Consider the following 229,436-nt stretch of genomic DNA (forward strand, 5'->3'; position numbering starts at 1 on the left):
GCCGGCGATACCGCCGTCGGCATATAACCGCCCGTCATGGCCGGCGATACCGCCGTAGGCATGTAGCCGCCCGTCATGGCCGGCGACACCGCCGTAGGCATGTAGCCGCCCGTCATGGCCGGCGACACCGCCGTCGGCATACTGTAGCCGCCCGTCATGGCCGGCGATACCGCCGTCGGCATATAACCGCCCGTCATGGCCGGCGATACCGCCGTAGGCATGTAGCCGCCCGTCATGGCCGGCGACACCGCCGTAGGCATGTAGCCGCCCGTCATGGCCGGCGACACCGCCGTCGGCATACTGTAGCCGCCCGTCATGGCCGGCGATACCGCCGTCGGCATATAACCGCCCGTCATGGCCGGCGATACCGCCGTAGGCATGTAGCCGCCCGTCATGGCCGGCGACACCGCCGTAGGCATGTAGCCGCCCGTCATGGCCGGCGACACCGCCGTCGGCATACTGTAGCCGCCCGTCATGGCCGGCGATACCGCCGTCGGCATGCCGTACCCGCCCGTCATGGCCGGCGATACCGCCGTCGGCATGTAGCCGCCCGTCATGGCCGGCGATACCGCCGTCGGCATGCCGTACCCGCCCGTCATGGCCGGCGATACCACCGTCGGCATGCCGTACCCGCCCGTCATGGCCGGCGATACCGCCGTCGGCATGCCGTACCCGCCCGTCATCTCCGGCGACACCGCCGTCGGCATGTAGCCGCCCGTCATCTCCGGCGACACCGCCGTCGGCTGGCTGTAGCCGTAGCCGCTGTGTACCGGAGCCGCCGGCAGGTCGTGCAGCGACATGACTTCAGTCGCTGGAATGCCGTACTGCTTAAACAAGTCGACGTTATGTTCGTAGGTCGGATACGTGGGATATTTTTTCTCTACGACCGGAATTTCCGTAGGTATCGGCATCGGCGCGGGCGTCGGTTCCGGCATCGGCGTCGGCACGGGCGCCGTGCTCGGCTTTTGACCGGTCGATTTTTTGCCCGTCGGAATTTTACCGGTCGGGATTTTGCCCATTAGCCCTTGCACGCCTTGCATGACGGAGGACGGATGGAGCGGATGGTGGCCCGTTCCCGATTTGTGGCCGTGATGCATCTCGTGCGTTTCCGGCATGGTTCCGGACATGCCCGGCTTCGGAATGTTGACGACTTCGCCCGTCAGCAGCACGTTCGGGTTCTTCAGTTGCGGATTTGCCTTGATCATGTCGCCGAGCGGCACGCCCCATGCTTTGGACAGCTTCCACAGCGTATCGCCCTGCTGCACGACGTGCTGATGCATGATGTCCATATCGCCGCCCGTCGTCGCCGGCACTTTGATCTTCATGCCGACGTCGATTTCGTCCGGATTCGTAATCGAAGGGTTAAGCTTTAAAATCTCTTCCAGCGACACGTCGTACTTTTGCGCGATCAAGTACAGCGTATCGCCTTTTTTCACAATATGAATTTTCACCCGCCAAAAACCTCCTGTCACGTTTTTACGTCTGGGGCAGACGTGGCAAACGCCCGTTATCAATCCCTACATCCTATGCAGGAGGTGGGCGAGTGTCACCCATGTTCGCAAAAAAAAATTGAAGCTTCCCGCGGGCGGACGCCCTTGGAAAAGCTTCAATTCAATCCGATCGGGACGGCTTATTCGTAGACCTTCACGCCGTCGAGTTCGACCGTGTTGCGGAACTCCGCCAGCAGCCGCGACGTGATCGGGCCCGCCTTCCCTTCGCCGATCGTCCGGCCGTCCACCTCGCGCACCGCGATGACTTCCGCCGCCGTGCCCGTGAAGAACACCTCGTCCGCCACGTAGACGTCGTGGAGCGTGAACGGCTCCTCCTTCAGCGAATAGCCCAGCTTCGCGCACAGCTCGATGATCGTCGCGCGCGTAATGCCTTCCAAGGCCCCGACGTAGCAAGGCGGCGTGTAAACGACCCCGCGCTTGACGATGAAGATGTTGTCGCTGGAGCCCTCCGCGACGTAGCCCTGGGCGTTCAGCATGATCGCTTCGCCCACCCCGGCCAGGTTCGCCTGGATTTTCACCAAAATGTTGTTCAAGTAATTCAGCGATTTGATCTTCGGATTGAGGGCGTCCGGCAGGTTGCGGCGCTGCGAGACCGATACGGATACGAGGCCGTCGCGGTACGCCTCCTCGGGGTAGATCGCCAGCTGCTCGACGATGATGATGATCCAAGCCGCGGGGCAGCGCGTCGGATCCAGGCCCAAATTGCCGGGACCGCGCGAGACGACGAGCCGGATGTAGCCGTCGCGCAGCTCGTTGCGGCGGATCGTCTCGACGAGCGCCGCTTCCATCTCCCCGTAGGAGAGCGGAATGTCCAGCATGATCGATTTCGCGGAATCGTACAGCCGGTCGAGATGCTCCTTACATTTAAAAATGTTGCCGTTGTAAATCCGGATCCCTTCGAAAATGCCGTCTCCGTATAGAAAGCCGTGATCGAACACCGACACCTTCGCATCCTCTTTGCTTACGTAGTTCCCGTTGAGATAAATCACTTGTTCCGCCATGATGGTACCTGCACCTCCGGAATAGGTTCGTCGTTACGGCCGCAAGGCTTCGAACGAAAAACTTGGATAGCTGCCGAGCACGCGCACTTGGCATCCGATCGCTTCGATTTCGGCGATGGCGGACGGCAGCAGAACCGTGTCGGTCGACATTTCGATATCGATCAGAAAATAATAATTGCCGAGCTTCTTCTTCGTCGGCCGCGATTCGATGCGGGACAAGTTGATGCGGCGCCACGAGAAGGCGGACAGCACCTGATGCAGCGCGCCCGGGTAGTCTTCCGGCAGCGTCACCAGGATGGTCGTCTTATGCTTCTCCGACGTCCGCAGCGCGAACGGCTTCGGGCCGACCAGCAGGAACCGGGTGTAATTGTTGTCGTGGTCGGTCACCGCCGACTCTAGCACGTCGAGGGCGTTGTCGGCCGCGGCGGACACTTGGCCGATCGCCGTCCAGCCGCGTCCCGGATTGTCGCGGACGATGCGGACCGCCTCCGACGTGCTGCCGACATGCTCCAGCTCGGCATGCGGCAGATGCCGCTTCAGATACTGGGTGCATTGCGCCATGGCCACCGGGTGGCTCATGACCTTCACGATGCGCCCGTACGCCAGGCTGCCGTCCGCCTCGGTCAATTCGGCGGAAGCCCCGATCAGGTTCTGAATGGAGGGATACACCCATTCGGCCTGGATCGGCAGGTTCACCTCGTCCACGAGCCAGTCGGTATGCAGGCTGACGGAGCCGTCGATCGTGTTCTCGATCGGAATGACGGCATAATCCGTCCGGCCTTCCGCCGTGGACAGGAAGACGTCCGCGATCATGCGGTGGTAATCGTACCGGATGTCGACGCCGAGGCCGTTCAGCATCAGCCGTGCGGCTTCGTCCGACGTCGATCCTTTGGTCAAACACGATGCGCTTATCATGCGTTGACTTCTCCTTTGATCCGTTCCATGAAGGAACCTTGGTTGCCGGCCGCTCCCGCGGTCAGCTCGGGACCGCGCGCGTCCGGCGTCAGCCACTTCGTCTCCGCCTCGATGCCGTGCGCGCGCAGCGTATCGAGCAGGAACGCTTCGAGCTCCGCCTTCCGCGCGCTCTTGCGGTCGACGAGCGCGAGCAGCGTCGGACCCGCGCCGCTCAGGGCGGCCCCGAGCGCGCCGTGCTTGGTCGCCCGCTCCAGGATGACCGACATGCCGGGCACGAGCGGCGCGCGGTACGGCTGATGCAGCTTGTCCCGCATGGCGAACGGAATGAGGTCCAGCCGGCCGCTCGCGAACGCCGCGACGAGCAGCGAGCTGTTCGCGACGTTGTAGACCGCGTCCTTCAGGTCCAGCTTCGCGGGCAGCGCGTGCCGCGCCTTCTCCGTCTGCAGCTGGAACGCCGGAATCGCGACCAGCACCTCCAGGTCGGCATGCGGCTCGAGGCGGACCTTCTCGGCGCGTTCGCCGTCCCAGGAGGATACGACGATGCCTCCGAACAGGGAAGCGCCGACGTTGTCCGGATGCCCTTCCAGCCGCGAAGCGATCTGGAACAGCTCGTCCTCGCCCAGCTTGCCGCCGGTCAGCGCGTTCGCCGCCACGAGCGCGCCGACGATCGCCGTGGCGCTGCTGCCGAGCCCGCGCGTCAGCGGGATGTCGCTGTACATCGCGATGCGCAGCTCCGGCATGTCGACGCCGGCTTCAGCGAAAACCATTTGCGCGACCTTGTAGATCAAATTCGTCTTGTCCGTCGGTATGCCGCCCAAATCATCGCCGTACAGTTCGACGACGGTGTTGCCTTCGACCGGTTCCATCTCGATCCACGAATACAGCGACAAGGCCATGCCAAGCGTGTCGAAGCCCGGGCCGAGATTCGCCGTGCTGGCCGGAACCTTCACCAATACCTGGCCGTTTCTCATCTTACCGCACCCTCCATAATTGACGGATGGCGTCCTTAACCTTTGATGCCCTGTCAGGTCTGTTCATCCGCTGCGTATTGTATTGCTTGCCTGTCGCCGTCTCGCCGCAAGCGTGAGCGGCTTGTTAGCCTTCCACGCGGTATACGCTCTTGACGGTCTTCACGACGTCCATCCGTTCGAACGAATTCAGCACGCGGTTTGCGGCCGCTTTGCTCGCGTCGTGCGTAATGATGATGATTTCCGCCTCCGGAATGTTCGGGTTCGGCTGCTGCACTACGGATTCCAGGCTGACCTCGTGCTCCGCGAACGCCTGCGTGATCTGGGCGAGCACCCCGGCGCGGTCGGCGACGTGCAGCAGAATGAAGTATTTCGAGGCGATCTGCTCGTCGGTTTTGAGCTTCTTTTCTTTATAGGCGAGCAATTCCTGCTTGCCGTTCACGCCAAGCTTGAGATTCTTCACGACCGCCACCAGGTCCGCCACGACGGACGTGGCCGTCGGCAGCTCGCCGGCGCCCGGGCCGTAAAACATCGTCTCGCCCACGGCTTCGCCATAGACGTACACCGCGTTGTACACGCCGTTAACCGACGCGATCGGATGCGATGTCTTCACCATCGTCGGCTGCACGCCGACGCTGATGTAATCGTCCTGGCGCTCCGCGATGCCGAGCAGCTTCACTTCGTAGCCGAGGCGCTTCGCGTACAGGATATCCTCGCGGCTGATCGCCGAGATCCCCTTGACGTCGACGTCCTCGAGCGCCACGTTCGCGCGGAAGCCGAGCGTCGCCAGGATCGTCATTTTGCGCGCCGCGTCCAAACCTTCCACGTCGGAGGTCGGATCCGCTTCGGCGTAGCCGAGGTCCTGGGCTTCCTTCAGCACGTCGGCATAAGCCGCGCCTTCCTGGCTCATCTTCGTCAAAATATAGTTCGTCGTCCCGTTCACGATGCCCATGATCTTCGTGATCCGGTCGGAGGAGAAGCCTTCGATCAGCGTACGGATGATCGGGATGCCCCCGGCCACGCTCGCTTCGTACAGCACGTCGCAGCGGTTCTCCTGCGCGGCCGCGAGAATTTCCGGTCCGTGCAGCGCCATCAGGTCCTTGTTCGCCGTCACGACGTGCTTGCCGCGGGCCAGCGCTTCGAGAATGTACGTCCGGGTCGTTTCGATCCCGCCCATGACTTCGACGATGACGTCGATGTCGGGATGATGAATGACGTCCCATGCGTCTTCGGTTAATTTCGCGGGATCGATGCTGATGGATCTCGCCTTGCTTTTATTTTGCACGAGCACCTTCTCGATGACGATCGGGGAGCCGACCTGGCTTTGCAGGTCCGTTTGATGGCCTTCCACGATGCGCACGACGCCCGTTCCCACGGTGCCGAGTCCGAGCAATCCTACTTTAATCGGTTTCATTCCGTTTACCCTCCAACGTTAAAATCTATCCTTGGCCGATGATGGACGCCTTGCGGACGCCGTCCTGCCTGCGGAGCGCCTCCAAAAAATCGAACAGCGCGCCGCGCATGAGCGAGGTATCAACGGAAATGACGACGTTTGCCAGTCCCTGAAGCGGGATCGTTTGATGGATCGTCAGCACGTTTCCTTCGGAGCCGGCCACGAGGCCGAGCACTTTGGAGAGGACGCCCGAACGATGATCCAAATCCATCGATATCGTGACGATCGTCTCGCGCGCGAGCTGGTTCTGCGCGTAGACGCCGTCCTTGTATTTATAGAAGGCGCTGCGGCTGAGGCCGACCCGTTCGGCGGCTTCGTGAACGGTGGCGGCTTCGCCCCGGCGAAGCATTTCTTTGACCTGTATGGTCTTCACGATCGCTTCCGGCAGCATATCCTCGCGAACGACGTAATATCGTTCCTCCACTGGCCGTCCTCCCATCAAAGACATCTGTTCTTCCATAGAGGACATTATAACCAATAAACGAAGCCGTGGCAATAGACATTTCCTTGCCGTCCCTCGCGCCCGCCGCTCAAACGAAAAAAGCCGCCGCGAGCCGCGCCTGCAGCAGGGCAGACGGGGCTCCGGCAGCCGGGCTCCGGGACGCTAATCGTGGTAATAGAAGTCGCTTCCCTCGAAAAATTCGAACGAGTAATCCCCGATGCGAACGATATCGCCGTCTTTCGCGCCGATCTTGCGCAGCGCGGCGTCGACGCCCATCATCCGCAGCGTCCGCGCGAACCGCATGATCGCGTCGTACGAATTGTTCAGGTTGACGCGCTTCATGAACTTCTCGATATACGGGCTCTCCACGTAGAAGCCCTCGTTTTCCTTGCCGACCTTGAAGGAGCGGTCTTCTTCCTGGTCCAGCCGGAACACCTTGCGTTCGGCCACGTCCCGCACTTCCTCGATCTGACGGGTCTCCGGCACGGTCTCGAGCAGGTCGGCCGCTTTGTAAAGCAGCTCCTGCACGCCCTGCTTCGTCAGCGAAGACATCGCTACGATCTGGTGCTCGGTCTCGTCGCCGCGCGCCGCCAGCTGCTCGCGGAACAGCGCGAGCTGCTCCTCCGCTTCCGGCATGTCCATCTTGTTCGCGACGATGATCTGCGGCCGCGTCGCGAGCGCGGCGTTGTACAGCTCCAGCTCCTGGTTGATCGTCACCCAATCCTGGTACGGATCGCGTCCCTCGGAGCCCGACATGTCCAGCACGTGCAGGATGATCCGCGTCCGCTCGACATGGCGCAGGAAGTCATGCCCGAGCCCGACGCCTTCGTGCGCGCCTTCGATCAGTCCCGGCAGGTCCGCCATGACGAAACTGCGTCCGTCGCCGACGTCGACGACGCCGAGATTCGGCGAGATCGTCGTGAAGTGATAGGCGCCGATCTTCGGCTGGGCAGCGGAGACGATCGACAGCAGCGTCGACTTGCCCACGCTCGGAAACCCGACGAGCCCGACGTCCGCCATGACTTTCAGCTCCAGAATGATCCAGCGCTCTTCGCCTTCCTCGCCGTTCTCCGCGAAATCCGGCGCCGGGTTGCTCGCCGTCGCGAACCGCGTATTGCCGCGTCCGCCCCGTCCGCCGCGGGCCACGACGACTTCCGAGCCGTGCGTCGTCATGTCCGCGAGTATTTCGCCGGAATCGTCGTCCAGAATGACCGTCCCCGGCGGAATCCGGACGACCATGTCCTCGGCGTTCGACCCGTGCATCGTCTTCACTTTGCCGCGCTCGCCCCGCTCGCCCTTGAAATGCTTCTGGTAGCGGAAATCCATCAGCGTCCTGAGGCCGCTGTCCACGCGGAAGATGACGTCGCCGCCCTTCCCGCCGTCGCCGCCGGCCGGCCCGCCCTGCGGCACGTATTTTTCCCGGCGGTACGAGACGATGCCGTTCCCGCCGTCGCCGCCTTTTACGAATATTTTCGCCTTATCGACAAACATGTCTTTGCTTCCTCCGTTTACTTCCCAAGCTGCGCCTCAAGCATGAGCGTCCCTTTGTCCGGATCCCATTCCGTCGCCTCCAACGGGGCGCCCTTAAGCGCCAGCTCGCAATTCTTCTTCCATGCCTCGCCGGAAGCCAGCTCGCCGTCGAAGTAGAACGACAGCATGAGCTTGTCTTCCTCCGCGGACAGATCCACCAGCAGCTTAGCCGGTTCCCCGCCGTTCGACGCCGCCGCTTCGCGGTATGCCCGAATCAGTTCTATGATCGCATGCGCCGCCCGTTCGCCGTTTGGGAACAGTTCGGCCAGGTTCACTTCTCCGTCGATGTCCATGTCAATAACCATCGCGTTGGTCGTCGTGCGGAACGACTGCAAAAACAGCACCAACGCCGGAACCCCGAGTTTGGCGATTTTGCTTTCCGTCTGCATCCGTTCCCTTATCTGTTCCACGCACTGGATCGTCTTATCCGTCTTGCCCATCCGAATATAGCCGTAGACGATTTGCAGGTCGTTCATCCAATCATGCCGGTGGTGATTCAGCGTCGCGATCGCGGCCCGCTGAATCGCGCGTTCCGCATCCTTGCGCCGCCCGGCCTGCTCTGCCGCGAGAGAGCGGTTCCACAATACCGCCGCGCACGCCGTCCACGCCAGAAAAATTGCTATAAGCCATCGATGCATAGGCCAAACCAGAACCGCAGCCGCCGGCAGAATGACGGAAGCGGCCGCGTAATATCGGATGCGATTCATGACGACCGAGCCTACTTTCCTATTCTTTCCTAACCTTAACAGTATAGCACAAGGTCAGACGGCTGTCGCCGTTTAGCGGCGCCGACTCTCCGGCAAAAAAGAAAACCCCGGCCTGCGAGCAGACCGGGGAGTGTTTCTTATTCCGCCGCAGCGACCGCTGCCGCTGCAACCGGGTAAACGCTGACTTTCTTGCGATCGCGTCCCCAACGTTCGTATTTCACGACGCCTTCCACTTTCGCGAAGAGCGTATCGTCTTTGCCGATGCCGACGTTGTTGCCCGGATGAACTTTCGTTCCGCGTTGACGAACAAGAATGCTTCCCGCCGTTACCGTTTGGCCGTCGGCGCGTTTCGCGCCGAGACGTTTCGATTGGCTGTCGCGTCCGTTCTTCGTCGAACCTACGCCTTTCTTCGAAGCGAAGAGCTGAAGATTCAGTTTCAACATGGATGTTCCCTCCTTCATTGACGAAATTGTTGATGAATGACGACAAACTTGCCGTACGAGGCCGCGATGGATTCGAGCATCACGATCATGCCCTCCAGAAGCAGCTGCGTCTTCGCGTCGGAATCCGCATCCGCTCCGGCGGGTATTTCGGATCGGAGCCAGCCGCTCTTCATCGAAGCCGGGAGCTCGACGCCCGCCAGCGCTTCGATCGCGTTCACCGTGCCGACCGATACGGCCGACACGCCGGCGCAAACGATGTCTTTGCCCGGATTGGCGAACTTGGCATGTCCCTCTATCGCGAACGATACGATCCGTCGATCGGCGGCGGACTGCCGCGCAATGGTGACCGTAATCATAGCGTTGCCTCTTACGCTTCGATCTTGCCAATCGTTACTTTGGAGTACGGTTGACGGTGACCTTGCTTACGGCGGTAGTTTTTCTTCGCTTTATATTTGTAAACGACGATTTTTTGGCCTCTGCCGTGCTTCTCGACGGTTGCCGTTACCGTAGCGCCGGATACGACCGGCGTGCCCGTAACGAGCTCTTCGCCTTTGGAAACAGCCAATACGCGGTCGAACGTGACGCTCGTGCCCTCTGCGGCATCCAGTTTCTCGATGTACAGTACGTCGCCCTCTTGTACTTTGTATTGCTTTCCGCCCGTTTCAATGATTGCAAACATGTGTTGCACCTCCTTATATCGAAGACTCGCCTGATTCAGGTGCCGCGTAAGCGGAGCTCGCGCGAGCTTCATGACCCGTTCTGTGCGGTAAATGCGTTTGCAATTCGCCTATCTCAATCGCAGACACCATAACATAATAACACACATCATGCCCGATAGCAACGCATAAATCAGGCATTTGTCCGGCCGCGGCCTGCCAAGAGCTTTCGGCTGCCTGAGTACCCCGCTTCACTAGCCGCTCCTTGCCGCACTCGCTATTCCTTACTCCTTCTAGCTTCTGCTACTCCTTGCTTCCCGTCGCTTCCTTCGCCGGCGGCGCCTTCTGCTCGCGCACCTTCTTGCGCGTCATCTCGAGCAGTCCGAGCCTTGTCCAGCCGACGACCTGGCACTTGGTCCGGTCGGAGCGGACGCAGCGTTCGAGCAGCCCCATGACCTGTTCCCGATGCAGCTCCTGCTCCATGTCGATGAAATCCACGATGATGATGCCGCCGACGTCCCGGAGCCGGAGCAGCCGCGCGATCTGCTCGGCCGCCTCCAAGTTCGTCCGGAATACCGTATCCTCCAGGTCGGAGGTGCCGACGAAGCGTCCCGTGTTGACGTCGATGACGGTCAGCGCCTCGGTCGCGTCCCAGACGAGATCGCCCCCCGACTTGAGCCGGTAGCGGCGCTGGCACGCTTCCTGCATTTGCTCGTGAATATTCGCCTGCTGAAAGAGCGAAGCGCCGCCGATCACGGGCTCGAACAACCGCAGCCTCGGGAGCATGGCAGGCGCCAGCCGCTTCATCATGGCCTTCGTCTTGCGGAAGACGGCGCCGTCGTCGATCCAGATCTGGTCGATCTCGGCGGTCAGCAGATCCCGGACCAGCCGGTGCACGAGATCGGCGTCGCGATGCAGCAGCATCGGCGCCGAAGCCGATTCGCCGCGGTTGCGGATCTCCTGCCAGAGCTCGCGCAGAAACCGCACGTCTCCCTCCAGCGACTCCACGCTTTCGCCTTCGGCGGCCGTCCGCATGATGACGCCTTCGCCGGGCAGGCGGATCCGCTCCCCGATCGCGCGCATGCGGGAACGTTCCGATTCCGTGCTTACTTTCTTCGAGACGCCTATGTAATCGGCGATCGGCATATAGACGAGGAACCGGCCCGGCAGGGAGAAATGCGTGGTGACCCGCGCCCCCTTGCCGCCGAGCGGTTCCTTCATCACCTGCACGAGCAGCTCCTGGCCGGGCTGCAGCAGCCGGTTGATCTGCGGCTTCTCCTTCGGCTGGCGCTCCAGGTGCGGATGCAGCACGTCGTCGATGTACAGAAACGCGTTCTTCGGCAGCCCGATATCGACGAAGGCCGCCTGCATGCCGGGCAGCACGTTCACGACGCGCGCCTTATAGATGCTGCCGACGAGCTGGCCGGCGTTTTCGGTTTTTTCCATATAATATTCTTGCAGGGCATGATCGTCGACGATGGCGATTTGCAGCATGTCTTTCTGACCGTGTACGAGCATTTTTTTCATTCCATGACCTCCTGCCTCGGTCGGTCTCCACGGATACCTATTTTACATGAAAAGCTCCAAGACTGCACGGTCCGCTTTTCCGTCCGATAGAAATCCGCTCACGAGCCGCTGCTCCGGCAGCACGCCCAGCACGTCCCCCTGCTCCTCCATCACGACGATCAGATGGTAGCTGTCCCGCTTGAACAGCCGCAGCGCGGCGAGCACCGTGTAGCCCTTCGGCACGATGATCGGAAACGCCCACGTCCCGCGGGTCACCGATTTGGACGCGGCAGACGCGCGGTTCGTCAGGAAGCGCAGAAAGAGGAACGGGATGTTGCGGCGGGTCGTCCAATTGCTTAGCAGCAGGAAGACGCCCACGGCGATCAGGTTGAGATGCAGATGGATCGCGTTGCCGCTCGTCACGGCGGGCACGATCGCGCTCGCGACCATCAGCGCGCTGAAGAGAAGACTGATTCTTGTACCCCAGACGAGCGTGGCGTGAAACGTCAGCGTGCGGCTGAGGCCCGCCTGCATGAGCTTCCCGCCGTCGAGCGGCAGGATCGGGAGCAGATTGAACAGCCCGATCATGAGGTTGGCTTCGCACACGTAAGCCGCCCAGGCCGGATCCCATGCGCCGGCATGCCCGAGCAGCCAGGCGGCGCCCGCCATCCACACGTTCTGGAGGGGGCCGGCGATCGCCACCAGGGCCTCCTCCCTGGCCGGCAGCCCGCTCCCGTCCTCGACCTCCGCCACCCCGCCGAAGGGCAGCAGCTTCACCTCGCGCACCGTCCAGCCGAATCCCCTCGCCGCGAAGACATGGCCGAGCTCGTGGACGAGCACGATGGCGAACAGCGTCAGGAGCTCGGCGAAATACCCCGTAACGACGGAAGCGAGCATGACCAGCACGAAGAGCGGATGAACGGACCACCGGATGCCGCCAAGCTTAATCAATCGGAACGACGTCCGCGGGATCGACGTATCGGCCTTTCTCCTTCACGGCGAAATAGAGCAAGCTCTGTCCGCCTTCCTCCTTCGACGCCTGCAGCTTGCCGAGCGTCTTGCCGGCTTCGACCCAGTCGTTGGCCGCCACGATCACGCCGCTCAAATGGCTGTACACCGTCACGCGTTCGTTGGCGTGCTGCACGACGACGGTATCGCCGCCGTCCGCGTCCTTCGAGACGAGGATGACGCGGCCCGTCTCGGCCGCCAGCACCGTCTGTTCCGGGCTGCCCGCGATATCGACGCCGCTCAGCGTCTCCGCGAACGAACGCACGAGCGTGCCGGCGGGCAGCGGCGACACGATCGGCAGCTCTACGGCGCCTTCCGCGAGCCGGGATTCCTCGCTCTTGCCGTTCCCGAAGATCGGGATGAACGAAGGCGCCCCGGCGAACCATTTCCGGTACAAGGACGAAGCGGCGGAGTAATCCATGTTTTCGGTTAAGGCGGACGTGACGGCTTCCTGGCCTTTTTTGGCGACGGGCAAATCCGATTTGAACATTACGAACACGATCGCGAATACCGCCGCGGCGATGGCCGACTGGATGAAGAGCCCCCGAACGATGAACCGATAGCCGCCCGGACGCTCCGGCGGCGGGCCGCCGCGCTTGGCGGCCTTGACGTCTTTGCTCGGCAAGGGGGCGATGTTCCAGCCGGCGGTCTCCCACGGATTCGGATTGGCTTTCCACATCCGCTCCGGATCTTGCTCGTCCCGCTGCCGCGCGGGCAAAGCCGGCAGCCTGTCCGGCAGCCCGGCGCCGTTCTCCGTCCCCGGCGGCAGCGCGAAAGGCGTGTCCGCGTCCGGCCTCGGCCCGCGCTCCTGCCGCGGCTCCGAATGCCGGTGCGCGGTCTGTCCGGCGCGTTCGGCGTTGTCTTCCATAATCCGGCGGATGCGCTCCTGCCGGCGGTCGCGAATGCTGTTGCGGGTACTCATAACCGATCCCTCCACCTATACGGCTTGTTCATTCCAGTATATGAGCGGATGGGACGGGTTATGAGTTGACCGAAAAGGGATCGTCCGCTATAGAACGCCGAGAATCCAGCCTTCCAGGGGCACGATCTCCTCTCGCGTCTTAGGCGTCAACGTCTGCAGCGCGAGATAGAGCGGAAGCGTGCCGGCGGCGTCTTGCTCGCGCAGCCAGCAGGACACCGCGTACGCGTCGCGTTCGTCCCGCTTCGCGAGCTCCGCCGGATACGCGTACCGGTTGTAGAAGAGCGACGGATACGCCTCGGCGACGACGCTCTTGCCCGCTTCCGGCAGCAGCCCGTCGAACGGCCAGACGTGCAGCACGTCGGCGTATTCCCGGCGAAGCTCGTACAGCCAGGGGAGACCGGCGTGCGTCGAGAACGCGACCGAGATGAGCCTCGGATCGAGATTCAGCACGCTCTTGGCCGAGGACGTGAATTTCTCGGTCAGCCGCAGCTCCGTCGGATGAGTGTACGGCAGCGTCGGCGCGGCGACGGACGAGACCGGCCGTTCTTTCGCCGCGCCCCACAGCGCATGGAAATGCCGCATGAAGTCCCACCAGGTGCCGAATGCGGGCTTGACCGCGGTCGCTTCCCGAAAGTACGACAGCGGGAACGACAGGCCGTGGTCGAGCCCGACGATCATCGCCCCCCGCCCGCCGCCGCGCTGCTCCTGCAGCCGATCCGCCAAGTAGCGGAACGCGCCTGCCCTGGACCAGCTGCTCCGGCCCATTGCCCGGACCGGCAGGCCGGCCGCGTCCGACTCGAAGATTTGGATCGCGGTATGCCGCTGCGAGGGCAGCCCTTTGCCGGAATAATCGATGCCGACGTAATGCGCGAACATGGTCGTTCCTCCTTCGAACCCTATTTGCGAATGCTTGCATTCGCCCTTCCCGCTTCAATGAGAAGAACCGCCCGGCGATGCCGGACGGTCAAGTAGCCAGTTCGTATTTCTCCTGATGCGCCTTCACGCTGAAGACGATGCCGATGCACAGCATGTTGAGCAGCAGCGACGTGCCGCCGTAGCTGACGAACGGCAGCGTAATGCCGGTGATCGGCATCAGCCCGATCATCATGCCGATGTTCTGGAAGACTTGGAAGACGTACATCGACACGATGCCGATGATGATGAACGATCCCCGCAAGTCGTAGCACTGGAAGGCGATGATGATCATCCTGTAGATCAGCAGGAAGTAAAGCATCAGCACGACGGCCGCTCCCTGGAACCCGAATTCTTCGCCGATGACGACGAAGATGGCGTCGGAGTACGGATACGGAATGAATTTGCGGTTTTTGGACTCGCCTTTCATGTACCCGTCCCCGGTCAAGCCGCCCGAGCCGATCGCGATCTTGGCCTTTTGGGCCTGATACACTTCCTTCTCCGAAGCCGTCTCCGGGTTGATGAAGCCGTTAATCCGTTCGTACCAGTGCAGCTTGTGATGGCTTTCCGCGTAATCGTGAATTTGCTGGTTATACGCATTGAACAGGAACATGAACACCATGAGGCTGCCGACGACGATCGTCAAACCGAGCAGCACGTGCGTGTACCGAACGTTGCCGATCCACAGCATGCCGAGCACGATGACCAAATAAATAATGGCATTGCCCAAGTCGGGCTGGATCATGACGAGCGCGAACGGCACGAACGAGAACGCCGCGACGACGAACAAATCCTGGCGCACGCGCAGCGGGTCGCCCTGCCGCCTGCCCATCAGGTACGCGACGGTGATGATCAAAATGATCTTCACCATCTCGGCCGGTTGGAACTGCAAGCCGCCCGGGAGCTGGAACCAGCTCTTCGCGCCGTTGATTTCGGGCGCCGTCAAATAGACGACGACCAGCATAATCAAACCGAACCCGTACAGCACGTACCAGGCCTTCAAGTACAGCCGGTAATCGAACAGAGCCGCGACCAGCGCCACGAAAAAGCCCAGCACGTAGAAGATGACGGTACGCACGTCGTAATTGGCGTAGTCCGGGTTGCCGTACGTCGCGCTGTGCACGAGCAGCGTGCTGACGACCGTGAACGCCAGCAGGATGAGGATCATGCTCACGTCGATTTTTTTCAGTTTATTCAGCACTTCCGAATCATCCTATTCCAAGAAACTTGCGGAATCGCTTCATGACGCCCGCCTTCTCTTCGAGCGGCATGAGCGGCACCATGTCGCCGAGCATCCGCCTCGCGATGTTGCGGTAAGCGATGGCGGCGCGGGACGATGGATCCATGACGGTCGGTTCGCCGGCGTTCGCCGCCTTGATGACCTTCTCGTCGTCCGGGACGATGCCGAGCAGATCAATGGCAAGCACCTGGCAAATCTCGTCGATGTCCAGCATTTCCCCTGAACGGACCATATTGCCCCGGATCCGGTTGATGACGAGCCGCGAGGGCACCTGCGACTGCTCCAGCAGACCGATGACCCGGTCGGCGTCGCGGACGGCCGCGTTCTCCGGCGTCGTCACGATAATCGCACGGTCGGCGCCGGCGATCGCGTTGCGGAAGCCCTGCTCGATGCCGGCCGGACAATCGATGATGACATAGTCGTATTCCTTCTTCAGCTCGAGCACGATGTCCTTGACCTGTTCGGGCGTGATGTCGCTTTTGTCTTTCGTTTGGGCGGCCGGCAGCATGTACAGCTCTTCGAAACGCTTGTCCTTCACCAGAGCCTGGTTCAGCCTGCAGCGGCCTTCGGCGACGTCGATCAAATCGTAGATGATGCGGTTCTCGAGGCCCATGACCACGTCCAAATTGCGCAGGCCGATGTCGGTATCGACCATGCAAACCTTTTTGCCAAGCAAAGCGAGCGCCGTTCCGATATTGGCCGAAGTCGTCGTCTTGCCGACTCCGCCCTTGCCCGACGTGACTACAATCGCTTCTCCCATGACTTTCACACTCCCCCGCTCAAGCTCTAAACACGACCGGCAGCTTCCGCAGGCGCTGCAGCTGCGCGATTTTATCGATTTTCATGACGCCTTCGCTCAAGAACGCATACTCCATCATCGCGTCCCCCGTGATCCACTCGTCCGGCGGGCGGCTGATCACGTCGTCGATGCGCAGCTGCGTCGGCTTCAGCAAGGAGGCCGCGATAACGGTGTCCTTGCGCCCCTTGAAGCCGGCATGGGCAAGCCCGCGAAGAGCGCCCAGCACGTAGATATCGCCGGTGCACAGGACCGTGCCCCCGGGATTGACGTCCCCCATGAGCAGCAGGTTCCCGTCGTGCTCGACGGTCTGTCCGCTGCGGACGATGCCCGCCAGCAGCTTCACGTTGTTGCCGTCCTCGGGCTTCGGCTCCGGGCGGGCTTCGCTCTCGATCGACTGCACGAGCAAGTTGCCCTGCTGGCGAATGGCGGCCCTGATCCGTTCCTTCTCGTCTTCGTTGACTTGACGGGTGCCGAGCTTCACCTGCACGTGAACGATGGGGCCTGTCAGCAGCTGTTGATGCGACTTTTCCAATTTGTACTGCAGCTCGTTCATCAAGTCGGAAAATCCGCAATTGTCGTCGAGAAGGAAGATCAGTCCCTCCTTGACGCCTTTTATGGTAATGTGCTGCTTCTCGGTCACGCTCGCCCCACCCCTCTCTCTATACGATTCTTGCCCTTGCGCGCGTTTTCCTGCTCGCGGGCGCGTCAATCTTCGTCTTCTTCCGTCTTGGGCTTGAGGCTGCCTTCGAACCACCGCCTGGCCGGCACGTACAGCGCGAGCGCGAACAGCAGCTGCAGGAACAGGCTCGGAATGATGTGCTGCGACAGCGCCCATTCATACGTTTGGTCCGTCAAGCGGAACACCTTGTAGACGAAGTAGACGACCGTATCGTAGACGAGAGTGGACAGCCCGATCATCGACAGCGCCATCAGCAGCGTGCTGCGCTTGCGCTCCATGAGCAGGCCGGTCATATAGCCGACGAGTCCCATCGCGAAGGAATGGACGCCGAGTATCCGGCCGTAGAATGCCAAATCCTGCAGCAGGCCGAACGCCAGGCCGAGCAGCAGCGCGGAATGCCGGCCCCGGTAAAGGGCGGCGAACAGCACGAACGCCAGCGTAAAATGCGGCACGATGCGTCCGACCATATCATCCGGCACGAGCCAGTAGAAGAGCGTGCCTTCCGTCAGAAAGAGCAGCAGCATGACCCCGATAATGCGCTGCAGGCTCATGGCGTCTCGTCTCCCAGATCGGGCGTCTGGACGACGAACACTTCCGTCAGATGATCGAAATCGGCCGCCGGCGTGATCGTCGCCGTGTAGGTCAAGCCGAAATCGCCGACCTGGCTGCTGTCGACCGTGCCGATGACGACGCCGCGCGGAAACACGTTGCCCTTGCCGGACGTAATGACCGTATCGCCTTTCTTCAGCGGATCGTGCTCGGATATTTTGGACATCGACAGCTTGCCGGTCTCGCTGTCGTAGTTGTCGACGATGCCGAACGAATCGTTCTCCTTGCCCAGCACCGTGGCGGCGATCTGCTTCGTGTCTGTGGAGTTGACGTTCAGCTTCGTGATCGGCATGACGGACGAGAAGAACGGATCGACCCGGGTGGTCAAGCCGACCAGGCCTTTGTTCGTCACGACGACCATGTTCGGCTTGATGCCGTCCTTGGAGCCGAGATTGATGCGGATCGTCTCGTCGTACGGATCGTTGTTCACGGCCACCACTTGCGCGATGAGGTACTTGTAGTTGTTCAGCTTCTTCTGGTTCTCCGTGAAGCTCAGATCGTCCTGAAGCTGCTTCAATTCCGCTTCCATGAAGTTATACTTGATGCTATCCCGCGCGTAGGCGGCGGCAGCGATGCGCAGCTGCTCGTTTTCCTTGTATACCTCCCGCAGATGGGTAAGGTCGTGCACCAGGTCCGACACGTAGCCGGCCGGCCGGTACAGCCATTGCTGGAAGAAGCCCGACGTGTCGAGCGCGAAATTCTCCGGCCAGGTCAGTTTCTTCCGGTCGCCGATGGAGAAGCCCATCACGGCGACGAATATAATAAAAACGATCATGAGCACAAACATCCGTTTGTTGCGCATCCAATTGAACAATTTCGTTTCACCCGCCCATTTCGCTCATCCGTTTTCCCCGACTGCCATTACCGGATTACTTCTTGGAACGGGATACCGGGCCTCCGCGCGTTTTGAACAGATCGATGTTGTCGAGCGCTCTGCCGGTTCCGATCGCCACGCAATCGAGCGGGTTCTCCGCCACGATGACCGGCATGCCCGTTTCCCGCGCGAGCAGCTTGTCCAGGTTCTTGAGCAGCGCGCCGCCGCCCGTGAGGACGATGCCGCGGTCCATGATGTCGGCCGACAGCTCCGGCGGGCACTTCTCGAGGGTGATCTTGACGGCGTCCACGATCGCGTTGACCGTGTCGCCGAGCGCCTCGCAAATCTCGTCGGACGAAATCGGCAGCGTTTTCGGCAGGCCCGTCACCAGGTCGCGGCCGCGGATCTCGATCGTCTCCTGCTGCTCCAGGGCAAGCGCGGAACCGATTTCCATCTTCAGCTGCTCCGACGTCCGTTCGCCGATCATGAGGTTGTACATCCGCTTGATGTACTGCATGATCGCTTCGTCCATCTCGTCGCCGGCGATCCGGATGGAGCGGCTCGTCACGATGCCCCCGAGCGAGATGACGGCCACTTCCGTCGTGCCGCCGCCGATGTCGACGACCATGCTGCCCGTCGGCTCCCATACCGGCAGGTCCGCGCCGATCGCCGCCGCGAACGGCTCCTCGATCGTGAACGCTTCGCGCGCGCCCGCTTGGACCGTCGCGTCCTTGACGGCGCGCTGTTCGACGGCCGTAATGCCCGACGGCACGCAGACCATCACGTTCGGATGGCGCGGGAACAGCGAGCGGCTCTTCTGCGCCTGGCGGATGAAGTACTTGATCATCGTGGAGGTCGTGTCGAAGTCGGCGATGACGCCGTCCTTCATCGGACGGATCGCGCGGATGTTGCCCGGCGTGCGACCGATCATTTTTTTGGCGTGCTCGCCGACGGCTTCGATTTTTTTCGTATCGGTACGCAGAGCGACCACGGAAGGTTCTCTAACGACAATTCCTTTTCCTTTGACATAGACGAGCGTGTTAGCCGTACCCAAATCGATTCCGAGATCTTTCGAAAAACCACCAAACATAAGCTGTATCTTCCTTTCTATCGTAAGACAATCCCTCTTATTATATTACAGGTGGCCTTGCTCCTTCAAACTGATAAAGCGATTGTCACCTATTACCAAATGATCGAGCACGTCGATGCCGACGAGCTCGCCGGCTTCGGCCAGGCGCCTGGTAAGGGAGATGTCTTCGGGGCTCGGCGTGGGATCGCCGCTGGGGTGATTGTGCAGGCAGATCAGCGAGGAGCTGCTGCACTTGATGGCCGCGCGAAACACCTCGCGAGGGTGGACCAGCGTTGCGTTGAGGGTACCGACGGATAAGGTTTCGGTCAGGATGACTTGATTTTTCGTATTGAGGTATAGACAGACGAAATGCTCCTGCTTCAGATAGCGGAGCTCCTCCATCATAAGATTCGCGGCGTCCGCGGGCTTTCGGATCGTCGGCAGTTCTCCCTGCCGGCTCCGGGCGATGCGGCGTCCGAGCTCGATGCCGGCGCGGAGCTGCGCCGCCTTCGCGGGGCCGATCCCGCGGATCCGGGTCAGCTCGGCGACGCTCATGTCCACGAGCCCCCGCAGGCTGCCGCATTGGTGAAGGATCCGCGTCGCGAGAAGGACGGCGGATTCGTTGTTCGTTCCGGTGCGCAGCAGAATCGCGAGCAATTCCGCATGGCTGAGCGCGTCGGCCCCGACGGTCATCAGGCGTTCTCTGGGTCGGTCTTCGTTGGGGATGCCGCGAAGCACGTAAGGCTGTTCGGCTTCCATGGATATTCCCTGCTTTCTGAATGGGTGCGTAAACGGTTAACTTAAATGACGCGGATATCGAATTCGGACAGCATGTCCGCCAGCAGCGAGAGCGGCAGGCCGACCACGTTGAAATAATCGCCGTCGATCCGCTCGACCAACACGGCGGCCCTGCCTTGAATGCCGTAGCTGCCCGCCTTGTCCATCGGTTCGCCGGAATCGACGTAACGCTCGATCAATCCGGCGTCCAGCGGCTTCATGACGACTTCCGTCCGGCGGTGCGCGATCCGCTCCCGGCCGGTGCGCGCATCGACGCACGCGACGCCGGTATACACCGCGTGCGCGCGCCCCTGCAGCCGGCTCAGCATGCCGATCGCGTCCGCGCGGTCCCGGGGCTTGCCCAGCACCTCGCCGTCCAGGACGACGACCGTGTCGGCGCCGACGACCAGCGAAGACGCGGCGTCCCCGGACGCGAGCATCGCGGCGGTCGCCCGCGCCTTGCGCAGGCCGAGCTGCTCGACGATGCGCGGCGGCGACCAATCGGACGGCGTGCTCTCGTCCGCGTCGCTGGACAAAATGAGAACCGGCAAGGAAAGGCCGAGTGAAGCGACCAATTCCCGCCGGCGGGGAGAAGACGAAGCCAGCACCAGCTGGCGCAAATGTTCGGTTGGCTTGGTAGAGGATCGTTCCATAAAGGCAAAGCTCCTTTGGCCTGCATGCGGCTGCCTATAGTTTACGGTACAGCCAAATGGCGAGCGCGAGGCCGGCGATGCTCAGCAGACTGACATGGATCCGCAGCGTGAAATCGTAACTGAGCACGAGCAGGTCCGCGGAGGGCGACCAAACGATCGGATAGGTTTTCGTCAGAAACGAAAGTCCGGGAACCGTGGCCAGCGAACGCGCGATGAGCGCTCCGGCCAGCAGGCCGATTACGATGAACAGCAGCAATACCCAGAAATTTTTCTTCATCTTCCAACGTCCCTCGCCATTTTTTGACACGTACGTTTTATTATACGCGTCCCGGGAACGCTTTACAATGATCCGATCGATTCAAACCAGGCTTTCTGGATGAAGACCGCGTTCATGAGCGCCGTCTGCATCGACCACAGATACGCCTCGGACGGCTTCTTGCCGTATTCGCCCGCGGCGACGGCCGCCGTATTGATGGCTTGCGCGAGCTTGTGCAGCGTGTCCTTGTCCTTGCCGGCCGCCATGCCGGCCTCGACGCGCGACGCGGACTCCGTCCACTGCTGGTGCAGCGCAGCCCAGTCTTCTCCCGGGGACGGCTGGCCGCTCAGCCCGGCGACGGTCATGGCGTCCAGCTTGGCGAGCAGTTCGGCCGTATCCTTGAAGAACGTCTGCGCGTCCGCCGCCTTGCCTCCATACGGAATCGCCGACAAAGCGGGCAAATCGACCTGCTTCACGTACACGTCCATCCCGGCCAGCGTCTGACCGAGCAGATCCGCTTCGCTCCGGTCCGTCGACATGCCGACGTAAATGCGGAAATCGTCCTGCGACGTCAGCGAGGCGGCGGCGAGTCCCTTCGCGCGGAGCTCCGCCGCGGCCGCGTCGAGCCCGTCCTTGTTGCTGAAGACGCCGTACTGCAGCATGAAATACGATGCCGCGGGCAGGTCGACCTTCACGGTCGCCGCGGACCCGGCATTCGACGCGCCGCCGGCCGTCTTGCCGCCGTCCTTCGCGCCGGCGGCGTCCGCCGCCGGCGCCTTTCCGGCGTTCGCCGTATCCGGCGCGCCTTTGCCGCCGCCGATTACGTCGCCGCTGACGGCCGGAACGGAGCCGCCGTTCGTCCCCCCGGCATCGGTTCCCCCGCCGCTCGTGAACAGCGTCAGCACGAAATAGCCGAACAGCGCGCCCGTGGCGATCGCGCCCGCGACCGAAGCGAACACTTTGAACCAGGACGGGCCTTGGGACGGCCGCCTGCCCGAGCCGAGCGGATACGCCGCGGCGCCTTTTCCTTTGCCTTGCCGGCCGGCGTAGACGTCTTCGTCGATCTCGATTTGCGGATACAGGTCGATCACCGGAGCAGGTCCGCGCTTCGCATGGGCCGCAAGCGGCTTGTCGGTCCGCTCCCGCGGCTCGTCCTCGTCGCCGAGCAGAATCGCGTCCTGCCGCCCGAACGCGTCGTCCGGCGCGAAGGCGGCCAGCTCCGGCATCGGCTGCGGCGCGCGCGGCGGCAGCTCGGCTTCGTGCGTGCGCGGAGCGGCGTCGATCGGCCTCGGCTGGTTCCGCGGCGAAGACGATGCCGCATGCCCCGCGCGGCCCTGCGGCGGCCGGCCGGCGAATTGGCCGTCGGCTTCGCGGATGAGCCGCTCGAGCGCGCCGGCATCGTCCTGGAACGGGCTGTCCCAGGCGCCGACGTCGGCGGCGAACGTCAGCTCTTCTTGGAAATAGGAAACGGCATCGTTCTCCGATGCGCGCGTTTTTTTCGGTTGGGCCGGCTCCACTCGGGCTCCCGTCTGCTGGTCGAAACGATAGGTAATGCGTCCTTTCGTGCTCATGGCAATCTCTCCTTGTCCGCGTACTCTAGTACAAGTCTATGAGTACGTTGAGAGAATTATGACGAGCCGTCCGCGAATCGTTTCCAGCATATTCCTTTACAGGCATATTCCCTTTGGGGTATATTAATAGCATGAACGCAACGTTAAGCGCGCTTGCCGAGCCCAATCGGCTACACATCGTCGAGCTGCTGCGCGACGGTCCGCTTCCGGTCGGCGATATCGCCGAGAAGCTCCATCTTCAGCAGCCTCAAGTCTCGAAGCATCTGCGCGTGCTGCACGATGCCGGACTCGTCGGCGTCCAGCCTGCCGCCAACCGGCGGATCTACATGCTGGAAACCCGTCCGCTGCAGGAGCTGGACGCCTGGCTCGGATCGTTCCGGCGCGTCTGGGAGGACCGCTTCGACCAGCTCGACGACTACCTGCAGGAACTTCAAAGCAAGCCCAAGCAGCCGGACGGCGATTAGGAGGACCGGGCGGAACCGGCTGCGTCCATCGAGGATTCGGAACCGGGCGGCGAACCTCCGCGCGTGCCTTCCGCTTCCGCAAGCGATCGCGAGCCTCTCGGCTCCGATGGCAAGCCTATGCGAATCGTACGGCCCTCTCGCTTTCGGTCGGAAGCGAGAGGGCTTGTTTTCGTCTCGGAATTGACGCACGATTACGGGAATCGCCGCCAAGACGATTCATCTTCGCAACCACGCCGATCCCCTGGAACGAAGGAAAGCCGCCCCCGGCGTCGGTGCCGAGGAGCGGCTTTCTATTTGTGCGTCGTATGTTCGTGACAAGCCTCTTGCGAGCCTGGGCTTGCTAAGCTTTGCCGCGCAGCGTCTTCGCCAGCGAATCGGCCACCTTCCAAATGTCGCCCGCGCCCATCGTAATGACGAGATCGCCCGGCTTCACCCGTTCGGTCAGCACGCTTAGCACTTCTTCCTTCGTCGGATAATAGCGCGTATTCGCGTTGCTGTTCTTGATGATCAGCTCCACGAGCCGCTTGGAATTGACGCCTTCGATCTGCTGCTCGCCGGCCGGCGAGTAGATGTCGGTAATCAGTACCTCGTCCGCCTCGGCGAACGCGCGGCTGAACTGCTCGAGCAGGAAGAACGTCCGCGTATAACGCTGCGGCTGGAAGACGGCGACGATCCGTTTGCCCGTCGACTTGGCCGCGCTGATCGTCGCTTGAATCTCGGTCGGATGGTGGGCATAGTCGTCGATGACGAGGATATCGTTGATTTCGCCCAGCACTTGGAACCGCCGCTTCGCGCCGCGGAAATCGACGATCGCCTCCGCGATGGCCGAGAACGGTATGCCCGCTTCCAGACACGTAATGACGGTTGCCATGGCGTTATACACGTTGTGGCGGCCCGGCACGGAAAGTTCGATCCGGCCCAGCGGCTGCCCCTGCTTCGTCATGTCGAACGCGACCTTGCGGTCGCCGAGCTCGATGTTCGCGGCCCGGTACACGGCGTCCCGGTCGATGCCGTACGTCAGCACGCCCTTCTCCCCGAGCGGCCCTGCCACGAGCTCCGGCAGCATCGCTTGGACGTTCTCGTCGTCCGCGCAGACGATGGCGCTGCCCCCGGACTTCACCTGGTTCAGAAACTGGACGTACGCCGCCTTCAGCTTGTTGAAATCGCCGTCGTAATTCTCGAGATGATCCGGCTCGATGTTCGTGACGATGGCGATCGTCGGATGATACTGCAGGAACGAGCCGTCGCTCTCGTCCGCTTCGGCGACGACGTACTCGCCTTTGCCGGCCTTGGCGTTCGTGCCGACATTGACGATTTCGCCGCCGATGATGAACGTCGGATCCTGTTTGCAGGTTTCCATGACGAGCGCGATCATCGACGAGGTCGTCGTTTTGCCGTGCGCGCCCGCTACCGCGACGCCTTTGCCGTTGTTCATCAGTCTGGCCAGCATTTGGGCGCGGTGCAGGATCGGGATGTTTTGCTCCTCCGCCGCTTTGCGCTCCACATTGTCCCGGGACAGCGCCGTCGAATAGACGACGAGATCGGCTCCCGCGACATGCCCCGGCTCATGGCCGATGAAAATCCGCGCCCCTTTGGCTGCAAGCTTCTCCGTCAGCTCTTGTCTTGCAACGTCGGAGCCGCTCACCTTGTAGCCCATCTCCAGCATGACCCGCGCGATCGCGCTCATGCCGTAACCGCCAATTCCGATGAAATGAACGTGTTCTGCTGTATTCAAAGACGGTTCACCACCCTTTTTCAGAATCCTGATTATAGAGCAATCGGGAGCGGACGTCGGCAATCAAATAGAGCGTGCCCGTCACGACGGCCAGATCGCCTTGGCCGGCGACCGATTTCAGCCGTTCCAGCGCCGCTCTCCAATCCGGCTCCACGATCAGCTCGAAGGCATAGCCCGCCTCGTCGCGAAGCTCCCGGACCAGCGCGGCAAGGTCGGCGGCCGGCAGCGCCTTGCGAAAATCCGCTTCTGTCACGACAAGCGTATTCACTAGAGGTAGTATATGCCGCAGAGTATCGCGATGATTCTTATTCGCGAGCATCCCGATCATCATGTGAAGACGCTCGTACGCGTACGTGTCGCGCAGCGCCGCCGCCAGCACCTGCGCGCCTTCGGGATTGTGGGCGCCGTCGACGAGCACGCGCGGCGAATCGCCGATCATCTCCAGCCGACCGGGCCAAGCGGCGGCGCGAAGCCCTTCCCTCAAATCCTCGTCTTCCAGGATCAGCGCATAGTATTGGCGCATGACTTCCAGCGTCATGACGGCGACGGCCGCGTTCGTCCGCTGGTGCGCGCCGTTCAGCGTGACGGTCAGCTCGTCAATGGATCGGAACAGGCCGTCGAAGCGGAACGTTTGCGCGTTCTCGCCGACCTGCGACGCCGTCTCGCGAAATTGCTCCCCGAGCAGATAGAGCGTGCTGTTTTTCGCTTTGGCGGTTTCGCGGACGACGGCTGTGGGACCCGGCTGGTCGACGGCGCTGACGACCGGCACGCCCGCCTTGATGATGCCGGCCTTCTCGCGCGCGATCGCCTCCAGCGAGTCGCCGAGGATGTCCATGTGATCATGGCCGACGTTCGTGATGACCGAGACGAGCGGGGTCACGACGTTCGTCACGTCCAGCCGGCCGCCGAGTCCCGTCTCCCAGACGACGAAGTCCGGGTACGCTACGGTGCCGTAGTACAGAATCGCGAGCGCGGTCGCCACCTCGAACATGGACGGCGACCCGAGCTCCGTCTCCGCGATCTCCTCGACGAGCGGCTTCAGCCGGTTCGCGAGGGCGAGCAGCGTCTCTTCCGGAATGTCGGTGCCGTTATATTGAAAACGATTCGTAAACTTCGTGATATATGGGGAGGTGAACGTCCCCACGTCATAGCCGCAGCGGAGCAGGACGCTCGTCAGGTAGGCGCAGACGGAGCCTTTGCCGTTCGTGCCGGCCACGTGAATGAACTTCAGCCGGCGCTCCGGATGGCCCGTCAGTTCCATCAGCTTCTCGATCCGTTCGAGACCGGGGCGGATGCCGAACGGCACCAGCCCTTCGATCCACTGCCGCGCTTCCTCGTAGGTTGCGAGCGTTCCCGCCGTGCGCGCGTCTTGATGTTCGCTCATGTCGATCAACCTCTCAATTCCGCGATGCGCGCCTTCACTTTGTCGCGCTTATCGGCATAGTCGGCCATTTTCGCCTGTTCTTCCTCGATGACTTTCGCCGGAGCCTTCGCCACGAAGCCGGCGTTCGCGAGCTTCTTCTCGACGCGCGACACTTCGCCGTCCAAGTGCTGGATTTCCTTCTCCAGCCGGACGATCTCCTGCTCGATGTCGATCAGGCCGGCCAGCGGCAAATACAGCTCCGCTCCCGTCACGATCGCCGTCATCGCCTTGTCGGGCGCCGCCAGCTCGAGGCTGATCTCCAGCTTGGACGTGCCGCAGAAACGGACGACGAACTCTTCGTTGCGGGCGAGGATGCCCGCTTCCGCCGGGCTCGACGGCTTGATTTGCAGCTCGATCTTCTTGCTCATCGGCACGTTCACTTCGGCGCGGATGTTGCGCACGACGCGGATCAGGTCCATGAGCAGCTCCATTTCGGCGACGGCGTCCGGCGCCTCGAGCGCGGCGTCGTGCGTCGGCCACGGCGCGAGCGCGATCGTCTCGCCTTCGTGCGGCAGATGCTGCCAAATTTCTTCGCTGATGAACGGCATGAACGGATGAATGAGCCGCTGCGTGCGGTCAAGCACGTAAGCGAGCACGGATTGCGTCGCGCGCTTCGCTTCCGCGTCTTGGCCGTACAGGCTCAGCTTCGCGAATTCGATGTACCAGTCGCACAAGTCATCCCAGATGAAGTTGTACAGCACGCGGCCCGTCTCGCCGAAATCGTAGGCGTCGATCAGGCGGGTCGCGTCGGCGACCGTCGCGTTCAGGCGGTGAAGGATCCAGCGGTCGGCCGTGCCGAGCTTCACGTCGATGTCGATGTCCGCCGCCGAGATGCCCTCCAGGTTCATGAGCGCGAAGCGCGACGCGTTCCAAATCTTGTTGGCGAAATTGCGCGCCTGCTCGACCCGCTCCCACCGGAAGCGCAGGTCAAGGCCCGGCGTGCTGCTCGTCGAAATCATGTACCGCATCGCGTCGGCGCCGTATTTCTCGATGACCTCGAGCGGATCGACGCCGTTGCCGAGCGATTTGGACATTTTCTTCCCGTTCTCGTCGCGGACGAGGCCGTGCATGAGGACGTCCTTGAACGGAATTTCGCCCGTGAACTCGAGCGCCGTGAAGATCATCCGCGCGACCCAGAAGTAAATGATGTCGTAGCCCGTCACGAGCACGTCCGTCGGGTAGAACCGTTTCAGGTCTTCCGTTTGGTCCGGCCAGCCGAGCGTGGAGAACGGCCACAGCGCCGAGCTGAACCACGTGTCCAGCACGTCCTCGTCCTGGCGGAGCGCTTCGCTGCCGCACGCGGAGCAGGCCGACTGATCCTCGAGGGCGACGTGCATCGCGCCGCAGGCGTCGCAGTACCAGGCCGGGATGCGGTGGCCCCACCAGAGCTGGCGGGAAATGCACCAGTCGCGCACGTTCTCGATCCACTGCAAATACGTGCGTTCGAACCGCTCCGGCACGAAGTTGACGCCCTTGCCGCCGCGCTGCGCTTCGATCGCCGATTCGGCCAGCGGCTTCATGTCGACGAACCATTGCGTCGACAAGTACGGCTCGACGACGGCGCCGCTGCGCTCGCTGTGGCCGACCTGGTGCACGTGGTCCTCGATTTTGACGCAGACGCCGCTCGCCTGCAGGTCGGCGACGATCCGCTTGCGGCATTCCGCGCGGTCGAGGCCGTTGTACGGGCCGGCTTCCGCGTTCATCGTGCCGCTTTCGTCCATGACGACGATTTGCGGCAGCTGATGGCGCAGGCCGACCTCGAAGTCGTTCGGGTCGTGCGCCGGGGTGATTTTGACCGCGCCGGAGCCGAACTCCTTCTCGACGTACTCGTCGGCGATGATCGGAATTTCGCGGCCGATGACCGGCAGCACGATCAGCTCGCCGATCAGATGCTTATAGCGCTCGTCTTCGGGATGAACCGCGACCGCCGTATCGCCGAGCATCGTCTCCGGACGCGTCGTCGCGACGGTGATATGGCCGGAACCGTTCTTCAGCGGGTACTGCAAATGGTACAGATGCCCGTTCACTTCTTTATGCTCGACTTCGATGTCCGAGAGCGCCGTGCGGGCCGCCGGATCCCAGTTGATGATTTTTTTGCCGCGGTAGATCAGGCCCTTCTCGTAAAGCCGGACGAACACTTCGCGAACGGCGCGGGAGAGGCCTTCGTCGAGCGTGAAGCGCTCGCGCGAATAGTCCAGCGAGAAGCCCATCTTCGCCCACTGCTCGTGAATCGTCGCGGCGTAGCTGTCCTTCCACTCCCAAACCTTCTCGAGAAACTTCTCGCGGCCCAGGTCGTAGCGCGACTGCCCTTCCTCGCGCAGCTTCTGCTCGACCTTCGTCTGCGTGGCGATGCCGGCATGGTCCGTGCCCGGCAGCCAGAGCGCGTCGTAGCCCTGCATCCGCTTGGTGCGGATCAGAATATCCTGCAGCGTGAAATCGAGCGCGTGCCCGATGTGCAGCATGCCGGTGACGTTCGGCGGCGGAATCACGATCGTGTACGGCTTCGCGTCCGGGCGTTTGCCCGCTTCAAAATACTTGCCATCCATCCAGTACGGGTACCATTTGGTTTCCGCGGCCTTCGGGTCATAGGTCGTCGGCATTTCGGTCATCGTCAATTTTTGCGACATGTCAAATCCTACCTCCATCGTTATGTCCTCGTCCGGGTTCGGCGCGTGCCGCGCCGCCGGTCGCGATCGCCCATCCAAGAGACAAAAAAATAAACCTTCCGCCCTTATAGCAAAGGACGAAAGGTTTTGGCTTCCGCGGTACCACCTTTGTTCCGAAGCGGCGCCAGGCGCCGGTTCGACAACTCGTTGCAGATAACGGCTGCGGCCGGCCGCAACTAGACGAATCGCTTCGCTTCGTTCCGGCGACTCCGGGGCGACCCGTTGCAGTCTCGTTCCTGCGGAACCTCGCAGCGCAAGCGGTTCCGCTCTCTGAAGGACTTCCTGCCACTCTTCCCCATCCATGTCGTTTCATTTATCTCAATTATTGCCCTATTTTTTCTATCATACACGTTTTTCTTGGAAAACGTCAATCCCGGCCGGGCAATCCCCCGGCCCAAATATTGGAAAAAGTTGGAGACGGTGCCCTATACGCCAAAGAGCCCGCCGGGAAAACCTCGTAGAGGCTTTCCCGGCGGGCTTCGCGCGAATGCGCGGTTATGGAATATACAGGACTTGCCCTTCGCTGACGCTCTGGTCGCTCAGCCGATTGTACAGGGCCAGCTCCCGGGGCTGCAGCTGGTACCGCCCGGCGATGACGTCGAGCGTCTCCTCGCGCTGGACGATGCAGATGCGCACCTTGCGGAACGCGTTATCGTCGTTCGGGCGGCCGAAGAACAGGTTCTTCCACTCGATCTCGTCGCCCGAGGATTTGCGGCTTTGCGCGGCTTCGCGCTCCGCGTGCTGTTCCGCGGCCGCCTTCGCCTCCTGCTCGCGCCGGCTGGACTGCAGCAGCGACCGGAAGCTGACGTTGCCGGCGCCCTGCTGGGCCGCCTCCTCCTCCGCGGGCTTGCCGGAGAACGCGACGCGCAGCGGCTTCGGCTCCGCCTCGGCCTCCGGCACGGATACTTCCCCGAACGGATCCGACGCGGCCGCCGGGGCAGGCTGGCGAATCGCCGGTTCGGCTTCGGCTTGAACGAGGACGGCCGGCTCTTCCGCCGGTACGGACGCTTCCGCAACCGAAGGCGACTGCCATGACGGAGGCGCGGCGGCTTCGGCCGGTTCTTCCGCCTCCTCCGGCTGGAATGCTTCGGCGCGTTCGGCTTCTTCGGCGGCTTCCTGGCGTTCCGCCTCTTGGCGGGCGGCTTCCTGCAGCGCGGCTTCCCTGCGGACGGCTTCGAACTGCTCGGCCTCCCGGCGGGCCGCCTCCTGACGCGCTTCCTCTTGACGGGCAGTCTCCTCGCGAGCCGCTTCAAGCTGCGCGGCCTCCTGACGGGCCGCCTCTTGGCGCGCTTCTTCCTGGCGCGCTTCTTCCTGACGGGCTTCTTCCTGGCGCGCTTCTTCCTGGCGGGCTTCTTCCTGACGAGCTTCTTCTAGGCGAGCGGCCTCGAGCAGTTCCTGCTCCCTCGCGATCGCCGCGCGCGCCAGCGCTTCCCGGGCTTCCTCCGCATCGGACTGGAACGACGCGTAACGAAGCGCCTCGTCCTCCGCCGCTTCGCGCCGCGGCTCCGGCTGCCAAAACTGCGGCTGCTGCGCGAAGAACGGCGACGACGTGAATGGAATTTCTTCTTCCTCGCGGCTGTGCACGACCGTATACGGTTCTTCCCGCTGCCATTCCCCCTGCGGGTTCGACTGCTCGATTTCGATGCCGAACAACGACAGCACGCCCGTAATGTTGAGCGTCCGCGTGGACAACACGTCCACGTCGAAATTATCGATTTCGACGGAGATGTCGTCCAGACGGTGAATGCGGTTCAACGGCAGCGTGATTTCGACCGGGATCCAGTGCTCCAGCGATTGTTCCGACAGCGGCTGTTCCTCCGACCGGTACACCCCCGTCAGCAGCAAATGCCCCTTCAGTAATACCTGCTCCTCTTGCTGCACGATGCCGATGCGGGGCACGAGCTCGATTTCGTCCAGCTCGTCGATCGCCGCCACTTCGTCGGGCAGATGTACCCGTTCGTAAATATCGAATCGCAAACCGTTTGACTGGCTTGGCACGCTAGTCGTCCTCCTTTCCCCTCCTACACAAGCTAGGCTGCAGCTTTCTGCACTGCAAATACAAGAAAGCCTAAGTTTCCTTACGCTTTGCTTATATTTCGAATGGTTCTTGCCTATTTATCTATATGGCCGGAGGTGGGCAGGCATGACTACGATTTTCACAGGGAAGCCAATCGGCGGCGCGCTTCGGCGAACCACGGCGGCTCCGGGGACGTCAGCGCGACGGCTTCGCCGGTCCACGGATGCGCGAAGCGGAGCTCCTCCCCGCGCAGCGCCTGATGCCGCAGCTTGGCGTCGCGCCCGCCGTACAGCGCGTCGCCGACGAGCGGGTGGCCGAGATGGCTCATATGGACGCGGATTTGATGCGTCCGGCCCGTCTCCAGCCACAGCCGGACGAGCGCGGCGTCCCTGTAGACCTCCAGCGTCTCGTAATGCGTCACCGCCTGGTCGCCGCCGGGCGCGACGCGGCGCCTGGACGGCTGGTGGCGGTCCTTGCCGATCGGCGCGTCCACGGTGCCGCTCCGGCGCTTCGGCACGCCGTGCACGATGGCGGCGTACTGCCGGCCGATCGCCTTGCCGCGCATCGCCGCGTCCAGCCGCAGCTGCGCCAGCTCGTTGCGCGCGTACAGCACCGGGCCGGCCGTGTCGTCGTCCAGCCGGTGAATATGCTTCGCCGGCTGCAGCTCGCCGGCCGTCCATCCCGCGCGGACGGCCGCTTCGTCGAGCGTGCCCCGCTGACCCGGCGCGGACGCGTGCACCGGCATGCCGGCGGGCTTGTCCATGACGAGGCACCAATCGTCGGCATACAGCGCGCGAGCGGCGTCCGAAGCCGGCCGGCCCGGAGCAGCCGCGGCATCCGGCGGCGTCTCCTGCGCCAAGCGGAACGCCGCGTCCCGCGCCGGGTCGCCGGGCAAGAACGTCCGCAGCAGGATGCGGTCGCCGTCCATGCGGATGCCGCCGACGGAGAACAAGCGGCCGAGCCATTTCTCCGGAAATAAACCAAGAGCCAGCAGCCATTGCCGCACATGATGCGGATGGCTCCCGGCTTCGATCGGAGAAACGGCGCCGCCTGCGGCTTTCGCGAACGCGGATAGCCGCGCCGCGGACAGCGCCAGCCATTCTCCGTTCCGTTCGTAAGGCAGTGCGGGGTGATCCAAAATCGGTCACGCTCCTTCTCCCGTTAAGTTCGGTTATGCTGTCTTGTCTGATGCTCGAATTCGTTACAGCCTGCGAAACGCATCGTCGTGCGCCTCGATCGTCGCGTCGATCGCCGCTTCGTCGTGGACGCCCGAGACGAACATGCCTTCGAACTGCGACGGCGCGATGCTCACGCCCAGATCGAGCATGGCGCCGAAATACGCCTTGAACCGTTCCAAATCGGCGGTTTTGGCCGTCTCGTAGTTGATGACGTGCGTCTCCGTGAAGAACGGGCACACCATCGAACCCACGCGGTTGATCGTGCTCGCGACGCCGTGCCGCTCGGCGTTCGCCTCGAAGCCCAGCTGCAGGCGGACGGCCATCCGCTCCAGCCGTTCGTACGTCTCCGGCGTCAGCAGCCTGAGCGTCGTGTAGCCGGCCGCCATCGCGAGGGGGTTGCCGGACAGCGTGCCCGCCTGGTAGATCGGACCGCTCGGCGCCATCATTTCCATGATTTCGCGCTTGCCGCCGTACGCGCCGACGGGGAGGCCGCCGCCGATGACTTTGCCGAGGCAGGTCAGGTCCGGCGTAATGCCGTACAAGCCTTGGGCGCAATGATAATGCACGCGGAAGCCGGTCATGACTTCGTCGAAAATGAGCAGGCTGCCGTACTGCGCCGTCACGTCGCGCAGTCCTTCCAGAAAGCCCGGCAGCGGCGGCACGACGCCCATGTTCCCGGCGACGGGCTCGACGATGACGCAGGCGATCTCCTCGCCGAACCGCTCGAACGCGAACTTGACGGACTCCAGGTCGTTATACGGCACCGTGACCGTATGGGAGGCGACGCTCTCCGGCACGCCCGGGCTGTCCGGCAGCCCCAGCGTCGCGACGCCGGAGCCCGCCTTGATCAGCAGGCTGTCGGCATGGCCGTGGTACGAACCTTCGAATTTCAAAATCTTGCTGCGCTTCGTATAGCCGCGCGCAAGCCGCAGCGCGCTCATGGTCGCTTCCGTGCCGGAGTTGACCATCCGCACCACCTCGACGGACGGCACGCGCTCGCAGACGAGCTCCGCCATGCGCGTCTCCAATTCCGTCGGCGCGCCGAAGCTCGTTCCTTTCTCCGCCGTCGCCTTCACCGCTTCGATGACCGCCGGGTGGGCATGGCCCATAATGAGCGGCCCCCAGGATCCCACGTAGTCGATATAACTGTTGCCGTCGATGTCGAATACCCGGTACCCTTCCCCGCGCTCCATGTAGACGGGCGTGAGGCCGACGGATTTGAACGCGCGGACCGGGGAATTGACGCCGCCCGGGATGACCGTCTTCGCTTGCGCGAACGCGGCCTTGGACCGCTCGTCGGACCGTTTGCGGTTTTTATCGATCATGATAGACACCTGCCTGTCTCGAAAATTGTCGCCTGCCGTGCGGCCGTTCCGCCGCCTGCCGGCCTATTCGCCTTTCAGCCAGCGCGCGGCGTCGAGCGCATGGTAAGTAATGATCAGATCCGCGCCGGCGCGCTTCATGCCCGTCAGCGTCTCCAGCACGATCGCGCGTTCGTCGATCCAGCCGTTCGCCGCCGCCGCTTTGACCATCGAATACTCCGCGCTGACGTTATACGCCACGAGCGGCAGGTCGTACTGCTCCTTCATCAGGCGGATGACGTCCATGTACGCCAGCGCCGGCTTGACCATCAGCATGTCCGCGCCTTCGAGCACGTCGGATTCCGCTTCGCGCAGCGCCTCGCGGACGTTCGCGGGATCCATCTGGTACGACTTGCGGTCGCCGAATTGCGGCGCGGATTGCGCGGCTTCGCGGAATGGTCCGTAGTACGCCGACGCGTATTTCACGGAGTAGGACATGATCGGCACCATTTCGAAGCCCGCCGCGTCCAGTCCATCGCGGATCGCGCCGACGAAGCCGTCCATCATGTTCGACGGCGCGATAATGTCCGCGCCCGCTTTCGCTTGCGATACCGCCGTCTTGACGAGCAGCTCGAGCGAAGCGTCGTTGTCGACCTCGGCGTTGCCGGTGCGGGGATCATGATGGATCATGCCGCAGTGGCCGTGATCCGTGAATTCGCACAAGCACGTGTCCGCGACGACGAGCAGGTTCGGCGCCCATTCTTTGATCGCGCGCGTCGCCTGCTGCACGATGCCGTCGTCTTCGTACGCCGACGTGCCGATCGCGTCCTTGGTCGCCGGCAAGCCGAACAGCAGCACCGCTTGGATGCCGGACGCCGCGACGGCGTCGATTTCGGCCTTCAGCAGATCGATCGAGAGCTGATATACGCCGGGCATCGAGGAAATCTCGGTTTTCACGTTCTCGCCGTGGGTCACGAAGAGCGGATAGATGAAATCGTCGACGGTGAGATGCGTCTCGCGGACGATGCTGCGCATGGCCGCGGTTCTCCGCAGCCGGCGATGTCTGGTAATCGGAAAAGCCATGGTTCAAACGCCTCCTATATCTTAGCGCGCGAGGCGGGACTCCGCGATGGCCGCGATGAGCCCGTCGATCGTCGCGTCTTCGGGTTGTATCGTAACGGTTAAGCCGGCGTTGGCCGCGGTTCGGGCCGTGACCGGGCCGATGCAGGCGATGTCGACGCCCTTCAGCAGCTCCAGCGGCCGTTCGACGCCCATCCGCCGCAGCACCTCCAGCAGGTTCGTCACCGTGGAGGAGCTCGCGAACGTCACGACGTGCACGTTGCCGCTGCGCAGGTGCTCCAGCGCTTCCTCGTCCTGGTCCTGCGCGATGATCGTCTCGTAAACGTCGATTTCGACGGGGTGCAGTCCTTTGGCTCTCAGCTCGCGGGGCAGCACCTCGCGGGCCAGATCGCCGCGCGGGAGCAGCACGCGCTGTCCCGGCCGCAGCCGCTCCTCCAGGCTGGCGAGCAGGTCGTCGGCCTGGAACTTCACCGGCAGCGCGTCGACGAGCAGGCCGCGCCGCTCGAGCGCCTCCGCCGTCTTCGGCCCGACCGCCGCGACGCGCGCGCGATGAAACCGCCTGATGTCGATCGACAGCGACTTCAGCCAATCGAAGAAGTAGTCGACGCCGTTCACGCTCGTAAACATAAGCCAGTCGTACTGCTCGGCTTCGCCGAGCGCGGCTTCGACCGCGGCGAACGCCGAAGGGTCCGCAGGCCGTCTCGTCTCGATGACGGGAAATTCGCACGGTTCGCCCCCGAGCTCCTCGATGCGGTCGCTCAGCTCGCTGCTCTGCGCGCGCGCCCGCGTCACGAGCACGCGCGTGCCGAATAACGGCTTGCGCTCGTACCAGTTCAGCTTCTCGCGCTGCAGCACGACGTCGCCGACGACGATGACCGCCGGCGGCTTGAAGTCCGCCGCCTTCACGACCGCCTCGATCGTCTCGAGCGTCCCGGTCACGGTCCGCTGTTCGACGCGCGTGCCCCAGCGGACGAGCGCGACGGGCGTATCGGCCGGCTTGCCGTGCTTGATCAACTGCTCGGCGATGTACCCGATCTTGGCGACGCCCATCAGGAAGACGAGCGTGCCGGTGGCGTGCGTCACCTTGTCCCAATGGATGGAATGGTCGAGCTTGTCGGGACTTTCGTGTCCCGTCACGATCGACACGGACGAGGCCAAGTCGCGGTGCGTCACCGGAATGCCCGCGTACGCCGGCACGGCGATCGCGGACGTGATGCCCGGCACGATCTCGAACTCGACGTCATGCTTCCGGAGCAGCTCCGCTTCCTCGCCGACGCGGCCGAAGATCGTCGGATCGCCGCCCTTCAGACGGGTGACGACTTTGCCTTCCAACGCCAGATCGACGAGCAGCCGGTTGATGTCCTCCTGCTTCATCGTATGGCGGTCGGGCAGCTTGCCCACGTACACCTTCTCCGCGTCCGGCTTCAGATGGCGAAGCAGCCGCGGACTCGCGAGCCGGTCATACACGATCACGTCGCACGACTTGATGCATTCCAAGCCGCGAACCGTAATCAGCTTCGGGTCGCCGGGACCCGCTCCCACCAGGTAGACCTTTCCTTTGCCTTTCCCCGTCAGCAAATCGATCATCCCCTCACATCCGCCAGTATGCGGTCCGCTCCTTTGGCTTTCAATCGATTCGCGGCTTCCACGCCGAGCGCGGCGGGATCTTCCCCGCGAACCGTCTCCTTCAGCAGCACGCTGCCGTCCGGCGAGCCGACGATGCCCGTCAGCTCCAGCACCGGCGCGCCCTTGCCGCCGGACTGAACCAACTTGGCATGCGCGCCGATCGGAATTTGGCAGCCGCCGTTCAACTCGCCGAGGAAGCTGCGCTCCGCGGCGACGGTCAAGGCCGTCTCTTCGTCGTTCAGCAGCGCCAGCAGTCCGCGCACGTCGGCGTCGTCCTCGCGGCACTCGATGCCGAGCGCGCCTTGGCCGACGGCCGGCACGCACAGCTCCTCGGACAGGAAGGACGATATTTTGCCTTCCCAGCCCATTCGCCGCATGCCGGCCGCGGCCAGCACGATGGCGTCGAAGCCTTCCGTCTCGAGCTTCTTGATGCGGGAGTCGATATTGCCGCGAACGGACTCGATGACCAAGTCGGGCCGCGCATGCAGCAGCTGGCTGGAGCGCCGCAGGCTGCTCGTGCCGACCTTCGCGCCCGCCGGCAGCTCCTCGAATGCCGCGCCGCCGCCGGTGATCAGGCAGTCGCGCGGATCGACGCGCTTGGGCACCGCGCCGTTCACCAAACCTACCGGCAGCTCGTACGGCATGTCCTTCATGCTATGTACGGCCAGATCGATCTCGCCGTCGAACAGCGCCTGCTCGATTTCCTTCACGAACAACCCTTTGCCGCCCACCTTGGACAGCGTCACGTCGAGGATCCGGTCGCCCTTCGTTACGATTTTACGGATTTCAAACGCGTACGGCAGCCCGTGCTCCGCGCACAGAGCTTTCAATTGGTCGATGACTTGCCCCGTCTGGGTCAGCGCGAGCGCGCTTTGCCGCGTGCCGACGACGATTACCCGGCGTCCGTCTACGATATATGCCATTGTCCTACCGTCCCCTCTCGGCCGCATCCCGCAGCCTGCTCATCCATTGTTCGATCGTTTCCCCGTCGTTCGCTTCCCCGTCCGCGGAATGGCTTTCCGCCTCGCGCATCGTTTGTTCGGCCGCGAGCCGCAGCACGGCCGACCGCAGCTCCGCGTCCGCGATTCCGGCCTGCGCCAGCAGCCGCAGCTCGCGCAGGCGGCCGACGCGCGCTTCGAACGCCGGCCCGTACTGCCCGGCAAGCCGGCGCTTCAGCAGCGCCGCGAGCCCGGGGCTCGCGCCGCCCGTCGTCACGGCGATCACCAGCTCGCCCCGCCGAACGGCCGCCGGGGTCGCGAAGTCTCCTTCGCCGCCGGCATCCGCCGTATTGACGAGCGCGCCGAAGCGCGCCGCGTCGGCCGCGACCCGGCCGTTCAGCAGCCGGTCGTCCGTGGCCGCGAAGAGCAGAAACGCGCCATCCGCGTCACTCTCCATATATTCCCTTCGTTCCAGCGCAATAGACCCGGAAACGGCCAGCTCCTCGAGCTTGGCCGTCACCCGGGGTGCCACCACGATCAGTTCGCCGGCGCCGCCATCCAGCAGGCCGAGCGTTTTCCGTTCGGCCACGGGACCTCCGCCGACCACGACGCATCGCCGGCCGGTCAGATTCATCATCATCGGATAGTACGCCGCCATCGTCGTCGCCTCCCCCGCATTATCGCCGCCGCGGCCGAACTACGACCAGCCGTGAAAATTGGACGCCTGATTGATGAATACGTTCAGGAGCAGCACCGCGTAGCTGATCAGATTGAACCGCGCGAACTTCCAGCCCGTCCCGTCGAACCATTGATGCTTCATCACGTTCCAGATATACAGGCCGAGCGCGATGAAGGACGTCAGCACCTTCCAGTCGACGAGCAGTCCGTAACGCCCCTCGACCAGAATGGACGTCACCGCGATCGACAGCGACAGCATCAGAAGCGGCGTCCCGATCAAGGACACGCGGAACATGAACCGGTCCGCCACGTCCAGGCTGGGCAGCCGCTGCATCCGCTTGGTCCACTGTTTGCCTTTCAGCCGGGCGAAGAGAAACAGGTACATGCCGGAGAAGATCGCGCTGAACGTGAAGGCCGTATACGCGAGAATCATCAGCACGATATGCACGATCAGCATGTCGTGGGCCAGCTCCCACCGGGCCAGCGAAGTCCCCGACCCGATCCGGAACAAATTCAGCGTAAGGACCGCGAAACCGATGACGTTAACGAAGAAGACGATGAATTCCATTCGGAAAAACCGGCTCATCGCGAGCGATACCGTGACGAGCAGCCATGAAAAAATCAGCAAATATTCAAATAGCGTCAAGAGCGTCATATCCAGATGGGATATGATGCGATAGACGAGAAATCCCGTCTGCAGCACCCAGACGAAAATAAGCAGCCCTGTTCCCGCTTGTTTCGCTTGCCGGTTTCGATCGACGAAATCCGAGAAGTAAAACAGGAGGCTCAGGGCGTAAACATAAAGTATACCATCATAGAACCAATTATGTGTAACCATAGCCGCCTCCGCAAACCGCCAGGCTGAATGAGGTCAAAATGCCGGTACCGGACCCGTGCCCAGCTTGGCCATGGATTCTTTGGCTTGCGCCGCTTCCGAACGGACGGACGCTTTCGCGGTCTCGCCCTTGCGCTCGGCCCGCTCGACTTCCTCTTCGAGCGCGAATAATTTCACGAACATGTCCATCGCTTGATCGGCCTGTTTCTCGCCGGCCATTTCCTTGATGCGCAGGATCGGATCGTGCATCATTTGGTTCACGATGCTCTTCGTCAGCTTTTGAATGATTTTGAGCTCGCGGTCGCTGAGATCCGGAAGCTTGTTCGCGAGGCTGTCCATCGTTTCGGCATGGATCGCCGACGCTTTCGTCTGCAGCGCCTGAATGAGCGGCGCGACGCCGAGCGTCTTGTACCATTGGCGAAACGCCTCGATCTCGGCCGCGATCAGCGTTTCGATCTTGGCGGCTTCCTGACGGCGCTGCTCCAGGTTGCTCTCGACGATCCCTTCCAGGTCGTCGATATCGTACAGGAAGACGTTCTCGACGGCGGCGATCGCGGGATCCAAGTCCCGCGGAACCGCGATGTCGATCATGAACAGCGGGCGCGACTTCCGTCTGCGCATCGCCAACTCGACCTGCTCGCGCTTCAGCACGAAACCCTCGGAGCCCGTGGAGCTGATGACGATGTCCGTCTCGTGCAGACGCGCGACGGCATCCTCCATATTCAGCGGCGTGCCGTTGAATTTGTCCGCGAGCTGAACCGCCCGGTCGTACGTGCGGTTCACGACGAAGACGCGCTGCGCCCCGCTCGCGTACAGATGCTTGGCCGTCAGCTCGCTCATCTTGCCCGCGCCGACGATCATCACCGTCTTGCCGCCGAACTGCCCGAAGATCCGCTTGCCGAGCTCGACCGCCGCGTAGCTGACCGAGACGGCCGCTTCGCCGATCGCCGTGTCCGAGTGCGCCTTCTTCGCCAGCGTCACCGCTTGCTTGAAGATCGAATTGAACAGGGTTCCCGTCGTCTTCTGCTCCTGCGCCAGCAGGAAGGCGCTCTTCACTTGGCCCAGAATCTGGGTCTCTCCGATGACCATGGAATCCAACCCGCAGGTTACGCGGAACAGATGCTCGATCGCGCGTTCGTCTTCGTACATATATAAATCCGAGGTGAACTGCTGTCTCGGCGTGCCGAACCATTTCTCCATAAAGCTGCGAATATAGTGGCCGCACAGATGCGGACGATCTACGACGGCGTATAGTTCCGTACGGTTACAGGTCGCGACGATGACACATTCCATGATGCTCTTGGTCTGCTGCAGCTGTTTCAAAGCTTCGGGCAGGTCCCGTTCCGCGAACGTAAACCGTTCCCTCACCTCGACTGGAGCCGTCCGATAATTAAGTCCGACTACGATAATGTGCATGTGCGTTCACCTGCCCTTCTTTCTTGATTTCCATCACTTAGTATAGCACAGTTCGACAAGCCGTACCCCTGCAATTATGAAAATTGTTTGAAATAGCATCAGCCGGTTTCAAGGCATACAAAAAGGCTGCGGAGCGCATCCGCAGCCTTGCGTTTTTTCATCATTGTAAACGTTACACAAGCTCCGCTTGCTTCATGTCGGCTTCCATGACTTGCAATTCGCCCATGCCGCGAACCAGCTTCTTCGCATGCATGACTTTCGGTTTCAACACGGACATCATGTAGTCGATCGCGAGCTGCGGATCAACCGTTTCTCCACAGGTATAACAGTCAAGAGCGGCGAACCCTCTCTCAGGATACGTGTGAATGGAAAGATGACTTTCAGACAGCAGTACGAGCACCGTTGCGCCTTGTGGCTCAAATTGTTTGGCTTGCACGGACAATACGGTAGCGCCGCATGCTTCGGCCGCCTCTACCATTTGGGCTTGTAAAAACTCCGAGTTGTTCAGCAGGTCAAAATCTACGCCCCAAGTATCAACCGCAACGTGTCTTCCGAAAGTTGAGTATTCCATCTTTCGGTTCCCCCTTCCTAGGAATAAAATGTTTAGTAATTTCATCCGCTAGGACCTACGTCATTCACTGCCCGAGGGACTTTCCTCTCGCAACATTACCATGTCCTGAGTGAATCCTGGTTCCTAATAGTTCATTGCAACGAAAATAAAAATACCATCTATCGCCGAGAAATGCAACAGTTTTTTTTGGGCGAAAACCGAACGATGGACGTGACGCGAACTCCAATTATAAACGTATGTCGCGCGCCTCGATTCTGTGTTCGTCCAACCCGCCCGAAAGAACAAAAAAAAGCCGCAATCGCTGCGGCTTTCCCGGTGTGGTTCAGGCTCGCCGTTCACGCTTCCATCATGAACAGCTGCCTGGTATAAGAAGTCAAACGCTCGTCGATAAGGGCGATTTGCGCACGATCGCTGCATTGATTGCGCAGATCCAACAGCTGGTCGATCGCGCCTTGCACAACCTCGATTTCATGTTCGATGACCATGACCCGAAACGCCGCTTCAAGCTGGCCGATCGTGTCCTTGAACTCAAAGATCACTCTCGCTTCATTGTTTTTGTGTTCAACAATTTTGCGAACATTGCCTTGCACGTAGTGATAGGTCATCGTATAGGTCGGATAAATGCGGTTGACGATCGCATCGCCTCGGAACGCCGCTACGGCCTTGCGCATGGCATTCGTCAATTTGGGATGCATGATGCGGCAGGAAAGCAAGCTGACAAACCGGTCTTGCTGACGCTCGAAAGTTAAGCGGACCTCTTCTCGTCCTGCGTCGTCCTCGAGAACCATCTCGTGATTGCCGTTATCCAATACCCGCACTTGATGCTTGACATGCTGGTCTTCGAAAAACCGGACAAATCCCGCCATCTCTTCAGCCGTTAATTGCAGAGAAGCACTCACATACTCGGTGGCTATCCGCTGAGCCATAAAAATCTCCTCAATTCTTTAAAGTAACGCATTTGTAAATCCACTACTTAGGTATATTATAACCGATCGAGGTCTTTTATTCCTGCCGCCCAGCCGCGATATTCTCGCATATTTCAGAAAAATGAAGGAGATTTTACAATGAGTCCGCGCTTTTATGCGTAATCCTCGTTATTCGATCGAAACTTCTTCGGTTTCTGCCGCTTCTTCCCCGCTTTCCGCGATCATCCCTTCCATGACGGCCCACAGCTCTTCGCGGCCGAGTCCCGTCTCGGACGAGAACAGCACGTGGCGGTCCGTCGGACGGAAGCCGAGCGCCTCCTTGACGATCTTGACGTGCTTCGGCCACTGGCTCTTCGGAATCTTGTCCGCTTTCGTCGTGACGACGCAAACCGGGATGTCGTAATGCTTCAGCCAATCGTACATCAGGACGTCGTCCTTCGACGGCGCGTGCCGGATATCGATGATGTGCAGCACCATCTTGAGCGGCTCCCGCTCGCTTAAGTACGTCTCGATCATCTCGCCGAACTGCTGACGCTGCACCTTGGATACCTTCGCATAGCCGTACCCGGGAAAATCGACCAGATACACGCGGTCGTTGACGCGATAATAATTCAGCTGCTGGGTCTTGCCCGGCTGCGAGCTCGTGCGCGCCAAGCCCTTGCGGTTGATCATGCGGTTGATGAGCGACGACTTGCCGACATTGGAGCGCCCTGCCAGAGCGAACTCCGGCAAGGCGTCGTCGGGGTATTGATTCGGCCTTACGGCGCTGATGACGAATTCCACGTTCGATATTTTCACGAATGAATAACCTGCTTTCTCTTGCTTGCTAATGCGTCTCGACCGGCGCCTGCGCTTCCAGGCCCGTCAAGGCATGGGACAACACTTCGTCCATCGTCCCGACCGGCACGAATTCCATATCGGCTTTGATGCTGTCCGGAATGTCGCGGAGATCGCGCTCGTTGTCCTTCGGCAGCAGCACCTTCTTGATGCCCGCGCGATGCGCGGCGAGGGATTTTTCCTTCAGGCCGCCGATCGGCAGGACGCGGCCGCGCAGCGTGATCTCGCCGGTCATCGCCACTTCCTTGTTCACGTAGCGGTTCGTGAGCGCCGAGATGAGCGCCGTCGCCATCGTGATGCCCGCGGACGGTCCGTCCTTCGGAATGGCGCCTTCCGGGATATGGATGTGAATGTCGTTCTTCTCGTGGAACTGCGGATCGATGCCGAGCTCGTTCGCGCGGGAGCGCGTGTAGCTGAAGGCGGCCTGCGCCGATTCCTTCATGACGTCGCCCAGCTTGCCCGTGAGGGTAAGCTTGCCGCTGCCCGGCAGCACGGTCACCTCGATGACCAGCGTGTCGCCGCCGACTTCCGTCCACGCAAGGCCGGTCACCGCGCCGACCTGATTCTCGATCTCCGCCGTGCCGTAACGGAACTTCGCGGGTCCGAGCCATTCCTTCACCTTCGCCGAATCGACGTCGATCGGCTCTCCGCCGCCCTCGGATACGATCGCCCTCGCCGCCTTCCGGCAAATCGCCGCGATCTGCTGCTCCAGGTTGCGGACGCCCGCTTCGCGGGTATACTCGCGGATGACCTGCAGCAGGCTGGCGTCTCCCATCCGCATCTGGTCCTCTTCGAGCCCGTGCTCCTTCTTCTGCTTCGGCAGCAGGTAGCGGGAGGCGATTTGCAGCTTCTCCAGCTCGGTGTAGCCCGGAATATAGAGCACTTCCATCCGGTCGAGCAGCGGACGCGGAATGTTATGGATGGCGTTCGCGGTCGTAACGAACATGACCTTGGACAGGTCGAACGGCACTTCGATGAAGTGGTCGCTGAACGTGTTGTTCTGCTCCGGATCCAGCACCTCGAGCAGCGCGGATGCCGGATCGCCGCGGAAATCCATCGCCATCTTGTCGATTTCGTCCAGCAGGAAGACCGGATTGAGCGAACCCGCCGTCTTCATGCCTTGGATGATGCGCCCCGGCATCGCGCCGACGTACGTGCGGCGGTGGCCGCGGATTTCCGCTTCATCGCGCACGCCGCCGAGCGAGATGCGCACGAACTGCCGGCCGAGCGACTTCGCGATCGACCGCGCCATGGACGTCTTGCCGACGCCCGGAGGGCCGACGAGGCACAGGATCGGGCCTTTCAGCTTCTTGACCAGCTGCTGGACCGCCAAATATTCCAGCACGCGCTCCTTCGGCTTCTCGAGACCGTAATGGTCCTCGTTCAGAATCTCTTCGGCTTTGTTCACGTCCAGGTCGTCCTCGGTCTGCTTGCTCCAAGGAAGGGTAAGTAACCAATCGATATAATTGCGGATGACGCCGCCTTCGGCCGACGTGGACGGCATTTTCTCCAGCCGGTCGATTTCCTTCTCGACCTTCTCCCGAACCTTCTCCGGAATGCCGGATTCCGCCATTTGGGTGCGGAGCTCCTCGACTTCGCCGGCTCGTCCTTCTTTCTCCCCGAGTTCCTTCTGGATGGCTTTCATTTGTTCGCGGAGATAGTATTCCTTCTGGGTCTTCTCCATCTGCTTCTTGACGCGCTGGCTGATTTTGCGTTCCAGCTCCAGCACTTCGCGCTCGTTGTTCAAAATATCCAGCAGCCGTTCCAGCCGTTCGCGCACGTCGACGGTCTCCAGAATGTCCTGCTTGTCTTTGATCTTGAGCGACAGATGGCTCGAGATGACATCCGCGAGCCGGCCGGGCTCGTCGATGTCCGATACCGCGGCCAGCGTCTCGGGCGTCACTTTCTTGGACAGGTTGATATAATGCTCGAACTGAGTCAGCACCGTGCGCATGAGCGCGTCGATCTCGGGGTCCGTCGACTCCGACTCCGGCAGCTCGCGGATCGTGACTTCGTAGAAATCGTCGTTCGGCAAATAATCGACGATTTCGGCGCGCATGACCCCTTCCACCAGCACCCGGATCGTGCCGTTCGGCAGCTTCAGCATCTGGCGCACTCTCGCCACCGTGCCTACGCGGTAAATGTCCTCTTGGGAAGGTTCTTCGATGTTCACTTCCGATTGGGAACAAAGCAGGATCATATGATCGTCCAGCATGGCCCTGTCGAGCGCGCGCACGGATTTCTCGCGGCCTACGTCCAAATGCAGCACCATGCTAGGATATACAAGAAGCCCCCGTAAGGGAAGCAGGGGCAATCGACGACCTTTCCATTTAGCAGGTCCCATTCCAGCACCTCCGTCGTTGACGATTCGCGTTCACCCTATCGTGACCGAAAACCTCGGGCTTCAATCTTGAAGCCTTTCTCCATTTTATCACTCTACGGAATCCGCCTGCAAATAAGGCAGCCCCGTCGCGATGAACACGTCGGCGGATTGGACCGGCGCCGATGCCGGCGTCTCCATGTATTCCGCCCCGAACACATGACGGAATACCTCTTCGACATGGTCGACCGGGATGACCCGGACGCCCTGAAGATCCGCGAAAATCGCCTGCCAGTTCTCCCGCGGAATGATGACGGTGTCGGCGCCCGCCTGGAAAGCCGCCTCTACCTTCGCCAGCACGCCGCCGACCGGCTTCACGTTGCCGTGGATGCCCATCTCGCCGGTCATGGCCAGCTTGTTGGTGATCGGCTCGCCTTTGATCGCGGAGGCGATCGCCGTCGCCATCGCGATGCCCGCGGAGGGTCCGTCGATCGGCGTGCCGCCCGGGAAGTTGATATGCAGGTCGTAATTCTCCGGCTTCATGCCCATCCGCCGCAGCACGGTCAGCACGTTCTCGATCGAGCCCTTCGCCATGCTCTTGCGCCGGAGCGTCCGGCTGCTGCCGCCTCCGAGCTCCTCCTCGTCCACGACGCCCGTGATGGTATAGACGCCTTTGCCGGGACGCGCCGCGATCGCGCTGACCTCGATCTCCAGCAAGGTGCCCATATTAGGACCATACACCGCAAGGCCGTTCACGAAACCGACCTGCGGCGAAGCCGGTACTTTCCGGTCCGGACGCGGCGGGATTTGGCTGCTGTTGACGACCCATTCCACGTCCGCCCCCGTGATCGAATCCCGCTTCTCCGACAGCGCCAGGCCGGCGGCAAGCTGGATGACGTTGACCGCTTCGCGGCCGTTCGTCGCGTAGCGCGTCACGACGTCGACCGCCTCCTGCGACGGCGGCAGGCCGATCTTCTTGAGCGCGTTGACCGCGATTTCCGAAATTTCGTCCGGCAGGAGCGGTCGGAAATAAATCTCCATGCAGCGGGAACGAAGCGCCGGCGGCAGCTCTTGCGGCGAACGCGTCGTGGCGCCGACCAGCCGAAAGTCCGCGGGTAGCCCGTTCTGAAAAATATCGTGAATGTACATCGGAATGTTCGTGTCTTCCGAATTGTAGTACGCGCTCTCCAAAAACACCTTGCGGTCTTCCAGTACTTTTAACAATTTATTCATCTGAATCGGATGCAATTCGCCGATTTCATCGATAAACAGCATGCCTCCGTGCGCTTTCGTCACGGCGCCCGGCTTCGGCTGCGGAATGCCCGCCACGCCCATGGCGCCGGCGCCTTGGTAAATCGGATCGTGCACGGAGCCGATCAGCGGATCCGCGATGCCGCGCTCGTCGAACCGGGCGGTCGTCGCGTCGATCTCGGTAAACTTGGCGTCCGCCAAAAACGGGGAGGCCGGATTCTTTTTCGCTTCCTCCAGAACGACGCGGGCCGCGGCCGTCTTGCCGACGCCCGGAGGCCCGTATATGATGACATGCTGCGGATTGGCGCTGCACAGCGCGGCCTTCAGCGCGCGCAGGCCGTCCCGTTGGCCGACGATGTCGTTGATCGTCTGCGGGCGCGTCTTCTCCGACAACGGCTTCGTCAGCGATACGGATCGCAGCTTGCGCAGCTTATCCATCTCCTTGCGCGACTCCCGGTCGACCGCCGTCCGATTCGTCTTCTGATTGCGCAGCAAGTTCCAGAAATACAAGCCGATCACGATCGCGAAAAACACTTGAATGAACATCAGAACCACACTTAAACTCATATGCGTTTACTCCTCCCGTTACAGAAAGGACAGCTCTGCCGTTCTTCCCGTACCTAAAAAATCCGGCCTCTACAGGGCGTATACTGTTCAGTATTGCCCCCGGCCGGATGGAATAATCGCGCTATTGCACTAAAGTTTGATGGTTAGACGCCTACTTGCGCTCCCGGATGATGCTTGCGGCCGGGAATTTCGCCCGTCGCTTCGAAGACGCGGACGATTTCGTCGATTTCCTTCTTCAGCTCGGCCAGCATCTCGGATTCCGGCACCTTCCGGATCATTTCCCCGTACCGGAAGAGCATGCCTTCGCCGCGCGCGCCCGCGATGCCGATGTCGGCTTCGCGCGCTTCGCCCGGACCGTTGACCGCGCAGCCCAGCACCGATACTTTGATCGGCACTTTGATCTTGCTGATGTAGTCCTCGACTTCGTTGGCGATCGAGAAGAGGTCGATGTCGAGGCGCCCGCAGGTCGGGCAGGACACGAGCGTCGCGGCGTTCGTGATCAGACCGAACGTCTTCAGCAGCTCGCGCGCGACCTTCACTTCCTCGACCGGATCGGCGCTCAGGCTGATGCGCACCGTATTGCCGATCCCCATGGCAAGCAGCGCGCCGATGCCCGCGGAGCTCTTGATCGTGCCGGAATGCAGCGTCCCCGCTTCCGTAATCCCCAGATGCAGCGGATAACGGATCTGTTCGGCCGCCATGCGGTAAGCCGCGATGGCCATCGGCACGTCGGATGCTTTCAGCGAGACGATGATGTCGTGGAAATCCAGCTCCTCCAGGATGCCGATATGGAAGAGCGCGCTCTCGACCATCGCTTCGGGCGTCGGGTAGCCATACTTCTCGAGCAGGTGGTTCTCCAGCGAACCGGCGTTGACGCCGATCCGGATCGGAATGTTCCTTTCCTTGCACGCCTTTACGACCGCCTCGACTTTCTCGCGACGGCCGATGTTGCCCGGGTTGATCCGCACCTTGTCGACGCCGTTCTCGATGGCGGCCAGCGCCAGCCGATAATCGAAATGAATGTCCGCGACGAGCGGGATATGAATCCGTTTCTTGATTTCCTTGATCGCTTCGGCCGCTTCCTTGTTGTTGACGGTGACGCGGACGATTTGGCAGCCGGCTTCCTCAAGACGCAAAATCTCGGCGACGGTCGCTTCGACGTCCGCCGTCTTCGTCGTGCACATGCTCTGGATGATGACCTCGTCGCTGCCGCCGATCGTCAGCGGACCGACTTTGACCGGAACCGTATCCTTGCGCAAATACATAGTGGTAACCTCTCCCATGAACGTCAAAGTTCCACCCCTGCAAACCGCGCAAAAACAGCGGCAGGCAGAGGTGGAAACGTTTGAAGTGTTATTTAGTGGATCAGGCGCTTTCTTCCTTCTTCTTGCCCTTCTTGGACACCAGCTCCGGCATGATCCGGTCTTGCACGACCTTCTCCGTGATCAGGCAGTTGCTGACGTCGTCGCGCGACGGCACTTCGTACATCACGTCGAGCATCAAGCCCTCGATGATCGCGCGCAGGCCGCGGGCGCCGGTGTTGCGTTTGATCGCTTCTTTGGCGATCGCCTCGAGCGCGCCCATCTCGAACTCCAGCTTTACGTTGTCCATCTCGAGCAGCTTTTGATACTGCTTCACGAGCGCGTTTTTCGGCTCGGAGAGAATGCGGACAAGCGCGCCTTCGTCAAGCGGCTCCAGCGTCGAGATAACCGGCAGACGGCCGACGAATTCCGGGATGAGCCCGAATTTCAGCAAGTCCTCCGGCAGTACCATCGACAAGTATTCGCCTGCTTTCAGGTCCTTCTGTCCGTCGCCGGACGCGTTGAACCCGATCACCTTTTTGCCGATCCGGCGTTTGATCAGCTGCTCCAAACCGTCGAACGCCCCGCCGCAAATGAACAGGATGTTCGTCGTGTCGATCTGAATGAATTCTTGATGCGGATGCTTGCGCCCGCCTTGCGGCGGAACGGATGCGACCGTGCCTTCGAGGATTTTGAGCAGCGCCTGCTGCACGCCTTCGCCCGAAACGTCGCGCGTGATCGAAGGGTTCTCGGATTTGCGCGCCACTTTATCGATTTCGTCGATGTAGATAATGCCGCGTTCGGCTTTCTCTACGTCGTAGTCGGCTGCTTGGATGAGCTTCAGCAGGATGTTCTCGACGTCCTCGCCCACGTAGCCCGCTTCGGTAAGCGAGGTGGCGTCCGCGATCGCGAACGGAACGTTCAAGATCTTCGCCATCGTCTGCGCGAGCAGCGTCTTGCCGGAGCCCGTCGGGCCGACGAGCAAAATGTTGCTCTTCTGAAGCTCGACGTCTTCCAGCTTGTTCTGCGAATTTACGCGCTTGTAATGGTTATACACCGCGACGGAGAGCGATTTTTTCGCCTGCTCCTGACCGATGACGTACGAATCCAAAATATTGCGGATGTCGCGCGGCTTCGGAATGTCCTTCAGATCGAGCTCTTCCTCATGGCCGAGTTCTTCCTCGACGATTTCGGTGCACAGTTCGATGCATTCATCGCATATATAAACGCCCGGTCCGGCCACGAGCTTGCGCACTTGATCCTGCGACTTGCCGCAGAACGAGCATTTCAATTGGCCTTTTTCGTCGTTGAATTTAAACATGGATTTCACCCCTTCTTGTTGGTTCGACTGTATGGAGAAGCTTACAGGGACGTAACGACTTTATCGATCAGGCCGTATTGCAAGGCATCTTCGGCGCTCATGAAATTGTCGCGATCCGTATCGCGGTCGATACGTTCGTACGGCTGGCCCGTACGGTCCGCCAAGATCTGGTTCAGCTTCTTCTTCGTCTTCAAGATCCAGTCCGCGTGGATGGCGATATCGGAAGCTTGACCGCGCACCCCGCCGAGCGGCTGATGAATCATGACTTCGCTGTTCGGCAGCGCGAAGCGCTTGCCTTTGGCGCCGGCCGTGAGCAGGAGCGAGCCCATGCTGGCGGCGAGGCCGACGCAAATCGTCGACACATCCGGCTTAATAAACTGCATCGTATCGTAAATACCCATTCCTGCAGTTACGGAACCGCCCGGTGAGTTAATGTACAGATGAATATCCTTCTCCGGATCGTCAGCCGCGAGGAACAGCAGCTGCGCGATGACGGCATTGGCTACGTCGTCGTCGATCGCACTACCCAGAAAAATTATCCGATCCTTCAAAAGACGGGAGTAAATATCGTAAGAACGCTCTCCCCGATTCGTTTGCTCAACGACCATAGGTACCAGATTCATGCGACCAACCTTCTTTCGTTATCGACTTGTAAAGCACTTCTTATTCTAACATGTTCCGAATGCAATGTCATTTTTCTGAATACTACATTATACGATACGGGCAAATACATATGTACGTGACTGTTCCCGCGCGCGCCGAAAAGCCGCGCTGAGGATAAAATAAGGCACGTATGAACGTGCCTTATCCTTATATTGTGGTTCAGTTGTAATGCCGATTAGGCAACGACCGTTTCCGTCTTGCTGTTGTCCAGCAGGAACTTGATCGTTTTGCGAAGCACGAGGTCTTCCTTGATGTTGTCGAGGTTGCCGTTGGCTTCGAAGATCTCGCGCAGCTCGGCTGCCGGGCGGTTGTACTGCTTCGACAGGTTCTCGAGCTCTTCGTTCAGATCCTCGTCGTTCGCCGCGATGCCCTCGTTCTTCGCGATTTGCTCCAGCACCAGGTTGTTCAGGACGCGCTTCTCGGCGTCGCCGCGCATTTGGCCGCGAAGAGCCGCTTCGTCTTGGCCGGAGAACTGGTAGTACAGCTCCAGGTTCATGCCCTGCATGCGCAGGCGGTTCTCGAAGTCGCGCAGCATGAACGTCGTCTCGGATTCGATCATCGCTTCCGGAATTTCGACGGTTGCACCGGCTGCCGCTTTGTCCACGACGGCCGCTTCGCGCGCGGATTCGTTTTCTTTCGTTTTGCGCTCGGCCAGCTTCGTCTTCAGGTCGGCCTTGTACTCGTCAAGCGTATCGAACTCGCTGACGTCCTTCGCGAACTCGTCGTCCAGGGCCGGCAGGTTTTTGCGCTTGATTTCGTGCACTTTCACTTTGAAGACCGCAAGCTTGCCCGCGAGGTTCTCGGCGTGGTAAGTCTCCGGGAACGTGACTTCGATGTCCTTGAAGTCGCCCGTCTGCATGCCGACGACTTGCTCTTCGAAGCCCGGGATGAACGAACCGGAGCCCAGCTCCAGGGAATGGCGCTCGCTCTTGCCGCCTTCGAAAGCTTCGCCGTCCACGTAGCCGTCGAAATCGATGACCGCGATGTCGCCGTTTTCGGCCGCGCCCTCTTCGAGGACGGTCAGCTCGGCATGGCGCTGCTGCAGGCGGTTAAGCTCCGCCGCGACTTCTTCGTCCGTGACTTCCGCTTCGGCCGCAGGCACTTCCAGGCCTTTGTATTCGCCGAGCTCGACTTCGGGCTTGACGGTTACTTTGGCGGTGTACTTGAACGTTTCGCCTTTGGCGAACTGCTGCACGTCGATTTCCGGACGGTCGACAGGGAAGATGCCCGTCTCTTTCACGGCCGCCGAATAGGAATCCGGCAGCAGAATGTCGATCGCGTCTTGGTACAGGCTCTCGATGCCGAAACGCGCTTCGAAAATGCCGCGCGGCACTTTGCCTTTGCGGAAGCCGGGAACATTCACTTTTTGAACGACCTTTTTGAATGCTTTGTCGATCGCTTCGTTAACTTGCCCCGCCTCGACCTCGACGTTGATCGAGACGAGATTCTTGTCTATCTTTTCCCAAGTTGCTGTCATGTTATGCTTTCCCCTCCAAATTAAATAACGCTTCTGCGTCAGATCTTACCCGTAATAAACCATTCTATTATACTCTACATCAAGCGGGATTTCAAGACTTGTCCCCGCCTTCCTCCAGCCGCAGCTGGACCGTCTGGCGAAGGGTCCGGCACGCCTGCTCGTAACGAAAGCGAAGCGCGTCCGTGATGCCGTAGGTTTCCCGGATGTCGTCGTCGTCGGCCCGTCCGTAGAGCGACAATTCCAGTACCTGATGCAGCGCCGCGGCAAAACAGTCGACCGTCTCGTCGTCGTCGCCGCGCAGCCGTTCGTACGCCGTGGTGCCGTAGATGCACTGCAGGCATTCCTTCCACAGCTCGCGGGCGAAATGGGGCATGGACGCTTCAACGACCTCGGTCACGGACTCCACGCGCTCGGCGACCCGGACCGCCACCGGAGGAAACTCGTCCAAGGAAAGCGGCGTCTCTTCGATTTCCAGCTCCGCGAACTCGCCCATCCGCTCCAAGCCGACGGTGCCGGTCACGCCGCGCTTCTTCAAGCATTGCAGCGCCTTGAATTGCAGCTCCGGATGCAGCTCGGTGCCCGTCAGCCAGGTCAGAATCTCTTCGTCCACGCCTGGATGCGTCAAATACGCCGCGCGTTCGAGCGCGAGCAGCTGCTGGTCCGCGACGGGATGGTGCTTCATGACGTAGAGCACCTGCTGCACGTAATCCTCGTCGTAATCGTTCGGGATTAAAGCTTGCTCGCGTATGGTAGCTTCGTTTTCTTCGTCTTCTATGTAGGATGGATTGCCGTTTCCTTTGCCTTCGTACCCGGGAAAGGCGACGTCGAGCCAGTTGAGCAGGTTGCTCCACTCGTCGTAATGCCGTTTCTCCTCGCCCTGGCAATGCAGCAGAAACCGCAGCAGCTCCTTGGCTTCGCCGTACTGCTCCGATTCCAGCAGCCGGGTCAGCTGATTTTGGTATTGGTCGAGCATGTTCGGAAACAAATACACGTTCTCTCTATTTTCATCGGGGGTAGAATTGGACGTCGTAATAGAATCACCGCCTTGTATGCCGCGCTGCCGGCCGGCCTGATGTTCGGGTAGAGCTCGATTATAACATTACCTGCCGCTCATTTCCATTTTGGCCGAAGCCGTTTTTTTTGAAACCCCGGCGGACGATATTTTAGTAGAGTCGCGTCAGCAACCCGGTCAGGGCGGAAAATAAACATTTACCTGTTGCAAAACGATGGTTCCCATGCTAAGATATTGCTTACGTGTCCCAGTAGCTCAGTTGGATAGAGCACACGCCTTCTAAGCGTGTTGTCGGGGGTTCGAATCCCTCCTGGGACGCCATTTCGTTTTCCATGCGTCTGAATTCAATCGCAACGCCTCAATCCTTTGACACATTAGGATTAAGGCGTTTTTGTCATTCCTTCAGAGCTCGCCGGCTGCGCGATTTGCTCGCGGGCCGGAAGTCGATTACGAGCCGAGGCGGCCTAACACGTATGGATTCGGACAATTTTTATCTCAAACGCGGTCAACGTTGCCATCAGTTCTTTGAATTGAAGATCAAGAACCTTCAGATCGGCCTTTAACGAACGCAGCTCGTACGCTAGATTCGAATGCTTCCCCGGGGAATGGTTGCTCTTGATGATAAGCCACCTCTTTGTTGCGCAACTCTCGATACAATTTGTATCGCAAACGAGAACTTTCGGCTCCGTTTCATCATAAAAAATGGATTCCGCGTCCGACTCCGCGGCAGACGCTGCGGGCAGCAACCGGGGGCGTTACGGTTATTGCCCGAAAGTAAAATAACGCATTCGTTGGTCCTGCCGCATGCCGGGGGCCGGGATTTTTTCGTTATCGCGTTAGCAATCCGGACGGGCGCGTTTAAATAAATAGGGATCGCCGCACTATAAAGGAATACCGCATGAGTCCAATCATGCAAGCATGCTATTCTCCCGAAGGAGTGATCTCAGTATGACGCAACAATCCGCCAACCGTCCGACGTCGTTTCCGCCGCAGCACCAGAACCGTCAGCCCGGCCTGGAAAGCGACATGAATCCGCTCCCCCGGTTTCAGGCCGAAGGGTACAAGCCCGCCGGCAAGCTGGCCGGCAAAGCGGCGGTCATCACCGGCGGCGACAGCGGCATCGGCCGCGCCGTCGCGCTCATGTTCGCCAAGGAAGGCGCGGACGTCGCGATCGTGTACTTGGACGAGCACGACGACGCCGGCGAGGTGAAAGGCCTGATCGAAGATCTGGGACGCAAATGCGTGACGATCGCGGGCGACGTCGGCGATCCGGAGTTCTGCAAGGACGCGATCGAGAAAGCCGCCGACAAGCTCGGCGGGCTCGACATCGTCGTCAATAACGCCGCGGAACAGCACCCGAAGGATAAAATCGAACAGATTACCCCGCAGCAGCTGGAGCGGACGTTCAAAACGAACATCTTCGGCATGTTCTATATCACGCAGGCCGCCATGCCGCATCTGAAGGCCGGCTCGGCCATCGTCAACACGGCGTCGATCACGGCGTACCACGGCAGCCCGACGCTGCTCGATTACTCGTCCACCAAGGGCGCCATCGTCGCGTTCACGCGTTCGCTGGCCATGAACCTCGCCGCGCAGGGCATCCGGGTCAACGCCGTGGCGCCGGGGCCGATCTGGACGCCGCTCATCCCGTCGACGTTCGACGCGCAGCAGGTGGCCAAGTTCGGCGCCGATACCCCGATGAAGCGCGCCGGCCAGCCGGAGGAGCTGGCGCCGGCTTACGTGTACCTGGCGAGCAGCGACTCGTCGTACGTGAGCGGCCAAGTCATTCACGTGAACGGCGGCGAAATCGTCAACGGCTGACCGCGGCCGGAACCGGAAAAGCCGGGAACGCCCCATGCCTTGCGGCATGCGCGGACGTTCCCGGCTTTTTGCCGTTCAGATGCGCTTGAGCAGCCTGGCGATGGACCGGTCGGCTTCGCGCAGCACGTTGCGCTTGTCGACCGTCTTCACCTTGCCCCGCTCCACGACCAGCTTGCCGTCGACCCAGACGTACGAGACGCTGCTCCGCGACGCCGCGTAGACGATCCGGGAATACGGATCGGCGCCGTATGACGGGAATGTCTGAAAATCCTCCAGATCGAGCAGGACCAGATCCGCTTTCTTCCCCGTCTCGATGCTGCCGATCAGATGATCCAGCCCGAGCGTCCGCGCCCCGCCGATCGTCGCCAGGCGCAGCACCTGCCGCGCCTTCATCGCCTCCGGCCCGAGGCGCACCTTGTGCAGCATCGCGGTCAGCCGCATCTCCTGGAACATGTCGAGCGTATTGTTGCACGGCGCGCCGTCGGCACCGATGCCCATCTGAATGCCCTGCTCCAGCAGCTCCGGCACGAGCGCCACGCCCGACGCCAGCTTCAGGTTCGAGCCCGGGCAATGGGTCATGCGCGTCCCCGTCTTCCGCAGAATCTCCCGTTCTTCGTCGTCCAGCCAGACGCAGTGCGCCAGAACCAGCCGCGGCGACGTCAGGCCGATATGGTCCAGATACGCGATATTGCGCATCCCCCGCTGGCTGCGGACGAGCTCGATCTCCTCCCGGTTCTCCGCGGCGTGCGTATGCACGAGCACGTTATGCCAAGCCGAGAGGTCCCGCACTTCCTTCAGCAGCCGCTCCGTGCACGAGACGACGAACCGCGGACAATACGCGTACTTTAGCCGGCCGTTGTCGAAGCCGTGCCATTTCTCGAGCAGCGCGGTGCTCTCGGCAATCGAGCGGTCCGTGTCCTCCCGCAGCCCCTTCGGCACGTCGCCGCCCGCGTCCATCATGACTTTGCCGGAAATCGCCCGTATGCCTCCCGCCGCCATCGCCTGAAACGCGAAGTCCGTGTGGCTGACGGTTTCCATGTCCAGAATCGTCGTCGTCCCGCCGCGCAGCAGCTCGCCGATGCCGAGCATCGCGGAATAATAGACCGACTCCTCGTCGTGGGCCGCTTCGAGCGGCCAGATTCGCGTCCGGAGCCAATCCATGAGCGCCATGTCGTCGGCCTGTCCGCGAAAGAGCGTCTGGCATAGGTGGATATGCGTCTGGACGAACCCGGGCAGCAGCAGCTTGCCCTTCGCCTCCACGACGGTCGTCGCCGCCGGGTCGTGCGCCGGGAGCGGTCCGCCGACGGCCACCAGCTTATCATCCTCGAACATGACATCGCCGGTAATTATCTCGTCCCTGTCGTTCATCGTGACGATCGTCGCATCGCGCAATACAGTCGTTCCCATGGACAACCTTCGCCTCCTTCGCCTGACGCCGCGAGCATCCCCGCCATCTATGTTCAGATTGTAGCACGGAACCGCCGGGAATAAATTGAACATTCAAAAAAAAGAAACGGCTCGCGCCGCTTCCCCTCTGCGCGAACTCGTTTCCGTCGAACTTCTCCCCGGACAGCCCCGTCAGACCGCCTCTTCAGGACCAGTCCATCAGCCGCCGGATGTCGGCGCGCACGCCCGGGTACGACAGCACCTGCTCCTTGAACGATTCCCGTTCGCCCCAATCCGTCTTCATCGTCGGCGTATCGAACAGCTCGTCCGTGACGTCGGCGTAAGCCTGGTGCAGGCTGTTGTCGTACCAGTCGGCGTCCGGGCGGGCGTCGCTGCGCACGACCGCGACCATGTCGTAGTCGTTGTCCTGCGAACGGCCGAAATACGCCAGCAGATCGGGATTGTGCGCATCGCTCGTCTGCACCTCCACCTCCGCGCAGTGCAAGCCGTCCCGGTCCGAGGCGCCCTTCACATGCGCTTCCTTCACGATCATTGCAAGCTCCCTTCGGGAAACAGCCCCATCGTCGCGACGTGGCGCTTCGTTTCGTCGGTGCCGAGCTCGTAGAGCAGCCGGTAGATATCCACGAGCAGCCCGTCGGTGCCCGCGTTCATGCGCTTGTCGGAATCGGTCGCGGCGCCCCAAAAAGGATTGGTCCAATTCGCAGCAGTCTGCGCCTCGTCCATCGTCGCGTACTCCTCCAGCAGCTCCTGCAGCCGGTTCAATTCTTCTTCGTTCGCGGCGATCGCCAGCTCGTAGCCGGTGACCGTCGGATCTTCCACGACCGACCCGGCCTGGACGGAGACGTAATAGGGTTTGCGGTCGTAATAGGATGCTTCGTGCTCATTGGCCATGATGGACTACTCCCTCCTTTATATCGTTCTAGCATCCCCCGGGGGACAGACATTTTATCCATGCGCAGGGCATAACCATGCTAGTATCGCTGTTTTAACCCTGCATCAAGAAAGGAATGAGAACCATGTGTGGATTCACGGGCTGGATCGATTGGACCGCCGACCTGACGAAACAATCCATCATCCTGGAGAAAATGACCGGAACGCTGGCGAACCGCGGCCCGGACGCCTCCGGTACCTGGATCTCGCCGCATTGCGCGCTCGGCCATCGCAGGCTCTCCGTCATCGATCCCGCGAACGGAGCGCAGCCGATGGTTCGCACGTCCGACGACGATACGTACGTCCTCGTCTATAACGGCGAGCTCTATAACGCGCCAGAGCTGAAACGGGAGCTCGAAGGCCGCGGCCGGCGCTTTACGACGACCTGCGACACCGAGGTGCTGCTGGTCGCTTACATGGAATGGGGGCCGTCCTGCGTCGAACGGTTCAACGGCATCTTCGCCTTCGCGCTGTGGGACGTCCGGGAGGAGCAGCTGTTCATCGCCCGCGACCGGCTCGGCGTCAAGCCGTTCTTCTTCGCCCGCCAGCTCGGCCGGTTTATTTTCGGCTCGGAGCCGAAGGCGCTGCTCGCGCATCCCGAAGTCAAGCCGGAGGTCGGACCGGAGGGCTTGGCGGAAATCTTCATCAACGGCCCCGCGCGCACGCCCGGCGTCGGCGTCTACCGCGACATCTCGGAGCTGCTGCCGGGCCAGTGCGCCACGGTGAACCGGGCGGGATTGCATGTTTCGCATTATTGGAAGCTGCAAAGCCGTCCGCACGCCGAAAACGTCGAGCAGACCGCGCGCACCGTCGGCGACCTGCTGAAGGACACCGTCGAGCGTCAGCTCGTGTCCGACGTGCCGCTCTGCACGCTGCTGTCGGGCGGGCTCGACTCCAGCGCGCTCACGACGCTCGCGGTCAATTATTATAAAGAAACGGGCCAAGGCACGGTCCACACGTTCTCGGTCGATTACGTCGACAACGACAAGCATTTCAAATCCCACGCGTTCCAGCCGAATGCCGACGCGCCGTGGATCCAGCGGATGACCTCGCATCTCGGCACGGTTCACCACGCGACGGTGGTCGATACGCCGGAGCTCGTCGGCGCGCTGCACGAAGCGATGACGGCGCGGGATATGCCCGGCATGGCCGACGTGGATTCCTCGCTCCTGCTCTTCTGCCGGGAAATCAAGAAGGAAGCGACCGTGGCGATCTCCGGCGAAGCGGCCGACGAAATCTTCGGCGGCTACCCGTGGTTCCACCGCGAGGACGCGCTGAACGCCGGCACGTTCCCCTGGTCGCTCGCCGCGGGCATGCGGGCGGAGCTCCTCTCGCAGGACGTCGCGGCCTGGATCCGGCCGCTCGAATACATCGGCGACCGTTACCTCGACGCCGTCGCGGAGGTGCCGCATCTCCCGGGCGAAGACGCGCAGACGCGCAAAATGCGGCAAATGTCGTACCTCAACATCACCCGGTTCATGCCGACGCTGCTCGACCGCAAGGACCGGATGAGCATGGCGGTCGGGCTCGAAGTGCGCGTGCCGTTCTGCGACCATCGCCTCGTCGAGTACGTCTTCAACATCCCGTGGGAAATCAAGACGGCCGGCGACCGGGAGAAAGGCATTCTTCGCAAGGGACTCGAAGACGTGCTGCCGCACGACGTGCTGTACCGCAAGAAGAGCCCGTACCCGAAGACGCACAACCCGAACTACTTGAACGCCGTGCGCACGCGGCTGCTCGACGTCATTAACGAAGGCAACTCCCCGCTGCTGCCGCTCATCAACGTCAAAAAAATCCGCCAGCTCGCGGAATCCGAATCGGCCAGCTCCAACCTGCCGTGGTTCGGCCAGCTGATGTCCGGCCCGCAGCTGTTCGCCTACCTGCTCCAAACGGATATGTGGCTGCGCGACTACAAGGTCGTCATCCGGTAATGCATGCAATGGATCTAACAAAAAAGCCCCCGTCGCCGAAGAGCGCGAGTTCGACTCGCGAGCGCTTCCGTGCGAACGGGGGTTTTGCTTGAGAATGATCTTGCTTGAGAATGATGCTCGACTGGCACTGGCTTGATACTGATTGATACTTGCTTACTGTTTGCATGCTGCTTGCCGTCCGGCCAATTGCTTATTGCCTCTAGGCGTTATTCCGCGCCCAGCTTCCGCAGCAGCGACGCCAGCGCGCGCCCGCGGTGGCTGATCGCCTGCTTCTCCTCCATGGACATCTCCGCCATGCCTTTTCCTTCGGCGGTCACCCAGAACAGCGGGTCGTAGCCGAATCCGCCGCCGCCCTTCGGCTCGTCCATGATCCAGCCCGGCACCTCGCCCTCGCTCTCCGCGAACGCGCCGGACTCCGGATCGTACAGCGCCAGCGCGCACACGAACCGCGCCTCGCTCAGCAGCTTCGCGCCGTCCGGCAGCCGGTCCGCCGCGGCGCCGCCGTCCGTGACGCGCGCCAGCTCCCGCAGCAGCTTCTCGTTGTTGCGGGCGTCCGTCGCGCCTTCGCCGGAATACCGGGCCGAATAGACGCCCGGCTCGCCGCCGAGCGCGCGCACCTCCAGCCCGGAGTCGTCCGCCATCACCGGCAGGTTCAGCGCTTCCGCCACCTCCCGCGCCTTCTTGCGCGCGTTCTCCGCGAACGTGGCGCCGTCCTCGACGACGTCCGGCAGGCCGGGATAATCGAACATGCTGACGACGTTCATGCCGAGCTTGCCGAAGGCGTGCGCGAATTCCCTCACCTTCCCGGCGTTCTTCGTCGCGACGACGACCGTATCGCCCCGCTTCATACGCTGAGCGTCCCGATGCGCCTGCCCGCTTCGCCGAGCATGTCGCGCTGCTTCGCGATCAAGCCGGCGATTCCCGCTTCCGCGGAGGCGAGCAAGGCGTCCAGCTCCTCGCGCGAGAACGGCGACTCTTCGCCCGTGCCCTGCACCTCGACGAACTTGCGGGCGCCGGTCATGACGACGTTCATGTCGACCTTCGCCTTGGAATCTTCCTCGTAATTCAGGTCGAGCAGCGTTCGCCCCCCGATGACGCCGACGCTGACCGAAGCCAGGAAGTCCGTAATCGGGTATTTGGCGAAGGCATGGTTCTTATTCAGCTTGTCCACCGCGAGCGCGAGCGCGACGAACGCGCCCGTGATCGACGTCGTCCGCGTGCCGCCGTCCGCCTGGAGCACGTCGCAGTCCAGCGTGACCGTGCGTTCGCCGAGGGCGTGCAAGTCGACGACCGAGCGGAGCGCGCGGCCGATCAGCCGCTGGATTTCCATCGTGCGGCCCGTCAGCTTGCCCTTCGCGGATTCCCGCTGGTTGCGCACCTGCGTCGCGCGCGGCAGCATCGCGTATTCCGCCGTGATCCAGCCTTTGCCCTGCCCTTTCATGAATGGCGGCACCCGCTCTTCGATCGAGGCGGTGCACAGCACCTTCGTATCGCCGAACTCGATGAGCACGGAGCCTTCCGCGTATTTGTTGGGTTGCAGCGTAATCGTGACCGGGCGAAGCTCGTCCGCCTGCCGTCCGTCCAATCTCATAATCGTAATCCTCCTGTCGATGGGTCCAGACTATTTTACCAAATGCGATTGGGAAAAACATCTATCGCCTCCACGAGCGGCAAAAAAAGATCCGCCCCGAAGGGCGGACCCGGTCGCTCGCCCGGCATCCGCCGGGCTTGGCGATTACGATTTGAAGGCATTGACGTGCTCGGGACGGCTGACCGGCTCGCTGTAGGATTGGTTCATGGTGTCGACGAAGTCGGATTTGCCGTTCAGTTTGATCTGCACCTTGGACAAGCCGGTGTTCTCGGTCAGGGAAAGAATGACGGCCTGCAGCATTTCGGCCGGTTCCTGCGTGCCCGGCTGGAAGCTGTCGTCCTGCAGCTCGACCGTCACGACGTCCTTCGCCTTGGACACGTTCTTGACCACGACGTCCGGCGTCACGACCGCCCGTAGCGGCAGGTTGCCGATCGGCCCGCTGATCAGCTGCTCGATCGCCGTCTTGGCGCGGTTGTTGCTGCGGTTTACGAGCCGCGTGACCGGCACATAATAAGGCTCGTTGTCCGGCGAGAGCGCGGAGAAATAAATCGTCACGGGCGCCGAGGTGCTGTAATCGACGCCATCCGCGGCTTCGAGGTTGATGCCGACGGCGCGCGTCAGCGGCTCGTCGATCGGCATGCCGTCCTGCGGCATTTCCGCCAGCTCCTTGCCTTCCATCCAAATCTTCACGTTTTGCACGTCCGGCAGGCTTGTCAGCGTCCACGTGATGGCCTCGACGATCTTCCGTTCTTCCGTGGCGGTATAGTTCCCGAATTCCTTCGAGAAGTCGACGACGGCGAGCTTCTGGTCGGGAATCAGGTTGAGCTGCTTGATGGTCGTCCCTTTCGGAAGCACCGCGTTGAAGCCGTCCGGCAGTTCGTTCGCGTACGCGCTGCCCTCCACCATCATTTCAAGCGCTTTCTGGCCGGGCTTCTCGTCCTGGCCGAGCGCCGCCATGACCGTGACCGGGGCAAGCAGCCCGTTGCGGTCGCTTAAGTACAGCGTCATCTGCGATTGGTCGCCCTGCGCGGCGGTTTCCGAGCCCGGATCGACGTTCGCGCTGACGTTTTGCGTGCCGTTTTGCGGCGGATCGATGGATTCGCTGGCGGGCTGAGAGAACAGGCCGCAGCCGGTCGTCAAGATGGGCAGAGCCAAAGCTCCGGCGAGCGCTGCCCGGCGAAACAGGCGATAATGAGTCATGAACATTTCCTCCCCATTTTGGATACATAGCCGTTACGGCTTCGAACCTGCGGACATGACGCCCTTTTGGTACAAGTCCTGCTTTGTAGTACTATGTATACGAGCCCTCCCGACCGATTAGACCAGTTTTGTCCACGAAAATGAGACAAGGGGTGTACCGTCAATGACCAAATCCGAAACGTATTCATTGAACAGCGCCAAGATCGCCGAAGCCACGAAGGAATGGCTCACGAAGCGCGGCGTGACGACGCCGCAAATCGCCGAGCTCGTCCTGTTTCTGCAGAAAGACTACTACCCGGATTTGACGCAGCTGGAATGCGAGCAGTACGTCGAAGCCGTGCTCACCAAGCGAGAGGTGCAAAACGCCGTGCTGACCGGCATTCAGCTCGACCTGTTGGCCGAAGAAGGCAAGCTGCTGTCCCCGCTGCAGGAAATGATCGAGAACGACGAAGGGCTCTACGGCTGCGACGAAGTGCTCGCGCTGTCCATCGTCAACGTGTACGGCAGCATCGGCTTCACGAACTTCGGCTACGTCGACAAGCTGAAGCCCGGCATTCTGAAGAAGCTGAACGACAAGCACGACGCGGCGTGCCATACGTTCCTGGACGACATCGTCGGCGCGATCGCCGCGTCCGCCAGCAGCCGCATCGCGCACCGCAAGCAAGCCGAGCGCGAAGGCGCGGTCGGCCCGCCGATCGACTGAACCCGGAGCGGCGCGCGAAAAAAGGACGAAGCGGCCTTCAGGCCGCTTCGTCCTTTTCGTTTGGTTACCCCTCGACCGCGTCGTATACGATCGCGGCCGCGTCCTTGCCCTGCCGGATGCAGTCCGGCAGGCCGACGCCTTCGAACGCCGCGCCCGCGATCCAGACGCCCGGCATTTCCGCGCGCAATTGCGCCCGCAGCCGCGCCGTCGCCTCGAGATGCCCCACGGGATACTGCGGCATGGAGCGATGCAGCCGCGTGATCTCCGTGAACAGCGGCTCCGCCGCGATGCCGAGCACGCTCTTGATGTCGCGGCGCACCGCGTCCGTCAGCGCGCCGTCGGGCAGGTCGACGACCTCCTCGTCGCCCGCGCGGCCGACGTAGCAGCGCAGCAGCACCTTGTCGGACGGGCTGCTGTGCAGCCACTTGGCCGAGGTCCACGTGCACGCCGTGATCGTCATGCCTTCCGAGCGCGGCACGAGAAAGCCCGAGCCGTCGAACTCGATGCCGATCGCCGCCTTGTCGAACGCCATGACGACGTTGGCGACCGACACGTAATTAATGCTCCGCAGCGCGTCCACCGGCAGGTGCGGCTCCAGCAGATCGGCCGCGTCGAAGGCCGGCGCCGTGATGACGACGCCGTCCGCCGGCAGGATCTCGCCGTTGCTCAGCAGCACATCGTACGGCGCCGCCTCCGGGCCGTCCGCTTCCCCGGGCTCATTCTTCCGGAAGGCGACGGCTTTGCAGCCGAACCGGCTGTCGCAGCCGGCAAGCGCCTCCGTCAGCGCCTCCAGCATCGTCGCGAGGCCGTTCTGGAACGTCAGGAACATGCTGCCCTGCGCCCGCTTCGGCAGCCGGCCCGGCGCGGCCGGCGCCGCCGTTCCCTTGCCGCGGTTCGCCCGCGTTCCCCGGATGAGGCTGCCGTGCCGCCGCTCCGCTTCCCGGAATTGCGGGAACGTCGCCTGCAGGCTCAGCTTGCTCAAGTCGCCGGCGTAGATCCCGGCCAGCAGCGGCTCCGCGATCCGCTCCATCACTTCCGGGCCGACGCGCCGGCTCAGAAACGAACCGAGCGATTCGTCGCCCTCCGCCTTGCTCGCCGGCAGAACGAAATCGAGCATCGCCCGCGCCTTGCCGCCCCAGGACAGCAGCCCCGTCTTGGCGAACGGCATGATCTCCGTCGGCACGCCGAGCACGAGCCCCGGCGGCATCGGATGCAGTTTCCCGCGATGCACGATGTACGTTTTTTTCGCGGCCGGATTCGTCCCCGTCAGCTCGTTCTCGATGCCCAGGTCGAAGGCCAAGTCGATGATCGGCGTCTTCCGCGCGAGGAAGGAATCCGGGCCCTTCTCGATCACGAAGCCTTCCTTCCGCAGGGTATTGATTTTGCCGCCGATCCTCTCCGACGGGTCCACGACCGTAATATGCGCCTCGCGTCCTCGCAGCTCCGCTTCCTTCTTCAAATAAAAAGCGGAGGTGAGTCCGCTGATCCCGCCGCCGATGACGACGAATCGATCCAGCTTACCGTTGCTCCGCATGTGCGAGTCATCTCCTCTGTCCATGTAAATCCGCGTCCCGCCGCGCCGGCGCTAGATAAACGCGCCCCGGCTCGCTTGCTCGACGCAGTCCGCCAGCGTCTCCATGTAGAGCGGGTCCGTGCCCAGCATGTCGATGCGGACGAGTTGAATGCCGAGCGCCTTCGCTACCGCCTGCGCCTCGATGTCGAGATCGTACAGCACCTCGAGATGCTCCGAGACGAAGCCGATCGGCGCCGACAGCACGCCCTTGTAGCCGGCATCCGCCGTTTCCTTCAGCGTCTCGAGGATGTCCGGGCCGAGCCACGGCTCGCGCGTCCGCCCCGCGCTCTGCCACGTGAACGCCCAATCCGGCGTGCCCGCGCCTTCCGCGACGCTCGCCGACGTGGCCAGCAGCTGCTCCTCGTACGGATCGCCGATCTCGCGGATGCGCGCCGGCAGGCTGTGGGCGCTGAACAGCACCTTCAGCGGCCCTTCGCCGCCCGTCTTCGCCTCCAGCTCCGCGTACGCATCCTTCACGCGCTTCACGAGCGCCTCGATCAGCTTCGGATGCAGGTGGTAGCTCTCGACGGCCTCGAACGCGATCCCCTTCGCTTCCGCTTCCTCCCGCGCGCGCTGCATGTAGCTGCCGACGCTCATCGTGGAGAAATGCGGGGCCAGCACGATGCCGACCGCCTGCTTCACGCCGTCCGCGGCCATCGACGCGACGCCGTCCTCGATGTACGGGCGCGCGTGCTTGAGCCCTTGGTACACGGCGTACCGGCCCGGCGCCGCGGCGTCGAGCGCCGCCTGCAGCCCGTCGGCCTGGCGGTTCGTGTTCTCCCGCAGCGGGAAGACGCCGCCGACGACCGCCTCGTAGCGCGCCGTCAGCTCCGCGAGCTGCTCCGGCGTCGGCGCGTGGCCGCGGCGGATATGCGTGTAGTACTCCGCGATGCCGTCCATGCTCTCCGGCGTGCCGTACGACATGACGAGCACGCCGATCTTCGGATTAGCCATGACGGGCGACCTCCTTCGGTTTCGCCCCGAGCGCCGCGATCGCTTCCGCGGAATACGCGTGCACGTAGTCCGTCAGCTCGCGCAGCTTGTCGAGCGGCGCCTCGGGGAACAGCCCGTGGCCGAGGTTGAAGACGAATTTCGGCGCCTGGACGCCTTCGTCGATGATCGTCTTCGCCTGCTCGCGGATGACGTCCATCGGCGCCGTCAGCACGTACGGGTCGAGGTTGCCCTGCACCCCGAACGCGCCGCCCAGCCTGCGGCGGCCTTCCGCTACCGGCACGCGCCAGTCCAAGCCCACGATGTCGGCCCGCACGCCGCCGAGCGTCGCCAGCAGCTCGCCCGATGCCACGCCCGGGAAATAAATCTTCGGCTGCGGCAGGTCGGACAGCTCGCGGAAGATCCGCTCGATCGTCGGCAGCACGTACGTCGCGAAGTCGCGCGGCGCCAGCGCCCCGACCCAGCTGTCGAACAGCTGGAACGCCTTGCCGCCCGCCGCCATGTGCGCGCGCAAATACGCGATGGCCATGTCGCCGAGCTTGTCCATCAGCGAGAACCACAGCTTCGGCTCGGCATACATCATCGTCTTCGTCTTGATGTACGACCTGGACGGACGGCCTTCGATCAGGTAGCTCGCGATCGTGAACGGCGCGCCGGCGAACGTGATGAGCGGCACGTCCAGTTCGCGGACCAGGAGGCGGATCGTCTCCAGCACGTGGGAGAGGTCGCCTTCGACGTCGATCGGCTTCAGCCGCGCGATGTCGTCCGCCGTCCGGATCGGATTGTGGATCACCGGCCCGACGTTCGCGACGATGTCGAAATCGATGCCGATGGAGGCGACGGGATTCATGATGTCGGAATAAAGAATCGCCGCGTCGACGCCCAGCTTCTTGACCGGCATCATCGTCACTTCCGCGGCGAGTTCGGGCTGCTTGCAGATTTCGAGCAACGAGTACTGTTCTTTTATTTTACGGTAGTCGGGATCGTACCGTCCCGCCTGCCGCATATACCAAACGGGTAAGCGATCGACGTGTTCGCCCCGGCAAGCCCGGATGAATAAGTCGTTGTAGCCCATTGAAGTTCCCCATTTCTATCGTTTTCCCTACGTTTCCATTATGCCCTTTTTGCTTGGCCGTAACAACCGTCCCTCTCGCGGCAACGATGACAATCATATGACAATGTCAGGTTTGGGCCGCGCCGTTCTTGGACTTTCTCCCCGCTGTGGTATACTTGCTTTATAGCTTCGGAAGCGATAACGGCCGCAAATGAAGGAGAACGCAATGGAACAATGGAAGAAAAACCTTGCCGTCCTGTGGATCGGACAGTTTCTTGTCATGGGCGGCATGACGATGATCATGCCGTTCATGTCGCTCTATCTGCAAAGCCCCCGGATCGGCATGACCGACGAGCACGAGATCGCGACGTGGGCCGGCATCATTTTCGCGGGAAACTTCGTCACCGCCTTCCTCTTCCAGCCGCTGTGGGGCAAGCTGTCGGACAAGTACGGCCGGAAAATGATGCTGCTGCGCTCGGGCTTCGGCATGGCGATCGTCATGGCGCTGATGGGCTTCGCCACGTCGCCGTGGCATCTGCTCCTGCTCCGGATGGCGAACGGGACGATCTCCGGGTTTAACCCCGCGGCCGTCTCGCTCGTCTCCATCAACACGCCGAAGGAGAAAATGGGCTTCGCCATGGGGACGCTGCAGTCCGGCGGCATCGCGGGGACGATTCTCGGCCCGTTCCTCGGCGGCCTGCTCGCCGACGCGGTGGGCTACCGGCCGATCTTCTACCTGACCGGCATCTCGCTGTTCGCCGCCTCGACGCTCGCCTACTTCGTCGTGAAGGAGCGGTTCGACCGCGCCCAGGCGGCCGCGAAGCCGGCCGTGTCCATCATCGCCGGCTTCAAGCAGCTGAGCGGCGTGCCTCAGCTCTCGGCGCTGTTCGCCGTGACGTTCCTGCTGCAGTTCGCGATGATCGGCCCGAACCCGCTCATGCCGCTGTACGTCCAGCGGCTGCACGGCACGGACGTCAACCTCGCCTTCTGGGCGGGCTTCGTCAGCTCCGCCGCCGGCATCACGAACATGATCGCCGCGCCGCTCCTCGGGCGGCTGAGCGACCGGATCGGCCAAGCGAAGGTGCTCGGCATCTCGCTCGTCGGCGCCGCAATCATGTTCGTCCCGCAGGCGTTCGCGGCCACGGTCTGGCAGCTGCTGCTCTTCCGCTTGCTGCAGGGCTGCTTCCTCGGCGGGCTCATCCCGTCCGTCAACGCGCTGGTGCGCCGCTTCACGCCGGACGGCATGGAAGGCCGCGCCTTCAGCCTGAACAGCAGCATGCTTTCGCTCGGCAACATGATCGGCCCGATCGTCGGCGGGGTCATCTCCGGCTGGACGGGCATCGGCGGCGTATTCCTGATCTCCGCCGTCCTGTTTCTGATCAACGCCGCCTGGGTCCGCAAGACGCTGGTGGCGAAGCGGCCAGCCTCGCGCGAGGCCTAGCCGAAGCGGCGCGCGGCAAGCGCCGGCGCCCAAGCATCGACAAAGAGTGCCGGACCTTCCCGAGGGAAGGTCCGGCACTCTTTGTCGTGCTGACGCGCTTATTCGGTTGCGCCGTCTCTCGTCCGCCGCCGCTCCGCTACTTGATCCGCGCGATCGCGAGGCCGTCGTACGCCGGCAGCAGCGTGCCCGTCAGCCGCTCGTCGCGGACCATCGTCTCGTTGAAGCCGCGCATCGCGAGCACCGAAGGCCCGTTCTTCTCCGGATCGGCCGTCCGGCCGTGCAGCAGCGCGTTGTCGCCGGTGATGACGGCGCCCGGATTGCCCAGCTTGATCGCCCATTCCAGATACTCCGGGTAGCTCTCCTTGTCCGCGTCGATGAAGAAGAAGTCGAACTTGCGCCCTGCCTTCTCCAGTTCCGCGAGGCTCGCCTTGGCGTCCCCGACGATGTATTCCGCGCGGCCGCCGAGGCCGGCCGCCTCGAGATTGGCCCGGGCGGTGTCCGCGTAGCCCTGCACGAGCTCGAGCGACGTCAGCTTGCCGCCTTCCCGCAGCCCCCGCGCCAGGCAGATGCCGCTGTAGCCGCCGAGCGCGCCGATCTCGAGCACGTTCTCCGCCCCCGACATCGCGACGAGCATCGTCAGCAGCCGGCCGTAGCCGGACGCGATCGAAATTTGGGGCATGCCCTGCGCTTCGATGGCCGCGTGCACGCGCGCCAGATCGGCGTCCTCGCCCAGCAGACCGTCCACGTACCGTTCCGCCGCTTCTTGTTCCGTCGACATTTCCATCTCTCCTCTCGCCGTATCCCATGTTCGCGATTGTATTTAAATGCCATGATGTCCTATACTTGATTGTAAGATTTTCGAGGATCGAAAACAAGCAAAAGCAAGACGGAGGATACGGACATATGGATAACCTGCAGCTGATCGCCACGGCCCCGATGGGACTCGAAGCGGTCGTTTCGCGCGAATTGACGGAGCTTGGCTACACCGACCAGAAGGTCGAGAACGGCCGGGTCGTTTTCAAAGGAGGGCCGGCGGACATCTGCCGGGCCAATCTGTGGCTGCGGACGTCGGACCGCGTGCTGATCAAGATGGCGGAATACCCGGCCACGACGTTCGAGGAGCTCTTCGAAGGGGCGAAAGCGATCGACTGGCCGGCCTGGATTCCGGAGAACGGGGAGTTTCCCGTGGAGGGCCGCTCGCACAAGTCGCAGCTGAGCAGCGTGCCGGCCTGCCAGAGCATCGTCAAGAAAGCCGTCGTCGAGAAAATGAAGACCGTCTACGGCACGGAGTGGTTCGCGGAGGACGGCGCGCGGTTCGTCATCGAAGTCTGGCTGCTGAACGACGTCGCCATGATCACGCTCGACACGACCGGCCCGGGGCTGCACAAGCGCGGCTACCGCAAGCTCGTCACGGAAGCGCCGCTTAAGGAAACGATGGCGGCGGCCATGGTGCTGCTGAGCCGGTGGCGGCCCGAGCGTCCGCTCTACGATCCGTTCTGCGGCTCGGGCACGATACCGATCGAAGCGGCGATGATCGGGTGGAACATCGCGCCGGGGCTGCGGCGGACGTTCAACAGCGAGGGCTGGCCGCTCGTGCCGGACGAGCTGTGGGAGCGGGCGCGGGAGGAAGCGTTCGACGCCGTCCGGGACGACATCCCGCTGCGGATCGCGGGCTCGGACATCGACCCGGCCGCGCTCGACGTGGCGGCCGCGGCCGTGAAGAAGGCCGGCTTCGCGAACGACATCAAGCTGACGCAAATGCCGGTGTCGCGGATCAAGCCGGACGGCGACTACGGCTGCATCGTGACGAACCCGCCGTACGGCTCCCGCCTCGGCGACGAGAACGACGCGGAGAAGGCCGTCCGGCAGCTCGGGCTCAGCATGCTCTACCTGCCGACCTGGTCGACGTTCGCCCTGACGCAGTCGCGCGCGTTCGAGGAGACGATCGGACGCAAGGCGGACAAGCGCCGCAAGCTGTTCAACGGGCGGATCGAATGCACGTATTACCAGTTCTTCGGGCCATTGCCGCCGCGCGACAAGGTTTGACGCCGGCCGCGGCTTTGTTTCCGCAGCCGAACGCGATTATAATGGGAGAAGATTGTTGCGTTTTCGTAAATCCGCGAACGCGCGACCGAAAGGATCCTTTCCCATGACCTTACCGGATCTCACCATGAAACGGCGCCGTCTGCGGGCGCCGTTTCGCATGGTTACGGCGTTGCCGAGCCTTGGCCTGCCGCTCTTCGTGCTCGTCATGCTGTTCAAGCTGGCGCTGTTCGACCGGCTCGTGCACGTCCCGTACATGGCGATGAACGCGGATGACCGGCTGGTCGCCGCCGGCACGCTGGCGCTGCTGGCGTTCTGGACGCTTTGGCTGCCGCGCCGCGGCCGGCTGCTCGCGCTGATCGCGCTCGACGTCCTGCTGACGGCGCTCGTCTACGCCGACCTGCTCTACTTCCGCTACTTCCAGGACCTCATCACGATTCCCGTTCTGCTGCAGGCCGGCCAGGTCGGCGAGCTCGGGGACAGCATCCACGCGCTCCTGTCCCCGAGGGATCTCTGGTTCGCCGCCGACTGGGCCGCGCTGCTGCCGCTCGGCATCGCGCTGCTCGCCTCGAAACGGCTGCGGGGCGCGCTCGCGGGACGGCCGGCCGCCGCTTCCCGCGGCCCGGGCCGCGCAAGGCGCGCCGCGATCCGCCGGCTGGCGTCCGGCGTCGCCGTCTTCTTGCTCGGCTTCGCGCTCGTGTACGCGCCGGTCCACAAAGCTAGTACCACGTGGGCCGCGGACCTGTTCACGGGCAACTGGTGGAACCTGTCGTTGTACAACGTGACCGGCGTCCTCGGCTTCCACGGCTACGACCTGTACCGGTACGCGGACGAGCACTGGATGCGCGGCGGCGCCCCGGCGCCCGCGGAAGTCGCCGAAGCGAAGGAGGTGTTCCGGGAGCGCGGCGACGTGCGGGATCAATTGGACGCGACCGACCCGCTGTTCGGCCGGTACAAGGGTTCGAACGTGATTCTCGTGCAGCTCGAAGCGTTCCAGAGCTTCGTCGTCGGGAAGCGGATCGGCGGTCAGCCGGTAACGCCGAACATCGACAAGCTGATGGCGGACTCCCTCTACTTCGATAATTTCTATCATCAGACCGCCCAAGGCCGCACCTCGGACGCGGATCTGGCCGCCAACGCTTCGCTGCAGCCGCTGCCGTCCGGCTCCGTGTTCACGCGGTTCGCCCAGCACGCGTACGACAGCCTGGCGCTGACGCTGAAAGACGGCGGGTATGCGGCGAACGCGTTCCATGCGTACGACGGCGGCTTCTGGAACCGGAACATGATGTACGACACGCTCGGCTACGACGAGTTCTTCAGCAAGAACGCCTATACCATCGACGAGCCGCTCGGCTGGTCGCTCGGGGACAAGTCGTTCTTCAAGCAGTCCGTCCGGCTCATGGCCGCGCAGCCGCAGCCGTTCTATTCGTTCCTCATCTCGCTGTCCAGCCATCATCCGTACGCGCTGCCCGCGAGCGTCCAGACGCTCGACGTCGGCGCGTTCAAGGGCACGATGTTCGGGGACTACCTGGAGGCGGTCCATTACGTCGACGCGGCGATCGGCCAGCTGGTCGGCGAGCTCAAGGCGGCCGGCCTGTGGGATCGCTCGATCTTCATGTTCTACGGCGACCACGACAACTCGATCGACGATTGGCAGCCGTTCGAGACGTTCCTCGGCCATCGGTTGAACGACGCCGAGCGGTTCCGCGTCCTGAAGGGCGTGCCGTTCCTCGTCCACCTGCCGGACGGCGCCCGCGCGGGCACGTACCGCCAGGCCGGCGGGCAGCTCGACGTCGCGCCGACCGCGCTCCATCTGCTCGGCATCCCGAGCGGCGGGAAGGCCATGCTCGGCACGCCGCTCGTCACCGCGCAGCCGCTCGCGGGCAAGGAAGTCGTCTTCCGTAGCGGCGCGTTCACCGACGGCAAGGTGCTGTACGTGCCGCCCGAGGACGGCCTGCCGGAGCACAGCCGCTGCTACGACTTCGCGAGCGGCAGCTTGCTGCCCGATGCATCCCGCTGCTCGCCGGGCGCGCAGGACGCGGTCCGCGAGCTGCAGGCGTCGGATCTCGCCGTGACGCGCGACCTGGTGCCGGCGATGCGCCGCGAGCCTTGATCCCGCGGGCAGCCGGAGCGGGTTGCGCGGAGGCGCGCGCGGCTAAACGAAAAGACCCTTCGTCCGGGAATGCCGGGACAAAGGGTCTTTTCGTTTAGCTCTTCTTGATATATTTGCTTGCCTTCTCGATCGCTTCGTCTTCGGTCGGCGCCGTGATGTAGCGGCCGTTGATGAAGACGAAGGCGTACCGGGAGCAAGGCCCGCAGTACGATTTGCACGCGACTTGAATCTCCGCGTCCGGCGCCAGCTTCTGCAGCTTCGGCACCATCGTCTTCGGGCGGATATGTTTGCATTTGTCGCAAATGCGGATGTCGTTCGCCATGTTCCTCTCCCTAAGCCGAAAATCGTTTAGTGGTCGCCGCCGTTGCCTTTCGCCGGGTTCGAAATCATGAAGCCTTCCTCGGGCACGTAGAAATAATCGATGCGCACGCCGTCGAGCCATTCGTTGCCTTGCTCGAGCACGACCTTGATGTCCTTGTCCGTCTCGACGACTTCGTCCTTCTCGGTCGCGTCGTCCATCTTCATGCCGTAGTGGGCGTGGTCGCCGTGGGAATGCGTGACGTACACGCGAAGGTATTTGCCCTCGTTCTCCGGATTGTCGATCTCCTCGCGAAGCATCTTGGCGGCGTTGCGCGAAATTTTCACTTTCATTGCTTCTTCAGCTCCTTTATGGATGAAGCCCGCCTGTCCGGCGGACGCTCTCCGATTCTCGGGTGCGATGCGATCGGCGCGACCGTCGCTCGCTACGAACTCGACCCGCGCGATGGCATACATGATTTCATTGGCTCGCAACCCTTATTCCATGTGATTGCAAACTTTATTTACTCTATTGTATAGAAAGCTTGGCCATTGTTCAACCGCTACTTCAGCGCCTTGCCGTATTTCCGTTCCATGTACCGGGTATACAGCTCCGCGGCGATCATCGTCACGGCGATGTCGTCGATCGGAACGAACGGCATGACGTCCGGAAGCACCCAATACAACAGCACCGGCACCAAATAGAGGAGCTTGTCCGTCAGCCGAACTTCCTTGGCGGCGAGCAGCCGGAAGATTCGGGCGAACACGTTCCGCCAATGGCGGAGCGACCACAATTTGCGCAACAGGCATCCGCCTCCTTCTTGCGCTTATTATAGCACAAGCGAGCGGGCTTCCTCCAAAGCGGCGACGAGCAGCGCCCGCACCTCGTCGTTCAGGTCCGGGAACGCGTCCAAGGGCAGCGGATTGACGCCGCAGCCGACCTCGACGGTGTAGCCGGGCTTGCGGTATTGCAGAATAAACCAGTCCTTGTAGCCGGCGTCGCTGCCCGACAGCTTCACCGGCTTGTAGCCGCTTGCCTTCGCCAGGCTGCGGGCGATGCGTTCGGATTCCGGCGGCTCGTAACCGCGATAGTTCCAATAGATCTCCTGGCCCTGCGTGTGAAGCGCCACGACGAGATCGAACGCCTGCTCCGCCGTGAACGCGGCGAGCGCGGCCGCTTCCGGCTCCGAGAACGGCGAAGGCCCGGGATAATCCCGCGGACCCGGACCGTCCGCATCCCGGCGGGCGCTCTCTTCTTCCCAGAACGCGGGGAACTGATCGTTCAAGTCGACGCCGCGGATATTGGCCTTCCACTTCCGGAAGCGGCGCGAGCCGCGGTTCCACCGGAGCAGCTCCGCTCCGCGCGGATGGTCCGGCCGCAGCCCCTCCTGCGCGAGCTCCGCGCCGTCCGGGTTGACGAGCGGGACGGCCCACAGCGTAACCTGCCGCAGCAGCTCGCGCATGTCCGCGCCGCACAGCGTCTCCCCGGATGCCGCCGCCTTCGCGGCGTCTTCGAGGAACGTCATCAGGAGCGGCGTCGTGATCCATTCGTTGGCGTGCATGCCGGCGTTGACGTGCACCTTCACCGGCCCTTCCCCGAGCCGGATGGCGATGAGCGGTTGTCCCATGACGCTCTCCCCGATCTTCTCCACCTGGAGGAACGGGTAGGCCTTCAGCAATGCTTCGGCATCCGCGGTCAGCTCGCGCTGGCCGTATTCGGCTCGCCCGTCGACGATCCGGGAAGCGTTGTCCGCGCGCGGCACCGTGAGGAGCAGGCCGGGCTGCAGCTGCTTCAGTTCCTGGCGGCGGTTCGCCTGCACCAGCGCCTGCAGCGTCAAGCCGAACTTGCCCGCGATGCCGAGCAGCGTGTCGCCCGGCTGGACGCGATAAATAAAAGCCGTCTGCGCGGGAACCGACAGCAGCAGGCCGGAAAGCAGCGGAGCGGCGGCATCGAGTCCCGGATTCGCCGCCAGCAGCGACTCCGGATTCACGTTGAACGCGCGGGCGATGCGCAGCAGCGTATCGCCGGGCTGCACGACGTAGGGCAGCATCGTATCACCTCGGTCGGAATAGTGTCGCGGCACGTCATTATGCTACATGCTATGCCGGCGCCCGACCCCGCATGCCTCGGCAGGCAGCTAAAAGGCCGCCGACGAATGAACGTCGGCGGCCCGGTTGCGGGTTGCCCTGCGCATTATACGATTTTCGGAACCTGCCAGACGACCGGCGTCAGTTCGATCTGTTCGCCGAGCCATTGCTGCGCGATCATGCGGAACATCCGCGGTTCGCCGCTGCAAAAGAACTGATGCACCGGCAGCTCTCCGTCGCGGGTCAGCCGGTTGCGGTCGTGCAGGATCGTGCTGATCTCGCGCGCCGTCTCGTTGGCGGAACTAATGAGTTTCACCTGCTCGCCCATGACCGAGCCGATCGTCTCCGACAGGAACGGATAATGGGTGCAGCCAAGGATCAGCGTGTCGATGTTGCGCTCCTGAAGCGGCCGAAGCGAGGATTCCACGACCTCCTGCGTCTCCGGCGAGCGGAAATTGCCCTGTTCGACGAGCGGCACGAACTTCGGGCAAGCCAGGCTGATCACGTTGATCGCGGGCGACAATTGCTTCAGCGCCGTCTCGTAGGCGCCGCTTCGAATCGTGCCTTCCGTGCCGATGACGCCGACGACGCCCGATTGGGTCCGTCCGTTGGCGGCGCGGGCGCCGGGATGAATGACGCCGACGACGGGTATCGCGACCCGCGAACGGATATCCTCGAGCGCGACGGCCGTTGCCGTATTGCAGGCGATGACGATCATCTTTGGGCGGTATTGAATCAGATATTCCACGATTTGCCTCGTAAACCGAGTCACTTCTTCGGCCGGCCGAGGACCGTATGGCGTACGGGCCGTATCGCCGAAATACATGATTTTTTCCCGGGGAAGCTGGCGCATGATTTCTTTCACGACGGTCAAGCCGCCTACGCCAGAATCCAAAATTGCGATCGGTTGTTGCACAGACACACCGCTTTCTTGAACGTTTTGACTGAACTTCAATAGAGTATGAACACGTTGACGAAAAGGTACCTACATCTTAGCGCAAATCGGGACAAGGTTCAACATGCGGCGCCGCCCCGCGGGAACGCCGGATAACGCGAAAAAAGCCGCCGGGGCGGCGGGAGCGTCGCGTTATCGTTCGGCTCCGGCGGCCCGGTCGGCCCGGCGTGCTGCTTAGGGGAGGGACGGCTTATTTGTAGGCGGGCAGCCAGTCGCCGTGCGCCTCGATCAGGTCGTCGCACATCGCCTTGATGTCGTCCATCGACAGCTCGGCGCTCGTGTGCGGATCCAGCATCGCGGCATGGTAGATATGCTCGCGTTTGCCCGTGATGGCCGCTTCGATCGTCAGCAGCTGCGTGTTGATGTTCGTGCGGTTGAGCGCGGCGCACTGCGGCGGCAGGTCGCCGACGAACGTCGGCGTGACGCCGTTGCGGTCGACGAGGCAGGTGACCTCGACGCACGCTTCGCGCGGCAGGTTCGTGATCAGTCCCGTGTTCATGACGTTGCCGCCGATGCGGAACGGCACGTTCGATTCGATCGCCTCGAAGATGTACGACGCGTATTCGTGCGTGCGCTTGTGGTTGAGCGTCGGGTTGTTCACGAGCTCTTCCTTCAGTTTCTTCCAGTTGCCGATCTGCTCGATGCAGCGGCGCGGATACTCGTCCAGCGGAATGTTGAACCGGTCGACGAGCTCCGGATAGTTGCGCTTGATGAAGTACGGATGGTATTCGGCGTTATGCTCCGACGATTCCGTAATATAGTAGCCGAAGTTCAGCATCATCTCGTAACGGACCATGTCGTGGTGCTTCTCCCGCTGCTTCTCGCGGGCGCGGCGCTTGATCTCCGGATAGAGGTCGACCCCGTCCTTCGACACTTCGAGCAGCCAGGCCATATGGTTGATGCCCGCGATCTTGGACTTGACGCCCGTATCGTCCATGCCGAGGTTCTTGAACAGGTCGCGCACGCACACCTGCACGCTGTGGCAGAGGCCGACGGTCTTGATCCCGCCGTACGTGTTCATGACGTTCGTGAGCACGGCCATCGGGTTCGTGTAGTTCAGGAACAGCGCGTCCGGACAGACTTCCTGCATGTCCCGGGCGAAGTCGAGCATGACCGGAATCGTGCGCAGGTTGCGGAAGATGCCGCCGATGCCGACCGTGTCCGCGATCGTTTGGCGCAGGCCGTATTTCTTCGGCACTTCGAAATCCGTGATCGTGCACGGGTCGTAACCGCCGACCTGGATGGCGTTGACGACGTACTTCGCGCCGCGGAGCGCTTCCTTGCGGTCGGAATACGCCTTGATGACGGACGTGCTGCCGAACGTGTTCTTGATGTGGTTCAGCATCGATTCGGAATCGGAGAGACGCTCCGGATTGATGTCGAACAGCGCGATCTCGAAGCCTTGCAGCGATTCGGTGACGAGGCAATCGCCCAGGACGTTCTTGGCGAATACGGTGCTGCCCGCACCGATGAAAGTAATCTTCGGCATGTAAAATCCTCCTCGGATAAGTCCGCCTTGGAAGCGGATTAATGTCTTCTGCTAATCCTTACTATAGAGCAAGAAACCCCGGTTTGAGTAGGAATTAAAGCATGATTTATATGTACATTTGTAGTTTCATCCCGTACACTAAGAAGGTCAGTCCACCCGAAAGGAAGGCGTTCCCATGAAACCGTCCGCAGCCGGCGCGCGCGTCGCGTCTTCGCGCAATCCCGACCATTCCGCGTTCACCGTGATGAACAATACGCAGCCGGCCCAAGGCGAGCTGTCCGTCATGTTCAGCGGCGAAGGCAAGCCGAACCCCGGGCACGGCATCGGGCCGGCCGTTCATAATTATTACCTCATCCATACGGTCATGGGCGGCAAGGGCACGTTCGAAATCGACGGCCGACGCTATCCGTGCGCGCGCGGGGACACGTTCATCATCTTCCCGGACGAGCTGTTCACGTATACCGCCGACGAGCGCGATCCGTGGCATTACGCGTGGGTGGCGTTCAAGGGCCTTGCCGCCGAACACCTCCTGCTCGGCCTCGGCTTCTCGGCCGCGAATCCGATCGTTCGCGCGCGCGATTTCCGTCCGCTCGGTTCGCTGTACCGCAAAATCCGGGGGACGCTGGAGCAAACGCCGTTCCCCGAACTGGCCGATCTGGAGGCGGGCGGCTACCTGCGCGTGCTGCTCAAGGAGCTTGGGCTTCAGAACGAAGGCAAGCTGGTGTTCAATTCGCTTGCCATTCTGCCGGACATCGAACGCCAGATCAAACGCGCGGTGCGCTGGCTGTCCTATCAGTACGCGCAGCCGATCTCGATCGAGGAGCTCTCGCGCAGCCTCGGCTATCACCGGACGCATCTCTCCAAAATGTTCAAGCAAGTAACCGGCGTCTCGCCGATGCAGTTTCTGTTGAAGGTGCGAATGGAGCGGGCCAAGGAGCTGCTGAACGAGCAAAGCCACCTGTCCATCGACCAGGTGGCTTCGTCCGTCGGCTATCCCGACGCGCTGTATTTCTCCAAACAGTTCCGCAAAACGTTCGGCTGCTCGCCCTCCGAATACCGGGCGCAGGCCCGCGGCGGCTAGACGCGCGGCAGCTCTCGGCAGCTGGACGCGCGTCCAGCTGCCTTCCCCCGCGCCGGACGCCCGATCACGCAAACAGGCTTTGCTTTCGGCATCGTTGCCGAAAGCAAAGCCTGTTCCCGTTCAAGAAACGTTGGCGCCTTGCGGCGTCCGTCCCTTCGAAAGCCGCGCTACCATGCTTCATGGAGCCCGCCGGCCGTTAGTTGTTGACCGTGTGCAGTTCTTCGCGGTGCTCCGCGATAAGCTCTTGGCCTTTGTCCTTCACGTCTTCCACGGCATCCTTGACCTGTTCGCCCGTTTCCTCGAGGGTCTCCTTCGTATCGGCGCGCCAGCCGCGCACGTTATCCACGACGGTAGCCGCCGTATCCTTCACTTTGACCGCAGCGGTGCTCGCCGTCGAACCGACCTGCTTCGCCATTTGCACCGTCTTGTCGCCGACTTGGCCGGCGATGCGCGCCGTGTGCTCGGTGACGGTTTGCGTTTTGTCGGCGATGTCTCTCCGAAGCTCCCTGCCCGATTTCGGAGCCAGCAGCAAAGCTGCCACGGAACCGACTACGCCGCCTGCGATCGCGCCATACATAAATCCTTTTTTCGCCATGATTGAACACTCCTTTTTAGTTCGCCGCGGCTCGGCCGCATCGTCCGCCTGCGCCGTCGGCGTGATGGTTGACTGCCCGGCCAGCCGGTTCGGCCCGCCGCGCTCGCAGTCGCTTATTACTTCATATCGTGCCCTGTTTCACGGTCTGGGCATGCACCCGTTCGGCAGCGTTGTCCTCTTTCCGTTTGTCTTTCCAGAAATGGTACACCGCATAACCGACTTCCGCCCAGTTCATCGCGTCCGCGATTCCGCGCTTCGCTTTGTCGCCGGACTTGCTCGCGTAGCGATCGACCGCGTCGTTCAGCTCGCTGGAGATCCGGTTGACGGTGAAGGAAAGCTGGTTCGCCGATTCTCCGATGCGCTTCGTCGCTTCCGTCAGTTTCGTAATGCCGTCCACCGATTTTTGGACCGTCCGTACCGTGTCCGTTACCGGGTCGAGCAAATCGCTGACCTGCGCGACGGCGACTTCGGTGCGGCGCTCCAACGATTCGGCCAGCTGCATCATCTTTCCAATTCGCTTATCCAACGATCGCAGCCACAGCAAGATGCCGACGACCAAGGCGACGAACGCGACAGCCGCAGCGCCTTCAAACCAAATGACCATTCACGGCCCACCTCCATTCCAACTCTCTGTACGATTGGGCGCGAGCCCATTTCGTATTACTTATATACACAGCATGGGCTTGACTTGACACAGCTTTCGACAATAAAAAAGACGCCGGAGCCTCGCTCCCGCGTCGTTCTTTCCGATTCCGATCATGCGCCCGCGATGCGGTAGCTGCATTTGCCGCCGCCCTTCGCCAGGCATTCCGTCCGTTCCACGTCCGTTCCGAGCAGCTGCCGGAACAGCGCCAGCTCGCACTGGCAAGCCTGCTGGTACCGGTTCGCGACGTGCGCGATCGGACAGTTGTATTCGTGGAGCACCAGGCCCTTGCCATCGTCCTCCACCTGCACCATATAGCCGCCGTCGTTCTGAATCGCGGCCAGCTCCGACACCTTCTCTTCCAGCGACTTGCCTTCCATCCGGTGCGCGTAGCGATCCAGCAGCTTGCGCTTGCGGCCTTCGAACAGCCGGTCGATGATCGCGGCCGTCTCGGTGTCGTCTTCCAGCTCCTCCAGCAGATCCATCGCCAGAACGTGGTAGTTTTTGGGGAACAGCAGCTCGGCTTGCTCCGTCAGGCTGAACATGTGCGTCGGCCGGCCCATCGCCTGGCGCACGACGGTCGGCGCGATCAAGCCGTCACGCTCCAGCGTGCCGAGATGCCGGCGCACGGCCATTTCCGTGATTTGCAGCTGCTTCGCCAGCTCGCCGGCGTTCATCTGGCCGTTCGTCTTCAGCAGCGTGAGCACGGTCTGCCGCGTCGAGCCTTCCTGCCGGACCGCCTGCTCCTTGCGCATGAACGGCGTTCCGCCCGGTTCCATTCCCATTCCATCCACCACCTTCGGCCTATTCAGGCTGCTGCGTTTGAGGTCATTGTACCCCATTTCGGCCGATTCGTAAATCGACGCCGGCCGTCCCGGGTTACTCGCCCAGCTCTCGGAGCAAGTAGGCTTCCACGGCCTGCTTGAACGCCGCCAGCGTGTCCGGCAGCTCCGCCGCGAACGAATGAAGCTCCGCCCGCTTCCAGTCGAAATAGTCCTGCGCGAGCGGACGGCGCAGTTGCACGAGCTCGAGCAGCCGCGCGGTCAGCGTTTCCGGAAACACGCCTTCGCCCGCGATGACCGTCACGATATCCTCGTAGCTGCTGGCGTCGCGCATGATGAAGCCGTCGATCAGATAGCTCCCGACGTCGGTGACGATCTCGATCGCCAAGTACAGCGCGCGTTCCTGCGCCAAGCCTTGAATCAGGCCGCCGTTCCACTCCGAGCGGAGCGCGCGGAGCGCCTCGCCCACATCGGGCAGCGCCGCGAGACGCACCGCGATTTGTTCGCGATTCACATAATACATGGTTCTGGTACCTCGAATTCCGGTTAAGACCGTTTGTTTTTGCGCGCCTTGCGCTTGAGCCAGACCGTCATCACGATCAAACTGACGATGACGACGATCAGGTACGTCATCATTTCGAATACGTCACCCATTCGTTATGCCCCGTCCCTAGGTTTCGTAATCCACGCTCGCGGAAGCTTCGCGGACTTCGCTCATATGCGCGATGACGTTTTGATGGACCGGGTGCACCTGGTACGCGTTCAGCGCTTCCATCGAGTCGAACGTCGTCACGAGCGCGATATGGTACGAACGCTCGGAATGCAGCACGTCGGTGCCGACTTCGATGGAACGAAGCTCGTCGATCTTGCCTTCCATGTTCTTCAGCACCTGGACCGTCCGCGCCACGCTCTCCGGGCTGCCGTCCTTCAGTTTGAACAGTACGATATGCGTAATCATGATCAGTTCGCTCCTTCATAAATTGTGGTGGGGATGCGCTGCACCCTTTCGTCACATAATAACGCAAGGTGCCGGGACTCGGCAATCTTCCAGCAAAGGAGAGGCAGCTCATGCGTTATCCGGTTACGATCGCGGCCACGCTCATCGGCGTCGCGTTATGCCTGTACAATTCCACGGGGTACGATCCGCATAATATGGTCTTCTTCATGTTCAGCGTCCCCGCCTGGATCGCGGACATGATCGTCGACATTCATGCGGTCAACGTGTATCTGATGTACGTCCTGACGGTCGCTTCCTGGGCGCTGCTCGGCTATATCTGCGACCGGGCCGTCGCAAGAGGCCGCAGCCGCCGGCGCTCGTACGATTGAACGCGGCTGTGCCGCATGCCCGGATGTTAAAAAAGGAGCCGCTTCGGGCTCCTTTTGTTTGCTTATTCGACGATGAGCACGGATTTCATATTCGCATGGCCCACGCCGCACATGACCGCGCAGTGCATTTCGAACGTGCCCGCTTTATCGAAGGTGACTTCCTGCGACAGCTTGTCGCCTGCCAATTCGATGCCGAGATCCGGAATGGCAAGACCGTGAATGCCGCTTTTGTTCACGAGCTCCAGCTTCACTTTATCGCCCTTCTTGACGTGGTACTCCTTTTGGTCGAAGACGAAGTCCTGCGAAGCTTCCACCTTCAGCAGCGATTCGCCCGGCGGCAGCGAAGCCGCTTCGTCAACGGGCTTGTCCGGAAGCTGGGTCGTAAGAAGAACAACGCCCAAAACGCAAGCCGCTGCGAAAACGACGAACATAATCCACTTATGCATTGTCACTTGCTCCCCTTTTCATCAAATGTCTACTCCTTATATTACCTAAGATCGTCCGTTATTCTCAACCTTAAACTAATCCGCGCGTCAAACTTTTTTCTTTTTTTGACAAATCGATGAACGTTTTTTGACAATATTAACCGTCTTCGCCCTATACGCCCCGCTTCTCCAAATACCCCCGAAGCACTCGCTCCGCTTCCGCCTTCACGAACGTCCACGGCATCGAAAACGACCGTTGGTAGCCCATGCACCGGTAGCTGGCCGTCAGCGATTCCTTCGTCCGCTTCTCGCCGAAACCGACGATCCCGCTCGCCTTGAACTGCCTGCGGATGCCGGCGAGCTCGAGCAGCACGCGGTCCTGCAGCCCGCGCATCATCGATTCGTACAGCCGCGGCAGCTTCGTCTTCGCCGCGCCGACGATCCGGATGTCGTGCTCCAGAATCGCGTTCACGATGCCGAGCAGCGCGTACCGCTTGACGAGCTCCATCTCCTTGCCGAGCAGCATCCGGGGAGCGCCCTCCTCCGCCTTCCCGCCCGCCTCCGCCGGCCGCGGCTCCGTATCCAGCGCCATAGGTGTCCCTCCATACATCGCGCTAACGCGAACATTTGTTCCCATTATAGCAGACGGATGCCGAATCCGCAACGCGGCCGGGCTTCGAAAAAAGAAAGGCCGTCCCGATTCAGGATGGCCTAGGCGAATGCGCGCTATGCGCGGCTTATTTTTTATTTTTGAGCACTTCGATCAGCTGCCGGAGCCGGTCCGGCATCGGCAGGCCGATCCGTCCCAGGTTCTCGGTCACGGAGATCAGCTCGTTGGCCAAATAGAAATAAATCGCTCCGCCCATCGCGATATTATCCAGCTCCATCACGATGTCGACGCGGTGCGCCAGCATGATGACAAGCAGCATGAGGCCTTTGCGAGCCAATCCCCAGGAGCCGACCGAGCTGTTCAAGCGCCTCTCTTTCAAAGCAGCGGTAATGCCCGTCACGTAGTCGATCCCCATGGCGACCAGCAGCAACGTGAGGGATTCCGGCCAGATGCCGAAGGAGAAGACGAGCAGCGCGCCGAACGCGGCGGACGCGCTGCATGCAAGCGTGTGCGGCACGTTTCCCACTCCCCTTTCCAAATACGCTGCTCTACAGCATATGCATCAAGGAGGCGGGTTGTCCCTGCCGCTGCCGCGATCGCGCGGGCCGTCCTTCGGCGCGGGCGCTGCCCGTTACTTCGCGACGAAACGGTAGACGACGCTGTGATAGTCGCCGTGCGCCCGTTCTTTGGCCACGCCGGCGTACATCAGCTCGTCGCCGCCGACGATCTCGTCCGTGCCGAGCCATTCGTAGCGGAAATCCGGGTCGAGCCCCTTCAGCTTGAGACGGCCGAGCGGCGCGTGCGATTCGTTCAGCACGGTCACGTGCACGACCAGCGCTTCGCGCTTGTCCGGCGAGACGAACATCCACGCCGTCTCGTTGCCCTCGAACGGGCTGAGCAGGCGGAAGAAGCTGCCGTACTGCACAAGCCCCCGCACGTCCTTCACGAGCGCGACCTGGCGCTTCACTTCTTCCTTCTCCTCGTCCGTGAACTTCGTCAAGTCCAGCTCGTAGCCGAAGTTGCCGGACATCGCGACGTCGCCGCGCGTCTTGAGCGGGGTCAGGCGGCCGACTTGATGGTTCGGCACGGCGGACACGTGCGCGCCCATGGCGCTGACGGGATAGACGATGCTCGTGCCGTATTGGATCTTGAGCCGGCTGATCGCGTCGGAATTATCGCTCGTCCATGTCTGCGGCATGTAGTAGAGCATGCCGGGGTCGAACCGGCCGCCTCCGCCGGAGCAGCTCTCGAACAGCACGTTCGGGAACGCCGACGTGATGCGCTCGAGCACGCCGTACAAGCCGAGCATGTAGCGGTGCGCCGTTTCGCGCTGGCGGTTCGGCGGCAGCAGCGCCGAGCCGATCTCGGACATGTTGCGGTTCATGTCCCACTTGACGTACGTAATCGGCGCGCTGCGCAGGATGCCGCCGACCGCTTCGACGATGTAATCCTGCACGTCCGCGCGCGACAGGTCGAGAATGAGCTGCTGGCGGCCTTCGGACCGGCGGCGCCCCGGCACGTGGAGGCACCAATCCGGATGCGCGCGGTACAGGTCGCTGTCCGGCGAGACCATCTCGGGTTCGAACCAGAGGCCGAATTCAAGGCCGTGGCTGCGCACGCGCTCCGCCAGATCCTCGAGCCCGTTCGGCAGCTTCTTCTTGTCGACGACCCAATCGCCGAGCGAGCTGTTGTCGCTGTCGCGGCGGCCGAACCAGCCGTCGTCGAGCACGAACAACTCGATCCCGAGCGCGCTGCCCGCCTCGGCGATCGCTTCGATCTTGTCCGCGTTGAAATCGAAGTAGGTCGCTTCCCAGTTGTTGACCAGGATCGGACGGACCGCGTCGCGGAACGCGCCCCGGCACAGCCGCGTCCGGTACAATTCGTGGTAGGTCCGGGACATGGCCCCGAGCCCTTCGTGCGAGAAGACCAGCACCGCCTCCGGCGTTTGGAACGACTCGCCCGCTTCCAGGCGCCACGAGAAATCGAACGGATTGATGCCCATATAGGCGCGCGCCGTATGGAATTGATCCACCTCGACGCCGCCGGCGAAGCTGCCGCTGTAGACGAGGCTGAAGCCGTAGACGTCGCCGTGGTCTTCCGTCGCCCCTTCGGCGAGCAGCGCGAAGAACGGGTTGTTGTTATGGCTGCTGGAGCCGCGGCGGCTTTCGATCGCTTGGACGCCCGGCGTCAGCGCGCGCTTGTGAATGTAGCGTTCCCGCGTCCAAGAGCCGGACAGCTGCAGCAGCTCGAAGCGGTCGTGCGGCAGGTCGACGCTGAAGCTGAACGCGCGCGTCAGCTGCACCGCCTCGGCGCCGGCGTTCACGATGCGCGCCGAACGGACGACCGCGTCGAACGCTTCGAAGACGGTATAGGACAGCTCCGCCTTCAGGCCGGTCTGCTTGTCCTCCAAACGGACGGTCAATGTCTCCGCTTCGTCCGCCCGCTCGGCGTACACGGCGGGCAGTCCTTCGAGCGAAGGTTTGCCGGCCGCGATCTCGTGCGAGACGTACAGCAGCTCCGTCACGGTCGTGCCGTTCGGCAGCTGGACGGCGTAAGCCGGATTGCGGAAGTCGCTCGAGCCGTAGCCCGGATATTCCTGCGGCAGCGTATCGAGCGAGATGGAGCGGTCCTCCGGCACGGGGTTCGGGCTGAACGAAGCGCGCTCGACGCGCTGCAGCAGCCGGCCCGCGGCGGCTTCGCCCAGCTTGCGTCCCCAGTAGACGTGGGCCGGGTAGCCCCGGAGCGATTGGAACATGTAGCTCATCGAGCGCGTCTGCAAGTGGAACAGGCCGCTCTCGGCGTGAAAGGCGATCGGCATGGCGGAACATCCTCCCTATGGAATAAACGATGCTGTACGAACGGCAATCCATTACGTCAGTCGTCTACAAGTATAGGTGGAACAAGCTCCGCAGGACATGGACGCTTGAAGCCAACCTATGGAGGTTTGTAGGACGGATGCCCCCTATTTCAACTCAAAAACGCCGGCGTATTTCTGGACGGACTCGACCTTCGCATCCAGGCGCCCGCGGATTGCGGCGTTCGGTCATCCTGCATTCCTCCCTTCGGAAGTCCTTTGAACGACAGCAGCCGGATCGCGGCCGTGACGCCGAACGCGATCCTCAAGTCGACGTTCGTCCGTTTGACGCTGCCGTACAGGAAGACGGTCAGCCAAGGGATGACGATGGCGAAAGCCAGTAGCCCGCATAGCCGGGCATCGCGGGCGCTGACGTCGAGCACGGCCGGAAGCACGATGACATGGGCGGACAGTCCGACGGACAGCGTCAGCATCATGAAGACCGGCCGGTGGCCGAACGACCTTTCCTTCATGGGGCGCACCGCCTCCAACGATTCCGTATTCGGCATAGTTTTGCCAATCCGTCCGCAAAAAAATCCAGCCGTCCCCGAGACGATTCGGGAACGGCCGGATACCGGCGCGCGAGTCAAGGAAAAATGACGCCTTTCTTCAAAATCAGATTCGCGTATTGCGCCCCTTCGCCCGTGGCGACGATGGCGTACGCGCCTCGCGCCCGTTCGTAGAACGCGAAGCGCTCCAGCTTCTCGAACGGCGCCTCCAGCCCGGTCCGCTCCCGGACGATTCGCCCGTACGCCCCCCAGATCGGGGTCTCGGCCTTGTCGCCGGGCACGACCTCCATGAGCGACGCGGGCTTGTCCACGTACTGATCGAGCGGATAGAGCCGCAGCACGGCGTCCAGCAGCTCCGGTATGGCATGTCCGTCGCAGCGGACGAGCCGCCGCGCGTGGCTCGCGGCCGGGAAATTCGCGTCGGCCAGCACGAGCTCGTCGCCATGGCCCATTTCCATCATGATTTTCAGCAAATCGGGCGAAATGATCTTGGGAATGCCCAACAGCATATCAAATGCCTCCTGTCGGAAGTGGCGTACGCGAGGGTAGCCCGCGCCGCCGGCTTCTTGCCCGAAGCGTCAAGGGGACGGCGCGTCGGCGATCCCGATGTCGTCCAGCATCACCTTGCCCCGGTCGCTCGTGAAGTAGAACGTCGCCCGCGACAGATGCTCGGGCTCGAACGCGGGATTGCCGGCCCGGAACCGTTCGAGCGGCAGGCTGTACGTCTGGAACACGGGCTCCGTCGGATCCTTGTACTTGCCGTTCATCACGCGCTTCTCCATCCACGGAAACAAAGTGAAGTGCGTGTACGGCAGCGGCGTAACGGCCTTGAACGCGGAGAGCGGCATGCGCACGGCCGCGCCGTTGCGGCTTTCGAACTCGACCTCGATCTCCGGCAGCGGGATGCCCGTGCCGCCGTTCTTGGCGCCGTCCCCGTCGAAGCCGGGCAGGTCCCTCTCCAGATTCGTCATGTTGAAGACGAACTCCTGCGGCTCGCCCCCGGCATGCAGCGCGTCGAACGTCGCCGGCAGCCGCAGCGCGTAACTGCCGTCCCCCTGCTTCCATTCCAGCACCGCGCCGCGCGTGCCTTTGTCGTTGCCGTCCCGGTCCTCGGCCGCGGCTTCGGACCACCGCAGGCGCTCCGCCGACGCCGTGACCCCGTTCGTCAGCTTCGCCTTGTCGTAATCCTCGTCGATGCGCGCCAGCGCCACGAAGCTGCCGTCCTCGTAGCGGTTCAAGTACGTCGCCTGCGGCAGCCACGCTTCGCCCGCGCGGTAATCCTGGAACAGCCGCCGGTAATCCCCGCTGTCGTGCAGCGCCGTCTCGAGGAAGGCCGAGACGTATACCTTCGCGACCTGGCGCTGGTCGTCCGCGTCCATCATTTCGTCCTTCCGCAGCAGCAGGCCGCCCGGCAGGCTGTCGTCCATCGTCCCCCAGCTCGTGTTGAACCGGCTGTGATTCGCCTCGCCGATGTAGAGCGTCGCTTTGAACCGGTCCGAGCCCGGCGAGAAGCTCGACCGGATGTATTGGCGCTCGCCGCCGAACGTATCGACGTCGCCGTCGCTCGCGCCTTGAAGGGACAAGTAGTACGTATTCTTCAGCTGCGCCTTCTGCTTGTCGACCGTCGTATCGGTCGGCGCGATGGCGACGACGGCCTGAATATGGACGGCGTGCAAGCTTGCGAGCGTCTTGTCCGCGGCGAACCACTTGCCGCGGTCCGCGGCCATCGCGACCGCTTGGCCCCCGCGGGAATGGCCGATCAGCGCAACCCGGTTTAAGTCGACCCGTCCGTAGAACGGGCTGTCCGCCTGCCGATCGAACGCTTCGATTTGCTGCAGATGCTTGAGCAGGATCCACGCCCGCACCTTCATGTCGTTGTCGGGGATGTTGCCCCAGAAGGAATAATTGAGGAAGTTCTCGTCGACCGAGACCGCGATGAAGCCGCGGCTCGCCAGCATCTCGCCCAAGTACGCGTAGCCGTCGTCCGAGAACTGCTCCATCAGGTGGTTGCCGTGCACGATGAGCACGAGCGGGAACGGTCCGCCGCCCTCCGGCATCCAGACCCGCCCGTTCAGGGGAAGCTTCGTCTCGTCGAAGCCCCAGAACAGGCTGCGCAGCCACTTCCAGCGGTGAATGTACGCCGAAGCGTCGACCGTGTCCGACTTGAGCGCGGCGCCCGAGCCGAATTCGCTCCGCTTCGCATCCGTGCCGCTGCCGTACGCGAACGTCTTCACGGCGTACGTTCCGTCCGCGGCCGGGTTGTCCGCCGCGAGCCGCGCGACGTCCGGTTCGCCCGCGATCAGCTGCGCGTCCGCCGGCACGTCGCCGTACACGTTGAACGGCCAGCTGTCGAAGGTCAGGCCCGACAGCGTGATCGCGACGATCAGCGCCGCCTTGAGCGCCATCGGCACCCGCTCGCTGGCCAGCGCGCCGATGAAGAGGCCGCCGGCGAGCCCGATGCCCGCGACGATGGCGGCGAGCACGACCGACATCCAGTCGCCGAGGTTCGCTTTGTCCCCGACGAACCAGAGGGCGAACGCGGCAAAGGCGAGCGCCCCCGCCGTCAACCGCGGAATCGGCGCGTACGCGAGCGACAGCAGGTACGCGATCGCCAAGCCCGCGGCCGCCATGCCGACGGTGCCGAGCAGCACCGCGACCGCGGCGTCGAAGACCATGCCGATGCCCGTCGGCATGCCGAGCGCCGTCGCGACGAGCACCGCGCTGAGGGCGAGCCATAGGCCCGCGACGGCCGCGCGCCAGATCGGCGTATCGAAGCGGAGCGTCGCCCGGCCGCGGCGCAGCAGCCAGGCCCAGATCCGCTTCATGGCCGGATCCCGCCCCGGCGGAAGCGGCAGCGGCGCGAGCGGCGTATTCAGTTCGAGTTCCATCTGCGCTCAGCTCCTCGTCGTCCAGGCTTGTCGTTTTTATGGCCGGAATAGCCCTGTTAATCGAAACGCGCGGAATCTATAGCAATCTTTGGCCGGTTTATTCGCTTTGAATCTAGTGATCCGCTTCGAATCTATTCAATCGCACCGCATCTATGCCATCGCTTGGAACCAAACGAACGCGCGGCGCATCCATTCGATCGCGCCGGCGCGCGAATCTCGCATTCTTCGATTATACGACGGTTCCCGGCCGCGACCAAGACGCAGTTGTTGTCACGCTTGGGAATCGAACCGGACGGTGACGCACAAGATTTCGCTTCGGCTTCCGATCCGGATCGGCGGTCCCCACGTGCCGAAGCCGCAGGACACGAACGCGTGCAGCGCGCCGAACGCCTTGTACCCCCAGTCCAGCTCGAAGATCCGCCGCGTGATCCAATGGTTCGGGGCCATCTGGCCGCGGTGCGTGTGGCCGTGGAACGACACGTCGATGCCCGCGTCGGCGATTTCCCGGATCGCCGCCGGCTGATGGTCCATGAGGATGCGCGGCTTGCCGTCGTCCAGCCTTGCCGTCAGCTCCGCGACGGATGCCCGTTCGCGGTCGGTCTTGTCCTTGCGGCCGATCAGGTGGAAGCTGCCGGCGATCGAGACGGTCTCGTCGAGCAGCACGGGAATGCCGAACCCGCGCATCGTTTCAATGTACGTGTCGATGCCGCCGCCGTAATATTCGTGGTTGCCGAGCACCGCGTACGTGCCGTACGCCGTCCGGATTTGCGCCAGCCGGCTGCCGTCGTCGCGCCGCACGAACGGCTCGACGTCGTCGTCCAGCACGTCGCCGACGAGCAGCGCCACGTCCGGCCGCAGCCCGTTGATGCGCCGGACGAGCCGCTCCAAGTGGCGGCGGCCGACCGTCGTGCCGAGGTGAAGATCGGACGCCGCCGCGATGCGAAGCTCCTTCAAGGCGCCGCCCGGTTTCGGAACCGTGACCGCGTATTCCCTCACGACCGGCGACCACGCGTTGCGCGAGCCGAGCAGCAGGATTCCGAGCAGAAGCAGCGTCACGGCGCTTCCGATATAGAGGATCGCGCCGGCGTTCGAGACCCCGAACGCGCGCAGCGGCCAAGCGGCCAGATCCGCGAAAGGCAGCAGCAGGACGCTGTATTGGAAGGCCGCGATCCAATACGACCCGGCCCATTTCAAGCCGAGCGCGGCGAATGCCGGCAGCCGGCGGCGCAGCAGCCTGGCGAGCAGATAGCCGAACGCGAGGACGAGATACGCGGGCCAGAACGTCAAGCCGTACGCCAGCCCGGACGCGCCCGTCAGCTCCCCGATATACAGCTGCGCGTGCCAACCCGCGTATAGTTGCAATCCTACGAACAGCAGCAGCATTAGCATTCTTCTGACCCTTGCCGGCAAGTGGCGCATCGCCCGCTTCACACCCTTCCGATTCGCTCGAAACTATCGATTCCGTCTATCAGACGGCCTATTCTATTAGTATAGCGAGTCGGGGACGGAAATGCGACGCGCGCGCAAAAAAGCCGGCTGCGTCCTGCGTGCAGCCGGCCGGCAGCCGGAAAGGCTATTCGCGTGTCCGCGCCCCGCCCCGGTCACCGCGTCTCCGCGCGGCAAGCCCGGGGCGTAGAACCGAACCGCTTCTTGAAGGCGCGTTCGAAATGCGGCAGCGTGCCGAAGCCGGAGGCGAAGCAAATCTCCGTCACGGGCAGCCGCGTCGTCATCAGCAGCGACTTGGCGAACCGCAGCCGCAATTCCTGGACGTACGTCTGGAAGGTGACGCCCGTCGCCTTGCGGAAGCATTCGCTGAAATAGTTCGGCGACAGGCCGCAGCTGGCGGCGGCTTCCTCGAGCGGCAGCGGGTCGCGGAAATGATGCTGGATATGGATGAGCGCCTTGCGGACGGCCGGCGCCACCGGCCCGTCGCCGCCCTGAAGGCCGCCGCCTTCCTGCCGCGCCCGGCTGCGCCGGGACAGTCCGACGAGCAGCCGTTCGACGCTGCCCTGCACGAGCAGGTCGCCGCCCGCCTTGCGATCGGCGGACTCCTCCCAGATCAGCGCGAACTCCCGCTCCGCCGCCTCCGTCTCCTCCGGACCGTAATCCGCGGCATGACCGCCGCCCTGGCCGAACAGCAGCGCCAGCAGCGGTTCCCGGATGCCCCGGTCGGTGAAGATGAGATCGTACAGCCGCAGCGTCTCGCCGGGATCCGGCTCCAGGCTGTGGAAGTCGGCCGGCGTCAGCAGAAACGCCGAGCCGCGCGCGAGGCGCGAAGGGACGCCGTTCAGGACGTGCGTGCCGCTGCCCGCGACCACGAACCCCATTTCGAAAAATTCATGCCAATGCGTGTCGATGCGGCCGTCGACGTGATGCCGGAACAGCCGGACGGGCGCGGACAGCGTCATGTAGCTCTCGTTCATCAGCCTTTCGGGTCCGACGTATGCCTGCATGCCTCACGCCTCCTTCGTCCGTGCCGTATTGTCCGCGGGGCGCATCGTCCGATGTTCGCCCAACCGCCGCAGGATAGGCGTTGTCCTTCCATAGTAAGCGATGTAGCGGTTGGCAGGGAAGCCGTTTTTTCGCCGCCCGCGCCGTTGTCCGCATCCGCCGTTTCAGGCGTTGACGAACGGATTGCCGGCGACGTCTTTTCCTCGGGCCAACCAAATTTTGAAGCCCGGGTTTTTCTCGGGAAGAACCTTCGCCTCCGTGGAGAAATACCGCATCGTATAGCCGCAGCGGCGGTACGGGCTCTTGTTCGGCGTCGCGCCGTGGATGATGCGGGAATCGTGAATGGAGCACTCGCCGGGCTCCAGCTCGAAATAGACCGCCCGCGATTCGTCGATATTTTTGATCTGCGTGGCGAAAATATTCTCGTCTTCGCTGACGGCCTCGTAATCGGAAAATCCGTTCTTGTGCGTGCCCGGAATGACGCGCATGCAGCCGTTCTCCTTCGTGCTGCGGTCGATGGCGAGCCAGACGGTGGCGATCTTGTCGAAGCGGTCGAGCCGGCCCTTCCAGTACGCGGAATCCTCGTGCCATGGGGTCTGCTTGCCGATCAGCGGCTCCTTGCAGATGAAATGGCTGGACCAGAGCCCGATGTTCGGTCCCAAAATCGGTTCGACGAGGTCGAGCACTTCGTCGGCCAGCAGAAACTTCAGCAGCCGTTCGTCGCGAAAATGCGGCGTGTCGAGCTCGCTGTTGAGCCGGCGCCCCACCGTTTCCCACTGCTCTTCGAAGATCGCGGACAGCTCCGCCTGCTTCTCGGCATCGAACAGCTGATTCCGGTACAGCGCATAGCCCTGCGCGTCGTAATGGTCCACGTCCGCCTGCGTCAATTTGCGGTTTGCGAGGTTTGACATATGTTCCGCCTCCCTGGATTGCGGTTTGCCCGCGATGCTACGGCGATGCCGTAACGGTATGGCTTCATTATCGCGCGATCGCGGCGGAAGCGCTTTACATCTTCACCGATAAAGTATGCTTATTTTCGGATGGCCGAAAAACCGCAGCCGGGCCGGCTGCGGCCGTTCGCGAACGCCGAAGCGACGCGGAGATTATCGAAGCGGACTCAGTGGTACGTAAACTCGCCGACCTCCACGCCGCACGGACCGCCGTCGGGATTGCCCTCGAGCACGAGCTCCGTGCCGTCGGCCTTGTACAGCGGATTGTAGTGGACGTTGATCGCGGTCGCGGACGCATTGGCGTAATGGCAGATGAAGGCGCGGCGGAACCGGTCCTTCGTCTTGTTGCGGTACGAACCGTGAATGAGGTTGCCGTTGAAGAAGAGCACGTCCCCCTTGTCCATGACGACCGGCATGACGACGCCGTCCTTCGGCGGCTTCACGTAATGGCTCGTGAACGATTCCCGCGTATCCGCTTCCTCCGGGCAGGAGATCTCGTGCGCCTGCGTCTTCGGCACGACGAGCAGCCCGCCGTTCTCCTCGTACGCCGGATCGACCGACGTCCAGGCCGCGATGCAGTTGCCCGGCTCCACCTTCAGGTAGAAATTATCCTGGTGCAGCGCCTGTCCTCTCGAACCCGGCGGCTTGTAATAGAACATGCTTTGCGCCGCGTAGGCTTCTTCGCCGTACAGGTCGGCGAGCACCGCCATGACCGGCGGATGCAGCATGAATTTCTTCGCCGTTTCGTTGTAGCGGTGCGGATGCATGACGCGCGGGTACCGCTTGAGCGGATCGGCGGCGTCGCCCTTCAAGTCCGGCTCGAAATAGCCGGGAATCGTCTCGTGGCTCAGCTTATCGAACGTTTCCGTGATTTCCGCCAGGTCCTCCGGCGCGAACAGACCTTTCACGATCAAATAGCCTTCCGTGTCGAAGCGGCGCTTCTGCTCTTCCGTCAGCGCCCGCAGTGCGTTGGCCATTGCCCTATCCCTCCATACCTGATCTCGAAGCGATGCGCTTCCCTTGCCTTCATTGTAGTCCCGCCGGCGGCGAAGCTGAAGTAACAATCATGCTAAAAACTCCATCGATCCTGCTATAATGGCAGTAATCTGGTTTTCGGTCGAAAGGAGAAGGAGCATGAGCGCCAAACGGATTCATCCGCCGTCCGTCATCAAGGAACAGGGCGAATACGCCGTGATCGCCGGACATTTCAATCATCCCGACTCGTACGCCATCCGGCGGCCGGAGGGCATGGGCGATTGGCTGATGACGTACACGATCGACGGAAGCGGTTGCTTCGAGATCGACGGAATCGAACGATTCTGCCAGGCCGGGGACGTCACGCTGATGCAGCCCGGCGTGCCCCACCAGTACGGCACGCGCAAGGGCGGCCGGTGGCACTTCATGTGGGCGCATTTTACCCCGCGCATTACGGAGACGAGCCTGCTCCCCGGCGACAAGCTGATCGTGCACGCGATGGACAACGAATCCGCTCGCCGGCGCGTCCGCTCGGCGTTCGACCGGATTTTGGCGGACGCCATCGAACGGGGCGCGTATTGGGGCGAGCTGTCCGAGAACGCCATCCGCGAAGTCATCCTGCTGCTCGCCCGGCGTCTCTCGAAGCCGTTCGACCCGCGGATCGAGGAAGTGCAGCATCTGCTCGTCGCCCGCATGCGCGAGGCGGTGCGGATCGAGGACTTGGCCCGGGAGGTCGGCTTGTCGGCATCCCGGCTGGCCCATCTGTACAAGGCCTCGACCGGCTCGTCGATCATCGATTCGCTGAACGGCATGCGGATCCGCCAGGCGGCGGTGCTGCTCGAGCATTCCGGGCGCCAGGCGGCGGAGGTCGCGGCCGAGGTCGGGTTCCAGAACTACAACCACTTCCTGAGTCAATTCCGCAAACGGTTCGGCGTCAACCCGCGCACGTACAAGCAGCAGGATCACACGTAAGCGAAAAAGAGCGCCTCGCCGGCCAAGGGATTTCCCTTGGCCCGGAGAGGCGCCCTTTGGCGGACAAGCCGGTTTAGGCGGCCACGGACTCGGTTTTCGCGGCCAGCAGCTTCTTGCGGATCATCAGCGTGAACGGAATCGCCGCCACCGCGATGAAGGTCGCGATCAGGAAGACGTCGTTGACGCTCATCGTGAAGGATAGCAGCGGGATCGACTGCGCGTTCCCTTCGCCGCTCTGCGTCAACTCGGCCGCGTGCGTCAGCGTATGGGACGCGAGCAGCGAGGTGAAGAGCGCGATCGCAAACGAGCCGCCGACGTTCCGCACCCAGTTCGTGACGGAAGACGCGTGGCCGACCATCGACGGCCCGATCTCTTCCATGCCGGCCGTGCTCGTCGCGGCGGCCGCGAACGACACGCCGAGATTGCGGACGGCCATCCACAGAATAATATAGATATGCGAGCTGCCGGCATGGAGCTGCGTCATCTCGTAGCTGCCGAAGATGATGAGCACGAGGCCCGCGAACGTCATCCATTTCGCGCCGACGCGCGGATAGATTTTGCCGGCGATCGGCATCGCGAGCGCCATGATCAGCGAGGACGGCAGCAGGATCAGCCCGGTGTCCATCGCCGTCGTCTGCTGCACGTTCTGCAGGAAGAGCGGCACGAGCAGCGTGCCGGAGTACAGGCTGATCGTGATGATCGTATTCGCCACGAGCGTGATCGAGAAGCGGTAGTTGCCGAACACCCGCAGATTGAGCAGCGGGTTCTTCGACCGCAGCTCCAGCGCGATGAAGGCGATCAGGAAGACGACGCCGACCGCGAACAAGCCGATCGTCTTGCCGGAGCCCCAGCCCCATGCGCGGCCTTCGCTGAGGGCGACGAGCAGGGAAGCGCTGCTGATCACGACGGTGAAGAGGCCGAGCTTGTCGAGCTTCGACGGCGAGCCGATCCGGTAGCTCGGGATCATGACGGCGATGAACGCGATGGCCAGGATGCCGATCGGCACGTTGATGAAGAACAGCCAATGCCAGCTGAACTGTTCGATGAGCCAGCCGCTGATCGTCGGGCCGAACGCGGGCGCGAGCATGGCCGACAGGCCCCAGATGCTGACCGCGAACGGCTGCCGGTCGCGCGGGATGACTTGGAAGATGATCGTCATCGTCGCCGGCAGGATCAGTCCCGTGAAGATGCCCTGCAGGATGCGGAACACGATCAGCGATTCGATGTTCCACGCGAACCCGCACAGCAGCGAGAACGCGACGAAGCCGACCATCGCGTACAAATAGACGTTTTTGAAGCCGAACTTGTCGCCGAGATAGCCCGTGAGCGGGGCGATCGTGCCGAGCGACAGCATGAAGCCGGTCAGCGTCCATTGGACGGTGCTCAGGCTCGCATGGAAATCGCTCATGAAGATGGTCAGCGCGACGTTGATCGTGCTGATGCCCAGAATGCTGAGGAACGCGCCGAAGAAGATGGCGATCATAATAGGCCAGAAGCGGACGTTCGCTGCGGACGGATTGCTCATAACGTATGGTTCTCTCCCTCGCTACATGGTAATGGCTTTATAAGCGCTACGCCATTTTGTAGACCGATCATACACCAACGCCTAGATAAAGTAAACTCATTTTATCGATTTTAGTTTAGTTAGGCTAGATAGTTTATTTCGTATGCCGGATTGTGTATACTTACACGTAAGGAAAGTGAGTGTGAGCGCTTAATGGAAACGACCAACGACACGCAAAGCTGCCGGTATACGGACGAGACGATCAAGAACAAGTACGTGGCCAAGCTACTCCATCCCGTGAAGTCGAACGGCTTCCAGAGCCTTCGCATGGACGACATCGCCAAGACGATGGACCTGTCCAAAGCTACGTTGTACAAATATTTTCCGTCCCGCGATGAAATCATAGATCACCTGTCCCAGCTGTTCATCCGGTACATCGTCGGTTCCGAGAACCAGTTCGAGTCCGGCAGTCTGGACGCCTATGTCAAAGGCTTCAAGTCTTCGTTCGCCCAGACGCTGCTGATCGCGAACTACGGCACGGAGGCGTTCTTCGGCGATCTTCGCGAGGTTTACCCCCAGCTGATGGCCGCCATCGACGTCGCCGTGAGCGAACGGAACGACCGGCTTCGGCAGTTCTGCGAACGCGGCATGGCGGAAGGCTTTTTCCACGAGGCCAACGCGACGCTGCTTATCGTGCAGGATGAGCTCATGTTCCGGCATTTGCTGGATCCCCACTACCTGATGCGGCATAATCTGACGCTCCGGGGCGCCGTGGCCGATTATTACGCGATCAAGAAACGGCAGCTGTTCAAGCCGGACGTCTACGAGCAGGTAGACGACTCCGGCATGGCGGAGCGGTTCGAGCAGCTGGTGCGCAAAGTGACGTACGGCGTGTATTAGCTGCCTTATCGCCGTCGGCGGCGATGATCGACCAAGCGGCGAACGCGACAAAAAGCCTCCAATTCTTCGGCGGAATTGGAGGCTTTTTTACATTCGTCGGCCGGACTCCGGTCCCGGGTAGCTACCCTTTAGGCGATCCCGTTGCCTTCTTGGGCTTGCTCGGCCTGCTTTTCAGGTCATGCGGGTTACCTCATCGCCTTCTTGTGCCTAACCGGGCTGCTTTTCTGCTCATGTAGGTGATCTCTTTACCTTCTTATCGCAAAAATGGCTGCTTTCCGCTCATGAGGGTTACTATGTCGCCTTCTTATGATAATTCGAGCCGATTTCAGCTCAAGAAGGTTGTCCCGTCACCCGCTTACGATGATTCGCGGCTGCAAGCACGCCTAAAACGTCGCGCAAAAAAGCCGTCCCAAGCCCTCGGCTCCGGGACGGCCTTATGCGCGAAAACCATGCTTTACTCCGCTTTCAAGCCCGGCGCCGCAAGCCCGGTTACCCGGACTTCCCGTGCCGGACCGCCGACGCTTCCGGCATCCCGCTCCGCGACGACACGCGGTTGCGCGCGCGCTTCGCTTCGTACAGGCATTTGTCCGCGTCGGACACGAGCGCTTCCTCCTCGCTGCCGAACGCCGGCACGACCGTCGCCACGCCGAGGCTGATCGTCACGAAGCGGCTGACCTTCGAGTTCGCGTGCGCGATTTCCTTGCCCTCCACCTGCGCCCGGAGCGTCTCCGCGAGCGCCGCGGCTTCCGGTCCGTCCGTGCCGGGGAGCACGACCGCGAACTCTTCGCCGCCGTAACGGGCGACGAACCGGTCCGGCTGCTTCAGCGCCGCGCGAAGCAGCGACGCGACCGTCCGCAGGCACATGTCGCCGCCGAGATGGCCGTACGTGTCGTTGTACGCCTTGAAATAATCGATGTCGAGCAAAATGAGCGACAGCGGCTCCTTCCTCAGCGCGTGCCGGTTCCATTCCGCGCGCAGCTGCTCGTTGAAATACCGCCGGTTGAACACGCCGGTCAAGCCGTCGAGCGACGACAGCTTGCGAAGCTCGTCGTTCGCTTCCTGCAGCTTCGTCTGAATCGCGATCCGGCCCGTTATGTCGGACAGCGAGACGAGCACGCTCCGCAGGCGCCCGAACCCGTCGAGCACCGGCGAACAGTTGCAGGACAGCATGACGCGCTCGCCGTCCGGCCGCTCGAAGACGTATTCGTAGTTGGACACCGGCCGTCCCGTGCGCATGACGAGCGACACCGGATACGCCTCGGGCGCGAGCCGCTCGCCGTCCAAGCCGTAGATATTCCAAGCCGGATCCCGGAAAGCCCGTCCTTCGATCGACGTCTTCGACAAGCCGAAAATATCTTCCGCCATCCGGTTCGCCATCGAAATCATCCCGTCTTCCTCCACGACGATGATGCCGGAAGGCACCGTCTCGATGATGGTGACGAGCCGCAGACGGCTTTCCCGCGCGGCCTGCTCCAGTTCCTTGCGCGAAGACACGTCCTGGAAGTAAACGGACAGCCCCTCCCGCGACGGATAAATCCGCATCTCGTACCAGGCGTTCAACCGCGGGAGAAAGGCTTCCGCCGAGACCGGCGTCCGCTCGTCCGCCGCCTTGCGGAAGCCGTCCGCGAGCGCGGCTTCCGCCGCTTCCGGAAACGCCTCCCGGAGCGGCCGCCCCAGCACCGCCGAACGGTCTTGTCCCAGCATGCGCTCCGCCTCGCCGTTCACGTACGCGAGCGTTCCGTCGTTGTCGAACGCCATGAACGCGTCCGTGATGCTTTCGAGCACGCTGCGGATGCGCGCCTGCGACTCTCTGTACGCGGCCTCGGCTTCCTTCAGCGGCGTAATGTCGCGCGTGACCGACACGACGCCGCTCGGTTCCCCGCCGTTGCCGCGCAGGGTCGAGTACGACGTCTGAAAATGCCGGTCCGCCCCGTCCGCCTGTCCCGATCCCGGAACGGTCCATTCGACGACGGACGCCTTTTCTTCGAGCGCGAGCCGCTGCGCGTCCTCGTGCAGGCCGGCGTTGAAGGGATCCAGCACCTCGCGGATCGTGCGGCCTTCGTACCGGTTCCGGAACAGCCCGCCGTCATGGACGACGGTGCGCCCGTGGATCCCCGTCTGCTTGAGCTCGGCGTCGTACGTCGTCACGACTTCGTCCATGGAGCCGACGATCAGCCGGAACCGCTCTTCGCTCGCTTTCAGCTCCTGCTCGACCTTCCGCTGTTCCGTGATGTCGATGCCGATGCCGATGATAAGGCGCGCGCCGCCGGGCTCCTGCAGCATCGTGTTCGACCAAGCGATGAGCCGCCGCTTCCCGTCGCGCGAGCGCCAATGGTTCTCGTTCGCCGTGCTGCCGCCGTCGGCCAGCAGTCCTCGCAGCCGCGCTTCCACGTCCGCCCGTTCTTCGTCCGGAATGAGCTTGTCGTAGATGGAGGCGCCCCTCAGTTCGTCGAACGCATAGCCCGTCGCCAGCTCGCAGCTGCGGTTGAACCGCAAAATATGGCCGCGATCGTCCAGAACGACGATCAGCGACGCCGCCGTGTCGACGATGGAGGCGGCGAAATTGCGCTCGCCGCGGAGCGCCTCCGTATGCTCGAGGACGGTGTCGGCCATGGCGTTGAACGTCAGGCCGAGCTGCCGGAACTCGACCGTCGAGGCTTCCAGCGCGCCCGGCTCGATCCGGTAATGGTACCCGCCTTCGCGGATATGGCGCACGCCGCGGAGCAGGTGGTTCACCGGCATGGCGATTTTTTTGGACGTGCGCAGCATGACGAGCACCGCGGCCAGCATGGCGAGCAGCAGGAACAGGGAGGCGTATTTGAGCTCCGTATACAGCGAAGCGTACACGTCTTTCTTGGCGGCTTCCCCGACGATCAGCCAGCTGCCGTCCTTCGTCCACCGGTAATCGCCGTACACCGGGATGCCGCAATAATTGTCGTACGAACGAACCGTCCCGATGCCCGCCTTGGCATCGGCCAGCAGCCCTTCGCCGATACGCACCGGCTTGTCCGAGCCGCTGCCTTCGCCCGTGATGAGCGTGCCGTCGCGATCGACGAGATAGGTCTGGCCCTGCTTCCCGTACGTGAACCGGTCCAGCAGCTGCTCGACGGTCGTCAGCTCGACCGCGCCCATGGCCACGCCTTTGAAGGTCCCGTCGTCGCCTTGGACCGGCACCGCGAAAACGATGATGCGCGTCCCGTCCTTGAGCGAGCGCAGCACGTCCGAGACGGTTTCCGTCCCTTGCTTGGCTGCCGCGAAGTAATCGCGGTCCCCGACGTTCAGCCCTTCCGGCGTCGAGCCGTCCGGCCCGACCAAGCTGAGCGACCGGAATTCGGCGTGATTGCGCTGCATGAGCGCGATCAGCTCGTTCGCGTTCGCGGCATCCCCGTCCTTCAAGGCGGGATAGTTCGCGACGACGCGGATGTCCGACAGCCGGTCGCCGAGCCATTTATCGATGAACTGCTGCTGGAGCAGCAGCGTTTGCTGCAATTGATGGTGAATGTTTTGGCGCTGGTTCACGAACTCGATGTACGAAAAAATGAGCGTGCACGCGCAGCCGACGATCAGGACGAAGACGAGGCCGAGCGAGCGCAGCTTGTCGTTCAGCGTCGGTTTTCGTTCGAAGAGGGGCATGGCGTTCATGCGGCGTCACTCCCTTGCGGATGGCTGCCCCTTACTGCTAAGCGGCGAAACTGATAAATTCGACAAAAATCCGGTAATTCCTCTCGCTCGCGCCGTTTTCTTGTCGTTTTTTGTCCGAAAAAGCAACAAAAAACCCGCCTAAGCGGGTTTCGGTGCGCAGCGCGTGCCGGTACCGGCCGGCTGCCGGACTAATAAGGGAAAACGGGTCATACGACGCCGGATGGCGCCGACCGTCACTTCTCGCAGGCGACGCCGTCGCCGTCCCCGTCCATTTTGGCGCTGTAGCCGGGGTCGCCCCGGCGGAGCGGCGCCTTGCCCGCGGCTTTCGCTTCCGCGCAGCTGCGGAAGACGGCCGCGCCGCTCTCATTCGGCGCTTCCGCGTCGGCGGGCGCTTCCGTCGGAGACTCGACGGATTCGTCCGGCGGCGAGCCGGCGGTGCCGCTCGCGATGCTCGGGGCGATCGGCGCGAACGCCGACGTATCCGTCCACATCGACTCGAATTGCCGCGCGAACGACTCCGCGACCCCTTCGTCGCGCAGCACCATCAGCACCTCGTCGTTATCCGTGCTGGCGGCCTTCGAATAGTTGAACGAGCCGGTCGTCGCGGTTTTGCCGTCCGCGATCGTCATTTTGAGATGCATGAGCCCGCCGTGCGTGTTCAGCTTCATCGGAACGCCCGCGCTGCCGAGCAGCTTGAGCGCCTCCTTCTGGCTTTTGCCCTGGGCCTGGATGCGGTCGGTGATCAGGCGCACCGCGACGCCGCGGTTCTTCGCGCGCTTGATCGCGTCGACGATATCCGGCTTCGTCAAGCTGTAAATGGCGATATCGAGCGTCCGCTCGGCGCCGTCGACGACGCCGATCAAGAGCTTCTCCGGCTGCTGGCCGGCTTGCGTGAACGCCCATTCCGCTTGGATTCCGTCTTGCCCGGCCGGGGCCGTCGCCGAAGGCGAAGCGGACAGCGAACAGCCCGCGGCGAACACGGTCAACAGCGCCGTCAGTACGATTGCGATGCGTTTCATGGCGCTCCTCCTGCTTGCGGGTTTCCCTTAGTTTACCACGAAACGCCCGGGGATCAACCTCGCTGCAGGCGGAACACGAACACGTCGGGCTCCGTCGGCATGCGGCTGCCGCCCGCCGGCTCGACGGTGAGCGCGATATGGTGCGCCTTCATCAGCAGCGCCTCTTTGACGAACAAATGCGCGCGGCTCGGGCGGTCATGATGCAGCAATCCCAAGTTGACGCGCCCCTCCCCGTTCACGGCCCAGACCTGCACGTCGTGCCCGTCGCTCGGCAGGAGCCCTTCGAGCATCACGTAGACTTCGCCGGACGCATCGTTGAACCAAATGTACCCCTCGCCCAGCTGCTCGAGCTCCGGCCGTACCTCGAAGCCCGCCGTCTGCGGGTCGTCGAGGAACGAAGCCGCCGCCGGCTCCAGCACGGCCGCGTCGACCTTGCGCTGCTCCGCCGGGCTCGGTCCGTGCCGGTACAGCCCCGTCGCGCACAGCAGCAGCACGGCGATCGCCGCGACGGCGGCGGCCGTCCGGCGGTGCGGCCGCAACGCGCGGCGGACGCGCAGCGCGGACGCGCGCAGCCGGACGTACAGCCGCAGCCGGCGGCGCAGCGTCTCGGACGGCAGCGCCGGTCCGGGCGCGCCCGCCGCCCGCGCGCGCCCGCCGCCCGAAGCGGCTTCAGCCGCGCGAGGCGCGCTCGCGTCCACGGCGTCGCGGCTCGCCCGCGCCCGTCCCGGCTCCTCGGGGCCGCCATTGGCTTCGCCGGCCACCCCGGGCGCGCCCGGCTCGGGCGCCGCGCCCGCAAGCAGCGGCGCCCATGCCGCGCGCGCTTCCCGGCAGCGGGCGCATCCCGCGAGATGCGCCGCCATCGCCTCCCGCTCGGCGTCCTGCTTGCCGCCGAGCAGCCAATCGATCCAATCCTCTTCCCGGTACCGCCTGCTGCAGGCGTCCTCCGAATACCGCGGCGCAGCGCTCATTTGCGCACCTCCCCCGTGCCGTCGTCCTTCTCGCCCGCCCAGCCCCGCTTCTCCAGCTGCTTGCGCATGTTGTGCAAGCCGTAGCGCACCCACGACTTCACGGTGCCGAGCGGCACGTTCCACGCGGAAGCCATCTCCCGGTGCGATTTCGCGCCGTAATAGCTGCCGACCACGGCCTGCAGCTGCCCCGCCGGCAGCGTGCCGAGCGCGTCCCGGACCGCTTCCCGCTGAATCCGCGACAACACCTTCTCTTCCGCGGCGGACGCCGCGTCCGGTATGGCCGTCTCGTCCCAGGCTTCCTGCCGGACGAGCTTCTTGGCGCGCCGCAGACGGTCCAGGCAGCGGCTCCGGGTCATCACGGCCACCCACGCTTCGACGGAGCCGCGCCCCGGATCGTAGCGGTCTCCCCGCCGAAGCGCTTCCAGAAAGACGTCGTGGCAGGCATCCTCCGCTTCCATCCGGTCGCCCAGCATGCGCAGCGCGATGCCCATGATCAGCGGCGCGAACGCGGCGTAGAACCGGTCGAACGCCTCCACGGAACCTTCGCACATGGCGCGAAGCACGACCTCCATGTCTTCGCCAGACTGACTCACGGCTGCCACCTCCTCGGAATGATCGCTGCATCCGTCCCGCCCCTGTCTTTATTTCGTTGTAGCAGAAATCGCGCCGTTCGGAAACAAAAAAATTTTTGCGGCCGGGTAAATCCAAACGGGCTTCCCGTTCGTACCGATGACGAAAAAGCTGCTCCGGGCAGCCATCAATTCCGTTCGAGGAGGGGATCGCATGCTTCGCGCATGCCGCAAACTCAGCATTCACGCACTGCTCGCACTCTGTCTCGCCTGGGGGCTCGTCTCGGCCGGCGCCGGGTCCGCCGCCGCCGCCGGCTCGGTCGAGCTGTTCACGCCGTATCTCGAGCTGTCCGCGCCGCCGGGCGACTCGATCTCCTATGCGATCGACGTCATCAACCGCGGCGGGTCCACGGCTTCCGTCTCCCTCGGCTTCGACGACAAAGGAAACAAGTGGAATTACGAGCTGACGGCCGGCGGCCGGACGGTCAGCCGCCTCGCCGTCAAGGCCGGCGAGACCCAGACCGTCAACCTCCAGCTCGACGTGCCGCTCGACGTGAACAAGGGCGCGTACGGCTTCGAGGTGAATGCCGGCGGCGTCACGCTGCCGCTCGACGTGCAGGTGTCGGAGCAAGGGACGTTCCGCACGGAGCTGACGACGGACCAGGCCAACATGCAGGGCCATGCCGATTCGACGTTCACGTTCAGCGCGACGCTGCGCAATCGCACCGCCGAGAAGCAAACCTACGCGCTTGCGGCGCAGGCGGAGCCGGGCTGGGACGTGACCTTCGCCGACGGCAGCAACAACGTCACGTCCGTCGAGGTCGATCCGAACGGCGAGAAATCGATCAGCATCAGCGTCAAGCCGCCGGAAACGGTCAAGGCCGGCTCCTACAAAATCCCGATTCAGGCCGGCAACAACGGCACCTCCGCGACCACGACCGTCGAAGCCGCCGTCACCGGCACCTACGACCTGAAGCTGAGCACCGCGAACGACGTGCTCAGCACGGACGTCACGGCGGGCTCGGAGCGCAAGCTGGACATGGTCGTGACGAACGCGGGCTCGTCGGATTTGAAGGGCGTCTCCCTGTCGGCCCAGACCCCGTCCGGCTGGGAAGTCGCGTTCGAGCCGGCGACCGTCGACAGCATCGCGGCCGGCGGAACGGCTCACGTCCAGGCGACGATCAAAGCGGATAAGAAGGCGCTCGCCGGCGACTATGTCGTCGACGTTACGGCGGCCGCGCCGGAGAAAAGCGCCGACGCCCAAATCCGCGTCGCCGTCAAATCCTCGGTGCTGTGGGGCTGGATCGGCATTCTGATCATTCTCGCCGTCGCGGCCGGCATTTACTACTTGTTCCGCAAATACGGGAGGCGGTAACCATGACGCAGGCACGGCCCCTAACGCCGGCATCGACGGACGGCGGACGCCCGATCGTCGAGCTCGTCCGGCTGACCAAGCGGTACGACGGCCAAACCGCCGTGAACGGCCTCAACCTGACCATCGCCAAGGGCGAAATCTTCGGCCTGCTCGGCCCGAACGGCGCCGGCAAAACGACGACGATCCTCATGATGCTCGGCTTGACCGAGCCGACGAGCGGGCGCGTCCGGGTATGCGGGCTCGACCCGGCCCGGCAGCCGCTGCAGGTGAAGCGCCGCGTCGGCTATATGCCGGACGACGTCGGCTTCTACGAGGACCGCACGGCGCTCGACAACCTCGTCTTCACCGCCCGGCTGAACCGGATTCCGGCCGGCGCGGCCCGCTCCCGGGCGCTCGAGCTGCTGGAGCGGGTCGGATTGTCCGACGCCCTGAACAAGAAGGTCGGCGCGTTCTCCCGCGGCATGCGGCAGCGGCTCGGCGTCGCGGACGTGCTCATCAAGCGGCCCGAGGTCATCATCCTCGACGAACCCACGCTGGGCATCGACCCGGAGGGCGTCCGGGAGCTGCTCCGGCTCATCCGGGACCTCAGCCGCAAGGAAGGGCTGACGGTGCTGCTGTCCTCGCACCAGCTGCACCAAGTCCAGCAAATTTGCGACCGGGTCGGGCTGTTCGTCCGCGGCGAGCTGATCGCCTCCGGGGACGTCGCGTCGCTCGCGGAGCAGCTCGACGACGACCGCGCCGTGACGGTCGAGCTCGACGTCGCCGGCTGGACCGCGGAGCTCGGCGAACGGCTCGCCGGCCTCGACGGCGTGCGGACCATCGCGAGCGAGCCGCTCGAGGCGGCGGGCGGCGCGATCCGCGTCTCGCTGCGCTGCGACCGCGACCTCGCGACGGCCGCGGCCCGCGCCGTCATCGAGAGCGGCGCGGACCTGCAAGCGGTCCAGCGGAAGCAGTACGGCCTCGACGATATTTATCACCGGTATTTCGAAGGAGGCGGTCCGGTTGACCGAAACATCGGCAAATCCTAACGCCATCCGGCGGAAGTTGGCCCGGCTTCGGGAATTCGCGCGCCGGCCCGGCGAGACCGGGCTCGACCCGGCCGCGCGCGGCACGGCCTCCCCGTTTTGGGTCATCGTCCAGAAGGAATTCGGCGACCATATGCGCAGCTGGCGCTTCGGCATCCTGATCGGCATCATCGCGCTCGCGTGCATCGGCTCGATCTACGCGGCGGTCACGGCGCTCAAGGACGGCGCCCGGTCGCAGGACGCCGACACGTCGTTCTTGTTTCTGCAAATGTTCACGGCCTCCGACGGGACGCTCCCGGCCTTCTCGACGTTCGTCTCGTTCCTCGGGCCGCTCATGGGCATCGCGCTCGGCTTCGACGCCATCAACTCGGAGCGGGGCAAGGGCACGCTCGGCCGCCTGCTGTCCCAACCGATCTACCGCGACGACTTCATCCGGGCCAAGTTCACCGCGTCGCTCCTGCTCATCGCGATCGTCCTGTTCGCGCTCGGCTTTCTCGTCATGGGCCTCGGCCTGTTCGCCATCGGCTACCCGCCGACGCCCGAGGAAGCGATCCGCGTCGTGCTGTTCCTCGTCGTCGGCGTCATTTACGTCGGCTTCTGGCTGAACCTGTCCATGCTGCTGTCGATCCGGTTCCGCCAAGCGGCGACGTCCGCGCTGTCGGGGATCGCGCTGTGGATCTTCTTCACGGTGTTCTACGGCATGATCGCGGGCATCGTCGACAAGGCGACGGCCCCGCCGGAGACCTCGGCGCTCGGGATCCTGCTCCGCCACGCGAACAACATGCTGCTGCTGAACCGTCTATCGCCGTCATACCTGTTCTCGGAGACGACCGGCACGCTGCTGACGCCGGGCATCCGCTCGCTTGGCCCGCTGACGACCGAGCAAGTGGTGGGCGCGATCGCCAGCCCGCTGCCGCTCGGCCAAAGCCTGCTGCTCTGCTGGCCGCAGCTCGTCGGCCTGCTCGCCGCGACCATGATCTGCTTCGGGCTGTCCTACGCGCTGTTCATGCGGCAGGAAGTCCGCTCCCGCGCTTGAGACGCGGTTCCCGCGGGCCATTTTCCCGTGATTCTATGCTTTCTATAATTTCAATGCTTCGCTTCCTATACCAAAAAGAAGCCATTGCCGACCGGCTGCCGCCGGAAAGCAATGGCTTCTTTTTGCGCGAAGGAGCGAGCTTAGCCCTGGTTGACGGCGCTCTCGTCCATATAGATGACTTCCCACAGATGGCCGTCGACGTCCTGGAAGCTCCAGGCGTACATGAAGCCGTGGTCCTGCGGATCGTTCGAGATTTTGCCGCCGGAGGACAGCGCCTTGTAGACGATCTCGTCCACTTTTTCGCGGCTGTCGGCGGAGATGGCCAGAATCACTTCCGTGCTCTTGCTCGCGTCGGCCACTTTCTTCTGCGTGAAGTTTTTGAAGTACGGCTCGGACAGCAGCATGACGAAAATATGCCCGCTCACGACCATGCAGGCCGCGTTCTCGTCGGAAAACTGCGAATTGAAGCCGAAGCCGACCTCGTTGAAGAACGTCACGGATTTTTTCAAATCCTTGACCGGCAAATTGATGAAAATTTTATCGGATTGAATACTCATTCTCGATCACCTCTTCGTCAGGATAGTGGATTCATTCGGCCAAGTCAAACGCGGCATCCGCCGATGTCGGTTGATCGTCGATTTTGTCGATGCCAGCCGGACGAACCTTTGGTATAATTCCGGTAACGCTTGCTTTTCAGGCAGAATGGCGGTCTATCATGAACTTCGTACTGGATCGGAACACGATTTTTTTGTCGCTCGTCCTCGGCCATCTGTTCACGGCGGGACTGATCGCCGGCTATTGGCGCCGGCACGGGCAGGAGAGGACGATTCGCGTCTTCATGCTCGCGAAGCTCGCGCAGGCGGGCTCGTGGTTCTTCCTCGTCGCGCGCGGCGGCATGCCGGACCTCGTCTCGGTCTCGCTCGCGAACTCGCTGCTGTTCGTCGGCTACGCGCTCGAGATGGCCGCGGTCCTGCAGCTGCGGGGCGCCTTCGGCCAGCCGGAGAAACGGCGGTACGCGATCATGACGGCCGTCAATCTGGCGGGGTTCCACGCGATTCTGCTGCTCGATAACCGGGAGTCCCTACGGATTGCGTTCGCGTCCGTCGGAACGGCCCTCCTCGTCGCCGGACCGGCGGTCCGCCTCGTGCGCGCAGGCGGCAAGTCGGTCCTGCCGCGCGCGATGGGCGCCTTCTATCTGCTGACCGTCCTGTCGCTGCTCGGCCGGGCGGCGGCCGCGCTGGCCGTCGGCGCGCCGATGGGCTTCTTCGCGCCCGGACCGTTCCAAACGCCGTCGTTCCTCGCGCTGTACCTGATCACGATCGCCGGCAATACCGGCTTTATTTTGCTGCTGCGGGAACGGGCGCATCGCGAGCTGCTCCGCCTGGCGCGGCACGACGATTTGACGGGCGCGCTGAACCGCCGCGCGTTCCTGGAGGGCGTACGGGAAAGCCTCGCCGGCTGCGCGCGGCGGAACGCGCCGCTCTCGCTGCTGCTGTTCGACGTGGACCGGTTCAAAACGATCAACGATTCGTACGGCCACGATGCCGGCGACCGCGTGCTCTTGACGATGTCGGCGCGCATCCGGGCGGTGCTCGGCCCGGACGACTTGTTCGCCCGGTACGGCGGCGACGAATTCGCCGTCCTGCTGCCCGGCCGGGACGAGGCGGAGTCGAGCGCGGCCGCCGAGCGCATCCGGGCGTCCGCGTCCGGCGCGGAGCCCGCCTTCACGATCAGCCTCGGCATTCTGACCGTCCTCCCGGACCGGGACACCCGGTGGGAGCCGCTCTATGCCCTCTGCGACCAGGCGCTGTACGCGGCCAAGCGCGCGGGGCGCGACCGCGCGTTCCGCGCCGAGCAACCGCAGCTTACGTCCTGATCCCGCTTCGCCGTCCGGTTACGGTCCCTCCGGGTCTTGTTCGTACAGCGCCCGCAGCCGACCTGCTTCCGCCCGCAGCCGCTCCCGCAGCGAAGCGGGCGTCTCCGCTTCCGCACGCATGATGGCTGCCAACGAATGGCGGCCATGCCGGCGTTTTTCCGCTTTCGCTATTGATAACGGCTTCCGTTGCGAATATAATGATAATGAAAATCATTATCAATTAATCACCGGAGGACTTCACGCTCATGAAGCAAGCCGTAGCCAAAGCCGTCGTGCTCGCCGTGCTTCTCTCCCTTGCCGCAGCCGGCGGTCCGGCCGGCTGCCGGCAGCCGAGGCAAATCCGGCGATGCCGGGACCTCGTCCCGGAAGACCGGCAAACCGGCCGGTTCCGGGCAAGCCGGTCCCGGCTTCCGCGACGGCGGCGCCTCCCGCCGGATCTAGACGCCCCCGGAAGACTGTATCGCCGCGGCGCCGCGAACGAACGGCTTAAGCCGAGGACGGCTCCGCGCCGCACGAAATCGCGCTTAGCGCGGAATCGTCCGCGGGCAGCCGGCCTTTCGGCAACTCGCGCGGCGCGTGAAGGCCGTCAACGTCATCCGATTCCGACTCGTCTGCCTTACGCCCGCGGGCAGCCGTCGCGCCGAATCCGTTTTGTTTCCCATACCGTTCCTGCGAGAAAGGAAGGAACGCCCATGATACCGCAAGATGACGAAGCGATCCGCGCGCAGATGCCGAACTTCGTCATGGGCGGCCCCGCGTCGACGCCGCTCGAAGCGGTCGGCCGGCTCATGTACCATTCCGGCATGCATGCCGGACAGATCTCGATGATCCGCAAACAGGCGAGCCTTCGCCGGGCATGACGAAAGAAACAAGGCGGTCCCGCGGCCGGCAACCGGCATCGCGAGACCGCCTTGTTCATTCCTTGCGCTCGAACACGACCTTGGACGGCCTTCGCACAAGCTCGCGTTCCGGCTCGACCATTTTGATCTGGATTTGCCTCTTGGACGCGCGGCCGGCGCCGGATCTGGCGGCTTTCGGCTTCGCTTTCGCATCCGGCCTGCCTTTCCCGTCGGACCTCCCTTTGCCGTCGGGCTTGGTTTTCTCGCCTGCCTTGCCCTGCTCGTCGGGTTTGGCTTTGCCGTCGGCCCTTGCCTTCCCCTCCGGCTTCGCTTTCTCCCCTGCCCTGGCCTCGGTTCTGCCGCCGTTCCTTCCGGGAGCGCCCGCCTTGTCCTTCGGCCTGCCCGTCTTCCCCTCCGGCCCGGCGCTCTCGGGCGGTTCGATCACGTTCCCCGTCCCGCTTCGGGCCAGCATGCCGTCCTGCCGGCGGCGCTCCGTGATGCGCGCCGGCTCTTCGAGCGGATTGCCCGCCAGCCGGGCGAGCTCCTCTTTCCCGATCGGTGCCTTGGCGACCGCAAAGTGATACAGGATCTCATCCACCATGTTCTGCTGCACTTCCATGAGTCCGATCCGCTCGGCCGGTTCGTACAGCGGCGACAAATACAGCGGGAAATAAAAAAACTCCATGCGCAGCAGCCGAAAATCGACCTCGACGCTCTCCGCGGGGATGAATTCCGGCGAAAACTGCGCCGCGGCGATCATGTCGCGATGCTGCTCCTTCGGCGTCAAATAATACGGCGTATACTCGTTGAACGTGCTGCGAACGCCCGGATTCGCGATATGAACGGCCGCCTGGGCGTGCGGCGCGACGATGCAGACGATCGCTTTGTGCCGGCAAACCCGGTAGATCTCCTTCATGAGGCCGCGAAGATCCTTCGCGTATTCCAGGCTGCGGCAGGCGAGCAGGAACGTCACGAAATCGTCCTCGAACGGCAGCGGGTCGTCGAAATCGCGGACGAGATCGGGCTGCGCGGCAGCCGAGGCATCCAGCCCGACGCAATCGCGGTGCTTGGCCGCGCCGCAGCCGAGGTCCACGCGCGCAAGGCGCGGGCTTTCCCGGTACGCGTCCCGGCGTTCCCCGTCCTTGGATTCATGCGCTTCGGCGTTCCTCGTTTCAGCCAACGTGATCGACCGCCTTTCGCCGGTAGGTTCCCTGCTACCAGTGTATGAACCGTTGCGCGGGCGATATGCCGTTGAGCGGCGGCGGAGGGCGACGAAGCGAAAATCGCAGAAAAAAGCCGCTCCGGCGTCATCGTCGACGTTTGCCGGAGCGGCTTCCTGCAGGCCCGCGAGCGATTACCGCGCGATTGTCGCGGGTCTCATTGCGCGCATCTTCGCCTGAGCGGCGCGCGTTCTGCCGAGGATCGCATGATACAGGATGGGAATGACAAGCAGACTGATCAAGGTCGAGCTGATCATCCCGCCAACGACGACAATCCCGAGCGTCTGCGAGACGATGGCGTCCCCGCTTCCGAGCACGCATAAAGGAAGCAGCGTCAAGACGGTCGTGACCGCCGTCATGAGCACCGGACGCACGCGGGTAACCGTCCCCTCCAGGATCGCCTCCGTCGGGCTCATGCCCTGCGCCAAAAGGCGTTCGATCTTATCGACGAGCACGATCCCGTTCGTCACCACGATGCCCGACAGCATCAGCAGGCCGACGAGCGAGGCCAAATTCCATTCCAGTCCGCAGGCCAGCATGCCGACGATCGATCCGATGAACGCCAAGGGGATGCAGGCGATTACGGTGACCGGCGCTCTCCAGCTGCGGAACGCGAGACTTATGATAATGAGGATCAGCAGCACGGATACCGCTAATGCGATGCCCGCTTCAATCATCATCTGGTTCACTTGGGCGGTTATGCCGTTCATCGTGAAGTGAACGCCCGCAGGCAGCGCCATCTTGTCCAAGAGCCGGTGCACGTCGCGGGATACGCCCTCCACGTCTCTGGACGTGATGTTCGCGGCGACGCTGGCGAAGGGCTTGCCGTCCGCTTCCTGAATCACCGACTGTCCGGTCAGGGGCGCAAGCGAAGCCAATTGGTCCAGCCGGTAGGTCCGGCCGTCCGTTCCCGCGAACGTCTCTTGGCCGAGCTGCGTGAGAATGTCCGTGACGGGGTCGGACACATAGCCGGATTGCCCGCTTCGCGCCGCCAGATCGGTCCGAAGCTCGAACGGAATGACTTGCCCTCCCGCCTTCATATCGATTCGCGTCCCATCGGCCAAATACGCGCCGACCCGGTCATAGACCGCTTCCGGCGAGACGCCGGATTGCGTCAAGGCCTCCCGGTTCAGCGTCAATCGATGCCTCGGCACGGCGTCTTCCTTCTCGTCGGCGGCACCCGCGACGCTGAGGCCTTGAACGTTCATCAGACTGCTCCTTGCCATCCGGGCGGCATTCTCGAGCGTCAAGGCGTCGGCTCCGCTGAAGTTGATCTTCAGCTGCGAATCGTCGCCGGCGATATTCTGATTCGTCACCGTGCATACGGCGCCCCCGGCAAGACCCGTAAGCCGCTGCGTCAGGTCCGCCGTCACGGCATCGACATCCGCCTTCTTCTGCACCGAGACGGCGATGTTGGCGATCGTGCCGCTCTGGATCCAGCCGCCGCCCGCGTCGAACACGTCGTCGAATTGCGGGGTGAAGGTCGAGCCCAGGACAGAGGAGAACGAAGCGACGTCCTCGTCCGATTTTAGCGTTTGCTCCATTCGTTTGACCGCCGCATCCATCTGCGCGAGCGGCGTGTCTTGGGGAAATTCCAACTGAACGTTAATTTGACCGGATTTCGCGGCCGGCAAAAAGTTGATCGGCAGAAAAGCCGCCCCCGTCACCGAAAGCGCGAAAAGCACGACGAACGCAGCCGTAATCCGGCCGCGTCGCGGGACCGACCAGCGAAGAACGGGTTTCCAAAAGGAATCGAGCGAGACGGCCCGCTCCGTCCGTTGTCCATGACGCCATAGATGGTAGAACGCCGGCACGACGAACATGGCCACAAGCAGCGACGTCAACAGGGCGATGACGACCGACCAGGCAAACCCGGAGAAAGCGGCCCCGATCATGCCTCCGGCCAGGGAGATCGGAATATAGACGGCAACCGTCGTCGCCGTAGAGGCGACGATAGCCGGAAGCATTTCCCTTACCGCTTCGGCAATGAGACCGGCGTTCATCCGGCTTCCGGTTTCGCGGGCTCTGCGGTACACATTGTCCAGAATGACGATCGAATCGTCGATCACCCTGCCCATCGCCGCGATCAGTCCCGATACGGTCAGCAAGTTGAGGCTGATGCCCATCGTTTTGAGCAGTCCCGTCGTGGCCAAGAAGCACACGGGCAGCGACAGCGCGATAAGCGCCGTGGAGCGCGCGTTGCGGAAGAACAGAAAGACGCACGCCATGGAAAGCAGGCAGCCGAGCAGACCTTCCCTCAGCAAGCCTTGCAACGCGGAGCCGACCATCGCGCCTTGATCGAGCAGCACGGAAAGCGCGACCCCGTGCTCCCGGAGGGCGGGAATATCCTGGATCCGCCCGCGGATCAAATCGCTGACGGCGGTAATATTCGCGGACGGGGATTTCAGCACGTCGATGACGACGCTCGGCTGGCCGTCGGTCCTCGCAATCGTCTGCACGTCCACGATCGACCGCGACACGTCCGCGATTTCCGAGAGGGCGACCTTCCGTCCCCCCGGAGCATGAATCGGCAGCCGGGCCAGATCTTGCTCGCTCCGGCACCCTCCGGTCACGGTCAAGGGGAACGAAACCTCGCTGCTCGTGATTTTGCCCTGCACGTCCGGCGTATCGATCCCGCCGCCAAGCGCCCGTTTGACATCCGCGATCGTCAAGCCGGCTTGATGCAGGTCAGCCATTCGTATCGTCACTTGATACCCGTCCTGTCCGGCGCCGGTTACGCGCACGCCGCTTACGCCGGGGAGCTTCTGCAATTCGCCCGCGACTTGGGCTTGAATCGTCGTGCGCAGCGATTGCTCGTCCGCTTCTCCCGAAGGACTCGTCAAGCTTAATCTCATGATCGGAAATGAACTCGTGCTTACCCGTTCGACGACCGGCCTGTCCAGATTCGCGGGCAGCCGCACTTGCTGGAGAAGCAGGTTCACGTCGTTCTCCGCGCGGGTCATGTCGTATTGCACCGGGAAATAAAGGCTCATGAGCAGCCCGTCGTCGAAGCTGTTCGTTTCCAACGTTTGGAGGCCGTTCACTTTGCGAATCGACTGTTCGATCGGCTCCGTAACCGCAGCTTTGATGCGATCCGCCGGCATGTCGGGCGCATGAAGCGAAATCATCAATGTCGGATTACTGATCGGCGGCAAGTAATCCCGCTGCATCTGAAATGCGGATATCCCGCCCCATGCCAGGATGATCGCGAGCGAGCTGATCAGCAATACCGACCGTTTCATGATTGCTTCGATTACACGGGTCATGTTTCGTTTCCACTCCAATCCACGATGGAATCGTCAAGCGCTGCTTGAACGGAAGAAAGAGAGCCGGCCCGATGAACGGACCGGCGGCTTCCGGATTGCAATTAGTTGATTGCGGGAGATGGCGCGCTGCTCTGCGGCTGTTCGGCCGCCTCGGCCGGCGTAAGCACTTTGGAATCTCCCGGGTACGGCTGATCGAACCCTTTCGTCGCGTACCAGGTAACGTGATTCAGCATGTTCGCGTTCACCTTGTCCGGGGCGGCGGACTTGCCGGTAAAATACGCTTGATTCGCGTTGGACCATGCCGTCCATTGCTTCTCGATCTCTTTCGCGGCTTGCGTCTGATCGGCTGCCGCGCTTTCGCTCTCTTTCGCTTCCGTGCCGGACGCCGCCGAACCCGTCATGACCGGCGCGGGCAGGTTGGAGCCCGGCTGGCCGTTCAAGGTGTCGAGCGCGATGCGATTCGGCACGACGTTATACGGCTTGAAGTCCGGCTTGTCCGTGAACAGCTCGCTGAGCGGCAGCGCCGCGGCGTCGTTCTGGTTCATCGGCGGAAGACCCAGAATTTGCTCGATCGTTCTGACCATATTGATGACGGTCCAGTAATGGCTGTCGACGATGCCTTTCTTGGCCCAAGGGCTGATGACGAGCGCCGGTTCGCGATGGCCGTCCACATGGTCCAGGCCGTTCTGCGAGTCGTCTTCGGTTACGAGAATGAGCGAATCCTTCCAGTACTTGCTGTGGGAGATGAGGTCCACGATTTTGCCGACGGCGAGGTCGTTGTCGGCTACGGCCGCCTGGGGCGTCGGCGCGCCGGTCGCCGTGCCCGAGGTATGGTCCGCCATGACCCACATTGGCATAAACTGCGGCAGGTTGTCGTTCTTCACGTATTCCTCGAACTGCTGCTTGAAAATCTCATACCGGTATTGATCCGGAATGCCGTTGTCGAACGTCGGGAACGGCTTGTACGTGATCGGATCGAGCGACGGAATATCGGTTTTCGCTTGGTAGTCCCCGATCGGCACGTGAAGCTCGCCCTGCTTCTGGCCGGACAGGATCAAATAATCGTTGTACCAATCCGTCCACGTCCCGAACGGCTTCGTGCCGGTGTACGCGGTGGTGTCTTCGCCGAAGTTGACGACCGACACGTTGTGCTTCAGGGCGTTGTCCCACAGATGGCCGGTCGAAGCGTAAGCCAGGGAATCGCCGGCGCCGCCCGGATAGCTGCGAACGTTGGCAGTGTCCGTTTCTTTATCTTCGTAGTCCGTATTCGTGCCTTGCATGACCCACTGATGACCGCTGGCCGACTGAATGCCCGAGGTATAGAAGTTATCGAGCAGCTGGTAAGAATTCGCGAGCGCGTGCAGGTTCGGCGTGACGTTTTCGCCGAACTGGGTGAGCGCAGGCTCCGAATTGCCTTTGCCCATATCGCCGAAGACTTGGTCGTACGTCCGGTTCTCCTTGATGATGTAGAAAATATGCTTGATCGTGGACGGCTCTCCGATCCGCTCGGGAATCGCGACCGGCTTCTTGTTGTTGCGCGGTTTCGCGTTCCGGCCGGAAATGTCGAACCAATCGTTGTTGGCGTACACCTCGTCCGTTCCCTTCACCAGGTCTTTCTTGGTCGGGAACGGAATCAGCGACAACGAACCCTGCTGGGCATACGAGGAGTGCCCGGACACCGAAATGCCTTGAATGGTCAATGTGCGCTCTTGTCCGAGCGAGCCGACGCCGTCGGCGTTGGCGACGAGCAGCCGGCCGTTCGCCGGATCGACGGCGAGGTCGACCGGGAACCAGGCGGTCGGCATCAGGCCCGAAAGCTGCGGGTTGGACGAATGCTTCTTCCAATCATAGACGGCGATCGCGTTATTGCGGCCCAAGCTGACCGCCAGCTGATGATCGCCGATCATCGTGACCGCGTTCGGCGCGGAACCGTTCGGCGCATCCGGGTACGGCTCGACGTCGATGGTCTGCACGACGTCATTGGTCTTCGCGTCGATGACGGATACCGTGTCGCTATTCGTGTTCGCCACGAATACCTGATTGTCGGCTACCGTCATGCGCGCGGGCTGGAGCCCAACCTCCACGTTCTTGACGACCGTGTTGGTCGCGAGATCGACGACCGATACCGTGCCGTTCGCCGAGCTTCCCGTGGGCTCGGCCACGATCGGCGTGCCGGAGGAATCGACGGTGAAGTCGCCCGGCTCGGCCGTTCGGCCGCCGACGTTCGTCACATAGGCGAAGTTACCGCTTACAACAACGCTGGTCGGCGCGCTTCCGACCGGGATCCGGGCGGTCAGCTGGTACGTTTGCAGATCGAGAACGCCGAGGGTGTTGTCGCGGTTCAGAGCGACGAGAAGCGTTTTGCCATCGGGGCCGACCATGATGTCCTGCGGATTAATATTGCCGCCTACCGCGGCTTGGGGCAGGTCCACGGTTTTTTCGATGGTCGGCGTTCCGTCGGCGGCCAGGGACATGATCACGACTTTCCCTGTCGAACCGGAGGAGCCCGTCGCGTACAGATGGCTGCCGTCCGGCGAGTAGGCCAGTCCCCACATGGTGGACAGCTTCAGAGGAAAGTTCGCCGTAAGCAGCTTTCCCGTTGCCAGGTCCACGACATTGATCCCGTTCCCGCCGTAATTGCTCCGGCCGATCAACGCTGCCGCGGTTTTGCCGTCCGGGCGCACTTTGACCGAAATCGGATTGCCGCCGAATTCCAGCTGCTGCCCGGCCGGCGTCACGAACTGGTTCACGTCCGTCAGGACCGATCCGTCGTCTTGGCGTCCGACCGTGTTCGTCCCGAACGGATTGCCGACGTTCGCGTACACGCTTCCCGCGCCCAAAAGCACGGTGCCGACCGCGGCGATGACGGACAGCTTCTTCTTGCCGATCTTCCTTCCTGTTTTGGCCAATTTAATGATGCCTCCCGCTCCGAATTAGTCCTTGTAAGACCTCATTAACCGTAATGAAGATTTGTAAGGAAAGTGTAAGGCTCAAGTGTAGATCATGTAAAAATTGCCAATTCGTTCGATGTACCCGGTTCCTATGTTCTATTACGGGCGCGATCGAATTTTTCTTTCCGGCCCCTCCGTCCCTTGCTCCGGGATCGGGAAGGGAGCGGGTCATCGATGAATCAGGCTTCAGAAACCAGAGGCTGTTACGAAAAGAAAAACGGCCGCCCGTGAAAGGCAGCCGTTACTAACGATAGCTCAAAAATACCGTGCGGCGCGGCGAAGACAGGCCCTTACGGGTACTGCGATTCCGTCCGCTCTCGGGGGAGCGCCCGGCCCTAGCCCTCGCTTCCGCCGCGCAGGCTGCCGCTGACGAACGCGGCGAAATGCCCGGCCGTGAACGCCATTCCGGCTCCCGGTATCGAAGTCCTGGCCCGCAGGCCTAGCGATAGAATGACGAACAGCTCCGCCGTTCGCGCCGCGTCGACCGAGGCCGGAATCACCCCGTGCCGCTGCCCCGTCTCGATCCAGCGCCGCGAGAAGAGGACGGGCCGCTCGTAAAATTGCCGCAGCACGCCGGCGACGGCCGGGTCGTCTTCCTTGCCGAGCAGGTACATGAGCACCTTGTTGGTGGGACTGCCGGCGTCCTCCAATTCCGCGAACTGCTTCGCCAACATCTCCATGGGCTGCTCGAAGTCCCCGGGATGCCGCTCGACTTGCTTCTCGAACCGTTCGTTCGTGGCCGTCAGGCTTTCCTCCAGCACCCAGGCGAACAGCTCGTACTTGCTCTTCACGTAATGGAAGATCGCCCCCTTCGACAGCTCGGAACGTTCCATGATATCCTTCATCGTAATGACGTGGCAGCCTTTCTCCCCGATCAGCGCCTTCGTCGCCTCCAGCAGCTGCCGGGTCGTCTGCTGTCTCCGCTCTTCCTGCTTCATCGCGCGCTCCTCCGTTTGGCGGTTATTGGTTTAATTATACATACAGACCGTCGGTTTGTGAAGCGAATGAAAAATAGGCGAGCGTTCGATGGACACGCGCAAAAAGGAGCCGCTCTTCGCGGCTCCCCACTCGTCATGCGCGCCGCGACTCCGCCCGCAAGAGCAGGCTTCGCACATAATCGTCCAGCCGTTCCACGATCAGCGCTTTCGTCAAGCCTTGCGCGCCGAGCTCCGTCCAGCCGCCGAATACGCCGGGCTCCCAGTAGGCGATGTCGATCAGAGATACGAAGTCCCAATACGGATCGTACGCGAACGCTTCGCCCGCATGCCGGCGGTAGGCGTCCAGAAACGCGTCGGCCGCCGCCGGACCGTGCAGTTGCGCCAGATCCGCGCGGCAATGGCCGACGTCGAGGCCGGGCGCGCCGATGCAGCCGTTCGGCCAGTCGACGATGCCGCTGACCTCGCCGCCGGACCAGAGCACGTTCGCCGCATGGAAGTCGCGGTGAATGAACCGCGGCTCGTACGCCGGCGGCGGCGCGAGCGCGATGCGCGCGGCTTGCGTCCAGGCATCCGGCACCCGCGACCAAGCGGACGCGTCCATCTTCGCGGCGTCGGCGTAGCGAGCATGCGTCCACCGCGCGCCGCCTCCCGCGTCCGCGGCGTGCAGCGCCGCCAGCGCCCGCGCGATGCCTTCGAGCCAGCGCCCCATCTCCCGCGGCGCCAAGACGACCTCGCCTTCGAGCCGCGTCATCAGCACGGCCGGCATGCCGCTGCCGTCGCCGGCTTCGTCGAGCGCGACGAGCTTCGGCGCCCTCGCGCCCGTTAACGCGGACGCCGTCTCCAGGCTCCACGCCTCGTGCCGGGCCGCGTCCGGCTCTTCCCGCAGCCACTCCGCGTTGTTGAACAACCCGCAGGACGTACTCCCGCTCCGCGTCTCCGGCGCGCACCCGCAGCGCGTACACGAGCGACGACGTGCCGCCGCGCAGCCGCTCCGCCGCGACGACCGCCGCGTCGGCCGCGACCGCGGCGGCCGCCCGCTTCAATGCTTGCGCGCTTAAATTCTCAATCATAGCCGCCCTCCGCTTCCGGCAATGCCTTGTACGCTGCCTTGCTCTCCGCGACCCCGCGGACGTATCTGAGATCCGCCAGCTGCCGCGCGTCGTCCGTGATGTCGCAATGCTCCGTCGACCAATGCATCGACTTCGTTTCGCCGGCAGCAGTGACCGTCCAGCTGTCATCCGTATGCGGCTCTTGACCGCATCCCGGGTTCTCCGGCTCCAGCTTCTTCTTCCCCATGACGTCGATCTCCCGCATCCGCGCGTAGATGTCCCGCATTTCTTGTTCCGACAGCGCGAGATCGGCCGTGGCCGTGCCGTTTACAATAAGATCCTTCGTGATCGTATCGTCGTACGTGTCGACCTCGTTCTTGCCGCCGCCGTAGCCGTACTTGAGCTCGAAATCGAAGTCGGCCGGCATGTCCGCCGGCATCGCGGTTGCCTTGCCCTCCGCCGGTTGCCGTTTATCCGCCAAGTAACCCCCGTCCCCGCCGCAGCCGCCGGCGATGATCGCGGCCGCAAGCGCGAGCAGGATTCTCCCGCCCGTCCCTATCATGGCGATTCCCCCTTTGGCTACCTAGACGAACGAAGCCGGGATAGGTTGCAGCTTGCGAGGAACAAAATGGAAGCGCGGCGCCTCTATGAACGGCTCAACGCGCCGACGGCAGAAGGCCGGCTGCTCCCGGCAGCCGGCCTTGCGCAAGCTCGATCGTTCGCGGCGCTTACTTCAGCCGCTCCAGCATGTCGGCCAGCCTCGCGTACGAGTCGCGGACGCCGCGCTCCATGTCGGATTGCAGCATCCCGTCCCGGCCTTCGACCGAGCGGAACACGGATTCCATGACGATGCGCGTCCGGCCGCCGGGCAGCTCGTGGAACAACGCGGTCTCCAGCGTCACGTGCCCGCGTTCCGGCATGCCTTCGAATTCGAACGTCTGAATGATCCGTTCCGGCGCCGTCACCTCGTGGAACACGCCGCGGAACCCGTATTCGTTGCCCGCCGCATCCGCGTGCACGTACCGGTAGAAACCGCCGTCGCGCGGTTCGAACGTCTCCAGCTTCATCGTCAATTCGCGCGGCCCGAGCCACTCGGCGTACAGCTCGGGATCCGTGAACGCGCGGAAGACGAGCTCCCGCGGCGCGTCGAACTCCCTCGTAATGCCAATCGTCTGCTTGCCCGGCTCCGCCGTAATCAGCGTGTCATACCCGTTCGTCATCGTTTCGATCCTTCCCTTCGATTGATTTGGCGGCTGAACCGGCTGCGGAATCGGCGGCCAAGCGCTCCTTCTCGCGCTTCAAGACGGCATCCAGCGCCTCGAACCGCTTGCTCCACAGATTCCGGTACCGTTTGGCCCATTCTTCCACTTCCAGCAGCGCGTCCGGGTTCATGCGGTAAATGCGCTGCTGGGCCCGTTTCTCCACGTCCACGACGCGCGTCTCGCGCAAGATTTTCAAATGCTGCGAGATCGCCTGCGGGCTGATGGAGTAGCGGCTGGAAATGTCCGTGGCGGACAGCTGGCCGTTCGCGGCCAGCAGCTCCATGATCGATCTTCTCGTGGGGTCTGCAATCGCTGTAAAGGTGTCCATGGGTTTATAATAAATCAAAACCTTAATTAAGTAAATGATTTAATAAAAATTTTCCTTCATCCTCGGCACCGGCTTTTTCGGTTTCATGCGGCAGCGGCCTGATCTCCCTTGGCGAACGCGCAAAAAGGCGGCCGCTCCCGTTGCCGGGCCGCCGCCTTCCGCCTTCCGCCTTCCGTCTTCCGTCTTCCGTCTTCCACCTCTATCCGCTTATCCCCGATCTTCAGCCGGCGTTCCCCGCGAGCGGTTCGTCCTCGTCCAGCCACACGTCCTTGAACTCGATCCAGCCGAGCGAATTCAAGCCGACGCCTTTGATGTGCGGGTTGTAAAACGTATTTTGCTTCTTGTGCGTCAGAAACAGGACACGCGCCTCTTCCCGCAGCCGCCGCTCGATCTCGGCCAGCCCGCGCGCGCGGTCCTCCGGCCGCCTGCGCCCGAGCGCCGCGTCGATCCGTTCTTCCGTCCACGCGAGCAGCTCGCCGTCCAAATGTTCCCGCATGAAGTTGCCGTGCTGCGCGTACAGCTCGATGAGCGAAACGTCGTCCTCGTCGAAGACGACGCAGTACAGCAGCGCGTCGACCGCGCCCAGCATGCCCTGCTCGCGAACCGATTCGTGATCGCCGGTGCGCACCTCGACCGCGATGCCCGCCGCGCCCAGCTCCCGCTGCAGCCACCTCGCGTCCGGCTCGTGCAGCCCGTACGTGCCGATGACGATCGGACGCCCGTCGTAGCCGCTTTCCCGAAGCAGCCCGGCGGCCCGGTCGGGATCGAAACGGATCGGACCCAGGGCGAGCCGCTCCTCCGGATGGAAGCCGGCCGCCGGATAAAGCCGGTCTTCGCCGAGCTCGCGGATGAGCCGGGCGCGGTCGACGAGCAGATGCGCGGCTTGCCGGAAGGCCGCGGAGCGCTGCGGCCCTTCCTTGCGCATGTTCCACGTCAGCATGGAGCACCCGTTGCAGACGGACTCCATGACCTCCCAATCGCTCTCCGGCCGCGCCACGGCGGCTTCGTCCTTCATGAGCAGCTGCTCCCAGCTCTTCGAGTAGGCGATCGTATCCGCCGGCATGGTCACGATCGCGACGCCGTCCAGATGGGCGCGCCCCTTGAAGTAACCGGGATTGGCGCGCAGCTCGAACCGGTCGGCGGTCCAGGCCTCGAAGCGGAACGGCCCCGTGCCGACGGGCCGGTTCCAAAATTCATCGTCCTGCTCCGCCAAATCGTGCGGGACGATCGACATCGCCGGCGAGCATAGAAACCGCGGAAACAGCCAGTTGGGCTTCGCGAGCGCGATCCTCACGGTCCGCTGCCCGACGGCCTCGACGCTGTCGACGGACCGGACGAACCAGCCGGAAGCATAGTCGCCCCGCAGCCGTTCCAGCGAATAGACGACGTCGGCGGCGCTCAGCTCCCTGCCGTGGTGGAACTGCACGCCTTTGCGCAGATGGAACGTCCATTCCGTGCCGCACTCGTCGTGGGTCCAGGCATGCGCCAGCGAAGGCGTGAATTTGTCCGTCTCGCGGTCGTACAGCAGCAGCGTATCGAAAATTTGCTTGACCATATGCGCGCTGATCGCATAGTACAGATTCCGCGGGTCGAGCGTCACGATCGGCTTATAGACCGGCAAGGACAGCATGTCGGCCCCTTCGTCCTCGCCTAACCGCACCTTCCGGTAGCCGAACTGCCCGTTCAGCCACGCCACGAACGTCTCCCTCGCGCCCGTCCCGCCGCCGTGCTCGCCGAGCAGCTCGAACGCCTGCTTGTATTCGCCGGTCGCGGCCAGCTGCCGCGCCGCCTCGAGCAGCTTCGCCTCGTACCCGTGCAGAAACGTCAGCTGCGACCGGTTGCCCCGGCCGCGTCCCGCCTGCCAATCGACGAAGCCCTCGTCGATCAGCTTGCGCAGGATGAGCTTCACGTTGCGCGGCGAGCAGAACAGCGCTTCTGCCAGCTGGTCGAGCGTGACTTCCACCGGCTGCCCCGCCCCCGCCTCGCCGGCGAAGCGCGCGTACAGCGTCAAATACCGTTCATAGGTCAACATCGCTTCAGCCTCCGTTCGGTTCCGTGTTGCCAAAAGGGGAACGCGTTGAGTATGATTCTACACTTTTTACGCCCTTGCCGTCACGCGATAATGAGGATGCGACGCACCGATACCGCATGCCGGGAGGAATGGAACCCATGATGGAAACGATCTACGTGGCCGAGAAGATACGCAGCTTCCGCGAAGCGGATTGGGACCGGCGCATTCGCCGGGGCGAGTTCGTCGCTCCGGACGCGGCGGACGGCGCCGAGCCGGCTTCCGGGCAAACGAAAAAGCAGCCTGCCCGCGCGGGCAAGCTGCCTGATTCGCAACGCGGCGAATAGCGTCCGTTAGGAGCCGATGCCGTCCAGGAACGCTTCCGTCGTCCGGAGCTTCCCGATCCGCGGGAAGATGAACCGGCACGTGGCGTCATGTTCTTCTTCGCTCATCGCCGTCATGGCGTCCGTAATGAAGACTTGATCGTACCCGAGCTGAAACGCTTCCCGCGCCGTCGTCTCCACGCCGATGTTCGTCGAGATGCCGAGGAGCACGATCGTACCGATGCCGCGGCGGCGGAGCTGCAGATCGAGGTCCGTCCCGAAGAACGCGCCCCATTGGCGCTTCGTCACGACGTGGTCGCGGGGGCCGACCCCGAGCTCCGGCGCGAATTCCGCCCAGCCCTCCGGGTAGGCGCCCGACCGCGGCTCCTGATCCGTGGCGGGCTTCAAGGCTTCCTTGCCGTCGAGAAAATCGACCTTCACGAACGACACGAAGCCGTTCCGCGCGCGGAATCGTTCGACCAGCTTCGCGGCGTTGGCCACGATCTCCGGCCCTTTCGGCGACAGGCCGACGATGCCTTTTTGCAAATCGATGAGGACGAGAGCGGTTTTGGCGAAATCCAGGTTCAAAGCTTCCATGTTCGATACCCTCCGTTAAATGGGTTTAGGCGGCGCCGCGCCGTTTCGCGCGGTCGCCCGGCTGGATGCGGAGCACCATCCGCAGCAGCGGCGGAACGACGAAGAAAATGAAAAACATCCGGAACAGCTGGTAGCCCGCCACGATCGACAGATCCGCGCGGATCTCGTGCGCGATGATGCCCATCTGGTCCATGCCGCCCGGCGCGAGGCTGAGCAGGCCCGTCGCTTCGGTGACCGGCTGCAGCGCGGACAGCAGCAGCGCCATGCCGAGCGCGCCGGCGATCAGGAGCACGCCGCTGCCGAGCGCGAGCGACAGGTTCTTCAGCTTGTTCGGCAGCTGCCGCGGCCGCAGCATCAAGCCGACGTAGATGCCGATCATCAGCTGGGCGACTTCGGTGACGGTGCCGGGAAGCGCCGGTCCGTGCACCCCGGCGAGCTGCAGCGCCGCCGTCCCGATCGCCGGGCCGAGCATGTACGCGGTCGGCAGCTTGATCCGGCTGCCGAGGAGGGCGCACGCGACGCCGGCGACGGCGAAGATCAGGATGTTCGGGAACAATCCGCCCCAGGTCGGCTGCACGGCGGATGCGGCGGCCGCCGCCGTCGCCGCGGCGTCGTGCGTCTGGCCCAGGATCGGGCTGAACACGATCAGCGGCACGCAGATGACGATCATCATGAGCCGCGTGACCTGCGTGAACGTGACGGCCGTAATGTTGATGCCCTCCGTCTCTTCCGCCAGCAGGATGACCTGCGACAGCCCGCCCGGGATGCTGCCCATCAAGGCGGTTTTGTACCCCATGCCGGAGAACTTCGAGACGACGTAGGCGATGCCGGCGCAGTACGCCAGCAGCAGCACGGCCATCATCAGCATGTAAGGAAGCTGGTGCGCGATTTCCTTCAGCGCGGCCGCGGTGAGGGACAGTCCGATCGTGTAACCGACGATGATGAGCGCCGTATTGCGGAGCTGCTGCGGCCAGTAGAACCGGTTCTCGATCGCGTTGTTCGCGATCAGCATCGCGATCATCGGCCCGAGCAGCCACGGGATCGGGATGTGAAGCAGCTTGAACAGCAGTCCGCCGGCGACCGCAAGGACGATCGTCGCGACCAGGCTGCCGAGGCGGAGCGGTTTGCGCTCGCTCATGGGTCATTTCTCCTCGCTTTCTCTGTCAGAATGCCATATCATGCCGGTTTTTATGAAAAGGGGCAATATGAGCAATGATTTGCACATTTTAAGCAAAAAAAATTTCGCCTTTTCGGCGGTTCGCGCTCCGTGCCCGATGCGAAGGCTGTGATTGCGTCGAGCCGAAGGCCGATTCGATGGCCTGGATTCGCTTTCGCGTTCCGGGCTTGATTCGATAGCCTGGATTCGCCTCGACTTCCGGGATCGACTCGGGGCCAGGATTTACTTTCGACCTCCGGCATCGATTCCATAACCTAAATCCGCTTCGCGTACCGGGATCGACTCGGATCTTGGATTCGCTTCGACATCCGCGCCCGTCTATCCGAGCGCCGTACTTGCATCGGACGCTGCGTTCGTTCTAATCCGGCCGGATCAAATCCGCCACGGTATAATTGCCGAGCACCAGCGTCACTTGCGTGTTGATGTCGGCCATGATCTTCCGGAACGACTCGTTCGCCCGCTGCCCGAAGCCGTGGTTGCCGGTCGTGTCCAGCATCCGGTCCCACTGCGGCTGCTCGTCGTGAAGCGACGAATACACCTCGTACAGCGTGATTGCGCCGGGCGGGCGCGTCAGCTCGTAGCCGCCGGAGCGGCCCTGCCGGACTTCGACGATTCCGGCGTCGGCGAGCTGCGCCAATATTTTGCGAAGCGCCGTCGGCTCGCATTGGATCTGCTCCGCGATATCCGAGCTGGTTCGCAGCTCGTCGTTCGTCGCGAGCACGATGAGCGCTTGAAGGCCGAAGCCAAACCGTTTCAATTGAGCCATCGATGTTCGTGAACGCCCCTGTCTCTCTTATTGTGCCGATTTTAGCACAGTTCCCTCCGAACCGCAACCATTCCCGGGCAAACGCGCATGCGCCGGAGAGACGGCGATAGCCGCCTCCCTTCGTTCGCCGCGCCGATCGGCCGGAATGCCGAACACGATGGTGCTCGAGCTATTAAGCGTCCGCCGCGCAGCGGAAGCCGATGTTGCCGGTCGAGCTGTCCGGCGTGTTCGAGCTTCGGGCGGCGACGCGGTACCGGTTGCAGTACGACTGGTGGCACAGGTAAGAGCCGCCCCGCATGACGCGGGCCGTGCCGGAAGCGGGACCGCGCGGATCCCGGCTGCCGGGCTTGGCATGGCGGACCGAGAACCAGTCGCCGCACCATTCCCAGACATTGCCGACCATATTGTAGAGGCCGTAGCCGTTGGGCTGGAACGAGCGGACGGGCGCCGTGCCGGCATACCCGTCGGAGGCGTTGTTCTTGTCCGGGAACTTCCCCTGCCAAATGTTGCAGCGATGCTCGCCGTCCGGCTTCAGCAGATCGCCCCACGGATAGCGCTTCTGGATCAGGCCGCCGCGCGCGGCGTATTCCCATTCCGCTTCCGTCGGCAGCCGTTTGCCCGCCCACTTCGCGTAGCTCGCCGCGTCATGCCACGAGACGTGGACGACGGGATGGTCCTCCCGCCCTTCGATGCCCGAGCCCTCGCCTTCCGGCTTGTGCCAGCAGGCGCCGTCGACGGCGAGCCACCACGGCACGCCGGGCGCGGGACGGGCCGCGGCCTTCGCCGCTTCCGGCACGAAGAGATGGAAGACGAACGACCAGCCGAACCGTTCCGCTTCCGTCACGTAGCCGGTCTCGGCCGCAAACGCGGCGAACGCCGCGTTGGTCACGGCGCAGGCATCCATATAGAATGGCGACAGGCTCGCCTTCCGCACCGGCCCCTCCCCGTCCCGCGGGAACCCCTCCTCGTCGTTCGTGCCCATCAGAAATTCGCCGCCGGGCAGCAGCGCCATGCCCTGAAGACGGTCCTGCGCATGCGGCGCATGCGGAGCTTCCGCCGCGGCCGCCAGTTCATCTCCCGCCCGCGATTCCGAATCCTCCCGGATCGAGTCCGGCTCCTCCATGGTCCGTCTTCCCGCCGCGCAGCAGCAGGCCGGCTTGTCTTCCATCGACATGTTCGTCCTCTCCTTCTCCCCCGAGCGAGGCCTGCGGCGTGGGTGGATTGATCCATAAAGCCGATTCGCGCGCTTGGTGATCTTCAATGTGCTGAATGATACCCCCGCCGCCGGAGCTTGTCAATCGCAAAGCGGCAGGAGTTCCAGGTCGGCTTGGCGAAAGACTGGGCTGAAGTATCGGCGAATGATCGGGCGAACGATCGGCGAATGCCGGGCGAACGGCCAGGCGGGCGGCTTGCCCTAACGAGGCCGCCGGTTCATTCGGCCGCCGAAAACCGAAACGGAGGTTGTTGGCGATGGAAGACTTGGAACTCGAAGGTCTGCGTTTCCCGCTCGGCCGCTTTCAGCCCGCCGCGCGGCTGGGCGAGGCCGACCGGCTGCGCTTGATCGAAGCGGTCGCCGGTCTCGCGGGAACGCTGCGCGCCGCGGTGGAGCCGCTGTCCGCTTCGCGGCTCCTGACGCCGTTCCGGCCGGGCGGCTGGACGGTCGTGCAGGTCGTGCATCACTTGGCCGACGCCGACTTGAACGCGTACATCCGCTTCAAGCGCGCGCTGACGGAACCGTCGCCGCTCGCGGCGACTTTCCGCGAGAACGCGTTCGCGGAGCTCGGCGACTACCGGGATACCCGCGTCGCGGCGCCGCTCGCGCTGCTGGACGCGCTCCATCGCCGGTTCGCGCTGCTGCTGCGCGGGCTATTGCCGGAGCAGTTCGCCCGCAAGGTGACGAGCCCGACGCACGGCGCGATGACGCTCGACCAGGCGATCGAGCGGTTCGTCTGGCACGGCCGCCATCATACCGCCCAGATCGTCGCCCTGAAGGCGCGGATGGGCTGGCAAGACGGAAGCCCGTGAGCTTCGGCGGCGGGCAAGCCGTTCCGCCACCGACAGGATTGACGGCGTTCGGCAGCCGCCCCGGCACTCCATTCGCGGCCCGGCGCGGCTGCGGCGATCCGGCGATTCGGCGGCGGCGCGCGCCTTCAGCCGTCCGCTTGCAGCCGGGGATCGTTATTCGTGCCGTCCCCCCACTTGACGGCCCACTTCTCCATCTCCTTCAAGGCGTCCTGAAAACCATGCCCCTTCTCGGTCAGCGCATACTCCACCGAGACCGGCACGGTCGGGAATACGTCCCGGCGAACGATGCCGCTTCGTTCCAGATGCCGTAGCACGTCCGTCAGCGACTGCGTCTTGACGACATTCAAATCCCGGTTCAGCTGATTGAAGCGCTTCGGCCCCGACGTCAGCTCGGCGATGACGAGAAACGCCCATTTGGCGCCGAGAATTTCGAGCACGGAGCAAATATTGGTAAACCGCGATGGCTGCTGCCCCGGCTGCGATGCCGGCCGCGGTTCGGCCGCAGGCTCCCCGCCATCGTTCGAGCGCGCGTCCCGCGGTTCGGTCGACGCAGCGCCGATTTGCGGATCGTTCTTCTTCCCGTCCATCTTCTCCCACCCCTTCTATGCATTTTATCCGCCATCAACTTACTTTTAGTTAGTTAGTCAATTAAGTTGGATTAGGTCCGTTTCATTTGCCTTCTTACGAAAGGTTAGCGGCTCTATTATACTACAGCCAAGAGCAAGCTTGCCAATGACTGGAAGGGAATGAAAGCCATGAAAACCACCCCTAGCTTCGCCGTATACGCCTTGGCGTTCGGCGCGTTTTTCACCGCGACGTCCGAGCTCGTCGTCTCCGGCATCCTGAACGTGATCGCCGCCGACCTGAAGATTTCGCTGGCCGAAGCCGGCCTCCTCATTACCGCTTATTCCGGCGCGTTCGCCGTCGGCACGCCCGTCGTCGTCTCCCTGACGGCAAGGCTCGAACGTCGCCGAGTGCTGCTTGCCGCGCTAGGCGCGTTCATCCTCGGCAGCTTCGCCGCCGGCGCGAGCTCGACGCTCGCCGAGCTGCTGCTCTCGCGCATGCTGCTCGGCGTCAGCTCCGGCGTCTACCTGGTCGTCGCCTTCGGCGCCGCGGCCCGCCTCGTGCCGCCGGAGAAGCTCGGCCGCGCCATCGGGACGATCGTGCTCGGCTTCAGCAGCGCGATGATTCTCGGCGTGCCCATCGGCATCGCCGTCGCGAGCCGGCTCGGCTGGCAGGCGATCTTCCTGCTGCTCGGCGCCGTCAGCCTCGGGTTCGTCTTCCTGCTGTACCGGCTGCTGCCGAAGCTCGAAGGCGACGCGCCGGTACCGTTTCGGCGCCAATTCAAGGCGATCGGGAGCATGGTCGTCGTCAGCGCCCTCGCGCTCACGTTCTTCCGCGAATCCGGCAACTCGGTCCTCTTCACGTTCATGACGCCGTATTTGCAGCAGCTGCTTCATTACGGGGTGTCCGGCGTCGGCGCGGCGATGCTCGCCTTCGGCGCCGTCGGCGCCGCCGCCTCGCGGATCGGCGGCTACGGCGTCGACCGCTGGGGCGCCGCGCCCGTGATCGCCGCCGGCGTCGCGCTGCACGCCGCCGCGCTCCTTCTGCTCCCGCTGCTTGCGCCTTCGCCGGCCGCCGGCACGCTGCTGCTCGGCGTCGTCGTGTTCGCCATGTTCGCCGCCGGTCCCGCGATCCAAAGCTATTTTATTCAGCAGGCGCCGGAGTCGGCCAATCTGATTCTCAGCGTGAACACGTCCGTGATCCACCTCGGCCTTGCCGCCGGCGCCGGCGCGGGCGGCGCCCTGCTGGCGGAAGCGGCGACGCTCCGCTTCCATCCATGGCTGGCGGCCGGCGTGCTGCTGCTCGGCTTGGCCGCGGGGCTGTACGGCTTCGCCCGCGGCCGAAGCCTGCATCCGGCGCGGGAAGGGTAACCGCCCCGCCGGCTTTCCCGCTCCGCCTGCGGCCCGATGGCCTTCCGGCGCGCGACGCGCCTTCCTGCATCTGGTATACTGGGGCGTAGACAACCCGCCCGACGCACCGAAGGAGGCGTTCCGTTTTGTTTCAAATCATGCTCGTGGAAGACGACGCGGACATTCGGGCCATCGTGGCCGGCACGCTGCGCAAATGGCAGTACGACGTCTTCGAGCTGACCGCGTTCGAAGACGTGAAGCGCGAATTCGAAGCCCGGCGCCCGCATCTGATCCTGCTCGACATCAACCTGCCGGTGTACGACGGCTTCTATTGGTGCCGGCAAATTCGCGGCGTGTCCAACGTGCCGATCATCTTCCTTTCGTCCCGCGGCGGCAACATGGACATCGTCATGGCCATTCATATGGGCGGCGACGATTTCGTGCAGAAGCCGTTCGATCTCGAGATTCTCGTCGCGAAGGTCAATGCCCTGCTGCGCCGCAATTATACGTACCAGGAAGAGAGCCTGCAGCTCGTTCATCGCGGACTTCGGCTCAATCTGTCCAATTCCTCCGTCGATTACGAAGGCAGAACGGCGGAGCTCTCCCGCAACGAGTTCATCGTCCTCGGCGTCCTGATGCGGAAGGCCGGGACGATCGTGTCCCGCGACGACCTCATGCAGGCGCTGTGGCGCGACGACCAATTCATCGACGACAACACGCTGACCGTCAACGTCAACCGCCTCCGGCGCAAAACCGCCGAGCTCGGCTTGGACGGCTTCATCGCGACCCGCAAAGGAATGGGGTATATCGCGGAATGAACGTGCTGCGCTTCCTCCGCTACGAACGGCCGTACATTCTGCTCTGCGCCGCGACGTTCGGGCTCGTCATGCTGATCTGGTATGCGGAGCCGGGCAGCCGGCTGCGATTCGAAAGCCTCGTCTACGTCGTCGTCCTGCAATCGCTGCTCATGGCCGCTTTCTTCGGCTACCGGTATTACCGCAGCGCGCAGGCGGTCCGGACGCTGGGCGGCGAGGACGGCGAGCCGCTCTCGCTCGAGGCCGAAGCGTGCCGGGACCTCGTCGAAGAGCTGGAACGCGGCCACATCCGCGCGCTGAACGAGGTGCACGCGAGGCAGAAGGAATACTATGATTTCATCGTGTCCTGGTTCCACGAGGTGAAGACGCCGATCTCCGTCCTGCGGCTCATGCAGCAGACCGAGGTGGAGCCGCGCACGCTCGAGGAACAGCTCACCCGCATCGAACAGTACGTCGATCAGGCGCTCTACTACGCCAAGCTGGACGACTTCAACCAGGACTACGAGCTCGTCAACTGCGACTTGGAGCCGCTCGTCAAGGAAGTCGTCAGAGGCAGCGCCAAGGCGTTCATCGCCAAAAGAATCCGGCTGTCCCTCGACGTCGGCCCGGCGATCGTGCAGAGCGATTCCAAGTGGCTGCCTTATATTCTCGGCCAGCTGCTGTCGAACAGTCTGAAGTACACGCCGGCGAACGGCGAAGTCCGCATCGCGGCGGAAGCGGACGACAAGGAGAAGCGGCTCGTCATCCGCGACAGCGGCATCGGCATCGAGCCCCGCGACCTGCCGCGCATCTTCAACCGCGGCTTCACCGGCACGAACGGGCGCATCCATATGAAGTCGACGGGGATGGGACTCTATCTCGCCCAAGAGCTGTCGAAGAAGCTGGGCCATTATATCACGTGCGTCTCGGAGCCCGGCCGGTTCACGGAAATGACCGTTCACTTCCCGCGCAGCCACGACCCGTACCGGGAGATGCTGCAGCCTTCTTCCGCGGGAGTCGAATAGGCGCCGCCGCGCCGCCAGCAGGCCGACGCCGACGGCCTCGTAACCGAATCCGCGGGTTCAAAGCCGATCGCGGCGCCGTACGCAGGGGCATCGGCGATACGCCGCAAGCAGTCCCCGGCTGTCCCGCAGCGACTGCACGCCCTGACGCCGAACACCCCGGGAGACGAAGCCGTCTCCCGGGGTGTTCGCGCTTAAGCCGACCGATTCGCGATCCGGTAATACAGCTTGGCGGACGCGAGATAGAAGCCGGCATAGATGAGGAAGTAGAGCGCGATGATGCCCCACACCATGCCCTTCAGATTCGGAAAATCCTGCACGGAATCCAGAATGTACGTCTTGATGATCAGCCAGCTGTTGATCAGGCCCGGCAGCAGCGGCAGGGCGAAGACGAACAGCAGCTGCTTGCGGATGACGCTCATCATCTCCCGCCTGCCGACGCCGAGCTTGCGGAGAATCGCATACTGCCGCTGCGCCTCCGTCGCTTCGCGCAGCTGCTTGAAGTAGATGACGCCGGCCAGGGCGAACAGCGCGATCAGCGCCAGGAACGCGCTCGCGAACAGCAGCAGCGAGGAGCCTTCGATCTGCTTGGAGTAGACGTCCGCGAACGACGAATAGTACGTGCCCGGCTCCTTCGTGACGATCGCGTGCAGCCGCTTCGACAGCTCCTCCGCGTTGCCCGCGTCCGCGATATCGTAGATGATGTAGCTCGCCTTCTCCGCGCCCCCCTTCAGCTCGGCGTACTTCGCGTCGGAGACGACGAGCAGCGCGGGCTTCTTCACCATCGACGCGACGGGATCCGACGCCCAGCCGAGCAGCGCGTAATCGCGCTTCTCCGTCAGCTTGAACGTCGTCTCCGACGCGGCGCGAACGGTGAAGCGGGCGCCGCCGTCCGGCATCGCTTCCGGGAAATCCATCCCTTGGGACAGCGACACGGCTTGGTCGCCGTCCAGCCGCACCGGTTTGCCGTTGTCATGCCGGGCCGCGACGATCGCGTTATAGTCCGACGCCGAGGCGAGCAGGACGCCCGGGAAGAAGTATTCCGGATTCACGAACGCGGCGCCGGGATCCGTCACGGCCTCGGCGCGGAGCAGAGTCAGGGCGCGCTCGCCTTCGATGCCGTGCCCCGAAGACGCGATGGCCCGCTTCACGTCGTCGTCGACGGCCTTGCTCTTCGACTCGTACGCGACGTCGTTCGGCAGGTTGCGCCCGACCGCTTCGAACTGCACGGAGTAATTGATGGACACGAAGCACATGAGCAAGATCAGAACGGTGCTGAACAGCGAGATGAACGACAGATTGAGCGTATTGCCGCGGATCTGGAACCGGATCGAGGACGACCACAGCACGGTATTGCCGCCGAAATACCGCTTTCCCCGGCTCAGCCGCAGCAGCAGCCAGCCGGCGAATTGGCGGATGAACAAGTACGTCCCGGCGATGATGCCGACCGCGCAGTAGATCATCGACGCCGACGCGTAATCCGTCCAGAAAACCGACTGCTTGCCGCTGCCGATGACGACGATCGACGATCCGAGCAGCAGGACGGCAAGCATGGCCAGAACGGCCGACGTCTTGACCGGCTTCTCGGTCTTCTCCCGCGCCCGGAACAGGTCGATCAACTGCACCCGGGAGAGCAGCAGATAGCTCTGGACGGCGATCGCCGCCGTCAGGACGACGAACATCCCGATCGTCGCGAGGATGGCCGGCACGGGGAACGACAACGACACGATCTGGTCGTATTCCATCAGATTCATCAGCAGCGAGCCGAAGATTTTGGACAGCAGCCCGCCCGCGAACCCGCCCGCGACGAGCGCGGCTACGCCGAGCGCGAGCGTCTCGTACAGCAGCATGAGCAGCAGATGCCGCTCGTTCATGCCGTAGAGCATGTACAGGCCGAGCTCCTTCTTGCGCTGCCGGATGAAGAACGAATTGGCATAAAGCACGAACAGGACGATGAACGCGACGATGACGACGGACGCGATCGCGAAGCCCGTTTGAAAGTTTTGCCGGTTCTCGAGCGCGTCCAGGATATCGCCGTTGTACATGACGGACGCGAAGGAGAAGAAGATCATGACGCCGATAACCATGGCGAGCAAATAGATCGTATAGAGCCCGAAGCTGCGGCGGACGTTCTTGAGCGTCAGTTCCAGCAGGCTCATCGCGGCTTTCCTCCCAGCAGGCTCTGGGTTTCGAGAATGCGGTCGTAGAACGCGCGCTGCTGCTGCTCCCCGGCGTACAGCTCGTTCACGATCGCCCCGTCGCGCAGGAAGATGACCCGCTTGCAATAGCTCGCCGCATAGACGTCGTGCGTCACCATCAGAATCGTCGCGCCGAACTTGCGGTTCAGCTCCGCGAGCTCTTCCAGCAGCTGCGTCGCCGACCTGGAATCGAGCGCGCCGGTCGGCTCGTCCGCGAAGACGATCGCCGGCTTCGTGATGATGGCGCGGGCGCAGGCCGTCCGCTGCTTCTGCCCGCCGGACAGCTCGCTCGGATACTTGTCCAGCAGGTCGGCGATGCGCAGCGCCTGGACGATCGGCATGAGCCGCGCCTCCATCTCCCGCGGGTTCACCTTGCGCAGCGACAGCGGCAGCAGGATGTTTTCCTTAACCGTGAGCGTGTCGAGCAGGTTGTAATCTTGAAAAATAAACCCCATCCGGTTCTGCCGGAACCGGCGCAGTTCCTTCTTGCCGAGCGCGAGCAGCGACTGCCCCTCCAGCCAGACGTCGCCGCCTGTGAACCGGTCGATCGTCGACAGCACGTTCATGAGCGTCGATTTGCCGGAACCGGACGGTCCCATGACGGCGGTAAATTCGCCGGGCGCGACGGTGAGATCGATGTTCTTGAGAACCGTCGTCTTGCCGTAAGCTTTGGAAATGTTTTCGGTGCGGATGATTGCGGCCGCGTTCATGGCGTTCCCTCCCTTTCGCTACCTCTACTATAGACGGGAACGATGTCCCGCATCCATTGAAGAAGGGCTTCGCAACGTGACGTTTTTGTCACGTTGGCCTCGTTCGCGAGGACGGAGCGATCAGGCGTCGAGCGCGCGCTTCATCGCTTGCAGCTTGTCCCCCCCAGAACCGCCGCATGACTTCGCGCGCGTAGACGTCTTCCGGCATTTCCGGATGGACGGACACCGTCGTACCGCCGGATTTGGCTTCAAGCGTATAGATTTGCAGCCGCGAAGCCGGCTCCCGCGCCGGTCTTCGCCATGTCAGCCGCAGCATGCGCATGGGCTCCGCGACCGCGATCGCCCCGCCGCCCCCCGGTGCGCATACGCACCTCCAGCTCCTCGGCGAGCTGTCTGGCCGTCATGCGCCTGCCGGCGCGAAGCAGCATCAGAATGCATGTTATCGGCTTTGGACATGCGCGTCTCCCCCGCTTCTTTCCTGCGAAATCGCCGGTTGAACCCACCATAGGCGCGCCGCCGCGCCTTGTCAAGGCAGCCCCCTTAGTCCTCCATGCCAAAAAGCATCGGTCCGCGGAAAGCGGTCCGATGCTCTTCAGCCATGCAGGGAAGGCTCGCCGTCGCCGAAGCGTTAAGACGGCCATCCGGCGCCCGGCCGCGCCTTAATCCGCTCCGCGCCGCAGGATGATGAAGTCCGCCGACGATTGCTCCCTGAACCGCTGCGGAATGATCTCGTGCACGAAGTAATCCCGAAACGCCGCCAGATCGTGAAATACGTCGCGGTCCCGGATCGTTTCGACGACCTGCGGCTCGTCGCCGCGGGTCAGCCTCGTGTAGAGCACGACGACCTCCGGCCGCGGACCGAACAGATCCTTCAGCGTCGCCCGGTAATCCGCTTCGTCCGTGATATGGTACAGCACGTCGAGGCATACCGTCATGTCCGCCTCCAGGAAGCCGCGGTTCACGAACAGCCCCGGCCGGTACAGCATGAAGCTCTTGGATTCGTCGGAGGCGAACCGCTCCGCGCACATCCGCACCGCCGACGCCGAGACGTCGAGACCGAGATAGCGCGGATAGCGCATGAGCCGCAGCTGGTTGCCGTCGCCGCAGCCGAATTCGACGATCCGCCGCGCGTTATACCGGGCAACGAGGCCGTTCACGACCTCCGCCTTGAACGCGGCGAGGTCCCCGAACGATCCGCTCCCCGACGTCCCGCCGTCTTTATAGGCGTCTTCCCAATACCGGATATAATCGAACGTCATGGCCCCTCCTTCGTCATCGCGCCCCGGGCTTCAGCAGCAGCGCCCGGAAGCAGTACAGCCGCCCCCACAGGTCGGACGTGACGGCGTCCGCCGGCAGCGCGTCGTCGAACGCTCCCGCGAACTCGAATCCGCTCGCGAGCGCCGCCGCGCGGAACCGGCCGAGATCGACCGTCGGATAATCGAACGTCAGGAGGAGCTTCCCCCGCGGCTTCAAGGTCCGGTAAAACTCGCTAAGCGCCGCCCCGAAATCGGCCGGGGACAAATGCTCCAGCACCGAAATGCAGAATACCGCGTCGAAATGCTCCGCGGGGTACGGCAGCGCCGCGATGCTCGCCCGCGCCAGCCGCAGCCGCCCGAGGCTTCCCGTCCGCATGAGCGTCTCCGCGGCGCCTTTGCCGAAATCGCGGACCACCTCCAGCGCGATCTCCGTCTCGGACGCGATGCGCGGGTCCCAGTCGCACGCGTGCGCTTCCCCGCTCAGATCGGCCAAATAAAACTTGAACGGGTGCGAGATTCCGCACGCCGCGTCCAGCACGACCGCGTCGGGCTCCGCAAAGCCCGCGCACCAGGCGTATTCGTACGGCCGGCTCCACCACGGCGCGGGAAGCGGGAACACGAATTCGGCCGCGCCGGGATCGCGTTCGGTGAAAAACCGCGACGACGCCGCGTCGCCCGCGGCCGGCCGTTCGCTTGCGCGATCGTTCATCGGGCCACCTCCTCGCGCGTCTCGGCTTCCGCCGGCGCCGCTTCGCCGCCGGACCGGCGCAGCACGCCTTCCAAATACGTCTTGTTATGCAGGACCGCGGCATCCGACGGCCGGTACGCCCGCGCGATTTCGTTATGCGCGTACGCCCGCTCGTAATCGCCCAGCTTGTCGTAGCAGACGCACAGCTGCAGATGCGGCAGCCAGGTCGCGCACGCTTTGTTTTGCAGCGACCACGCCCGTTCGGGCTTCGGCGCGCTCAGCGCCGCTTCGTACCAGTAGGCCGCGATGCCGGGGCCGCCCCGCTGCAGGTGCCAATAGCCGATACGGCAGCAAAAATCCGGCCGCGGGCTGCCGTAGCGGAAGGAACGGAGCGCGGCTTCCAGCGTCCGGTCGGCCTCGCCCAGCGCGGCATGGCAGTCGGACAGCTTCCCGCAGGCGGCGATATTGTCCTCCGACCAGCCTTCCCCGGTCCCGAGAAACCGTTCGTACTGATCGACCGCGTCCTCGTAACGCGCATGATCGTACAATTCGTTGGCGTAATAGAACAGATCCCTCGGGCCGAACCGTTCGCCCTTCGCGAGCCGCTGCTCGTAGATGCGCAGATTCCGGTCGCCGTCATGCCGCGTGCTGGCGTGCGTGACGGCGATGTCGGACTCCAGGGAGACGCCGCGGACGTCCAGGTATTCATGGACGGCGCCGATCCACCGGTATTCCCGCGACCGCCTGACGAGCCGGTTGCGGCGCAGCGAGCTGGTCACCGTGCCGTATTCGTCCTTCGCCAGATGGTACTCCATGGACACCGCGTCCGTCCGGAGCGGAAGCGCGCGCTTCAGCGCAAGCAGCTTCTCCAGGTCCGGCGCGAGAAAGACGTCGTCGGCGTCCAGCCAAAGGATGTACTCGCAGGTCGCCTTGCCGAACGCGAAATTGCGCGCCGCCGCGAAATCGTCGATCCACGCGAAATCGTGCACCGCCTCGGTATAGCGGGCGGCGATGGACTTGGTCGCATCGGTCGAGCCCGTATCCACGACGACGATTTCGTCAACGGCGGCCTTCGCGGAATCGAGGCAGCGGGCAAGGACGTCCTCTTCGTTCTTTACGATAAGGCACAAGCTGATCGTGATCATGCGGACGTGCTCCTCCCCGTCAAGGAATGCGCGCGGACATGCTTCGGCCGGTCCTGCCGCCCCGAGGACGAGCGACGAGAACCGCTTGCCCGCGGCGCGCGCGGGCCGGGCTTCGGTGGGACCGGCCGGTCCGCAAAGCAACAGCCTGCTTTTTCCTCCCCTGGCGCAATGAATATTACTAATTTATGGCACATACCCATCAATATTCCATGATGCGAAGGGAGTGGTGGCATGACCGCGCGGCGCATTCTCATCGGCAGCCCCGTCCGTCAGCACGAAGAAACGCTCGCGTTGTTTCTTCAATCGTTGGCGAGGCTGCGCCAAGGGACCTGGTGCTGCGATTACGCTTTTATCGACGACAACGAGGATCCCGCGTCCGGCGCGCTGCTGCGGAACTTCGCGCAAGCCGCCGTCGCCGAAGGCCGTTCCTCCGTCAGGCTTCTGGAGCACGGCGAAGCTTCGGGCGCCTACCGGCGGGACGAGGTCACGCATTATTGGAACGACGAGCTGATCGCCAAGGTCGCCGGATGGAAAAACCGGTTGATCCGTCTGGCGCGCGAGGAGCGCTACGACGCGCTGTTCCTCGTCGACTCCGATTTGCTGCTCCACCCCGAAACCATGGAATCGCTGCTGGAAGCCGGGAAGCCGATCGTCTCCGCGATCTTCTGGACGCGGTGGTACCCGGACGGCATGGCGCTGCCGCAAGTGTGGCTGAAGGATCATTACTGGCCCTGGCAAACGGAGGGCGATCCCGAAGAAGCGCTGGCCGAGCAGGGGAAGCTGCTCGCGAAGCTGCGCGTTCCCGGCGTGTACGAGGTCGGCGGCTTGGGCGCCTGCACCCTCCTCTCCCGCGAAGCGTTGGACCACCCGATATCGTTCGACCGGATACCGAACTTGTCCCTGTGGGGCGAGGATCGGCATTTTTGCGTGCGCGCCGCTTCGCTCGGACTCGGGCTCTTCGCGGATACGCGCCACCCCGCGTTCCATATCTACCGGGACGCGGATTTGCCGAGGGCCCGGCAGTTCTTCCGCGCGACGGCGCCCGAAGAGCCCCGTCGCGCGCCGACCGTTTTCCTGAAATACGCGGGACCGAAGCTCGTGCTCTCCATGACCGTGCGCGACGAGGAAGGCCGGTATCTGGACGAAGCGCTGCGCCGGCACCGCGAGTATATCGACGCCGCCGTCGTGATCGACGACGGCAGCACGGACGCCACGGCGGAGATCGTCCGCAGCTGGCTGGACGGCATCCCGCTTCATTATGTATATAACGCGGAATCGCGGTTCGGCAACGAGGTCGAACTGCGCAAACAGCAATGGCGCGAAACGGCGAGGCTGCGTCCGGAGTGGATCCTGAACCTGGACGCGGACGAATATTTCGAGGATCGGTTCGCCCGGGAAGCGGCGGCCCTGCTCGCGGATCCGCTGGCGCACGCGTATTTGTTCCGGCTGTACGACTTCTGGAACGATACGCAGTATCGCGAGGACGCATGCTGGCAGGCCCATCTGACGTACCGGCCGTTTCTCGTCCGCTGCGTGCCCGGCTTTCCCTACCGGTGGCTGGAAGCCAAGCAGCACTGCGGCCGGTTTCCGCTCAACGTGTTCGACCCGGCGCCGACCGTTTCGGACTTGCGGCTGAAGCACTTCGGCTGGGCCCGCGAAGCCGACAGGCGCCTGAAGGCGGCCCGTTACGCCGAATTGGATCCCGAGGCGAAGTACGGATGGAAGGCTCAGTACGAGTCGATTCTCGCCGTTCCGCGGCTGATCGATTGGCAGGAGAACGAGGCGCTCCCGGCGGCGGCCGCCGCTTCAGCGATGAAATGAAGGAGTGAACCGAAGAATGGCTAACGACGATCTCAACAACGGCGGCGAACAGGACTCCGGGGCTTCGTCGCCGCGGCGCGACGCGCAACCTGTCCGCAGCGTGCGCATCTCGGCGGTCGGCTCGGGCTCGGCAGCATCGATTCCGCATACCCAGGAGCAGTTGAACCAGCTGAAACTGCTGCTGGGCCGGATGGCCGGTCTGCTTTCGTCCGTCCTCGCCGCCCCGTCGCCGGGAGGCGTCGCCCAGTTGAACGCCTTTTTGCTCGACTTCCGGGCGTGGGTGCTCGAGGTCGATTTCAGGCGAACGGAGCAAGCCGCGCTGCTCGCGCTGCTCGAAAACTACATTACGCTCGCGGAAGTCGTTCCGTTCGCGCCTTACGGCGCCGCCGTCGTCAGCGAAGACCTGCTGAACCTGATGGGCGGTCTTGTCCTGCTGTTCGACGTCTCGCCGCCGGATAAAGACGCGCTGGTCGCGCTCATTCGGGCGAACCAGCAGCAGCTCGCGACGATATTTTCGCTAATCGGCTCCCTGCCGGGCAGCCCCGGTCCGACGGGGCCGCCAGGGCCGGAGGGCCCGGCAGGGCCTGCCGGCGCGCAAGGGCCGGCCGGACCCTCGGGCGCGCAAGGTCCCATAGGTCCGACCGGGACGGGTTTCGACGGCATCACCGCTTATAACCCCCTATTGACGTCGTCGTATCCGCAAGGCCAAATCGTTTCATACGAAGGCGGCACGTTTATGGCGCTCGTTGCCGGTCCGCTCGGGCCGCCGGACGCGTCGCCGGACTTCATGGTCATCGCCGCGGCCGGCGCGGCGGGCGCGGCCGGACCGACCGGCGCCGCCGGGGCGACGGGGAACACCGGCCCGACCGGGCCGGGAGCTGGGGCCACCGGCGCTACGGGGGTGACGGGCTCCGCGGGCATCGCGGGCGCGACCGGAGCCACGGGGAACGCAGGCGCCACGGGCGCGACAGGTGCGACGGGCGTCACGGGTGATACCGGGGAGGCAGGTGCCGCGGGCGAGACGGGATCGACGGGCGCGACCGGCGGCACGGGCATCGCGGGCGCGACAGGTGCGACTGGCGCCACGGGTGATACCGGGGCGGCAGGTGCCGCGGGCGAGACGGGATCGACGGGCGCGACCGGCGGCACGGGCATCGCGGGCGCGACAGGTGCGACTGGCGCCACGGGTGATACCGGGGCGGCAGGTGCCGCGGGCGCGACGGGATCGACGGGCGCGACCGGCGGCACGGGCATCGCGGGCGCCACGGGCGCGACAGGTGCGACTGGCGCCACGGGTGATACCGGGACGGCAGGTGCCGCGGGCGAGACGGGATCGACGGGCGCGACCGGCGGCACGGGCATCGCGGGCGCCACGGGCGCGACAGGTGCGACGGGTATCGGCTTGGAAGGCGTCACGCCGTTTAATCCGGCCAACGCGCCGTCGTATCCGGCCGGACAGATCGTTACATTCAACGGCAACACGTACATGACGCTGATTGCCTCGCCGAGCGGCACGCCGGGGTCTTCGCCGGATTACGTGCTGCTCGCGGCGGCCGGGGCTCCGGGCGCGACCGGCGACACAGGAGCGACGGGCGCAACAGGTGCTGCCGGTAACACGGGAGCGGCCGGTGCTGCGGGTGCGACGGGTGCTTCTGGCGCGACCGGCCCCGCAGGGGCGACCGGTGCCGGCTTGGAGGGCGTCACGGCCTTTAACCCGGTTAACGCGCCGTCATATCCGTCCGGGCAGGTCGTTACGTTCAACGGCAGTACCTATATCGCGTTAGTCGCCGGACCAGCCGGCACGCCGGGAATTTCGCCGGAGTACCTCCTGCTCGCGGCAGCCGGAACGACCGGGGCTGCCGGAGCTATCGGCGCGACCGGAGCGACCGGGGATCCGGGAGTTGCAGGCTCAGCGGGTGCGACGGGATCGACAGGAGCGACCGGGGCGACTGGTGCCGGCTTGGGAGGGGTCACGGCTTTTAATCCGGCCAACGCGCCATCGTATCCAGCCGGGCAGGTCGTCACGTTCAACGGCAGCACGTATATTGCATTGGTTGCCGGTCCGGCCGGTACGCCGGGAATTTCGCCGGAGTACCTCCTGCTCGCCGCGGCCGGAGCAACTGGCGCCGCGGGTGCGACGGGCGCAACCGGCGATACCGGCGCAACCGGTGCCGCAGGTGCGACGGGCGCATCGGGAGCGATGGGCGACACAGGTGCCGCGGGAGCCACGGGCGCAACGGGAGCAACGGGCGACATCGGTGCCGCGGGAGCCACGGGCGCTTCGGGAGCGACGGGCGACACGGGTGCTGCAGGTTCCGTTGGTGCGACGGGCGCAACGGGAGCGACTGGCGACACAGGTGCTGCGGGTGCCGCCGGTACGACGGGCGCCACGGGAGCGACCGGCGCCGGCTTGGAAGGCGTCACCGCCTTTAATCCGGCAAATGCGCCGACGTATCCGGCCGGGCAAGTGGTCACGTTCAACGGCAGCACGTATATTGCATTAATTGCCGGACCAGCCGGTACGCCGGGAATTTCGCCGGAGTACCTCCTGCTCGCGGCATCCGGGGCCACCGGCCCCACGGGCGACACCGGGGCGGCCGGTTCCGCGGGCGCGACCGGCGCCACGGGCGACACCGGAGCGGCCGGTGCCGCAGGCGCGACCGGCGTGACCGGCGCCACTGGCGACACCGGGGCAGCCGGTTCCGCAGGCGCGACCGGCGCGACCGGCGCGACCGGCGCCACGGGCGACACCGGAGCGGCCGGTGCTGCAGGCGCGACCGGCGCGACCGGCGCCACGGGCGACACCGGAGCGGCCGGTGCCGCAGGCGCGACCGGCGTGACCGGCGCCACGGGCGACACCGGAGCGGCCGGTGCCGCAGGCGCGACCGGCGTGACCGGTGCCGCAGGCGCGACCGGCGTGACCGGTGCCGCAGGCGCGACCGGCGCGACCGGTGCCGCGGGCGCGACCGGCGCCGCAGGCGCGACCGGCGCGACCGGTGCCGCGGGCGCGACCGGCGCGACCGGTGCCGCGGGCGCGACCGGCGCGACCGGTGCCGCGGGCGCGACCGGCGCGACCGGCGCCGCGGGCCCGACCGGATCGGCCTTCACGAACGTGAACGGGTTCGCCGCGAACACAAGCGGCAGCGTCATCGCCGTCGTGCTCGGCGGCACGAATGTTGCGCTGCCGAACAATCACATCTTGAACGGCGGCATTACCGTCAACGGAGCCAACGACACGTTCACCGTTCCGGTAACGGGGAGCTACATGATTTCCTATCAAGTGAACGTCACGCTCGCCTTGTTAATGAGCACCCGGCTATTGATCAACGGAACGCCGTATACGCCTTCCATCGTGGCTCCGGCGGTCTCCTTGGCGGAATTCAACAACATGGTCATTTCGACGCTTACGGCAGGCTCCACGATCACGCTTCAGTTCTTCGGCCTGCTCGGATCGGCCGCGCTTACCGGCGGCGCCGCCGGCGCCGCTCTGACCATCGTGCTGCTCTCTTAAATCGGCGCCATGCCAAAAAAAGGCTGCAGGGGATGCAACGCATCCTCCGCAGCCTTTTTCATGTCGCCATACCCGGCTTCGTTCAATCCGCTTGCCCGTAAACCCGCAGCACCGGCAGCCAGTTCCACTGCTCGTAAAAATCGTCGACGGCGTCGATGCCCTTGATCCAGGCCTTCGCCTTCTTGGCCTCGGCGGCGGAGTTCGCGAGGAGCACGTCGGAATGGGTCCGGTCGGAACGGACCCAGCCGAGCTCGGAGGGCGGCAGGGCAACCGGCCCGAAATCCCCGCGTCCGCTCGGCGGCTTGGTAATCGCGGTCCCGCTGCCGTCCGTCAAATCGACGCGCGCGAGAAACGGCATCGGCCGCTTGCCGGGCTCGCCCGTCCAAGCGCCTTCCTTCGCCCGCGATGCGACGATCGATTCGGCTCCGTACCACGCGAAGCTCTGGTCGACGTAGCCGGCAGGCGTATACGTAGCGGGCCTCAGCGCCGGCACGGACGTCACGGTCAGCCGTTTGTTCGAGGAGGCTTCCCGGCCGATCCCGGCGATATAGGCCAGCCGATCGCCGGATTGCGGCCCGGAAACCGGAGACCAACGGTACCACTGCTCGTTGTGCGCCATCTGATCGACCGGCAGAAACGTCTTGCCGTCCGACGAAAGCACGCACAACGTATTGCCGTCGGCCGACAAGGACGCCGTCGGCGTCGCCAGGAACGCGATCCAGCGGCCGCTCGCGGACCATTTGAACGCCGTCGTGCCGACGACGATCAGATCGTTGATCTGCTTCGGGAGCACGTAGAGCGGCTCCTCCTGCACGGGATCCGCCGTCCCCGAAGGCAGCAGGATCCGCGCGATCGTGACGGGGGTCCAGCCGTCCGGCTGCAGCTGGGCGGCCGTGGACACGAGAAACCCGCTTCCGTCCGGCAGCCAGCCGAAGTTGCCGATGCCCGCCGCGATTTCCGCCGGCTCGTCGCCTTCTTCCGCGCCGACCGCGTACAGCTTCTCGTCCCGGAGGTACGCGAGCCGGTCCTTGGCCGGCGACCACTGGAAGCGGCTGCCGCCCTCGGGAGCCGCGAGATGCGCGTTGCCCGAGGCGGCTTCCGCTATCCACAGCTGCCGTTCGTCTTCGCCCGCGTTATAGGCGATCCAGCGGCCGTCCGGCGACCAACCCGGGTTGCGCGCGAAGCTCCCGTCGGCCGTCAGGCGCCGTTCCCGGCCCTGCTCTTCGACCCACAGCGCGCCTCCGCGGACGAAGGCGGCCTTCTGCGCGGCTCCCGCCGGCCCCGGCAGCAGGACGCTTTCCGAGCCGGACGATCGGCTCGGTTCCGCCGCTCCTGCGGCCAGCGGAATAGCGAGCAGGCAGACGCCCGCCGCGACGATCGCGACCCGCGAGCAGAACCGCCTCGCGCCGCGAAAGGTGAATCCGTCCATTATGCACGACCTCTTTCCTCCGGGCTCTAGTCGCGAACGCCGCCCGGCAGCTTCAGTATGTGCCAAATTGCGCCAATTTATCGAACGCGGCCTGGCACGCGCGCCCAGCCGGGCACATACATTAAAACCGTCAGGGCATTAGCCCATGCGGAGAGACCCATGCGGATAGAAAGGCGGAGATGCATCATGGCAGTGTCCTATATGGATTTCACCTCCCCGAACGTACAGTTCACGTACGATCTGAAAAACAACAATGTCTTCACGAAGGACTCGCGCAATCTCATCGACGCGCTCGGCATTCAGCAGCTCAACACGCTCGGCAACGTCTCGCTGCTCGACATTTTCCTCAGCACGGGCAACGTCGTCGAGCCCCACATCCACCAGAACGCCTCCGAGCTCGTGTACTGCATCGCGGGCGCGGCGGTCGTATCGTTGATCAATCCGTTCACGAAGCAGCTGCTGAATTTCCCAATCGCGCCGGGCCAGGTCGCGAACGTTCCCCAAGGCTGGTGGCATTACGAGATCGCGACGGCCGACAATACGCATCTGCTGGCGATCTTCGACGCTCCGGTGCCGGAGGTCATCCTGGGCTCGGATCTGCTCCGCTTGACGCCGGCCAGCGTGTACGCCCATACCTACTGCCTCGACGAAGCGACTTGGAAAGCCGCGGTCGCGCCGATCACGAATTCGGTCTTCATCGGACCGCCCGTCGGCTGCGCCAACAATCAGGTCGCGGGGGCGGCCGCGGCGCCGCAGCACGCCGGCTATCACCGCGGCCAAACCGCGGGAGTCATGGCCGGCCCGTCCAATGCCGGCGTCCCTTATCAACAGCAGCCGTACGCCCATCGGGAGCGCCCCGCTTACGGTTACCCGCAGTTCCCCGGCTCCGGTCCGCACGGCGGCTGGGGTTACGGTCACTATAATGGCTAACAGGAGGTCCGCGACATGGCGCAAGATCAACCGAATAACGTGAATCCGGCGGCGTTCGTCCCGCAGCCGTACCGGGTCAGCGACGGCTTCGGCGGCCCGGACTACGGTCCGCGCGACGTGATGCGCGACAGGGAAAACATCAACATGCTCATTCCTCCCGCCACGGATAACGGCCTGCTGCCGAACTTGAAAATGTCCTTCTCGGATACCCACATGCAGCTGAACAAAGGCGGCTGGTCCCGTGAGATCACGGTGCGCGACCTGCCGATCGCCACGACGCTGGCCGGCGTCAACATGAGCCTTCGCCCCGGCGGCGTGCGCGAGCTGCACTGGCATCAGCAGGCGGAATGGGCCTTCATGATCTGGGGCTGCGCCCGCGTCACGTCGGTGGATTGGCAGGGCCGCAACTTCATCGCGGACATCGAACAAGGCGATTTGTGGTATTTCCCCGCGGGACTGCCGCATTCGATTCAAGCGTTGGCGGGCGGCTGCGAGTTTCTGCTCGTCTTCGACGACGGCAATTTCTCGGACTTGAACACCCTGTCGATTTCCGATTGGTTCGCCCACACGCCGAAGGACGTCCTCGCCGCGAACTTCGGCATTCCGGAGGAGGCGTTCGCCGGCATTCCGAAAAGCCAAGTGTACATTTATCAGGATCAGGTGCCGGGCTCGATCGAGAGCCAGGAGGTTCAATCGCCGTACGGCACCGTGCCGCTTTCGTTCAAGCATTCCTTGCTCGCCCAGGAACCGATCGTAACCCCCGGGGGTACCGTCCGGATCGCGGATTCCGGCAATTTCCCGATCGCCAAGACGATCGCCGCGGCGCTCGTCGAGATCAAGCCCGGCGCGATGCGCGAGCTCCACTGGCATCCCAATAACGACGAATGGCAGTATTACTTGTCCGGCCAGGCCCGCATGACGGTGTTCGGCGGCAACGGCATCGCGCGGACGTTCGACTACCGCGCGGGCGACGTCGGCTACGTGCCGTTCGCGATGGGCCACTATGTCCAAAACACGGGCACGGACACGGTCTGGTTCCTCGAAATGTTCAAGGCGCCGCGGTTCGAGGACGTCTCGCTCAATCAATGGATGGCGCTCACGCCGCATCAGCTCGTGCAGTCCAACCTCAACGCGTCTCCCGAGCTCATGAACGCGCTGCGCAAGGTCAAGTGGCCGGTCGTGAAATACCCGCAGCGCTGAACGCCTCGCATGCCCGCCTTCTCATAGCCGAACGAAAAACACCCTCCGTCCGGAGGGTGTTCGCATGTCTGATCGGGGACGCCGAACGGCGAAGCGTTCCCGTCCGTCGCGGCGCCGCTTAAGATTCGACCGCCGCCGGTTTGGCGCGGCCCGCGGACGCGAAGCGCTGCAGCAGGACGAGCACGACGAACAGCGCCATGCAGCCCGCGGAATAGCGGTACATCACCGCGTAATTCGAAGCCGAGGAGATCGCGCCCAGTACGATCGCGCCCAGCGCGACGCCGAAGTCCGTCGAGTTGTAAAACATGCTGTTCGCGGTGCCGTACTGCTCCGGCGAAGAAGAACGCAGCATCCATGCCTGGATCGTCGGCTGAATGGCGCCGAACCCGACGCCGTAGAGCAGCGCCGACAGGATGAGCATCGGCATCGCGTGCGCGTTGGAGAGCAGCGCCATGCTCGCCGCCACGAACAAGCCGGCCGGCAGGAGCACGGCCGCATGGCCGCGTCTGTCGAAGAGCTTCCCGGAGAACGGACGAACGAGAATGATCGTGATCGCGTTGAACAGGAAGAACAGCCCCACCTGCCCGATATGCACATAATCGCCGTACAGCGCGAGAAAGCTAAGCAGGCCGCTGTACGTGACCGAGAGCATCACGTTCAGCAATACCGGGAAGATCAGCTTGCGGTTGACGCCGCGCGGGGCATGCGGTTTCCGCTCTTCGGCAGGCTTGTCCGGCCGGGCCGCGGCTTCGTCTTGGCGCTTGGACCTGGCGAGCCACAGCACGGGGAAAATCAGCACCGAGGCGATCAGCCCGAGCATCGTGAGCTCCGCGAAGCCCGCCTGCTTCATGACGTTCAATCCGATGGAAGGCCCGATCGACATCGCGAGGCTCGTCGACAAGCCGAAGTAGCCGATCCCCTCGCCCATCCGGCCTCGCGGAATAATGCGGGAGACGAGCGTCGGGAGGATCGTGCTTGCCATCCCGAAGCCGATGCCATAGCCGATCCGCAGCGCGAGCAGCGTGCCGTACGATCCGGCCGCCGTGTACAGCCCCGTGGCCGCCGCCGCGATGACCAGCCCGGCGAGCAGCAGCGTCATGCGCGGCACCCGCCGCATAAGCGCGGCCGTCGCGAACCGCGACACGATCGCCGCGAGCGCGAAGACCGACGTGACCAGGCTGACCTGTACGTTGCCGGCCTGGAATTCCTCCTTGACATAGGACGGGAAAGAAGACAACAGCATTTGCAACCCTAGAAATAATAGAAAAAAGCAAGCCGTCAAGGCGATAAACGGCCTTGTCCATAACGCCGCCGTTTGCGGTTCTCGCTGCATGTTCATCGCTCCATTACGCATGTATTTTCGTAGATCCGCTCGAACGGAACCCGGCGCTAGTCAGTCTCCGGCTCCGCGCCGCAGTCGAGCTTGCCGCCGATATGACGTTGTATCCGCTGCAGAAGCTCCATGACCGTCTCGTATTCCGCTTCCGAGATGCACTGCATGACGTCCGCCGTCACGCTGTCCTCGAGCGGCGTCGTTTCCCGGATAAGCGCTTTGCCCGCGTCCGTGCTGAAGACGACGTACGACCGGCGATCGTGCTCGCCTTGCTTTTTATAGATCAAGCCCTTCCTCTCCAGATGGTCCAGAATCCGGGTCGTCGTCGGCTTGTCCTTGTACGTACGTTCGGCGATTTCCTTCTGGATCAGCCCCTGCGCGCGGTCGATCTGGTTCAGCGCCGACCACTGCTCCGGCGTAATCCCGTAAGGGCCGAGCCGATGCTGGAACAGCGCCGCCAGCTTCCGGTGCGTGACGCCCATCTCGAAGCCGATCGGCAGCCGGTTCGGGTTCTTCCATTCCTCGCTCATCCGACGGATCACCCCGCTTCACAAAATAGTTGTTTAGACAACTATATGACAGGCAACTCATTCTGTCAATCCGGTTCGGCGGCTGTCCGTCCGCATCCGCCGCGCCGTACTCGCGCCGAATGCTCGGACGGCAACCGCCGATGCGCATGTAACGAGCGAACGGGCGGCGGCGTGACGGAAGAGCGCGGCCCGTCCATAAGAAAAAACCGCTCCGGAAGGAACGGCCGCGCAAGGACAGCCATGACAGCCGTCCATGCGGATATTCGGAATGCCGGCGGCTTGCCTTCTTCGCCCGGTCACGGCCGATGCGCGGGATCGAGCATCGCCCGCACTTCGTCCTTCATGGCGCGGAGCGACCGCCCCGCGAGCCGGGCCAAGTCGTCCGAGACGAACCGCATGTCCGCCAGCCCCAGCATGCCGTACACGGGACTAGCCATGGCCGCGTTCGTCCGATAGACGACCCGGCGCCCGGCCGCCTGCCCGATCGCCTGCGCAAGCGTTCGCGGAGTCCACGTGTTCGGCGGGACGAGCTCGTACGTCCGTCCGGCGTGGCCGTCCTCCGTCAGCACCGACGCGGCGGCCGCGGCCAAATCTTCGCGCGCCGCCGTATTGAACGTCCACGCGCCCGGCGGGCTCCACAATTCTCCGCTCGCCGCCGCTTCCCGGACGCCGAGCATCTTGAGTACGTCCATATAATACGCGTTGCGCAAGAACGTGAAGCGGAGCCCCGATTCCCGGATCAGCCGCTCGGTCCGCAGATGAAGCCGGTGCAGCGGCAGCCGCCCGCGTTCCGCGCGGAAGATGCTCGTATAGACCACCTGGCGGACGCCGGCCCGGCGGGCGGCCTCGATCGCTCCCGCATGCTGGCGCAGCCGAGTCGCGTCGTCCGGATTCGGCGAGGAGATCAGCAGCAGCTTGTCGGCTCCCCTGAACGAAGGCGCCAGCGATTCCGGGACGTCGTAGTCGCCGTATCGCGCTTCGATGCCGCGGCGCGCCCAGTCATCGTCCGCGAACGGGTTTCGGGCGCTTACGGACACATCGGGAGCGGGCACGCGGTAAAGCAGCTCGCGAAGCACATGCCTTCCTAACTGTCCCGTCGCGCCCGTAAGTACGATTTTCATCCGAACAATCATCTCTCCTCCATAGATTGTTAAACGTTTAACTACTAGGGCGGACAAAACGGCCTACGGACCGTCTTGACGCAATTTGCGCAGCAGCGCCAGCAGCTGTCTCATCTCGGCTTCGTCCAATCGCCGCATGCCGTCGGCAACGGCTGCCCGATTCCCGGGCAGCAGCTCCGTCAGCACGCGCTGCCCTTCCGGTGACAGCTCGATTCTGCGCTTCCTTCCGTCCTCGGGATGGCTCGAGCTGCGAATGTAGCCGCTCTGCTCGAGCGGCAGCAAAAGCACGCTGACGTTCGCTTTCGTCACGCCGATCCGGCTTGCGAGCTCCGACGGCAGAATCGTGCCGCCGGCCTTGGCGATTTCGACGAGCATGCGCATGCGCGCGCCGTTCATGCCGTTCGACGCCCAATATTTCTCGGATACGGCGACCAGCTCCGCGGTCGTCTCGACGAGCGCGAAGAACGCCTGGGTTTCGAGCGGCTGCTCCGTCACATACTTCCGTAGCTCTAGCTCCGACATGCGCTCCCTCCAACTAGTTAAACATTTAACTAATTATACTGTATGCCATTTCCAGCTACGTTGTCAATCGGGTCCGCCGCGCATCCGAACGATCGCATGCCTGCCGAAGCTGGCCATACTGAAACGTAACGAAGCCGCCGCGGATCGAAATCATGGCCTTGTCCGCGCGGCGGCATTGAAGCGAGGAGCGATCGACGATGTATTTGGACGCTATCACCCGGCACTGGCGCGTCTTCATGACCGAAGCCGGCTTCCCGGAGGCGGCGGACGCCAAGATCACGAACACGGCGAAGCTGACCGGACTGGCCGGCGGCTGCCTGCTGGAATTCGAGAAGGACGGCCGCCGGTATCACCTGTATGATTTGCCCTGCGGCGCGCCCTCGGGAATCCTCGAGCTTCACCGGCTCGACGAGGGATACGAACCCGCTAGCTTGGCCGCCGTCTTCGGTCTTGGCGAAGCCCGCGCGGCCGCGCTCGGCGATGCCGTCGGCGCTTTCCTGCGGCGGCATTATGACGGCATGCAGACCGCCGTCGACGCCGGCCGCGGCTTGGCGCACGCGAAGGCGCGCATCCGCGCGGTCCGCCTGGCGCGGTGGCGTCCGGCCGACTGAGCGCTGGGCTTGCGCGCCGGGACCCCTGAACTATTTTCCGATTGCCTCGAACCGTTTTCGCGCTTCGGGCGTTTCTCTGTGTGGATGACCCACTACCCAAGGAGGAATGAAGATGAACGGAAAACGATTGGGGCGGCTCGGCCTGCTGCTCGCGCTCTGCTTCGCCATGCTGGTGCCGGCAGGCGTCTATGCCGCCGACACCGCGGCTCCGGCCGCGACGACGGATGCCGGCACGGCCGCCAAGCTCGGCCTGCTGCTCGGCGACGGCAACGGCGTGGACGCCGCGTATTTGGCCAAATCCGCGACGCGGATTCAAGCGGCGATCATTTCGCTGCGCCTGCAAGGCCGTTTGACGGAAGCAACCGCCTACCAAGGCACGGACAATTTCGCGGACGCGGGTTCCGTCGGCAAAAGCAACCAGGCGGTGCTCGCCTTCCTGAAAGCGCACCCCGAGCTCGGCTGGAACGGCACGGGCGGCAATACGTTCATGCCGCTCGCGAACATCAGCTCCCAGCAATTGTACAAAGTGCTGCTCGAAGCGCTCGGCTACCGCTCCGGCACCGACTTCGACTACGCGAAGACCGAATCTTTCGCCGCCGGCAAGGGACTGGATCAGATCGCCGGCACCGCCTCCATCACGAACGCGCATATCGCCACGGCTTTGATCGAAGCGCTCGCGGCGAGCGCGTCCGACGGCATGCCGTACATGGCGATGCTGCAAGCCTCCGGCGTGCTGCCGGCCTCGGCGGCGCTCCCGGGCGGCGAACGGATCCGCCTGCACCGCGACGCGAAGCTCGGCACGCTCTTCACCGACAAGGCGGGCCGCACGCTCTACTTCTTCACGAAGGACGCGCCCGATCCGAACAGCTGCACGGGCGACTGCCTGAAATCGTGGCCGATCTACAACGGCGGCGCGGACCTGCAAATCCCGGCGACGCTGAACGCCGCCGACTTCGGCGTGCTGCAGCGGACGGACGGCACGACGCAAACGACGTACAAAGGCTGGCCGCTGTACTATTTCGCCAAGGATCAGAAGGCCGGCGACACGCTCGGCGAAGCCGTCGGCGGCGTCTGGTTCGTCGCGAAGCAAAGCTACGCCGCGATGCTCGGCACGTCGGCGACGCTCGGCAATTATTTGACGGACGCCGCGGGACGCACGCTCTATTACTTCGATAAGGATACGCAAGGCAAGAGCAATTGCGCGGGCGATTGCCTCGCCAATTGGCCGGCCTATACGGCCTCCGGTTCCGACCTGCCGACCGGCGTGAAGGCCGCCGACTGGGGCACGATCACCCGCGCCGACGGCAGCAAGCAGTCCACGTTTAAAGGCTACCCGCTCTATTATTTCGTCAAGGACGTCAAGCACGGCGATGCGCTCGGGCAGAACGTCGGCGGCGTCTGGTTCGTGGTCGACCCGGTCAAATTCGCCGGCACGACGGCGCCGGTGCCGAAGACGTACCATATCGACATCAAGAACTACTCGTTCGGCTCCGGACCGCTCACGGTGGAAGCCGGCTCGAGCATCGTCTTCACCAACTTCGACGACATGAAGCACAACGCGGTGGCGGTCAACGGCGCCTTCGCCCTCCCGCTCCTCGCGAAGGGCGATTCGTACACGATCACGCTCGGCAAGCCGGGCACCTATGACTATTATTGCGAGCCGCACAAGGCGTTCATGACGGGTCAGATCATCGTCAAATAATGACTTGCAAGGAGGTGCGAACGCGATGACCACGCAAACGAGACCGAGACGGCGTTCGACGATCGCGGGCCTCGGCCTGCTGCTGGCCTGCTGCCTGGCGCTTGCCGCTTGCGGCAATTCCGGGAACGGCGCGGCAGCGAACGATCAGGCGGGCGGCGGCAACGCCGTCGCCGAGACGGGCAATGCCGGCGGGGGGCAAAACGCGGCCGCCGATAACGGCGGCGGCGACGCGGTGACCGCGAACGGCGGCGGCGGCGCGGCCGGAAACGCCGGCGGCGATGCCAGCGGCTCCACCGACGGCGGAGCTTCCGCGGACGGCGGCCAATCGACGGGCGCGAACGACGGCGCGATGCCGGACTATTCCGGCGGCGGCGCAGCCAATAAGCCTGCGGATCCGCCCAAAGCCTCGGACGACCATCCGTCCGCCTCGGACAAAACGGGCGACAAACCGGCCGCTTCCGTCTCCGGCAAATCCGGCGCGGACGATCACCCGTCCGCCTCGGACAAAGCGGACGGCGGTAAAGGCGGCGGCGCCGCGGCCCCGTCAACCGGCAAGGGCGGCACCGAAGATAAGCCGAAGCCGGGCGAGGACGACGGCAAAACCGCCGCGAAGCCGCCCCAAACCGCCGGGAAGGACGACAAGCCGGCCGCCGGCGAAACCGCCAAGCCCAAAACGTACACCGTCGAGATCAAGGACTTCGCGTTCTCGCCCGCCAAGCTGGACATCAAGGCCGGCGACAGCGTCACCTTCATCAACCGCGACGAGATCGAGCATACCGCGACGTCGGTCGACGGCGTGTTCGATACCGATTTGCTGGCCAAGGACGCCTCGAAGACGGTCGCGTTCAAGGACGCCGGCTCGTTCAGCTACAACTGCACGCCGCATCCCGGCATGAAGGGCGTCATTACCGTCAAGTAGAACATTCGAATGGTGCGCCGCCGCCCCGTTCCCGTTACAATAAAGACCATAACCTGCCTGTCGTGGAGGCTGCCCGATGCAAAATCTGTCCGATTACGAATTGATGCTTCTCGTCAAAGGCAAGCAGCATGCCGCGCTCTCGGAGCTGTACGACCGGCATGCGGGACTCGTCTATTCCTTTGCCTGGAAAGCGCTGAAGGAAGAAGCGGCCGCCAAGGACATCGTGCAGGCCGTCTTTCTCCGGCTGTGGACGACCGAATCGGGCTACGATCCCGACAAAGGCAAATTCACGAGCTGGCTGCTGACGATCGCGCGCAACCTCACGGCGGACCTGCTGCGCAAGCGGCGCAGGGATAACCTGGGCATCGTCCATTATCTGCGCGAGGATCTCGAACGCATTCCCGACCGGCGAAGCCAGACGCCCGAAGAACTGGCGGAGCATCACTTCGTGAAGGAGCAGATCCGAAGCGCGTACCGGCACTTGAGCAAGCAGCAAATTACGCTTCTGGAGCATTTCTACTGGCAGGGCTACACGCTGAGCGAGCTGGCGGCGCTGTACAACCAGCCGCTCGGAACGGTCAAGAACAGGCTGCATCAGACGTTGAAAATATTGCGACGACATCTGTCCGCGGAAGGAGTGGGAACGGGATGACGGATCGAGGAAAATCGCCGGAATGCGAAGATTGCCTGAGCTACGTGGCCGGCTTGTGCAGCGACGAAGAACGCCGCGCCTTCGAGCGTCATCTCCCCGGCTGCGACGCGTGCAGGCAGGAGCTTGAGGATCTGAACCTCGTTTGGGAGGCGCTTCCCGCCGCTATGGAAATGATGGAACCGCCTGCATCTCTGAAGCAGGAAGTCATGGACGCCGTCCGCGCGGCCGACGCGGAAGCCGCCGGCGCCGCCGCGGCTCGCAACGCCCCGGCGATGCAACCGGAACGGACGGCCCCGGCCGATCGCCGCCCCCGTCCGGCGTGGACGCGCAAGCCGGCGGTCGCCCTGTTCGCGGCCGCGGCCGCCGCGATCGTGCTGCTGTCCGTCTGGAACGTCGAGCTTCGCCGCGAACAAACGCTGAACCCGCTGCCGATCGAACGGGCGCTGAACGTCTCCGCGTCCAACATCGAGCAGTTGGTCGCGCTGAAGCCCGCGTCGCAGGAAGCCGGGAATTCCTCCGGCGTCGCCTGCATCATCGACAACGGGCAGAGCCGGCAGTTCGTCGTCTACGTGTTCGGCGCGTCGCCGACCGAGGGCGAGGAAGCCTATCAGGTGTGGCTGCTCAAGGACGGGCAGCGCAGCAGCGCCGGCACGTTCCGGATCGGCCGGGACAGCCGCGGCATCGGGCTGCTCGCGATGCCGATTCAAGGCAAGGACCTCGACTTCGACGCCATCGGCATCACGCTCGAACCGGACGACCGCGGCAGCCAGCCGCGCGGGCATAAGATGTACGGCTCGGTGTGACCGGGCCCCTGAATAGCGCGGCGGCCCGGATGTAATGGCGATCGCCGGGCATGCTTCGCCGCCCTTCCGCGGGCGGTCCGCGCGCCGGACCGCCGGAAGGGCGGTTTTGCTTGCGGCCGGGGCTTCCATCGGTCGCCTTGACCCGCGCTCCTCCTTGATCGTTGGCGGCCATTTGAAATCGCCCCCGCTTTTATGTCACTATTAACGACGGAAGTCTATTCCCAAGTCATTTCATGAAGGAGCGCGATGTTATGAAAATCCGTTATCATGGCCATGCCTGTCTGCAACTCCACACGGGCGGCAAATCGCTCGTCATCGATCCCTTCCTGAGCGGCAATCCCGTCGCCACCGTCAAGCCGGACGACATTCGGACCGACGCCGTCCTGCTGACGCACGCCCATATGGACCATATCCTGGACGCGGCTCCGATCGCCAAAGCGAACAACGACGCGCCGGTCGTCTCCATCGTCGAGCTGGCGGCGTACATGTCGTGGCAAGGCGTGAAGAATGCCATCGGCATGAACATGGGCGGCACGTTCGACCTCGGCTTCGCGAAAGCGAAAATGGTGCAGGCGTTCCACAGCTCGGGCATCGTCGTCGAGGAAACGAAACAGATTATGTACGCGGGCATGCCGGCCGGCTTCCTCATCTTCGCCGAAGGCTTGACGATTCTGCACGCGGGCGATACGTCGCTGTTCGCCGACATGAAGATGATCGGCGAACGCCACCCGATCGACGTCGCGTTCCTGCCGATCGGCGACTTCTACACGATGGGTCCGGAGGACGGACTCCAGGCGGCGGAGTGGTACAACGCGAAGCTGACGGTGCCGATTCACCACAGCACGTTCCCGGGCATCAACCAGGACGCGGAGCAGTTCGTGCGCCGGCTCGAAGAGCGCGGCCTGAAGGGCAAAGCGATGGCGCCGGGCGACGAACTCGAAGTCTAAGCCCGGCACCGGCGTTCCTTTGCCGATAGGCGGACGGCCCTAAACAGCAAAAAACCGGAACCTCGCGGGTTCCGGTTTTTTTGTACATGCTGCTGCGACGAGCTTATGTAACGGGCTCTTTGTCAAGCAAATACAAATACTTATGCCGCCGAAAGAAAATATAATACGGCATGCTGAACGGATTCAGATAATGCCAGCCTCGAATCGCGCACCCGCACCTTAATGTCAGGTCTTGAACCGTCTTGATCGTAACGGCGACTTTATTGCTCCTGCACCAATCGATAATCAGGTGCACTTCGTATTCGCCAGGCTCGAGCGGTATCCTTACCGTTTCGCCATTCTCGATCTTTCCCATTTCGGCATCATTGACCATAACCCGATAATTCCGCACGGCATTCACGAACCTCAAGTCGCGTTCGATGACCAGGCCGGGTAATTCCATATCGACTGCCCCCCCTTCCATCTAGCCTAAGATCTGCCTTGCGAGCAACATCGACGATTGGCCGCATGAAGAAACGCTCGCTATAAGTCTTCCTTCGAAAACGTCAGCACGGTGAGCTGCTCGTCCGCGGCGTGATGGCTGCATCTGGACAGTTGAACGTCGATATAGTTCGGGTCCCTGTCATGCATGCGAATGGCGCCGCAGTCGTATTCGGTCTTGCCTTTGTCCACGGTCCAGCCGTCCCTGGAGGGATCGACGACCCAGCGGATTTCCCGGCCGTTCGACATGACGTCGTGAACATACGGGCCGCTGTCCAGGGTCGGCGACACGATCATCAGGTTATCGCCGTAGCCATCGCCGAATTTGCGAACCAGCCGTTCGACCCGCGCGAGATCCGCCTTGTCCAGCCGATAGATGACCGGCTCGTCCGCAACCGCCTTCCCCGCCGCGATCGGACGAAGCAGCAGCGCCACCCCGATCAGCAGCGCCGCGATCGCGACGGATTGCGCGATGATGATCCTGGTCTTGAGCATAACCGGAAGCCCCCCTTGGCGCGATAAACGGAATTTCCATTTTTTACGCGCGATTGCGGGTTTTGTTGCGCTAGTCCCGAACATCATGTTAGGGCCGTGTTAAAAGCGTCCGGAGACGGACCCGAAAATACGTGTCCCCCGGCAGCCGCTTCCAGCTCTCCGACCGAACGCGGCAGCACGCGGAAAAGCCGAAACCTCGCGGGTTCCGGCTCGGGATTCGTTCCTTCTCAACCTTCATCGGCATAATGCTCGTGCCAGTCGCGGTTGCTCTCCGCATGGATCAACCGCAGCAATCCGATAAGCTCCTCCAGCCGCTTGAGCCGGGAATCGCATCGTCCAGCGGGCTCTAACCGCTTGATGGCCATCGCGTCGCGGATCAGGCCGTGCCACCGTTCGGGCAATTGCGCGAGGCCGTATGCCCCGGCGCCGATTTTGCTGGTCACGTCGCCCATGCGAATCGTGTACCACTGCCGGAGCATCCCAAGCACGCACCATTCCAACGCGAAGTCCAGCCGGTCGGGCGGCACGGTCTCCGCCTCGGCTTCCGGCGAAAGCCGGATTTGCTCCAAGCGGTCGATCCACCCGGCCCAGTAGGTATTCATGTTCGCGATGACGTAGCGGACGAGCGCCTCGGACGACGGCTCGTAGCGAAAAGAGATCGGCTTGCCGTACGCGCAGACGCCGCGTCTCCGAAGAATCCACCACGTGACCGGATTGATGTCGCCGGTTCCGTCCGTCTTGAGGTTCCGATCGGCATACGAGAGGATCGGAAGGAGTTCTTCGGCGGGCTTGCCCGCATCCTCCGCCCGGATATACGCGCCCATGATCTCGGTTCCCTCCAGCGCCGGTTCAAGCTCCGCGTGCGCTTCGCGAATCCGTTCCTGCTCGGAGGGCGTCGGCGCCCGCTTCACGAAGACGAGAAAATCGATGTCGCTCGAGCCCGCGACGTAGGCATCCAGCGCGGCCGAGCCGTACACGTACACGGCTTCCACGACATCCGGCATCCGGCTGTGCAGCGATTCGCCCAACCTGCGCATGCTGGCGCGAACGGCTTCCGGCAAACGTTCCGTCATCTCGTCATCCACCTCTCGATCGGAATGCGGAAGGGCCGATCCGCAAACCCGGCTTCCCCTTCCCATCATAAGAGCGGCAACCGTTTCCAAAAAGAGAAAGATTTCGCCCGCGACTTTCTTATTTTGGCGCGGCGTTTACGTTCGGGCCTAGTCCCGGCGAAACGGCTCGCCGAACGCCGCCTGGGTCCATCGCCGCAAAATCGCGCCCGACCGCCGGTCCGGGTGACGATCGTCCGAATCGTATGAGTGGTATTCCGAAAACGCTTTACGTAACGCGCATTTTCGCTCCGACCAGGGGCGCGTTCTTGATTCCTTGTTCGGCCGCGATCCATTCAGCCGCGCCTCGTTTCGTTCGCGGCGTTACGCAGGAGGTAGCATGACCCTACATTCGAAGTTGTTGCAGGCCAAGGACGACTGGCGGCTCGTCACGATTCAGACGGACGAAGGCGACCGGCTGACGGGCTTGGTGGAGGACTTGACGCGCTGGACGGTTACCCTGCGGCATGCGGAGGGCATCCGGTTCGTCCCGATCGCCGGCATCGTGCGCGCGTCCGCGCTCCGGCAGCTCGGCGACGGCTGACGGCCAGTTTACCTGGTCTCGCCGGCCGCCGGCGAGCGAAAAACAAAAAAGCGGCCGCTTCCGGAACAACCATTCCGTCCGCAGCCGCCGCCCTTGGCGATGAGGCATTCGCCGCATCTTCCCGCTCCATCATTCGTTGCCCGAGGCCGCGGACCGGCTTCGCAACCGCTCCCGCCGGCTGGTTCAGTCCGCGGACAGGCTGGCGACAACCTCGGCCAGCTTCTCCAGATTTTCTTCGTTGCCTTTGCCCGCGTAGGCTTTCACCTGCTCGTACACGGCCGCCGTCTCGAACTGCTGACGGAACACGACGCGCGTCTTGCCGTCGACGTCCTCGAACAAGGCGGTCAGCACGAAGACCGGCGCCTTGACATGCTTGAGGACGATCCGCTCGGGAGGCGCGATCTCCACGAACACGTTCGTGTTGGGGTAATCCGTGCCGTTCGGGCCGTGCATGACGAATTCCCAGGTGCCGCCGGGCCGGAGATCGAAGGCGCTGAACGTATTCGTGAATCCGCGCGGACCCCACCAGCGCGCGAGCAGCGCCGGGTCCGTCCACGCCCGGAACACCGTTTCCCGCGGCGCATCGATGACGCGCACCTCGACAAGCTCGTTCTCGCCCGCGGCGATCGTTCTTTGGTTGGCTTGATCGTTCATGATGATCCCTGCTTTCCTCTGATTTTGGTTGGCCGGCCGCATGCCGCCGACCGGCTCGCAATCGACGCCAAGATTATTCCGCTACCAGCTTGCCCAGCGCATCCAGCATGATGCCGGTGCCGTGCTCCCGCATCGCCGGCGTGTCGCGGCCGTCCAGGAACGCGCCCTGCTCGGTGAACACGAGCCGCGTGCCGCCGTCTTCCGCCCGGAGTTCCACGGTGACGACGGAGACCGATACCCGCGCCTCGTCCAGATCAAGCGCATACGAGTACACGATCCGCTCGTTCGGCACGATCTCCTGATACTGCGCCTCGAAATTCACGCTCATCCCGTCGGGCAGCCGGTCCCGGTTGCTCTCGCGGCCGCCGACGCGGAACTCGAACACGTCGGCCTTGGCGAACCATTGCGCCTTCTTCGCGGGATCCGACCACGCCGCGAACACGCGCTCGGGCTTCGCGCCGTAGACGCGCTCCACGACAAATTGAACATGCTCGGCAGTACGTTTCGTCATCTCAACATTCCTCCTCTAATGGCTCGTCCGCAAGCTCGCCGTCCAGAAAGCCGCCCAGCCGGTCCAGGCTGCTCTCCACGCTTCGCTTCCGTTCGAAAACGTATTTTTCGTGGCTCTTCTTCATCGTCTGCAGCAGGCCGAGGAAATCGTCCACGGACAGCCGTTCCTTCGCCGCCATCAGGTCGGCCACGTATTCCAGCTCGTCCAGCAGCTTCCGCTGGATCCGGATCGTCTCCTTCACGCGGGCCATCTGCTCCGCGACGATGTCGAACGGGCTGTATTCGCCCCCGGCCAGGATCGCTCTCACCTCGTCCAGCGACAGGTTCAATTCCTTCAACGCCAAAATCTGGTGCAGCCGAGTAATGTCCGCTTCATCGTACAACCGGTGACCCGACTCGGAAAACGCCGACGGCGAGAACAGCCCGATTCCGTCGTAAAACCGCAGCGTCCGGACGGTCAAGCCCGTCAGCTTCGCCAGCTCGCCGACCTTCCATGTTCGCTTCATAACCCTCCCCTTTCGTTCGCGCTTCGCGTTTACCGGTACCTTTACTATAAAACATGACGTTACGTAAGGTGCAAGCGCCTTATGCCCGAAACGCGAAAAAATTTTTCGGCGCCGCCGGCCGCCGAACGCCAAAACGCCCTTGCCGCGCTTCAAGCGGAAGCGCCGCAAGGGCAATCGTCCGGCCGCGAACCCGTCAACCGTTCACGATGCCGATCATGAAGCCGTCGTAGCCTTTAGAGCCGACGGTTTGAATCGCGGTCGCCGAGATGCGCGGCTCCTGCGCCAACAGGTCGAAGAAGGCGCGGACGCCCTGCACCCTTGGATCCGTGCTGTGACGTTCGATGACCGCCCCTTCGCGGACGACGTTGTCCCCGACGATCACCGTGCCGGGACGCGAGAAGCGCAGCGCCCACGTCAGGTACGCGGGATTGTTCGGCTTATCCGCGTCGATGAAGATCAGATCGAACGGCGCCGCCCCTTCCGCGTCCAGCTGCTCCAGCTGCTCCAGCGCCGGGCCGACGCGAACGTCGACGACGCGGTCCAGACCGGCCCGCGCCGCGTTCGCGACGGCGACGGCGGCATGGCGCGGATCCAGCTCCAGCGTCACCAGCGCGCCGTCCTCCGGGAGCGCGCGAGCCATCCAGATCGTGCTGTACCCGCCGAGCGTCCCGATCTCGAGTATGCGCTTCGCGCCCGCCATGCGCGCCAACAGCTGCAGCAGCTTGCCTTGGGCGGCGGACACGTCGATCGGCGGCAGATCGGCTTGGCGGTTCGCGTCCAGCGCCTCGTCCAGCGCCGGGTCCCGCGGGAGGAGACGGTCCTCGATATACTCGTCGACAAGGCTCCACGTAAAGGCTTCGTTCATGCTGATCCTCTCCTTTAGCGAATGGGTTGAGCTTCCAATTCCATTGTAGAGCCCCTATAATGATAAATAAAATATATCTTTATCTCACACTCATATATTAAATATATAAGTCGAACGGAAAGGAGCCCTCCCATGAACCTGCACGCCCTGCGCCTGTTTCACGTGATCGCGTCCACGGGCAGCGTGACCCGCGCCTCCGAGCTGCTCAGCATCAGCCAACCGGCCATCACCGCCCAAGTCAAGAAATTCGAGAAGGAGCTGGGCATGACGCTGCTGCAGCCGAGCGGACGCGGCATCGCCCTGACCGAAGCCGGCGCCGGCCTCGCGCTGCTGGCCAAGCGGCTGTTCGCGACGGAGCAGCAGATCGAACAATACTGCGAGGAATTCCGCGGCGGCGCGCGCGGCCATATTCGGATCGCCGCGACGTATTTGCCGGCGCAGTTTCTCATCCCCGCCTGGATCGCCAAATTCAAGCAGCGCTACGAGAACGTCGAGATGACGATCACGACGACCAATTCCGCCGACGCGTTCCGGCAGCTCTTGAACATGGACGCGGATATCGCGGTCTACGGCGGATTGACGGAAGAGCACCCGGACGCGATTCTGGCCGAGCAGCTGTTCCAGGACGAGCTGTGGTTCGTCGTCGCGCCGAACCATCCGTACGCGAACCGCGAGGTGTCGCTTCGCGACATGATGCGGGAGCCGTTCGTCATGCGGGAAGAAGGCAGCTCGACGCGCGAGCGGCTGCTGGCGCTCTGCCGGACGTACAACGTTCCCGCTCCGCGCATCCCGCTGCGGTTCAACGGGCTGCACGAAGCGATCATGGCCGTCATCGCCGGCTACGGCGCCAATTTCGTCTCCTCGCTCGTCGTGCGCGAGTACGTCCGGCGCGGCGAGCTCAGCCGCGTCCATGTGAAGGATATCCGGCTCGTCAATTCGATCGCCGTGTGCACGCGCCGGGACGAACCCCTTCCCGCCGCGGCGGCCAACCTCGTGAATCTGATCCGAAGCGAAGCCTGAACGCGGCTCCAGGCCGCGTCCGAACGGCGCAAAAAAGAGCCGTTCGCTGCCCCGGCGAGGGAGGCGGCAACAACGGCTCTTGGATGATTGTTAACGATGATGGCCGGCATAGGGGACGTTCGACTAGACGGCGGCGGATTCCGCCTGGATGCGCTGCGCCTCGCAGGCCCGGTCTAGCTCGTTACGCGATTAAGCCGGCGGCGGCGGCCGCTTCGCCCGCCAAGCCTGCAAGCTCCCGCATGCGCGTCCTTCCCGCCCGGCCACACCTTCCCGCCCATGGGTGAATATCCTGTATCATCATTCCATCACGGAGGTACAGCGATGATTCCGGGCTACCCCTATTACAGTCAAGAGACGAAATGCGAGCAGGTGCCGGTGACGTTCCCGCCCCAGCATCAGGACCGCCAGCCCGGTCTTGAATATCTGATGGTGCCGACGCCGATCTCGGATAATCCCGGCTACAAAGGCAGCGGGAAGCTGGCGGGCAAGGTCGCGATCATCACGGGCGGGGACAGCGGCATCGGCCGCGCGGTCGCCATCGCCTTCGCCAAAGAAGGCGCCGACGTCGCCATCGTCTACTTGTACGAGCGCGAAGACGCCGCCGCGACGCAAAAGACGGTGGAGCGGTACGGGCGGAGCTGCCTGCCGATCGAAGGCGACCTGCGCGTGCCGGCGTTCTCCGCGGAAGCCGTGAAGCGGACGCTGGAGCGCTACGGCAAGCTCGACGCGCTCGTCCTGAACCAAGGAGTCCAGTTTCCGCAGGACAGCATCTTGAACATCTCCGACGCGCAGCTGGAAGACACGTACCGCACGAACATTTTCCCTCACTTCTATATGACGAAGGCGGCGCTTCCCCATCTCCGTCCCGGCAGCACGATCACCAGCACCGCTTCCGTCACCGCCTACGCCGGCGCGCCGCTGCTCGTGGACTATTCCTCGACGAAGGGCGCGATCGTCTCCTTCACCCGCTCGCTGTCCCTTCAGCTCGTCAAATGCGGCGTTCGCGTCAATGCCGTCGCGCCGGGTCCGATCTGGACGCCGCTTATCGTGTCCAGCTATTCGGCGGAGTACGTGAAGACGTTCGGGCTGGAAACGCCGATGAAGCGCGCCGGCCAGCCGTTCGAGCTGGCGCCGACCTACGTCTATCTCGCCTCCGACGATTCGTCGTTCGTCACGGGCCAGGTGCTGCACGTGAACGGCGGGGTCATGACCGAGACCTGAGACAGCGGACGCCCCGCCGACTTATCGCAGACGAAAAAAGACCCCGAAACGGGGTCTTTTTGGCGCGTACGGGCGCGGCCTTCGCTGCTTCCGGTCTGCGGCGGCATGGCCGTTTACCGCTCGTCCGCCTTCCGCATCCAGTCGCGGAACCGGCTGCCCAGCTCCGGGCTGTCGAAGGCGTACGCTTCGCCGGAGCGGAGATGAAGCTCGACGCCGCCCGACGGACCGAACAGCAGCAGCTGCTCCGTCAACCCGTCCTCGAAGACGACCGTCGCCTCGCCGGCGGCGCCGTAAGCGTTGCCCGGCTCGAACGCGCGCATCGGCGCATGTCCCATCAAGTCGGACGCCTCCTGCCGTTCCTCGGCGCTCAGCGCGTACGGTTGCCCCGTCTGCCCGACCTGTATGTCCGCCGCCTCGCCGGCCAGCAGCTTCGCCTGAAACCGCGCCCGGCAGGCCGCGCCGTCGCCGCCGGACGAACAGCTGGAGACGAGGAGGACGAGACCGGCAAGAATCGCAAGAACCCCGCCCAGCCGATGCGCGCTCAGCGCCGCGCCGCTCGGCTCCGCGTCCCGAAACCTCCAGCCGACCGACATCTGCCATGACGTCGCGGGCGACAGCGCGCCGACGACGCCGATGGCGATCGCGACGAACCCGAGTAATGTCCGCATGCCCGCTTCTCCTTCCCATCGCATAAATTCCATATTATGGGCAGGCGCTGCGGAGACGCGATTGCATTCCGTGGGCGCCGGCGATGATCTGGCGCCGGAACGCGTACCTGTCCTATGCGGCGCGGGAATGGCTCTCCTTCGCGCGGGAGCTGCTGGAGGGCGGCGATTCGGCGGCGGGCGTCAACGGGCTCGGCGCCGGATTAAAGCAAGGCCAAAAAACACGCCGGAGACGCCGTGTTTTTTGCTGCGCGGCGCGCAAGGCAGAAGCGCCGGCCGAAGGCCCGCGTTCGCGCTCGGTTGCTTCATTCATTACGCTTGCATTATAGTAGGGAACGAAACGATGATTATCATTCATGAACAAAGGAGCGCGGCTCATGGAGCTTACGCAGTTGGACTATTTTTTGACCGTCTCCCGGTTGCAGCATATGACGATGGCCGCTAAGGAGCTGAACGTGACGCAGCCGGCGCTCAGCCATGCCATTTCCAAGCTGGAGAGCGAGCTCGGCGTGCCGCTCTTCGACCGCGGCGGGCGGAACCTGCGGCTGAACCGGTACGGCGCCGCGTTCGCGAAATGGGTCGACGAAGCGCTGGCGAGCATCCGCAAGGGGATGCGGGAAATCGAAGAATCGTCAAGCCCCGATACGGGCGTCATTCCCCTTTCCTATCTGAACATCCTCGGCGTCGACCTCGTGCCCTCGCTCGTCACGGCTTATCTCGAACGGTATCCCAAGGTGCGGTTCGAGCTGATTCAAGGCGATAACGCCGACATTGACGAACAGCTGGAGAGCGGCCGGTCCGATCTGCTCCTGACGTCCAAGGAAACCGTAACGGACAACCGCGAATGGATCGTCATCCGGCGGATGCCGCTTTACGTCGTCGTCCCCGAACGGCATCGCTTCGCTAACCTGGCTTCGATTCGCTTGGCGGAGCTGTCCGGGCAGCCCTTCGTCGGGCTGAGCAAAAACTGCGGCCTGCGGGATTCCATCCGCGCGCGCGCCGCCAGCGCCGATTTCGCGCTCGCCTCCGCGTACGATGCCGAGGACCTCATCACCGTCGCGGGCTTCATCAAGGCCGGCCTCGGCGTGTCGGTGCTGCCGCGGACGCCCGGCCTTCTGCTGGACGGCCTCGTCTGGATTCCGATCCGGGACGAGGACTGGCAGTGGGAGCTCGGGCTCAAGTGGCGCCGGGACCGTTACCTGTCGCCCGCGGCCAAACGGTTCATCGCGTTCGTCCGGGAGCGGTCGCTAGCGGACGGAGTCGCTCCGGAGCGGCCGGACGAGTCATCCGATGCCTCGTCCGCGGGAACGCCGGCCCCCGCCCATGCCGAAGAGCGCGACCGGCACGCCGCCGAGCAGCAGGACGGCCATGCCGAGCAGTGACGCATGGAGGCCGGCCGCCGGCTCGGCATACCGGCTCAGCACCAGCGCGACGAGCGCCACGCCGAATGTCGCGCCGAGCTGACGGGCGGCGTTCAGCGCGCCCGACGCGGTTCCGGTCTCCTCCGGCGCGACGGCGGCGATCACGGCCGTCATGACGGACGGAATCGCGAAGGAAACGCCGAAGCCGGTCAGCGCGAGCCCGGCTATCGCGAGCGCGCTGCCCGCCTGCGCGTCCGCGAGGGCGAGCAGCAGCGTGCCGGCCGCCGCCAGGGCAAAGCCCGCCGCCATCGGGAGCTTCGCCCCGATCCGGCCCACGATCCGACCCGTCAGGATCGGATTGAACGCGAGCGGCACCATCATCGGCAGCAGCGCGAGCCCGGCGTCGCGCGCGGACAAGCCGCCCGCGCGCTGGCCGTAATACGGCAGCGCGAACAGCAGGCCGGACAGCGCGGCGTTGATCGTCATGCCCGCGGCGAGGCCGCCCGCCACCGCCGGCTTGCGCAGCAGCCGCAGGGGCAGCAGCGGCGTCCGGACGAGGGCCTCGGCGATCACGAACCCGGCGGCGCTCGCCGCGGCCACCGCGAAAGCCGCGACGATGCGCGGCGAGCGCCAGCCGTCCGCATCGCCTTGCATGAGCGCGTAGGACAGCGAAGCGATGGCGGCGACGGCCGCGAGCTGCCCGGCCGGATCGAGGCCGCGGCCGGCCGCGCGGGGCGGATTCCCCGCCAGCCTATTCGTGACGATCAGGCTGAAGACGGCCGGCGGCACGTTCAGCAGGAAGATGGCGCGCCAGCCGGCGGCGTCGACCAGCAGGCCGCCCGCTACCGGGCCGGCCGCCATCGCGACGCCCGTCGCCGCCGCCCAGATGCCCATCGCCCTGGCGCGCGCGGCCTTGTCGGGATACGCCTGCGCGAGCAGCGTCAGCGAGGCGGGCAGCAGCGCCGCCCCGCCGATGCCGAGCGCGGCGCGCAGCGCGATCAGCCCGCCGATGCCCGGCGCGGCGGCCGACAGCGCCGAGGCGGCGGCGAACGCCGCAAGGCCGCCGAGATATACGCGCTTGGCGCCCAGCCTGTCGGCGAGCGCGCCCATCGGCAGCAGCAGACCGGCGAACGCGATCGTGTACGCGTTCGCGACCCACTGCAGGTCCTGCATGCCGCCGCCCAAGTCGGCGCCGATCGCCGGCAGCGCAACGCTGACCGCCGTCGTGTCCAGCAGGACCATGAAATACCCGAGCGACAGCCCGAAGAGGAGCAGCGTACGCTTCGTTCCGCCTTCTTTGGTTAACCTTAATGTTTGTTCCGTATCCATCTCCTCATCCCCCCTGCTTTTCCCATCCTGCGTGCGGAGCGGCGTCCCCGCCGCCCCGCACCCAGTGTATAATGAGACGAATGCCGGAATAAGAGAACGGTTTATCCTGGGAGCAAGCCTCCTAGTCAAGCGTTTCCGGCGGAAGGAGCGAAGCGGCATGAAGATGAGCGACAAGGAACGGCTTCTCGAGCTCGCGCAATTCTTGAAGACGCGCCGCGCGCGGCTGTCGCCGGAACAAGCCGGGCTGCCTGCGGGCGGACGCAGACGGACGCCGGGACTGCGGCGCGGCGAGGTCGCGCAGCTCGCCGGCGTGAGCGTCGACTGGTACACGTGGATGGAGCAAGCCCGCGACATCGGAATCTCGGCGCAAGTGCTGGACAGCCTGTCGCGCGCGCTCCGGCTGGACGAGCCCGAACGCCGGCATCTCTATCTGCTGGCGCTCGGGCAGCTGCCGGGCCTCAGGGAGACCGGCATCCCCGGCGTCGATCCCGCGCTGCGGCGGTTCCTGGATCTGCAGGGCGCGAGCCCGGCCTACGTCACGGACCAGCGGCTGGACGTCGTCGCCTGGAACCGGGCGGCCAGCCTGCTCTACGGTCCGTACGAAGAGCTGTCCGGCCGCGAGCGCAATTCGCTGTGGCGCACGTTCACCTCGCCCGCCGTCAAAGCCCTGCTGCGCGACAAGTGGGAAGCGCACGCCCGGCACCGCCTCGCGGTCTTCCGGGCCGGCTACGCCAACTATCCCGGCGATCCCTGGTGGGTCGCGCTGATCGAGGAATTGTCCCGGATCAGCCCGGAGTTCGCGGCTTGGTGGCCGCGGCACGACGTGCTGGCCGGTCCCGAAGGCAAGAAGATCAACCATCATGCGGCGGCCGGCCGGCTCGCCTTCGTGCAGATTTCGTTTCTCGTCTCGGACGCCGCGCATTTGACGGCGACGGTCAACCTGCCGGACGACGAGGAGACGGCGGACCGGATGCGCGGGCTGCTGGAGGCGGACGGCGCAGCCCGATAGAGCGGAAGGCACAGCCAGAGAGTCCGGCCGCCGATCGGCACCGTTCTTACGGAGCCAAGCTCCCCGACAATCGGCCGGCGCCGCTCGCGGCACGACGAAAAACCCCCGAACGTCAGCGTTCGGGGGTTTTGCTTGTAGACGCTCCGTTTGGCCGCATCGCTCGGCGCCAAGCAGTTCGGCTGTTCGGCAGTTCAGCGGTTGGGCTGTTCGCCCGTTCGGCCGCTTGGCGCCGCCGGCTAGTCTACGCTACGCGCCTTGGACGGCCGCCTCGAGCGCCACGACGATCATGTCGTTGAACGTCGTCTGGCGTTCTTCCGCCGTCGTATCCGCTTCGCCGCTGAACAGGTGGTCGCTCACCGTCAACACGGACAGCGCCTTCGCGCCGTGCCGGGCGGCGATCGTGTACAGCGCCGAGGACTCCATCTCCACCGCGAGCACGCCGTAATCGGCCAGCTTCTTGACCGGATCCATGCTTTCGCGGTAGAAGTTGTCGGCCGTCAGGATGTTGCCGACTTTGACCGCCAGCCCCTTCTCGACCGTCGCCCGGTAGGCCCGGTGCAGCAGATCGAAATCCGCGGCCGGCGCGAACGTGAAGCCCGGGAACAGCTGGTGGTTGGCCGCGGAATCCGTCGTGGCCGTCATGGCGAGAATGACGTCGCGGACCTTGACGTCCTCGCGCATGCCGCCGCACGTGCCGACGCGGATCAGCTGCTTGACGCCGTATTCGCGGATCAGCTCGTTCGCGTAGATGCTGATCGAGGGCACGCCCATGCCCGTGCCCTGCACGGAAATCCGGTGTCCTTTATAGCTGCCGGTAAAGCCGAGCATGCCCCGCACCTCGTTGTAGCAGCGCGCGTCCTCGAGGAACGTTTCGGCGATGTGCCGCGCGCGCAGCGGATCGCCCGGCAGCAGGATCGCTTCGGCGATCTCGCCCGGTTTGGCGTTGATGTGAATACTCATTCGGAAAGCCCCCATCGTAGGTATAATTGGCCCAAGCATGTCCTTCATCGTCGCGATCTATGTAAGAATGCCGGATTAGCGAATCTTCGAACATCCGCCCCCTATCATAATATGAACGGGGACCGTTTACAACATGCGGCGAGCCGGCGCCGGCGAACGCGGAGAGGGTCCGGCTTACGGCCGGACCTCGGTCTGGGCGAACGGCGAAAGCGAGCCGGAGAAGGTCAGCGCCAGCTCGTGGAGCGCTCGCGTGCAGGCGATGTACAGCAAGCCTCGGTCCGCCTCCGTCCGGTACGTCTCCGCGTTCGCGAACGGTACGACGACCCGGTCGAATTCCAGGCCTTTGGCGACGTGCACCGGCAGCACGACCGCGCCTTCCCGGAACCCGGCGCTGCCGAAACCGAGCCGATGGACGCCGGGATGCCGCGCCAGCAGCGCCGCATGCAGCCGCTCGGCCTGTGCTTCCGTCTTGCACACGATGCCGAGCGTCCGGTGCCCGGACGATTGAAAGGCCGCGACGGCGTCGCCGATCCGAACGATTTCCTCCGCTTCGTCCGCCGCGCGCACGACCATGGGCTGCTCGCCATGGCGCTCGGCCGGCTCGATGCGGCTCCCGGGCGCGATCCGCCGGGCGAACGCGATGATCTCCGCCGTCGAGCGGTAGCTCTTCAGCAGCTCGGCCGTTTGCGCCGCCGGAAATACGGCGCGGAGCGTATCCAGGGTCGACGACGCGTTCGGATCGAGCGACTGGTTCTCGTCGCCCACGATCGTCATGCCGCAGGCGAACAACCGGGCCAGGACGGCGAAGTGAACGGCCGTGTAATCCTGCATCTCGTCGATCACCAGATGCTTGACCTCTTCATACCCCGTCGCGCCTTCCAGAAGGAGCTTCAAGTAGAGCAACGGATAGACGTCGGCGTATTCGATCTTCTTCTTGGCCTTGGGCTTGAACATCTCCGGCGCGCCGATGTAGACGTAGAAGTCCCGGTATAAAGCCAACGGGTCCAACGTCCGGAACATCCGGCGAACGGCCGTCTTGATCCGGTTCGCGGCGGCCGGCTTCAGCTTGTCGCCGTGAACGGTCCGGCCTTGCGCCGCCAGTACGGCCGCCGTCTTGGCCAGACGCGCCTTGACCGGCAGAGCGGACGCGGCGCGGTAGGCTTCGGCCACCGCCGTCTCCCCGATCTCCGCGTCTCCGAACGCGATCGCTTCGGCGGCGAACCCGTCCGCCTCCAGATGCGCGGCGTAGTCGTCCAACGCGTGTACGAAAGCGATGCCCGCCTTGAATCGGATTCTGCCCGCTAGGGCTTCGTCCGAACCGGCTGCCTGCGCCGCGAGCTGTTCGGCGAACGTCTCGAAGTCGCAGATGCCTGCCAGTTCGCGGCTCGCGATGTCCGCGGCGGACGTTTCCGCGATGCGCTCCTCGCCGAGCTCCGGCAGCACGTTCGAGATGAAGTCCGCGAATACGCGGTTCGGCGACAGAATCATGACGTTCGCGGAGCGTAACGTCTCCTTGCGCCGGTACAGCATGTAAGCGATGCGGTGGAGCGCGACGGACGTCTTGCCGGAACCTGCGACCCCCTGCACGATCAGTACGTTCGCGCGCTCATTGCGGATGATCGCGTTTTGCTCCGCTTGGATCGTGGCCGCGATTTGCTTCATTTTCTCGTCCGACGTCCGGCTGAGCTCCCGCTGCAGCACCTCGTCGTGGATGCGCTCCGCGCTTTCGAGCATGTACGCCATCTCCCCGCGCTCGATCCGGTATTGACGCTTCAAGCCGACTCGGCCCGCGATCTCGCCCGCAAGCGCGGCGTACCGGGCTTGCCCGACGGGTGAATCGTAGAACAGGCTCGCCACGGGAGAGCGCCAGTCGTATACGAGATCCGCTCCGTCGTCCGCGTCGCCGAACGCATGCACGCCGATGTAATAGGTTTCGGCGGCCGTCCGGCCGTCGGGGGTAAAATCCACGCGCCCGAAATACGGCGAAGCCAGCTGCTTGCGCATTCGCTCCCGCTTCGACGCGTCCCGCTCCCCGCGGTCGACCGCAAGCGAGATATCGACGGCGTTGGCCGCCCGTTCCGCCGGATCGAGCTGGTCCCGGTTCGCCCAGACGTACCGCTTCGCCTCGAGGACGCCGCTCCGCGCGTCGTCGAGGCGCGCCTCCGTTTCCTGCAGCGCTTCACGCAGCCGGGCCAGCGTCTCCGCCAAATGCCGTCGTTCTTCCGCTTCCGTCTCGTTCAAAGCCATCGCGATCCCTCATTTCCTCGGTAAAGTAAGCCTAAGTATAGAAGGAAATGAAAAAAAGTATAGACTTATCCTGACGGCTGTTTTACTATGTACTGTACGTGGGTCCAAAAATCTGCATACGATGGTGCCGATACGTCCCTCCGTTCTTCGCGAACGGGGGGACTTTTGCGTCCGAGGATGCCTTTTCCCGCGAATAATGGTAAAATGCAACCGTAGAATGCCCATTCGATTTGGAGGTGCCAGACCATGGCGGCAACACAATCCTTTGCCTTTATCGGTTCTTATGCGGATGCGGACGGACCCGGCCTGTACGCCTGCGCGTACGATGCCGAGACCGGGGCGCTGACGCTGCTCGATCAAGCGGACGGCCTGCAAAATCCGACCTTCCTCGTACCCGCCGATTCCGCCCGGACCTTGTATACGATCATGGAAAGCAAGGACGCGGAAGGCCGCCGCGTCGGCGCGGCCGCCGCGTACCGGTTCGATCCCGACGCGGGCCGGCTGGAGCGCCTGAACGACGAGATCACGCTTCCGGCGACGACCTGCCACATCACGCTCGACCGGACGAACCGGTTCGCGATGACGGCGAGCTACCACGGCGGGATGATCGGCCTGTCGCCGATTTTGCCGGACGGCCGCATCGGCATGACGGCGGACGTGCACCGGCATGAAGGCAGCAGCGTGAAGCCGGCCCAAACCCAGGCGCGCGCCCATTCGGTCATCGTCGACCGCAACAACCGATACGCCGTCGTGTCCGACCTCGGCCTGGACAAGCTGTTCGTCTACAAGCTCGACCTCGCGGACGGCAAGCTGACGCCTCATTCCGAGACAAGCATCGCCCCGGGCTCGGGGCCGCGCCATTTCGTCTTCCATCCGGAGCTGCCGATGGGTTACGGCATCAACGAACTGAACAGCACGATCACCGTCTACGGCTACGACGCCGAGGCGGGCGCGCTGACCGTCCATCAGACGATCTCCACGCTGCCGGACGGGTACGCGGGGGAGAACGGCACGGCGGACATCCACCTGTCGCCGGACGGCAAGTTCCTGTACGGCTCCAACCGCGGGCACGACAGCCTGGCCGTCTACCGCGTCGATCCGGCGAACGGCCGGCTGGAGCCGGTGGAGTACGCGCCGACGCTCGGCGGCCATCCGCGCAACTTCGGCCTCTCGCCGGACGGCCGCTTCGCGCTCGTCGCGAACCGCGACGGCAACAACGTCGTGACGTTCGCGCGCGACGCCGAGACCGGCAAGCTGCGGCCGACGGGAAGCGAGCTGCACGTGTCCAAGCCGGTATGCGTCCGTTTCGCGGCGCTGTAGCTTAACCTGCCCTGCCGCCGCCCCCGCGGCTATTGGCCCGGCGGACGAAACCCGCAAGCGCGGCCGCCCGTCAACCGCGTTTGCCGTCATGCGAAAGGCCGCCCGGCGTCGATCGAGTTCGACTCCGGGCGGCCTTTTGCTTTCCTCGCGCGTTCCATTCCGGTCGTTATGCCTCGTCCGGCTCCCAGGCGGGATTCCAGACGACTTCCCACAGATGGCCGTCGGGGTCCTGGAAATGGCCGGAATACCCGCCCCAGAACGCGTCGTGCGCGGGATCGACGATCGTCGCCCCGGCCTCCAGCGCGAGCGCCATGACCCTATCCACCTCGGCTCTGCTCCCTACGTTGTGCCCGATGGTGAATTCGGTCGGGCTCGGCGGCGCGAGCGGCAGCTTCGTCTCGTGCGCCATGTCCGACCTGCGCCAGATGGCCAGCTTCATGCCGGCCTGCAGATCGAAGAACGCCACCGCTCCATGCTCGAATTCCGTCCCGATGATGCCCTCGGTCGCCAGGCCGAGCCCGTCGCGATAAAACCGGAGCGATCGCTCGAGATCGTCCACGCCCAGCGTCAACACCGTAATCCGCGGTTTCATCCTATCGTTCATCTCCTCTCGATCCAGCTGCTCTCGTCCATCTTGCAATCGCGCTTCCCGCGCGTGCGGACGCCCGCCAGCGAGAGTTCGCGTCCGTCAACCCGATTTGCAGCGGCGGCGGCTGCAGCGGACGTGAAGCTCTCATGAACGGCCTCGCTCCTTCCCCTTATCCTGACTCGATTGTAATCCATCCCGCTCCGGAACGAAAGCGCGCTCCGTTATGCCGCGACCGCCCGTCCCCGCGGTTGAACGCACCGGAAATTGGCAATTCTGCAGCAAGGAAGAAGCAGCCGCGCGGCACAGCCTCGGCGCGAAACGACGGCGTCCCGTCCGGCTCCCGAGATCACCCGCGAAGCGCTCGACAAAATTCGCGATCGGCACTGCAACCTTTTTGCAGATGGGCCCGTCTGAGGCTGTGTAAAAGGAAAATACTACTTCTCTAGAGGTGAAAGAAAATGAAGAAATCGTTCAAAATGCTGACGCTTACCGCTACCGCCGCCCTGTCGCTCACGTTCGCCAGCCAAAGTTTCGCCGCAGCCGGCTTTACGGATCTCGGCAATGACGCCGCGAAGGATAAAATCATTTCCTTGCAGGAGAGAGGACTGGTTAAAGGCGTGAGTGCCGAACTGTTCGCGCCGCAAGCGTCGATGACGGCCGCCCAAGGCGTGCAGCTGATCGTGAACGCGCTCGACCTGAACCTGGACCTTGTCCGCTTCTTCAAAGAGCCGAAAGCGAGCGACTACTTCCAGAACGCCAAGGACGACGCTTGGTACGCGGACGCGTTCATCATCGCCGCCGTCAACAACATCGGCCTGCCGGCCGACCTGAACCCGGGCAAGGTGCTGTCGCGCGAAGAATTCACGCACATGCTCATTCACGCGATGGAAGCGAGCGGCAAGCTGCCGATGATCAATCCGGTCGTCGTCGACATCAAGGACGGCGATCAAATGACGGTCGACTACTCCGGTTCGATCCAGCGCGCGCTTAGCTACGGCGTGATCGCCCTCGACAAGGACGGCAGGCTGAAGCCGAAAGCCGCCATCACCCGCTCCGAGTCGGCCGAGGAAATCTACAACGCGATCGAATACTTGAAGGCGCACCCGGGTCAAGTCGCCGACGGCACGCTGACGGCCACGCAAGGCGCAGCTCTGATCGGCGGCGCGCTGGGCGCCAAAGCCGAGCTCGGCGAAGACGTCGCGCCGGATGCCGTGCTGACGCGCGAAGCGTTCATCGACCTGCTCGTCCGCTCCGTCGAGAAGGCCGGCCAGCTGCCGCTGATCAACCCGGTCGTCGTCGACATCAAGGACCAGGATCAAATCAACGTCGTCTACTCCGGCTCCATCCAGCGCGCGATCAAATACGGCATCGTGCAGCTGAACGAAGACGGCACCTTCGGCCCGAAAACGGAAGTGACGCGTTCCGCGGCGCTTGAAGCGATCGACAAGGCGACGGCCTACCTGAAAGCCCACCAGGCGCCGGCCGAAGCGAACGCGCCGATCACAGCGGCGCAAGGCGCCGATCTCATCGCCAAGCAATTCGGCATCGCGGTCGACCTGAAGAGCTTCGACCTGAATCCGGACCAAAAGGCGACCCGCGAAGCGTTCACGCACGTCCTCGTGCAAAGCCTGCAGAAGAGCGGCAAGCTGCCGATGATCAAGGTCGCGCCGGTCGACATCAAGGACGGCGACCAACTCGACGTGCTCTACTCCGGTTCCGCGCAAACCGCGCTGAACCTCGGCATCGTCAAGCTGGACGCGGACGGCAAGTTCGACCCGAAAGCCGAGCTGACCCAAGCGCAAGCCGCCGACGAAATCGCCAATGCCGTCAAAGCATTGGATAAGTACCCGCAAGCGAAATAACCCATCAAAAATAACTTGCGTCTGTGCGAAAATCAAAAGAGGCTGCCCGTGGGCAGCCTCTTTTGCGCGTGCGTCGCGTCGTTCACCGGACCAGCACGAAAATGAGCGCGATCAGCGCCGGCAGGCCCTGCACGAGCCAGATCGAGCGCTTCGCCGTCGCGCCGCCGTACAGCGCGGCGACCAGGACGCAGATCAGAAAGAACAGTTCGATCGCGGGGCCGGTCGTCTCGTCCGGATGCACGAGCCCCCAGACGAGTCCCGCGGCCAGGAAACCGTTGTACAGCCCCTGATTCGCGGCGAGCGCTTTCGTCGTCTCCGCTTCTTCCTTCGTCGTTCCGAAAGCTTTCATCGCGCGCGGCGTCGTCCATAGAAACATTTCGAGCACCAAGATGTACACGTGCTCCAGCGCGACCAATCCTACGAAAATAGCGGCGAGTATCATCGATTCCTCCTCGGTATGCGGCTTCCGTCCCTCATTCTACAACGATGAGGGCTAGACGCGAATATCGAGATTGGCGCCCAAGTTCGGCTGCGCGCTCTGCTGCATCATTCGGACGAGCTGCTGCGATTGCGCCGTTGCCTGATCCTGGGCCATCTTGAGCACTTGGATGCCGACCGCCTGCGCCAGGCTGCCCTGCGCCAGCGAGATCGACAATGCCGGAATGTCCATGCGAGTCCCTCCATTCTGCCGCCCGTCATTCGGCCTGCTCCTACTATATCGGACGAAGCCGCCGAACGGTTGAATGGCCGGCACGAGCCGCGTCCGCGCGAGTCCGAGCCGGGGCGCGTCAAAGCACGACGACGATCTTCCCCCGGACATGCCGCTGCGAGAGCCGGGTCAGCTCGTCCGGGACCTCTTCGAGCGAGATGCGCTTCTCGATCATCGGCACGATTTTGCCGGCCGTCATCAGCGCCATGAACTGTTCCGCCATGATGCCGAGCTCGGTCTCCGCCCGTTCGTCCCCGGCCAGGTACGCGCCCGAGAGCATCATTTTGTGCACCGTGAACGTCTTGTGGGACGGCTGAAAATCGGCCACGGTCTCCGGCGCTCCCGCGATGCAGGCCAGCTGGCCGCCGAACGCGAGCAGCGACAGGTCGGCCTGCGCCGTCTGCCGGTTGATCGAATTGAGCGCATAGTCGACGCCGCGGCCGTCCGTCAGCGCCAGGACGCGTTCGCGAACGTCCTCCGTATTGTAGTCGATCGCCGCATGGGCGCCGAGCGTCCGCACGTAGTCGAAGTTGGCGGCCGAGGCGGTCGTGATGATTTGCCCCGCTCCGAACGCTTTCGCCAGCTGGATCGCATACCCGCCGACGCCGCCGGCCCCGGCGTGAATGAGAATGGAGGCGCCCTGCTTGAGGTTCATCTTGCGGGTCAGCGCCTGATACGCCGTCAGCCCCGCGCACGGGAATGCCGCCGCCTCTTCGAACGAAAGCCCCTCCGCGATGCGGGCGGCAGCGTTAGCCTTGACGATGCCGTACTCGGCGAAGCTGCCGTTCCGGACGAAGCTGCCGTGGTAGACGACGCGGTCGCCCTCCCGCCACTGCGCGACGCCCTCGCCCGTCTTATCCACGACGCCGGCGGCGTCCAGGCCCGGCACGAACGGGTACGTCCAGGCCGGATGGCCGTTTTTGGCCATTTTGTAATCCGCCGGGTTCAGGCTGGCGGCCTTGATGCGGACGCGGATTTCGCCCTGTCCGGGCTCGGGAACCGGCAGTTCCGCCGGCGTCATGGTATGCGGCTCGCCGGGAGCGCGCAGAACGATCGATCTCATCATCGAAATGACTCCTTTAAAGTGATTTTCCCTCAAGCATAGCACATGGAGGCCGCTTGGAGAAAAAAATGAGATCGTTCTCATCCGCGCCCCGCTCGGACGGACGCCGGGTTTAGACGTTCTTGGAAACCATCAGGTACAAAATGACGATCGGCAGCAGCGTCGCGGCGATGCCGAATGCGGCCCACAGGCGCGAGGCGCGCGCATACCCTTCGGTGACGCGGCCGCGCTCGACGCTCTCGGCGCTGTGCCGGATCATGGCGCGCTGCAGCGGAATGAGCACCGCCAGCCAGATGACGCCCGTCACGGCGAACAGCGCGAGCGACGCGGTCAGCCAGTTCAAGCCGTGCATGGGAAGGTGCTCGCGCGCCGCCATCCATACGCCGGAGACGATAATCAGCAGCAGGCCCGGAAGCGTGAAGGCGTAATCCGCCGCCATGACGGACTTCGTAGCGGCGTGAATGGCGGCGGGATTCTTCCCGATGTCCGCGCGGACCTTCCAGAACGCGGCCGTCACGATGTTGCCGACGAAGACGACGACCCCCAGCAAATGCAGAAGCAATATTCCGTTCATCTACGGGACCTCCAATTGGAAAATAATTGCTTGCCTCCATCATACATACCGACACTCGGTTTGTAAATAAGCAAAATAGATGGGACCTCTCGTTCAAGGTCCCTTCCTTCGCCAGCGCGGTGCGGGGGCTTCGACGCGGATGCTCCGGGGAGCCACGGTTCCGCCGCCGCCGCCCTAAGGCGCTCTCTCCCCGCCCGCGTCGGCTGCCGGCCGCGCTCGCGCTTACGCTTCCGGCGCCGCGGCAACGCTTGACCGCTCGCGTCGGCTGCCGGCCGCGCTTTCGCTTCGCTACCGGCGCCGCGGCGATGCGCCGCCGCCCCTACGGCTCAAGCGCCATCCACGCCTCCAGCAGCGCGTCGAGCCGCGCCTGCAGCGCTTCGCGCTCGCGCCAGCCCGCTGCCAGCCCGGCCGCATCGCCGTCGGCATCGAACCCGCTCAGCCGCTCGTCGGCCGCGGCCAGCTCCGCCTCGAGCGCGGCAATCTCCCGCTCCAGCCGTTCGGCCCGCTTCCCGCCGCCTTGCGCCGCGTCCGTCTTCCGGTTCGCCGGGCGCGCCGGCGCTCCCTGCGCTTCCGCGCGAACCGTCACCGCTCGCCCCGCGTTGACCGATTCCCCGGGCTCTTCTTCCGACTCGACGCGCTTGGCCCTGTAATCCTCGTAATTGCCGAGATAGGCGGCGATCCGGCCGCGCTTCAGCTCCCATACGCGCTGCGCGAGGCGATTGATGAAATACCGGTCGTGCGAGATCGCCAGCACCGTGCCCGGATACTGCTCCAGCGCTTCCTCCAGCGCCTCGCGCGAGGCGATGTCGAGGTGGTTCGTCGGTTCGTCCAGGAGCAGCAGATTCGGCGTCCGCCGGACGAGCAGCGCGAGCCGCAGCCGCGACCATTCGCCGCCGGACAGCGACGCGACCGGCTTGAAGACGTCGCCCCCGTAGAACAAATACCGGGCGAGCACGCCGCGCGCTTCCCCTTCTTCGTACGCGCCTTCGACGCGGAAATAGTCGAGGACCGTCCGTTTGCCTTCGGCCGGCGGATCCTGCTGCGCGAGGTAACCGACGTCGACGCGCGAGCCGTGCTCGATGCGCCCGCCGTCCGGCTCGGCCGCGCCCAGCAGCAGCCGGAACATTGTCGTTTTGCCGGAGCCGTTGTCACCGAGCAGCACGACCTTCTCGCCGTAGAGCAGGCTGCCCGACGCGCCGTCCAGGACGGCCCGCTCCCCGAACCGCTTCGCCACGCCCTCGAAGTCGAGCACGCGCCGGCCGGACCGGTCCTGGATCGACAGCGCGAATTCCGCCGTCTTCGGATCCAGCACCGGACGCTTGAGCACGTCCATCCGCTCCAGCGCCTTGCGGATCGACGCCGCGCGCTTGAAAAACTTCTCGTTGCCGCCGAGCCGTCCCCATTCCTCCAGCTGGCGGATCGTCTCCTTCATCTTCTTGATGACCTTCTGCTGCTCCTGGTACTGCGCGAACTGCAGGAGCAGCCGCGCTTCCTTCTCCTTCACGTACCCGGTGTAATTCGTGGGGTACGTCGACGCTTCGCCGTCCTCGAGCTCGATCATTTTCGTGCCGACGGCATCGAGGAAATACCGGTCGTGCGAGACGACGACGAAGGCGCCCTCGTACCGCCGCAGGAACGACTCCAGCCATTCGATCCCCTTCAGGTCCAAATGGTTCGTCGGTTCGTCCAGCAGCAGCAGATCCGGACGGACGACCAGCTGGGACGCCAGCACGACGCGCGTCTGCTCCCCGCCGGACAAGCTGCCGAACCGCCGTCCGTCGAGACCGCGGTCGAGCCGCAGCCCTTCGGCCACCTGGTCGATCGCCGTCTCCATCTCGTAGCCGCCGCCCTGTTCGAACCGTTCCTGCGCCGAAGCATACGCCCGCAGCAGCCGCTCCATCGCCGCGGGGTCCGCGGCCGCGGCCGGATCGGACATGCGCGCTTCGAGCGCCGCCATCTCGGCCTTCACGCCGAGCAGCTCGCGGTATCCGTAAGCCAGCACGTCGTAGACGCGCATGGCCTCGAATTCGGCCGGAATTTGCGGCAAATAGCCGATCGTCAGCTCCTTCCGTACGGTAAGCAGGCCTTCGTCGGGCTGCTCGTATCCCGCGATCAGCCGAAGCAGCGTGGATTTCCCGCTGCCGTTGCGGCCGATCAAGCCGACCTTCTCGCCCTCGAGCAGCTGCAGCGTCGCGCCGTCCAGCACGAGCTGGGCGGCATGGTATTTTTTCAAATCCTGTATGTTCACGATCATCATGGCCAAGTCCTCCCGGTATGGTCGGAAGACCCGCCCTCGCGCGCACGAAAAGGGCCGCGGCAACAAGCCGCGGCCCTCCTGGACAGATGCCGGACGATCGGCTCCCGGCATCGGCCGGAAGCGAATGCGATCACCCGATCATATGCAATCCGTTGTGGTGGAGGCAGGCGTCTTCTCGCGAATGGTCAAACGTAGTGCCGTAAATGGACAGACGGATCCCGTTCGCGAAAAAGGCATGCACAATGCCAGCCATGGCAATCGGCAGCTGGCTAATGCGGGAATTAACCCATTCGTGATTCACCTACCTCACCTCCTTTGCGTAATTGGATCAAGTGTAGCATAGACGACGGGGCCATGGCAACCGGGCAACCGCCCTGCCGGACGGCCGATTGCGTCGTTACCCGGCGCCGGCGGACGCCTCGGCGGAGGAAGCGGCGTCTCCGGCTTCGCCGCCTTGCGCGCCTGCGCCGCCTGCGGCCTTATCCTTGGCCTGCTCCTCCATGAGGGCCAGCTTCCCCTTGGTCTGCACGGCCGCAAGGGCGGCATCGACCGATTGTTTGCCGTCATACGCGTTCTTCAGCTCTTGTTGGGCAAGGGTCGAGAAGCGCATGTAGAACGCCTGCGGGATGTTGTCGTAATCCTGAAGCGGCTTAGGCGTATTCGGCTTCAAGGCATAGAAGGCTTTGAAATTATGGTTCTCTTCGTCCTTCAAGTAAGTGGTCCGCACCGGAAAGCCGTTCGAGTGGAGCTTGGACGTTACCCTGGCGTATTCCTCGCCCGTGATGTACCGGACGAATTCCTTGGCGGCATCGGCGTTCGCGGACTTGGCGTTCACCGCGAAAATCTGTCCGACGTTCATGCTCACGCTGCCCTCGGGATTTTGCGGATCGACCGGTACCGTGACGAGATCCCAATTTTGGACGACCTTGCTTTTATCTTCAAGCCGGCTGCGTCCCTCGTTGATCTGATCCATCAAGTAGGTGCCGTCGAGCCTCATCGCCAGCTTGCCGGCCACGAACGGATCGCGGAGCAAAAAGTCCTCGTAGGTGCTCGTCCCGCTCATGTTGTTCGGATCCTCCATATACAGCGCCCCGGACTTGAGTCCGTCGATGGCCGTTTGGAAGATGCGCTTCCAAGAGGGCGTGTCGGCGGTGATCTGTCCGGTCGCCGCATTGAACATCGTCAGATTCTGGGCCGTTCCGATCATGGAACCGAGCTGGTAGGCGTCGACGCCGTAGCCCAAGCCCAACCCGTACACGCGCTTATCCTTCGGGCCGTCCGCCGGAAAGCGCCGGGCCAGCTCGAACAGCTGCTCCCAGGTCATCTTGTCCTGCGGAAGCGGGATGCCGTACTTCGCGAACAGATCTTTGTTGTAGAAGAGCGCTTGGCTGAAAAACGTCGGCGACAGACCGTATACCTTGCCGTCCCCGAACGATTTCAAATAATCGAGCAGGCCCGGAATCAGCGTTTCCGCGTGGTAGTCTTTCTCCGCGATCATCGGATCGAGATCGAGCAGCTTGCCGTCCTTCGCCATTTTCGACAGCTGATCGGTCGACAGCATCAGGACGTCGGGATTTTCCCGCTCGATGAAGCTTTGCAGCTCCGCCTCGGGATCCGCGACCGGCTTGTTGGAGTAATTCTGATTGGAGACGACCGTCAGCTCGACGTTCGGATGCAGCGCGGAATACACCGTGCCGAACTGATCATAGAACGATCTTTCGTCGTAGTACATGACCTTGAGGGACGAGACTTCGCTGCTCGCGTCCGTACCGCCGCCCGTCAAACTGCATCCGGACATCGTCGTCGCCATCGCCGCCGCGAGAACGACGATGCCGGCCGAATGCCTTCCCGAATGCCTTTCCGTAAACCGTTTCAACGCATTCACTCCGTTTCCCATTGGCATTCCTTCCAAACGCTACCTATTATAGCACTTAAATCTACTAATATTTTCTAAATTTACCTTAAATGTTGGAAGAATGCCGCTGCCGGACAACGCCGAACGCGCAAAAAAGACGCCCGGGCAAGCCGGGCGTCTCTTCTCGATCGAACGATTATTGCTCCATCCACTGGTGGTGGAACGTGCCTTCGCGGTCCACGCGTTGGAACGTGTGGGCGCCGAAGTAGTCGCGCTGCGCCTGCAGCAGGTTGGCCGGCAGCCGCTCGGAGCGGTAGCTGTCGTAGTACGCCAGCGCCGAAGCGAACGCCGGGACCGGGATGCCGCGGGACACGGCGGCGGACACGACTTCGCGCCATGCGCCTTGGTAGTTCTCGACGACGCCTTTGAAGTACTCGTCGAGCAGCAGGTTGCGCAGCTCCGAATCGCGGTCGTACGCGTCCTTGATGTTTTGCAGGAAGCGGGCGCGGATGATGCAGCCGCCGCGGAAGATCATCGCGATGGCGCCGTAGTTCAGGTTCCAGTCATACGCTTCGGAAGCGGCGCGCATTTGCGCGAAGCCTTGGGCGTACGAGGCGATCTTGCTCGCGTAGAGCGCCTTGCGGACGGATTCGATGAAAGCCTCGCGGTCGCCATCGAAGCGGACCGGCGCCGGGCCGCCCAGCAGCTTGCTGGCCGCGACGCGCTCTTCCTTCATCGCGGAGAGGAAGCGCGCGAACACGGATTCCGTGATGATCGACAGCGGCACGCCCAGGTCGAGCGCGCTTTGGCTCGTCCATTTGCCGGTGCCCTTCTGGCCGGCCGAGTCGAGGATGACGTCGACCATCGGCTTGCCCGTCTCCGGATCGGTCTTGCCGAAGATGTCGGCCGTGATCTCGATCAGGTAGCTGTCCAGCTCGCCTTTGTTCCACTCGGTGAAAATGTCGTGCAGCTCGCTCGTGCTGAGGCCGAGCACGTCCTTCAGCAGGTGGTACGCCTCGCCGATCAGCTGCATGTCGCCGTACTCGATGCCGTTGTGCACCATCTTGACGTAGTGGCCCGCGCCGTCTTCGCCGATGTAGGTCGTGCACGGCTCGCCGTTGACCTTCGCCGCGATCGCCGTCAGGATCGGCTCCACGAGTTCATACGCGCTGCGTTGGCCGCCCGGCATGATGGACGGGCCGTGAAGCGCGCCTTCCTCGCCGCCCGATACGCCCGCGCCGATGAAGCGGAAGCCTTTGGCCGAGAGCTCTTTGTTGCGGCGCTGCGTATCCGGGAAGAACGCGTTGCCGCCGTCGATCAGGATGTCGCCCGGGCTCAGGTACGGCAGCAGCGACTCGATCGTCGCGTCCGTCGGCTGGCCGGCTTTGACCATGATCAGGATTTTGCGCGGGACTTCCAGCGCGCTCACGAATTCCTCGACGCTGTACGCGCCGACGAAATTTTTGCCTTCGGCTTCCGCCAGCAGTTCCTTCGTTTTTTCCGGGGAACGGTTGTATACCGCGACCGAGAAGCCTTTGCTTTCGATGTTAAGCGCCAAGTTTTTGCCCATGACGGCTAGTCCGACGACGCCGATTTGTTGTTTGCTCATGGTTGACGACCTCCTCTTATTGTTCCGATGCGGACAGACGTTTCGCAAGCTCGGCTTTTTGCGCTTCGAAGCCGGGTTTGCCCAGCAGGGCGAACATGTTGACCTTGTACGCTTCGACGCCCGGCTGGTCGAACGGGTTCACGCCGAGCAGCAAGCCGCTGATGCCGCAGGCTTTCTCGAAGAAATAGACCATTTCGCCGTACGTGTATTCGTTCAGCTCGTCCAGCTCGACGATCAGGTTCGGCACGCCGCCGTCGACATGCGCGAGCCGCGTTCCGATGGCCGCTTGCTTGTTCACTTCGTCCATCGTCATGCCCGCCAGGAAGTTGAGGCCGTCGAGGTTGCTCGCGTCCTTCTCGATCGTCAGCTCGACCTTCGGCTTCTTCACCGCAAGCACGGTTTCGATCAGATCGCGCCGGCCTTCCTGGACGTATTGGCCCATGGAGTGCAGATCGGTCGTGAAATCGACGGAGGCCGGATACAAGCCCTTCAAATCCTTGCCTTCGCTCTCGCCGAACAGCTGCTTCCACCATTCCGACACGTAGTGCAGGGACGGCTCGAAGTTCGCCAGCAGCTCGATCGATTTGCCTTTGCGGTAGAGGGCGTTGCGGACGGCGGCGTATTGGTAGCTCTCGTTGGTCGCCAGATCCGCGTTGTTGTAGGTCTTCGCGGCCGCGGCCGCGCCTTCCATCATCCGGTCGATGTCGAGTCCGGCGGCGGCGATCGGCAGCAGGCCGACGGCCGTCAGGACGGAGTACCGGCCGCCGACGTCGTCGGGAATGACGAACGACTCGTAGCCCTCGTCGTCGGCCAGCTTCTTCAGCGCGCCCTTCGCGGCGTCGGTCGTCGCGTAGATCCGTTTGCGCGCTTCGTCCTTGCCGTATTTCTTCTCCATGTAGTCGCGGAGAATCCGGAAGGCGATCGCCGGTTCCGTCGTCGTGCCCGACTTGGAGATGACGTTCAAGGAAATGTCCTTGCCTTCCAGCAGCTCGAGCAGATGCGTGATGTACGTGGAGCTGATGTTTTGGCCGGCGAAGTACACCTGCGTGTTGCCCTTCATCTGGTTGTGGAACGTATGCGACAGCGCTTCGATCGCGGATCTTGCGCCCAGGTACGAACCGCCGATGCCGATGACGATCAGCGCTTCGGAATTGCCGCGAATGCGCGCCGCGGCTTGCTTGATCCGCGCGAATTCTTCCTTATCGTACTGCAGCGGCAGGTCCACCCAGCCAAGGAAGTCGGAGCCCGGCCCCTGCTTCTCGTGCAGCATGCGATGCGCCGCGTTCACGAACTCGCCGAAATAATCCACTTCGTGTTGACCGATGAACGACAACGCGCTCGAATAATCGAATTTAATCCCCATTACGGTTTCTCTCCTCCTGCCTGTCGGCTTCTATCTGTATGGATTAACGGACGGCTTTCTGCCAGTCGGCGGCGAATTTCTCGATGCCGGCGTCCGTCAGCGGGTGCTTCGAGATTTGCTCGATGACCGAGAACGGCACGGTGGCGATATGCGCGCCGGCCATCGCGACGCGGGTCACGTGGTCCGGGTGCCGGACGGAAGCCGCGATGATTTGCGTGTCGAGGTTATGCACGCGGAACAGCTCGGCTACTTTTTGCACCAGCTGCACGCCGTCTTCGGAAATGTCGTCCAGACGGCCGAGGAACGGCGATACGTACGTCGCGCCGGCGCGCGACGCGAGCAGCGCTTGGTTGACCGTGAAGATCAGCGTGACGTTCGTCTTGACGCCTTTCTTGGTCAGGTAGCGGCAAGCTTCCAGGCCGGCCAGCGTCATCGGCAGCTTAATCGTGATGTTCTTGTCGTTGTTGTTGATCTTGATCAGTTCATTCGCTTGGGCGATCATGTCTTCGGCCGTCAGCGCGTCCGGCGTCACTTCCGCGGAGACGGATTCGACTTCCGGCACGGCCTTCAGGATTTCCTCGATGCGGTCTTCGAATTTCACGCCTTCTTTGGCCACCAGGGACGGGTTCGTCGTAACGCCGGACAGAACGCCGATTTTGTACGCTTTGTTGATATCGGCCAGGTTAGCGGTGTCGATGAAAAATTTCATGGTTTCATTACCTCCGGATAGGGTTTTTTATGATTGAGCCTCGCCCGCCGGCTCGCGGCCGGCAGACGCGGCAGACATCCTCATGATCGGATCGGAAAGCGAAATTTTAGAAATCGGACAGTTGCCGTATTGATAATTTAAGAAAGTAGATCTTAGAGCAGGCTCTTCGCCGCTTTGACGACGTTGCCGGTCGTGAAGCCGAAGTGCGCCATGACGTCGTTCCCCGAGCCCGACGCGCCGAACGTGTCGATCGACAGCACCTTGCCGCTTGGTCCGGCGTACCGGTCCCAGCCGAGCGAGATGCCCGCTTCGATGGCGACGCGCTTCGTGACGGAAGACGGCAGGACCGCTTGCTTGTACGCGTCGTCCTGGCGCTCGAACAGCTCGCGGCTCGGCATGGCGACCACGCGGACCGACAGGTTCTCGCGCTCGAGCTCGGCCTTGGCGCTCACCGCCAGCGATACTTCGGAGCCCGTGCCGATCAGGATGACGTCCGGATTGGCGTTCGTTTCCGACAGGACGTAGCCGCCTTTCGCGACGTCGCCGACGTTCGCTTTGGTCTTTTCGTATACCGGCAGGTTCTGGCGGCTCAGAATAAGGGCGACCGGACCTTCGTTTTGCTGCAGCGCGTACGCCCACGCGCTGGCCGTTTCGTTCGCGTCCGACGGACGGATGACCGTCAAGCCGGGAATCGTGCGCAGCGCCGCGAGGTGCTCGACCGGTTCGTGCGTCGGGCCGTCCTCGCCGACCGCGATGGAGTCGTGCGTGAAGACGTACGTGACGGGCAGCTTCTGCAGCGCCGCCAAGCGAATGGACGGCCGCAGGTAGTCGCTGAAGACGAAGAACGTGCTGACGAACGGCTTCACGCCGCCGTGCAGCGCCATGCCGTTGCCGGCCGCGCCCATCGCGTGCTCGCGGACGCCGAAGTAGACGTTGCGGTCCGCGTACGAGTCGATCGCGAAGGTGCCTTCGCCGCCGATTTCGGTCATCGTCGAGTGGGACAGGTCGGCGCTGCCGCCGAAGATGGACGGCACGAGCTTCACGAAGTGATTGATCGCGTTGCCGCTGGCCACGCGGGTCGAGACCGTCTTGGCCGGGTCGAACGTGAGCACGTCCGCGGCGTCGATCGTCACGTTGCCGTCGATGACGTTCGCCAGCTCTCCGCCGAGCGACGGATACTGCGCATTGTACGTTTCGAGCAGTCGGTTCCATTCTGCTTCTTTGGCGGCGCCTTTATGCTTCAGCTCCGCAAAATGCGCTTTGACGTCTTCCGGCACATAAAAGTCCTCTTCGTAATTCCAGCCGTAGACGGCTTTCGTCGCTTGGCCCTCTTCCTTGCCGAGCGGCGCGCCGTGCGCTTTGTTCGTGCCGGCCACCTTGCTGCCGTAACCGATGACGGTGCGGATCTCGATCAGCGTCGGCTGCGTTTCGTTTTGCTTCGCCGCTTCGATGGCCTTCGCGATCGCCGCCACGTCGTTGCCGTCCTCCACCCGCAGGTACTGCCATTGCGCCGACTCCGCGCGCTTCTGGACGTTCTCGCCGAAGGAGAGGTTCAGATCGCCGTCGAGGGAGATGTCGTTGGAATCGTACAGGACGACCAGCTTGCCCAGCTTCATGTGGCCCGCCATCGACATCGCTTCATACGAAATGCCTTCCATCAAGCAGCCGTCGCCGACAAGGGCGTAGGTGTAATGGTCGACTACCGGGAAGCCTTCGCGATTGTACTTCGCGCCCAGATGCGCTTCCGCCATCGCCATGCCGACCGCCATCGCGATTCCTTGGCCGAGCGGCCCCGTCGTGGCATCGACGCCGTCCGTGTGGCCGTATTCCGGATGTCCCGGCGTCTTGCTGTTCAGCTTGCGGAACTGCTTCAGGTCGTCCAGCGATACTTGGTAGCCGGACAGATGGAGCAGGCTGTACAGCAGCGCCGAGCCGTGGCCGGCGGAGAGGACGAAGCGGTCGCGGTTGAACCATTTGGCGTGCGCCGGGTTATGGTTCAGCTGGCGGGACCAGAGCGTGTACGCCATCGGCGCGGCGCCCATCGGCAGGCCGGGATGGCCGGAGTTGGCGGCGTTGATGGCATCGATCGACAAGGTCCGGATCGTATCGATGGCGAGTTGGTCAATGGTTTGCGTGGTAGGCATAGGTGGCTCCTTCTTTCGTTTGGGTTTGATGGTCGGCGTTGTCGAACCGCCAGCGGTGGCCGTTGCGGGCGAGCAGCTCGTCGGCCTCGGCCGGGCCGTAGGTGCCGGCCGCGTACGTCCGAAGCGGCACGAGATCGTCCTTGAAGGCGTCGAGGATCGGCTGTACCCATTTCCAGGACAGCTCCACTTCGTCCCAGTGCGCGAAGAACGTCGGATCGCCCCGCAGCGCGTCGTGGATCAAGTTCTCGTACGCTTCCGGCACGTCCTGCTGGCTCGTGTGGAAGTTGACGAGCATCGGCTGGAATTCGCCTTTATGCTGCGGGTCCCGCGTGTTCAGCTGCAGCGTGATGCCTTCGTTCGGGCTGATCTCGAAGACGAGCAGGTTCGGCGCTTTCGTCTTGTCGTCCGACTGCGTATGCTCGCCGGCCAGCTCTTTGAATTCGATGACGATCCGCGTCGACTTCTCCTTCATGCGCTTGCCGGTCCGAATATAGAACGGCACGCCCCGCCAAAAATAATCGTCGATGTGCAGCTCGGCGGCGATGAACGTGTCGTTCGCCGAATCCGCCGCGATGCCCGGCTCCGAGGTGTAACCGACGACCGGCTTGCCTTGGATCTCGCCGGCCGCGTACTGCCCGCGGACGACGTTGGCGGCCACGTCTTCCTTCGCCAGCGGTTCGAGCGCCTCGACCACCTTCCGCTTCTTCGTCCGCACTTCGTCGGACGTGCTGTTGTGCGGCAGATGAATCGCGAGCATCATCAGCAGCTGCAGCATGTGGTTCTGGAACATGTCGCGGACGGCGCCGACGTGATCGTAATACCCCGCGCGCTCCTCGACGCCGACCGTCTCGTTCGCCGTGATCTGCACGTTGGCGATGTGCCGGTTCGTCCAGAGCGCTTGGAGCACCGGATTGGCCTGCTGAAGAATCTCCAGTTTCTGCACCATCGGCTTGCCGAGATAGTGGTCGATGCGGTAAATCTCGTCCTCGGCGAACGAGCGGCTCAGCTTCGCGTTCAAGTCGCGGGCGGACTGCAGATCGTGGCCGAACGGCTTCTCGATGACGAGGCGTTTCCAGCCGTCGGCGGAGCCGAGCCCGCTATCGCGGATGTTCGCGGCGATCGTCTCGAAGAATTCGGGACCGACCGACAAGTAGAAGAGACGGTTCGGCGCGGCGCCGAGCTCCGCTTCGCGCGCTTCGACCAGCCGCAGCAGCTTCTCGTAATCCTCCTTGCGGCCGATGTCGAGGACGTTGTAGCGGAACGCGTTCAGGAACGCGTCCAGCGACTCGCCTTCGTTCGCCTCGCGGCGCGAGAAGCTCCGGAGCGACCGGGCGACGTTCTCGCGGAACGTCTCGTCGGTCAGCTCCCTTCTTCCCAGCCCGACGACGGAGAAAGCGTTCGGCAGCTTTCCGTCGACGAACAGATTATACAAAGCGGGATATATTTTGCGTTTCGCCAAATCCCCCGTAGCTCCAAACAAGACAAACGTCGTTGCCTCCATGGTTCATGACTCCTTCCGGCGTGCTTTCTCTGAAATGCTGGTTTCTCTTCCTTGATTCAACTATAATACGATTAACATCTATACAAGTAATTAATATATTTCACAGGAGCTATAGACCATGTCTATGACCAATAACTACGAGCTGTACAAGGTGTTTTACTGGGCCGCGAAAACGGGCAGCTTGACGCAGGCCGCCAAAGCGCTGTACTTGACGCAGCCGAGCGTCAGCCATGCGATCAAGCAGCTCGAGGACAGCTTCGGCCTCACCCTCTTCTACCGTAACTCCAAAGGCGTGGCGTTGACGCAGGAAGGAAGCATTCTCTATTCGTACATCGAGAAATCGCAAATTCTGATCTCGATCGCGGAAGAGAAGATGGCCGCCCTCAAAAACCTCGATAGCGGCGAGCTGCGGCTCGGCGGCAGCGACTCGCTGTTCAAGCATTATTTGCTTCCCTTCCTGGAGGAATTTCATCAGAAGCATCCCGGAATCAAGCTGCACTTGAACCACGGGACGACGCCGGAGACGATCTCGTTCCTGAAGGAAGGCCGCATCGACGTCGGCGTCGTGCGGATGCCGATCGTCGACGAGCAGATCGAGGTCTTGAAAGGCATCCTGCTTCAGGACTGCTTCGTGGCGGGCAATCTGTACGCCGAGCTGAAAGGCGAGGTCCTGTCGATGAAGGAGCTGCTGGAGTACCCCATCATCCTGTTCTCGCGCAACAGCCGGGTCCGGATGGCGATCACGGAGCTGTTCCAAAGCTACGGCTTCGAGATCAAGCCCGAGATCGAGGTCGGCAGCGTCGACCTGCTCATCGAATTCGCGCGCAAAGGGCTCGGCATCTCTTACGTGACCCGGGAATTCGTGACCCGGGAGCTCGAGGAAGGGTCGTTGTTCGAAATCCGGCTCGACGTCAAGCTGCCGCCTTCGCAGGTCGGCTTCATGATGATGCGCAACATGCCGCTGTCGAACGCGGCCCGCAAATTCATGGAGCTCGTGCACTGAAGACGGCGCCAATCGGCTTTTCACGGCAAGCCCGCGATCGAATCGCGGGCTTTTTTGCCGTGCTCGCGGAGAGCGGCCCATCCGGCAATCCCCGACCAAAGCAGGGGCGCGGCCTGAGCGCAGGTCGGTTTTTCCATGCTCTGCCTTCCGGTATAGTTGCTAGCAGAGAACTTATTCAGGAGGTTGACCGCATGACAGAAGCAGTCCTGCAGCTACGCAACTTGACCAAAACCGTCGGCAGACGCAACATCGTCGACAATCTGACCTTCGACATTCAGCCCGGCGAAATTTTCGGCTTCCTCGGCCCGAACGGCGCGGGCAAGACGACCACGATCCGCATGATCGTCGGCTTGATCTCGATGACGAAGGGAGAGGCGATCATCAAGGGCATCCCGGTCGGCACGCATTTCGAGCTGGCGATGACGCACATAGGCGCGATCGTCGAAAATCCCGAAATGTATAAATTTTTGACCGGCTACCAGAATCTCGTCCATTTCGCGCGCCGGCACGAAGGCGTGACGAAAGCGCGCATCGACGAAGTCGTCACGCTCCTCGGCCTGCAGAACCGGATTCACGAGAAGGTCAAACGCTACTCGCTCGGCATGCGCCAGCGGCTCGGCGTCGCCCAGGCGATCCTGCACCGCCCGTCGCTGCTCATTCTCGACGAGCCGACCAACGGGCTCGATCCGGCGGGCATCCGCGAGCTGCGCGATTACTTGCGCAAGCTGACGCGCGAGGAAGGGACCGCCGTCATCGTCTCCTCCCATCTGCTGTCGGAGATGGAGCTGATGTGCGACCGCGTCGCGATCATCCAGTCCGGCAAGCTGGTCGACGTCCGGTCGATTCAAGAAACCCGGGACGCCGCGCAGTCCAAAATCGTCATCGAAACAAGCGATGCGGCGGCCGCTCTGCGCCTGCTCGCCTCGGCGTTCGATCCGGGGCTCGTGCGCGAAACCGGCGGCCGGCTGGAGCTGACGGCGGACAAAGCCGTCATCCCGCACCTCGTGCGGCTGCTCGTCGGCGCCGAGATCGACGTGCTCGGCATTCACGCGGCGCAGCGATCGCTCGAAGATCAATTCCTGGAAATTACCGGAGGTGAGATGGTTGTCTAGCTTGAGCAAACTGATTCGCAACGAGAACATGAAAATTTACCGCCGTCCGCGCACGTGGGCGATGATCGGCTTTCTCCTGCTCGCCATCGGCCTCATGAGCGGGCTCATGAAATGGGATGCCGGCAACGACGGCGAGACGGATTGGCGCCAGCAGCTGACGCAGCAGAACGACAAGCTGCAGCAGGAGCTGCAGGCGCATCCGGACGACAAGGAGCATCTGGAGAACGCGATCAAGCTGAACGCCTATTACCTGGATCACGCTATCGATCCGAACCGGCTGACGATGTGGACGTACGTGGACAATTCGGCTTCGCTCATCATTCTGGTGACGATACTGACCGTCATCGTCGCGGCCGACATGATCGCCGCGGAATTTTCATGGGGCACGGTCAAGCTGCTGCTCGTCGGGCCCGCCTCCAGAACGAAGATCATGGCGGCCAAGTATATCGCCACGCTGGGCTACGCGCTCCTGCTGCTCGTGATCTCGTTCGCGGCCGCCTTCGCCGCGGGCGGCATCCTGGAAGGCTTCGGCGCCTTGAGCGAGCCGCACGTGACGATCGCGAACGGCGTCGTCCATGAAGGCTCCATGATCGCGAACGCGCTGCAGAAGTACGGCTTCGCCGTCGTCTCGCTGCTGTTGTACGTCACGATGGCGTTCATGATCTCGGCCGCGTTCCGCAGCTCCTCGATGGCCATCGCCTTCTCGCTCCTGTTCATCTTCCTCGGCAATTCGCTGTCCGAGCTGCTGCGCGGGTACGAGTGGGTGAAATACCTGCTCTTCTCGAACATCGACCTGACGCAGTACATGGAGGGCTCCTCGCCGCTGAGGCCGGAGATGACGCTGTCCTTCTCCATCCTCATGCTGGTCGCGTATTACGCGGTCTTCCAGCTCGTGGCTTGGCTGCTGTTCACGAAGCGCGACGTCGCGGCCTGAGCTTTCGAATCACCGCATAAGCCCAAAAAACACGCTGCCGGCTCGCCGTAAGCGTGTTTTTTGCGCGTATTGCGCGAGCGTTCGTTCGGGTCTTGGTCCGACGCGCGGCTGGAAGGACGGTCGGCAGCCGCCAGCGCGGCGGACCGGTTGCCGGCAGCGCGGAGCGGATTCGGCTCCGGCAAAAGCCCATCTGCCCAAGTATGCAAAAAAGGAACCCGGCACGCTGCCGGATTCCTCCTTCATTACTCCATGTCGGTTGCTCCGCGCAAGGAAGCCAGCCGCTTCCTGGATTGGGCTTGCAAGTACATAAACGCGCACCCGATGGCCAAAATAACGATGATGGTCAACCCCCAGTAAATGTTGCTGTAGGCGGCTTTGACCGGCAGATCCTTCTGCCACGACAGCGCGCTCGCGGACGTCGCCACGCCGAACGCTCCGCTGAAGAACTGCAGGAGCTGGAACAAACCGAGGCCGGAGCCAATCTGCGTCGACGGCAGGAGACGGGAAATTTCGTTCGATACGCTGCTGGACAAAATCGTGAAGCTGACGCTCATCAGGATGTAGATGAACAGAATCGCCACGTACGACGTGCCTTGGAAGAAGGCGAACAGCACGACGGACAGCAGAAGCAAGAGCGGAATGAAGCGGATGATCGAACCGTTGCCGCGCTGGTCGATGATTTTGCCCGCTTTCCGGGAGACGAAGATCGCCAGGAACGAACCCGGGAAGATGATAAGCCCCGCTTCGATCGCGCTGAGGCCGTACTGCTTGACGAGAATTTGCGGCATCAGGTAAAGCGTCGCGAAGCTGCTGATGTAGCCCGCGATGCCGACGGCGCTCAGAACCAGAAACGACCGGTTGCGGAACAACGCCGGAAGCACGAACGGATCCTTCGCCGAGCGGATGCGGATCGTGAACAGAATCAGCGATACGATGCCGCCGATAAGCGCGATCCACGAATGGTTCGTGAGGTACAGCAGCAGACCGGTCGTACCGGCGCCGATGAACAGCGCGCCGAGCGCGTCGAAGACGCCTTTGCGCGGCTGCTCTTTCGGAATCATGAAGACGTACAGCGGGACGAGCAGCAGCGTGGCCGCCGTAACGAAGAACAGCACGTGCCAGCCCAAATATTCGACGATCGCGCCGCCGACGACCGGACCGAGGCCGAGGCCGAGCGAGACGGAAGACATGATGACGGCCATCGCCCTGCCGCGGCGTTCGACCGGAACGTAGCGGGAAATCAGGTTCAGGGACAGCGCGGGAATCGCGCCGGCGCCGGATGCCTGCAGGATGCGCACGATCAGCAGCATCAGGAAGCTGTCGCTGAACGTGCCGGCGATCGCGGCCAAGCTAAGCGACAAGAGGCTGATAATGAACAAGCGGCGGATCGGTATAAAGTCCGCAAGCCGGCTGTACGTAATGGACGCCATCGCGAACACGATGGAATAGCCCGTGACGATCCAGGACGTCGAGGACGCCGACAGCCGAAAATCTTTCGCCACGTCCGGCAATGCCAGGTTGAACATCATCGTGTTCATGATGACGAGCACGACGGTGAAGCCGAGCAGCAGCGTAACCGCGGCTTCCCTCATGATGCCTTGCTTCTCTGTGTTTATCATTGGATTCTCCACCCCATATTAGGAAAGTATGATTTCGGTCGGCTTAAGCGACAAGCAGCCAAGGTGAAAGCTATCGGTGCGGCAAGGAATATCCTGCTCTTCGCGAAGCCTGCGAAACGGTGGCGTTCCGCTCCGCCGGCCGCATTGCGATTTGGTAACCGATGCCCCCTGCGGCACCCGTTACCAATGCGATGGTGCTCATGCGTACTGCCCCCCGTCGAATCGGGTCCGAGTTCTTCCGCCTCCGGCAGCCCGATGTCGAGTCATACCGGAACCGCGCCGTTCGAATAAAGACCGTTGACGTTATTGTTTCTCGGTCCGTATCCGGCATGCGTTTAAGAATCATTATTCTTAAATCAACGGCACGAATTCCGTTATGCTGCGTTTCATGAGTCCAACTATACCTCATTTAAGAATGGTCAGTCAAGTATAAATGTTGTCACGATGTCCCGCTTCTTATAAATATACGCGCGACGGCCGGTCTCACCGGATTCTGTCCCGTTCGTACGGCAAATTTATAAGACTGCTCGTTCCTTATTTCAGTCCGGCGGAACCATGGCGAATGTACGGTACCCGGTACCGTTCTTGAGTCCCCTTTCAGCGATTCTGGCGAATGTACCGTACCTGGTACCGTTCTTGGGCCTTATTTCGACGGTTCTGGCGAATGTACCGCATCTCGTACCGTTCCAGCCTTTGTTACCTGAAGGCCCCGACAAATCGCAACACCACCTCCATAAGCCAAAGAAAAAGGCCGTCCCCTTATCCACGCGCATGACGTGAGGGACGGCCTTTCCTAAATAAGAACCTTTAATAGGATTGCCGTAAGCTTCCGATTATTTGGCGAACCGGTGATGGCCGATCGTCGCGACCGCGTCCAGACCGGACCAGAACGGTCCGGTGGACACCGCGGGATTGAAAAAATACACCGCGCCTCCGATATTGTTGCGGCCGTTCAGCGCATCCTTCGCGGCGCGCAGCACCGAAGCGTTCGGCTTGCTCTTGTCGAGCAGCCCGTTGTGCGCCGGCGGAAATTGCCGGCCGGAATAAATGACCTCGCGGATCGTATCCGGAAACCGCGGATCCTTCACCCGGTTCAAGATCACGTTCGCCAACGCCAGCTGCCCTTCGAACGGCTCGTAGCCGGCTTCCACCATCGTAATCTTCGCGAGAAGCCGATAATCCTCCTCCGTGTATGCCTTCGCCGGATGGGCGAGGAACGACGGGGTTACCACTTTGAGCTTCGCGCCGGATCGGACGTTCGCGTCGCCGGTCATGCCGTTGCGCTTGAGCAGCGCCGACTGGCTGCTGCCGACGTCCTTGCTGATCTCGCCCAAGCCGTACGATGCCGATACGACCGCCGGCTTCACGGACGTCAGTTCAATGACCGTTCCGTCCGCATCCGCCTTCATGTCGGCGTGGAGCATCTCGGCCAGCGCGCGCAGCGGCATATACAGCCGGCCGCCCTTCAAAAACGGGTACGTTTCCATCATGTAGCGGCCGCCGTTAAAGTAGACGACGGGCACGCCGTTCCCAAGCACGATCGTATCGTTTACTGCGTTATGTATCGTCAATTCCTCGTCGGCGCTATTCCAGCTCGACGCTGCGCCCAGCTTCGCGGCGACTTTGGCCACGGGCGCGTACAACTTTCCGTCGCTAATGAACAAGAGACCGAGTTTGCTTGCGGCGCCGTTCACGACGATCTTCACCTTCGCCGCCGAAGCGTCCTGCGCGTGCGCGCTCGACATCGGCAGAGCGCCGAACAGGGCCAGCGCCAGCACCATGGCCGTGATGAACAGCCTTCTAACCGGCTTGCTTTCTCTGATCATGCGTACCTCCCAGCAGAGCAAGATGGTTGGATGAAGCTTCCAACGTTCGTCTTCTGGGCAAATTATAGCACAGCGAAAGTTGCCGTTTGGATTAACTTTTTCACAGAATTAAGAAAAACTTTAACGAACTCGCGAAAAATACGGTTGATTTCCCCGTTTTTTTCGGATACACCCCGTCCGAATTTTGCGAATTCCCCGTACTTTTCCACCGACAAATCCCTTATACTACAAGTAATTATGAACGAGGAGGCCAAAGCATGAAAAAAACGACGATTCCGGCCATTCAGCCATACAAGGGTGGAACGCGGACGTAACCGGCACACGCAGCACCCCCTTGTATGCGTGTCAAAAAACACGTAAAGGGGTATCTCATGCGGTTTCCGATCAAACGTTTTTTTTCGTATTACAAGCCTTATCTCCCGTTGTTCATCGCGGTCCTGGCATGCGCGCTCGCCGTATCGGCCGCGACGCTCGCCTACCCGCTGCTCGTGCGCTACGTCACCAAGGACGTGCTGACCGGCGATCTGTCCGCCGCGCTGCCCCGCGTCTACCTCGCCGGCGGGCTCATGCTGGCGCTGGCGCTGCTTCAGAACGCCGCGAACTACTTCGCCGACTATAAGGGGCACGAGGTCGGCGCCCGCATGGAACGCGACATGCGGGGCGAGCTGTTCGCGCACCTGCAGACGCTTTCGTTCGGCTTCTACGACAAGGAGAAGACCGGGAAGCTCATGTCCCGCATCACGAACGACCTGCTGCTCGTGTCCGAGCTGTACCATCACGGACCGGAGGATTACGTCAAGTACGCCGTCCGCTTCATCGGCGCCTTCGCCATCCTCTTCACGATCGATATGCGGCTCACCGTCGCCGTCTTCTGCTTCCTGCCCGTCATGGGCGTCCTGTCGCTGTATTTCAACAAGCGGCTGAACGCGGCGATGAACCGGAACAAGGACCGGATCGGCGACATCAACGCGCAGGTCGAGGACAGCCTGGGAGGCATCCGCGTCGTGCAATCGTTCGCGAACGAGGCGGTCGAGACCGGGAAGTTCAACCGCGAGAACGACCGCTTCCTCGCCAGCCGCAAGCATACGTACAAGGCGGAGGCGCTCTTCTACAACAGCTTCGAAACGATCGTCCAGCTCATCTCCGTGACGGTCATCGTCTTCGGCAGCGCAAGCATCGTGCGGGGCGAGCTGGATTTGGCGGACTTGATCACGTTCCTGCTCTACGTCGGCTTCATGGTCGAGCCGATCCAGCGGCTGACCCACATGAGCACGCAGCTGCAGGAAGGCGTGACCGGCTTCCAGCGGTTCGTCGAGCTCATGAACGTCAAGGCGGCCGTCGCGAACGCGCCGGATGCCCGGATGCTCGCGGACGTCAGAGGCGACGTGGAATTCCGGCGCGTCACGTTCCGCTACGAGCCGCGGCTGAAGCCCGTACTCGCCGGCTTGTCGCTGCGGGTGCGCCCCGGCGAATACGTCGCGCTCGTCGGGCCGTCCGGCGCGGGCAAGACGACGCTCTGCTCCCTCATTCCCCGGTTCTACGACGTCGAATCGGGCGAGGTGCTGCTGGACGGGACCGACGTCCGGCGGCTCGAGCTGACGTCGCTCCGAAGCAGCGTCGGCGTCGTGCAGCAGGACGTCTACCTGTTCGCGGGAACGGTCATGGAGAACATCCGGTACGGCAAACCGGACGCCGGCGACGACGAGATCGTCGCGGCGGCGAAGCGCGCCAACGCGCACGACTTCATCATGAGCCTGCCGGACGGCTACGGCTCCGAGATCGGACAGCGCGGCGTCAAGCTCTCCGGCGGCCAGAAGCAGCGGCTCAGCATCGCGCGCGTCTTCCTCAAGAACCCGCCGGTGCTGATCTTCGACGAGGCGACGAGCGCCCTGGACAACGAAAGCGAAAGCATCGTCAAGGACTCGCTCGAGAAGCTGGCGAAAGGACGAACCACGATCGTCATTGCCCACCGCCTCTCCACGATCCGCGGCGCCGACCGGATCGTCGTCCTGACGGAGGACGGCATCGCGGAGGAAGGCCGGCACGACGCGATGTTGCAGCGCGACGGGGCTTACGCGCAGCTCTACGCCAAGCAGTTCGAGTACCAGACGTAAACGGATCCCGGCTCATCAAAAAACGGTTTCCCCTCAGGCGGGGAAACCGTTTTTTTCGTTTCCGTTTGTGCTTGTTCAAGGCGCGCTTGCCAGCCTTTCGGCGCGCGCGGGCGTACCGGCTCGGCGGCACGCCCGCCGCCGACTTGAAGGCGCGGCTGAACATATGGATGCTCGAGAAGCCGGTCTCCTCCGCGATCGCGGTCATCGACAGCCGGCCCTCCTGCAGCCGCTGCTTGGCCTGCCCGATCCTGACGTGCGTCAAGTACCGGTGCATCGTCACCCGGATCTGCTCCTTGAACAGCGACGACAAATAATTCGCCGACACGCCGACGTGACGGCCGATCTCCCGGTTGCACAGCCGCGGATTGCCGTAGTGCTCGTTCATGTAGCGGATCGCCCGCTCGATCGTCGGCCAGCCCTTCGCCGGATTGCCCTCGCGGCCGTCACGGTCGGCCAAGCTGGCCAAATAGGCGTGCAGCAGCTCGATGCAGCCCGCCTTCAGCAGCAGGCCGCCGTAGGGGCCGCCGTCCCGGAAGCAGGCGTGCATCGCCGCGAACCGCCGCTTCAGCGCGAGCCGCTCCGGCGGAAGCAGGCGCGACGCCGGCGGCACCGCGGCCAGCAGCCGCTCGCGCTCCGGCAGCCGGCTCGTCGTCTCGTTGATCACGGTCGTCTCCTTCCAGCGCCGGCGTTCCTCGTCGGCATGCAGGTCGAATTGGACGATGTACTGGACGAGCGGCACGTCCGAGACGGCCCGGATGAGGTGCGGCATGAACGGCGGCATCAGGAACATGTCGCCCTCCTTGGCCGGATATTTAACCCCGTCCAGGATGAACTCCGCTTCGCCGCCGTCGATGTAGGTGAACACGTGGTCGTAATCGACCCACTCTCCGTAGAGCGCGGACGCTTCCGAGATTTTGACCATGCGGACGAACGGCGATATCGATTGTAGTTTGCTGTCCAGGTCCGGTTTGCTTTCCAGGTCCGGTTTGTTGTCCAGGTCCAGCTTGTTGTCCAAGTCCAGCTTGATCACCAGGCTTCGTCCCTCCCCTGCCGAGCGCGTCCCTTCCATCCTACGCGATCCGGCCTTCCGCGGCCAGTCCCCATTCGGGGAAAGCGTCAGTCCGCCGACCAATCGAACAGCACGCCGCTGTAACGATCCTTGTCGTCGCGCAGCCCCAGGTAAGCGCCCGCGGCCTCCTCCGGCTTCAGCACGTGGCTGATCAGCGGCTCGATCTTCAGCCTGCCGCGGCCGATCAAGTCCAGCACGACGGCCGAATTGCGCGCGAGCGAATGCTTGACGAACGGATCCCGGCGCACCGGGAAACGCCATTCGTGCGCGCCTTTGAACGTGATGCAGCCGCGGCCGTCGAGATGCACGTAGTTCAGGACGTCCGTCACGTCGGTCTTGTACGCCGAGCGCGGGCTGCCGAGCAAAATCAATTCCCCGTATTTCGCGATAAGCGGCAGCGCGTCGACCGCGGCTTGCGGAACGCCCGTCGCCTCGATCAGCGCGGATACGCCTTCCCCGCCCGTCAGGTCCGACACCCGGTCGCGCACGTCCCCGTCGCCGGCGAACAGGACATGGTCGATGCCGCAGGCCTCCGCCTGCTTCAGCCGCTGCCGCGACAAGTCGATGCCGATGACGTTCGCGCCCTGCAGCTTCGCGAGCTGGGCGGCCATGTTCCCGACAAGCCCCAGCCCCGTGACCGCGACGGCATCGCCGAGCTCGATCGAAGATACCCGCAGCGACGTGAACGCGACGTTCGCCATCCGGACGAACGGCACCCATTGCAGCGGCACGGCCTTCGGCGCCTTGACGAACACGTGGTTCGTATCCACGGCCTGATAGGCGGAATGATCGCCGTAGTGGAACACGACGTCCCCGGCCGCGAAGCCTTGAACGCCCTCGCCGACCTGCAGCACTTCGCTGACGGAAGCGTATCCGGGCACCCCGGGCAGATCGAACCAGCTTTCGTGGCCCGACAGGCAGGCAAGCTCGGTGCCGGGACTGATCAGCGTATACAGCTTGCGGACCCAGGCTTGGCCGCGGCCGAGCGCCGGCACGTCCTCCCGGCGTTCCCGCACTTCCGCGACCCATGGCGACGCAAAGACGATTTGCTTATTGAGCATGCGGCGATTCCCCCATCCGTGGTAGTTTGCGGCGGATCTTTTCCGGCGGCGGCAGCCCGGCAGCCCTGCGGCGAACGTACGGCCCGCGCGCGGCAGCCCGCATGGACGATCCATCGTTCCTCTCTATCTTATCGCCGCGGCGCGGCGCGCGTCTTTAACGCGGATAACGGTTTTTTTATCAAAAACAACAATGACCGCCCCGATGCCCGGTACGACTTCCCGGTCTATTCCGATTTAATGTTAGGTTATATAACATTTTTCGCGTCAAGCAAATAAAGCAATAAAAACCATCGAAAAGCAAAGATAATTGCCGTTTAAACGTGAATAATCGCCAAAAACCGCGTTTGATCGTCCGCAATCCATCCCCTATGATAAACGATAGATTTAGAGATAAAAGGGAGAGGGGCACTTTATATGTAATTTATATGTTAGATATTTTGAAAAAACGCCACAATCCCACTTCCGTTTTCGCTCAAAATCTAACATTCATAGAAGCGCGGCACTCGCCGCCTCGAGGAGGAAGCCCATGAAAAAATCTCTGCTCGCATCCGCCGGCCTGCTGCTGCTCGGCAGCACGCTTCTCCTTGGCGTACCCGTCTCCGGCGCGTACGCCGAAGATGCCGGAGCCGCGGTCCGGGACCAAGCGCCCGCGGCCGTTCCCACCGCGTTCGTGCAGCTGTCGGGCCCGTCGCTCGCGTCGCCCGGCGAGACGTTCGCCGTCTCCGTCTCCCTGTCCGGCGCGACCGGCAGCGCGACCGCGGGCAAATTCGTCTTCGAATACGATCCGTCTTCGTTCGATTACATATCGGCGGCCGCCGGCAATCCGGAAGTGAGCATCGCCGGCGTGAACGCCGAATCCGGCAAGCTGACGATCGTCGCGACCGACGCGGATGGCAGCCTGACCGATGCCGGCGCGGTCCTCGCGCTGACCTTCAAGGCCAAGGCCGCGGGCGATATCAGCGGCATCAACGGGTACGTGGAGCTCGGCGCCGACGACGGCAGCGTCGTGCAAACGCCGGAGCAATCGCTGGCCGTCCAAATCGCGGGCTCCGCTCCAGGCGACCTGAACGGCAACAGCGTCATCGACGTCGGCGATCTTTCCGTCCTGCTCAAGTATTTCGGCATCGACGCCTCGGACGCGAACTGGGGCAGCGCGGCGATCGGCGATTTCAACAAGAACAACGCCATCGACTTGGCCGACCTCGCGGCGCTGGGCAAAAAAGTGCTGTACGACAACGGGCAGCCGTTCCAGCTGATGGAAGCCGACATCATGAGCATCCAGAATGCCATGGCCGCCGGGAAGCTGACGTCGGTCGAGCTCGTGCAGATGTATCTTGACCGCATCCATGAATACGACGACGACCTCCATTCGCTCATCTCGATCAATCCGGACGCGCTCCAAATCGCCAAGGCGATGGACGACGAGCGGCAGGAGAAGGGGCCGCGCGGCCTGCTGCACGGGATTCCGATCATCGTCAAGGACAACTACGACACGCTCGGCTTGAAGACGACCGCGGGCTGCAAATGCCTGGACGACAACCAAACGGTCAGCGACGCCTTCATGGTCAAGAAGCTGAAGGACGCCGGCGCCATCATCCTGGCCAAAGCGAACCTGAGCGAATTCGCCATCAACACCGATACGCTGAGCTCGCTCGGCGGCCAAACGAAAGATCCGTACGACCTGACCAAGAATCCGGGCGGGTCCAGCGGCGGCACCGGCTCGTCCCTCGCGGCCAACTTCGCCGCGGCCGGCCTCGGCACCGACACGGGCGGCTCGATCCGCATCCCGTCCTCCTGGAACAGCATCGTCGGCATCCGGCCGACGATCGGCCTGACGAGCCGCGACGGCATCATTCCGCTCGCGCTGTCGCAGGACGTCGGCGGCCCGATGGCCCGGACGGTAGCCGACGCCGCGATCCTGCTGGACGCGGTCAGCGGCTACGATCCGAACGACATCGCCACGGCGGGCAGCGTCGGCAAGAAGCCGGCCAGCTATACGCGGTACCTGGACAAGAACGGCCTGAAGGGCGCGCGCATCGGCCTCGTCCTCGACAGCAGCGTCGCCGGCAGCAATCAGGAGGTGCTGGGCCTGCTGAACAAAGCCGCGGACGACATGCGGGCGCAGGGCGCCACGGTCGTCGGCGTCAATATCCCGAACGTCGCCGATATATTGAAATACCCGAGCTTAAGCGGCTACGAATTCAAGTTCAATCTGAACGAATACCTGTCCAATACGCGGTTCGTCGACCCGGCCGCCATCCGCAATCATTCGTTGACGGACATCATCGCGGGCAACGAATTCCTGACCTCGCTGACGAACACGCTGAATACGCGCAACGGCATCGAATCGCTCGACACGCAGGAGTACAAGGATATCCTGTTGTTCAGAACGCGCCTGACCCAGCAATCGCTGCTCGGCTTGATGGCGGACAACAGCCTCGACGCGATCCTGTACCCGTCGACGACGGGACCGACGGGCGGCAGCTCCGGCAGCGCCAACCGGCTCAGCCCGTTCTCCGGCTTCCCGGCGATCAGCCTCCCGGCCGGATTCGTCGCGAGCGGCTTGCCGGTCGGCATCGAGCTGCTCGGCCGCCCGTACGACGAAGGCGAGCTGATCAAGCTCGGCTACGCCTACGAACAAGCCACCCATAACCGCAAGGCGCCGGAGCTGTTCCCGGCGCTGCCGGTCCCGGCCAAATAAATACGGCCGGCGGAAGGGCCGCGCACGGCCCTTCCGTTTTTCACGGCCGGCTGAACCCGACCGATTCTCCAGACAAGAAAGGACGAACCCGATATGGCGCGTAAAAGCATCACTTGGCTCTCGACGATCTGCCTCGCGTTCGCGCTCCTGCTGCCCCAAGCCGCCATGGCCGCGGCCGAGCCGCCTTCCCTCTCCGTGACCGCCGACAAGAGCGCCGTCGACAGCGGCGACGACGTCACGATCACGGTAAAGGGGAACGATTTGCAGGACGTGTACGCGTTCGAATTGCACGTCTATTACAACCCGGAGCTGCTGACTTTCAAGACGGGCAGCGAGAAGACGGCGGCGGTCGGCTTCGGCACGCCGGCCAAGGTCGTCCGGGACGGCCCCGGCGAAGCGCATCTCGTCTTCGCCCATACCAAGTCCGGCGATTCGCCGGGCGACGGCGGCTCGCTCGAGCTCGCCGCGTTCACGTTCGCGGCCGCCGCGAACGGAACGGCCGCGATCGACGTCCGCAACGTCAAGCTCGTCGATTCCGCGCTGACCGCGAGCGGCATCGCCGGCTCTGCCGGCACGTCGGTTCGCATCGGGCCGTCGGCCGGAGACGGCACGGGCGGCGGCGGCGCGGGCGGCGGATCGCCGGGCGCGCCGAGCGGAACGGACGGCGTTCTCGCCGTCGCCGCGGACCAACTGAAGGACACCGCCGACGGCCTGGTCTCGATCGCGCTCCCGGCCGCGGCGACCGTCGTCAAGCTGCCGGGCGACGCGGACAAGCTGCTGGGCCAAGCGGTCCTGCGCGTGGTCGCCGCGGACAAGGCCGCGTTCGATATCCCGGCCGCCGTCCTGACGCAGCTCAAGGCAGGGCTGACCGCCCCGCAGCAGCAGAGCGGGTCCATCGCCTTGACCGTCAAGCCCGTCGCGTCCGACCCGGAGAAGCTGGGCAAGGACGCGCGGGCCGCCGGTCCCGCATACGAGCTCAAGCTGCAATGGATCGCGGCGGACGGCTCCGCCGTCTACGACCTCCGCGAGTTCGCGGCGCCGGTCACGCTGCGCCTGCCGGTCGCGCCCTCGGCCGATCCGAAGCTGACCTCCGTCTTCTATCTCCCGGACGGCGCGGCGCCCGAATTCGTCGGGGGGACGTACACGGACGGCTTTTATGCCGCCCAAGTGACGCATTTCAGCGCCTACGCGCTGCTCGCCGTCGACAAGACGTTCGCCGACGTGCCCGCTAGCCACTGGGCGTCCGGCGTCATCAAGGCGCTCTACGCCAAAGGCATCGTGACCGGCACGAGCGACACGATCTTCGAGCCGGGCCGCAGCGTCACACGGGCCGAATTCACCGCGCTGCTCGCGCGGGCGCTGGGCCTCCGTGCGGAAGGCGCGCCGGCGTTCGCCGACGTGCCGGCCGGCGCCTGGTACGCCGGCGACGTCGCCGCGGCCGTCAAGGCGGGCATCGCGAACGGCGTGAGCGCGGCTTCGTTCGCGCCGAACGCGGCCATTACCCGCCAGGAGATGGCGACGCTCGCGCTGCGCGGCTACGAAGCGCGCAGCGGCAAGCCGGCTGCCTCGCCGGCCGCACCGTTCAAGGACGAGGCGTCCATCGCCGCCTGGGCGCGCGGGCACGTCGACGAAGCGGCCGCGCTCGGCATCGTCAAGGGACGCGCGGCGGGCGAATTCGCGCCGCTGGGCGCGTCGACCCGCGCCGAAGCGGCGCAGGTGATCTACGGCGTGCTGCATACGCCGTAACCGCAGCAAAACGCAAAAAAGCTGAAGCGATGATTCGCTTCAGCTTTTTTTTGCGCAGCCGTCCGCCCGCTGCTTACCTCGTGTCCCTCTCTGTCCGACGCTGCTCTCCGGCACTCATTTCAAGCGTTCGGGCGCCATCCGGCCCTTAGGCGCTTTCCGGACTTCCCCGTCCCCCGCCTCAGCCGCCAAGGCGACCTCGCCCCGCCTGATCGGATCCGATTTCCCGGCCGGTTCTCAATCGAAGGCGACGTCCGCGTCCGGATCGCGCTTCATCGCGAACAGCGCCTTGATCTGCGCTTCCGTATTGCGCTCGATCGACAGCGGCGGCAGCGCGTCCTCGGCGAAATAGCCGACCTCCGACGTCTCCATGCCCGCTTCCGCCCGGCCGCCGACGGCCTCGCACAGGATGAACATTTTGTACACGTGATGCGGGGACGGCGGATGGTCGTGGAACTTCTTGTCCAGCACGGCAAGCAGCTTGCCCGGCCGCACGTCCAGGCCCGCTTCTTCCTTCACTTCCTTGACGACGTTCTCCTTCGCGGACAAGCCGACGTCCGCCCAGCCGCCGGGCAGCGCCCACGCGCCGTCCAGCTTCTCCCTGACGAGCAGGATGCGGTCGCCGTCGAAGACGGCGCCCCGCACGTCCACCTTCGGGGTCTGGTACCCCGTTTCATTGGCGAACAGCTCGCGGATTTTCGTCTCTTCGACGTCGGTATACGCATGCATGATTTCGATGCTCAAATTCCGGAGCTGCTCGAACCGCTCCAAATCGTAAACGTCCTTGGAATAGGCCAGTCCCGCCTGGCTGATCGCCTGAATTTGTTTCGCCCAGTCGAGCCACTTCACTTGCAGCCGCATCGTATCCGTCCCTTCGTATCCCGGGCCCGGCGCCCGGGTTAAGTCCAGACCAGTATACCATATCGGCACGCGGCAGCCGGGAAATTCGGTTCCCTTCGGCATGCCGCCGTCGCGCCGAAAAGGCCGCCGGCACGGCCGGCAGCCTTCTTTCGTTCCCGGCCCGCGCGGGCGGTCCGTCTATCCGGCCGGCATGCGCCGCGCTGTCAAGGCAGCTTCATTTCCAGCTCGGCCTGGTACACGTTCGGCACGAGCTCCGCGAACGCGAACGTCGCGGAATCGGCGTACGCGCCCTTGTTCCGCACGCGAACGGTCATCCCCACGGGCTGTTCGCCGGGCGGCGCGTACCTGGCCGTCGCCTTGTACGTGCCCACCGGAACGTCGTTGCGCCCGAAGCCGCCCGGGAAATGGAATCCGGGGCCGGTGATCGCTTTCCCGCCGCCCGCCGGCGTCAACGTGACCTCCACGTACTGCTCGGAATAGCCCGCGGCGATATCCTCGGGCGAGAGATAGTAATACAGCTCTCCGAACGCCGTCTCCTTGCGCAGCGTGAAGTCGCGATATGGTTCTGCGTGCTTGCCGCCCGCTCCCGCGGCGAGCGGTGAACGCCCCGCGCTCAGGTCCGGCGCATGTAGGCGCGCACCGTGATCGGCGCGAACACCGCCACGATGACCGCGGCGCCGATCAGCGAGATGCCCAGGTCCCAGCCGGCGGCGCCGCCGTTGGTCAAGTCGCGGACGGCCGAGATGAGGTGGGAGATCGGATTGATGTCGGCGAACCAGCGCAGCCAGTGGGGCATCGTCTTCGTCGGCACGAACGCGTTGGACAGGAACGTCAGCGGGAACAGCACGAGCATCGAAATGCCCTGCACGCTCGAAGCCGTCCGCGCGATGACGCCGAAGAACGCGAAGATCCAGCTGATGGCCCACGAGCAGAAGATGACGAGCACCGCGGCGATGGCGACGTTGCCGAGTCCGCCGTCCGGCCGGTAGCCCATGACGTAACCCATGGCGAACGTCAGCACCGTCGCGATCGTATAGCGGATCGTGTCCGCGAGCAGCGCGCCCGCGAGCGGGGCGATGCGCGCGATCGGCAGCGATTTGAACCGGTCGAAGACGCCTTTGTCCATGTCCTCGCGCAGCTGCACGCCCGTCACGATCGACGTCGTGATGACGGTTTGCACCAGAATGCCGGGGATGATGACCGGCAGGTAGCTCTGGACGTCGCCCGAGATCGCGCCGCCGAAGATGTACGTGAACATCAGCGTGAAAATGATCGGCTGCAGCGTCACGTCGAACAGCTGCTCCGGCGTCCGGCGGATTTTCAGCAGGCCCCGGTACGCCATCGTGAACGAATGGCGGACGGACTGGCCGAAGGAGGTGCGGTTGCGAAGCTTCAGACCCGCCCCCGTCTTGATCGTCGGATTGCTCATGCGCTTGCGCCCTCCTTGCCTGTTTGGCTATCGCCGTTCGTCGGCGGTTCGTCCGCCGGCACGCCGTGTCCCGTGATCGTCAGGAACACTTCGTCGAGCGTGGGCTTCTGCACGCTGACCTCGGCGAGCGGGATGCCCGACTCGCGGAGCGCGACCAGCAGATCCGTGATCAGGTCGGCGTCCGCCATCGGCGCCGTGATGCGCGCGGCTTCCGGCGAGACGGTCGACGGCGTCCGAAGCACCCGTTCGACGAGCCTGCGGGCCGCCTCGATATCCGCCGCGCTGCGCACCGTAAGCTGCAGCGACGTCGTGCCGATCGACGCTTTCAGCTCGTCGACGGTCCCTTCGGCCACGACGCGGCCGCGGTCGATGACCGCGATCCGGTCGGCGAGCTGGTCCGCTTCCTCGAGGTACTGCGTCGTCAGCAGCACGGTCGAGCCCGTCTTCACGAGCCGGCGGATCGTCTCCCACATCTGGGCGCGCGTGCGCGGGTCGAGCCCGGTCGTCGGTTCGTCCAGGAAGATGAGCGGCGGCTGCGCGATCAGGCTGGCCGCCAGGTCGAGCCGGCGCCGCATCCCGCCGGAGAAGTTCTTGAGCGGCCGCTTCGCCGCCTCCGTCAGGCCGAATTCCTCCAGCAGCTCGGCCGACTTGCGCCGCGCCTCCGCGCGTCCGAGCCCGAGCAGGCGGGAGAAGATGATCAGATTCTCGGTCGCGCTCAGCGACTCGTCGACCGACGCGTACTGGCCGGTCACGCCGATCAGCTGGCGGACGACCTGCGATTCCTTGACGACGTCGTGCCCGAACACCCGCGCCGAGCCGGCGTCCGGCCGAAGCAGCGTCGCCAGCATGCGGATCGTCGTCGTCTTGCCGGCGCCGTTCGGCCCCAGCACGCCGTAGATCGAGCCGGCGCGCACGTTCAGGTCGACGCCGTCCACGGCGCGGTTCGACCCGAACGCCTTGACGAGCCCGCGCGCTTCGACGGCCCATTCGCCGCCGTGCCCGTTTGCGTTTCCATACCCGTGATTCATGGCGCTTCAAGCCTCCTATAGTTTGCGGATGCTTAGGATGGTATCGTTGTTCTATGAACGGAATATGAACAACGGCAAAAAGGCCCCTGAGGTTTCAGGGGCCTTCCCGCCGCGCCGGCATGCGGCGCGGCCGCGATCGGATTAAGGTCGGATGAGAGCTTGCTGGAACTGCGCGATCGCTTCGTATTCGTCCTCGAGCTTGCGCGCGACGCCGATATAGATCGGCAGCAGCCGGTGATAGACGGCCGCCGATTCCGCGTCCGGCTTATGCTCGTGCGTGGCGCCGACCATGTCCGCGACGACGCTCAGCGAATCGGCCCGGCCGATCGCGTTCAGCCCGAGCACGACGGCGCCGAGACAGGAGCTCTCGAAGCTTTCGGGCACGACGACCTCCTGGTCGAAGATATCCGCCATGATTTGGCGCCACAGCGCCGAGCGGGCGAAGCCGCCCGTGGCCAGAATTTTTTTCGGCCGCCCGATGTTCTCCTCCATCGCCAGCAGCACCGTGTACAAGTTGAAAATAACGCCTTCCAGCACCGCGCGGATCAGATGCTCCTTGCGGTGGTGCAGGTTAAGCCCGAAGAAGGAGCCGCGGGCGTTCGCGTTCCAGAGCGGGGCGCGCTCGCCGGTAAAATAAGGATGGAACAGCAGGCCGTCCGCGCCGGGCCGCACCCGCGCCGCGATTTGCATGAGCAGGTCGTAGGGATCCAGTCCGAGCCGCTTGGCCGTCTCGGCTTCGGCGGCGGCGAACTCGTCGCGCGCCCAACGGAGAATCATGCCGCCGTTGTTGACGGCGCCGCCGATGACCCAATGCTTGTCCGTCAGCGCGTAACAGAAGATCCGGCCCTTCGGATCCGTCACCGGCTTGTCGACGACGGTGCGGATCGCGCCGCTCGTGCCGATCGTGGCCGCGACGACGCCGGGCCCGATCGCGTTCACGCCGAGGTTGGAGAGCACGCCGTCGCTCGCGCCGACGATGAACGGCGTCGAGGCGTCGAGGCCGGTCTCTTCGGCGTAGGCGGCTTTCATGCCCCGGAGCGCATGGGTCGTCGGCACGAGCTCCGACAGCCGCTCCCGCGTCACGCCCGCGAGCTCGAGCGCTTCCTCGTCCCAGTCGAGCTTCTCGAGATTCATCATGCCCGTGGCCGACGCGATGGAATAATCGACGACGTATTCGCCGAACAGCCGCGCGAAGACGTATTCCTTGATCGACACGAACTTCGCGGCCTTCCGGAACAGCTCCGCTTGCTCGTGCCGGAGCCACATCAGCTTGGGCAGCGGCGACATCGGGTGGATCGGCGTGCCCGTGCGCAAGTAGACGCCGTGGCCGTTCAGCTCGCGTTTCAGCTTGTCCGCCCAAGCCGCGCTCCGGTTGTCGCCCCAGGTGATGCTGCGCGTGAGCGGCTTGCCTTCGCCGTCGACGAAGATGACGCTGTGCATCGCCGAGCTGAACGCGACGAACAACACCTGGTCGGGCTTCGCCTTGCTCTGCGCCATAACGCCTTTGAGCGTATGAAGAACGGCGCGGAAGATCTGGTCCGGGTCCTGCTCGGCCACGGATGAGGTCGGCGTGTAGAGGGGGTAGCCCTCGTCCGCCTTGGCGACGATGGCGCCGTTCGTCTCGAACAGCACGGCCTTCGTGCTGGTCGTGCCGATGTCGACGCCGATCATGTACATCGATTGACTCAAGGGATGAACCTTCTTTCGGATAAAAGTGCGGCCAGCGCCGCCCGGCTGCGTCAGACCGCCATGCTTAGCAGCAAAATGAGCATCAGGCCGACGACGGACAAAATCGTTTCCATGACGGTCCACGACTTCAGCGTCTGCGGCACCGAAATGTTGAAAAATTCCTTGACCATCCAGAAGCCGGCATCGTTGACGTGCGACAGAATGAGCGAGCCCGCGCCGGTCGCCAGCACCGTCAGCTCGACGTTCGCCCCCGGGGTTTGCGCCAGGATCGGCGCGACGATGCCCGCCGCCGCGGTCATGGCGATCGTCGCCGAGCCCGTCGCGACGCGGATAAGCGCCGCGATAAACCAGGCGAAGAAGAGGATGTTGACGTGCGCCGACGTCGCGATGGCGGCGATGGCGCTGCCGACGCCGCTGTCGATCAGCACCTGCTTGAACGCCCCGCCCGCGCCGATGATCAGGATGATCGTCGCCGTCGGCGCCAGGCATTCGCTCGCGAAGCGCGACACGTCCTCCTTGGAGAAGCCGCGGGCGAAGCCGAGCGAGAAGAACGAGAAGACGACGGCGATCAGCAGCGCGATCACCTCATTGCCGATGAATTCGCATAACACTGTCAAACCCGACGTCGCCTCGCGATCGAGAATATTGGCAACGGAACCGATTAACATCAGCATAACAGGGAGCAGAATCGTAAACAACGTGATTCCGAAACCGGGAAGCTTGCGTTCGCCCGCCGACGCGAATTGCTCGGCCAGCTTGGCCGGCGGCTCGACCGCGATCCGGGCGCCGATGAATCCCGATGCCGGCAACCGCTTTCAATTCGTTCGTTTGCTTGGATTGGACGTGCGTGCAAGCTTATATTGTATACTTGTCGACAACTTTGCGCGTGCGTTTTGTCCAGGCGCCGGTCCAGCCCTCCGGTTACGGAAGGCTGTTGTGCAGCGTCCGGTTGGAATCGGCGAAGTACGCCCGCACCTCCGCCCGGATGACCGCGGCGTCCCGCGATTCGATCGCTTTCAGGAGTCCGCCGTGCTTCCCGATCACGCTCTGCAGCTTCGCATCTCCCTCGGAAAACACTTCGTCCGTCGTAATCAGCATGACGGCGAGCACGACGTGGCGGATGCTGTTCCACAGCTGCTGGATTCTCGCGTGCTTCGCTTCGGCGATCATCGCTTCGTGGAAGCGGAAATCCAGCTGGGCGAACTCGGCGCGGTCGCCGTGCTTCACGGCCAGTCCCATCTTGTCGATCAGCTGCCGCAGCTCGGCGAGCAGCGGCTCGCGGTTTCCTTCCGCCAAACGCTGCTGCGCGAAGCTTTCGATCAGATACCGGACGTCGTACAGCTCCTCGAGATCCTTCATGCTAAGCCCGAGCACGACGGCGCCCATCCGTTCGAGCCGGATGAGCCCTTCGTTCGACAGCGTTTTCAGCGCGTCCCGGACCGGAGAACGGCTCGCGCCGAATTCGGCTGCGACCCGGTTCTCCGAGATGACCGCTCCCTGCTCGATCGCGCCTCTGATGATTTGCAGCCGCAGTTCGCTCGCGATGGCATCCCCGCGGGAGGCGCCCTGCAGCCAGGCGGATGGATAACGCATAGTCGTCTCAACTCTCCTACGTATCGATTTCCGAACGCGTACTAACATCGGCAGGTACGATTTTACCATACATTCGCGGGCGGAACTATAAGGAGGCGCATCTCCATCCGGCTGTCCGGCAGCGAGACGAGGTACATCGCTTGAAGCCACCGATCGTACGCAAAGACGATCGCTCGGGGTGCCGTTCGCTTGGACCGTTACTCGCTCGGAACGACGGCATGGCCGCCGAATTCGTTGCGCAGCGCCGCGACCACTTTGCCGTGGAACGTGTCCGCTTCCTGGGAGCGGTAGCGCATCAGCAGGGACAGCGCGATAACCGGCGTGCTCGCTTCGAGATCGAGCGCCGTCTCGACCGTCCATTTCCCTTCGCCGGAGCTCTGCATGACGCCGCGGATGCCCTCCAGCTTGGGATCCTTCGAGAAGGCGTTCTCCGCGAGTTCCATCAGCCAGCCGCGGATGACCGAGCCGTTCGACCAGACGCGGGCGACATCCTCGTAATCATAGTCGAAATCGCTCTTGGACAGCAGCTCGAAGCCTTCGGCGATCGCCTGCATCATGCCGTATTCGATCCCGTTGTGAATCATTTTCAGGAAGTGTCCGCTGCCGCTCTTGCCGGCGTACAGGTAGCCCTTGTCCACCGCCATCGCTTGGAACAGCGGTTCGATGACCGCGAAGGCCTCGCGGTCCCCGCCGATCATGAAGCAGCCGCCGAGCGCCGCGCCTTCGGTGCCGCCGGACGTCCCCGCGTCGAAGAAGAAAATGCCCCGCTCGCCGAGCCGAGCGCCGCGCGCGATGGAGTCCTTATAATGCGAGTTGCCGCCGTCGATCACGATGTCGCCTTGGCCGAGCAGCGGCGCAAGGGCGTCCAGCACCTGGTCGACGATCTTGCCCGCCGGCACCATTACCCAGACGATGCGGGGCGCCTGCAGCTTCGAGACCGCATCGGCGACCGTCTCCGCGTAAATCGCGCCTTCCGCCGCGAGCAGCTTGCCGGGCTCGGGGTTCACGTCCTGCACGACGACCTCGTGGCCGTTCCGCAGCAAATTTTGCGCCAGATTAAAGCCCATCTTGCCCAGACCGATCATACCTAGCTTCATAGTGCTCACCTCGATCTATGATCTACAAGTATACTTGTATACAACTTGTGAATCGATTTTACACCTTTCGCTTCCGTCTGTAAATACGACAGAAGGGAGCTGTCGTAATTTGCCAAGCACCCCCGGAAAACGGGGACACCCCCCGAATTCCTATCTATGGGCTTTCCAGCGGGCCGAAAGGCGTATGCCCCCCGCTTGCAAAGTACCACTATTCATGGATAGGAGGTAGACAGATGACTCATCAAGCCGCGAAAAAAGACTGGGCCGTTCCGACGTTGGAAGTTCTCTCCGTTGGCGAAACGATGTACGGCAAAGGCACGACGACGATCGATTTCGTCACGACGGACGACCTGGATATTTACAATCCGAGCTAACGCGCATCCCTCCTAAAGGCAGCGCCTCGCTGCCGGCAAGCCCGAAGAGACCGTCGGTTCTGCCGGCGGTCTTGTTGCGCTCATGCACCGCCATCGTCTTCGCTTGCGAAATCGAATCGCCCCTCGCCCCGCGTCATTGCCGTCGACCCTCCTAGTGTTTGCGAAGGCTGACGGAATTATCCCCTAAAGATCGCCGCGTGCGCCGGCCAAGAAATATTCTTTACTGATCGTTCTCAATATGCTAAGATGTCTTCGGGAGGTGAGCGGGCATGGCAAGAAGCAAGGAGTACGACGAGCAAGAAGTCCTTGACAAGGCAATGCGGCTCTTCTGGGAACAAGGCTACGAGAAGACGTCCATGACCGATCTGGTCGACCATATGGGCATTCACCGCCGAAGCTTGTACGATACGTTCGGCGACAAGCGCACGCTGTTCTTGAAGGCGCTGGACCGGTACGGCGCGTTCATCGCCGGGAATTTGAAGGCGGGCATCAAGCAGGCCGAGACGGCCGCGGACGCCCTGCGATTCGTGTTCAAGTACGCCATCGACGACAAGGACGGTTGTCCGTCCGGCTGCCTGCTCGTCAGCTCGGCGGTAGAACTGTCCGCCCGCGACGAGGAAGCCGACGCCAAGACGGTGCATGGCTTCGAGAGCGGAGAAGAGCTGATCGCCGGCATTATCGCGTGGGGACGGCAAAACGGCGAATTCACCTCGGCCGTCGCCGCCAAGGAGCTTGCCGAATCGCTTCATAACGCGCTGCTCGGCATCCGGGTCCTGTCGCGCACCTCGGTCAGCCGCGAGAAGCTGTACCGGATCGTCGACGTATCCATGGGCTTGTTGCGCTAAGTTGCATTAAGTTGCATTAAATCGTATGAAAAATTTTTTTAAGCTAAGTAGAATGATCGTTCCCATTAGAGCCATGCAGCCTTGACGCCGCATTCATCCATTCATCCTCCCGCTCATACGACGTATCATCCAAGACGTACCATCCTAAAGGAGACGATATGACGATGACAACGCAACATCTTCAAGGCAAAATCGCGTTCGTAACCGGTGCCAACCGCGGCATCGGCTTGGAAACCGCGCGCGGACTCGCCAAGCTCGGCGCCACGGTGGTCATCGGCGCGCGGAACGGGCAAAACGGCCGCGAGGCCGCCAAGCAGTTGAACGAAGAAGGCTTCAAGGCCGAGAGCATCCGGCACGACGTCAACGTATCCGAAGATAACGAGGCTGCATTCCGCTACTTCGACGAACATTACGGCAAGCTTGATATTCTCGTGAACAACGCCGGCGTCATGCTGGATCAGGAGCATATCTCCATGGAAATCGTGAATCGCACGGGCACCATGCCGCTGCAGCTGCTCCGCGACTCCTTCGACATCAACTTCTTCGGCCAGGTCGAGTTGACCCAGCTGCTTCTGCCGCTGCTCCGCAAGTCGGACGCCGGCCGCATCGTCAACCTCTCCAGCATTCTGGGTTCGCTGACGCTGCAGGCCAATCCGGAATCGCCGATCTACGCGATCAAGACGTTCGCTTACAATGCCGCCAAAGCCGCGATCAACGCGTTCACGATCCATTTGGCCGAAGAGCTGAAAGACACGAACATCAAAGTGAACTCGGTTCATCCGGGCTGGGTCAACACCCGCATCGGCGGCGACAAGGCGGAATTCGACGAAACGGAAGGCAGCCGCACGAGCATTCGGGCGGCCACGCTTCCGGCCGACGGACCGACCGGTTCGTTCCTTTACCTGGACGGCACGCTGCCTTGGTAATTTTTTTAGCCAAAAGAGAACGATCGTTCCCGTAAGAGTGAATCGCGTTGCGCCTCGGCGGGCTTGCATCGCAACAGGCGGCACCATAAGGTGCCGCCTGTTCACTTATCTATGGAAGGAAATAAAGGAGCCGAAGGAAATAAAGCAAGCGTAACAGATGAAGGAAGCCGAATGGAAGTTCTCCCGCCTCCTTACTCCGCTTGCAGCGCCTTCAGCATGGCATTGACGAATCCGGCGTGATCGAGCAGATGCAGCTCCGTGGACACGATCAGCTCGCCGATCGTTTGCGCCTTCAGGAAGTTCTCCGGCACGGGCTCGTCCAGCCGGTCCTTGAACGTCTCGCGGATGAGGACCGCCTGGGCGCTCAGCTGCGAGACCAGATCGTTCCACGCCGGCGGCTCTTCCTGCCAATCCGCGGGCTTCGTGCCGTACGCGAACAGCGCCTGGTACCGTTCGGGCAGAAACGCAGGCTGATTCGATAGCGTGAATACGTGGAATTCCGTCACCGTCAGCACGTGGCCGACATGCCAGTGCAGGTGGTTCTTGAAGCCGTTCGGAATGACGCGGCGTTTATCCGGCGGGCACTGCTCGATCAATCGAAGAAAGACGTTCAGCCGGCTGTCCAGCAGCTCCAATATAAACTCGTTTCTCATTGCGCATCGTCCCCCTGAAATAACGTGGCGTATTTCCCGTATCCGCTTTGCGCCAGCTCATCCTTCGGAATGAAGCGCAGCGACGCGGAGTTCGTGCAGTAGCGAAGTCCCGTGGGCTCGGGGCCGTCCTCGAAGACGTGGCCGAGGAAGGAATCCGCGTAACGGCTTCTTACTTGGGTCTCTTCCGAGAAGAACCCGCCGACTTCCCGGTAGATCACGCTGTCCGGCTCGAGCGGACGGGTGAAGCTCGCCCAGCCCGTACCGGCATCGAATTGATCCTTCGAGCTGAACAGCGGCTCGCCCGACACGACGTCCACGTAAATGCCGGCTTCGGCGTTGTTCCAATACGCGTTCCGGAACGGCGGTTCGTCCTGATCATGCTGGGTAACGTCGACCTGCAGCTTCGTGAGCGCCTTCAGCCGATCCGCTTTGTCGAATACGGCATACGGGCTTTCCAATGCCTTCAACTCCTTGTCCTCCCCCCAGACGCGGTCCAAGAACGCTTCCCGTCCGGACGCGACGTCGTTGTATTCGTAATCGGCCGGATGGGTTCTGTAGAAGTCCTGATGGACGTCCTCGGCTTCATAGAACGCGGCGACCGGCAAGATCTTCGTCACGAGCGGCTTGTCGAACTTGCCTTGGGCGGCGAGCGCCGCCTTCGACGCCTCCGCCGCGGACTGCTGCTCCTTGCCGTCGTAGAAGACGACCGAGCGGTATTCCGTGCCCCGGTCGCCGAATTGCCCCTCGGCGTCGGTCGGATCCGTGTTGCGCCAGAACGCCTGGAGCAGCTGGTTGTACGAGATGCGGCTCGGGTCGTACCGGACCTGCACCGCTTCGAGATGGCCCGTCTTGCCCGTGGATACCTTCTCGTAGGTCGGATCCGTCGTATGCCCGCCCGTATAGCCGGTCACGACGCTCACGACGCCGTCCAGCTTCTCGAACGGACCTTCCACGCTCCAGAAGCAGCCGCCGGCGAATACCGCCGTCTTGGTGTTGCCGCCCGCCGCCGCCGCTTCCGTGAATCGATTCGCCGTGCCGCTCATGCCTTTCGCCTCCGCCGTATCGTGTTTGTGATAGGAGCCATACGCGGCAAACATCACCACGGCCATCAACCCGGCGGGAAGCACGATTCGTTTCAAGTTCACAAGCCTTCACCTCCGCGGAAATTCTCTGCGCGTCCCTTCGCATGCGCGATCAATAATTCAAGAAGCAGTTCAGTTCGAAGAAAGATCCGACCACCAGCGCCAGCAGGAGCGACACCGTCATGATCCGCAACGTCAACCCGGCTTTTTTCTCCGCCATCCCGTCCACTCTCCTATCGCGTCTTGGATTTCGCCGGAGGCGCTATTCGCGCCGCCTCCGTTCTTGCACTTTGATCTTACCAAGGTTCGCGGACCGCCAAATCTGTGGAACGTCATGAATCGGACGCAAAAAAAGCATCACCTTCGGCCGCCGCGCATGACGAATCTCATGCGCTATGCCAAAAGTCATGCTCGACTTGCTCAGACGGAATGACGGACCGCATAGACGGCCGCCTGCGTTCTGTCGCGGAGCCCCAGCTTCGCGATCAGATTCGAGACGTGATTCTTCACCGTGCCTTCCGTGATCGACAGCGTCTCCGCGATTTCCTTGTTGTTCCGGCCTTGCCCCAGCAAGGCCAGCACCTCTTTTTCCCGTTCGGTCAACCCCGCCAGGGCGCCCGGCTCGTCCGGAGTCAAAGGCGCCGCCGCGCCCGGATCGCGATCCGCCATCTTTTTCATTTCGCGCAGCAGCATCGCCGTGATGTCGGGCTGCAGCACCGTGCCGCCGTTGTACACCGTGTGTATCGCGCTGACGATCGCCTCCGATGGCAGATCCTTCAGCAAGTAGCCTTGGACGCCCTTTTCCAATGCTTGCAATATCAGCTCCGCGTCGTCGAACGTGGTCAGGATCAGCACCTTCGTGTCCGGCACATGCCGAAGGATCAATTCGGTCCCGGCCACGCCGTCCATGCCCGGCATCCGAATGTCCATCAGCACCACGTCCGGCCGCAGCTCGACGACCTGGTTGTAGGCGTCCCTGCCGTCCACGGCCGTGCCGACCACCTCCATGCCTTCTTCCAGGCCGATGATGGTCGCGAGCCCCTCGCGCATGAGACGCTGATCGTCAACGATGAGAATTTTCAATGGCTTCCGCTCCGTTTCCGCCGGCGGCATAAGGGAAGCGGACGTCGACCGCGAACCCCGTTCCGGGCTCCGTCCCCACCTGCACTTCCCCGTTCCACTCCCGCACTCGTTCTTGCATGTTGATTAACCCGAAGCCCGGCTTCAGTTCCGCGGGCGCCTCCCCGTCATTGCGGATGCACAGCGAAAATCCGCTGTCGGCAAAGGCGAGCACGATCTCGGCCTTCCGGGCATGGCCGTGCTTCTGCGCGTTCGTGAGCGACTCCTGCACGACGCGGTACGCGGTCAGCTGCAGGTCGCCCGGCAGCGCGACGGGACTCCCTTCCACCTCCAGCGTCGTGTGCACCTCCGCCCACTTGGTGAATTCCCGCGCGAGCTCCGCCAGACGCTCCTGCAGCGAGACCGACCGGACCGGCTCGTCGCGGATCGCCCGGACCGAGAGCCGGATCTCTTGCAAGGACGCCCGGATCAGGTTCTCGCATTCCGCGTAGGTCTCCTCGCTGCGCCGCGGATCGATCCGGCTTAGCTTCCGCGCCGCCTGCATTTGGACGAGCAGCGCCGTCAGCTTATGGCCGACCGTGTCGTGAATGTCCCGCGCGATCCGGATTCGCTCCTTCGCGGCGCCCCATTCCTCCGTTTGGAGCGCGTATTCCTGCAATTGCGCGTGCGACTGCATCAACTCTCCGTACAGCTTCAGCGTGTTCGCGCGCGCGTTCCGATAGAAGTGGATCAACACGCTCACGATGCCGGCGAACACGATGAACGACCCGGTCGTAAAATAGCCGATTTCATCCCATTGCCCGAAGACGTACCAATCCAGGCTGCCCATCGTCAGGACGTACACGCCCAGCAGCAGCAGGCAGGTCCAGATGATGCCGCGGATGCTCTGCGCGAACATCAAGATGGCGAGCGCCGTGATGCCGACGAAGAGATGATTCGGGAAATTGCCCGCGATGTAGATGTAGCCATAGGCGGCGGACAGCAGGAAATCGAGGATCAGCAGCTGGAACAACCCGCTTCGCCGCTTGCTCTGGTTCATATAGACGTAATTGGCGAACAAAAAGGCCGCGATGGATATAAAAATGAAGCTGAGTCTCCAAAACAGCGCGATCGAATAATCGAAATAAAAGACGCCGGCCAAGGCTAAATTCAGCAGCAGCTTCAATCCGAACACCAGTTTCCATGTCCGGGAAGCGCTCCATCCGCCTTCGGCGGCCGCGTGCTTGTCGGCGGTCGTTTCGTTCATGGGCCCGCATCCCGCTCCCCTCCGGATGATGTCCCCTTAAACTTACCACGAGGGTTTCGAAAAAATCAAACGATCGGTCGGATTTTGGGTATTTCAACGGCCGATTGCCGGTCCCGGCGAAGCATGAAGCGCCAGCCCCGATCCCTAGATTTCAGAAAAAAAATAATATTCAAAATAGCAAGATAACGAATTGTATTGTTAAGCGCTTTCATTTACAATGAGCCTATCAGACAGGCGGAGGATATGCTTGGATGACTTGGGGGGTATCGCCAGTCTGATCGAAGGCTTGTTGATTAAAAAAGGGAGGCTATTCAATGGCGGCAACGAGAAAAAAAACGATGTTGTTCGGCGCGACCGCGGGCATGCTGCTTCTGGGCGTTCTGGCGGGCTGCGGCGACAACGGCGGGAGCGGCGGCGGTTCCGGCGGCAAAGTCACGCTGCGCATGATTGAAAGTCTGACCAGTCCGGCACGCACGACCGTATTGAACGAAATGATCTCGAAATTCGAAGCAGCCAACCCGAACATCAAAGTGGAATTGATTTCGCCTCCTTTCGATCAAGCCGACAACAAGATCAAGACGATTCTGGGCGCCAAGCAGGATCTCGACGTGCTGGAGGTCCGCGACCTGACCGTGTCCGAGTTTTCCAATAACGGTTATCTGGAGCCCCTGAACGATTACGTGAAGAACTGGCCGGACTACGCGACCGAGGTCGACGTCGCCAAATCGGTCGCCACGCTGAACGACAAGCTGTACTTCATCACGAACGGCATGTACCAGCGCCAAATGTTCTACCGCAAGGATTGGTTCCAGGAGAAAGGCATTCCGGCGCCGACGAACTATGAAGAGATGGTCGATGCCGCGATCAAGCTGACGGATCCGGGCAAGAACCGTTACGGCTTCTCGTTCCGCGGCGGTCCGGGCGCGAACGGCGTTCCGGATACCATGATTCTGAACTACAACTTCGATGGCATCGACCATGACGACTCCATGTTCCTGACGGACGGCAAAACGATGTATTCGACGCCGGAAGCGAAGAAGGCGCTGGAGCTGTACGTCAAGCTGTACAAGGAAGGCTCGCCGAAGGATTCGATCAACTGGGGGTATCAGGAGCAAGTGCAGGCGTTCACCTCGGGCGTAACCGGCATCCTGCTGCAGGATCCGGAAGCGATTCCGGCCCTGATGGAGAAGATGGACGTGAACACGATCGGCACGGCTCCGATGCCGAAAGGCCCGAGCGGCAAAGCGTTCACCGCGACGGGCGGCGGCGGCTGGGGCATCACGTCCTATTCGAAGCATAAGGACGAAGCGTTCAAGCTGATCGCCTTCCTCTCGAGCCCGGAACAGAACACGTACTTCGCCCAGAAAACCGCGCTCATTCCGATCCACAAGTCGGCGAGCGAGGATCCGTTCTTCCAGACGGATATGTACAAACAGCTGCTGCTGATGGCTTCCAAGCCGGACGAATTCGTCAACCTGAAAGCGAACACGAAGTATCCGGGAACGAGCCAATGGGGGCAGGTCTCCATGGAAACCGGCCAATCGCTGCTGCTGGGCGACGTGTCGGTCGACGATACGCTTAAGAAATGGGATCAGTTCTGGGCGGATCAGCGTGCCAATCTGAATAAATAACGGAGCTTCGACGAACGATGGGTGGCGCGCAGCCACCCATCGTTACCGTTTCGTTCGATTTCCTCCTAAAGAAGGTGGTGCGGTTCATGAAAGAAGATCAGCCTCCCCTCGTCAGGCGCGCGCAGACCGCTTTCCGCAACTCGCCGCGCGGTTTTATCTTCCTCAGCTTGCTGCCCGCGCTCGCGCTCGTGCTCGTCTTTACCTACTACCCGTTCCTCCGCGGCATCGTCATGGCCTTCCAAAACTACCAGCTCTTCGACCTGACGCACGTTCACTTCATCGGCTTGGACAACTTCAAGACGATGTTCCACGACGCGAAATTCAAAACCGCCGCGATCAACAGCGCCTACTGGGTCTTCATCTCGCTTATCCTGCAATTCGCGCTCGGCTTGACGGTCGCCCTCCTGTTGAACAACCGGTTTCGCGGACGCGGGATCTTCCAAGGCTTCGTCTTCTATCCGTGGGCGCTTTCCGGCTTTCTGATCGGTTTGATCTGGAAATGGATGTTCAATTCGCAGATCGGCGTGATCAACGACTTGCTCCTGCATCTCGGCCTCATTCACGAACGCATCGGCTTCCTGTCGGATCCGAGCTGGGCGATGGCTTCGGTCATCCTCGCGAACGTGTGGTACGGCATTGCCTTCTTCGCGATCATGCTGCTGGCCGCGCTGCAATCGGTCCCGCCCGAGCTGTACGAGGCGGGAAGCATGGACGGCGCGAACGGCGCGCGCAAGCTGCTCAATATTACGCTGCCTTATATCATGCCGACCGTCATTACGACGACGCTGCTGCGCGCGATCTGGATATTCAACGATCCGTCGATCATATACGGCTTGACGAACGGCGGCCCTGCCGGTTCGACGCACATTCTCTCTTCGCTCATGCTGGACAAAATCATGTACGGCGGCGATTACGGCGCGGCTTCGGCGATCGGCATCGTCATGATCGGCATTCTGCTGCTCTACACGATCTTCTATCTCACGGTCACGCGATCCGAGAAACTGGGGGACTTCTGATATGAAGCGGCGCGCGTTGAAAAGCTTGAAGGTCGTCTTCCTGTCGCTCTATCTGATCACCATGGTCTTCCCGCTTTATTGGATCGTCGTCACGTCCCTGAAGCCGCAGAAGGATATCTTCTCCTTCCCGCTGAACTATTGGCCGGATCGGTTGACGTTCCAAAACTACATCAACATCATCAAAATCTCGAAGTTCCACGTCTATATCGCCAACAGTCTGCTGATTTCGCTCAGCGCCGCCGCGATCGTCGTCTGCATCTCGGTGCTGAGCGCCTATGTGCTGGCCCGGTTCAAATTCCGCGCCCACCGGCATGTGATGCTGGGCTTCTTCCTGACCCAGATGCTGCCCGGCTTCGTGGCGCTGGCGCCCCTTTATTTGCTGATGACCCGGCTCGACCTGATCAATACGCGCTCTTCGCTCGTGCTGATGTATACCGTCGGGTTGATTCCGTTCTCGACGATTCTGCTCAAAGGCTTCTTCGAACGGATTCCGTCCAGTCTCGAAGAAGCGGCCATGATCGACGGCTGCTCCCGGATGTCGGCGCTCGTCCGCGTCATTATGCCGGTCATGCTGAACGGGATCGCGGCCACGTTCATCTTCGCCTTCGTGCAGAACTGGAACGAGCTGTTCATGGCCGTCCTGTTCATCGACGACGAGACGCTCAAGACGCTGCCCGTCGCGATGAACTCGTTCGTCATGAAATTCGACGTCGATTGGGGCGCCATGTCGGCCGGGACCGTGCTGTCCGTCCTCCCGACCATCGCGCTGTTCGCCGTCGCGCAGCGCTTCATCGTCGAAGGGCTGACGCAAGGCGCGGTCAAGGGATAAGGATAAGCTAAGCGCCCGTAACGAAAGGAGCATGCCACGATGAACAAGAAGGCAGACCTGGCTTGGCAGTATTCGACGGTGACGCACGATCCCGTCGACGTTCGGCATCACGGCGCGATCAACGTGCCGATCTACCAAACGAGCCTGTTCGCGTTCGAAACGTACGATGAATTCCGGCAGGCTGCCCAACATCCGCAGCAGGCGCACGTCTATTCGCGGGGCAGCAACCCGACCGTCTCTTATCTGGAGGAGAAGCTGGCCGCGCTCGAAGGGGCGGAAGCGGCGAAATGCTTCGCTTCGGGCATGGCCGCCATCTCGGCCGCGATCCTGTCCGCTGTCAGAACCGGCGACCATATCGTCTGCGTCAGCCAAGCGTACGGCCCGACGCGCTTGTTCGTCACCCAGTACCTGCAGCGCTTCGGCATCGACGCTACGCTCGTTGACGGCGGTTCGCCGGACGCCATCCGCGCGGCGCTCCGCCCGGAGACGAAGCTGCTTTATCTGGAAAGCCCGACGTCGATGCTGTTCCAGCTGCAGGACTTGGCGGCCTGCGCCGCGCTTGCCCGCAGCCGCGGCATCGTCACCATTGCGGACAATTCGTGGGCCACGCCCGTCTTCCAGCGCCCCTTGGAGCTGGGCATCGACCTCGTCGTCCATTCCGTGACGAAATACATCTCGGGACAAAGCGACAGCGTCGCCGGCGTCGTGATCGGCTCCAAGCCGCTCGTCGACCGGATTGCGGAAGACGAATACATGCTGCTGGGCGGCATCATGACGGCGCATACCGCGGCTCAGATTACGCGCAGCCTGCGTACGCTGCCCCTGCGCATGGAGCGGCATGAACGAAGCGCGCTGGCGGCCGCGGCGCATCTGGCGGGCCAGCCTTACGTCGCGAAGATCAATCACCCCGCGCTCCCCTCGCATCCTCAGCATGCGCTCGGCCTCCGGCAGATGAACGGCTCGAGCGGGCTGTTCTCGTTCGAATCGGCCGAGTCGCCGGAGAAGATGCGGGATTGGGCGAACCGGCTGAACTATTTCAAAATCGGCGTCAGCTGGGGCGGCTTCGAGTCGCTCGTGACGGTCAACCCGGCCATGGCGGGCTGCGCGCCGGAAGCCCGCAGCCTGATCCGGCTGCACATCGGCCTCGAGAACGTCGACGATCTGACGCAAGACATGGATCAGGCGTGGGCGGGCGTGAAGGATGTGCAGCCGTAACCGTGCATCACCGCTGAACGCGTGATCACGAGGAGGGAGACGACGTGGCTAAAATCCAAAGGCAATCGATGCCGGAATTGGTTTCGCAGGAAATTCAGCACTTCATCGAAGAGCAGTCGCTGCAGGAAGGAGATAAGCTTCCGTCGGTCGAGGCGATGACGCAGATGTTCGGCGTCGGCCGCTCTTCGCTCCGCGAAGCGCTGCGTTATCTGGAGGCGATCGACGTCATTACCGTCGTCAACGGCAAAGGGATTTTCGTCCGCGACGTGGGCATCTTCCGGTTCGCCGGCAAGATCAAGATCGAGAAAGAGAAACGCTTCCTCCTCTCGATTCTGGACGTGCGCCGGGCGCTGGAAGGCAAGGCGGTCGAACTGGCGGCCAAGCGGATTACGCCGTCGCAGATCCGCGAATTGACGGCATGCTTGCGCGAATACGCCAAGCTGAAGGAAGCCGGGCAGCCGACCTCCCAGATCGATCTGGCTTTCCACCGGGGCGTCATGCGGGCCGCGGCCAGTCCGATTTTGTCCAGCGTGCTCGAATCGATCTCCAGCATGTACGAGAAGTTCTTCCATGAACCGCTGGGCGAGCAGAAGCTGTTCGACGAAACGTACGAGTTTCATCATACGATGTTCGCGGCTATCGCGGATCACGATCCCGTACGGGCGCTGGCTGAATTCGACAAGCTGATGAACTGCATCGAGGAAATTATCAAGGCGTACTGATCGCTTGAAACGGCGGCTATGGGCGCGTTCGCGTTTGTGTTAGGCGGAGCCTAGGCGGATCGGCTTGCATCGCTTGATGTTCCGTCAGGGACGGCACCTCCTCGGCACCAAACAGGCAGGGACCCTATAATTTGGTTCCCTGTCTTTTTTGTTGTGATCCCACCATCCGGCTGCCATTTCCTCACGTCTCCGCGGAAGATACGGATGAGTTGTCCTTACCGGTCGTTCGCCCCTTTCTGACAACAGCCCATGCACTATACCCGATCGAACATATAATGCGGTGTACCTCAAATAAAGGAGCTGACTACAATGGGATATGGTGTTGGAGGCGTAGGCGGAGTAGGTTGCGGACCTGTCGGCGGTGTCGGCGGTTTCGGCTGCGGCAGTGCGCTGGGTATTGTTCTTGTCCTGTTCATTCTGTTAGTCATCATCTTGCGGGGCGTCTTTTTCTAAGTCATTGACGCCATTCGAACTCCCGGCTGCGCCAACCTCCTGGTTCAATAGCATTGCCTAGGCAAGGTCTGCTAACCGGACAGTGGACCGCCCCCAAGAAAAGGACAGAAGCCCCAGCGAGCATTCGCCGGGGCTTTTCATATTTTGTTGCCAACATCCAATTTAGGATTGAAGCGGCCGCGGTAAATTTCGATGCCCTGCTCCTCCGCTTGCGCTACGTCCGCGCGGTCTGCCCCCAGAAAGCTCCACCGAACACAAAAAACACGCCAGCAATTGGCGTGTTTGGTGGAGTCTATGGGATTCGGCTTGCCTTGCCCGCCGATCCGCCATGGGATGTCCGAATCTTGATCGTATGCTGACGAAGCGTATTCGAAGCGGACTTTTCGCGGTCGATTCAGACGCCGTGCTCCTTCGCTGCCGCTTCGTCCGCGCGGACTGAACCCCGGGATTCGCCCCCTTAGGGCTTCACCAAATAAACAAAAAACTACGTCCGATCGGACGTAGTTAGCATTGTTTATTTGGTGGAGCCTAGGGGGATCGAACCCCTGACCTCATCGCTGCCAGCGATGCGCTCTCCCAGCTGAGCTAAGGCCCCGTATTAAAGTGGCGACAAGAAAGATTATAGCATGGACATTCCGGTTTATACAAGTCTTTCCTCAAAAAAGTTTTTTATCTTTTTTCGGGCCACCGGTTTGCCGCCTAGCATGCAAAAAACAACCTGCTGCTACGCGTACGACCGCGGCCGGCAGGTTGCTTTGCGAGATGTCCGCCGTGCTTAGGATAGCGGGTCCTTCGAGAGCAGACTGTTGAGCTCCTTCATGAACATGTCGATGTCCTTGAATTGGCGGTAAACCGACGCGAACCGGACGTACGCCACTTCATCGACGGGATACAGCTGCGACATGACGAGTTCGCCGATTTCGCGGCTCTCGACTTCCGCCTGCGCGGTGGTGCGCAGCTCCTTCTCCGCTTCGGACACGATGATTTCGAGCTGATCGACGGAGACGGGCCGCTTCTCGCAGGCGCGGATCAGGCCGCGCAAAATTTTGTCGCGGCTGAATTCCTCCCGGCTGCCGTCTTTCTTGATGACGATCAGCGGGGTCTCCTCCACCATCTCGAACGTGGTGAACCGCCGCGTGCATTTCTCGCATTCACGGCGGCGGCGTATCGACTTGTTTTCGTTAGCGGGTCTGGAATCGAGCACTTTCGTTCCGGCGTAGTCGCAATACGGGCATTTCATCGTCTATATCCTCCGTCTACTCGCGATGCGAATTCGAATACGCGAACATTCCCAAACGTTACCTGTTATGAAACCGCCATTATCGCACATAATACTGTTACCAACCGCAAGGAGGTGAACGAACGAATGGCTAACAACAACGGAAGCAGCAATCAACTCGTAGTTCCACAAGCTAGCGCTGCTTTGGACCAAATGAAATATGAGGTGGCTCAGGAGCTGGGTATCTCTCTTCCACAAGACGGATACTATGGCAACATCACCACGAAAGATGCCGGTTCCATCGGAGGCAGCATCACTCGTAAACTGGTTCAAATCGCGGAGCAATCTCTTGCAGGTCGCGCCTAATCGATGATTGAACATCGGGCTTTGGTCGGTCGCCGTCGATGGCGGCCGGCCAAAGTCTTTTTTGCTATTCCGTCCGAATGTCGGGATAGAGCGTCTTGTACTTATTATAATAATAAATGACGCGCTGTATATAGTGTCTTGTTTCCCCGTACGGCACCTCGTCCACCGTCTCGGCCCGGCCGTCCCACGTGCCGTCCGAGAGCCAGCGGTTGACCGTCCCCGGGCCGGCGTTGTAGGCCGCGATCACCTTTACCATATTTCCCTTGAACTGCGCGTTCAATTCGTTCAAATACCACGATCCGATCTCGATGCCGGCTTCCGGCTCCGCCGAGACCTTCTCGGTCGTCATATCCTTGAAGCCGCCCTTCTGGATGATCCAATTCGCGGTGTCGGGCATCAGCTGCATGATGCCGATCGCGCCTTTCTTCGAGACGGCTTCCGGTTTGTAGTTCGTTTCGACCCGGATGATCGCCGCCACCAGATGGGCGTCCAGCTCGTACACCTCCGCGCTCGCGGCGATTTCCTCGCGGAAATGCACCGGATACAGCCAGCGGCTCATCCATTCCGAGCGGATGAACAGCAGCGCAAGCAAAGCCAGAATCAAGATGAGAAATACGCGCTTGCGCAACCGGCGTTTCTTCATGGCAATCCCTGCTCCTGCCAGAACAGGTCGACCTGGTGCCGCGTCTCGTCCAGCGTTCCGCCGTTGTCGATGACGAAATCCGCCAGTCGGCGTTTCTCCTCGATGTCCAGCTGCAGCGCGATCCGCCGCTCCGCCTCATCCGGCGACATTCCGTTGCGGGCGATCAGCCGCTCCGCCTGCACGGCGCGCGGCGCATAGACGACCATGACCGCTTCGTACAGCGAAGCTTGTCCCGTCTCGTAAAGCAGCGGAATGTCCGCGATGATCAGCTGCTTCGGATCCTCCGCTTCATACGCGCGAATTTGCGTCCACATCCGGTTGCGAATGGCGGGATGCAAAATCGCTTCCAACTTATTCAGCCGCTCGCGGTCGTTAAACACGAGCTTGCCGACCTCCGCGCGATTCATCGTGCCGTCGCCGTTCAGGACGGCTTGTCCGAATTCCGCGACGATCGCCGCCAAGGCGGGCTCGCCGGGAAGCACGACTTCCCGGGCCGCCTGGTCGGCATCCACTAGCTTGGCGCCGCGGGAGACGAGCATCGCGGATACCGTGCTCTTCCCGCAGGCGATCCCGCCGGTCAGTCCCAGTTTCAAGTCATTCACCTCGTAAGTAACCGCGCCGCCCGCCCACCGGCCGTGAGCGAGTCGACGCAGGGTATTCTACATGAGCCGTATGAAGCCCATGATGATGAGCATAATGCCAGGCAGCACCGATAGCGCGCGCATGCCGCGCCACGCCGCGAACCGAAAGCCGAGCCGCATGCCCGCCAGGAGAAACAAGCCGCTGGCCGTGCTGATGACGAGCGCCGTGAGCAGCGGGTTGAAGCCGACCAGCGCCGCGCCGAGACCGGCGCCGAAGCTGTCGAGCGACAACGCGAAGCCCAGCAGGACGGCTTCCGAGGACGAGATCACGCCCGACCGGTCGACGTCGGCGATTTGCGGGGTGCGCAGGATTTGAATGACGATGCCGAGCCGCTTCAGTTCGAAAATGACGATCGTCGAGGCGGTCGCGAGGCCTTCCGCCGAGAGCCCGATCGCGTCCGCCGTTTGGGGAACCGCCGATTCTTCGCCCGAATCGTCGGCGTTCTCGCGCCGGCGCTGCCACCATTGGATGAGCGCGTAGACGCCGATCAGCATGAGCAGGCCGGCGCCGATCGCCTTCGCGACCATCGGCGACATGTAATTCGTAAGCAGCGAGCCGATCTGCATGGACAGCCAGACGATCAACCCCGAACAAAAAGCGATGATGCAGATCGACAGCAACGGTATGCGGATCCGTCTTAATCCGTACGTCACGCCCACGCCGAATCCGTCCAAGCTGACGGCAAACGCGAGCAGCACTAAGGAAAACGCATGAATAAGCACCTTGATGTCCCTCCCATGAAGACGATAATGCAGGTTCTGTGCATTCGCCTAGAACATGAATGGTACATCATATGCGGCATCATGCCGCTCGTGCCTTATTTGGCGCGCGGCTTGACCCTCGCCTTGAGACGTTTGCCCGGCAGCGGCTGGCAGGCGGGGCAGGTATGCGTGCCCCGTCCGCCGACGACGGTCTTGACGATCGTGCCGCCGCAGCGGGTGCAGGCGCCGTCCTCGCGGCCGTAGATGAGCAGCTGGTGCTGGAACATGCCCATCTCGCCCTGACCGTTGACGTACGACTTGATCGACGAGCCGCCGGCGTCGACCGCGCGGCCGAGCGTCGCCCGGATCGCGTCGTACAGCCGGGCCCAGTCCGGCGCCTTCAGCGTGTCGGCGGCCCGCTCCGGATGGATGCCCGCCGTGAACAGCGCTTCGTCCACGTAGATGTTGCCGAGTCCGACGATATACGCCTGATTCAGCAGCAGCGGCTTGATTTTCGTCGTGCGGTGCGCGACCTCCCGCTTGAAGGCCTGCAGCGTGAACGCGTCGTCCAGCGGCTCGAGCCCCAGCTTGTTCAGCGGGGCGTTCGCCAGATCCTCGCCCGGCGCGAACAGATGCATCGTGCCGAATTGGCGGACGTCCTTATAGCGCAGCTCCGTGCCGTCGTCGAAACGGAACCGCACGTGCGTGTGCAGTTCGACCGGCTCGTCCTGCCGATAGACGCCGTAGCGCCCTTCCATGCGCAAATGCGACACGAGCACGAGCCCGTCGAGCAAAATACGCAAAAACTTGCCCCGGCGCTCCACCGTTTGAATCGTATGGCCGGCAAGCGCGGCGGCGAATGCCTCCGGCTCCGCCGGCCGCTGTATAATTCGCGGAAGCGTCACGGTTACCCGTTCGATCCGTTTTCCTCCGACAAGCTCGTTCAGCGTGCGCCGAACGGTTTCGACCTCCGGTAATTCCGGCATTTCGAGTCCTCCCCTGCCAAATGGTCCAATCCCCATTATACGACAGGATGCGCGGAAAGTCTTACTTCGCCTCGTACCAATTGTCGCCGTAACTGACGTCCGCCCGCAGCGGCACGTCCAGCTCGATCGCGCGCTCCATGACGTCCGGCACGAGCGTCTTCATCAGCTCCAGCTCGTCCGCCGGCACTTCGAAGACGAGTTCGTCATGCACCTGCAGCAGCATGCGGCTGCGCAGCTTGCGCGCCCCGAGCTCGGCGTCCATCTTGACCATCGCGAGCTTGATGATGTCGGCGGCGGTGCCCTGGATCGGCGTATTCATCGCCGTCCGCTCCGCGAAGGAGCGAAGGTTGAAATTCGAGGCTTTGATCTCCGGCAAGTAGCGCCGGCGCTCCAGCAGCGTCGTGACGTAGCCGTCCTTGCGCGCTTGCGCCACGATGTTGTCCATGTACGCCCGCACGCCCTCGAACACGGCGAAATACTGCTCGATGAAGCGCGCCGCGTCCTTGCGCGAGATGCCGAGGTTGTTGGACAAGCCGAAATCGCTGATGCCGTAGACGATGCCGAAGTTGACGGCCTTCGCCTGCCGGCGCATGTTGGCGTCCACGTTGTCGGCCGTCACGCCGAACACGTCCATCGCCGTCTTCGTGTGGATGTCCGTATCCTCGATGAACGCCTGCTTCATGCGGGCGTCGCCGGAGATATGCGCGAGCACGCGCAGCTCGATCTGCGAATAGTCCGCCGCGAGAATGCTCCAGCCCGCTTCCGACGGCACGAACGCCTTGCGGATGCGGCGCCCCTCCTCCAGCCGGATCGGGATGTTCTGCAGGTTCGGGAACTGGCTCGACAGCCGCCCCGTGGCCGCGATCGTCTGGCGGTAATACGTATGCACCTTGCCGGTATCGCGGCGGATCTCCTTCAGCAGCCCTTCCACGTAAGTGGACTGCAGCTTCGTCAGCTGCCGGTAATGCAGGATCAGCTTCACGATCTCGGAATACGGCTCCAGCTTCTCGAGCACCTCGGCGTCCGTGGAATAGCCCGTCTTCGTCTTCTTGATGACCGGCAAGCCGAGCTTCTCGAAGAGCACTTCGCCGAGCTGCTTCGGCGAATGAATGTTGAATTCCATGCCCGCGTGCGAGTAGATGTCGCTCATATACTGCGCGATGCCCCGCTCCAGCTCGGCCCCGAGCTCCTCGAGCACGCCCGGGTTGACTTGGATGCCCTGCTTCTCCATGCCGGCGAGCACGACGGCGAGCGGCAGCTCCAGCTCGTCGTTCAGCTTCGTCATGTTGCCCTTCCCGAGCTCCGCCGACAGCAGCGGCACGAGCCGCCTTACCGCGTCCGCTTTGGCCGCGAGATGGTTCGCGAGCGCCTCGCCCGCCGGCACCTGCAGCCGCGCGCCCTTGCCGTACACGGCCTCGTCGGTCTGGATGGCGGCCAGGCCGAAGCGCTGGATCAGCGCGGCCAGCGTCTGGCTCGATTCCGTCGGGTCGAGCAGGTAGGCCGCGAGCAGCGCGTCGAACCGGATGCCGCAGAGCGGGATGCCGGCCCAGCCGAGCGCCAGCTCCGCCTTATGCAGGTCGTAGCCGCGCTTCGGCGCTTGCGCGTCCGCCAGCCAATCCCGCAGCGGCGCGGCGGTCCGCTCGTCCATCAGATCGTCGTACGTCGCCACGGCGATCCGGTCGCCCGCGGCGACAGCGAGGCCGATCAGCCGCGCCTGATGCGGGTTGTCGCCGATCGCTTCGATGTAGACGCTCTCCGAAGCCGCGAGCAGCGCCGTCAGCTCGGCGGCCGGCATTTCCCCGGCGGAGACGACGTCGTACGTGGCCGCTGCCGCAACGGCCGCGGCGTCGGCGCCGGCCGCTTCCGGCAGCGCCAGTCGTTCGAGCAGCGACTTGAACTCCAGCTTGCGGAAATTGTCCGCGAGCGTCTGCGCGTCGTAGCCGCCGTAGACCAGCTCGTCCGTCCGCTTCTCGAGCGGCACCTCGCGGTAGATCGTCGCCAGCTTCTTGCTCATGACCGCGCTGTCGCGGTGCGTCTCGACTTTCTCCCTCATCTTGCCCTTCAGCTCGGCAGTGTTCTCCAGCACGCCCTCGACGGAGCCGAATTCATGCAGCAGCTTCAGCGCCGTCTTCTCCCCGATGCCGGGGATGCCGGGAATGTTGTCCGACGTATCGCCCATGAGCCCCTTCAAGTCGATGATCTGCAGCGGCTTCAGGCCGTACTTGGCATCGATTTCGGCGGGATCGTAGCGTTCGACCTCGCTGACGCCTTTGCGGGTCAGCGCGATCGTGACATGGTCGGACGCCAGCTGGAGCATGTCCTTGTCGCCGGACACGACGACCGTTTCCACGCCCTGCTCGTCCGCGAGCCGGCTGAGCGTGCCGATAATGTCGTCCGCTTCGTAGCCCGGCAGCTCGTACTGCGAGATGCCGAAGGAGCGCAAAAGCTCCTTGAGCACGGGAAACTGCTCCGACAGCTCCGGCGGCGTCTTCTCGCGGCCGCCTTTGTAGTCCTCGTACCCCTCGTGGCGGAACGTCGTCTTCCCGGCGTCGAACGCGACGAGCATATGCGTCGGCTTCTCTTCCTCCAGCAGCTTCAGGAGCATCGTCGTAAAGCCGTACACCGCGTTCGTGTGCAGGCCGGCCGAATTCGTCAGCGGCGGCATCGCGAAAAACGCCCTGTAGATGATGCTGTTTCCGTCGATCAATACCCATTTATCCATCCGAAGAGGCACCCCTCACCCTTTGATTTCCTTGGCACTATCATAGCATAAAGCAAACAAGCTTTCCCAATGGATCCGCTTGCGCGAACATTAGGAAAGCTTCATGGTTGCGCCGCCGGAACTAAGCGTCCGCCGCGAACTCCCGGGCGGCGCCGAACGGTGCCGGCCGGCCCAGCAGATACCCCTGCCCGTAGTGGACGCCGAGCGTCCGGATATGCTGCAGCTCCTCTTTCTCCTCGATGCCCTCGGCGATCACCTTGATGTCCATCTTCGCCGCCAAGTCCGCGAACGTCTGGACGAGATGCGTCTTCATCGGCTCCAGGTGGATGCCGCTGACCAGGGAACGATCGATCTTGATATAGTCCGGCTTCAGCTCCACGATCGATTGCAGGGAGGAATAGCCGGCCCCGGCGTCGTCGATGGCGATCTGATACCCTTGGTTGCGGTAATGCCGCAAAATCCGCTTCGCCGCTTCGAAATCCTCGATGGACGTCCGCTCCGTAATCTCGAACACGACGTGGTGCGGGGACAAGCCGTAGCGCTGCAGCATCGGCAGCGTCTGTCCCGGCGAGAACGACGGGTCGTTCATGATCTTGGCCGTAATGTTGATGAACAGCTTGCGTCCGTTGGCCAGCCCCGCGCAGCCTTCGATCGCCTTCTCGCGCGCCAGCCGATCGAGCGCGTACGTCAATCCCTCCTCGTCGGCAAAGTCGAACAGCCCCATCGGCCCGCTGAACCAGCGGCTCCCCGGCAGCCGGGACAGCGCCTCGTACCCGTAGAGCGACTCGGCTTCCGGCCGCAGCGCCAAGATCGGCTGATAGACGGGCTCGATAAGCCGCTCCTCGAGAATGCGCTCCAGCGCCCTGCGCTTCAGGCTGCGCTCGGCCGCGCCCCGCGACTGCCCGTGCACGATCGCCCGCTTGATGCCGTCGTACAGGCGCTCCTCTTCGGAGGCGATGCCGTCGTCGAGGAACGATACGCCCGCATGCAGGCGAAGCTCGGGCACCTGCTCGCCGAACGCCGCCTCCATGAACCGCGTCTCCCAATCCGACCGCAGGTCGTTGGACAGCTCGAGCAGCCGTTCCTCCTGCTTCTCCCGCCGTTCCTGCGCGAGCCGGTAACCGACGAACAGGTCGTCCCGCATCCACAGCCTCGACGTCTCCTGCAGGCCGGCCGACTCGTGCTCGTCCAATACCCGTTCCGCGAATATCCGCCAGGTCGCCCGAATCCGCCCTTCGACGTCCGCCCGTTCCTGCGCCTTGCCATGCCAAGCAAAGTAAATGATGCCCATCCCGCCGCTGTCTGTTCTCACGTTCACGTTTTTCCCTCTCCTAGATGCTTCTCCTCATATACGCTGCCTGACACGTAGGCGCTGCCGCTGATGGACTTGGCGCGCTTCTTCAGCCGCGCCGCCGCTTGCGAGACGGCCGCCGCGGTGACCGGCTGCTCCCCGTCCCACAGCAGCAGGGACAACGATAACGTGACGCCTTGCTGCGCGACCGGATGCCCGCTCCGGTCCGTGACGGCCGGCGCGTCTCCGCCGCCGTACGCGCCGACGCCGCCG

208 protein-coding genes, 2 tRNA genes and 2 pseudogenes (1 of these 212 cut by a window edge) are annotated in these 229,436 nt (G+C 63.1%); 54 read left to right on the plus strand and 158 right to left on the minus strand.

Annotated elements, in window-relative coordinates; genetic code table 11:
* From BMZ79_RS16100 to BMZ79_RS16220, 25 genes are all read right to left on the minus strand, one after another.
* The coding region (locus BMZ79_RS16100) for a LysM peptidoglycan-binding domain-containing protein (RefSeq protein ID WP_143088985.1) at positions 1-1,451 on the minus strand (1,451 nt) is incomplete at its 3' end.
* A gap of 179 nt (positions 1,452-1,630) precedes the next feature.
* The gene (ilvE, locus tag BMZ79_RS16105; protein ID WP_090641669.1) at positions 1,631-2,512 is read right to left on the minus strand and encodes a branched-chain-amino-acid transaminase; all 882 of its coding nucleotides are present in this window, start codon (positions 2,510-2,512) and stop codon (positions 1,631-1,633) included.
* A 33-nt stretch (positions 2,513-2,545) separates the two neighbouring features.
* Positions 2,546-3,427, minus strand: a complete 882-nt coding sequence (gene pheA, locus BMZ79_RS16110; protein WP_090641670.1) for a prephenate dehydratase — start codon at positions 3,425-3,427, stop codon at positions 2,546-2,548.
* Positions 3,424-4,398 (minus strand): homoserine kinase, encoded by a 975-nt coding sequence (gene thrB / locus BMZ79_RS16115; RefSeq protein WP_090641672.1) that lies wholly within the window; start codon positions 4,396-4,398, stop codon positions 3,424-3,426. The genes pheA and thrB overlap by 4 nt, the downstream gene beginning before the upstream one ends.
* Before the next feature lie 124 nt (positions 4,399-4,522).
* Entirely contained in the window at positions 4,523-5,809 is a 1,287-nt protein-coding gene (locus BMZ79_RS16120; RefSeq protein WP_090641673.1) for a homoserine dehydrogenase, read from the minus strand.
* A gap of 25 nt (positions 5,810-5,834) precedes the next feature.
* Positions 5,835-6,272: an ACT domain-containing protein gene (locus BMZ79_RS16125; protein ID WP_090641674.1), complete on the minus strand. Its 438-nt coding sequence runs from the start codon at positions 6,270-6,272 to the stop codon at positions 5,835-5,837.
* A gap of 180 nt (positions 6,273-6,452) precedes the next feature.
* Positions 6,453-7,781, minus strand: coding sequence for a GTPase ObgE (gene obgE / locus BMZ79_RS16130; protein ID WP_090641677.1), 1,329 nt, complete (start codon positions 7,779-7,781; stop codon positions 6,453-6,455).
* 17 nt (positions 7,782-7,798) lie between these two features.
* Complete coding sequence (locus tag BMZ79_RS16135; protein ID WP_256252778.1) at positions 7,799-8,458, minus strand: Spo0B domain-containing protein; 660 nt, start codon at positions 8,456-8,458, stop codon at positions 7,799-7,801.
* Positions 8,459-8,664: 206 nt separating this feature from the next.
* The gene (gene rpmA / locus BMZ79_RS16140) at positions 8,665-8,970 is read right to left on the minus strand and encodes a 50S ribosomal protein L27 (protein WP_090641680.1); all 306 of its coding nucleotides are present in this window, start codon (positions 8,968-8,970) and stop codon (positions 8,665-8,667) included.
* A 14-nt stretch (positions 8,971-8,984) separates the two neighbouring features.
* A complete protein-coding gene (locus BMZ79_RS16145) occupies positions 8,985-9,326 on the minus strand; it encodes a ribosomal-processing cysteine protease Prp (RefSeq protein WP_090641681.1) in 342 nt (113 codons plus the stop codon).
* An 11-nt stretch (positions 9,327-9,337) separates the two neighbouring features.
* Positions 9,338-9,649 carry a 50S ribosomal protein L21 gene (gene rplU / locus BMZ79_RS16150; RefSeq protein ID WP_090641683.1) on the minus strand — a complete coding sequence of 104 codons (312 nt, stop codon included), beginning with the start codon at positions 9,647-9,649 and terminating at the stop codon, positions 9,338-9,340.
* A 280-nt stretch (positions 9,650-9,929) separates the two neighbouring features.
* Positions 9,930-11,153, minus strand: a complete 1,224-nt coding sequence (locus BMZ79_RS16155) for an Rne/Rng family ribonuclease (protein ID WP_090641684.1) — start codon at positions 11,151-11,153, stop codon at positions 9,930-9,932.
* Between the two features lie 42 nt (positions 11,154-11,195).
* Positions 11,196-12,083 (minus strand): site-2 protease family protein, encoded by an 888-nt coding sequence (locus BMZ79_RS16160; RefSeq protein WP_090641685.1) that lies wholly within the window; start codon positions 12,081-12,083, stop codon positions 11,196-11,198.
* Positions 12,076-13,062, minus strand: a complete 987-nt coding sequence (locus BMZ79_RS16165) for a M23 family metallopeptidase (protein WP_090641687.1) — start codon at positions 13,060-13,062, stop codon at positions 12,076-12,078. The genes BMZ79_RS16160 and BMZ79_RS16165 overlap by 8 nt, the downstream gene beginning before the upstream one ends.
* A gap of 87 nt (positions 13,063-13,149) precedes the next feature.
* Positions 13,150-13,938 carry a hypothetical protein gene (locus BMZ79_RS16170; RefSeq protein ID WP_090641688.1) on the minus strand — a complete coding sequence of 263 codons (789 nt, stop codon included), beginning with the start codon at positions 13,936-13,938 and terminating at the stop codon, positions 13,150-13,152.
* Between the two features lie 88 nt (positions 13,939-14,026).
* Positions 14,027-15,175 carry an FtsW/RodA/SpoVE family cell cycle protein gene (locus BMZ79_RS16175; protein ID WP_090641690.1) on the minus strand — a complete coding sequence of 383 codons (1,149 nt, stop codon included), beginning with the start codon at positions 15,173-15,175 and terminating at the stop codon, positions 14,027-14,029.
* Positions 15,176-15,182: 7 nt separating this feature from the next.
* Entirely contained in the window at positions 15,183-15,974 is a 792-nt protein-coding gene (minD, locus tag BMZ79_RS16180) for a septum site-determining protein MinD (RefSeq protein ID WP_090641691.1), read from the minus strand.
* A gap of 19 nt (positions 15,975-15,993) precedes the next feature.
* Positions 15,994-16,653: a septum site-determining protein MinC gene (locus BMZ79_RS16185; protein ID WP_256252779.1), complete on the minus strand. Its 660-nt coding sequence runs from the start codon at positions 16,651-16,653 to the stop codon at positions 15,994-15,996.
* Positions 16,654-16,718: 65 nt separating this feature from the next.
* Positions 16,719-17,243, minus strand: coding sequence for a rod shape-determining protein MreD (mreD, locus tag BMZ79_RS16190; protein ID WP_090641693.1), 525 nt, complete (start codon positions 17,241-17,243; stop codon positions 16,719-16,721).
* Positions 17,240-18,103, minus strand: coding sequence for a rod shape-determining protein MreC (gene mreC, locus BMZ79_RS16195; RefSeq protein WP_090641694.1), 864 nt, complete (start codon positions 18,101-18,103; stop codon positions 17,240-17,242). The genes mreD and mreC overlap by 4 nt, the downstream gene beginning before the upstream one ends.
* A 67-nt stretch (positions 18,104-18,170) precedes the next feature.
* Entirely contained in the window at positions 18,171-19,205 is a 1,035-nt protein-coding gene (locus tag BMZ79_RS16200) for a rod shape-determining protein (protein WP_090641696.1), read from the minus strand.
* Between the two features lie 45 nt (positions 19,206-19,250).
* Positions 19,251-19,943 carry a RadC family protein gene (gene radC / locus BMZ79_RS16205; RefSeq protein WP_090641697.1) on the minus strand — a complete coding sequence of 231 codons (693 nt, stop codon included), beginning with the start codon at positions 19,941-19,943 and terminating at the stop codon, positions 19,251-19,253.
* 41 nt (positions 19,944-19,984) lie between these two features.
* Positions 19,985-20,614: a Maf family protein gene (locus tag BMZ79_RS16210; RefSeq protein WP_090641699.1), complete on the minus strand. Its 630-nt coding sequence runs from the start codon at positions 20,612-20,614 to the stop codon at positions 19,985-19,987.
* Between the two features lie 34 nt (positions 20,615-20,648).
* Positions 20,649-20,891 (minus strand): DUF4321 domain-containing protein, encoded by a 243-nt coding sequence (locus BMZ79_RS16215; RefSeq protein WP_090641700.1) that lies wholly within the window; start codon positions 20,889-20,891, stop codon positions 20,649-20,651.
* Between the two features lie 62 nt (positions 20,892-20,953).
* Complete coding sequence (locus BMZ79_RS16220; RefSeq protein WP_090641702.1) at positions 20,954-22,441, minus strand: SPOR domain-containing protein; 1,488 nt, start codon at positions 22,439-22,441, stop codon at positions 20,954-20,956.
* A 131-nt stretch (positions 22,442-22,572) separates the two neighbouring features.
* Between BMZ79_RS16220 and BMZ79_RS16225 the strand changes: the two genes are divergently transcribed.
* The gene (locus BMZ79_RS16225; protein ID WP_090641703.1) at positions 22,573-22,905 is read left to right on the plus strand and encodes an ArsR/SmtB family transcription factor; all 333 of its coding nucleotides are present in this window, start codon (positions 22,573-22,575) and stop codon (positions 22,903-22,905) included.
* Positions 22,906-23,245: 340 nt separating this feature from the next.
* Here the strand turns inward: BMZ79_RS16225 and murC are convergent, their stop codons facing one another.
* The 22 genes from murC to BMZ79_RS16335 form a co-directional block, all read right to left on the minus strand.
* Positions 23,246-24,640 (minus strand): UDP-N-acetylmuramate--L-alanine ligase, encoded by a 1,395-nt coding sequence (gene murC / locus BMZ79_RS16230; RefSeq protein WP_090641705.1) that lies wholly within the window; start codon positions 24,638-24,640, stop codon positions 23,246-23,248.
* Positions 24,641-24,647: 7 nt separating this feature from the next.
* Entirely contained in the window at positions 24,648-26,024 is a 1,377-nt protein-coding gene (locus BMZ79_RS16235) for a bifunctional folylpolyglutamate synthase/dihydrofolate synthase (protein WP_090642146.1), read from the minus strand.
* A 5-nt stretch (positions 26,025-26,029) separates the two neighbouring features.
* On the minus strand, positions 26,030-28,690 hold the full coding sequence (locus tag BMZ79_RS16240) for a valine--tRNA ligase (protein WP_090641706.1): 2,661 nt from the start codon (positions 28,688-28,690) through the stop codon (positions 26,030-26,032).
* 534 nt (positions 28,691-29,224) lie between these two features.
* A complete protein-coding gene (locus tag BMZ79_RS16245; protein WP_143088971.1) occupies positions 29,225-30,727 on the minus strand; it encodes a LysM peptidoglycan-binding domain-containing protein in 1,503 nt (500 codons plus the stop codon).
* A gap of 158 nt (positions 30,728-30,885) precedes the next feature.
* Positions 30,886-31,884, minus strand: a complete 999-nt coding sequence (locus BMZ79_RS16250) for an RluA family pseudouridine synthase (RefSeq protein ID WP_256252780.1) — start codon at positions 31,882-31,884, stop codon at positions 30,886-30,888.
* Between the two features lie 63 nt (positions 31,885-31,947).
* Positions 31,948-33,249: a glutamate-1-semialdehyde 2,1-aminomutase gene (gene hemL / locus BMZ79_RS16255; RefSeq protein ID WP_177222167.1), complete on the minus strand. Its 1,302-nt coding sequence runs from the start codon at positions 33,247-33,249 to the stop codon at positions 31,948-31,950.
* A 63-nt stretch (positions 33,250-33,312) separates the two neighbouring features.
* Entirely contained in the window at positions 33,313-34,308 is a 996-nt protein-coding gene (hemB, locus tag BMZ79_RS16260) for a porphobilinogen synthase (RefSeq protein WP_090641709.1), read from the minus strand.
* A 21-nt stretch (positions 34,309-34,329) separates the two neighbouring features.
* The gene (gene cobA / locus BMZ79_RS16265; protein WP_090641711.1) at positions 34,330-35,892 is read right to left on the minus strand and encodes a uroporphyrinogen-III C-methyltransferase; all 1,563 of its coding nucleotides are present in this window, start codon (positions 35,890-35,892) and stop codon (positions 34,330-34,332) included.
* A complete protein-coding gene (gene hemC, locus BMZ79_RS16270) occupies positions 35,889-36,854 on the minus strand; it encodes a hydroxymethylbilane synthase (RefSeq protein ID WP_090641712.1) in 966 nt (321 codons plus the stop codon). Before hemC ends, cobA begins: the two co-directional genes overlap by 4 nt.
* Positions 36,855-36,858: 4 nt before the next feature.
* Positions 36,859-37,527: a precorrin-2 dehydrogenase/sirohydrochlorin ferrochelatase family protein gene (locus tag BMZ79_RS16275; protein ID WP_090641714.1), complete on the minus strand. Its 669-nt coding sequence runs from the start codon at positions 37,525-37,527 to the stop codon at positions 36,859-36,861.
* Between the two features lie 39 nt (positions 37,528-37,566).
* Entirely contained in the window at positions 37,567-38,385 is an 819-nt protein-coding gene (ccsA, locus tag BMZ79_RS16280) for a cytochrome c biogenesis protein CcsA (protein WP_090641715.1), read from the minus strand.
* Positions 38,386-38,418: 33 nt separating this feature from the next.
* On the minus strand, positions 38,419-39,798 hold the full coding sequence (gene hemA, locus BMZ79_RS16285; RefSeq protein ID WP_090641717.1) for a glutamyl-tRNA reductase: 1,380 nt from the start codon (positions 39,796-39,798) through the stop codon (positions 38,419-38,421).
* Between the two features lie 172 nt (positions 39,799-39,970).
* Entirely contained in the window at positions 39,971-40,369 is a 399-nt protein-coding gene (speD, locus tag BMZ79_RS16290; RefSeq protein ID WP_090641719.1) for an adenosylmethionine decarboxylase, read from the minus strand.
* Positions 40,370-40,704: 335 nt separating this feature from the next.
* Positions 40,705-41,295, minus strand: coding sequence for a non-ribosomal peptide synthetase module (locus BMZ79_RS16295; RefSeq protein WP_090641720.1), 591 nt, complete (start codon positions 41,293-41,295; stop codon positions 40,705-40,707).
* 168 nt (positions 41,296-41,463) lie between these two features.
* The gene (yihA, locus tag BMZ79_RS16300) at positions 41,464-42,093 is read right to left on the minus strand and encodes a ribosome biogenesis GTP-binding protein YihA/YsxC (RefSeq protein WP_090641722.1); all 630 of its coding nucleotides are present in this window, start codon (positions 42,091-42,093) and stop codon (positions 41,464-41,466) included.
* Between the two features lie 28 nt (positions 42,094-42,121).
* Entirely contained in the window at positions 42,122-44,476 is a 2,355-nt protein-coding gene (lon, locus tag BMZ79_RS16305; RefSeq protein WP_090641724.1) for an endopeptidase La, read from the minus strand.
* An 87-nt stretch (positions 44,477-44,563) separates the two neighbouring features.
* Positions 44,564-46,270: an ATP-dependent protease LonB gene (gene lonB / locus BMZ79_RS16310; RefSeq protein WP_090641725.1), complete on the minus strand. Its 1,707-nt coding sequence runs from the start codon at positions 46,268-46,270 to the stop codon at positions 44,564-44,566.
* 143 nt (positions 46,271-46,413) lie between these two features.
* Complete coding sequence (gene ispG / locus BMZ79_RS16315; RefSeq protein WP_090641726.1) at positions 46,414-47,535, minus strand: flavodoxin-dependent (E)-4-hydroxy-3-methylbut-2-enyl-diphosphate synthase; 1,122 nt, start codon at positions 47,533-47,535, stop codon at positions 46,414-46,416.
* A 100-nt stretch (positions 47,536-47,635) separates the two neighbouring features.
* On the minus strand, positions 47,636-48,892 hold the full coding sequence (clpX, locus tag BMZ79_RS16320; protein ID WP_090641727.1) for an ATP-dependent protease ATP-binding subunit ClpX: 1,257 nt from the start codon (positions 48,890-48,892) through the stop codon (positions 47,636-47,638).
* Positions 48,893-48,933: 41 nt separating this feature from the next.
* The gene (gene clpP / locus BMZ79_RS16325; protein WP_090641728.1) at positions 48,934-49,515 is read right to left on the minus strand and encodes an ATP-dependent Clp endopeptidase proteolytic subunit ClpP; all 582 of its coding nucleotides are present in this window, start codon (positions 49,513-49,515) and stop codon (positions 48,934-48,936) included.
* Positions 49,516-49,730: 215 nt separating this feature from the next.
* Positions 49,731-51,032 carry a trigger factor gene (tig, locus tag BMZ79_RS16330; RefSeq protein WP_090641729.1) on the minus strand — a complete coding sequence of 434 codons (1,302 nt, stop codon included), beginning with the start codon at positions 51,030-51,032 and terminating at the stop codon, positions 49,731-49,733.
* Between the two features lie 91 nt (positions 51,033-51,123).
* Positions 51,124-52,005, minus strand: a complete 882-nt coding sequence (locus BMZ79_RS16335; RefSeq protein ID WP_090642151.1) for a hypothetical protein — start codon at positions 52,003-52,005, stop codon at positions 51,124-51,126.
* Positions 52,006-52,288: 283 nt separating this feature from the next.
* On the opposite strand from BMZ79_RS16335, the gene BMZ79_RS16340 reads away from it, so the two are divergent.
* Both BMZ79_RS16340 and BMZ79_RS16345 read left to right on the plus strand, forming a co-directional pair.
* Positions 52,289-52,365, plus strand: a tRNA-Arg gene (locus tag BMZ79_RS16340).
* Positions 52,366-52,992: 627 nt separating this feature from the next.
* Positions 52,993-53,865, plus strand: coding sequence for an SDR family oxidoreductase (locus BMZ79_RS16345; RefSeq protein WP_090641730.1), 873 nt, complete (start codon positions 52,993-52,995; stop codon positions 53,863-53,865).
* 75 nt (positions 53,866-53,940) lie between these two features.
* Here the strand turns inward: BMZ79_RS16345 and BMZ79_RS16350 are convergent, their stop codons facing one another.
* From BMZ79_RS16350 to BMZ79_RS16360, 3 genes are all read right to left on the minus strand, one after another.
* Positions 53,941-55,272: a 5'-deoxyadenosine deaminase gene (locus BMZ79_RS16350; RefSeq protein ID WP_090641731.1), complete on the minus strand. Its 1,332-nt coding sequence runs from the start codon at positions 55,270-55,272 to the stop codon at positions 53,941-53,943.
* Positions 55,273-55,456: 184 nt separating this feature from the next.
* Entirely contained in the window at positions 55,457-55,798 is a 342-nt protein-coding gene (locus BMZ79_RS16355) for a hypothetical protein (protein WP_256252781.1), read from the minus strand.
* Positions 55,799-55,800: 2 nt separating this feature from the next.
* Positions 55,801-56,163, minus strand: coding sequence for a hypothetical protein (locus tag BMZ79_RS16360; RefSeq protein WP_090641733.1), 363 nt, complete (start codon positions 56,161-56,163; stop codon positions 55,801-55,803).
* 125 nt (positions 56,164-56,288) lie between these two features.
* On the opposite strand from BMZ79_RS16360, the gene asnB reads away from it, so the two are divergent.
* The gene (gene asnB / locus BMZ79_RS16365) at positions 56,289-58,133 is read left to right on the plus strand and encodes an asparagine synthase (glutamine-hydrolyzing) (RefSeq protein ID WP_090641734.1); all 1,845 of its coding nucleotides are present in this window, start codon (positions 56,289-56,291) and stop codon (positions 58,131-58,133) included.
* 206 nt (positions 58,134-58,339) lie between these two features.
* Here the strand turns inward: asnB and rdgB are convergent, their stop codons facing one another.
* The 3 genes from rdgB to BMZ79_RS16380 form a co-directional block, all read right to left on the minus strand.
* Positions 58,340-58,981 (minus strand): RdgB/HAM1 family non-canonical purine NTP pyrophosphatase, encoded by a 642-nt coding sequence (gene rdgB / locus BMZ79_RS16370; RefSeq protein ID WP_090641736.1) that lies wholly within the window; start codon positions 58,979-58,981, stop codon positions 58,340-58,342.
* On the minus strand, positions 58,978-59,724 hold the full coding sequence (rph, locus tag BMZ79_RS16375; protein ID WP_090641737.1) for a ribonuclease PH: 747 nt from the start codon (positions 59,722-59,724) through the stop codon (positions 58,978-58,980). The genes rdgB and rph overlap by 4 nt, the downstream gene beginning before the upstream one ends.
* A 144-nt stretch (positions 59,725-59,868) precedes the next feature.
* Positions 59,869-60,924 carry a GerMN domain-containing protein gene (locus tag BMZ79_RS16380; RefSeq protein ID WP_090642152.1) on the minus strand — a complete coding sequence of 352 codons (1,056 nt, stop codon included), beginning with the start codon at positions 60,922-60,924 and terminating at the stop codon, positions 59,869-59,871.
* A 163-nt stretch (positions 60,925-61,087) separates the two neighbouring features.
* Between BMZ79_RS16380 and BMZ79_RS16385 the strand changes: the two genes are divergently transcribed.
* Entirely contained in the window at positions 61,088-61,627 is a 540-nt protein-coding gene (locus tag BMZ79_RS16385) for a phosphatidylglycerophosphatase A family protein (protein ID WP_090641738.1), read from the plus strand.
* Between the two features lie 64 nt (positions 61,628-61,691).
* Here the strand turns inward: BMZ79_RS16385 and hemG are convergent, their stop codons facing one another.
* From hemG to hemE, 3 genes are read right to left on the minus strand one after another with little or no spacing between them, the layout of a single operon-like run.
* A complete protein-coding gene (hemG, locus tag BMZ79_RS16390) occupies positions 61,692-63,161 on the minus strand; it encodes a protoporphyrinogen oxidase (protein WP_090641740.1) in 1,470 nt (489 codons plus the stop codon).
* Positions 63,162-63,212: 51 nt separating this feature from the next.
* Entirely contained in the window at positions 63,213-64,154 is a 942-nt protein-coding gene (gene hemH / locus BMZ79_RS16395) for a ferrochelatase (protein ID WP_090641741.1), read from the minus strand.
* On the minus strand, positions 64,147-65,226 hold the full coding sequence (hemE, locus tag BMZ79_RS16400) for a uroporphyrinogen decarboxylase (protein ID WP_090641742.1): 1,080 nt from the start codon (positions 65,224-65,226) through the stop codon (positions 64,147-64,149). The genes hemH and hemE overlap by 8 nt, the downstream gene beginning before the upstream one ends.
* Positions 65,227-65,431: 205 nt before the next feature.
* Here hemE and BMZ79_RS16405 point away from each other — a divergent pair, with 205 nt between their 5' ends.
* A complete protein-coding gene (locus BMZ79_RS16405) occupies positions 65,432-66,646 on the plus strand; it encodes an MFS transporter (RefSeq protein WP_090641744.1) in 1,215 nt (404 codons plus the stop codon).
* 136 nt (positions 66,647-66,782) lie between these two features.
* On the opposite strand, the gene BMZ79_RS16410 is transcribed toward BMZ79_RS16405, so the two are convergent.
* Positions 66,783-67,424 carry an O-methyltransferase gene (locus BMZ79_RS16410; protein ID WP_090641745.1) on the minus strand — a complete coding sequence of 214 codons (642 nt, stop codon included), beginning with the start codon at positions 67,422-67,424 and terminating at the stop codon, positions 66,783-66,785.
* Between the two features lie 125 nt (positions 67,425-67,549).
* On the opposite strand from BMZ79_RS16410, the gene BMZ79_RS16415 reads away from it, so the two are divergent.
* Positions 67,550-68,692, plus strand: a complete 1,143-nt coding sequence (locus tag BMZ79_RS16415; protein ID WP_090641747.1) for a THUMP domain-containing class I SAM-dependent RNA methyltransferase — start codon at positions 67,550-67,552, stop codon at positions 68,690-68,692.
* A 157-nt stretch (positions 68,693-68,849) separates the two neighbouring features.
* On the plus strand, positions 68,850-70,802 hold the full coding sequence (locus tag BMZ79_RS16420) for an LTA synthase family protein (protein ID WP_090642154.1): 1,953 nt from the start codon (positions 68,850-68,852) through the stop codon (positions 70,800-70,802).
* A gap of 94 nt (positions 70,803-70,896) precedes the next feature.
* Here the strand turns inward: BMZ79_RS16420 and BMZ79_RS16425 are convergent, their stop codons facing one another.
* The 6 genes from BMZ79_RS16425 to BMZ79_RS16450 form a co-directional block, all read right to left on the minus strand.
* Positions 70,897-71,124, minus strand: a complete 228-nt coding sequence (locus tag BMZ79_RS16425) for a YuzB family protein (protein ID WP_090641748.1) — start codon at positions 71,122-71,124, stop codon at positions 70,897-70,899.
* Between the two features lie 26 nt (positions 71,125-71,150).
* Positions 71,151-71,453, minus strand: a complete 303-nt coding sequence (locus BMZ79_RS16430) for a heme biosynthesis protein HemY (protein WP_090641750.1) — start codon at positions 71,451-71,453, stop codon at positions 71,151-71,153.
* A 209-nt stretch (positions 71,454-71,662) separates the two neighbouring features.
* On the minus strand, positions 71,663-71,902 hold the full coding sequence (locus BMZ79_RS16435; protein WP_090641751.1) for a hypothetical protein: 240 nt from the start codon (positions 71,900-71,902) through the stop codon (positions 71,663-71,665).
* Between the two features lie 27 nt (positions 71,903-71,929).
* Complete coding sequence (locus BMZ79_RS16440; protein WP_177222168.1) at positions 71,930-73,150, minus strand: M14 family metallopeptidase; 1,221 nt, start codon at positions 73,148-73,150, stop codon at positions 71,930-71,932.
* A 143-nt stretch (positions 73,151-73,293) separates the two neighbouring features.
* Positions 73,294-74,103 (minus strand): glutamate racemase, encoded by an 810-nt coding sequence (gene racE / locus BMZ79_RS16445; protein ID WP_090641753.1) that lies wholly within the window; start codon positions 74,101-74,103, stop codon positions 73,294-73,296.
* Positions 74,104-74,332: 229 nt separating this feature from the next.
* On the minus strand, positions 74,333-75,631 hold the full coding sequence (locus BMZ79_RS16450; protein WP_090641754.1) for an alpha-glucosidase/alpha-galactosidase: 1,299 nt from the start codon (positions 75,629-75,631) through the stop codon (positions 74,333-74,335).
* Positions 75,632-75,806: 175 nt separating this feature from the next.
* On the opposite strand from BMZ79_RS16450, the gene BMZ79_RS16455 reads away from it, so the two are divergent.
* The gene (locus tag BMZ79_RS16455) at positions 75,807-76,712 is read left to right on the plus strand and encodes a helix-turn-helix transcriptional regulator (RefSeq protein WP_256252784.1); all 906 of its coding nucleotides are present in this window, start codon (positions 75,807-75,809) and stop codon (positions 76,710-76,712) included.
* 196 nt (positions 76,713-76,908) lie between these two features.
* Here the strand turns inward: BMZ79_RS16455 and BMZ79_RS16460 are convergent, their stop codons facing one another.
* The 5 genes from BMZ79_RS16460 to BMZ79_RS16480 all read right to left on the minus strand — a co-directional run bounded on the left by BMZ79_RS16460 (position 76,909) and on the right by BMZ79_RS16480 (position 79,690).
* Positions 76,909-77,307: a YtxH domain-containing protein gene (locus tag BMZ79_RS16460; RefSeq protein ID WP_090641756.1), complete on the minus strand. Its 399-nt coding sequence runs from the start codon at positions 77,305-77,307 to the stop codon at positions 76,909-76,911.
* Positions 77,308-77,428: 121 nt separating this feature from the next.
* Positions 77,429-77,911 (minus strand): DUF948 domain-containing protein, encoded by a 483-nt coding sequence (locus BMZ79_RS16465; RefSeq protein WP_090641757.1) that lies wholly within the window; start codon positions 77,909-77,911, stop codon positions 77,429-77,431.
* A 152-nt stretch (positions 77,912-78,063) separates the two neighbouring features.
* Positions 78,064-78,729 (minus strand): helix-turn-helix transcriptional regulator, encoded by a 666-nt coding sequence (locus tag BMZ79_RS16470; RefSeq protein ID WP_256252812.1) that lies wholly within the window; start codon positions 78,727-78,729, stop codon positions 78,064-78,066.
* Between the two features lie 100 nt (positions 78,730-78,829).
* The gene (locus BMZ79_RS16475; protein ID WP_090641758.1) at positions 78,830-79,255 is read right to left on the minus strand and encodes a DUF86 domain-containing protein; all 426 of its coding nucleotides are present in this window, start codon (positions 79,253-79,255) and stop codon (positions 78,830-78,832) included.
* Between the two features lie 147 nt (positions 79,256-79,402).
* Positions 79,403-79,690, minus strand: a complete 288-nt coding sequence (locus tag BMZ79_RS16480) for a Dabb family protein (protein WP_090641760.1) — start codon at positions 79,688-79,690, stop codon at positions 79,403-79,405.
* A gap of 110 nt (positions 79,691-79,800) precedes the next feature.
* Between BMZ79_RS16480 and BMZ79_RS16485 the strand changes: the two genes are divergently transcribed.
* Positions 79,801-80,058, plus strand: a complete 258-nt coding sequence (locus BMZ79_RS16485; protein ID WP_090641762.1) for a hypothetical protein — start codon at positions 79,801-79,803, stop codon at positions 80,056-80,058.
* 62 nt (positions 80,059-80,120) lie between these two features.
* On the opposite strand, the gene BMZ79_RS16490 is transcribed toward BMZ79_RS16485, so the two are convergent.
* From BMZ79_RS16490 to BMZ79_RS16540, 11 genes are all read right to left on the minus strand, one after another.
* Positions 80,121-80,459 (minus strand): cupredoxin domain-containing protein, encoded by a 339-nt coding sequence (locus BMZ79_RS16490; protein WP_371263728.1) that lies wholly within the window; start codon positions 80,457-80,459, stop codon positions 80,121-80,123.
* A gap of 196 nt (positions 80,460-80,655) precedes the next feature.
* Positions 80,656-81,075 (minus strand): YhjD family protein, encoded by a 420-nt coding sequence (locus BMZ79_RS16495; protein WP_090641765.1) that lies wholly within the window; start codon positions 81,073-81,075, stop codon positions 80,656-80,658.
* 145 nt (positions 81,076-81,220) lie between these two features.
* The gene (locus BMZ79_RS16500) at positions 81,221-81,610 is read right to left on the minus strand and encodes a phage holin family protein (protein ID WP_090641766.1); all 390 of its coding nucleotides are present in this window, start codon (positions 81,608-81,610) and stop codon (positions 81,221-81,223) included.
* Positions 81,611-81,724: 114 nt separating this feature from the next.
* On the minus strand, positions 81,725-83,911 hold the full coding sequence (locus BMZ79_RS16505; RefSeq protein WP_090641768.1) for an alpha-galactosidase: 2,187 nt from the start codon (positions 83,909-83,911) through the stop codon (positions 81,725-81,727).
* 149 nt (positions 83,912-84,060) lie between these two features.
* Positions 84,061-84,420: a hypothetical protein gene (locus BMZ79_RS16510; protein ID WP_143088972.1), complete on the minus strand. Its 360-nt coding sequence runs from the start codon at positions 84,418-84,420 to the stop codon at positions 84,061-84,063.
* Positions 84,421-84,533: 113 nt separating this feature from the next.
* Entirely contained in the window at positions 84,534-84,965 is a 432-nt protein-coding gene (locus BMZ79_RS16515) for an RbsD/FucU family protein (protein WP_090641771.1), read from the minus strand.
* Positions 84,966-85,034: 69 nt separating this feature from the next.
* Positions 85,035-87,344 (minus strand): poly(ethylene terephthalate) hydrolase family protein, encoded by a 2,310-nt coding sequence (locus BMZ79_RS16520; protein ID WP_090641772.1) that lies wholly within the window; start codon positions 87,342-87,344, stop codon positions 85,035-85,037.
* A 270-nt stretch (positions 87,345-87,614) separates the two neighbouring features.
* Positions 87,615-88,706: a metallophosphoesterase gene (locus BMZ79_RS16525; RefSeq protein WP_256252785.1), complete on the minus strand. Its 1,092-nt coding sequence runs from the start codon at positions 88,704-88,706 to the stop codon at positions 87,615-87,617.
* 239 nt (positions 88,707-88,945) lie between these two features.
* Positions 88,946-89,797 carry a helix-turn-helix domain-containing protein gene (locus tag BMZ79_RS16530; RefSeq protein ID WP_090641774.1) on the minus strand — a complete coding sequence of 284 codons (852 nt, stop codon included), beginning with the start codon at positions 89,795-89,797 and terminating at the stop codon, positions 88,946-88,948.
* Between the two features lie 162 nt (positions 89,798-89,959).
* On the minus strand, positions 89,960-90,706 hold the full coding sequence (locus tag BMZ79_RS16535; protein WP_090641775.1) for a phytanoyl-CoA dioxygenase family protein: 747 nt from the start codon (positions 90,704-90,706) through the stop codon (positions 89,960-89,962).
* A gap of 206 nt (positions 90,707-90,912) precedes the next feature.
* A complete protein-coding gene (locus BMZ79_RS16540) occupies positions 90,913-91,722 on the minus strand; it encodes a phytanoyl-CoA dioxygenase family protein (protein WP_090641777.1) in 810 nt (269 codons plus the stop codon).
* A gap of 157 nt (positions 91,723-91,879) precedes the next feature.
* On the opposite strand from BMZ79_RS16540, the gene BMZ79_RS16545 reads away from it, so the two are divergent.
* Positions 91,880-92,692 carry a helix-turn-helix domain-containing protein gene (locus BMZ79_RS16545; protein WP_090641778.1) on the plus strand — a complete coding sequence of 271 codons (813 nt, stop codon included), beginning with the start codon at positions 91,880-91,882 and terminating at the stop codon, positions 92,690-92,692.
* Between the two features lie 73 nt (positions 92,693-92,765).
* On the opposite strand, the gene BMZ79_RS16550 is transcribed toward BMZ79_RS16545, so the two are convergent.
* Positions 92,766-94,217, minus strand: a complete 1,452-nt coding sequence (locus tag BMZ79_RS16550; protein WP_090641781.1) for a DHA2 family efflux MFS transporter permease subunit — start codon at positions 94,215-94,217, stop codon at positions 92,766-92,768.
* Positions 94,218-94,409: 192 nt separating this feature from the next.
* On the opposite strand from BMZ79_RS16550, the gene BMZ79_RS16555 reads away from it, so the two are divergent.
* Positions 94,410-95,096, plus strand: coding sequence for a TetR/AcrR family transcriptional regulator (locus BMZ79_RS16555; protein ID WP_090641782.1), 687 nt, complete (start codon positions 94,410-94,412; stop codon positions 95,094-95,096).
* 489 nt (positions 95,097-95,585) lie between these two features.
* On the opposite strand, the gene BMZ79_RS16560 is transcribed toward BMZ79_RS16555, so the two are convergent.
* The 4 genes from BMZ79_RS16560 to BMZ79_RS16575 form a co-directional block, all read right to left on the minus strand.
* A complete protein-coding gene (locus tag BMZ79_RS16560) occupies positions 95,586-98,738 on the minus strand; it encodes a PAS domain S-box protein (protein WP_090641784.1) in 3,153 nt (1,050 codons plus the stop codon).
* A 233-nt stretch (positions 98,739-98,971) separates the two neighbouring features.
* A complete protein-coding gene (locus tag BMZ79_RS16565; RefSeq protein ID WP_090642162.1) occupies positions 98,972-99,757 on the minus strand; it encodes a phospholipase D-like domain-containing protein in 786 nt (261 codons plus the stop codon).
* A 53-nt stretch (positions 99,758-99,810) separates the two neighbouring features.
* Complete coding sequence (locus BMZ79_RS16570) at positions 99,811-100,725, minus strand: anti-sigma factor (RefSeq protein ID WP_090641785.1); 915 nt, start codon at positions 100,723-100,725, stop codon at positions 99,811-99,813.
* Positions 100,722-101,318, minus strand: a complete 597-nt coding sequence (locus BMZ79_RS16575; protein WP_090641787.1) for an RNA polymerase sigma factor — start codon at positions 101,316-101,318, stop codon at positions 100,722-100,724. Before BMZ79_RS16575 ends, BMZ79_RS16570 begins: the two co-directional genes overlap by 4 nt.
* Before the next feature lie 190 nt (positions 101,319-101,508).
* Here BMZ79_RS16575 and BMZ79_RS16580 point away from each other — a divergent pair, with 190 nt between their 5' ends.
* The 3 genes from BMZ79_RS16580 to BMZ79_RS16590 are packed head-to-tail and all read left to right on the plus strand — an operon-like array spanning position 101,509 to position 104,730.
* Entirely contained in the window at positions 101,509-102,669 is a 1,161-nt protein-coding gene (locus BMZ79_RS16580) for a COG1470 family protein (protein WP_090641788.1), read from the plus strand.
* Positions 102,670-102,671: 2 nt separating this feature from the next.
* Positions 102,672-103,697, plus strand: coding sequence for an ABC transporter ATP-binding protein (locus tag BMZ79_RS16585; protein ID WP_090641790.1), 1,026 nt, complete (start codon positions 102,672-102,674; stop codon positions 103,695-103,697).
* Positions 103,672-104,730 (plus strand): ABC transporter permease, encoded by a 1,059-nt coding sequence (locus BMZ79_RS16590; RefSeq protein WP_218154702.1) that lies wholly within the window; start codon positions 103,672-103,674, stop codon positions 104,728-104,730. Before BMZ79_RS16585 ends, BMZ79_RS16590 begins: the two co-directional genes overlap by 26 nt.
* Positions 104,731-104,870: 140 nt before the next feature.
* On the opposite strand, the gene BMZ79_RS16595 is transcribed toward BMZ79_RS16590, so the two are convergent.
* Positions 104,871-105,287: a VOC family protein gene (locus BMZ79_RS16595; RefSeq protein WP_090641791.1), complete on the minus strand. Its 417-nt coding sequence runs from the start codon at positions 105,285-105,287 to the stop codon at positions 104,871-104,873.
* 158 nt (positions 105,288-105,445) lie between these two features.
* On the opposite strand from BMZ79_RS16595, the gene BMZ79_RS16600 reads away from it, so the two are divergent.
* Positions 105,446-106,606 carry a GGDEF domain-containing protein gene (locus BMZ79_RS16600; RefSeq protein WP_143088973.1) on the plus strand — a complete coding sequence of 387 codons (1,161 nt, stop codon included), beginning with the start codon at positions 105,446-105,448 and terminating at the stop codon, positions 106,604-106,606.
* A gap of 692 nt (positions 106,607-107,298) precedes the next feature.
* Positions 107,299-107,466: a hypothetical protein gene (locus tag BMZ79_RS34300; protein ID WP_177222163.1), complete on the plus strand. Its 168-nt coding sequence runs from the start codon at positions 107,299-107,301 to the stop codon at positions 107,464-107,466.
* A 55-nt stretch (positions 107,467-107,521) separates the two neighbouring features.
* Here BMZ79_RS34300 and BMZ79_RS16605 read toward each other — a convergent pair whose 3' ends face one another.
* The 9 genes from BMZ79_RS16605 to BMZ79_RS16645 all read right to left on the minus strand — a co-directional run bounded on the left by BMZ79_RS16605 (position 107,522) and on the right by BMZ79_RS16645 (position 120,491).
* A complete protein-coding gene (locus BMZ79_RS16605) occupies positions 107,522-108,625 on the minus strand; it encodes a methyltransferase domain-containing protein (RefSeq protein WP_090641794.1) in 1,104 nt (367 codons plus the stop codon).
* A 174-nt stretch (positions 108,626-108,799) separates the two neighbouring features.
* A complete protein-coding gene (locus BMZ79_RS16610) occupies positions 108,800-111,931 on the minus strand; it encodes an efflux RND transporter permease subunit (protein WP_090641795.1) in 3,132 nt (1,043 codons plus the stop codon).
* A gap of 101 nt (positions 111,932-112,032) precedes the next feature.
* The gene (locus BMZ79_RS16615) at positions 112,033-114,840 is read right to left on the minus strand and encodes a bifunctional YncE family protein/alkaline phosphatase family protein (protein ID WP_256252786.1); all 2,808 of its coding nucleotides are present in this window, start codon (positions 114,838-114,840) and stop codon (positions 112,033-112,035) included.
* A 377-nt stretch (positions 114,841-115,217) separates the two neighbouring features.
* Positions 115,218-115,820, minus strand: coding sequence for a TetR/AcrR family transcriptional regulator (locus BMZ79_RS16620; RefSeq protein WP_090641797.1), 603 nt, complete (start codon positions 115,818-115,820; stop codon positions 115,218-115,220).
* A 133-nt stretch (positions 115,821-115,953) separates the two neighbouring features.
* A complete protein-coding gene (locus BMZ79_RS16625) occupies positions 115,954-116,727 on the minus strand; it encodes a phosphotransferase family protein (RefSeq protein WP_143088974.1) in 774 nt (257 codons plus the stop codon).
* 155 nt (positions 116,728-116,882) lie between these two features.
* Positions 116,883-117,431: a hypothetical protein gene (locus BMZ79_RS16630; protein ID WP_090641798.1), complete on the minus strand. Its 549-nt coding sequence runs from the start codon at positions 117,429-117,431 to the stop codon at positions 116,883-116,885.
* A gap of 166 nt (positions 117,432-117,597) precedes the next feature.
* Positions 117,598-118,089: an SRPBCC family protein gene (locus BMZ79_RS16635; protein ID WP_090641799.1), complete on the minus strand. Its 492-nt coding sequence runs from the start codon at positions 118,087-118,089 to the stop codon at positions 117,598-117,600.
* A complete protein-coding gene (locus BMZ79_RS16640; protein WP_090642167.1) occupies positions 118,073-118,459 on the minus strand; it encodes an ArsR/SmtB family transcription factor in 387 nt (128 codons plus the stop codon). Before BMZ79_RS16640 ends, BMZ79_RS16635 begins: the two co-directional genes overlap by 17 nt.
* A 220-nt stretch (positions 118,460-118,679) precedes the next feature.
* On the minus strand, positions 118,680-120,491 hold the full coding sequence (locus BMZ79_RS16645; protein WP_090641800.1) for an ABC transporter substrate-binding protein: 1,812 nt from the start codon (positions 120,489-120,491) through the stop codon (positions 118,680-118,682).
* Between the two features lie 137 nt (positions 120,492-120,628).
* Here BMZ79_RS16645 and BMZ79_RS16650 point away from each other — a divergent pair, with 137 nt between their 5' ends.
* A complete protein-coding gene (locus tag BMZ79_RS16650; protein WP_090641802.1) occupies positions 120,629-120,814 on the plus strand; it encodes a hypothetical protein in 186 nt (61 codons plus the stop codon).
* A 6-nt stretch (positions 120,815-120,820) separates the two neighbouring features.
* On the opposite strand, the gene BMZ79_RS16655 is transcribed toward BMZ79_RS16650, so the two are convergent.
* The 4 genes from BMZ79_RS16655 to BMZ79_RS16670 all read right to left on the minus strand — a co-directional run bounded on the left by BMZ79_RS16655 (position 120,821) and on the right by BMZ79_RS16670 (position 124,498).
* Positions 120,821-121,387, minus strand: a complete 567-nt coding sequence (locus tag BMZ79_RS16655) for an isochorismatase family protein (RefSeq protein ID WP_090641803.1) — start codon at positions 121,385-121,387, stop codon at positions 120,821-120,823.
* A gap of 25 nt (positions 121,388-121,412) precedes the next feature.
* Positions 121,413-122,525, minus strand: a complete 1,113-nt coding sequence (locus BMZ79_RS16660; RefSeq protein ID WP_090641805.1) for an AbrB family transcriptional regulator — start codon at positions 122,523-122,525, stop codon at positions 121,413-121,415.
* Between the two features lie 397 nt (positions 122,526-122,922).
* Positions 122,923-123,330, minus strand: a complete 408-nt coding sequence (locus BMZ79_RS16665; RefSeq protein ID WP_090641806.1) for an RrF2 family transcriptional regulator — start codon at positions 123,328-123,330, stop codon at positions 122,923-122,925.
* Between the two features lie 172 nt (positions 123,331-123,502).
* Positions 123,503-124,498, minus strand: coding sequence for a formylglycine-generating enzyme family protein (locus tag BMZ79_RS16670; RefSeq protein WP_090642168.1), 996 nt, complete (start codon positions 124,496-124,498; stop codon positions 123,503-123,505).
* A 302-nt stretch (positions 124,499-124,800) separates the two neighbouring features.
* Here BMZ79_RS16670 and BMZ79_RS16675 point away from each other — a divergent pair, with 302 nt between their 5' ends.
* The gene (locus tag BMZ79_RS16675) at positions 124,801-125,355 is read left to right on the plus strand and encodes a YfiT family bacillithiol transferase (protein WP_090641808.1); all 555 of its coding nucleotides are present in this window, start codon (positions 124,801-124,803) and stop codon (positions 125,353-125,355) included.
* Between the two features lie 125 nt (positions 125,356-125,480).
* Here the strand turns inward: BMZ79_RS16675 and BMZ79_RS16680 are convergent, their stop codons facing one another.
* Complete coding sequence (locus tag BMZ79_RS16680; RefSeq protein ID WP_256252814.1) at positions 125,481-125,792, minus strand: winged helix-turn-helix transcriptional regulator; 312 nt, start codon at positions 125,790-125,792, stop codon at positions 125,481-125,483.
* A 318-nt stretch (positions 125,793-126,110) separates the two neighbouring features.
* Here BMZ79_RS16680 and BMZ79_RS16685 point away from each other — a divergent pair, with 318 nt between their 5' ends.
* The 3 genes from BMZ79_RS16685 (at position 126,111) to BMZ79_RS16695 (ending at position 129,087) form a co-directional block, all read left to right on the plus strand.
* A complete protein-coding gene (locus tag BMZ79_RS16685; protein ID WP_090641811.1) occupies positions 126,111-127,289 on the plus strand; it encodes an MFS transporter in 1,179 nt (392 codons plus the stop codon).
* A gap of 137 nt (positions 127,290-127,426) precedes the next feature.
* Positions 127,427-128,086 carry a response regulator gene (locus BMZ79_RS16690; protein ID WP_371263736.1) on the plus strand — a complete coding sequence of 220 codons (660 nt, stop codon included), beginning with the start codon at positions 127,427-127,429 and terminating at the stop codon, positions 128,084-128,086.
* Positions 128,083-129,087: a sensor histidine kinase gene (locus BMZ79_RS16695; protein ID WP_090641814.1), complete on the plus strand. Its 1,005-nt coding sequence runs from the start codon at positions 128,083-128,085 to the stop codon at positions 129,085-129,087. Before BMZ79_RS16690 ends, BMZ79_RS16695 begins: the two co-directional genes overlap by 4 nt.
* Before the next feature lie 191 nt (positions 129,088-129,278).
* On the opposite strand, the gene BMZ79_RS16700 is transcribed toward BMZ79_RS16695, so the two are convergent.
* The 5 genes from BMZ79_RS16700 to BMZ79_RS16725 form a co-directional block, all read right to left on the minus strand.
* Positions 129,279-131,243: an FtsX-like permease family protein gene (locus BMZ79_RS16700; RefSeq protein ID WP_090641815.1), complete on the minus strand. Its 1,965-nt coding sequence runs from the start codon at positions 131,241-131,243 to the stop codon at positions 129,279-129,281.
* Positions 131,240-131,992 (minus strand): ABC transporter ATP-binding protein, encoded by a 753-nt coding sequence (locus BMZ79_RS16705; protein ID WP_090641817.1) that lies wholly within the window; start codon positions 131,990-131,992, stop codon positions 131,240-131,242. Before BMZ79_RS16705 ends, BMZ79_RS16700 begins: the two co-directional genes overlap by 4 nt.
* A gap of 659 nt (positions 131,993-132,651) precedes the next feature.
* Entirely contained in the window at positions 132,652-133,251 is a 600-nt protein-coding gene (locus BMZ79_RS16715) for a methyltransferase domain-containing protein (RefSeq protein ID WP_090641821.1), read from the minus strand.
* Between the two features lie 13 nt (positions 133,252-133,264).
* On the minus strand, positions 133,265-133,957 hold the full coding sequence (locus BMZ79_RS16720) for a class I SAM-dependent methyltransferase (protein WP_090641822.1): 693 nt from the start codon (positions 133,955-133,957) through the stop codon (positions 133,265-133,267).
* Positions 133,954-135,081 carry a tetratricopeptide repeat-containing glycosyltransferase family 2 protein gene (locus tag BMZ79_RS16725; RefSeq protein ID WP_090642170.1) on the minus strand — a complete coding sequence of 376 codons (1,128 nt, stop codon included), beginning with the start codon at positions 135,079-135,081 and terminating at the stop codon, positions 133,954-133,956. Before BMZ79_RS16725 ends, BMZ79_RS16720 begins: the two co-directional genes overlap by 4 nt.
* A 231-nt stretch (positions 135,082-135,312) precedes the next feature.
* Between BMZ79_RS16725 and BMZ79_RS16730 the strand changes: the two genes are divergently transcribed.
* Positions 135,313-136,902 carry a glycosyltransferase gene (locus tag BMZ79_RS16730; protein ID WP_090641824.1) on the plus strand — a complete coding sequence of 530 codons (1,590 nt, stop codon included), beginning with the start codon at positions 135,313-135,315 and terminating at the stop codon, positions 136,900-136,902.
* Between the two features lie 16 nt (positions 136,903-136,918).
* Positions 136,919-140,413 carry a BclA C-terminal domain-containing protein gene (locus BMZ79_RS35500; protein WP_090641825.1) on the plus strand — a complete coding sequence of 1,165 codons (3,495 nt, stop codon included), beginning with the start codon at positions 136,919-136,921 and terminating at the stop codon, positions 140,411-140,413.
* An 82-nt stretch (positions 140,414-140,495) separates the two neighbouring features.
* On the opposite strand, the gene BMZ79_RS16740 is transcribed toward BMZ79_RS35500, so the two are convergent.
* The gene (locus BMZ79_RS16740; protein WP_090641827.1) at positions 140,496-141,842 is read right to left on the minus strand and encodes a TolB family protein; all 1,347 of its coding nucleotides are present in this window, start codon (positions 141,840-141,842) and stop codon (positions 140,496-140,498) included.
* A gap of 186 nt (positions 141,843-142,028) precedes the next feature.
* Here BMZ79_RS16740 and BMZ79_RS16745 point away from each other — a divergent pair, with 186 nt between their 5' ends.
* Together BMZ79_RS16745 and BMZ79_RS16750 are read left to right on the plus strand one after the other, a co-directional pair.
* Positions 142,029-142,772, plus strand: coding sequence for a cupin domain-containing protein (locus tag BMZ79_RS16745; RefSeq protein WP_090641828.1), 744 nt, complete (start codon positions 142,029-142,031; stop codon positions 142,770-142,772).
* Positions 142,773-142,787: 15 nt separating this feature from the next.
* A complete protein-coding gene (locus BMZ79_RS16750) occupies positions 142,788-143,972 on the plus strand; it encodes an oxalate decarboxylase family bicupin (RefSeq protein ID WP_090641830.1) in 1,185 nt (394 codons plus the stop codon).
* Positions 143,973-144,090: 118 nt separating this feature from the next.
* Here the strand turns inward: BMZ79_RS16750 and BMZ79_RS16755 are convergent, their stop codons facing one another.
* The 4 genes from BMZ79_RS16755 to BMZ79_RS16770 all read right to left on the minus strand — a co-directional run bounded on the left by BMZ79_RS16755 (position 144,091) and on the right by BMZ79_RS16770 (position 147,478).
* Positions 144,091-145,326, minus strand: a complete 1,236-nt coding sequence (locus tag BMZ79_RS16755) for an MFS transporter (RefSeq protein ID WP_371263730.1) — start codon at positions 145,324-145,326, stop codon at positions 144,091-144,093.
* Between the two features lie 35 nt (positions 145,327-145,361).
* Positions 145,362-145,835: a MarR family winged helix-turn-helix transcriptional regulator gene (locus BMZ79_RS16760; protein ID WP_090641833.1), complete on the minus strand. Its 474-nt coding sequence runs from the start codon at positions 145,833-145,835 to the stop codon at positions 145,362-145,364.
* A 296-nt stretch (positions 145,836-146,131) separates the two neighbouring features.
* On the minus strand, positions 146,132-146,956 hold the full coding sequence (locus tag BMZ79_RS16765) for an NmrA family NAD(P)-binding protein (protein WP_177222170.1): 825 nt from the start codon (positions 146,954-146,956) through the stop codon (positions 146,132-146,134).
* A gap of 63 nt (positions 146,957-147,019) precedes the next feature.
* Positions 147,020-147,478 carry a MarR family winged helix-turn-helix transcriptional regulator gene (locus BMZ79_RS16770; RefSeq protein ID WP_090641837.1) on the minus strand — a complete coding sequence of 153 codons (459 nt, stop codon included), beginning with the start codon at positions 147,476-147,478 and terminating at the stop codon, positions 147,020-147,022.
* 197 nt (positions 147,479-147,675) lie between these two features.
* On the opposite strand from BMZ79_RS16770, the gene BMZ79_RS16775 reads away from it, so the two are divergent.
* From BMZ79_RS16775 to BMZ79_RS16800, 6 genes are all read left to right on the plus strand, one after another.
* Complete coding sequence (locus BMZ79_RS16775) at positions 147,676-148,089, plus strand: hypothetical protein (RefSeq protein WP_090641839.1); 414 nt, start codon at positions 147,676-147,678, stop codon at positions 148,087-148,089.
* Positions 148,090-148,201: 112 nt separating this feature from the next.
* Positions 148,202-149,791, plus strand: coding sequence for a plastocyanin/azurin family copper-binding protein (locus BMZ79_RS16780; RefSeq protein ID WP_177222171.1), 1,590 nt, complete (start codon positions 148,202-148,204; stop codon positions 149,789-149,791).
* A gap of 25 nt (positions 149,792-149,816) precedes the next feature.
* Positions 149,817-150,710, plus strand: a complete 894-nt coding sequence (locus tag BMZ79_RS35505) for a cupredoxin domain-containing protein (RefSeq protein WP_143088975.1) — start codon at positions 149,817-149,819, stop codon at positions 150,708-150,710.
* A gap of 76 nt (positions 150,711-150,786) precedes the next feature.
* Entirely contained in the window at positions 150,787-151,362 is a 576-nt protein-coding gene (locus tag BMZ79_RS16790; RefSeq protein WP_090641843.1) for an RNA polymerase sigma factor, read from the plus strand.
* Positions 151,359-152,165 carry an anti-sigma factor gene (locus BMZ79_RS16795; protein ID WP_090641844.1) on the plus strand — a complete coding sequence of 269 codons (807 nt, stop codon included), beginning with the start codon at positions 151,359-151,361 and terminating at the stop codon, positions 152,163-152,165. The genes BMZ79_RS16790 and BMZ79_RS16795 overlap by 4 nt, the downstream gene beginning before the upstream one ends.
* A 251-nt stretch (positions 152,166-152,416) precedes the next feature.
* A complete protein-coding gene (locus tag BMZ79_RS16800) occupies positions 152,417-153,112 on the plus strand; it encodes a metal-dependent hydrolase (protein WP_090641845.1) in 696 nt (231 codons plus the stop codon).
* A gap of 103 nt (positions 153,113-153,215) precedes the next feature.
* Here BMZ79_RS16800 and BMZ79_RS16805 read toward each other — a convergent pair whose 3' ends face one another.
* The 3 genes from BMZ79_RS16805 to BMZ79_RS16815 form a co-directional block, all read right to left on the minus strand.
* Entirely contained in the window at positions 153,216-153,575 is a 360-nt protein-coding gene (locus BMZ79_RS16805) for a hypothetical protein (protein ID WP_218154703.1), read from the minus strand.
* 59 nt (positions 153,576-153,634) lie between these two features.
* The gene (locus tag BMZ79_RS16810) at positions 153,635-154,087 is read right to left on the minus strand and encodes a DUF4362 domain-containing protein (protein WP_177222172.1); all 453 of its coding nucleotides are present in this window, start codon (positions 154,085-154,087) and stop codon (positions 153,635-153,637) included.
* Between the two features lie 227 nt (positions 154,088-154,314).
* Positions 154,315-155,160, minus strand: a complete 846-nt coding sequence (locus BMZ79_RS16815) for an aminoglycoside adenylyltransferase domain-containing protein (protein ID WP_177222173.1) — start codon at positions 155,158-155,160, stop codon at positions 154,315-154,317.
* Between the two features lie 376 nt (positions 155,161-155,536).
* On the opposite strand from BMZ79_RS16815, the gene BMZ79_RS16820 reads away from it, so the two are divergent.
* Positions 155,537-155,740, plus strand: coding sequence for a hypothetical protein (locus BMZ79_RS16820; protein WP_143088976.1), 204 nt, complete (start codon positions 155,537-155,539; stop codon positions 155,738-155,740).
* 183 nt (positions 155,741-155,923) lie between these two features.
* Here BMZ79_RS16820 and BMZ79_RS16825 read toward each other — a convergent pair whose 3' ends face one another.
* The 4 genes from BMZ79_RS16825 to BMZ79_RS16840 all read right to left on the minus strand — a co-directional run bounded on the left by BMZ79_RS16825 (position 155,924) and on the right by BMZ79_RS16840 (position 158,275).
* Positions 155,924-156,394, minus strand: a complete 471-nt coding sequence (locus tag BMZ79_RS16825; RefSeq protein ID WP_177222174.1) for an SRPBCC family protein — start codon at positions 156,392-156,394, stop codon at positions 155,924-155,926.
* A gap of 73 nt (positions 156,395-156,467) precedes the next feature.
* On the minus strand, positions 156,468-156,905 hold the full coding sequence (locus tag BMZ79_RS16830; protein ID WP_090641852.1) for an SRPBCC family protein: 438 nt from the start codon (positions 156,903-156,905) through the stop codon (positions 156,468-156,470).
* Between the two features lies 1 nt (position 156,906).
* Positions 156,907-157,410 (minus strand): MerR family transcriptional regulator, encoded by a 504-nt coding sequence (locus BMZ79_RS16835; RefSeq protein ID WP_090641854.1) that lies wholly within the window; start codon positions 157,408-157,410, stop codon positions 156,907-156,909.
* A gap of 193 nt (positions 157,411-157,603) precedes the next feature.
* Positions 157,604-158,275 carry an O-methyltransferase gene (locus tag BMZ79_RS16840; RefSeq protein WP_090641855.1) on the minus strand — a complete coding sequence of 224 codons (672 nt, stop codon included), beginning with the start codon at positions 158,273-158,275 and terminating at the stop codon, positions 157,604-157,606.
* Between the two features lie 132 nt (positions 158,276-158,407).
* Here BMZ79_RS16840 and BMZ79_RS16845 point away from each other — a divergent pair, with 132 nt between their 5' ends.
* Positions 158,408-159,295, plus strand: a complete 888-nt coding sequence (locus tag BMZ79_RS16845; RefSeq protein ID WP_090641857.1) for a LysR family transcriptional regulator — start codon at positions 158,408-158,410, stop codon at positions 159,293-159,295.
* Between the two features lie 321 nt (positions 159,296-159,616).
* On the plus strand, positions 159,617-160,516 hold the full coding sequence (locus BMZ79_RS16850; protein WP_090641858.1) for an SDR family oxidoreductase: 900 nt from the start codon (positions 159,617-159,619) through the stop codon (positions 160,514-160,516).
* A gap of 113 nt (positions 160,517-160,629) precedes the next feature.
* Here BMZ79_RS16850 and BMZ79_RS16855 read toward each other — a convergent pair whose 3' ends face one another.
* A complete protein-coding gene (locus BMZ79_RS16855; protein WP_090641860.1) occupies positions 160,630-161,184 on the minus strand; it encodes a DUF6199 family natural product biosynthesis protein in 555 nt (184 codons plus the stop codon).
* 353 nt (positions 161,185-161,537) lie between these two features.
* Between BMZ79_RS16855 and BMZ79_RS16865 the strand changes: the two genes are divergently transcribed.
* The gene (locus tag BMZ79_RS16865; protein WP_256252789.1) at positions 161,538-162,563 is read left to right on the plus strand and encodes a LysR family transcriptional regulator; all 1,026 of its coding nucleotides are present in this window, start codon (positions 161,538-161,540) and stop codon (positions 162,561-162,563) included.
* Here BMZ79_RS16865 and BMZ79_RS16870 read toward each other — a convergent pair.
* Complete coding sequence (locus BMZ79_RS16870; RefSeq protein ID WP_090641864.1) at positions 162,465-163,871, minus strand: MFS transporter; 1,407 nt, start codon at positions 163,869-163,871, stop codon at positions 162,465-162,467. The two genes, BMZ79_RS16865 and BMZ79_RS16870, sit on opposite strands and share 99 nt — an antisense overlap.
* Before the next feature lie 157 nt (positions 163,872-164,028).
* On the opposite strand from BMZ79_RS16870, the gene BMZ79_RS16875 reads away from it, so the two are divergent.
* Positions 164,029-164,880 (plus strand): helix-turn-helix transcriptional regulator, encoded by an 852-nt coding sequence (locus tag BMZ79_RS16875; RefSeq protein WP_090641866.1) that lies wholly within the window; start codon positions 164,029-164,031, stop codon positions 164,878-164,880.
* A 246-nt stretch (positions 164,881-165,126) separates the two neighbouring features.
* On the opposite strand, the gene deoD is transcribed toward BMZ79_RS16875, so the two are convergent.
* The gene (deoD, locus tag BMZ79_RS16880; RefSeq protein ID WP_090641867.1) at positions 165,127-165,840 is read right to left on the minus strand and encodes a purine-nucleoside phosphorylase; all 714 of its coding nucleotides are present in this window, start codon (positions 165,838-165,840) and stop codon (positions 165,127-165,129) included.
* 174 nt (positions 165,841-166,014) lie between these two features.
* Positions 166,015-168,087: a HelD family protein gene (locus tag BMZ79_RS16885; RefSeq protein WP_090641869.1), complete on the minus strand. Its 2,073-nt coding sequence runs from the start codon at positions 168,085-168,087 to the stop codon at positions 166,015-166,017.
* 246 nt (positions 168,088-168,333) lie between these two features.
* Here BMZ79_RS16885 and BMZ79_RS16890 point away from each other — a divergent pair, with 246 nt between their 5' ends.
* A complete protein-coding gene (locus BMZ79_RS16890) occupies positions 168,334-169,407 on the plus strand; it encodes a lactonase family protein (RefSeq protein ID WP_090641870.1) in 1,074 nt (357 codons plus the stop codon).
* Between the two features lie 166 nt (positions 169,408-169,573).
* Here the strand turns inward: BMZ79_RS16890 and BMZ79_RS16895 are convergent, their stop codons facing one another.
* The gene (locus BMZ79_RS16895; RefSeq protein ID WP_090641872.1) at positions 169,574-169,999 is read right to left on the minus strand and encodes a VOC family protein; all 426 of its coding nucleotides are present in this window, start codon (positions 169,997-169,999) and stop codon (positions 169,574-169,576) included.
* Between the two features lie 455 nt (positions 170,000-170,454).
* Between BMZ79_RS16895 and BMZ79_RS16905 the strand changes: the two genes are divergently transcribed.
* A complete protein-coding gene (locus tag BMZ79_RS16905; RefSeq protein ID WP_090641875.1) occupies positions 170,455-171,858 on the plus strand; it encodes an S-layer homology domain-containing protein in 1,404 nt (467 codons plus the stop codon).
* An 82-nt stretch (positions 171,859-171,940) separates the two neighbouring features.
* Here the strand turns inward: BMZ79_RS16905 and BMZ79_RS16910 are convergent, their stop codons facing one another.
* The 12 genes from BMZ79_RS16910 to zwf form a co-directional block, all read right to left on the minus strand.
* Positions 171,941-172,300: a DUF1304 domain-containing protein gene (locus BMZ79_RS16910; protein WP_090641877.1), complete on the minus strand. Its 360-nt coding sequence runs from the start codon at positions 172,298-172,300 to the stop codon at positions 171,941-171,943.
* 51 nt (positions 172,301-172,351) lie between these two features.
* Positions 172,352-172,528: a YjfB family protein gene (locus tag BMZ79_RS16915; protein WP_090641878.1), complete on the minus strand. Its 177-nt coding sequence runs from the start codon at positions 172,526-172,528 to the stop codon at positions 172,352-172,354.
* Between the two features lie 118 nt (positions 172,529-172,646).
* Positions 172,647-173,633 carry a zinc-binding dehydrogenase gene (locus BMZ79_RS16920; RefSeq protein WP_090641880.1) on the minus strand — a complete coding sequence of 329 codons (987 nt, stop codon included), beginning with the start codon at positions 173,631-173,633 and terminating at the stop codon, positions 172,647-172,649.
* A 109-nt stretch (positions 173,634-173,742) separates the two neighbouring features.
* Positions 173,743-174,204: a DUF2269 family protein gene (locus tag BMZ79_RS16925; RefSeq protein WP_090641882.1), complete on the minus strand. Its 462-nt coding sequence runs from the start codon at positions 174,202-174,204 to the stop codon at positions 173,743-173,745.
* Positions 174,205-174,523: 319 nt separating this feature from the next.
* Complete coding sequence (locus BMZ79_RS16930; RefSeq protein ID WP_090641883.1) at positions 174,524-176,461, minus strand: ABC-F family ATP-binding cassette domain-containing protein; 1,938 nt, start codon at positions 176,459-176,461, stop codon at positions 174,524-174,526.
* A 130-nt stretch (positions 176,462-176,591) separates the two neighbouring features.
* A complete protein-coding gene (locus BMZ79_RS34305) occupies positions 176,592-176,762 on the minus strand; it encodes a hypothetical protein (protein WP_177222164.1) in 171 nt (56 codons plus the stop codon).
* Between the two features lie 96 nt (positions 176,763-176,858).
* Positions 176,859-178,337 carry an ABC transporter substrate-binding protein gene (locus BMZ79_RS16935; protein WP_218154704.1) on the minus strand — a complete coding sequence of 493 codons (1,479 nt, stop codon included), beginning with the start codon at positions 178,335-178,337 and terminating at the stop codon, positions 176,859-176,861.
* Positions 178,338-178,512: 175 nt separating this feature from the next.
* Positions 178,513-179,925 carry an NADP-dependent phosphogluconate dehydrogenase gene (gene gndA, locus BMZ79_RS16940; protein ID WP_090641887.1) on the minus strand — a complete coding sequence of 471 codons (1,413 nt, stop codon included), beginning with the start codon at positions 179,923-179,925 and terminating at the stop codon, positions 178,513-178,515.
* 16 nt (positions 179,926-179,941) lie between these two features.
* Positions 179,942-181,288 carry a glucose-6-phosphate isomerase gene (locus tag BMZ79_RS16945; RefSeq protein WP_090641888.1) on the minus strand — a complete coding sequence of 449 codons (1,347 nt, stop codon included), beginning with the start codon at positions 181,286-181,288 and terminating at the stop codon, positions 179,942-179,944.
* Positions 181,289-181,331: 43 nt separating this feature from the next.
* Positions 181,332-181,997, minus strand: coding sequence for a fructose-6-phosphate aldolase (gene fsa, locus BMZ79_RS16950; RefSeq protein WP_090641890.1), 666 nt, complete (start codon positions 181,995-181,997; stop codon positions 181,332-181,334).
* 152 nt (positions 181,998-182,149) lie between these two features.
* A complete protein-coding gene (tkt, locus tag BMZ79_RS16955) occupies positions 182,150-184,141 on the minus strand; it encodes a transketolase (RefSeq protein ID WP_090641891.1) in 1,992 nt (663 codons plus the stop codon).
* Positions 184,119-185,642 (minus strand): glucose-6-phosphate dehydrogenase, encoded by a 1,524-nt coding sequence (gene zwf / locus BMZ79_RS16960; protein WP_090641893.1) that lies wholly within the window; start codon positions 185,640-185,642, stop codon positions 184,119-184,121. Before zwf ends, tkt begins: the two co-directional genes overlap by 23 nt.
* 124 nt (positions 185,643-185,766) lie before the next feature.
* Between zwf and BMZ79_RS16965 the strand changes: the two genes are divergently transcribed.
* From BMZ79_RS16965 to BMZ79_RS16975, 3 genes are all read left to right on the plus strand, one after another.
* Positions 185,767-186,645: a LysR family transcriptional regulator gene (locus BMZ79_RS16965; RefSeq protein WP_090641894.1), complete on the plus strand. Its 879-nt coding sequence runs from the start codon at positions 185,767-185,769 to the stop codon at positions 186,643-186,645.
* A gap of 191 nt (positions 186,646-186,836) precedes the next feature.
* Positions 186,837-187,757: an ABC transporter ATP-binding protein gene (locus tag BMZ79_RS16970; protein WP_090641896.1), complete on the plus strand. Its 921-nt coding sequence runs from the start codon at positions 186,837-186,839 to the stop codon at positions 187,755-187,757.
* A 1-nt stretch (position 187,758) separates the two neighbouring features.
* On the plus strand, positions 187,759-188,691 hold the full coding sequence (locus BMZ79_RS16975; protein WP_256252790.1) for an ABC transporter permease: 933 nt from the start codon (positions 187,759-187,761) through the stop codon (positions 188,689-188,691).
* 242 nt (positions 188,692-188,933) lie between these two features.
* Here the strand turns inward: BMZ79_RS16975 and BMZ79_RS16980 are convergent, their stop codons facing one another.
* Together BMZ79_RS16980 and BMZ79_RS16985 are read right to left on the minus strand one after the other, a co-directional pair.
* Positions 188,934-190,310 (minus strand): MFS transporter, encoded by a 1,377-nt coding sequence (locus tag BMZ79_RS16980; protein ID WP_090641898.1) that lies wholly within the window; start codon positions 190,308-190,310, stop codon positions 188,934-188,936.
* 833 nt (positions 190,311-191,143) lie between these two features.
* Positions 191,144-192,136, minus strand: a complete 993-nt coding sequence (locus tag BMZ79_RS16985) for a cell wall hydrolase (RefSeq protein WP_090641900.1) — start codon at positions 192,134-192,136, stop codon at positions 191,144-191,146.
* Between the two features lie 371 nt (positions 192,137-192,507).
* Between BMZ79_RS16985 and BMZ79_RS35155 the strand changes: the two genes are divergently transcribed.
* The gene (locus BMZ79_RS35155) at positions 192,508-194,250 is read left to right on the plus strand and encodes an ABC transporter ATP-binding protein (protein WP_090641901.1); all 1,743 of its coding nucleotides are present in this window, start codon (positions 192,508-192,510) and stop codon (positions 194,248-194,250) included.
* A 118-nt stretch (positions 194,251-194,368) separates the two neighbouring features.
* On the opposite strand, the pseudogene BMZ79_RS16995 reads toward BMZ79_RS35155, so the two are convergent.
* A pseudogene (locus tag BMZ79_RS16995) lies at positions 194,369-195,319 on the minus strand (helix-turn-helix domain-containing protein); the annotation flags it as partial.
* Positions 195,320-195,366: 47 nt separating this feature from the next.
* Positions 195,367-196,380, minus strand: coding sequence for a zinc-dependent alcohol dehydrogenase (locus tag BMZ79_RS17000; RefSeq protein ID WP_090641903.1), 1,014 nt, complete (start codon positions 196,378-196,380; stop codon positions 195,367-195,369).
* Positions 196,381-196,906: 526 nt separating this feature from the next.
* Here BMZ79_RS17000 and BMZ79_RS17005 point away from each other — a divergent pair.
* Together BMZ79_RS17005 and BMZ79_RS17010 are read left to right on the plus strand one after the other, a co-directional pair.
* Entirely contained in the window at positions 196,907-199,081 is a 2,175-nt protein-coding gene (locus tag BMZ79_RS17005; RefSeq protein ID WP_090641904.1) for an amidase family protein, read from the plus strand.
* Positions 199,082-199,174: 93 nt separating this feature from the next.
* The gene (locus BMZ79_RS17010) at positions 199,175-200,827 is read left to right on the plus strand and encodes an S-layer homology domain-containing protein (protein ID WP_090641906.1); all 1,653 of its coding nucleotides are present in this window, start codon (positions 199,175-199,177) and stop codon (positions 200,825-200,827) included.
* Positions 200,828-201,061: 234 nt separating this feature from the next.
* Here BMZ79_RS17010 and BMZ79_RS17015 read toward each other — a convergent pair whose 3' ends face one another.
* From BMZ79_RS17015 to gnd, 8 genes and pseudogenes are all read right to left on the minus strand, one after another.
* Positions 201,062-201,679: an NUDIX hydrolase gene (locus tag BMZ79_RS17015; protein ID WP_090642173.1), complete on the minus strand. Its 618-nt coding sequence runs from the start codon at positions 201,677-201,679 to the stop codon at positions 201,062-201,064.
* Between the two features lie 209 nt (positions 201,680-201,888).
* Positions 201,889-202,149, minus strand: a complete 261-nt coding sequence (locus BMZ79_RS17020) for a hypothetical protein (RefSeq protein ID WP_090641907.1) — start codon at positions 202,147-202,149, stop codon at positions 201,889-201,891.
* A gap of 149 nt (positions 202,150-202,298) precedes the next feature.
* Positions 202,299-203,114 carry an ABC transporter permease gene (locus BMZ79_RS17025; protein WP_090641909.1) on the minus strand — a complete coding sequence of 272 codons (816 nt, stop codon included), beginning with the start codon at positions 203,112-203,114 and terminating at the stop codon, positions 202,299-202,301.
* Positions 203,111-204,142, minus strand: a complete 1,032-nt coding sequence (locus BMZ79_RS17030; protein ID WP_090641910.1) for an ATP-binding cassette domain-containing protein — start codon at positions 204,140-204,142, stop codon at positions 203,111-203,113. The genes BMZ79_RS17025 and BMZ79_RS17030 overlap by 4 nt, the downstream gene beginning before the upstream one ends.
* 141 nt (positions 204,143-204,283) lie before the next feature.
* The gene (gene gntK, locus BMZ79_RS17035) at positions 204,284-205,831 is read right to left on the minus strand and encodes a gluconokinase (RefSeq protein WP_177222176.1); all 1,548 of its coding nucleotides are present in this window, start codon (positions 205,829-205,831) and stop codon (positions 204,284-204,286) included.
* 50 nt (positions 205,832-205,881) lie between these two features.
* A pseudogene (locus tag BMZ79_RS17040) lies at positions 205,882-206,625 on the minus strand (permease DsdX); the annotation flags it as partial.
* A 127-nt stretch (positions 206,626-206,752) separates the two neighbouring features.
* Positions 206,753-207,424 (minus strand): GntR family transcriptional regulator, encoded by a 672-nt coding sequence (locus tag BMZ79_RS17045; RefSeq protein WP_090641914.1) that lies wholly within the window; start codon positions 207,422-207,424, stop codon positions 206,753-206,755.
* Positions 207,425-207,621: 197 nt separating this feature from the next.
* Positions 207,622-208,521 (minus strand): phosphogluconate dehydrogenase (NAD(+)-dependent, decarboxylating), encoded by a 900-nt coding sequence (gene gnd, locus BMZ79_RS17050; protein WP_090641916.1) that lies wholly within the window; start codon positions 208,519-208,521, stop codon positions 207,622-207,624.
* A gap of 233 nt (positions 208,522-208,754) precedes the next feature.
* Between gnd and BMZ79_RS33630 the strand changes: the two genes are divergently transcribed.
* The 3 genes from BMZ79_RS33630 to BMZ79_RS17060 all read left to right on the plus strand — a co-directional run bounded on the left by BMZ79_RS33630 (position 208,755) and on the right by BMZ79_RS17060 (position 210,666).
* Entirely contained in the window at positions 208,755-208,895 is a 141-nt protein-coding gene (locus BMZ79_RS33630) for a paeninodin family lasso peptide (RefSeq protein WP_143088977.1), read from the plus strand.
* 269 nt (positions 208,896-209,164) lie between these two features.
* Complete coding sequence (locus BMZ79_RS17055) at positions 209,165-209,740, plus strand: TetR/AcrR family transcriptional regulator (protein ID WP_090641918.1); 576 nt, start codon at positions 209,165-209,167, stop codon at positions 209,738-209,740.
* Positions 209,741-209,904: 164 nt separating this feature from the next.
* Entirely contained in the window at positions 209,905-210,666 is a 762-nt protein-coding gene (locus tag BMZ79_RS17060) for an SDR family NAD(P)-dependent oxidoreductase (protein WP_090642174.1), read from the plus strand.
* A 191-nt stretch (positions 210,667-210,857) separates the two neighbouring features.
* On the opposite strand, the gene BMZ79_RS17065 is transcribed toward BMZ79_RS17060, so the two are convergent.
* From BMZ79_RS17065 to BMZ79_RS17080, 4 genes are all read right to left on the minus strand, one after another.
* On the minus strand, positions 210,858-211,319 hold the full coding sequence (locus tag BMZ79_RS17065; RefSeq protein ID WP_090641919.1) for a DinB family protein: 462 nt from the start codon (positions 211,317-211,319) through the stop codon (positions 210,858-210,860).
* Positions 211,316-212,464 carry a peptide-methionine (S)-S-oxide reductase MsrA gene (gene msrA / locus BMZ79_RS17070; RefSeq protein ID WP_256252793.1) on the minus strand — a complete coding sequence of 383 codons (1,149 nt, stop codon included), beginning with the start codon at positions 212,462-212,464 and terminating at the stop codon, positions 211,316-211,318. Before msrA ends, BMZ79_RS17065 begins: the two co-directional genes overlap by 4 nt.
* Before the next feature lie 357 nt (positions 212,465-212,821).
* The gene (locus BMZ79_RS17075; protein WP_256252794.1) at positions 212,822-213,514 is read right to left on the minus strand and encodes a response regulator; all 693 of its coding nucleotides are present in this window, start codon (positions 213,512-213,514) and stop codon (positions 212,822-212,824) included.
* Positions 213,465-214,727, minus strand: a complete 1,263-nt coding sequence (locus tag BMZ79_RS17080; RefSeq protein WP_090641922.1) for a sensor histidine kinase — start codon at positions 214,725-214,727, stop codon at positions 213,465-213,467. The genes BMZ79_RS17075 and BMZ79_RS17080 overlap by 50 nt, the downstream gene beginning before the upstream one ends.
* 314 nt (positions 214,728-215,041) lie before the next feature.
* On the opposite strand from BMZ79_RS17080, the gene BMZ79_RS17085 reads away from it, so the two are divergent.
* The 5 genes from BMZ79_RS17085 to BMZ79_RS17105 all read left to right on the plus strand — a co-directional run bounded on the left by BMZ79_RS17085 (position 215,042) and on the right by BMZ79_RS17105 (position 220,140).
* On the plus strand, positions 215,042-216,358 hold the full coding sequence (locus BMZ79_RS17085) for an ABC transporter substrate-binding protein (RefSeq protein WP_090641924.1): 1,317 nt from the start codon (positions 215,042-215,044) through the stop codon (positions 216,356-216,358).
* Positions 216,359-216,444: 86 nt separating this feature from the next.
* On the plus strand, positions 216,445-217,374 hold the full coding sequence (locus tag BMZ79_RS17090; protein ID WP_090641925.1) for a carbohydrate ABC transporter permease: 930 nt from the start codon (positions 216,445-216,447) through the stop codon (positions 217,372-217,374).
* A 1-nt stretch (position 217,375) separates the two neighbouring features.
* Positions 217,376-218,203, plus strand: coding sequence for a carbohydrate ABC transporter permease (locus tag BMZ79_RS17095; RefSeq protein ID WP_090641927.1), 828 nt, complete (start codon positions 217,376-217,378; stop codon positions 218,201-218,203).
* Positions 218,204-218,242: 39 nt separating this feature from the next.
* Entirely contained in the window at positions 218,243-219,418 is a 1,176-nt protein-coding gene (locus tag BMZ79_RS17100) for a trans-sulfuration enzyme family protein (protein WP_090641928.1), read from the plus strand.
* A 44-nt stretch (positions 219,419-219,462) separates the two neighbouring features.
* Entirely contained in the window at positions 219,463-220,140 is a 678-nt protein-coding gene (locus BMZ79_RS17105) for a FadR/GntR family transcriptional regulator (RefSeq protein ID WP_256252795.1), read from the plus strand.
* 972 nt (positions 220,141-221,112) lie between these two features.
* Here the strand turns inward: BMZ79_RS17105 and BMZ79_RS17110 are convergent.
* Positions 221,113-221,188, minus strand: a tRNA-Ala gene (locus BMZ79_RS17110).
* A gap of 180 nt (positions 221,189-221,368) precedes the next feature.
* A complete protein-coding gene (gene nrdR / locus BMZ79_RS17115) occupies positions 221,369-221,833 on the minus strand; it encodes a transcriptional regulator NrdR (RefSeq protein ID WP_090641931.1) in 465 nt (154 codons plus the stop codon).
* 126 nt (positions 221,834-221,959) lie between these two features.
* On the opposite strand from nrdR, the gene BMZ79_RS17120 reads away from it, so the two are divergent.
* Positions 221,960-222,178: an alpha/beta-type small acid-soluble spore protein gene (locus BMZ79_RS17120; RefSeq protein ID WP_090641932.1), complete on the plus strand. Its 219-nt coding sequence runs from the start codon at positions 221,960-221,962 to the stop codon at positions 222,176-222,178.
* Positions 222,179-222,242: 64 nt separating this feature from the next.
* On the opposite strand, the gene BMZ79_RS17125 is transcribed toward BMZ79_RS17120, so the two are convergent.
* From BMZ79_RS17125 to BMZ79_RS17155, 7 genes are all read right to left on the minus strand, one after another.
* A complete protein-coding gene (locus tag BMZ79_RS17125) occupies positions 222,243-222,821 on the minus strand; it encodes a lytic transglycosylase domain-containing protein (protein WP_090641934.1) in 579 nt (192 codons plus the stop codon).
* Positions 222,818-223,414: a dephospho-CoA kinase gene (gene coaE / locus BMZ79_RS17130; RefSeq protein ID WP_090641936.1), complete on the minus strand. Its 597-nt coding sequence runs from the start codon at positions 223,412-223,414 to the stop codon at positions 222,818-222,820. The genes BMZ79_RS17125 and coaE overlap by 4 nt, the downstream gene beginning before the upstream one ends.
* Before the next feature lie 66 nt (positions 223,415-223,480).
* Positions 223,481-224,185, minus strand: coding sequence for a sporulation membrane protein YtaF (ytaF, locus tag BMZ79_RS17135; protein ID WP_090641937.1), 705 nt, complete (start codon positions 224,183-224,185; stop codon positions 223,481-223,483).
* A 95-nt stretch (positions 224,186-224,280) separates the two neighbouring features.
* Positions 224,281-225,150 (minus strand): DNA-formamidopyrimidine glycosylase, encoded by an 870-nt coding sequence (mutM, locus tag BMZ79_RS17140; protein WP_090641939.1) that lies wholly within the window; start codon positions 225,148-225,150, stop codon positions 224,281-224,283.
* A gap of 61 nt (positions 225,151-225,211) precedes the next feature.
* Positions 225,212-227,872 carry a DNA polymerase I gene (polA, locus tag BMZ79_RS17145; protein ID WP_090641941.1) on the minus strand — a complete coding sequence of 887 codons (2,661 nt, stop codon included), beginning with the start codon at positions 227,870-227,872 and terminating at the stop codon, positions 225,212-225,214.
* A gap of 121 nt (positions 227,873-227,993) precedes the next feature.
* On the minus strand, positions 227,994-229,190 hold the full coding sequence (locus BMZ79_RS17150) for an EAL domain-containing protein (RefSeq protein ID WP_090641942.1): 1,197 nt from the start codon (positions 229,188-229,190) through the stop codon (positions 227,994-227,996).
* A protein-coding gene (locus BMZ79_RS17155) for a GGDEF domain-containing protein (protein ID WP_218154707.1) crosses the window boundary here: on the minus strand, positions 229,187-229,436 show its final stretch. 1,271 nt of this gene lie beyond the right edge of the window; only the last 250 of its 1,521 coding nucleotides appear in the window; its start codon lies off the right edge, out of view; it ends in the stop codon at positions 229,187-229,189. The genes BMZ79_RS17150 and BMZ79_RS17155 overlap by 4 nt, the downstream gene beginning before the upstream one ends.

Source organism: Paenibacillus sp. UNC496MF (assembly GCF_900113915.1).
GTDB lineage: Bacteria > Bacillota > Bacilli > Paenibacillales > Paenibacillaceae > Paenibacillus_Z > Paenibacillus_Z artemisiicola.

Bases quoted from the DNA above. Each gene is read 5' to 3' on its own strand.
- ilvE (WP_090641669.1), bottom strand. From the start codon at position 2,512: ATGGCGGAACAAGTGATTTATCTCAACGGGAACTACGTAAGCAAAGAG.
- pheA (WP_090641670.1), bottom strand. From the start codon at position 3,427: ATGATAAGCGCATCGTGTTTGACCAAAGGATCGACGTCGGACGAAGCC.
- thrB (WP_090641672.1), bottom strand. From the start codon at position 4,398: ATGAGAAACGGCCAGGTATTGGTGAAGGTTCCGGCCAGCACGGCGAAT.
- BMZ79_RS16120 (WP_090641673.1), bottom strand. From the start codon at position 5,809: ATGAAACCGATTAAAGTAGGATTGCTCGGACTCGGCACCGTGGGAACG.
- obgE (WP_090641677.1), bottom strand. From the start codon at position 7,781: ATGTTTGTCGATAAGGCGAAAATATTCGTAAAAGGCGGCGACGGCGGG.
- BMZ79_RS16135 (WP_256252778.1), bottom strand. From the start codon at position 8,458: ATGCATCGATGGCTTATAGCAATTTTTCTGGCGTGGACGGCGTGCGCG.
- rpmA (WP_090641680.1), bottom strand. From the start codon at position 8,970: ATGTTGAAACTGAATCTTCAGCTCTTCGCTTCGAAGAAAGGCGTAGGT.
- BMZ79_RS16145 (WP_090641681.1), bottom strand. From the start codon at position 9,326: ATGATTACGGTCACCATTGCGCGGCAGTCCGCCGCCGATCGACGGATC.
- rplU (WP_090641683.1), bottom strand. From the start codon at position 9,649: ATGTTTGCAATCATTGAAACGGGCGGAAAGCAATACAAAGTACAAGAG.
- BMZ79_RS16155 (WP_090641684.1), bottom strand. From the start codon at position 11,153: ATGAAAAAAATGCTCGTACACGGTCAGAAAGACATGCTGCAAATCGCC.
- BMZ79_RS16165 (WP_090641687.1), bottom strand. From the start codon at position 13,062: ATGAGTACCCGCAACAGCATTCGCGACCGCCGGCAGGAGCGCATCCGC.
- BMZ79_RS16170 (WP_090641688.1), bottom strand. From the start codon at position 13,938: ATGTTCGCGCATTACGTCGGCATCGATTATTCCGGCAAAGGGCTGCCC.
- minD (WP_090641691.1), bottom strand. From the start codon at position 15,974: ATGGGAGAAGCGATTGTAGTCACGTCGGGCAAGGGCGGAGTCGGCAAG.
- mreD (WP_090641693.1), bottom strand. From the start codon at position 17,243: ATGAGCCTGCAGCGCATTATCGGGGTCATGCTGCTGCTCTTTCTGACG.
- mreC (WP_090641694.1), bottom strand. From the start codon at position 18,103: ATGCGCAACAAACGGATGTTTGTGCTCATGATCGTTTTTATTATATTC.
- BMZ79_RS16200 (WP_090641696.1), bottom strand. From the start codon at position 19,205: ATGTTTGGTGGTTTTTCGAAAGATCTCGGAATCGATTTGGGTACGGCT.
- radC (WP_090641697.1), bottom strand. From the start codon at position 19,943: ATGGAAGCCGAACAGCCTTACGTGCTTCGCGGCATCCCCAACGAAGAC.
- BMZ79_RS16210 (WP_090641699.1), bottom strand. From the start codon at position 20,614: ATGGAACGATCCTCTACCAAGCCAACCGAACATTTGCGCCAGCTGGTG.
- BMZ79_RS16215 (WP_090641700.1), bottom strand. From the start codon at position 20,891: ATGAAGAAAAATTTCTGGGTATTGCTGCTGTTCATCGTAATCGGCCTG.
- BMZ79_RS16220 (WP_090641702.1), bottom strand. From the start codon at position 22,441: ATGAGCACGAAAGGACGCATTACCTATCGTTTCGACCAGCAGACGGGA.
- BMZ79_RS16225 (WP_090641703.1), top strand. From the start codon at position 22,573: ATGAACGCAACGTTAAGCGCGCTTGCCGAGCCCAATCGGCTACACATC.
- BMZ79_RS16235 (WP_090642146.1), bottom strand. From the start codon at position 26,024: ATGAGCGAACATCAAGACGCGCGCACGGCGGGAACGCTCGCAACCTAC.
- BMZ79_RS16240 (WP_090641706.1), bottom strand. From the start codon at position 28,690: ATGTCGCAAAAATTGACGATGACCGAAATGCCGACGACCTATGACCCG.
- hemL (WP_177222167.1), bottom strand. From the start codon at position 33,249: ATGATCGATAAAAACCGCAAACGGTCCGACGAGCGGTCCAAGGCCGCG.
- hemB (WP_090641709.1), bottom strand. From the start codon at position 34,308: ATGGCTTTTCCGATTACCAGACATCGCCGGCTGCGGAGAACCGCGGCC.
- cobA (WP_090641711.1), bottom strand. From the start codon at position 35,892: ATGATCGATTTGCTGACGGGGAAAGGCAAAGGAAAGGTCTACCTGGTG.
- hemC (WP_090641712.1), bottom strand. From the start codon at position 36,854: ATGGCATATATCGTAGACGGACGCCGGGTAATCGTCGTCGGCACGCGG.
- BMZ79_RS16275 (WP_090641714.1), bottom strand. From the start codon at position 37,527: ATGGCGGCGTACTATCCGATGATGATGAATCTGACCGGCCGGCGATGC.
- ccsA (WP_090641715.1), bottom strand. From the start codon at position 38,385: ATGGTTACACATAATTGGTTCTATGATGGTATACTTTATGTTTACGCC.
- hemA (WP_090641717.1), bottom strand. From the start codon at position 39,798: ATGCACATTATCGTAGTCGGACTTAATTATCGGACGGCTCCAGTCGAG.
- speD (WP_090641719.1), bottom strand. From the start codon at position 40,369: ATGGAATACTCAACTTTCGGAAGACACGTTGCGGTTGATACTTGGGGC.
- BMZ79_RS16295 (WP_090641720.1), bottom strand. From the start codon at position 41,295: ATGGCTCAGCGGATAGCCACCGAGTATGTGAGTGCTTCTCTGCAATTA.
- lon (WP_090641724.1), bottom strand. From the start codon at position 44,476: ATGGGACCTGCTAAATGGAAAGGTCGTCGATTGCCCCTGCTTCCCTTA.
- lonB (WP_090641725.1), bottom strand. From the start codon at position 46,270: ATGAGTTTAAGTGTGGTTCTGATGTTCATTCAAGTGTTTTTCGCGATC.
- ispG (WP_090641726.1), bottom strand. From the start codon at position 47,535: ATGTATTTGCGCAAGGATACGGTTCCGGTCAAAGTCGGTCCGCTGACG.
- clpX (WP_090641727.1), bottom strand. From the start codon at position 48,892: ATGTTTAAATTCAACGACGAAAAAGGCCAATTGAAATGCTCGTTCTGC.
- clpP (WP_090641728.1), bottom strand. From the start codon at position 49,515: ATGAATCTGGTACCTATGGTCGTTGAGCAAACGAATCGGGGAGAGCGT.
- tig (WP_090641729.1), bottom strand. From the start codon at position 51,032: ATGACAGCAACTTGGGAAAAGATAGACAAGAATCTCGTCTCGATCAAC.
- BMZ79_RS16335 (WP_090642151.1), bottom strand. From the start codon at position 52,005: ATGCTCGACCAATACCAAAATCAGCTGACCCGGCTGCTGGAATCGGAG.
- BMZ79_RS16345 (WP_090641730.1), top strand. From the start codon at position 52,993: ATGACGCAACAATCCGCCAACCGTCCGACGTCGTTTCCGCCGCAGCAC.
- BMZ79_RS16350 (WP_090641731.1), bottom strand. From the start codon at position 55,272: ATGGGAACGACTGTATTGCGCGATGCGACGATCGTCACGATGAACGAC.
- BMZ79_RS16360 (WP_090641733.1), bottom strand. From the start codon at position 56,163: ATGGCCAATGAGCACGAAGCATCCTATTACGACCGCAAACCCTATTAC.
- asnB (WP_090641734.1), top strand. From the start codon at position 56,289: ATGTGTGGATTCACGGGCTGGATCGATTGGACCGCCGACCTGACGAAA.
- rdgB (WP_090641736.1), bottom strand. From the start codon at position 58,981: ATGAAGCGGGGCGATACGGTCGTCGTCGCGACGAAGAACGCCGGGAAG.
- rph (WP_090641737.1), bottom strand. From the start codon at position 59,724: ATGAGATTGGACGGACGGCAGGCGGACGAGCTTCGCCCGGTCACGATT.
- BMZ79_RS16380 (WP_090642152.1), bottom strand. From the start codon at position 60,924: ATGACTCATTATCGCCTGTTTCGCCGGGCAGCGCTCGCCGGAGCTTTG.
- BMZ79_RS16385 (WP_090641738.1), top strand. From the start codon at position 61,088: ATGACCAAATCCGAAACGTATTCATTGAACAGCGCCAAGATCGCCGAA.
- hemG (WP_090641740.1), bottom strand. From the start codon at position 63,161: ATGCGGAGCAACGGTAAGCTGGATCGATTCGTCGTCATCGGCGGCGGG.
- hemH (WP_090641741.1), bottom strand. From the start codon at position 64,154: ATGGCTAATCCGAAGATCGGCGTGCTCGTCATGTCGTACGGCACGCCG.
- hemE (WP_090641742.1), bottom strand. From the start codon at position 65,226: ATGGGCTACAACGACTTATTCATCCGGGCTTGCCGGGGCGAACACGTC.
- BMZ79_RS16405 (WP_090641744.1), top strand. From the start codon at position 65,432: ATGGAACAATGGAAGAAAAACCTTGCCGTCCTGTGGATCGGACAGTTT.
- BMZ79_RS16410 (WP_090641745.1), bottom strand. From the start codon at position 67,424: ATGTCGACGGAACAAGAAGCGGCGGAACGGTACGTGGACGGTCTGCTG.
- BMZ79_RS16415 (WP_090641747.1), top strand. From the start codon at position 67,550: ATGGATAACCTGCAGCTGATCGCCACGGCCCCGATGGGACTCGAAGCG.
- BMZ79_RS16420 (WP_090642154.1), top strand. From the start codon at position 68,850: ATGGTTACGGCGTTGCCGAGCCTTGGCCTGCCGCTCTTCGTGCTCGTC.
- BMZ79_RS16425 (WP_090641748.1), bottom strand. From the start codon at position 71,124: ATGGCGAACGACATCCGCATTTGCGACAAATGCAAACATATCCGCCCG.
- BMZ79_RS16430 (WP_090641750.1), bottom strand. From the start codon at position 71,453: ATGAAAGTGAAAATTTCGCGCAACGCCGCCAAGATGCTTCGCGAGGAG.
- BMZ79_RS16440 (WP_177222168.1), bottom strand. From the start codon at position 73,150: ATGCTGCCCTACGTCGTGCAGCCCGGCGATACGCTGCTGCGCATCGCC.
- BMZ79_RS16450 (WP_090641754.1), bottom strand. From the start codon at position 75,631: ATGCCGAAGATTACTTTCATCGGTGCGGGCAGCACCGTATTCGCCAAG.
- BMZ79_RS16455 (WP_256252784.1), top strand. From the start codon at position 75,807: ATGAAACCGTCCGCAGCCGGCGCGCGCGTCGCGTCTTCGCGCAATCCC.
- BMZ79_RS16460 (WP_090641756.1), bottom strand. From the start codon at position 77,307: ATGGCGAAAAAAGGATTTATGTATGGCGCGATCGCAGGCGGCGTAGTC.
- BMZ79_RS16465 (WP_090641757.1), bottom strand. From the start codon at position 77,911: ATGGTCATTTGGTTTGAAGGCGCTGCGGCTGTCGCGTTCGTCGCCTTG.
- BMZ79_RS16470 (WP_256252812.1), bottom strand. From the start codon at position 78,729: ATGGAACCGGGCGGAACGCCGTTCATGCGCAAGGAGCAGGCGGTCCGG.
- BMZ79_RS16475 (WP_090641758.1), bottom strand. From the start codon at position 79,255: ATGTATTATGTGAATCGCGAACAAATCGCGGTGCGTCTCGCGGCGCTG.
- BMZ79_RS16480 (WP_090641760.1), bottom strand. From the start codon at position 79,690: ATGATTACGCATATCGTACTGTTCAAACTGAAGGACGGCAGCCCGGAG.
- BMZ79_RS16485 (WP_090641762.1), top strand. From the start codon at position 79,801: ATGCGTTATCCGGTTACGATCGCGGCCACGCTCATCGGCGTCGCGTTA.
- BMZ79_RS16495 (WP_090641765.1), bottom strand. From the start codon at position 81,075: ATGGCGCTGGATACGGAGCCGCGGCCGGCGGAGGCGGGCGGGAAGGCG.
- BMZ79_RS16505 (WP_090641768.1), bottom strand. From the start codon at position 83,911: ATGCCGATCGCCTTTCACGCCGAGAGCGGCCTGTTCCACTTGCAGACG.
- BMZ79_RS16510 (WP_143088972.1), bottom strand. From the start codon at position 84,420: ATGAAGGAAAGGTCGTTCGGCCACCGGCCGGTCTTCATGATGCTGACG.
- BMZ79_RS16515 (WP_090641771.1), bottom strand. From the start codon at position 84,965: ATGCTGTTGGGCATTCCCAAGATCATTTCGCCCGATTTGCTGAAAATC.
- BMZ79_RS16520 (WP_090641772.1), bottom strand. From the start codon at position 87,344: ATGGAACTCGAACTGAATACGCCGCTCGCGCCGCTGCCGCTTCCGCCG.
- BMZ79_RS16530 (WP_090641774.1), bottom strand. From the start codon at position 89,797: ATGCAGGCATACGTCGGACCCGAAAGGCTGATGAACGAGAGCTACATG.
- BMZ79_RS16535 (WP_090641775.1), bottom strand. From the start codon at position 90,706: ATGTCAAACCTCGCAAACCGCAAATTGACGCAGGCGGACGTGGACCAT.
- BMZ79_RS16540 (WP_090641777.1), bottom strand. From the start codon at position 91,722: ATGGCCAACGCACTGCGGGCGCTGACGGAAGAGCAGAAGCGCCGCTTC.
- BMZ79_RS16545 (WP_090641778.1), top strand. From the start codon at position 91,880: ATGAGCGCCAAACGGATTCATCCGCCGTCCGTCATCAAGGAACAGGGC.
- BMZ79_RS16550 (WP_090641781.1), bottom strand. From the start codon at position 94,217: ATGAGCAATCCGTCCGCAGCGAACGTCCGCTTCTGGCCTATTATGATC.
- BMZ79_RS16555 (WP_090641782.1), top strand. From the start codon at position 94,410: ATGGAAACGACCAACGACACGCAAAGCTGCCGGTATACGGACGAGACG.
- BMZ79_RS16560 (WP_090641784.1), bottom strand. From the start codon at position 98,738: ATGAACGCCATGCCCCTCTTCGAACGAAAACCGACGCTGAACGACAAG.
- BMZ79_RS16565 (WP_090642162.1), bottom strand. From the start codon at position 99,757: ATGAAACGCATCGCAATCGTACTGACGGCGCTGTTGACCGTGTTCGCC.
- BMZ79_RS16570 (WP_090641785.1), bottom strand. From the start codon at position 100,725: ATGAGCGCTGCGCCGCGGTATTCGGAGGACGCCTGCAGCAGGCGGTAC.
- BMZ79_RS16580 (WP_090641788.1), top strand. From the start codon at position 101,509: ATGCTTCGCGCATGCCGCAAACTCAGCATTCACGCACTGCTCGCACTC.
- BMZ79_RS16585 (WP_090641790.1), top strand. From the start codon at position 102,672: ATGACGCAGGCACGGCCCCTAACGCCGGCATCGACGGACGGCGGACGC.
- BMZ79_RS16595 (WP_090641791.1), bottom strand. From the start codon at position 105,287: ATGAGTATTCAATCCGATAAAATTTTCATCAATTTGCCGGTCAAGGAT.
- BMZ79_RS16600 (WP_143088973.1), top strand. From the start codon at position 105,446: ATGAACTTCGTACTGGATCGGAACACGATTTTTTTGTCGCTCGTCCTC.
- BMZ79_RS34300 (WP_177222163.1), top strand. From the start codon at position 107,299: ATGATACCGCAAGATGACGAAGCGATCCGCGCGCAGATGCCGAACTTC.
- BMZ79_RS16610 (WP_090641795.1), bottom strand. From the start codon at position 111,931: ATGACCCGTGTAATCGAAGCAATCATGAAACGGTCGGTATTGCTGATC.
- BMZ79_RS16620 (WP_090641797.1), bottom strand. From the start codon at position 115,820: ATGAAGCAGGAAGAGCGGAGACAGCAGACGACCCGGCAGCTGCTGGAG.
- BMZ79_RS16630 (WP_090641798.1), bottom strand. From the start codon at position 117,431: ATGATAGGGACGGGCGGGAGAATCCTGCTCGCGCTTGCGGCCGCGATC.
- BMZ79_RS16635 (WP_090641799.1), bottom strand. From the start codon at position 118,089: ATGACGAACGGGTATGACACGCTGATTACGGCGGAGCCGGGCAAGCAG.
- BMZ79_RS16640 (WP_090642167.1), bottom strand. From the start codon at position 118,459: ATGGACACCTTTACAGCGATTGCAGACCCCACGAGAAGATCGATCATG.
- BMZ79_RS16645 (WP_090641800.1), bottom strand. From the start codon at position 120,491: ATGTTGACCTATGAACGGTATTTGACGCTGTACGCGCGCTTCGCCGGC.
- BMZ79_RS16650 (WP_090641802.1), top strand. From the start codon at position 120,629: ATGATGGAAACGATCTACGTGGCCGAGAAGATACGCAGCTTCCGCGAA.
- BMZ79_RS16655 (WP_090641803.1), bottom strand. From the start codon at position 121,387: ATGGAAGCTTTGAACCTGGATTTCGCCAAAACCGCTCTCGTCCTCATC.
- BMZ79_RS16660 (WP_090641805.1), bottom strand. From the start codon at position 122,525: ATGAGCGAGCGCAAACCGCTCCGCCTCGGCAGCCTGGTCGCGACGATC.
- BMZ79_RS16665 (WP_090641806.1), bottom strand. From the start codon at position 123,330: ATGGCTCAATTGAAACGGTTTGGCTTCGGCCTTCAAGCGCTCATCGTG.
- BMZ79_RS16670 (WP_090642168.1), bottom strand. From the start codon at position 124,498: ATGGAAGACAAGCCGGCCTGCTGCTGCGCGGCGGGAAGACGGACCATG.
- BMZ79_RS16675 (WP_090641808.1), top strand. From the start codon at position 124,801: ATGGAAGACTTGGAACTCGAAGGTCTGCGTTTCCCGCTCGGCCGCTTT.
- BMZ79_RS16685 (WP_090641811.1), top strand. From the start codon at position 126,111: ATGAAAACCACCCCTAGCTTCGCCGTATACGCCTTGGCGTTCGGCGCG.
- BMZ79_RS16690 (WP_371263736.1), top strand. From the start codon at position 127,427: ATGCTCGTGGAAGACGACGCGGACATTCGGGCCATCGTGGCCGGCACG.
- BMZ79_RS16695 (WP_090641814.1), top strand. From the start codon at position 128,083: ATGAACGTGCTGCGCTTCCTCCGCTACGAACGGCCGTACATTCTGCTC.
- BMZ79_RS16700 (WP_090641815.1), bottom strand. From the start codon at position 131,243: ATGAGCCTGCTGGAACTGACGCTCAAGAACGTCCGCCGCAGCTTCGGG.
- BMZ79_RS16705 (WP_090641817.1), bottom strand. From the start codon at position 131,992: ATGAACGCGGCCGCAATCATCCGCACCGAAAACATTTCCAAAGCTTAC.
- BMZ79_RS16715 (WP_090641821.1), bottom strand. From the start codon at position 133,251: ATGACGTTCGATTATATCCGGTATTGGGAAGACGCCTATAAAGACGGC.
- BMZ79_RS16720 (WP_090641822.1), bottom strand. From the start codon at position 133,957: ATGAACGATCGCGCAAGCGAACGGCCGGCCGCGGGCGACGCGGCGTCG.
- BMZ79_RS16725 (WP_090642170.1), bottom strand. From the start codon at position 135,081: ATGATCACGATCAGCTTGTGCCTTATCGTAAAGAACGAAGAGGACGTC.
- BMZ79_RS16730 (WP_090641824.1), top strand. From the start codon at position 135,313: ATGACCGCGCGGCGCATTCTCATCGGCAGCCCCGTCCGTCAGCACGAA.
- BMZ79_RS35500 (WP_090641825.1), top strand. From the start codon at position 136,919: ATGGCTAACGACGATCTCAACAACGGCGGCGAACAGGACTCCGGGGCT.
- BMZ79_RS16740 (WP_090641827.1), bottom strand. From the start codon at position 141,842: ATGGACGGATTCACCTTTCGCGGCGCGAGGCGGTTCTGCTCGCGGGTC.
- BMZ79_RS16745 (WP_090641828.1), top strand. From the start codon at position 142,029: ATGGCAGTGTCCTATATGGATTTCACCTCCCCGAACGTACAGTTCACG.
- BMZ79_RS16750 (WP_090641830.1), top strand. From the start codon at position 142,788: ATGGCGCAAGATCAACCGAATAACGTGAATCCGGCGGCGTTCGTCCCG.
- BMZ79_RS16755 (WP_371263730.1), bottom strand. From the start codon at position 145,326: ATGCGTAATGGAGCGATGAACATGCAGCGAGAACCGCAAACGGCGGCG.
- BMZ79_RS16760 (WP_090641833.1), bottom strand. From the start codon at position 145,835: ATGAGCGAGGAATGGAAGAACCCGAACCGGCTGCCGATCGGCTTCGAG.
- BMZ79_RS16765 (WP_177222170.1), bottom strand. From the start codon at position 146,956: ATGAAAATCGTACTTACGGGCGCGACGGGACAGTTAGGAAGGCATGTG.
- BMZ79_RS16770 (WP_090641837.1), bottom strand. From the start codon at position 147,478: ATGTCGGAGCTAGAGCTACGGAAGTATGTGACGGAGCAGCCGCTCGAA.
- BMZ79_RS16775 (WP_090641839.1), top strand. From the start codon at position 147,676: ATGTATTTGGACGCTATCACCCGGCACTGGCGCGTCTTCATGACCGAA.
- BMZ79_RS16780 (WP_177222171.1), top strand. From the start codon at position 148,202: ATGAACGGAAAACGATTGGGGCGGCTCGGCCTGCTGCTCGCGCTCTGC.
- BMZ79_RS35505 (WP_143088975.1), top strand. From the start codon at position 149,817: ATGACCACGCAAACGAGACCGAGACGGCGTTCGACGATCGCGGGCCTC.
- BMZ79_RS16790 (WP_090641843.1), top strand. From the start codon at position 150,787: ATGCAAAATCTGTCCGATTACGAATTGATGCTTCTCGTCAAAGGCAAG.
- BMZ79_RS16795 (WP_090641844.1), top strand. From the start codon at position 151,359: ATGACGGATCGAGGAAAATCGCCGGAATGCGAAGATTGCCTGAGCTAC.
- BMZ79_RS16800 (WP_090641845.1), top strand. From the start codon at position 152,417: ATGAAAATCCGTTATCATGGCCATGCCTGTCTGCAACTCCACACGGGC.
- BMZ79_RS16805 (WP_218154703.1), bottom strand. From the start codon at position 153,575: ATGGAAGGGGGGGCAGTCGATATGGAATTACCCGGCCTGGTCATCGAA.
- BMZ79_RS16810 (WP_177222172.1), bottom strand. From the start codon at position 154,087: ATGCTCAAGACCAGGATCATCATCGCGCAATCCGTCGCGATCGCGGCG.
- BMZ79_RS16815 (WP_177222173.1), bottom strand. From the start codon at position 155,160: ATGACGGAACGTTTGCCGGAAGCCGTTCGCGCCAGCATGCGCAGGTTG.
- BMZ79_RS16820 (WP_143088976.1), top strand. From the start codon at position 155,537: ATGACCCTACATTCGAAGTTGTTGCAGGCCAAGGACGACTGGCGGCTC.
- BMZ79_RS16825 (WP_177222174.1), bottom strand. From the start codon at position 156,394: ATGAACGATCAAGCCAACCAAAGAACGATCGCCGCGGGCGAGAACGAG.
- BMZ79_RS16830 (WP_090641852.1), bottom strand. From the start codon at position 156,905: ATGACGAAACGTACTGCCGAGCATGTTCAATTTGTCGTGGAGCGCGTC.
- BMZ79_RS16835 (WP_090641854.1), bottom strand. From the start codon at position 157,410: ATGAAGCGAACATGGAAGGTCGGCGAGCTGGCGAAGCTGACGGGCTTG.
- BMZ79_RS16840 (WP_090641855.1), bottom strand. From the start codon at position 158,275: ATGAACGAAGCCTTTACGTGGAGCCTTGTCGACGAGTATATCGAGGAC.
- BMZ79_RS16845 (WP_090641857.1), top strand. From the start codon at position 158,408: ATGAACCTGCACGCCCTGCGCCTGTTTCACGTGATCGCGTCCACGGGC.
- BMZ79_RS16850 (WP_090641858.1), top strand. From the start codon at position 159,617: ATGATTCCGGGCTACCCCTATTACAGTCAAGAGACGAAATGCGAGCAG.
- BMZ79_RS16855 (WP_090641860.1), bottom strand. From the start codon at position 161,184: ATGCGGACATTACTCGGGTTCGTCGCGATCGCCATCGGCGTCGTCGGC.
- BMZ79_RS16865 (WP_256252789.1), top strand. From the start codon at position 161,538: ATGAACAAAGGAGCGCGGCTCATGGAGCTTACGCAGTTGGACTATTTT.
- BMZ79_RS16870 (WP_090641864.1), bottom strand. From the start codon at position 163,871: ATGGATACGGAACAAACATTAAGGTTAACCAAAGAAGGCGGAACGAAG.
- BMZ79_RS16875 (WP_090641866.1), top strand. From the start codon at position 164,029: ATGAAGATGAGCGACAAGGAACGGCTTCTCGAGCTCGCGCAATTCTTG.
- deoD (WP_090641867.1), bottom strand. From the start codon at position 165,840: ATGAGTATTCACATCAACGCCAAACCGGGCGAGATCGCCGAAGCGATC.
- BMZ79_RS16885 (WP_090641869.1), bottom strand. From the start codon at position 168,087: ATGGCTTTGAACGAGACGGAAGCGGAAGAACGACGGCATTTGGCGGAG.
- BMZ79_RS16890 (WP_090641870.1), top strand. From the start codon at position 168,334: ATGGCGGCAACACAATCCTTTGCCTTTATCGGTTCTTATGCGGATGCG.
- BMZ79_RS16895 (WP_090641872.1), bottom strand. From the start codon at position 169,999: ATGAAACCGCGGATTACGGTGTTGACGCTGGGCGTGGACGATCTCGAG.
- BMZ79_RS16905 (WP_090641875.1), top strand. From the start codon at position 170,455: ATGAAGAAATCGTTCAAAATGCTGACGCTTACCGCTACCGCCGCCCTG.
- BMZ79_RS16910 (WP_090641877.1), bottom strand. From the start codon at position 172,300: ATGATACTCGCCGCTATTTTCGTAGGATTGGTCGCGCTGGAGCACGTG.
- BMZ79_RS16915 (WP_090641878.1), bottom strand. From the start codon at position 172,528: ATGGACATTCCGGCATTGTCGATCTCGCTGGCGCAGGGCAGCCTGGCG.
- BMZ79_RS16920 (WP_090641880.1), bottom strand. From the start codon at position 173,633: ATGATGAGATCGATCGTTCTGCGCGCTCCCGGCGAGCCGCATACCATG.
- BMZ79_RS16925 (WP_090641882.1), bottom strand. From the start codon at position 174,204: ATGAACGGAATATTGCTTCTGCATTTGCTGGGGGTCGTCGTCTTCGTC.
- BMZ79_RS16930 (WP_090641883.1), bottom strand. From the start codon at position 176,461: ATGATGATCGTGAACATACAGGATTTGAAAAAATACCATGCCGCCCAG.
- gndA (WP_090641887.1), bottom strand. From the start codon at position 179,925: ATGAGCAAACAACAAATCGGCGTCGTCGGACTAGCCGTCATGGGCAAA.
- BMZ79_RS16945 (WP_090641888.1), bottom strand. From the start codon at position 181,288: ATGGGGATTAAATTCGATTATTCGAGCGCGTTGTCGTTCATCGGTCAA.
- fsa (WP_090641890.1), bottom strand. From the start codon at position 181,997: ATGAAATTTTTCATCGACACCGCTAACCTGGCCGATATCAACAAAGCG.
- tkt (WP_090641891.1), bottom strand. From the start codon at position 184,141: ATGCCTACCACGCAAACCATTGACCAACTCGCCATCGATACGATCCGG.
- zwf (WP_090641893.1), bottom strand. From the start codon at position 185,642: ATGGAGGCAACGACGTTTGTCTTGTTTGGAGCTACGGGGGATTTGGCG.
- BMZ79_RS16965 (WP_090641894.1), top strand. From the start codon at position 185,767: ATGACCAATAACTACGAGCTGTACAAGGTGTTTTACTGGGCCGCGAAA.
- BMZ79_RS16970 (WP_090641896.1), top strand. From the start codon at position 186,837: ATGACAGAAGCAGTCCTGCAGCTACGCAACTTGACCAAAACCGTCGGC.
- BMZ79_RS16980 (WP_090641898.1), bottom strand. From the start codon at position 190,310: ATGATAAACACAGAGAAGCAAGGCATCATGAGGGAAGCCGCGGTTACG.
- BMZ79_RS16985 (WP_090641900.1), bottom strand. From the start codon at position 192,136: ATGATCAGAGAAAGCAAGCCGGTTAGAAGGCTGTTCATCACGGCCATG.
- BMZ79_RS35155 (WP_090641901.1), top strand. From the start codon at position 192,508: ATGCGGTTTCCGATCAAACGTTTTTTTTCGTATTACAAGCCTTATCTC.
- BMZ79_RS17000 (WP_090641903.1), bottom strand. From the start codon at position 196,380: ATGCTCAATAAGCAAATCGTCTTTGCGTCGCCATGGGTCGCGGAAGTG.
- BMZ79_RS17005 (WP_090641904.1), top strand. From the start codon at position 196,907: ATGAAAAAATCTCTGCTCGCATCCGCCGGCCTGCTGCTGCTCGGCAGC.
- BMZ79_RS17010 (WP_090641906.1), top strand. From the start codon at position 199,175: ATGGCGCGTAAAAGCATCACTTGGCTCTCGACGATCTGCCTCGCGTTC.
- BMZ79_RS17025 (WP_090641909.1), bottom strand. From the start codon at position 203,114: ATGAGCAATCCGACGATCAAGACGGGGGCGGGTCTGAAGCTTCGCAAC.
- BMZ79_RS17030 (WP_090641910.1), bottom strand. From the start codon at position 204,142: ATGAATCACGGGTATGGAAACGCAAACGGGCACGGCGGCGAATGGGCC.
- BMZ79_RS17045 (WP_090641914.1), bottom strand. From the start codon at position 207,424: ATGCGTTATCCATCCGCCTGGCTGCAGGGCGCCTCCCGCGGGGATGCC.
- gnd (WP_090641916.1), bottom strand. From the start codon at position 208,521: ATGAAGCTAGGTATGATCGGTCTGGGCAAGATGGGCTTTAATCTGGCG.
- BMZ79_RS33630 (WP_143088977.1), top strand. From the start codon at position 208,755: ATGACTCATCAAGCCGCGAAAAAAGACTGGGCCGTTCCGACGTTGGAA.
- BMZ79_RS17055 (WP_090641918.1), top strand. From the start codon at position 209,165: ATGGCAAGAAGCAAGGAGTACGACGAGCAAGAAGTCCTTGACAAGGCA.
- BMZ79_RS17060 (WP_090642174.1), top strand. From the start codon at position 209,905: ATGACAACGCAACATCTTCAAGGCAAAATCGCGTTCGTAACCGGTGCC.
- BMZ79_RS17065 (WP_090641919.1), bottom strand. From the start codon at position 211,319: ATGAGAAACGAGTTTATATTGGAGCTGCTGGACAGCCGGCTGAACGTC.
- BMZ79_RS17075 (WP_256252794.1), bottom strand. From the start codon at position 213,514: ATGCCGCCGGCGGAAACGGAGCGGAAGCCATTGAAAATTCTCATCGTT.
- BMZ79_RS17080 (WP_090641922.1), bottom strand. From the start codon at position 214,727: ATGAACGAAACGACCGCCGACAAGCACGCGGCCGCCGAAGGCGGATGG.
- BMZ79_RS17085 (WP_090641924.1), top strand. From the start codon at position 215,042: ATGGCGGCAACGAGAAAAAAAACGATGTTGTTCGGCGCGACCGCGGGC.
- BMZ79_RS17090 (WP_090641925.1), top strand. From the start codon at position 216,445: ATGAAAGAAGATCAGCCTCCCCTCGTCAGGCGCGCGCAGACCGCTTTC.
- BMZ79_RS17095 (WP_090641927.1), top strand. From the start codon at position 217,376: ATGAAGCGGCGCGCGTTGAAAAGCTTGAAGGTCGTCTTCCTGTCGCTC.
- BMZ79_RS17100 (WP_090641928.1), top strand. From the start codon at position 218,243: ATGAACAAGAAGGCAGACCTGGCTTGGCAGTATTCGACGGTGACGCAC.
- nrdR (WP_090641931.1), bottom strand. From the start codon at position 221,833: ATGAAATGCCCGTATTGCGACTACGCCGGAACGAAAGTGCTCGATTCC.
- BMZ79_RS17120 (WP_090641932.1), top strand. From the start codon at position 221,960: ATGGCTAACAACAACGGAAGCAGCAATCAACTCGTAGTTCCACAAGCT.
- BMZ79_RS17125 (WP_090641934.1), bottom strand. From the start codon at position 222,821: ATGAAGAAACGCCGGTTGCGCAAGCGCGTATTTCTCATCTTGATTCTG.
- mutM (WP_090641939.1), bottom strand. From the start codon at position 225,150: ATGCCGGAATTACCGGAGGTCGAAACCGTTCGGCGCACGCTGAACGAG.
- polA (WP_090641941.1), bottom strand. From the start codon at position 227,872: ATGGATAAATGGGTATTGATCGACGGAAACAGCATCATCTACAGGGCG.